The organism is Kitasatospora saccharophila (genome assembly GCF_039529925.1).
Lineage (GTDB): Bacteria > Actinomycetota > Actinomycetes > Streptomycetales > Streptomycetaceae > Kitasatospora > Kitasatospora saccharophila.
Window position 1 is genome coordinate 164445 of record NZ_BAAANS010000001.1, and the last position, 175643, is coordinate 340087.

General features: G+C 73.4%; 158 protein-coding genes, 4 tRNA genes and 3 pseudogenes. 87 read left to right on the plus strand and 78 right to left on the minus strand.

Annotation, left to right across the window (positions count from 1 at the left end):
* Window positions 1-322 precede the first annotated feature (322 nt).
* Entirely contained in the window at window positions 323-1339 is a 1017-nt protein-coding gene (locus ABD345_RS00845; protein ID WP_344549679.1) for a helix-turn-helix domain-containing protein, read from the plus strand.
* Window positions 1340-1361: 22 nt separating this feature from the next.
* Here the strand turns inward: ABD345_RS00845 and ABD345_RS00850 are convergent, their stop codons facing one another.
* The 6 genes from ABD345_RS00850 to ABD345_RS00875 all read right to left on the minus strand — a co-directional run bounded on the left by ABD345_RS00850 (window position 1362) and on the right by ABD345_RS00875 (window position 5118).
* A complete protein-coding gene (locus ABD345_RS00850) occupies window positions 1362-2141 on the minus strand; it encodes a MerR family transcriptional regulator (RefSeq protein WP_344549680.1) in 780 nt (259 codons plus the stop codon).
* Window positions 2142-2214: 73 nt separating this feature from the next.
* Entirely contained in the window at window positions 2215-2631 is a 417-nt protein-coding gene (locus ABD345_RS00855) for a PPOX class F420-dependent oxidoreductase (RefSeq protein WP_344549828.1), read from the minus strand.
* Window positions 2632-2673: 42 nt separating this feature from the next.
* Window positions 2674-3096: a MarR family winged helix-turn-helix transcriptional regulator gene (locus ABD345_RS00860; protein WP_344549681.1), complete on the minus strand. Its 423-nt coding sequence runs from the start codon at window positions 3094-3096 to the stop codon at window positions 2674-2676.
* A 56-nt stretch (window positions 3097-3152) separates the two neighbouring features.
* The gene (locus tag ABD345_RS00865) at window positions 3153-4190 is read right to left on the minus strand and encodes a hypothetical protein (RefSeq protein WP_344549682.1); all 1038 of its coding nucleotides are present in this window, start codon (window positions 4188-4190) and stop codon (window positions 3153-3155) included.
* A gap of 105 nt (window positions 4191-4295) precedes the next feature.
* Complete coding sequence (gene trxA, locus ABD345_RS00870) at window positions 4296-4619, minus strand: thioredoxin (RefSeq protein ID WP_344549683.1); 324 nt, start codon at window positions 4617-4619, stop codon at window positions 4296-4298.
* An 82-nt stretch (window positions 4620-4701) separates the two neighbouring features.
* Complete coding sequence (locus ABD345_RS00875; RefSeq protein ID WP_344549684.1) at window positions 4702-5118, minus strand: MerR family transcriptional regulator; 417 nt, start codon at window positions 5116-5118, stop codon at window positions 4702-4704.
* Between the two features lie 77 nt (window positions 5119-5195).
* On the opposite strand from ABD345_RS00875, the gene ABD345_RS00880 reads away from it, so the two are divergent.
* The 3 genes from ABD345_RS00880 to ABD345_RS00890 all read left to right on the plus strand — a co-directional run bounded on the left by ABD345_RS00880 (window position 5196) and on the right by ABD345_RS00890 (window position 7736).
* A complete protein-coding gene (locus ABD345_RS00880) occupies window positions 5196-5996 on the plus strand; it encodes a GNAT family N-acetyltransferase (protein ID WP_344549685.1) in 801 nt (266 codons plus the stop codon).
* A gap of 130 nt (window positions 5997-6126) precedes the next feature.
* A complete protein-coding gene (locus ABD345_RS00885) occupies window positions 6127-6480 on the plus strand; it encodes a YciI family protein (RefSeq protein WP_344549686.1) in 354 nt (117 codons plus the stop codon).
* The gene (locus ABD345_RS00890; protein WP_344549687.1) at window positions 6477-7736 is read left to right on the plus strand and encodes an RNA polymerase sigma factor; all 1260 of its coding nucleotides are present in this window, start codon (window positions 6477-6479) and stop codon (window positions 7734-7736) included. The genes ABD345_RS00885 and ABD345_RS00890 overlap by 4 nt, the downstream gene beginning before the upstream one ends.
* Before the next feature lie 371 nt (window positions 7737-8107).
* Here ABD345_RS00890 and ABD345_RS00895 read toward each other — a convergent pair whose 3' ends face one another.
* The gene (locus tag ABD345_RS00895) at window positions 8108-9295 is read right to left on the minus strand and encodes an ROK family transcriptional regulator (RefSeq protein WP_344549688.1); all 1188 of its coding nucleotides are present in this window, start codon (window positions 9293-9295) and stop codon (window positions 8108-8110) included.
* Window positions 9296-9456: 161 nt separating this feature from the next.
* Here ABD345_RS00895 and ABD345_RS00900 point away from each other — a divergent pair, with 161 nt between their 5' ends.
* Window positions 9457-9684, plus strand: coding sequence for a hypothetical protein (locus ABD345_RS00900; RefSeq protein WP_344549690.1), 228 nt, complete (start codon window positions 9457-9459; stop codon window positions 9682-9684).
* Window positions 9685-9723: 39 nt separating this feature from the next.
* On the opposite strand, the gene ABD345_RS00905 is transcribed toward ABD345_RS00900, so the two are convergent.
* The 3 genes from ABD345_RS00905 to ABD345_RS00915 are packed head-to-tail and all read right to left on the minus strand — an operon-like array spanning window position 9724 to window position 12958.
* Window positions 9724-10992 carry a sugar ABC transporter permease gene (locus ABD345_RS00905; protein WP_344549829.1) on the minus strand — a complete coding sequence of 423 codons (1269 nt, stop codon included), beginning with the start codon at window positions 10990-10992 and terminating at the stop codon, window positions 9724-9726.
* 47 nt (window positions 10993-11039) lie between these two features.
* The gene (locus ABD345_RS00910; RefSeq protein ID WP_425556738.1) at window positions 11040-11822 is read right to left on the minus strand and encodes an ATP-binding cassette domain-containing protein; all 783 of its coding nucleotides are present in this window, start codon (window positions 11820-11822) and stop codon (window positions 11040-11042) included.
* Window positions 11823-11854: 32 nt separating this feature from the next.
* The gene (locus tag ABD345_RS00915) at window positions 11855-12958 is read right to left on the minus strand and encodes a sugar ABC transporter substrate-binding protein (protein WP_344549693.1); all 1104 of its coding nucleotides are present in this window, start codon (window positions 12956-12958) and stop codon (window positions 11855-11857) included.
* Window positions 12959-13179: 221 nt separating this feature from the next.
* On the opposite strand from ABD345_RS00915, the gene ABD345_RS00920 reads away from it, so the two are divergent.
* From ABD345_RS00920 to ABD345_RS00965, 10 genes are all read left to right on the plus strand, one after another.
* Entirely contained in the window at window positions 13180-14700 is a 1521-nt protein-coding gene (locus ABD345_RS00920) for an LCP family protein (protein WP_344549694.1), read from the plus strand.
* A gap of 31 nt (window positions 14701-14731) precedes the next feature.
* A complete protein-coding gene (locus ABD345_RS00925; protein WP_344549695.1) occupies window positions 14732-15385 on the plus strand; it encodes a hypothetical protein in 654 nt (217 codons plus the stop codon).
* Window positions 15386-15557: 172 nt separating this feature from the next.
* Window positions 15558-16166 carry an LppU/SCO3897 family protein gene (locus tag ABD345_RS00930; RefSeq protein ID WP_344549696.1) on the plus strand — a complete coding sequence of 203 codons (609 nt, stop codon included), beginning with the start codon at window positions 15558-15560 and terminating at the stop codon, window positions 16164-16166.
* A 154-nt stretch (window positions 16167-16320) separates the two neighbouring features.
* Window positions 16321-18018 carry a proline--tRNA ligase gene (locus ABD345_RS00935; RefSeq protein WP_344549697.1) on the plus strand — a complete coding sequence of 566 codons (1698 nt, stop codon included), beginning with the start codon at window positions 16321-16323 and terminating at the stop codon, window positions 18016-18018.
* A 518-nt stretch (window positions 18019-18536) separates the two neighbouring features.
* The gene (locus ABD345_RS00940) at window positions 18537-19802 is read left to right on the plus strand and encodes an ATP-binding protein (protein ID WP_344549698.1); all 1266 of its coding nucleotides are present in this window, start codon (window positions 18537-18539) and stop codon (window positions 19800-19802) included.
* On the plus strand, window positions 19799-20200 hold the full coding sequence (locus tag ABD345_RS00945) for a roadblock/LC7 domain-containing protein (protein WP_033214323.1): 402 nt from the start codon (window positions 19799-19801) through the stop codon (window positions 20198-20200). The genes ABD345_RS00940 and ABD345_RS00945 overlap by 4 nt, the downstream gene beginning before the upstream one ends.
* Window positions 20197-20577: a DUF742 domain-containing protein gene (locus ABD345_RS00950; RefSeq protein ID WP_344549699.1), complete on the plus strand. Its 381-nt coding sequence runs from the start codon at window positions 20197-20199 to the stop codon at window positions 20575-20577. The genes ABD345_RS00945 and ABD345_RS00950 overlap by 4 nt, the downstream gene beginning before the upstream one ends.
* Window positions 20552-21163, plus strand: coding sequence for a GTP-binding protein (locus ABD345_RS00955; protein WP_344549700.1), 612 nt, complete (start codon window positions 20552-20554; stop codon window positions 21161-21163). The genes ABD345_RS00950 and ABD345_RS00955 overlap by 26 nt, the downstream gene beginning before the upstream one ends.
* Before the next feature lie 15 nt (window positions 21164-21178).
* On the plus strand, window positions 21179-22498 hold the full coding sequence (locus ABD345_RS00960) for a cytochrome P450 (protein WP_344549701.1): 1320 nt from the start codon (window positions 21179-21181) through the stop codon (window positions 22496-22498).
* 280 nt (window positions 22499-22778) lie between these two features.
* Window positions 22779-23834: a tryptophan dimethylallyltransferase family protein gene (locus ABD345_RS00965; RefSeq protein ID WP_344549702.1), complete on the plus strand. Its 1056-nt coding sequence runs from the start codon at window positions 22779-22781 to the stop codon at window positions 23832-23834.
* A 118-nt stretch (window positions 23835-23952) separates the two neighbouring features.
* Here the strand turns inward: ABD345_RS00965 and ABD345_RS00970 are convergent, their stop codons facing one another.
* Window positions 23953-25242, minus strand: coding sequence for a flavin-containing monooxygenase (locus ABD345_RS00970; protein WP_344549703.1), 1290 nt, complete (start codon window positions 25240-25242; stop codon window positions 23953-23955).
* A gap of 248 nt (window positions 25243-25490) precedes the next feature.
* On the opposite strand from ABD345_RS00970, the gene ABD345_RS00975 reads away from it, so the two are divergent.
* From ABD345_RS00975 to ABD345_RS00985, 3 genes are all read left to right on the plus strand, one after another.
* Window positions 25491-28745 carry a BTAD domain-containing putative transcriptional regulator gene (locus ABD345_RS00975; RefSeq protein WP_344549704.1) on the plus strand — a complete coding sequence of 1085 codons (3255 nt, stop codon included), beginning with the start codon at window positions 25491-25493 and terminating at the stop codon, window positions 28743-28745.
* A 152-nt stretch (window positions 28746-28897) separates the two neighbouring features.
* The gene (locus tag ABD345_RS00980; protein WP_344549705.1) at window positions 28898-29566 is read left to right on the plus strand and encodes a pyridoxamine 5'-phosphate oxidase family protein; all 669 of its coding nucleotides are present in this window, start codon (window positions 28898-28900) and stop codon (window positions 29564-29566) included.
* A 44-nt stretch (window positions 29567-29610) separates the two neighbouring features.
* On the plus strand, window positions 29611-30897 hold the full coding sequence (locus tag ABD345_RS00985; protein WP_344549706.1) for an MFS transporter: 1287 nt from the start codon (window positions 29611-29613) through the stop codon (window positions 30895-30897).
* Between the two features lie 64 nt (window positions 30898-30961).
* On the opposite strand, the gene ABD345_RS00990 is transcribed toward ABD345_RS00985, so the two are convergent.
* Window positions 30962-31035, minus strand: a tRNA-Gly gene (locus ABD345_RS00990).
* Between the two features lie 157 nt (window positions 31036-31192).
* Here ABD345_RS00990 and ABD345_RS00995 point away from each other — a divergent pair.
* Together ABD345_RS00995 and dcd are read left to right on the plus strand one after the other, a co-directional pair.
* On the plus strand, window positions 31193-31414 hold the full coding sequence (locus ABD345_RS00995) for a hypothetical protein (protein ID WP_344549707.1): 222 nt from the start codon (window positions 31193-31195) through the stop codon (window positions 31412-31414).
* Between the two features lie 70 nt (window positions 31415-31484).
* Window positions 31485-32060: a dCTP deaminase gene (gene dcd, locus ABD345_RS01000; RefSeq protein ID WP_033250362.1), complete on the plus strand. Its 576-nt coding sequence runs from the start codon at window positions 31485-31487 to the stop codon at window positions 32058-32060.
* Window positions 32061-32128: 68 nt separating this feature from the next.
* Here dcd and ABD345_RS01005 read toward each other — a convergent pair whose 3' ends face one another.
* From ABD345_RS01005 to ABD345_RS01025, 5 genes and pseudogenes are all read right to left on the minus strand, one after another.
* Window positions 32129-33022 carry an alanyl-tRNA editing protein gene (locus tag ABD345_RS01005; protein ID WP_344549708.1) on the minus strand — a complete coding sequence of 298 codons (894 nt, stop codon included), beginning with the start codon at window positions 33020-33022 and terminating at the stop codon, window positions 32129-32131.
* A 97-nt stretch (window positions 33023-33119) separates the two neighbouring features.
* Window positions 33120-34121 carry a Yip1 family protein gene (locus tag ABD345_RS01010; protein WP_344549710.1) on the minus strand — a complete coding sequence of 334 codons (1002 nt, stop codon included), beginning with the start codon at window positions 34119-34121 and terminating at the stop codon, window positions 33120-33122.
* Between the two features lie 191 nt (window positions 34122-34312).
* Window positions 34313-35386 (minus strand): annotated as a pseudogene (manB, locus tag ABD345_RS01015) (mannose-1-phosphate guanylyltransferase); the annotation flags it as partial.
* Window positions 35387-35586: 200 nt separating this feature from the next.
* Window positions 35587-36507, minus strand: coding sequence for a LamG domain-containing protein (locus ABD345_RS01020; RefSeq protein WP_344549711.1), 921 nt, complete (start codon window positions 36505-36507; stop codon window positions 35587-35589).
* Window positions 36508-36688: 181 nt separating this feature from the next.
* The gene (locus ABD345_RS01025) at window positions 36689-38920 is read right to left on the minus strand and encodes a (Fe-S)-binding protein (protein WP_344549712.1); all 2232 of its coding nucleotides are present in this window, start codon (window positions 38918-38920) and stop codon (window positions 36689-36691) included.
* A 302-nt stretch (window positions 38921-39222) separates the two neighbouring features.
* On the opposite strand from ABD345_RS01025, the gene dnaK reads away from it, so the two are divergent.
* The 5 genes from dnaK to ABD345_RS01050 all read left to right on the plus strand — a co-directional run bounded on the left by dnaK (window position 39223) and on the right by ABD345_RS01050 (window position 44690).
* Window positions 39223-41070 carry a molecular chaperone DnaK gene (dnaK, locus tag ABD345_RS01030; RefSeq protein WP_344549713.1) on the plus strand — a complete coding sequence of 616 codons (1848 nt, stop codon included), beginning with the start codon at window positions 39223-39225 and terminating at the stop codon, window positions 41068-41070.
* Window positions 41067-41657: a nucleotide exchange factor GrpE gene (gene grpE / locus ABD345_RS01035; RefSeq protein WP_344549714.1), complete on the plus strand. Its 591-nt coding sequence runs from the start codon at window positions 41067-41069 to the stop codon at window positions 41655-41657. The genes dnaK and grpE overlap by 4 nt, the downstream gene beginning before the upstream one ends.
* Before the next feature lie 136 nt (window positions 41658-41793).
* Window positions 41794-42942, plus strand: coding sequence for a molecular chaperone DnaJ (gene dnaJ, locus ABD345_RS01040; RefSeq protein WP_344549715.1), 1149 nt, complete (start codon window positions 41794-41796; stop codon window positions 42940-42942).
* A 7-nt stretch (window positions 42943-42949) separates the two neighbouring features.
* The gene (locus ABD345_RS01045; protein ID WP_344549716.1) at window positions 42950-43480 is read left to right on the plus strand and encodes a heat shock protein transcriptional repressor HspR; all 531 of its coding nucleotides are present in this window, start codon (window positions 42950-42952) and stop codon (window positions 43478-43480) included.
* Window positions 43481-43664: 184 nt separating this feature from the next.
* Window positions 43665-44690, plus strand: a complete 1026-nt coding sequence (locus tag ABD345_RS01050) for a LuxR C-terminal-related transcriptional regulator (RefSeq protein WP_344549717.1) — start codon at window positions 43665-43667, stop codon at window positions 44688-44690.
* Between the two features lies 1 nt (window position 44691).
* Here the strand turns inward: ABD345_RS01050 and ABD345_RS01055 are convergent, their stop codons facing one another.
* The gene (locus tag ABD345_RS01055) at window positions 44692-44853 is read right to left on the minus strand and encodes a hypothetical protein (protein WP_344549718.1); all 162 of its coding nucleotides are present in this window, start codon (window positions 44851-44853) and stop codon (window positions 44692-44694) included.
* 332 nt (window positions 44854-45185) lie between these two features.
* Here ABD345_RS01055 and ABD345_RS01060 point away from each other — a divergent pair, with 332 nt between their 5' ends.
* Entirely contained in the window at window positions 45186-45794 is a 609-nt protein-coding gene (locus ABD345_RS01060) for a hypothetical protein (RefSeq protein ID WP_344549719.1), read from the plus strand.
* 7 nt (window positions 45795-45801) lie between these two features.
* Here the strand turns inward: ABD345_RS01060 and ABD345_RS01065 are convergent, their stop codons facing one another.
* The 7 genes from ABD345_RS01065 to ABD345_RS01095 all read right to left on the minus strand — a co-directional run bounded on the left by ABD345_RS01065 (window position 45802) and on the right by ABD345_RS01095 (window position 53764).
* Entirely contained in the window at window positions 45802-46779 is a 978-nt protein-coding gene (locus ABD345_RS01065; RefSeq protein ID WP_344549720.1) for a LuxR C-terminal-related transcriptional regulator, read from the minus strand.
* Entirely contained in the window at window positions 46776-47783 is a 1008-nt protein-coding gene (locus ABD345_RS01070) for a LuxR family transcriptional regulator (protein WP_344549721.1), read from the minus strand. Before ABD345_RS01070 ends, ABD345_RS01065 begins: the two co-directional genes overlap by 4 nt.
* 1 nt (window position 47784) lies before the next feature.
* The gene (locus tag ABD345_RS01075) at window positions 47785-48735 is read right to left on the minus strand and encodes a LuxR C-terminal-related transcriptional regulator (protein WP_344549722.1); all 951 of its coding nucleotides are present in this window, start codon (window positions 48733-48735) and stop codon (window positions 47785-47787) included.
* Window positions 48732-49700, minus strand: a complete 969-nt coding sequence (locus ABD345_RS01080; protein WP_344549723.1) for a helix-turn-helix transcriptional regulator — start codon at window positions 49698-49700, stop codon at window positions 48732-48734. The genes ABD345_RS01075 and ABD345_RS01080 overlap by 4 nt, the downstream gene beginning before the upstream one ends.
* Complete coding sequence (locus ABD345_RS01085; RefSeq protein WP_344549724.1) at window positions 49693-50820, minus strand: helix-turn-helix transcriptional regulator; 1128 nt, start codon at window positions 50818-50820, stop codon at window positions 49693-49695. Before ABD345_RS01085 ends, ABD345_RS01080 begins: the two co-directional genes overlap by 8 nt.
* Window positions 50813-52039, minus strand: coding sequence for a LuxR C-terminal-related transcriptional regulator (locus ABD345_RS01090; RefSeq protein ID WP_344549725.1), 1227 nt, complete (start codon window positions 52037-52039; stop codon window positions 50813-50815). The genes ABD345_RS01085 and ABD345_RS01090 overlap by 8 nt, the downstream gene beginning before the upstream one ends.
* 624 nt (window positions 52040-52663) lie before the next feature.
* Window positions 52664-53764: an SLAC1 family transporter gene (locus ABD345_RS01095; RefSeq protein WP_344549727.1), complete on the minus strand. Its 1101-nt coding sequence runs from the start codon at window positions 53762-53764 to the stop codon at window positions 52664-52666.
* 70 nt (window positions 53765-53834) lie between these two features.
* Here ABD345_RS01095 and ABD345_RS01100 point away from each other — a divergent pair, with 70 nt between their 5' ends.
* From ABD345_RS01100 to ABD345_RS01115, 4 genes are all read left to right on the plus strand, one after another.
* The gene (locus ABD345_RS01100) at window positions 53835-54758 is read left to right on the plus strand and encodes a LysR family transcriptional regulator (RefSeq protein WP_344549728.1); all 924 of its coding nucleotides are present in this window, start codon (window positions 53835-53837) and stop codon (window positions 54756-54758) included.
* Between the two features lie 101 nt (window positions 54759-54859).
* The gene (gene clpB / locus ABD345_RS01105) at window positions 54860-57460 is read left to right on the plus strand and encodes an ATP-dependent chaperone ClpB (RefSeq protein ID WP_344549830.1); all 2601 of its coding nucleotides are present in this window, start codon (window positions 54860-54862) and stop codon (window positions 57458-57460) included.
* Window positions 57461-57719: 259 nt separating this feature from the next.
* Window positions 57720-58280 (plus strand): type III secretion system chaperone family protein, encoded by a 561-nt coding sequence (locus ABD345_RS01110; protein WP_344549729.1) that lies wholly within the window; start codon window positions 57720-57722, stop codon window positions 58278-58280.
* Between the two features lie 161 nt (window positions 58281-58441).
* A complete protein-coding gene (locus tag ABD345_RS01115; protein ID WP_344549730.1) occupies window positions 58442-59602 on the plus strand; it encodes a pyridoxal phosphate-dependent aminotransferase in 1161 nt (386 codons plus the stop codon).
* A 9-nt stretch (window positions 59603-59611) separates the two neighbouring features.
* On the opposite strand, the gene ABD345_RS01120 is transcribed toward ABD345_RS01115, so the two are convergent.
* Genes ABD345_RS01120 through ABD345_RS01135 form a run of 4 tightly spaced genes read right to left on the minus strand, consistent with a single transcriptional unit; the run spans window position 59612 to window position 62327 of the window.
* A complete protein-coding gene (locus ABD345_RS01120; RefSeq protein WP_344549731.1) occupies window positions 59612-60319 on the minus strand; it encodes a hypothetical protein in 708 nt (235 codons plus the stop codon).
* A gap of 34 nt (window positions 60320-60353) precedes the next feature.
* On the minus strand, window positions 60354-60674 hold the full coding sequence (locus ABD345_RS01125; RefSeq protein WP_344549732.1) for a hypothetical protein: 321 nt from the start codon (window positions 60672-60674) through the stop codon (window positions 60354-60356).
* A gap of 49 nt (window positions 60675-60723) precedes the next feature.
* The gene (locus tag ABD345_RS01130) at window positions 60724-61731 is read right to left on the minus strand and encodes a hypothetical protein (protein WP_344549733.1); all 1008 of its coding nucleotides are present in this window, start codon (window positions 61729-61731) and stop codon (window positions 60724-60726) included.
* Window positions 61728-62327 (minus strand): WXG100-like domain-containing protein, encoded by a 600-nt coding sequence (locus ABD345_RS01135; protein WP_344549734.1) that lies wholly within the window; start codon window positions 62325-62327, stop codon window positions 61728-61730. The genes ABD345_RS01130 and ABD345_RS01135 overlap by 4 nt, the downstream gene beginning before the upstream one ends.
* Before the next feature lie 444 nt (window positions 62328-62771).
* On the opposite strand from ABD345_RS01135, the gene ABD345_RS01140 reads away from it, so the two are divergent.
* From ABD345_RS01140 to pyrE, 4 genes are all read left to right on the plus strand, one after another.
* Entirely contained in the window at window positions 62772-63386 is a 615-nt protein-coding gene (locus ABD345_RS01140; protein ID WP_344549735.1) for a DUF2617 family protein, read from the plus strand.
* A gap of 79 nt (window positions 63387-63465) precedes the next feature.
* The gene (locus tag ABD345_RS01145) at window positions 63466-65169 is read left to right on the plus strand and encodes a spermine/spermidine synthase domain-containing protein (RefSeq protein ID WP_344549736.1); all 1704 of its coding nucleotides are present in this window, start codon (window positions 63466-63468) and stop codon (window positions 65167-65169) included.
* A gap of 329 nt (window positions 65170-65498) precedes the next feature.
* On the plus strand, window positions 65499-66401 hold the full coding sequence (locus ABD345_RS01150) for an SRPBCC family protein (protein WP_344549737.1): 903 nt from the start codon (window positions 65499-65501) through the stop codon (window positions 66399-66401).
* A 31-nt stretch (window positions 66402-66432) separates the two neighbouring features.
* Entirely contained in the window at window positions 66433-66969 is a 537-nt protein-coding gene (gene pyrE, locus ABD345_RS01155; protein WP_030905690.1) for an orotate phosphoribosyltransferase, read from the plus strand.
* Window positions 66970-67086: 117 nt separating this feature from the next.
* Here the strand turns inward: pyrE and ABD345_RS01160 are convergent, their stop codons facing one another.
* Window positions 67087-67809, minus strand: coding sequence for a DedA family protein (locus ABD345_RS01160; RefSeq protein WP_344549738.1), 723 nt, complete (start codon window positions 67807-67809; stop codon window positions 67087-67089).
* 267 nt (window positions 67810-68076) lie between these two features.
* On the opposite strand from ABD345_RS01160, the gene fbaA reads away from it, so the two are divergent.
* Window positions 68077-69099: a class II fructose-bisphosphate aldolase gene (gene fbaA, locus ABD345_RS01165; protein WP_344549739.1), complete on the plus strand. Its 1023-nt coding sequence runs from the start codon at window positions 68077-68079 to the stop codon at window positions 69097-69099.
* Between the two features lie 108 nt (window positions 69100-69207).
* A complete protein-coding gene (locus ABD345_RS01170) occupies window positions 69208-69633 on the plus strand; it encodes a DUF3151 domain-containing protein (RefSeq protein ID WP_344549740.1) in 426 nt (141 codons plus the stop codon).
* A gap of 73 nt (window positions 69634-69706) precedes the next feature.
* On the opposite strand, the gene ABD345_RS01175 is transcribed toward ABD345_RS01170, so the two are convergent.
* Window positions 69707-70270, minus strand: a complete 564-nt coding sequence (locus ABD345_RS01175) for an SUKH-4 family immunity protein (RefSeq protein WP_344549741.1) — start codon at window positions 70268-70270, stop codon at window positions 69707-69709.
* Between the two features lie 208 nt (window positions 70271-70478).
* On the opposite strand from ABD345_RS01175, the gene ABD345_RS01180 reads away from it, so the two are divergent.
* From ABD345_RS01180 to ABD345_RS01200, 5 genes are all read left to right on the plus strand, one after another.
* Window positions 70479-71123, plus strand: coding sequence for an SUKH-4 family immunity protein (locus ABD345_RS01180; protein WP_344549742.1), 645 nt, complete (start codon window positions 70479-70481; stop codon window positions 71121-71123).
* Window positions 71124-71209: 86 nt separating this feature from the next.
* Window positions 71210-72076, plus strand: coding sequence for a nucleic acid/nucleotide deaminase domain-containing protein (locus tag ABD345_RS01185; RefSeq protein ID WP_344549743.1), 867 nt, complete (start codon window positions 71210-71212; stop codon window positions 72074-72076).
* Between the two features lie 139 nt (window positions 72077-72215).
* The gene (locus ABD345_RS01190; RefSeq protein ID WP_344549744.1) at window positions 72216-72935 is read left to right on the plus strand and encodes a hypothetical protein; all 720 of its coding nucleotides are present in this window, start codon (window positions 72216-72218) and stop codon (window positions 72933-72935) included.
* A gap of 162 nt (window positions 72936-73097) precedes the next feature.
* Window positions 73098-73973 (plus strand): DUF3152 domain-containing protein, encoded by an 876-nt coding sequence (locus tag ABD345_RS01195; protein WP_344549745.1) that lies wholly within the window; start codon window positions 73098-73100, stop codon window positions 73971-73973.
* Window positions 73973-74692: an SUKH-4 family immunity protein gene (locus ABD345_RS01200; protein ID WP_344549746.1), complete on the plus strand. Its 720-nt coding sequence runs from the start codon at window positions 73973-73975 to the stop codon at window positions 74690-74692. Before ABD345_RS01195 ends, ABD345_RS01200 begins: the two co-directional genes overlap by 1 nt.
* Window positions 74693-74724: 32 nt before the next feature.
* Here ABD345_RS01200 and ABD345_RS01205 read toward each other — a convergent pair whose 3' ends face one another.
* Genes ABD345_RS01205 through ABD345_RS01215 form a run of 3 tightly spaced genes read right to left on the minus strand, consistent with a single transcriptional unit; the run spans window position 74725 to window position 75575 of the window.
* Window positions 74725-75021 carry a hypothetical protein gene (locus ABD345_RS01205; protein ID WP_344549747.1) on the minus strand — a complete coding sequence of 99 codons (297 nt, stop codon included), beginning with the start codon at window positions 75019-75021 and terminating at the stop codon, window positions 74725-74727.
* Window positions 75018-75356 carry a hypothetical protein gene (locus ABD345_RS01210; RefSeq protein WP_344549748.1) on the minus strand — a complete coding sequence of 113 codons (339 nt, stop codon included), beginning with the start codon at window positions 75354-75356 and terminating at the stop codon, window positions 75018-75020. Before ABD345_RS01210 ends, ABD345_RS01205 begins: the two co-directional genes overlap by 4 nt.
* Window positions 75357-75386: 30 nt before the next feature.
* Window positions 75387-75575, minus strand: a complete 189-nt coding sequence (locus tag ABD345_RS01215; protein ID WP_344549749.1) for a hypothetical protein — start codon at window positions 75573-75575, stop codon at window positions 75387-75389.
* A 218-nt stretch (window positions 75576-75793) separates the two neighbouring features.
* Between ABD345_RS01215 and ABD345_RS01220 the strand changes: the two genes are divergently transcribed.
* The 4 genes from ABD345_RS01220 (at window position 75794) to ABD345_RS01235 (ending at window position 77453) form a co-directional block, all read left to right on the plus strand.
* The gene (locus tag ABD345_RS01220) at window positions 75794-76624 is read left to right on the plus strand and encodes a helix-turn-helix domain-containing protein (protein WP_344549750.1); all 831 of its coding nucleotides are present in this window, start codon (window positions 75794-75796) and stop codon (window positions 76622-76624) included.
* Window positions 76621-76839 carry a DUF397 domain-containing protein gene (locus ABD345_RS01225; RefSeq protein ID WP_344549751.1) on the plus strand — a complete coding sequence of 73 codons (219 nt, stop codon included), beginning with the start codon at window positions 76621-76623 and terminating at the stop codon, window positions 76837-76839. The genes ABD345_RS01220 and ABD345_RS01225 overlap by 4 nt, the downstream gene beginning before the upstream one ends.
* A gap of 157 nt (window positions 76840-76996) precedes the next feature.
* Window positions 76997-77209, plus strand: a complete 213-nt coding sequence (locus tag ABD345_RS01230; RefSeq protein WP_344549752.1) for a DUF397 domain-containing protein — start codon at window positions 76997-76999, stop codon at window positions 77207-77209.
* 28 nt (window positions 77210-77237) lie between these two features.
* Window positions 77238-77453, plus strand: a complete 216-nt coding sequence (locus ABD345_RS01235; protein ID WP_344549831.1) for a DUF397 domain-containing protein — start codon at window positions 77238-77240, stop codon at window positions 77451-77453.
* Between the two features lie 181 nt (window positions 77454-77634).
* Here ABD345_RS01235 and ABD345_RS01240 read toward each other — a convergent pair whose 3' ends face one another.
* The 4 genes from ABD345_RS01240 to purS all read right to left on the minus strand — a co-directional run bounded on the left by ABD345_RS01240 (window position 77635) and on the right by purS (window position 81707).
* On the minus strand, window positions 77635-78447 hold the full coding sequence (locus tag ABD345_RS01240; RefSeq protein ID WP_344549753.1) for a maleylpyruvate isomerase family mycothiol-dependent enzyme: 813 nt from the start codon (window positions 78445-78447) through the stop codon (window positions 77635-77637).
* Between the two features lie 76 nt (window positions 78448-78523).
* Complete coding sequence (gene purL / locus ABD345_RS01245) at window positions 78524-80779, minus strand: phosphoribosylformylglycinamidine synthase subunit PurL (protein ID WP_344549754.1); 2256 nt, start codon at window positions 80777-80779, stop codon at window positions 78524-78526.
* Window positions 80779-81456 carry a phosphoribosylformylglycinamidine synthase subunit PurQ gene (purQ, locus tag ABD345_RS01250; protein ID WP_344549755.1) on the minus strand — a complete coding sequence of 226 codons (678 nt, stop codon included), beginning with the start codon at window positions 81454-81456 and terminating at the stop codon, window positions 80779-80781. Before purQ ends, purL begins: the two co-directional genes overlap by 1 nt.
* Window positions 81453-81707, minus strand: a complete 255-nt coding sequence (gene purS, locus ABD345_RS01255) for a phosphoribosylformylglycinamidine synthase subunit PurS (protein ID WP_033250393.1) — start codon at window positions 81705-81707, stop codon at window positions 81453-81455. Before purS ends, purQ begins: the two co-directional genes overlap by 4 nt.
* 446 nt (window positions 81708-82153) lie before the next feature.
* Between purS and ABD345_RS01260 the strand changes: the two genes are divergently transcribed.
* The 7 genes from ABD345_RS01260 (at window position 82154) to ABD345_RS01290 (ending at window position 86712) form a co-directional block, all read left to right on the plus strand.
* Window positions 82154-82471 (plus strand): histone-like nucleoid-structuring protein Lsr2, encoded by a 318-nt coding sequence (locus ABD345_RS01260; protein ID WP_033250394.1) that lies wholly within the window; start codon window positions 82154-82156, stop codon window positions 82469-82471.
* Between the two features lie 151 nt (window positions 82472-82622).
* Window positions 82623-82695, plus strand: a tRNA-Gly gene (locus tag ABD345_RS01265).
* A gap of 44 nt (window positions 82696-82739) precedes the next feature.
* Window positions 82740-82815: transfer RNA gene (locus tag ABD345_RS01270), tRNA-Gly, on the plus strand.
* A 159-nt stretch (window positions 82816-82974) separates the two neighbouring features.
* Entirely contained in the window at window positions 82975-84000 is a 1026-nt protein-coding gene (locus ABD345_RS01275) for an ABC transporter ATP-binding protein (RefSeq protein ID WP_344549756.1), read from the plus strand.
* A complete protein-coding gene (locus ABD345_RS01280) occupies window positions 83997-84815 on the plus strand; it encodes an ABC transporter permease (protein ID WP_344549757.1) in 819 nt (272 codons plus the stop codon). The genes ABD345_RS01275 and ABD345_RS01280 overlap by 4 nt, the downstream gene beginning before the upstream one ends.
* A 44-nt stretch (window positions 84816-84859) precedes the next feature.
* Complete coding sequence (locus tag ABD345_RS01285; protein ID WP_344549758.1) at window positions 84860-86101, plus strand: sensor histidine kinase; 1242 nt, start codon at window positions 84860-84862, stop codon at window positions 86099-86101.
* Window positions 86098-86712, plus strand: a complete 615-nt coding sequence (locus tag ABD345_RS01290; protein WP_344549759.1) for a response regulator — start codon at window positions 86098-86100, stop codon at window positions 86710-86712. Before ABD345_RS01285 ends, ABD345_RS01290 begins: the two co-directional genes overlap by 4 nt.
* Window positions 86713-86743: 31 nt before the next feature.
* Here the strand turns inward: ABD345_RS01290 and ABD345_RS01295 are convergent, their stop codons facing one another.
* The 4 genes from ABD345_RS01295 to purD all read right to left on the minus strand — a co-directional run bounded on the left by ABD345_RS01295 (window position 86744) and on the right by purD (window position 92580).
* Window positions 86744-87643: a phosphoribosylaminoimidazolesuccinocarboxamide synthase gene (locus ABD345_RS01295; RefSeq protein WP_344549760.1), complete on the minus strand. Its 900-nt coding sequence runs from the start codon at window positions 87641-87643 to the stop codon at window positions 86744-86746.
* Window positions 87644-87701: 58 nt separating this feature from the next.
* Complete coding sequence (locus ABD345_RS01300) at window positions 87702-89243, minus strand: N,N-dimethylformamidase beta subunit family domain-containing protein (protein WP_344549761.1); 1542 nt, start codon at window positions 89241-89243, stop codon at window positions 87702-87704.
* 163 nt (window positions 89244-89406) lie between these two features.
* On the minus strand, window positions 89407-90897 hold the full coding sequence (locus tag ABD345_RS01305; RefSeq protein ID WP_344549762.1) for a hypothetical protein: 1491 nt from the start codon (window positions 90895-90897) through the stop codon (window positions 89407-89409).
* A 429-nt stretch (window positions 90898-91326) separates the two neighbouring features.
* Entirely contained in the window at window positions 91327-92580 is a 1254-nt protein-coding gene (purD, locus tag ABD345_RS01310; RefSeq protein WP_344549763.1) for a phosphoribosylamine--glycine ligase, read from the minus strand.
* 481 nt (window positions 92581-93061) lie between these two features.
* Here purD and ABD345_RS01315 point away from each other — a divergent pair, with 481 nt between their 5' ends.
* The gene (locus ABD345_RS01315; RefSeq protein WP_425556742.1) at window positions 93062-93847 is read left to right on the plus strand and encodes an SLATT domain-containing protein; all 786 of its coding nucleotides are present in this window, start codon (window positions 93062-93064) and stop codon (window positions 93845-93847) included.
* A gap of 47 nt (window positions 93848-93894) precedes the next feature.
* Here the strand turns inward: ABD345_RS01315 and ABD345_RS01320 are convergent, their stop codons facing one another.
* The 3 genes from ABD345_RS01320 to ABD345_RS01330 all read right to left on the minus strand — a co-directional run bounded on the left by ABD345_RS01320 (window position 93895) and on the right by ABD345_RS01330 (window position 96487).
* Complete coding sequence (locus ABD345_RS01320) at window positions 93895-94542, minus strand: hypothetical protein (protein ID WP_344549764.1); 648 nt, start codon at window positions 94540-94542, stop codon at window positions 93895-93897.
* A 44-nt stretch (window positions 94543-94586) separates the two neighbouring features.
* Window positions 94587-95489 (minus strand): GntR family transcriptional regulator, encoded by a 903-nt coding sequence (locus ABD345_RS01325; RefSeq protein ID WP_344549765.1) that lies wholly within the window; start codon window positions 95487-95489, stop codon window positions 94587-94589.
* A 200-nt stretch (window positions 95490-95689) separates the two neighbouring features.
* Window positions 95690-96487, minus strand: coding sequence for a carbon-nitrogen family hydrolase (locus ABD345_RS01330; RefSeq protein ID WP_344549766.1), 798 nt, complete (start codon window positions 96485-96487; stop codon window positions 95690-95692).
* A gap of 158 nt (window positions 96488-96645) precedes the next feature.
* Between ABD345_RS01330 and ABD345_RS01335 the strand changes: the two genes are divergently transcribed.
* Window positions 96646-97473 (plus strand): maleylpyruvate isomerase family mycothiol-dependent enzyme, encoded by an 828-nt coding sequence (locus tag ABD345_RS01335; RefSeq protein WP_344549768.1) that lies wholly within the window; start codon window positions 96646-96648, stop codon window positions 97471-97473.
* 7 nt (window positions 97474-97480) lie between these two features.
* Here ABD345_RS01335 and ABD345_RS01340 read toward each other — a convergent pair whose 3' ends face one another.
* Entirely contained in the window at window positions 97481-98830 is a 1350-nt protein-coding gene (locus tag ABD345_RS01340; protein ID WP_344549769.1) for an MFS transporter, read from the minus strand.
* 64 nt (window positions 98831-98894) lie between these two features.
* The gene (locus ABD345_RS01345; protein WP_344549770.1) at window positions 98895-100118 is read right to left on the minus strand and encodes a M64 family metallopeptidase; all 1224 of its coding nucleotides are present in this window, start codon (window positions 100116-100118) and stop codon (window positions 98895-98897) included.
* Between the two features lie 267 nt (window positions 100119-100385).
* Between ABD345_RS01345 and ABD345_RS01350 the strand changes: the two genes are divergently transcribed.
* Window positions 100386-100649 (plus strand): helix-turn-helix domain-containing protein, encoded by a 264-nt coding sequence (locus ABD345_RS01350; protein WP_344549771.1) that lies wholly within the window; start codon window positions 100386-100388, stop codon window positions 100647-100649.
* 122 nt (window positions 100650-100771) lie between these two features.
* Here the strand turns inward: ABD345_RS01350 and ABD345_RS01355 are convergent, their stop codons facing one another.
* From ABD345_RS01355 to pdhA, 3 genes are read right to left on the minus strand one after another with little or no spacing between them, the layout of a single operon-like run.
* Window positions 100772-102226, minus strand: a complete 1455-nt coding sequence (locus ABD345_RS01355; protein WP_344549772.1) for a dihydrolipoamide acetyltransferase family protein — start codon at window positions 102224-102226, stop codon at window positions 100772-100774.
* Between the two features lie 13 nt (window positions 102227-102239).
* Window positions 102240-103214, minus strand: coding sequence for an alpha-ketoacid dehydrogenase subunit beta (locus ABD345_RS01360; RefSeq protein ID WP_380273993.1), 975 nt, complete (start codon window positions 103212-103214; stop codon window positions 102240-102242).
* The gene (gene pdhA / locus ABD345_RS01365) at window positions 103214-104365 is read right to left on the minus strand and encodes a pyruvate dehydrogenase (acetyl-transferring) E1 component subunit alpha (RefSeq protein ID WP_344549773.1); all 1152 of its coding nucleotides are present in this window, start codon (window positions 104363-104365) and stop codon (window positions 103214-103216) included. Before pdhA ends, ABD345_RS01360 begins: the two co-directional genes overlap by 1 nt.
* A 311-nt stretch (window positions 104366-104676) precedes the next feature.
* On the opposite strand from pdhA, the gene ABD345_RS01370 reads away from it, so the two are divergent.
* Both ABD345_RS01370 and ABD345_RS01375 read left to right on the plus strand, forming a co-directional pair.
* Window positions 104677-105336, plus strand: coding sequence for a response regulator (locus ABD345_RS01370; RefSeq protein ID WP_030457586.1), 660 nt, complete (start codon window positions 104677-104679; stop codon window positions 105334-105336).
* Between the two features lie 56 nt (window positions 105337-105392).
* A complete protein-coding gene (locus ABD345_RS01375; protein ID WP_344549774.1) occupies window positions 105393-106478 on the plus strand; it encodes a phosphotransferase enzyme family protein in 1086 nt (361 codons plus the stop codon).
* A gap of 14 nt (window positions 106479-106492) precedes the next feature.
* Here ABD345_RS01375 and ABD345_RS01380 read toward each other — a convergent pair whose 3' ends face one another.
* From ABD345_RS01380 to ABD345_RS01400, 5 genes are all read right to left on the minus strand, one after another.
* A complete protein-coding gene (locus ABD345_RS01380; RefSeq protein WP_344549775.1) occupies window positions 106493-108214 on the minus strand; it encodes a protein kinase domain-containing protein in 1722 nt (573 codons plus the stop codon).
* 180 nt (window positions 108215-108394) lie between these two features.
* Window positions 108395-109699, minus strand: coding sequence for a protein kinase domain-containing protein (locus ABD345_RS01385; protein ID WP_344549776.1), 1305 nt, complete (start codon window positions 109697-109699; stop codon window positions 108395-108397).
* A 105-nt stretch (window positions 109700-109804) separates the two neighbouring features.
* Window positions 109805-110425, minus strand: coding sequence for a bacterial proteasome activator family protein (locus ABD345_RS01390; protein ID WP_425556743.1), 621 nt, complete (start codon window positions 110423-110425; stop codon window positions 109805-109807).
* A 97-nt stretch (window positions 110426-110522) separates the two neighbouring features.
* Window positions 110523-111608: a hypothetical protein gene (locus ABD345_RS01395; RefSeq protein ID WP_344549777.1), complete on the minus strand. Its 1086-nt coding sequence runs from the start codon at window positions 111606-111608 to the stop codon at window positions 110523-110525.
* Between the two features lie 128 nt (window positions 111609-111736).
* Window positions 111737-112705: an NAD(P)H-quinone oxidoreductase gene (locus ABD345_RS01400; RefSeq protein WP_344549778.1), complete on the minus strand. Its 969-nt coding sequence runs from the start codon at window positions 112703-112705 to the stop codon at window positions 111737-111739.
* Window positions 112706-112904: 199 nt separating this feature from the next.
* Between ABD345_RS01400 and ABD345_RS01405 the strand changes: the two genes are divergently transcribed.
* Window positions 112905-113963, plus strand: coding sequence for a potassium channel family protein (locus tag ABD345_RS01405; protein ID WP_425556744.1), 1059 nt, complete (start codon window positions 112905-112907; stop codon window positions 113961-113963).
* 206 nt (window positions 113964-114169) lie between these two features.
* Here ABD345_RS01405 and ABD345_RS01410 read toward each other — a convergent pair whose 3' ends face one another.
* From ABD345_RS01410 to ABD345_RS01425, 4 genes and pseudogenes are all read right to left on the minus strand, one after another.
* Window positions 114170-115360 carry a molybdopterin molybdotransferase MoeA gene (locus tag ABD345_RS01410; RefSeq protein ID WP_344549779.1) on the minus strand — a complete coding sequence of 397 codons (1191 nt, stop codon included), beginning with the start codon at window positions 115358-115360 and terminating at the stop codon, window positions 114170-114172.
* A 23-nt stretch (window positions 115361-115383) separates the two neighbouring features.
* Window positions 115384-115653, minus strand: a pseudogene (locus tag ABD345_RS01415) (DUF6457 domain-containing protein); the annotation flags it as partial.
* Window positions 115654-115898: 245 nt separating this feature from the next.
* Window positions 115899-116501 (minus strand): annotated as a pseudogene (mobA, locus tag ABD345_RS01420) (molybdenum cofactor guanylyltransferase); the annotation flags it as partial.
* 10 nt (window positions 116502-116511) lie between these two features.
* The gene (locus tag ABD345_RS01425) at window positions 116512-117453 is read right to left on the minus strand and encodes an MBL fold metallo-hydrolase (RefSeq protein ID WP_344549780.1); all 942 of its coding nucleotides are present in this window, start codon (window positions 117451-117453) and stop codon (window positions 116512-116514) included.
* A gap of 197 nt (window positions 117454-117650) precedes the next feature.
* Between ABD345_RS01425 and manA the strand changes: the two genes are divergently transcribed.
* Window positions 117651-118844: a mannose-6-phosphate isomerase, class I gene (gene manA, locus ABD345_RS01430; protein ID WP_344549781.1), complete on the plus strand. Its 1194-nt coding sequence runs from the start codon at window positions 117651-117653 to the stop codon at window positions 118842-118844.
* A gap of 6 nt (window positions 118845-118850) precedes the next feature.
* Here the strand turns inward: manA and ABD345_RS01435 are convergent, their stop codons facing one another.
* Window positions 118851-119402: an HD domain-containing protein gene (locus tag ABD345_RS01435; RefSeq protein ID WP_344549782.1), complete on the minus strand. Its 552-nt coding sequence runs from the start codon at window positions 119400-119402 to the stop codon at window positions 118851-118853.
* Window positions 119403-119505: 103 nt separating this feature from the next.
* Here ABD345_RS01435 and ABD345_RS01440 point away from each other — a divergent pair, with 103 nt between their 5' ends.
* Both ABD345_RS01440 and ABD345_RS01445 read left to right on the plus strand, forming a co-directional pair.
* Complete coding sequence (locus ABD345_RS01440) at window positions 119506-120723, plus strand: GNAT family N-acetyltransferase (RefSeq protein ID WP_344549783.1); 1218 nt, start codon at window positions 119506-119508, stop codon at window positions 120721-120723.
* Window positions 120724-120767: 44 nt separating this feature from the next.
* The gene (locus tag ABD345_RS01445; protein WP_344549784.1) at window positions 120768-121322 is read left to right on the plus strand and encodes an NADH-quinone oxidoreductase subunit E; all 555 of its coding nucleotides are present in this window, start codon (window positions 120768-120770) and stop codon (window positions 121320-121322) included.
* Between the two features lie 18 nt (window positions 121323-121340).
* Here ABD345_RS01445 and dnaB read toward each other — a convergent pair whose 3' ends face one another.
* A complete protein-coding gene (gene dnaB / locus ABD345_RS01450) occupies window positions 121341-123014 on the minus strand; it encodes a replicative DNA helicase (RefSeq protein WP_344549785.1) in 1674 nt (557 codons plus the stop codon).
* Between the two features lie 443 nt (window positions 123015-123457).
* Here dnaB and ABD345_RS01455 point away from each other — a divergent pair, with 443 nt between their 5' ends.
* Window positions 123458-124795: an MATE family efflux transporter gene (locus ABD345_RS01455; protein ID WP_344549786.1), complete on the plus strand. Its 1338-nt coding sequence runs from the start codon at window positions 123458-123460 to the stop codon at window positions 124793-124795.
* Window positions 124796-124924: 129 nt separating this feature from the next.
* Here ABD345_RS01455 and rplI read toward each other — a convergent pair whose 3' ends face one another.
* From rplI to rpsF, 4 genes are all read right to left on the minus strand, one after another.
* Window positions 124925-125371, minus strand: coding sequence for a 50S ribosomal protein L9 (rplI, locus tag ABD345_RS01460; RefSeq protein ID WP_014136989.1), 447 nt, complete (start codon window positions 125369-125371; stop codon window positions 124925-124927).
* Between the two features lie 17 nt (window positions 125372-125388).
* Window positions 125389-125625 (minus strand): 30S ribosomal protein S18, encoded by a 237-nt coding sequence (rpsR, locus tag ABD345_RS01465; RefSeq protein WP_030457605.1) that lies wholly within the window; start codon window positions 125623-125625, stop codon window positions 125389-125391.
* A 68-nt stretch (window positions 125626-125693) separates the two neighbouring features.
* The gene (locus ABD345_RS01470; protein ID WP_344549787.1) at window positions 125694-126296 is read right to left on the minus strand and encodes a single-stranded DNA-binding protein; all 603 of its coding nucleotides are present in this window, start codon (window positions 126294-126296) and stop codon (window positions 125694-125696) included.
* A 101-nt stretch (window positions 126297-126397) separates the two neighbouring features.
* On the minus strand, window positions 126398-126688 hold the full coding sequence (rpsF, locus tag ABD345_RS01475) for a 30S ribosomal protein S6 (protein WP_030457607.1): 291 nt from the start codon (window positions 126686-126688) through the stop codon (window positions 126398-126400).
* 236 nt (window positions 126689-126924) lie between these two features.
* Between rpsF and ABD345_RS01480 the strand changes: the two genes are divergently transcribed.
* The 3 genes from ABD345_RS01480 to ABD345_RS01490 all read left to right on the plus strand — a co-directional run bounded on the left by ABD345_RS01480 (window position 126925) and on the right by ABD345_RS01490 (window position 129652).
* Window positions 126925-127236, plus strand: a complete 312-nt coding sequence (locus ABD345_RS01480; protein WP_344549788.1) for a hypothetical protein — start codon at window positions 126925-126927, stop codon at window positions 127234-127236.
* Window positions 127237-127434: 198 nt separating this feature from the next.
* Complete coding sequence (locus ABD345_RS01485) at window positions 127435-128553, plus strand: lipid II:glycine glycyltransferase FemX (RefSeq protein WP_344549789.1); 1119 nt, start codon at window positions 127435-127437, stop codon at window positions 128551-128553.
* Between the two features lie 67 nt (window positions 128554-128620).
* Window positions 128621-129652 (plus strand): alanine racemase, encoded by a 1032-nt coding sequence (locus ABD345_RS01490; protein WP_344549790.1) that lies wholly within the window; start codon window positions 128621-128623, stop codon window positions 129650-129652.
* 60 nt (window positions 129653-129712) lie between these two features.
* Here ABD345_RS01490 and ABD345_RS01495 read toward each other — a convergent pair whose 3' ends face one another.
* Together ABD345_RS01495 and ABD345_RS01500 are read right to left on the minus strand one after the other, a co-directional pair.
* Complete coding sequence (locus tag ABD345_RS01495; RefSeq protein ID WP_380274012.1) at window positions 129713-131296, minus strand: glycosyltransferase family 87 protein; 1584 nt, start codon at window positions 131294-131296, stop codon at window positions 129713-129715.
* Window positions 131297-131389: 93 nt separating this feature from the next.
* On the minus strand, window positions 131390-134137 hold the full coding sequence (locus ABD345_RS01500) for a transglycosylase domain-containing protein (RefSeq protein WP_344549793.1): 2748 nt from the start codon (window positions 134135-134137) through the stop codon (window positions 131390-131392).
* Window positions 134138-134434: 297 nt separating this feature from the next.
* Between ABD345_RS01500 and ABD345_RS01505 the strand changes: the two genes are divergently transcribed.
* Both ABD345_RS01505 and ABD345_RS01510 read left to right on the plus strand, forming a co-directional pair.
* Complete coding sequence (locus ABD345_RS01505; protein WP_344549794.1) at window positions 134435-135097, plus strand: PadR family transcriptional regulator; 663 nt, start codon at window positions 134435-134437, stop codon at window positions 135095-135097.
* Window positions 135098-135241: 144 nt separating this feature from the next.
* The gene (locus ABD345_RS01510) at window positions 135242-136324 is read left to right on the plus strand and encodes an inositol-3-phosphate synthase (protein ID WP_123554024.1); all 1083 of its coding nucleotides are present in this window, start codon (window positions 135242-135244) and stop codon (window positions 136322-136324) included.
* 92 nt (window positions 136325-136416) lie between these two features.
* Here ABD345_RS01510 and ABD345_RS01515 read toward each other — a convergent pair whose 3' ends face one another.
* Entirely contained in the window at window positions 136417-138090 is a 1674-nt protein-coding gene (locus ABD345_RS01515) for a peptidoglycan-binding protein (protein WP_344549795.1), read from the minus strand.
* Window positions 138091-138257: 167 nt separating this feature from the next.
* Here ABD345_RS01515 and ABD345_RS01520 point away from each other — a divergent pair, with 167 nt between their 5' ends.
* Both ABD345_RS01520 and ABD345_RS01525 read left to right on the plus strand, forming a co-directional pair.
* A complete protein-coding gene (locus tag ABD345_RS01520; protein WP_344549796.1) occupies window positions 138258-139562 on the plus strand; it encodes an MFS transporter in 1305 nt (434 codons plus the stop codon).
* Between the two features lie 68 nt (window positions 139563-139630).
* The gene (locus ABD345_RS01525; RefSeq protein ID WP_344549797.1) at window positions 139631-140323 is read left to right on the plus strand and encodes an LppU/SCO3897 family protein; all 693 of its coding nucleotides are present in this window, start codon (window positions 139631-139633) and stop codon (window positions 140321-140323) included.
* Window positions 140324-140330: 7 nt separating this feature from the next.
* On the opposite strand, the gene ABD345_RS01530 is transcribed toward ABD345_RS01525, so the two are convergent.
* On the minus strand, window positions 140331-141767 hold the full coding sequence (locus ABD345_RS01530; protein WP_380276401.1) for a CCA tRNA nucleotidyltransferase: 1437 nt from the start codon (window positions 141765-141767) through the stop codon (window positions 140331-140333).
* A gap of 266 nt (window positions 141768-142033) precedes the next feature.
* Here ABD345_RS01530 and ABD345_RS01535 point away from each other — a divergent pair, with 266 nt between their 5' ends.
* From ABD345_RS01535 to trxA (ABD345_RS01565), 7 genes are all read left to right on the plus strand, one after another.
* The gene (locus tag ABD345_RS01535) at window positions 142034-144385 is read left to right on the plus strand and encodes a DUF6049 family protein (protein ID WP_344549798.1); all 2352 of its coding nucleotides are present in this window, start codon (window positions 142034-142036) and stop codon (window positions 144383-144385) included.
* Between the two features lie 51 nt (window positions 144386-144436).
* Entirely contained in the window at window positions 144437-146911 is a 2475-nt protein-coding gene (gene murJ, locus ABD345_RS01540) for a murein biosynthesis integral membrane protein MurJ (RefSeq protein WP_344549799.1), read from the plus strand.
* Between the two features lie 289 nt (window positions 146912-147200).
* Window positions 147201-149486 carry a serine/threonine protein kinase gene (locus tag ABD345_RS01545; RefSeq protein WP_344549800.1) on the plus strand — a complete coding sequence of 762 codons (2286 nt, stop codon included), beginning with the start codon at window positions 147201-147203 and terminating at the stop codon, window positions 149484-149486.
* A 140-nt stretch (window positions 149487-149626) separates the two neighbouring features.
* Window positions 149627-150454 carry an RNA polymerase sigma factor SigM gene (gene sigM / locus ABD345_RS01550; RefSeq protein WP_344549801.1) on the plus strand — a complete coding sequence of 276 codons (828 nt, stop codon included), beginning with the start codon at window positions 149627-149629 and terminating at the stop codon, window positions 150452-150454.
* Entirely contained in the window at window positions 150451-151374 is a 924-nt protein-coding gene (locus ABD345_RS01555) for a hypothetical protein (RefSeq protein ID WP_344549802.1), read from the plus strand. The genes sigM and ABD345_RS01555 overlap by 4 nt, the downstream gene beginning before the upstream one ends.
* Before the next feature lie 153 nt (window positions 151375-151527).
* Window positions 151528-152496, plus strand: coding sequence for a thioredoxin-disulfide reductase (gene trxB, locus ABD345_RS01560; protein WP_344549803.1), 969 nt, complete (start codon window positions 151528-151530; stop codon window positions 152494-152496).
* A gap of 95 nt (window positions 152497-152591) precedes the next feature.
* Window positions 152592-152918: a thioredoxin gene (gene trxA / locus ABD345_RS01565; RefSeq protein WP_033214191.1), complete on the plus strand. Its 327-nt coding sequence runs from the start codon at window positions 152592-152594 to the stop codon at window positions 152916-152918.
* A gap of 261 nt (window positions 152919-153179) precedes the next feature.
* Here the strand turns inward: trxA (ABD345_RS01565) and ABD345_RS01570 are convergent, their stop codons facing one another.
* The 9 genes from ABD345_RS01570 to rpmH all read right to left on the minus strand — a co-directional run bounded on the left by ABD345_RS01570 (window position 153180) and on the right by rpmH (window position 159779).
* Entirely contained in the window at window positions 153180-153797 is a 618-nt protein-coding gene (locus tag ABD345_RS01570; RefSeq protein WP_344549804.1) for a GNAT family N-acetyltransferase, read from the minus strand.
* A 120-nt stretch (window positions 153798-153917) separates the two neighbouring features.
* Window positions 153918-154988, minus strand: a complete 1071-nt coding sequence (locus tag ABD345_RS01575; RefSeq protein ID WP_344549805.1) for a ParB/RepB/Spo0J family partition protein — start codon at window positions 154986-154988, stop codon at window positions 153918-153920.
* Window positions 154985-155950: a ParA family protein gene (locus ABD345_RS01580; RefSeq protein ID WP_344549806.1), complete on the minus strand. Its 966-nt coding sequence runs from the start codon at window positions 155948-155950 to the stop codon at window positions 154985-154987. The genes ABD345_RS01575 and ABD345_RS01580 overlap by 4 nt, the downstream gene beginning before the upstream one ends.
* Before the next feature lie 258 nt (window positions 155951-156208).
* Window positions 156209-156985, minus strand: coding sequence for a 16S rRNA (guanine(527)-N(7))-methyltransferase RsmG (rsmG, locus tag ABD345_RS01585; protein ID WP_344549807.1), 777 nt, complete (start codon window positions 156983-156985; stop codon window positions 156209-156211).
* 139 nt (window positions 156986-157124) lie between these two features.
* A complete protein-coding gene (locus ABD345_RS01590; protein ID WP_030905892.1) occupies window positions 157125-157646 on the minus strand; it encodes a R3H domain-containing nucleic acid-binding protein in 522 nt (173 codons plus the stop codon).
* Window positions 157647-157703: 57 nt separating this feature from the next.
* Entirely contained in the window at window positions 157704-158879 is a 1176-nt protein-coding gene (yidC, locus tag ABD345_RS01595) for a membrane protein insertase YidC (protein WP_344549808.1), read from the minus strand.
* Between the two features lie 3 nt (window positions 158880-158882).
* Window positions 158883-159197: a membrane protein insertion efficiency factor YidD gene (gene yidD / locus ABD345_RS01600; protein WP_033214182.1), complete on the minus strand. Its 315-nt coding sequence runs from the start codon at window positions 159195-159197 to the stop codon at window positions 158883-158885.
* Entirely contained in the window at window positions 159194-159622 is a 429-nt protein-coding gene (rnpA, locus tag ABD345_RS01605; RefSeq protein WP_344549809.1) for a ribonuclease P protein component, read from the minus strand. Before rnpA ends, yidD begins: the two co-directional genes overlap by 4 nt.
* A gap of 19 nt (window positions 159623-159641) precedes the next feature.
* Complete coding sequence (rpmH, locus tag ABD345_RS01610; RefSeq protein ID WP_033214180.1) at window positions 159642-159779, minus strand: 50S ribosomal protein L34; 138 nt, start codon at window positions 159777-159779, stop codon at window positions 159642-159644.
* Window positions 159780-160210: 431 nt separating this feature from the next.
* Here rpmH and dnaA point away from each other — a divergent pair, with 431 nt between their 5' ends.
* From dnaA to ABD345_RS01665, 11 genes are all read left to right on the plus strand, one after another.
* Complete coding sequence (dnaA, locus tag ABD345_RS01615) at window positions 160211-162079, plus strand: chromosomal replication initiator protein DnaA (RefSeq protein WP_344549810.1); 1869 nt, start codon at window positions 160211-160213, stop codon at window positions 162077-162079.
* A gap of 1240 nt (window positions 162080-163319) precedes the next feature.
* Window positions 163320-164450, plus strand: coding sequence for a DNA polymerase III subunit beta (gene dnaN, locus ABD345_RS01620; protein ID WP_030457640.1), 1131 nt, complete (start codon window positions 163320-163322; stop codon window positions 164448-164450).
* Between the two features lie 143 nt (window positions 164451-164593).
* Window positions 164594-165469, plus strand: coding sequence for a phosphogluconate dehydrogenase (NAD(+)-dependent, decarboxylating) (gnd, locus tag ABD345_RS01625; protein WP_344549811.1), 876 nt, complete (start codon window positions 164594-164596; stop codon window positions 165467-165469).
* A 35-nt stretch (window positions 165470-165504) separates the two neighbouring features.
* On the plus strand, window positions 165505-166641 hold the full coding sequence (recF, locus tag ABD345_RS01630; protein WP_344549812.1) for a DNA replication/repair protein RecF: 1137 nt from the start codon (window positions 165505-165507) through the stop codon (window positions 166639-166641).
* A 76-nt stretch (window positions 166642-166717) separates the two neighbouring features.
* Window positions 166718-167230, plus strand: coding sequence for a DciA family protein (locus tag ABD345_RS01635; protein ID WP_344549813.1), 513 nt, complete (start codon window positions 166718-166720; stop codon window positions 167228-167230).
* A gap of 273 nt (window positions 167231-167503) precedes the next feature.
* Window positions 167504-169495, plus strand: a complete 1992-nt coding sequence (gene gyrB, locus ABD345_RS01640; RefSeq protein WP_344549814.1) for a DNA topoisomerase (ATP-hydrolyzing) subunit B — start codon at window positions 167504-167506, stop codon at window positions 169493-169495.
* A gap of 37 nt (window positions 169496-169532) precedes the next feature.
* Complete coding sequence (gyrA, locus tag ABD345_RS01645; RefSeq protein ID WP_380274025.1) at window positions 169533-172133, plus strand: DNA gyrase subunit A; 2601 nt, start codon at window positions 169533-169535, stop codon at window positions 172131-172133.
* Between the two features lie 152 nt (window positions 172134-172285).
* Window positions 172286-172933: a DUF3566 domain-containing protein gene (locus ABD345_RS01650; RefSeq protein ID WP_344549815.1), complete on the plus strand. Its 648-nt coding sequence runs from the start codon at window positions 172286-172288 to the stop codon at window positions 172931-172933.
* A 222-nt stretch (window positions 172934-173155) separates the two neighbouring features.
* On the plus strand, window positions 173156-174529 hold the full coding sequence (locus tag ABD345_RS01655) for a class I SAM-dependent methyltransferase (protein ID WP_344549816.1): 1374 nt from the start codon (window positions 173156-173158) through the stop codon (window positions 174527-174529).
* Between the two features lie 16 nt (window positions 174530-174545).
* Window positions 174546-174619: transfer RNA gene (locus tag ABD345_RS01660), tRNA-Ile, on the plus strand.
* Between the two features lie 159 nt (window positions 174620-174778).
* A complete protein-coding gene (locus ABD345_RS01665; protein ID WP_344549817.1) occupies window positions 174779-175489 on the plus strand; it encodes a TIGR02391 family protein in 711 nt (236 codons plus the stop codon).
* The last annotated feature ends 154 nt before the right edge of the window (window positions 175490-175643 follow it).

The window sequence follows — 175643 nt, forward strand, 5'->3', positions numbered from 1 at the left end:
GAACGGGCCGAACAGATCAGGATGTTCTTCTCATAACGGGCATGGATCGACGTGGGCATCGGACGCTCTCCGAACGTGGTGGGAAAAGGACACGGGGAGTGGCCGCACCGACCCCCCGGGTGATGACTCCTCATCCTCCCGGGAGGTTGCCCCCGGATTCCAAAGGTTTTCCGCCCCGGCCCGCTCCGGTCCGTCCCCGTCCGATCAGCCTCCGCACCCGTCCGCGCGCACCCGTCCACCCCGGCGACCGGTCGCGGCGCCGCGGCCGCCCGGACGACTACACTCGGCGCGAAACCGCCCGCGGCCGCCCGGGGAGCACCACATGGCCGAGCCCGTGCCCATCACCATCGGAAGGCGCCCGGCGCCGGTGCACACCGTCGCGGTGTACGCCTTCGCGGGCATGGCCCCGTTCGAACTCGGGGTGGTGGTCGAGGTGTTCGCCCTCGCCCGGCCCGAACTCGCCGGGCTGCTCGCCGCCCCCTGGTACGACGTCCGGGTGTGCGCCGAGCGCCCCGGCCACCCGCTGGAGGCGGTCGGCGGGTTCTCCCTGACGCCCCGGCACGGCCTGGAGGAACTGGCCGCCGCCGACACCGTCGTGGTGGTCGGGGTGCCCGACCCGTACGGCGACGTGCCGCCCGCCGTCACCGCCGCGCTGCGCACCGCGCACGCCCGCGGCGCCCGGGTGGTGTCGATCTGCTCCGGCGCCTTCGCGCTGGCCGCCGCCGGCCTGCTGGACGGCCTGCCCGCCACCACGCACTGGCGGTACGCGCCGGAACTGCACCGCCGCTACCCGGCCGTCCGGGTCGACCCGGACGTGCTGTACGTCGACAACGGGCAGGTGCTGACCAGCGCGGGCAGCGCCGCCGGCATCGACCTGTGCCTGCACCTGGTCCGGCAGGACCACGGCGCCAAGGTCGCCAACACGGTGGCCCGCCGCTTCGTGGTGCCGCCGCACCGGGACGGCGGGCAGGCCCAGTTCATCCAGGCCGCGGTGCGGCCGGTGGAGGAGCCGGAGGACGGGGTGGCCCGCTCGATGCGCTGGGCGCTGGACCACCTCGCCCGGCCGCTGACCGTGCCGCTGCTGGCCCGGGCGGCCGGCATGTCCGACCGCTCGTACCTGCGGCACTTCACCGCCCGCAACGGGGTCAGCCCGATGCGCTGGGTGGCGGTCCAGCGGATCGCGGCCAGCCTGCCGCTGCTGGAGTCGCCGGAGGGCAGCGTGGAGGAGATCGCCGCGGCGGTGGGCTTCGAGTCGGCGGCGACCTTCCGCCACCACTTCGGCCGCACCATGCGCACCTCCCCGACCGCCTACCGGCGCACCTTCGGCCGGGCGGCCTGACACCGGACGGCCCGGCCCGCCGTCAGCCCTGCCGCTCGCGCTCCAGCCGGTCGGCGTTGGCGTGGACCGCGTCCCGCAGCCACCGCGCCAGGCCCGGGGCGAGCTTCTCGTACGTCTCGGTGAACCGCGGGTCGGCGACGTACATGTCGCCGAGGCAGCGGTGCATCGCCGGGCCGCAGTCGTAGAAGTTCAGCCCGATGTGCTGCCGGTGCTGCTCGGCGACCGCCGTCGCCCGCTCGTCGTCGGGGGCCGCCCCGGCGGTGAACACCGCGACCAGGGCGTCGTTGAGGCCGTCGGCCTCGGCCTTGATCCGTTCCCAGTCCGCCTTGGTGTAGCGGGCGGTCCGCCGCCGGGACTGCTCCCAGGCGGCGGTCTCGCCCCAGCGCTGCTCGGCCTCGCCCTCCCAGTCCCCCCGGTAGTCCTCGCCGAACACCTCGAACTTCTCCTCCGGGGTCAGCTCGATCCCCAAGGTCCTCGCCTCCATCGCTCGTTCGACCGCCGCGGCGAGTTCCTCCAGCTTGCGGATCCGGTCGCCGATCAGCTCGCGCTGCCGGCGCAGGTGCTCGCTCGGGCCGACCGTCCGGTCGTCCAGGATCGCCGCGATCTCCTCCAGCGGGAAGCCGAGTTCGCGGTAGAACAGGACCTGCTGCAGCCGGTCCAGTTCGGCCTCGCCGTAGCACCGGTAGCCGGCCGCGGTGCGGCCGCTCGGCGACAGCAGGCCGATCCGGTCGTAGTGGTGCAGGGTGCGCACCGTGACCCCGGCGATCGCCGCCAGCCGTCCGACCGGGTAGCCCCCGTCCATCGCGTTCCCTCCTTCCCGCCGCTGTTGCGAGCAGCCTGGGGCCTGACGCGGCGTGAGGGTCAAGCCCGGTCGCTCAGTCGGCGACGCCGCCCTGGGCGAGCACCTTGCCGATCCGCAGCCGCACCAGCAGTTCGCCCGGGACGCCGTTGCGGGCGGCGTACTCCGCGGCCCGGTCCTCGCCCATGTAGCGGGCGGCGATCCGGCCCGCCCAGTGCCGGACCTCGTCCAGCTCCTCGCTGACCGCGGCGACGCCCTCGACCAGCACGAAGGCGAACGGCGGCCGGTCGTCGTCCACGCACAGCGCGGCCCGGCCGTCGCGGCGCAGGGTGCGGCCCTTGACGGTGTCCCGGCCGGTGTTGAACACCAGGTCGTCGCCGTCGAGCAGGAACCAGACCGGGGCCAGGTGCGGGCGGCCGTCGGCGCGGGTGGTGGCGAGCTTGCCGGTGCGGGTGCCGTGGGAGAGGAAGGCGCGCCACTCGGGCTCGGTCATCGTGGGCATGGCCGCCATCCTCCCGGCTCCCGCCCGGGCCGCCTACTCGGACTCGCCGTAGCGGACCAGGTAGGCGGCGAACCGGCCCAGGTCCTCGTCCCCCCAGGAGGTGAAGCGGTCGGTGAAGGCCCGCCGCCGCTGCTCGTAGGCGTCCGCGAGGAGCTGCTCCCCGGCGTCGGTCAGGTGCAGCAGCTGCCCGCGCTGGTCGTCCGGGTCGGCCTTGCGGCCCAGCAGCCCGAGCCGTTCCAGCGCGCCGACCTGCCGGCTGACGGTGGACTTGTCGAGCATGAAGTGCGCCGCCAGGTCGGCGCCCCGGCAGGACCCGCGCTCCTTGACCAGGTCGAGCATGCTGTACGTGACCAGCGAGAGTTCGGGGTGCAGCTGGGCTGCCTTGTGGCGGGCCCGGCGGGCGAACGCGGTGAGCTCCCGCTGGATGGTCTCCAGCGCGGCGTCGCGGTCGGGCATGGCGGTGGCTCCTTCGTCGTGCGCGGTGTTGCGGACCACGGTAGGGGTAGCCGCGGTCAGACGCCGACCGCCTCCTCCATCTCCTCCTCGGCGGGCTGCTCGGCGGCCAGCGCCCGGGCCCGCCGCCGCTCGGTGCGGGCGGCCAGGACGAGCAGCGCCGCGCCGGGCGCGAGCCAGCCGAACAGGGCGGCGACGTGGCCGCCGAGCCCGGCCCGGCCGCCGAAGTAGACGTGGTCGCGGGCGCCCTCCAGGAAGCCCGCGCCGTTCCAGAACGAGTGCAGGGCGCCGTAGAAGCCGTTCTGCAGCTCGGGCTGGAAGATGCCGCCGGAGCTGGTGAAGTTGAGCATCACGAACAGCGCCATCATGGTCAGCGTGGTCCACCGGCCGAGGAAGGTGTGCAGGGCGGTGCCGATCGCGATGATGCCCGCCGAGTACAGCCAGCTCATCGCCCAGACGCCGAACAGGCCGTGGTCGACCAGGTGGAAGACCGGCCCGGCCAGCGCCGCGCCGAACAGGCTGACCACCAGCGCCACGGCGAGGCCGAGCAGCGCCCGCGCCCGCATCGCCAGCGCCGCACCGGCCGCGCCGAGCACCGCGACCGAGCCGTAGGAGCCGATGCTCAGCGCCACCAGCAGGAAGAACAGGCCCTGCCCGGTCGGGTCGCCGGCCGCCATCGGGGTCAGCTCCTGGACGGCGAGCGGCTTGCCCTGCTGGGCGGCGACCTGGGTGAAGACCTTCTCGGCGGCGCTCGCCGAGGTCTCCGAGTTCGCGGTGGCCACCAGCAGGGTCGGCGCGTCGGCGTCCGGCACGTACGCGGCGGCCAGCTCGCGGTCGAGCAGCCGGGCGCGGGCGGCGTCGGCGTCGCCGGCGGTGGTGACCTCCAGCTTGTCGCCGGCCTTGTCCTGGAGGCCCTGGGCCAGCGCCTGGGCCTGCGGGCCCTGGCCGACCACGGCGACCGGCAGCCGGTGCGGGGCGGGGGCGTGGAAGGCGGAGAGGTAGGCGATCCCCATGCCGAGGCACATCAGCAGCGGTGTGACCAGGTGGACGAGGACGTGCCGCAGGGCGGGGCGGGACACCGCTGACAGCGAGGACATCACAACTCCATGGTTGGCAAGTACAACTAATATTTAGTTGCACTTTACAACGCGAGAATGGTTCGCATCCATCCCCTGCCCCGCCCTGTGGCACACCTCACCCGGCTACAGCAGGTCGTCGATGTCCCGCAGCAGCCGGCTCTTCGCCCGCGCCCCCACCATCGACCGCACCGGCTCGCCGCCCTTGAACACCATCAGGGTCGGCATCGACAGCACCCCGTACGCGATCCGGGTCTCCGGGTTCGCGTCCACGTCCAGCGCCACCACCGCCAGCCGGCCCTCCTGCTCCCGCGCCAGCTCCGCCAGCACCGGCGCCAGCTGCTTGCACGGCGGGCACCACTCGGCGGTGAACTCCACCAGCACCGGGCCCTCGGCCGCCAGCACCTCGGTCGCGAAGTCCCGGTCCGTCACCGTCCGCACACCGCTCATCGGCTCCTCCTCACTCTCGTCGGCGATCGTCGTCGCCCGTCGTCACCCGGTGACGCGCGCCGACACCCGCCGACGCCCGCCGTCACTCCTCGGCGCGGACCAGCTCGCAGCGCGGCTCGCCGCCCCCGGCCCCGGCCAGCGCGTCGCGCGCCGCCTCGGCCCGGGCCAGCTGCCCCGCCACCTCCTCCCGGACCTCGCTCAACCTGGCCACCATGGCGTCCAGTTCGGCCAGCTTCGCCCGGTACACCTCCAGCGAGGCCGGGCACGAGTCACCCTCCGGATGACCCGCCCGCAGGCACTCCACGAACGGCCTGGTGTCCTCCAGCCCGAACCCGAAGTCCTGCAGCACCCGGATCTGCCGCAGCAGCCGCAGGTCCTCCTCGTCGTACGCCCGGTACCCGTTGCCGCCGCGCCGCGCGGGCAGCAGCCCCCGCGACTCGTAGTACCGCAGCGCCCTGGTGGTGGTCCCCGCCCGCTGAGCCAGCTCGCCGATCCGCATGCCCCGACGGTAGACCTTCACCCCGGCGTCAACGCCAGCCCCGGAAACCCGCTTGCACCGATCGTTACGCTCACCTGATGACCGACCCGACCACGGCCCTGCTCGCGGCCTACGACGAGCACATGCGCGGGCTCGGCGCCCGCGGCGAGGGCGAGACCCACGGGAGCGACGGTCCGCTGCTGCGCAAGTACGGCGGCTTCCGCGGCTTCGTCACCTCCCCCCGCCCCGACCTCGGCCTGCGCGGCCGGGAACTCGACGAACTCATCGCCCGCCAGCGCGACTTCTTCGCCGCCCGGGGCGAGGCCGTCGAGTGGAAGACCCGCGGCCACGACCTGCCCGCCGACCTGCCCGAGCGGCTCACCGCGGCCGGCTTCGTCGGCGAGGAGCCCGAGACCGTCCTGGTCGGCCTCGCCGCCGAACTCGCCGTCCCCACCCCCGCCCCCGCGGGCGTCACCGTCCGCCGGGTCACCGACCCCGCCGACACCCGGCGGATCGCCGCGCTGCAGAGCGAGGTCTGGGGCGAGGACTGGTCCTGGCTCGCCGACGACCTCGCCTCCCGCGCGGCCGACGCCGAGAACTTCCTCGTCCTGGTCGCCGAGACCGACGCCCCGCGCCCCGAGGTGGTCTGCGCCGCCTGGCTCACCAGCACCCCCGGCACCGGCTTCGGCGGCCTCTGGGGCGGCTCCACCCTGGCCGCCTGGCGCGGCCGCGGCATCTACCGCTCGCTGGTCGCCCACCGCGCCCGCTGGGCCCTCGACCACGGCATCCGGTACCTCCAGGTCGACGCCTCCCCCGACAGCGCCCCCGTCCTGCGCCGCCTCGGCATGCACGCCGTGACCACCACCACCCCGTACGTCTGGACCCCGCCCGCCGTCTGACCTGCGAGGACGCGCCACCGGAAGATTTCCGCGAAAAAGATCCGGCAGCATGTAGAGACCGCCTCCCCGGCTCCGACCACTGGACGCAAGCACGAACCGCACGACGAGACGAACAGAGGACGTGGTCCCCGTGAAGTACCTGCTGATGACCTACGGCAACCAGGAGAAGTGGGACTCGCTGCCGGCCGAGGGCTGGACCGAGGCGATCGCCCAGCAGGACGCCTTCAACAAGCGCTACCAGGAGAGCGGCGAACTGATCGGCGCCTACGGCCTCGGCGACGCCGCGGCCTGCCGGATGGTGGGGCGCGAGGACGGGCTGCCGGTGGTCAGCGACGGCCCCTACCTGGAGACCAAGGAGTACATGGCCAGCTTCTACCTGCTCGACGTCGACAGCGAGCAGCGCGCCCTGGAGATCGCCGCCGACATGCCCTGGGCCGACCGCGAGCCGGTCGAGCTGTGGCCGATCCTGCACGAGGCCAAGTGAGCCTCCCCGCCCCCGCCGACCAGGACCTGCTGCGCACCCTCGCGCCGCAGGTCCTGGCGGCGCTGCTGCGCCGGCACGCCGGGGCGTTCGACGCCTGCGAGGACGCGGTGCAGGAGGCGCTGCTCGCGGCCGCCGAGCAGTGGCCCCGGGACGGGCGGCCGGACAACCCGCGCGGCTGGCTGGTGACGGTGGCCTCCCGCCGGCTGGTCGACCTGGTCCGCAGCGACCGGGCCCGGCGCGAGCGCGAGGAGCGGCTGTTCCTGGCCACCCCGCAGTCCGAACTGCTCGGCCGCCCCGCCGACGCCGACCCGGACGCCGACCGGGACGACTCGCTGGCCCTGCTCTTCCTCTGCTGCCACCCCGCGCTGACCGCGCCGAGCCGGATCGCGCTGACCCTGCGCGCGGTCGGCGGCCTGAGCACCGCGCAGATCGCGGCCGCGTTCCTCGTCCCGGAGGCGACGATGGCGCAGCGGATCAGCCGGGCCAAGCAGACCATCCGCGGCTCCGGCCTGCCGTTCGCGCTGCCCGGCCCCGCGGAGGCGGACGGGCGGCTGCGCGAGGTCCTGCAGGTGCTCTACCTGGTCTTCAACGAGGGCTACACGGCCACCGCGGGCGACGGCCTGACCGCCCCGGCGCTGTCCGACGAGGCGATCCGGCTGACCAGGCTGCTGCACCGGTTGCTCCCCCGGGACGCCGAGGTGATGGGGCTGCTCGCGCTGATGCTCCTCACCGACGCCCGCCGCCCCGCCCGCACCGGCCCCGACGGCGGACTCGTCCCGCTGGCGGAGCAGGACCGCGGCCGCTGGGACGCGGCGGCGATCGCCGAGGGCACCGCCCTGGTCGAACGCGCCCTCCCCGCCGGGCGGGTGGGGCCCTACCAGTTGCAGGCGGCGATCGCGGCCCTGCACGACGAGGCACCGGACGTGGCGGCCACCGACTGGCCGCAGATCCTCGCCCTGTACGACCTGCTGCTGCGGGTCGCCCCGGGCCCGGTGCCCGCGCTGAACCGGGTGGTGGCCCTCGCCGAAGTCCGCGGCCCGGCCGCCGCGCTGAAGGAACTCGACGCCCTGGCGGGCGAGTTGGACCGCAACCACCGCTACCACGCGGTCCGCGGCGAGCTGCTGCTGCGCACCGGCGACGCCCCCGCCGCCACCGCCGCCTTCCGCCGCGGCGCCGCCCTCGCCCCGTCCCTGCCCGAACGCCGCCACCTCACCGAGCGGGCCCGCCGCCTCGCCCGCACCGGCCCCGACGCATAGCCGCCCGGCGGCGGGCCCGGTACGCAGCGGTGCGAGGCGCACACCCGGCCGGCACCCCGGCGCCCCGCGCAGCGGACGGAACTTGCCGTCCGGCGGTGGCGGGCCCGGTGCACGGCGACCCTGGGCCCTCCCCCCGCCCCCCTCCGCGTGCCCCGCGCAGCGGTGCGAGGCGCACACCCGGCCGGCACCCCGGCGCCCCGCGCAGCGGACGGAACTTGCCCTCCGGCGGTGGCGGGCCCGGTGCACGGCGACCCTGGGCCCTCCCCCCGCCCCCCTCCGCGTGCCCCGCGCAGCGGACGGAACTTGCCCTCCGGCGGCGCGGCGGGCCCGCCCCGGGGCCTCTCCCTCTCCGCCTGCCCCCGCGCAGCGGGTCAGCGTCCGACGGCGATCGCCACGGCCGCGTCGATCGCGCCGTAGAGCTCGGAGCGCAGGCCGAGGCGGCTGGCGCGGATGTCGACGGCCTCGGCGACGGCGGGCTGGGCGTAGCGGTCGACGGATTCGCGGATGCCGTGGACGAGCGGGGCGCCGGCCTGGCCGAGTTCGCCGCCGATGATGATGGCGGCGGGGTTGAGGCAGTTGACCAGGTCGGCGAGGACCCGGCCGATGGTGCGGCCGGCTTCGCCGATGACCCGGGCGGCGGCGGGGACGTCGGCGAGCCGGTCGAGCGGCGGGAGGTCGACGGCTTCGCCGGGGCGGGCGCCGGGGGACAGCACGTGGACCAGCCGGCGGCGGACCTCGACGATGGAGGCGACGGACTCCAGGCAGCCGCGGTTGCCGCAGCGGCACCAGGTGCCGGTGTCGGGCAGCTGGATGTGGCCGATCTCGCCGGAGATGCCGCTGGCGCCGCGGTAGATGCGTCCGTCGAGCAGGAGTCCGGCGCCGATGCCGGTGGACGCCTTGACGTAGACCAGGTCGTTGACGGTGCGGCCGGTGCCGTAGGCGCGTTCGCCGCGGGCGCCCATCTCGGCGTCGTTGCCGACGGTGACCGGGCGGTCGAAGACCCGGCCGAGTTCGGCGGCGGGGTCCATGCCGATCCACTGGGAGAGGGTGGAGGGGGCGCGGACCACGTTGGTGCGGGTGTCGAGGGCGCCGGGGATGCCGGCGGCGATGGCGGTGATCTCGTCGAGGTGGTGCCCGGCGGCGTCGAGGGCCGCTCCGGCGAGGGTGCGGGCGGCGGCGAGGACCTCGCGGGGGTGGTTGTCGACGTCGAGGTGGGCGGTGGCCTCGCCGAGGACGGTGCCGGCGCTGTCGGCGACGGCGGCGGTGACGTGGGTGTGGCCGAAGTCGAAGGCGAGCACCAGGGCGTGGGCGCGGCGCAGGGTGACGGCGGCGGCGCGGCGGCCGCGTCCGGCGGCCGAGGGCGCGGGGGCCGTGGTCTCGCTGACCAGGCCCTCGTCGAGCAGGTCGGTGACGGCGCTGCTGACGGCGGAGCGGGAGAGCCCGGTGAGCCGGCTGATCTCGGCCCGGCTGAGCGTGCCGTGTTCGCCGAGGACGGCGAGCAGGGTGGCCCGGGTGCGCAGGCGGCGGGCCGAGGGGGCCGGGGTGGCGGGGGCTGTCATGCACGGAACGGTAGCGGACTCGCCGCCCATTTTCACCGTTGAACGGATTATTTATCGGTCTGCTCGTCCTCTTGACGGACGAATTGGCCTATACCTATCGTCTAGGGCAGCAGTAGCACCTCATGTGCCGGTCGCAGGGACGCGCCGGGAGAGGAAGGCCGATGAACGCCATCCAGAGCCGTCATCGCTGGTGCGTCGAGATTCCGCACGCCAACGAGATCCGCTCCGGCCGCCACCTGTTCATCGTGGACGCCGACGCCGAGGAGGACGCCCGCCGCGAGGCGATCGAGCGCGCCGAGTCGGCCGAGGCCCGCCGCCACCGCCGCGACGCCGACCTCGACCTGGCCCAGGTCACCGTGGTCCACCTCGGACTGCTCCGCACGCACTGATCCCCCGCCGGCCGCCGGGGGATCCGCCGTTCCCGGGCGCTACGCCCGCCCGGCCGACTTCTGGGTCCGCCGCGCCAGCGAGTCGATCACCACGGCGGCCAGCAGCACCGCTCCGGTGATCATGAACTGGATCGCGTTGCTCAGGCCCTGGATGTTCATCCCGGACTGGATCGAGCCGATCACCAGCGCACCCAGCAGCGCCGACCAGGTCGACCCCCGCCCGCCGAACAGGCTGGTGCCGCCGATGACGGCCGCCGCGATCGCGTTCATCAGCAGGTTGCCGCCGCCGGAGGTCTGCGAGGCCGACTGGATCTGCGCGGCCAGGAACAGGCCGCCGATCGCCGCCATGGTGGAACAGATCATGAACACCGTGATCCGCACCAGCGAGACGTTGATGCCGGCCCGCCGGGCGCCCTCGATGTTCCCGCCCAGCGCGAACACCTTCCGCCCGTACGGGGTGCGGCGCAGCACGAACTCCAGCACCACCACGAAGACCACGAACACCAGCAGCGCCAGCGGCAGCCCCTTGTACTGGTTGAGCGTGTAGGCGACCAGGAACCCGACCACCGCCAGCGCCGCGGTGCGCACCAGGACGTCGGTGAGCGTCCGGTACGGCACCCCGGCCGCCCGCCGCCGCCGGCCGTCCAGCAGCGAGGAGCCGAGGAACAGCACCACCCCGGCCGCCGCCATCCCGTACGCGGCGATCTGCTGCCCGTAGATGGTGGAGTACAGCCGGGAGACGATGTCCTTGCCGGACAGGTTGACGGTGCCGCTGGCGCCGAGGATCTGGAGCATCAGGCCGTTCCAGCCGAGGTTGCCGGCCAGCGTGACGACGAACGCCGGGACGCCGACCTTGGCGAAGAACAGGCCCTGGATCAGGCCGACCAGCGCGCCGCCGGCGATCGCGGACAGCAGCGCCACCCACTGGTTGACGCCGTGGGTGACGTTCATGACCGCGAAGATCGCCGCGCACAGGCCGCTGACCGAGCCGACCGACAGGTCGATCTCGCCGAGCAGCAGCACGAACACCACGCCCAGCGCGATCATGCCGGTGCCGACGATCTGCTGGGACAGGTTGGAGAGGTTCTGCGCGGACAGGAAGCTGCTGTTCAGCGAGCCGAACACGGCCCAGATGACGATCAGCGCGACCACCACCGGGGCCGAGCCCAGCTCGCCACTGGTCAGCCGCCGCTTGAACTCGATCAGGTAGCCCTTGAGGCCCTCCTGCCGGACGATCAGCCGCGGGTCGACGGCCGGGGTGGCCTCCGCCGCGACCGGGACGGGCGCGTTGACCCCGCCGGTCGGCATCGAGTCCTCCGGCAGCGGCCGGTGCTCCGGCCCCGGGGTGTCCCCGCTCATCGCTCGCCTCCCTCGCCGCGGGCCCGCCGGCGGGTCACGGCGTTGTCCGTGGCACCGGTGATGGCCGAGATGATCTGCTCCTGGTTGGTGGAGCGCTTGTCGAAGACCCCGTTGTTGCGTCCCAGCCGCAGCACCGCGACGGTGTCGGCGACCGCCATCACGTCGGCCATGTTGTGGCTGATCAGGATCACCCCGAGGCGCTGGTCGCGCAGCCGCTCGACCAGGTCGAGGACCTGCGCGGTCTGCTCGACGCCGAGCGCGGCGGTCGGTTCGTCCAGGATGACCACCTTGGGCGAGCCGATCAGGGCCCGGGCGATCGCCACCACCTGGCGCTGGCCGCCGGAGAGCGAGGCGATCGGGATCCGCACGCTGGGGATCCGGATCGAGAGGCTGTCCAGCAGTTGCCGGGAGCGCTGCTCCATCGCGACCTCGTCCAGGACCAGCCCGAACTGCTTGAGCTCCCGGCCGAGGAACAGGTTGCCGACCACGTCCAGGTTGTCGCAGAGCGCGAGGTCCTGGTAGACGGTGGCGATGCCCAGGTGCTGGGCGTCCTGCGGCCGGTGGACGGCCACCGGCCGGCCCTCCCACTCGATCACGCCCTCGTCCGGCTGGTTGACCCCGGCGACGGTCTTCACCAGGGTCGACTTCCCGGCGCCGTTGTCGCCGACCAGCGCGACCACCTCGCCGGCCCGGACCTCCAGCTCGATGTCGGTGAGCGCCTGGACGGCGCCGAACCTTTTCGAGATCCCCCGCAGTGCCAGCACGGTCTCGCCCGTCACCGCGACCACCTCCTCTCCGGTGTAGAAGGCGGTTACTGGATCCCGGCGGCCTGGCAGGCCGAGGCGTAGTCCGGGGTGCAGATCTGCTGGGCGGTGTACAGGCCGTCGGCGATCACGGTGGACTTGACGTTGTCCTTGGTGAGCACGGTCGGGGCGATCAGCAGCGAGTCGACCGTGGCGCCGCTGCCGTTGGTCGAGGTGGTCGGCTTCAGCGAGGCGCCCAGGCTCTTGCCCTGGGCGAACTGCACCGCCATCTCGCCGGCCGCGTCCGCCTCCGGCTTGTACGGCTTGTAGATCGACATGGTCTGCGTCCCGGCCAGGATCCGCTGCACGGCGTCGAGTTGGGCGTCCTGACCGGTCAGCGGGACGCTCAGGTTGGCGGCCTTGAGGGCGGTGGCGATGCCGGCCGCCATGCCGTCGTTGGCGGAGTAGACGCCCACCACGTTCGGGGCGCCGATCGCGGTGATCGCGGCGGCGGCCTCCTGGTTGGCGGTGTTCGGGTCCCACTGCGGGGTGTCGTACTCCTTGCCGATCTTCAGCTTGCCGTCGATCGCGCTGTGCGCGCCGGCCTTGAAGTCGGCCGCGTTCGGGTCGGTCGGCGAGCCGTTGATCATGATGATCTGGCCGCTGCCCGCCTTGTCGCCGACCGCCGTGACCAGGGCCTCGCCCTGCAGTTCGCCGACCTTGTGGTTGTCGAAGGAGACGTACGCGTCCACCGGGCCCTGGGCGAGCCGGTCGTAGGCGATCACCTTGACGCCCGCGTCGTGCGCCTTCTGCACCGAGGACTGGATCGCCTTGGAGTCCACCGCGTCCAGGATCAGCACCTGGTCGCCCTTGGTCAGCGCGGTGTCCACCTGGGTCTGCTGCTGGGTCGCGTCCTGGTTGGCGTTGTAGTAGTCGATCTGCGCGTCCGGCACCAGCGACTTGATCTTCGCCTCGATCAGCGGGCGGTCGAACTGCTCGTAGCGGGTGGTCTTGGACTCCGGCAGCAGCAGGCCGATCTTCACCGCCTGGTTCGCACTGCCGGAGGAGCCCGAGGAGCCGGACGACTGCTTGGCACTGCCGCAGGCGGCCAGGCCCACGGCGAGCGCGGCCGCGGTGGCGGCGACGGCGATCCGACGGAGACCGGTGTGCATGATGCCCTCTTCCTGTGGATGGCGCCCCCGTCACCGAGTGTGAGAACCCCGGGCGACCGGCACGATCGGGGTTGCGCCGAGCGGGTGGCGGCGCGCCGTGCGGGTACCCGGGGGGCGTCGGCCGCTGACGGGTGTGACTTCACCGGGCGGGGTTTGTATGCTTCGCTCGACTTCTACAGCTCTGTAGAAGTTCGGGCGACGGCAACGGGTGAGGGGGCGTCATGTCCGCACGCAGGGCGAAGGGCGGTCACGGCGGCGCACGGAGCCGCGGCCACCGGGCGCGCAGGATCGTGCTGTGGTCCACCGCGGGCACGCTCTCGCTGGCCGTCCTGGCCGGCGGCCTGGTCTACTGGCGGCTGAACGGCAACCTCAGCACCTTCGGCGACGACGGCGTCAGCAAGGACCGGCCGGCCGCCGCCAGCGCCGACGCCCAGGGCCGCACCCCCGTCAACCTGCTGCTGATCGGCTCCGACGCCCGGGACGGCACCAACAAGGACCTCGGCGGCGGCGACGACGGCGGGGCCCGCTCGGACACCGCGATCCTGCTGCACGTCTACGCCGACCACCGGCACGCCGTCGGGGTGTCCATCCCGCGCGACTCGCTGGTCGAGGTGCCGCCCTGCATGCTGCCGGACAAGACCTGGACCAAGGACCAGCCCAGCGCCATGTTCAACAGCGCCTTCTCGGTCGGCGACACCGACAAGGGCAACCCGGCCTGCACCCAGAACACCGTGGAGAAGCTCACCGGACTGCGGGTCGACCACACCATGGTGGTCAACTTCCAGGGCTTCGCCGACATGACCGAGGCGGTCGGCGGCGTCGACGTCTGCCTGCCCGAGGCCGTCTACGAGGGCGACCTGAACCCCAACCTCGGCCACCGCGGCAAGCAACTGTTCACGGCCGGCCACCAGACCATCTCCGGACAGGCCGCGCTCGACTACGTCCGGATCCGGCACGGCCTCGGCGACGGCTCCGACATCGGCCGCACCAAGCGCCAGCAGGCCTTCCTCTCCTCACTGATCAAGCAGGTCAAGTCGGAGGGCATGGACCCCACCACGCTGCTGCCGCTGGCCGACGCCGCCACCAAGTCGCTCACCGTGGACCAGGGCCTCGGCTCGGCCTCGAAACTGCTCGACTTCGCCACGTCGCTCAAGGACGTCGACCTGCACGACATCAAGTTCCTCACCGTGCCCTGGCGCTACCAGGGCGAACGGGTCGCCCTGGTGCACCCCGACGTCGACCAGCTGTGGGCCGCCCTCAGGGCCGACCGCACCCTGGACGGGCAGGACGCCTCCGCCACCCCGGCCGCCGACCCCTCCGTCACCCCCTCCCCCTCACCCTCGGCGCCCTCCGCACCCGCGCGGACCGACGGCGCCGGGATCAAGGTCGCCGTCTACAACGGCACCGGGACCGCCGGACTGACCGCCCGGGCCGCCGAGACCCTGGAGGGCTCCGGGTTCACCGTCACCGGCCGGGCCAACGCCGCCACCCGCACCCACCGCAGCACCCTGGTCGAGTACGGCCCCGGCGAGAAGGCGCAGGCCGAGAAGGTCGCCGCGCTCTTCCCCGGCGCCCAGCTGCAGGCCGCGGGCCGGGCCGGGATCGACCTCACCCTCGGCGCCGACTACGCCGGCGGCGGCACCACCGCCGCCCCGCCGGTGCCCACCGGCCCGCTGCCCACCAGCGTCAGCCAGGCCCGCTCCGCCGACGAGGACGCCTGCTCCGACCTCACCTACGGCTGAGCCCGACCGGCGGACGGAGCGGACGACGGCGATGGACCCGCGCCCCGACGACGGCCCCACCCGGCAGGACCGGGCCGACTTCGAGCACGCCCTCGGCCGGGCCCTGACCGACCCGGCGGTGCGCGCCGCACTGGCCCTGGCCGACGACCCGCTGCGGGCCGCCCGGCTGCGGACCCTGGCCCGGCGGCACTCCGCCCGGATCCTGGCCGCCGCCCGACCCGAGTACCTGGCCTACCGCCGGCTGCGGGACAGCGCGCCCGAACCGGCCGCCCCGGGCCGCGACCCGGGCGAGCGGCTGACCGGCTGGCTCGGCGCGCTGGCCCTGGTGGTACCGATCGTCAGCGGCAGCGCCGCCGCCGGGTTCTTCCTGCTCGGCGCCGTCCTCGGCCTGTCCCGCCCGCACGCCGGGCTGGCCGCCCCGCTGCGCACCGCCGCCTGGACCGCCGTCGCGATCGCGGTGCTCGGCGCGCTGACCGGGCTGATCGGCCTGCTGCTGACCGCCGCCTGGCGGCGCGCCGGACCGGCCGACCCCCCGCGGCACGAGCAGCGGCTGGCCGACGCCCGCGCCGCCTGGTGCGACGCGCTGCTGGAGCGCGGGCTGCGGCCCTTCCTGCTGGCCGGGCCGGAACGGTCCTCAGAAACCTTCGAGCGACCGGGGGTTCGTACCGACCCCGAGCGGCAATAACCACTCCGGGCCGCTTCGCAATGCGCGGGCAATTCATGGGTAGATGCCGGGTTCCGGGCGATATCCAGGTAAAGAGCGGGCAATACTTTCCCCGTTGTCGCCGCATTCCTTCCCGAACGCGTGGCTACGCTTCGTCGGCCGTACGCCTTTCGCGCCGTGAAGGAAGCACTCCGTGAGCACTCCCCAGCCTGGCCACTACCCGCCGCCGGGCCAGTACCCGCCGCCGCAGGCGCAGTACGCGCCGCCCGGGCAGTACGCCCCGCCGCCCGGCCCGTACCCGCCGCCGGGCCAGTACCCCCCGCCGCAGGCCGGCGGCTACCCACCGCCGCAGGCGCAGTACGCGCCGCCGCCCGGGCAGTACGCCCCGCCGCAGGGCCAGTACCCGCCGCCGCAGGGCGCGCCCGGCCAGCCGGTGGTGTACGCGCCCCCCGGCGGCTACGGGGCGCGCACCGTGTCCCGCTGGCGGCCCAAGCAGGTCCTGTCGCTGGTCACGGCCGGGCTGGGCGCGATCGCGATGCTCGTCTTCTGGCTGTTCGTGCCGAACAACGGCGCGAGCACCGCCAAGGTCGGCGACTGCATGTACAAGTCCGGCGGCAGCTCGGTCCGGCCCAGCTTCACCGTGGTGCCGTGCACCGACGCCAAGGCCACCTACAGGGTGGTCAAGGTGGTGCAGAGCAGCGACACCACCGCCTGCAGCTCGATGCCGGAGCACCCCGGCTGGTACTCGGAGACCAGGAAGCGGAAGAGCTTCACGGTCTGCTTCGTCCCGAAGAAGCCCTGAGGGTCCCGGAGAATCCCAACGGCCCGGCCCTGCCCGGCCCCGCGCCCGGCCACCGCCCGCCACCTGCGACGACGCGGATTTATTCGGAGCGGGCCGCTCCGCTCCGCGCGTAGACTCCGAACTCCTTTTCCGCGGGCCGAGAGGACGGTGTCCCATGCGCTGGTCGCAGTTGTACGTACCCACCCTGCGGGAGGACCCGGCCGACGCCGACGCCGCGAGCCACCGGCTGCTGGTCCGCGCCGGGTACGTCCGGCAGTTGTCCGCCGGCCACTACTCGCTGCTCCCGCTGGCGGTCCGGGTCCGGGCCCGGATCGTCGCGGTGGTCCGCGAGGAGATGGAGCGGATCGGGGCGCAGGAGTTCCTGCTGCCCGCGCTGCACCCGGCCGAGCTGTGGCGGCGCACCGGGCGCTGGGAGTCGATGGGCGAGGAGATGTTCCGCCTGACCGACCGCAAGGGCGCCGAGCAGGCCCTCGGGATGACCCACGAGGAGGTGTTCGCCCACCTCGCCGAGGAGTTGCGCTCGTACCGGCAACTGCCGCAGGTCTGGTACCAGTTCCAGACCAAGTTCCGGGACGAGGCGCGGCCCCGCTCGGGGCTGCTGCGGGTGCGCGAGTTCACCATGAAGGACTCGTACAGCTTCGACCTCGACGAGGCCGGGCTGGAGCGCTCCTTCGAGGCGCACCGGCAGGCGTACCTGCGGATCTTCGAGCGGCTCGGGCTGCCCGCGTTCGGGGTGCGGGCCTCCAGCGGCACCATGGGCGGCAGCGCCTCGGTGGAGTTCATGAGCCCCTCGGAGGCCGGCGAGGACCTGGTGGTGCGCTGCCCGGGCTGCGGGTACGCGGCCAACACCGAGAAGGCGCTGTCCGCGCTGCCCGCCGTCGCCGACCCGTCCGGCGAGGAGGCGCCCGAGGAGTTCGCGACGCCCTCGGCGCGCAGCATCGAGGAGCTGACTGAGCGGCACGGCGTCGCGCCCGAGCGGCAGTTGAAGACCCTGGTGCAGGTGGTCGACGGGGCGCTGACGCTGGTGCTGCTGCGCGGCGACCACGCCCTGGTCGAGCAGAAGCTGCTGGACGCGCTGGGCGCCTCGGCCGTCCGGCCCGCGACCGCCGAGGAGATCACCGCGGCGCTCGGCGCCTCCCCCGGCAGCCTGGGCCCGCTGGGCGGGCACGGCCTGCCGGTGGTCGCGGACGGAGCGCTGCGCGGCCGCACCGGTCTGACCTGCGGGGCCAACCGGGACGGCGTCCACCTGCGCGGGGTGTCGGTCGGGCGGGACGTCGCGGTCGACCGCTGGGCGGACCTGCGGGAGGTCGCGGCGGGCGAGCCCTGCGCGGAGTGCGGGGCGGCCCTGGAGGTGCTGCGCACCATCGAGGTCGGGCACATCTTCCAGCTCGGCCGCCGCTACACCGAGGCGCTGGACGTGGCGGTCTCCGGGCCCGGCGGCGAGCGGGTGGTGCCGCTGATGGGCAGTTACGGCATCGGCGTGGAGCGGGTGCTGGCCGCCCTGGTGGAGGCGCACCACGACGGGCGGGGCATCCGCTGGCCCGCCGCGGTCGCCCCGTTCGACCTGGTGCTGACGGTGCTGCCGGACCGGGACGGCACGGTCGCCGGGGCCGCCGAGCGGCTGTACGGGGAGCTGGGCTCGGCGGGCGTGCGGGTGCTGCTGGACGACCGGGCGGAGCGGCCCGGGGTGAAGTTCGCCGACGCCGAACTGATCGGCGTGCCCTGGCGGCTGACGGTCGGCGCGCGTTCGCTGGCCGCCGGGGTGGTGGAGCTGACCGCCCGGGCGGACGGCGCCGTCCGCGAGGTGGCGCTCGGCGCGGTGGTGGCGGAGTTGGCCGGCCTGGTCGGCTGAGCGCGCGTCGGCCCCCGGGTGCCCGGCCGGGTGCCCGGGGGCCGACGCGCGCGCGGTGCACACAGGCGGCGGGTTCGGTGCAGAACCGGTGTGCGCCGTGCGGGGGCGGGGTGAACCGGATGACCGCGCCTTAACGGAGGGTTGCGCCCCGTGGCGTCCCGGCCGCAGGGGGCCGGATAGCAGTCCGCCGACCGGCTCCTTGAGGTTGCGTCAGAAAATCCCCCGAACCTCCGCGTCGCTCCCACCCGACCCCGGCGCCCTGTGATAAACGGCCCGGTGGGAGGCGATGCGCGGCCCGGAGCGGCTCGTCCGGGGGCCGGGTTGACGCGGAATCAGGGCACTGACCTGGGGTTCCAACTACCCCTGTCCACCCGGCATGAGACGGATCTTCACATTCATGTGGACGATCGTTCACCTGTTCGCCCGATGATACGATCATCCCGCTTGGGGGAGCGGCGGGTTCACCCTGCGATGCCGGGGATTCAGCAGTCGGCCGCCAGTCGCCTGAAGAGAGTCTTATGACGAAATACACAGCGAACCCGTTGCTCTGGGTTCTCTTCCTCGTCCTGGCCGCCGCGGTCCTCGTCGTGGTCCGCCAGCGCAAGGCGTCCGCGGCGCTCCGACAGGAGATCGACGGGCTCCGGGAGCACTACACCGACCTGGAGCACCACTATACGCAGTCGGTCGCCTCCGCTCAGGAACAAGCGGACGAAGCAACCAGAACGGTATTGAAGTCCGCCATGCGGACGCTCCAGGGCCTCGCCGCAGAACAGCAGTTGGTCCTCTCCCGCTTGCAGGGCAAGTACGGCGAGTCGGTCATCCTGCAGGACCTGCTGGAGGTCGACCACACCAACTCCCAGTTCGGCCGCCGCGCCCAGTCCATCGCCGTCCTGTGCGGCGGCTGGCTCGGCCGCCACCGCGACGTCGCCTCGGTGTACGACGTGGTGCGTTCCGCCCAGGGCCGCATCCGGCACTACCGCCGGGTGGAGATCCTCTCCCAGGTGGACTTCGGCATCTCCAGCCGGGCGGTGGAACCGGTCGCCCTGGCGCTGGCCGAGCTGCTCGACAACGCGACCTCGTACTCCAGCCCCGACACCGTGGTGGAGATCAACATCCGCACCGTGCCCAAGGGCGTGGTGATCGTGGTGGACGACGCCGGCGTCGGCATGAACGACGAGGAACGGGCCCGCGCCGAACGGCTGTTGACCACCGAGCGGGTCACCGGCGTGGCCGGCCTCGGCAACCCCCCGCAGTTCGGCCTCGCGGTGATCGGCGTGCTCTCCGAGCGCTTCGGCTTCGAGGTCTCGGTGGACTCCTCCTCCCCGTACGGCGGCGTCCGCTCCGTGCTGCTGCTGCCGCACGAGCTGCTGACCGGCATGCCCGAGCGGCGTCCCCAGCCGTCCGCCGCCACCGGCTCCGCCCACCCGGGCGCCCAGGCCCCGGCCCAGGCACCCGTTCCCGCGGCACGACCGGCAGCGCAGCCGGCCGCGCTGCCCGCCGCCGCGGTTCCTCCCCCGGCGGTCGAGTCGTTCGGTGCCACCGAGGACGGCCTGCCGATCCGCCGCCGCAAGCGGCCGATGGCGATCGTCCCGGCCACCGAACCCGCCCCCTACGGCGCGCCCGCGGCGTCCGCCCCGGCCGCTTCCCGTTCCGGTGAGCAGACCGCGGCGATCCTGGGGGCCTTCCAGCGCGGCACCAGGTCCGGTCGCGCCACCCAGCGGGACGACGCGAACCAGACGACCAGCACCCGCGGTGCAAGCAGTGAAGGGCATGAGTTCTCGTGAACGACGATCTGTCTTGGATGCTCGACAGCGCGCTGGAGATCCCGGGGGCCCTGCACGCGGTCCTGATCTCCGCCGACGGCCTGCTGATGGCCCGCACCAGGGACATCGACAAGGACAACGCGGACCGGGTGGCCGCCGCGATGAGCGGCGTGCAGTCGCTCAGCCGCTCGCTCGGCTTCTTCTGCGACAACCCGACCCAGCGCTGGCAGCAGACCCTGGTCGAGTTCGACGGCGGCTGGGTGTTCCTGATCTCCGCCGGTGACGGCGCCTACCTCGGCGTCTCCGCGCTGCCGGACGTCGACATGCAGGACATCACCTTCCGGATGCAGCAACTCGTCGGCCAGCTCGGCAAGTTCCTCGCCGCCCCGCCGCGCGAGGACCTCGGGGCCCGCCGGTGAGGGCGGGCGGCGAGGACTTCGAGTTCGAGCCGGTGGACTTAGTCCGCGCCTACGTCATCACCAAGGGCCGGGAGCTGCCCGACGACCAGGAGCTCTCCCTGATCACCCTGGTCACCGCCGCCCCGACCGAGGGGCGCCGCCCCACCCGGCTCACGCCGGAGGAGGAGCGGCTGCTCGACATCTGCTCGGCCGGCTACCTGTCGGTCGCCGAGGTGGCGGGCCACACCCGGCTCCCGCTGGGCGTGGTCCGGATCGTGCTGGCCTCGCTCACCGAGAGCGGCCACCTGATGACCCGTCCGCCGGTCCCCCGGGCCCGGAACGCCGACAAGGACCTTCTGGAGGAGGTGCTCAATGGGCTCACCCGCAAGTTCGGCTGACCGCCGCGACCTGACCACCGACGACTACGTCCCCGGCGGTGCGACCCAGACCGCCGTGAAGATCCTCGTCGTCGGGCACTTCGCCGTCGGCAAGACCACCTTCATCGGATCGATCTCCGAGATCGAGCCGCTGTCCACCGAGGAGACCATGACCCGGGTCTCCGAGAGCGTCGACGACCTCAAGGGCGTCCGGGGCAAGACCACCACCACGGTCGCCCTGGACTTCGGCCGGCTCACCCTCAGCGAACGCGTGGTGCTGTACCTGTTCGGCACCCCGGGCCAGACCCGCTTCGTCCAGATGTGGGAGGACATGGCCCGGGGCGCCCTCGGCGCACTGATCCTGGTCGACCCCGAACGCCTCGCCGACTCCTTCCCCGTCATCGACCTGATCGAGCAGTACGGCCTGGACTACGCCATCGCCGTCAACCACTTCGACGGCAACCCGGAACGCGCCGAACGGGCGCTGCGGGAGGCGCTCGACCTGCTCGACGAAACCCCGGTCGTCACCTGCGACGCGCGCAACGAGCAATCGTCGGCCGCCGCACTCACCACTCTCGTCCGCTATTTGCTGGACCGCGCCAGCTAGGAGCAACACGCAGTCATGGACGCTCACTCCTCCGCCCCGGTACCCCCGCCCGGGTGCCCGGCCCACGGCGGCCGAGTGCCGCTGTACGGGCCGGACTTCGCCGCCAACCCGCAGTCCTACTACGACTACCTGCGGCACTACGGCGCCACCGCTCCGGTCGAGCTCGCCCCCGGGGTCAACGCCACCCTGGTGACCGAGTACTCGGCCGCCCTGCAGCTGCTGCAGGACTCCGCCACCTTCCGCAAGGACGGGCGGCGCTGGCGCGAGTTCAACGAGGGCGCCGTCCCGCTGGACAGCCCGGTGGTGCCGCTGCTCATGCACCGGCCCAACGCCATGTTCGCCGACGGCGCCGAGCACCTGCGGCTGCGCCAGGCGATCACCGACACCATGGCCCGGATCGACACCCGCCGCCTGGCCCGGGTCACCCAGCAGGTCTCGGACTTCCTCATCGCCCAGTTCGGCTACCGCGGCTCGGTCGACCTGGTCGGCAGCTACGCCCGGCAGCTGCCGCTGTTCGTCTTCAACGAGCTGTTCGGCTGCCCCGCCGACATCGGCGACCGGGTGCTGTTCGGCATCTCCAACATGTTCGACGGCATCAACGCCGAACAGGCCGCCGAGGTGCTGTACGGCGCCGTCGGCGAGCTGGTCACGCTCAAGCGCAGCCGTCCGGGCGACGACGTCGCCTCCTGGATGATGGAGCACTCCTCGCGGCTCACCGACGAGGAGATGGTCCACCAGCTCGCCCTGCTGCTGTCGGGGACCGACCCGGAGGGCAACTTCATCGGGTCCACCCTGCACCGGCTGCTCACCCACGACGCGTACGCCCACCAGGGCGGCCTGATCTACGAGGCGATCGACGACACGCTGTGGGAGAACCCGCCGATGGCGAACCTCGCCCCGCACTACCCGGCGGTGGACACCGAGTTCGCGGGCGAGCAGCTGAAGGCCGGCGACCTGATGCTGGTCTCCTTCGCGGCCGCCAACCGCAGCCCGATCCTGGCCGGCGAGCGGAAGGTCGGCAGCCGGGCGCACCTGGCCTGGAGCGCCGGACCGCACGCCTGCCCCTCCAAGGACCCGGCGCGGCAGATCGCCATGACCGCGATCGAGAACCTGTTCAACAAGCTGCCGGACATCGAACTGGCCGTCCCGGAGAGCAGCCTGAGCTGGCGCCCGGGCCCGTTCAACCGCGGCCTGGTCGCGCTGCCCACCCGGTTCACCCCGGTCGAGGCGGCCCGCCCGGTGCCCGCCGCGAACGCGACGAACCGTCAGGAGCCCGGCAAGGCAGGAGAGAAGACGGGTCGTTGGAGCCAGTTCCTCAACTGGTTGACCAAGTGATCTTTGCAACAGTAATCACCTTCCGGTCACCGCATGAACACTGAACGACTCGGGTATTCAGCAGCGCAATTGCCTCCGCCACATGCGGTTGCCCACTGACCGAGAACAGGAGGGTGTCGTGGAGAGAGTCTCCAAGGACGCCTGGCCTCCTACCGCCGCCCCCTCGCACCCGCCGATACCCGGCCCGGTACGAGGGGGCGACGGCCGTCCGCCCCGTCCTCTCCTACGAACCGCCGACCGCCCGGAAACGCTCTGCCCGTCCAGACCGACGACCAGGACGGTGGGCGCCCACACCGCCCGCCAACTCCTGGCCCTGTGCGACCTCGCGGGCCTGGGGGCCGCCGAGTCCGCCGCCTACAGCCGCGCCGTCAACGCCGCCCTCGGCCCGGTCGCCGAGCGCCCGCTCCACCTGCCGCCCGGCATCCCGTCCTTCCTCTCCGACGACCACACCCCGGTCGAGTTCTCGCTGTCCTTCTCCCCCGGCCGCGCCCCCACCCTGCGCGTGCTGTTCGAACCCGCCAGCGGCTTCGGCACCCCCGCCGAGAGCAGCCTCCTCGCCCAGCGCGCCCTGCGCGGGCTGGCCGGCCACTGGGGGATCTCCACCGAACAGCTCGACGCCGTCTCCGACCTGTTCCTCCCGGACGCGCCGCAGGGCTGCTTCTCCCTGTGGATCGCCCTGGAGCTGCTCCCCGGCGGCACCCCGCGGATGAAGGCGTACCTCAACCCGGCCGCCAACGGCGCCCGCCGGACCGAGGAGACCGTCCGCACCGCCCTGCGCCGACTCGGCCACCACCACGCCGACGCCGACCTGCCCGAGGGCGACCAACTGCTCTTCCTCGCCCTCGACCTCGGCGACTGGCCCGAGCCCCGGCTCAAGATCTACACCAGCCACCACGGCCTCACCCCGACCGGCGCCCGCTCCCTCGGCCGGACACCGGACGGCCCCACCCCCGACGAACTGGAGTCCTTCGTCCGCACCGCGGCCGGACTCGGTCCCCGCGAGAACCCCCGGCTCGCGTTACGCCCCGTCCAGACCTGCCACGGCTACACCGACACCGCCGGCCCGGCCGGGGCGTTCACCGCGTACGTGCCGGTCCGCGACTACGCCCGGCACGACGGCGAGGTGCTCGACCGCGCGGTCCTGCTGCTCGACCGCTACGGCATCGACCCGGCCGGCCTGCGCGACGCCCTCGGCGCGCTGACGCCGCGCCCGCTGGAGGACGGCGTCGGACTGATCTCCTACCTCGCCCTGGCCCACCAGCACGGCCGCACGCCGCGGGTCACCGCGTACCTCTCCTCCGAGGCGTACCGGGTCCGTCCCCCGAACATCCGCTGACCCCCCGGCCGGCCGTCCCTCCCCTGTGACCGCCGACCGACGTCCGCCCCTGAACGGGACAGCGGGCGGAGCCGCCGTGGCGCCCCCACCCACGGGCGGCTCCGCTCCCCCGTCGCGGCTACGCCTCCCGCAGCTCCCGCAGGTACGAGCCGACGTCCACCTGGATCGAGGACCCCGTCGACAGCCCGTACCGGCGCTCGATCCCGGCCAGGTACCCGTCGATCTCCTTGCCCATCACGTCCGCCGCGGGCAGCAGCGCCTCCCCGGACAGCAGCCGCGCCACCCACTGCGCCTGCGCCTCCACCAGCCTGGTGATCGACCCCACCGGACGGATCAGCCCCAGGAACAGCAGCCCCGGCCACTGCGGCGCCACCACCCGCCGGTACAGCCGGACCGGACCGGCCGCGCCCGCCGGGTGGCCGTCCGGGAGGAACCCGAACCGCCAGTCGAACCCGGTGCAGAACACCACCGCGTCCGCCTCCGTCGAACTCCCGTCCGCGAACCGGACGGTGGAGCCCTCCAGCGAGGCGACACCGGGCTTCGGCAGCACCGCGCCGTGCCGGATCCGACTCAGGATCTCGTCCGAGATGGTCACCGCGGAGGAGAAGATCCGGTGATCCGGCTCGGGCAGCCCGTAGTCCGACATCCGGCCGCGCGCCACCTCCAGGGCCTGCTCCACGAAATCCCGCTGCTCCTCCAGGGACTTGGCGGTGAACCAGGGCGCCTCCGCTATCAGGTCCACCGACATGCCGTACAGCTGCTTCGGAATGACGTGCAGGCCCCGGCGCACCGAGAGCACCGTCCGGGCCGCGTACCGGGACAGGTCCGCCGCGACGTCCACCCCGGACGCGCCCATGCCCACCACGACCACCCGCTGCCCGGCGAAGTCCCGGCCGTCCATGAAGTCCGAGGAGTGCAGCAGCGCCCCGGTGAAGGACTCCGCGCCCGGCGGCAGCGGGTCCGGCATCGCCGGCACGTTGTGGTGCCCGGAAGCCACCACCACCTGGTCGAACACCCGCCGGGTCTCCAGCCCCGAGGCGTCCCGGCTCACCACCGTCCAACCGCCGTGGCCGTCCTGACGCACCGACACCACCTCGGTGCGGAACTCGACGTACGGCAGCAGCCCCGCCCACTCGGCGAACTCCCGCAGGTACCCGGCCACGTCGCTGTGCCGCGGGTAGAGCGGCAGCTCGTCGGACATCGGGAACGCCGCGAAACCCGTCAACTGCTTGGCGCTGTTCAGGTGCAGCGCCTGGTACGCCGGGCCGGGCTCGCCCGCCGACGGCCGCCGCCAGATCCCGCCCACCCCCGGCGACTTCTCCAGGCAGACGAAGTCGAGCCCGCGCTCGCGCAGCGCGTACGCCGCCGCCAATCCCGACAGACCCGCACCGATCACACAGACAGTCACCGCGGCCTCCATACCGTGTTCCGCTCGAACTGACCGCCCCAGCAGCGATCTTGACGCCTCCGAGCATATGCAGCCTCCACATGCCTTCCCAGGGGTCTTCCGGACCCGTCCCAGCACCTGGACGGCCCTGCCCGGGCGCCCCGCCTCGGCTGCCCCGCCCGGCTGCCCTGTCCGGGTACCCCGCCCGGGTGCCTTGCCCGGGGCTGTCGGCGGAGCCCACACTGATCGTCCGGAACCGAGGGGGCGTCATGACGGAGCAGCAACCGGACGATCCGGCCGACCCGGCCGGTTTCGGGGCGCTGCTGCGCGACCTGCGCACCCGCGCCGGGCTCAGCCAGCAGACCGCCGCCGCCCGGGCCGGACTGAGCGCCCGGGCGCTGCGCGACCTCGAACACGACCGGGTCCGCCGACCCCGGGAGTCCACCGTCCAGCGCCTCGTCGACGCGCTCGCCCTGACCGGCCCGCGGGCCGACGCGCTGCGGAGCGCCGCCGCCCGGGACGACGGCCCGTCCGGCACCGGCCGGGGCACCACCCTGCTGCTGCTCGGCCCGCTGCTGCTGCGCCGCGGCCGCGACACCGTGCCGATCGGCAGCCCCACCCTGCGCCGCCTGCTCGGCCTGCTCGCCCTCACCCACCCCGCCGCCGCCACCCGGCAGGAGATCACCGACACCCTGTGGCCCGCCGGGCCGCCGGACTCGCAGCAGAGCCTGCTGCACACCCACGTCAGCCGGCTGCGCCGACTGCTCGGCCCCGAAGACCCCGGAGGCCGCGGAGCCCCCGACGACCCCGACGACCCCGCGGCCGGCGTCGTCCGCACCCCCACCGGCTACCGGCTCGGCCTGCCCCGGCACCGGACCGACCTCGGCCGCTTCGACGACCTGATGACCCGCACCACCTGCCTGTGGCACGCCCCCGACCCGGACGCCGCCCACCGGGACCTCACCCGCGCCCTGCGGCACTGGCGCGGCCCCGTCCTCGCCGACGCCGACCCCGCCCTGCGCCGGCACCCCGCCGCGGTCGCCGCCAACGAACGCCGGATCCGCGCCGCCCTGCTGCACGCCGACACCGCCCTGCTGCTGCACCGCCCCGAACAGGCCGTCCCGCTGCTCCGGGAGCTGGCCCACACCGAGCCCCTGCACGAGGCCCTGCACGCCCGGCTGGTCCTCGCCCTCGCCGCGAGCGGCCACCAGGCCGCCGCCCTCGACACCTACACCCGGCTGCGCACCCGGCTCGACGAGGAGCTCGGCGTCACCCCCGGCCCCGAACTCCACGACGCGCACCTGCGGGTCCTGCGCGGCCCGCGCAACCTGCCGGGGCGCCCCGCCGACAGCCGCTCCACCACCGGCCGGACCACCACCGGCCGGGCCGCCGGCAGCCCGCCCGCCGACCGCCCGTCCGTCACCGGCCCGTCCGCGCCGCGCCCGCTCGACGCCCTCCCGAAGCCCGCCCAACTCCCCTCCGGCCCCGGGCAGTTCGTCGGGCGGAACCGGCAGCTGCGCGAACTCGACGGACTGCTCCCGGCCGGCCCCGGCGACCCGACCGGGCCGGCCGACCGCCCGCCGCTCGTCCTGGTGACCGGCCCGCCCGGCATCGGCAAGACCGCCCTCGTCACCCACTGGGCGCACCGGCACCGCGACCGCTTCCCGGACGGACAGCTGCACGCCGACCTGCGCGGGCACTCCCCCCGGCCCGCCCCGCACCCGGACGACCTGCTCGCCCGCTTCCTGCGCGCCCTCGGCACCCCGCCCGACCGGCTGCCCGCCGACCCGGACGAGGCCGCCGCGCTCTACCGCACGCTGCTCGCCGACCGCCGGGTGCTGATCGTCCTCGACGACGCCCGCGACGCCGAACAGGTCCGCCCGCTGCTCCCCGGCGCCCCCGGCTGCGCCGTCCTGGTCACCGGCCGCAACCGCCTCACCGGCCTGCTCGCCGCCGACGGCGCCCGCCGCCTCACCCTGGACGCCCTCGACCCGGCGGAGGGCGCCCTGCTGCTCGGCACCGTCCTCGGCCCCGGCCGGGTCGCCGCCGAACCGGCCGCCGCCCGCCGGCTCGTCCACGCCTGCGGCGGCCTCCCGCTGGCCCTGCGGATCGCCGCCGCCGACCTGGCCTCCCGCGGGACCGCCCTCGCCGACTACGCCCCCGCCCGGCCCGACGCCGCCCTGCTCGCCCGGCTCGACCTCGCCGACGACCCGCGCACCGGCCTCCGCGCCGCCTTCGACCTCTCCTACCGCGCCCTCCCCGTCCCCGCCCGCCGACTGTTCCGCCTCCTCGGCTCGGCCCCCGCCCCCGGTCTCGGCACCGACGAGGCCGCCGCCCTCACCGGCACCGACCGCCCCGGGGCCGCCGCCCTGCTGGCCCGCCTCGCCGACGCCCACCTCGTCCGGGAGCAGCCCCCCGGCCACCACCGGCTGCCCGGCCTGCTCCATCCGTACGCGGCGGGGCTGGCGGCGGAGCCGGAGACCGAACGGGGCGTGGAACGGATGGCCGGGCCGGTCACGGAGGCCGTGCCGGTGGGGGCCGACATCAATGCGTTGTGCGGCGCTGATCAACTGCGCGAGGACAATCAACTGATTGACGATCAGCCGGCCGACGACCAGCCGGCCGGCCACCGGCACCCGGCCGGGCGGCGGAACGCCCCGCACCCCGACGACGTCACCGTGCTGGGCCTGATCTGCTGGAAGCTCGGCCGACTGCCCGAGTCCGCCGAGCACTTCACCCGGGCCGCCCGCGTCCTCGGCGCCTTCCCCGGCACGGACGGCACCGACGGCACCGAGGAACGGGAGGCCATCGCCCGGACCAACCTGGCGGTCGTGCAGCGGGCGCTCGGGCTCCCCGGCGAGGCGGTCCGCGGGATCGGCCGGACCCTGCCGGTGCACCGGCGGCACGGCAACCGGTTCAGCGAGGCCGTCGCGCTGACCTGCCTCTCCGGCGCGCACACCGACCTCGGCGACCACGCCAGCGGGCAGTTGCTCGCCCACACCGCGCTCGCCGTCGCCCGGGGCGTCCGCAGCCGGGCGCTCCAGGCCAACGCCCGACTCGCCCTCGCCACCGCGTACTTGCGCGCCCGGCGTCCCGCCGGGGCGGCGGCCGCGTACCGGGGGGCGCTGCGGCTGGCCGAGGCCGCGGGCGACCGGCACCCGCAGGCCGCCGCCCTGGTCGGGCTCGCCGCGGCCCGGCTCGACAGCGATCCGCGCGGCGCGCTGCGCACGGCCGAACGCGCCCTCGTCCTGGCCCGCGACGCCGGGTTCCGCATGTTCGAGGGCGACGCCCTGACCGTCCTCGCCCGGGTCCGGGTCCGCCTCGGCGAGCCGCACGCCGCCCTGGCCCCCGGCGCCGACGCCCTCGCCCTGCACCGCGCGACCGGCCACCGCCCCGGCGAGGCCCGGACCCGCCTGGTGCTCGCGCTGGCCGCCGCCGCCCTCGGGGCCGACGCCGACGCGGTCCGGCACCGCCGGGAGGCGCTGCACCTCGCCCGGGCGATGGGCGGAACCCCGCTGCACTGACCCGGAAGTTCCACGGAACTTCCGCCCCGCCGCGTCTTCCCAGCTCAGCGGCACCACTGCCGGCCCGCTCGCCGCCAGTCCGGTTCCGGCCGCCCGTACAGCCCGGCTCCCTACCGTGGTCGCACCTCCCCTCCGGACCCCGAGGTGACCCCTTGAGCCGTTACGACCGACTCGCCCGCACCCCCGCCGTGCGCCGCGTCCAGCAGGAGATGGGCAGCGCGGACGCGGCCGAGCGCCGGCTGCGCACGCCCGACGCCGGGCCCGAACCGCTCGGCGCCGCCGAGACCGCCTTCGTCCAGGGCCTCGACGGCTTCCTGTTCGCGACCGTCAACGAGGACGGCTGGCCGTACGTCCAGCACCGCGGCGGCCCGCCCGGCTTCGTCCACGTCCTGGACCCGCACACCCTCGGCTACCTCGACGTGCGCGGCAACCGGCAGTACCTCACCACCGGCAACCTGCGCGGCGGTGACGGCCGGGTCGCCCTGTTCTTCCTCGACCACGCCCGGCAGGCCCGCCTCAAGGTGTTCGGCCGCGCCACCGCCGTCCCGGCCGACCGGGACCCGGTCCTCGCCGAGCGGCTCGCCACCCCGCGCACCGAGGGCCGGGTCGAACAGCTGGTCACCATCCGCGTCGAGGCGCACGCCTGGAACTGCTCCCAGCACATCACCCCGCGCTTCACCGAACGCGAACTCGCCGACGTCCTGGGCCCGGTCCGCGACCGGCTGGAACGGCTCGACCGGCTGGAACGGGAGAACGCCCTGCTGCGCGCCGAACTCGCCGCCGCCACCGGCCGGGCACCCGCCTCCCCCGCGCAGGACTGACCCCGCCGTGCGCTCCTCCTCCACCCCGAAGGGCTGACCCCGCCGTGCCCGCCAGTCTGACCGACCACCCCGCGACCGCGGCCCCGGCCGCTCCCGAACCCGCCATCTGGTCGCGGAACTTCCGCCGCTACTTCACCGCCCGCAGCGCGGGCCTGCTCAGCTGGGCGATGCTCCCGGTCGCCGTCTCGGCCGGGCTGCTCTCGGCCGGCCGCGGCCTGGACACGGCGGGCTACGCGATGGCCTTCCTGATCGCCCCGTTCGCCGGGCTGGTGCTGTTCGGCGGCGTCCTCGCCGACCGGTTCACCGCCCGCCGGATGATGATCATCGCCGACCTGACCAACCTCACCGCGCACGTCCTGCTGGCCGTCCTGTTCTGGCACGGCGTCGACCGGCTCTGGCAGCTGTACGCGCTGCTCGCGGTGGCGGGCACCGCCAACGCCCTGTTCCAGCCCGGCGCCTCCTCGACCGTCCCGCTGGTCTCCCGCGACGTCCAGGGCGCCAACGGCGTGCTGCGCACCTCGGAGGCGATCACCGGCCTGGGCGGGCCCGCGCTGGCCGGCGTCCTGGTCGGCTTCGGCTCCACCGGCTGGGTGATGGCGCTGTCCGCGCTCGCCTACGCCACCAGCGCCGGCTGCCTGTTCGCGCTGCGGCTGGGGCCGGTCCCGGCCCCGCCCGCCGGGCACTCGCTCTGGCACCACCTGGCCGTCGGCTGGCACGAGTTCCGCTCCCGCAGCTGGCTCTGGGGCGTGATCCTGATCTGGATGGTCTACGCCGTCCTCGCCTGGGGGCCCCAACTCTCGCTCGCCGCGGGCGTCGTGGTGCCCACCCACGGCCCCACCGCGTTCGGCCTGGTCAACTGCGCGCTCGGCGCGGGCACGGTGGCCGGCGGCCTGCTCGCCATCCGCTACAAGCCCGGGCGCCCGCTCGCGGCCGGTGCGGTCGCCATGTTCGCCTACCCGCTCTACCCCCTCGCCCTCCTGCTGCACGCCCCGGTCTGGCTGCTCGCCGCCGCCCAGGTGCTGGTCGGCGCCGGCCTCGGGGTCTGGGGCGTGATGTGGTCCACGGTCGTCCAGACCCAGGTGCCCGGCGAGGTGCTCAACCGCGTCCACGCCTACGAGGTGGCCGGCTCGGTCGGCCTCTACCCGCTCGGCTCCGCCCTGGCCGGACCCGCCGCGCACGCCTTCGGCCCCGGCCACGTCCTCGCCGCCGGCACCCTGGTCGCCCTGCTCACCCCCGTCGCCCTCCTGCTCGCCCGCCCCGTCCGCACCCTGCCCCGCGTCCCGGACCGCCCCGGATCCCACCCCGACACCCCAGCAGCGCAGATCAGTTGATCCCCGCCGCCCAGCCCCTGCCCACAACGAAGAAGCCCCAGGTCGCTGACCTGGGGCTTTCTCATGGAGCGGGTGACGAGAATCGAACTCGCGCTCTAAGCTTGGGAAGCTCATGTTCTACCATTAAACTACACCCGCATCTGACGGCCCGTCAGTGACGGCCCGATCAAGGACCACTGTACCCCATGGTGCGGGGTGCCGAGCGCAGGGTTTCCGGTGGCGGCGTGCCTGGGTGGGTGGTGTCCGGTAGATCCCCTAATGTGACGCTGTCGGCGGAAGTGTGGGAAGGGGACCGATGGAGCAGCGCACCGTGGTTCGTTGTGCCGAGGGGCACGTGTTCAGTACGACCGCGTTCCCGATGCAGCACCTGCAGTCGGGTCGGCTGGGGCCGGGGCGGTTGTTGCGGTGTCCCCGGTGCGGGCGGTTGCGGAGTTCGGTGCCGGCGGACGTCTCGCAGTTGTCGGCGGACGAACTGGCGCGCGGGCTGCGGCTGGTGGCCGTGGAGTCGCTGGCGTAGCCGGGCACCGGGAGCGGTTCGCGGGGCGGGCGCTTTTGGGCGTCCGCCCCGTGGCACGTACGCTCGGGGCGTGCTGCTCTCCGACAACGACATCCGTGCCGAGATCGACAAGGGGCGGGTCGTGATCGACCCGTTCGAGCCCTCGATGGTCCAGCCGTCGAGCATCGACGTCCGACTGGACCGGTTCTTCCGGGTCTTCGAGAACCACCGCTACCCGCACATCGACCCCTCCGAGGAACAGCCGGACCTGACCCGGCTGGTCGAGCCGGAGGGCGACGAGGCGTTCATCCTGCACCCGGGCGAGTTCGTGCTGGCGTCCACCTACGAGGTGATCACGCTGCCGGACGACGTGGCCTCGCGGCTGGAGGGCAAGTCGAGCCTGGGCCGGCTCGGGCTGCTGACGCACTCGACGGCGGGTTTCATCGATCCGGGCTTCAGCGGGCACGTGACGCTGGAGCTGTCGAACGTGGCGACGCTGCCGATCAAGCTGTACCCGGGGATGAAGATCGGGCAGCTGTGCCTGTTCCGGCTGTCCTCGCCGTCCGAGCACCCGTACGGCTCGGAGCGCTACGGCTCGCGCTACCAGGGGCAGCGCGGCCCGACGGCGTCCCGCTCGCACCTGAACTTCCACCGCACCCAGGTCTGACCGGGTCGCGCGTGACCAGGGCCGGTCCCGGCCGAACCGGGGCCGGCCCTCCGTGCGTTCCGGGGGTGTCAGCCGCGGACGGGGGTGGTGACGGCGACGAGTTCGGTGCCGTCCGCGGTGAGGGTGAGCGTGCTGCGCAGGCCGGTGAGTTCGCCGAGGTGGTGCAGGTGGGTGCCGCCGCAGGCGATGTCGGCGGGGCCCTCCGGGAGGTCGGTGTGCCAGCGGCGGCGGGCGGTGAGCTCCGGGCCGGGGGTGTCGATCCGGACCGGGGCGTCGGCGGCGACCCAGGCGGCGAGGCGGGCGTTGACGTCCGCGGTGAGCGCGGGGAGGGCCCCGGCGAGGTCCGGGAGGGTGTCGGTGGCCTCGGTGGTGAAGCCCTTCTTCTTCAGGGACTTGCCGATCCGGTAGGTGTCGGTGCTGGCGGTGGTGTCCATCACCGAGCCGGCCATCGCGAGGCCGTCGAAGTCGGGGTGGCCGAGGGCGTCGGCGCGGCCCGGGTCCTTGCGCCAGCGCGGGGCGAGCGCGGCGTTCAGGGCGAGGGCGAGCAGGTGGCAGCCGGTGTGCGCGGCGGAGAGGGCGGCGCGGCGCTCGGCGTCGACGGCGAGGTGCGCGGTGCGTCCGACCGCCTCGGGCCCGAGCGCCCCGGCGGGCAGCACGTGCAGCACCAGCCAGGCCCAGTCCTCGTCGCCGCGCCGGACCGGGATGTCGGCGCCGACCGTGAACTCGCCGCCGGGCCCGGTCGCGCCGGTGAGGCAGTCGACGACGGGGTGGGCGGCGCCGTCGACGGTGAGGGTGCCGTGGTCGGCGGGCTGGTCGGGCCAGGTGTGGTCGACGGGGTGGAACGGGGTGGCCGCGGTGACCACCGCGGTGCGGCCGTCGGGCAGGGCGTGCACGGCGAGGACCGGTGACTCCCCGGTCACCGCCCCGGCCGGGAAGCTGACGTGGGTGGTGGGCAGGCTCATGCGCGGGCTCCGGGCGGGTGCGAGGGTGAGGGTGGGCCGGACAGCCCACCCTACAAACCCCCGGCGGGCCCCCGGCCGGAGCGGTCCGCGGGCGGCCTCAGCCCAGGGTGGGGAGCTTGATCAGGACGAGCAGCGCCAGCAGTTGGACCGCGGCCGCGCCGGCCGCCTTGCCCCAGGGCAGGTCGTGGATCCGGCGCACCATGATGGTGAGCAGCACCGCGCAGCCCACCCAGGTCGCCCAGCCGACCGCCTGCACGACGGGGTTGCCGACCGGCAGGAAGAGCGCGAGCAGCAGCCGCGGGGCGTCGGTGCTCCAGCTGATCAGCGCGGCCAGGCCGACCGTGGACTGCCAGGGGCCGTCGCCGCCGGACTGCCGGGCCAGCGCGTAGGTGACCGCGGAGAGCACCCCGCCGGCCAGGGTGAAGCCGAGCGCGGCGCCGCCGAGCGACCAGAGCGCGACGGCGAAGGTGGAGTGCACCACCTGGTCGTAGGTGGAGTCGATGGCGAACACGGCGAGCACGCCGTACAGCAGCGACACGCACAGCGCGGGCAGCCACACCTGGTGGTCGCGCATCCGGTCGAAGGTGGCGCTCGGGCTGCGGTAGATCCCGACCAGCAGCTGCCGCCAGGGCAGCCGGGGCCCGCCGCTGTGCGGCGCGGCCTGCCCGCCGGCCCGGTAGACGGCGACGTTGTCCACCGGGGCCCGGTCGTGGCCGCCCCGCTGGTCGTAGCCGCCCTGCTGCTGGTGGCCGCCCTGCTCGTAGCCCCCGTACCCGTCGTCCCCGTAGCCGTGACCGTCGCCGTAGCCGTGACCGCCGCCGGGGCCGTCCTGGCCGCCGTACGGGTACGGCTCGTACGGCTGCTCGCCGTACGGCTGCTCGCCGTAGGGCTGCTCGCCGATCGCGAAGGCCCGGGTGTGGCCGGGCTGGTCGCCGGGCCCGGACGGCCCGGGGTGGGCGGGGTGCGGGGCGGTGAAGTACTCGGGGGTGCCGGTGGGCGCGCCCGGGTACGGGTCGCCCTGGGGGGCGCCCGGTCGGGGTGCCGACCAGCCGTGCCGGGGGTCGGCGCCCCGTCCGTCGTCGTGTCGATTGCCAGCCACGTCTCGACGGTACCCGCAAGGGCTGACCCCCCGTCGGGTGATCATGACGGCGGGGCCGGATTGCAGCCGTCCTGTGACGCTGCGGTCCGGCCCCGCCGAAGGGGTCGTGCTCGGGGTCAGCCGTTGACCCGGGCGCCGGGCGCGTGCACCGCGGCGGCGTTGCTCAGGCCGGCCTCGCAGCCGCCGGGGCCGGCCGACAGCCGCACCGAGCCGAGCGGGAGGCGGGTGCCGCAGGCGATCCGCAGGCCGGTGGGGAGCTCGTTCTCGGCCTCCAGCACGGCGCCGTCGCCGATCACCACGCCGTCCAGCGAGCAGCGCTCACCGATCTCGGCGTAGGCGCCGACGATGGAGTCCTTGATGTACGCACCGGCCTTGATCCGGGCGCCCGGCAGCACGACGCTGCCCTCGACGATGGCGCCGGCGGCGATCTCCGCGTCCTTGCCGACGACGGTGCCGGAGCCCAGCACTGCGGCCGGGTCGACGACCGAGCCGGGCAGCAGCAGGGCCTCGCCGGTGGGGCCGGGGACGGCCGGGGAGTCGACCTTGCCGAGCACCAGGTCGGCGGAGCCGCGGACGAACGCGCCGGGGGTGCCGAGGTCGAGCCAGTACGAGGTGTCGACGACGCCGCGCAGCAGCGCGCCGGTGGCGAGCAGCTCGGGGAAGGTCTCGCGCTCGACCGAGACCTCGCGGCCGGCCGGGATGCGGTCGATGACCGAACGGGTGAAGACGTAGCAGCCCGCGTTGATCTGGTCGGTGACGATCTGCTCGGGGGTCTCGGGCTTCTCCAGGAAGGCCAGCACCCGGCCGTCCTGGTCGGTCGGGACCAGGCCGAAGGCGCGCGGGTCGGCCACCCGGGTGAGGTGCAGGGTGACGTCGGCGCCGGAGTCGCGGTGCCCGTCGCGCAGGGCGGCGATGTCCAGGCCGGAGAGGATGTCGCCGTTGAAGACCAGCACCGGCTCGTCGGGGCCGCAGGTCAGGCCGGAGGCGGCGTTGCGGATCGCGCCGCCGGTGCCCAGCGGCTCCTCCTCGGTGAGGTAGACCAGCTCGATGCCGTACGGGCTGCCGTCCTGGAAGTGGTCGACGAACACGTCGGCGAGGTACGAGGTGGCGAGCACGACCCGGGTGACGCCGGCGGCGGCGGCGCGGGCCAGCTGGTGGGCGATGAAGGGAACGCCCGCCACGGGCAGCATCGGCTTCGGCGTGTGGGTGGTCAGCGGGCGGAGTCGGGTGCCCTTGCCGCCGACCAACATGATCGCCTGGGTCATGTGATGTCTCCCATGGTCGAGTTCCGGCGGCCCGGTACGACAGGGTCCGGTGCGCTCGCTCGGTGAACTGGTCGGGGCAGCATGACACGGCCCTCGACGGGACCGGTACTCTCCCCGGTCCCGCCGCATACTCTATTTGCCCGAACAGCGTCCGAGCGCCACTCCCCTGGTCGATCCGGTGTACGAATCGGCGCATCCGGTTACGGCAGGAGCCAGGAATGCTCCGCAGTGGTTCCCGCGGTGGTGCCGCCGGAGCCCTTCAGGGCGTCCACGGCGCCCGCCGGGAGCGCCTGGTCCCAGAGTTGGACGTTCGAGATCGCGCCGTCCCAGTAGTCCGTCCACTTGGACTTGTAGCGGACCCGGCCGATCTGCAGGCCGCCGGTGGTGTCCCAGATCCCGCTCACCGCGGTGGTCTGCTGGGGCACGCCGTCGACGTACAGCGTGATCTTCTTCGCGTCCGCGTCGTAGACGCCGGTGAGCAGGGTCCACTGCCCGGTGGTGGCGCGGGTGGTGCTGAACGCCTGGAAGGTGGTGGTGTCCTGGGCCCCGGCGGCGCTCTGCACCTTGAACACCCACTGGTTGCGGGTGCCCCAGTAGTCGCGGCCGAGGTAGAACGAGTAGTAGGTGTCGGTGCCCTGGGTGACGACGGCGCGCCCGCCGGTCGGGGCGTTGTTGCGGACCACCGCGGACACCGTGAACGAGCGGGTGGTGTCGACCACCGGGGCCTGGCTGTCCGCCCAGCCGGTGGCGGTGCCGTGCAGCACCAGGGTCGGCCCGTCGTGGCCCTCGGTCCGGCCGATCGTGGTGCTGCCGCCCAGCACCATCCCGGGCAGCGTGGCGGGGGCACCGGTGGCCTTGCCGCCGCTCTCCCGGGGCGCGGACGCGGTGGCGCCGGGCCCGACCCGGTCGTCCCCGGGGGAACGGGTCAGCACCAGGGCGCCGGCCACCAGGCCGCCGATCACGGCGACGGCCAGCGCGCCGCCGCCGATCCGCAGCAGGCGGCGGCGCCGCACCTCCTGCTCCCGGGCCTCGGCGAGCGCCGCCCAGTCGGGCGTCGCGCTGCTCACCGGCGGCAGGTGCACGGGCCCGCCGGGCCCCGGTCTTCCCCCGTCAGCACTCATGCGGCCGATGCTAGGACATCGTCCCCGCGCTGGATACGGCCGGATCCGTCCCGAACCGTCCGGGGGCCTTCCCGGAACCTTCCCGGAACCTCCCCGGGGCCTCCCCGGGCGCCCGGCCGCCCGCACGTGCCGGGACCCCGGCGCCTGGGCGGGCGTCCGGGGTCCGGGAGCTGAGCGGGGGTCAGGCCTCGACCGGCTCCGCCTCGGCGGCCGGGGCGGCCTTGACCGACTCCAGCAGCAGCTGGGCGACGTCGACGACCTTCAGGTGCTCCTTGGCCGCGCCTTCGTTCTTCTTGCCGTTGACCGAGTCGGAGAGCATCACCAGGCAGAACGGGCAGGCGGTGGAGACGATGTCGGGGTTCAGCGACAGCGCCTCGTCGACCCGCTCGGTGTTGATCCGCTTGCCGATCCGCTCCTCCATCCACATCCGGGCGCCGCCGGCGCCGCAGCAGAAGCCGCGCTCCTTGTGCCGGTGCATCTCCTCGCTGCGCAGGCCGGGCACCTTGCCGATGATCTCGCGCGGCGGGGTGTAGACCTTGTTGTGCCGGCCGAGGTAGCACGGGTCGTGGTAGGTGATCAGGCCCTCCACCGGGTTGACCGGCAGCAGCTTGCCCTCGTCGATCAGGTGCTGGAGCAGCTGGGTGTGGTGGATGACCTCGAAGTGGCCGCCGAGCTGCGGGTACTCGTTGGCGATGGTGTTGAAGCAGTGCGGGCAGGTGGCCACGATCCGCTTGGTGGGGGCGTCCTCCAGCGCGGCGTTCAGGGTCTCGACGTTCTGCGCGCCGAGCATCTGGAACAGGAACTCGTTGCCCAGGCGGCGCGGGGAGTCACCGGTGCAGGTCTCCTCCTTGCCGAGGATCGCGAACTTCACGCCCGCGGTGTGCAGCAGTTCGGCGAACGCCTTGGTGGTCTTCTTGGCCCGGTCCTCCAGGGCGCCGGCGCAGCCGACCCAGTAGAGGTACTCGACCTCGGCGGGGTCGATGTCCTCGCCGATCACCGGCACCTCGATGCCGGTCTCCTTCTTCAGCTCCTTGACCCAGTCGAGCCGCGCCTTGGTGGCCAGGCCCCACGGGTTGCCCTTGTTCTCCAGGTTCTTGAGCATCGTCCCGGCCTCGGTCGGGAAGCTGCTCTCGATCATCACCTGGTAGCGGCGCATGTCGACGATGTGGTCGATGTGCTCGATGTCGACCGGGCACTGCTCGACGCAGGCGCCGCAGGTGGTGCAGGACCACAGGACGTCCGGGTCGATGACGCCGTTCTCCTCGGCGGTGCCGATCAGCGGGCGCTCGGCCTCGGCCAGCGCGGACGCGGGGACGTCCTTGAGCTGCTCGGCCGTCGCCCGCTCCTCGCCCGACCCCTGCCCTCCGTCCGGAGCGGACTTGCCGCCGCCGGCCAGCAGGTACGGGGCCTTGGCGAAGGCGTGCTCGCGCAGGCTCATGATCAGCAGCTTGGGCGACAGCGGCTTGCCGGTGTTCCAGGCCGGGCACTGCGACTGGCAGCGGCCGCACTCGGTGCAGGTGGAGAAGTCGAGGATGCCCTTCCAGGAGAAGTGCTCGACCTGGGAGACGCCGAACACCGCGTCGTCCGCCGGGTCCTCGAAGTCGATCGGGGCGCCGCCGCTGGTCATCGGGCGCAGCGCGCCGAGCGCGGTGCCGCCGTCCTCCGCGCGCTTGAAGTAGATGTTGAAGAACGCCAGGAAGCGGTGCCAGGCGACGCCCATCGAGGGGTTGACGCCGATGGTGATCGCCCAGGCGAAGGAGATGCAGATCTTCAGCATCGCGAACAGGTAGACCAGGTTGACCAGGGTGCCGTGCGCGGTGCCGTGGAAGGCGGCGGCGATCGGGTACGAGACCAGGTAGGCCGGGTCGTAGGAGTCGACGCCTTCGAGGGCGCCCTCCAGGCCGCGCAGCATCATGATGCACAGGCCGATGCCGAGGATCGTGTACTCGACGTAGAACGCCTGCCAGGCGATCGAGCCGGCGAACCGGGACTTGCGGCCGGCCCGGGAGGGCAGGCTGAGCAGGCGGATCACCATCAGGGTGAGGATGCCCAGGGTGGTGAGGGTGCCGATCAGTTCGACGAAGACGTTCCAGGGCAGCCAGTGGCCGATCACCGGGAGCACGAACTCGGCGTCGAAGAGCTGCCCGAAGGCGTTCACCAGGGTGAGCACCAGCGAGAAGAAGCCGACCGCGACGAACCAGTGGGCGACGCCGACGACGCCCCAGCGGTTCATCCGGGTGTGGCCGAGGAACTCCTTGACCACGGTGGCGGTCCGCTGCGCGGGCCGTCCGAACCGGGTGGTGTCGGCGGCGCCGGTGCGCACCACCTTGTAGATGTACAGCGCCGCACGGGCGGCGAGCGCGGTGCCGATCACGAAGGTGACCAGCGAGATGACGATCGCTGCTAGCTGCATCGGCTCTCCGTCTCCAGCGGCTTGTTCCCAGTGGTGCCCAGTCCTCCACAGAGTGTACTGGTCGGTAACTTGGAGGGCTGACCCGCCGGACATTACCGCTCGTTAACACTCCACCAGAAGATGTTCAAGGTATGGCGGCAGTCACTAAGCCCAGACTCACCCGCCCGGAGCAGCCGCCCCGACCCGCGTGACATAAGCGCTCAGTAAAGTTGAGCGAAACGGACTCAAAGCTGTTGACGCCGTCGGATTAGTCGTGCATCCTTGAGTCCGTACTGCTCAACTTCTCCCCGGAGGTATTCACGATGGCACGCGCGGTCGGCATCGACCTCGGTACGACGAACTCCGTCGTCAGTGTTCTTGAGGGCGGTGAGCCCACGGTCATCACCAACGCCGAGGGCGCTCGGACCACGCCGTCCGTCGTCGCCTTCGCCAAGAACGGCGAGGTGCTCGTCGGCGAGGTCGCCAAGCGCCAGGCGGTCACCAACGTCGACCGGACCATCCGCTCGGTCAAGCGCCACATGGGCACCGACTGGAAGATCGGCATCGACGGCAAGGACTTCACGCCGCAGCAGATCTCCGCCTTCGTCCTGCAGAAGCTCAAGCGGGACGCCGAGGCGTACCTGGGCGAGACGGTCACCGACGCCGTCATCACCGTCCCGGCGTACTTCAACGACTCCGAGCGCCAGGCCACCAAGGAGGCCGGCGAGATCGCGGGCCTGAACGTCCTGCGCATCGTCAACGAGCCGACCGCGGCCGCCCTGGCCTACGGCCTGGACAAGGACGACCAGACCATCCTGGTCTTCGACCTCGGCGGCGGCACCTTCGACGTGTCGCTGCTGGAGATCGGCGACGGCGTGGTCGAGGTCAAGGCCACCAACGGCGACAACCACCTCGGCGGCGACGACTGGGACCAGCGGGTCGTCGACCACCTGGTGAAGGTCTTCCAGGCCGGCCACGGCGTCGACCTCTCCAAGGACAAGATGGCCGTCCAGCGCCTGCGCGAGGCCGCCGAGAAGGCCAAGATCGAGCTGTCCTCCTCCTCGGAGACCTCGATCAACCTGCCCTACATCACGGCCTCCGCCGAGGGCCCGCTGCACCTGGACGAGAAGCTCAGCCGCTCCCAGTTCCAGCAGCTCACCGCCGACCTGCTGGACCGCTGCAAGGTCCCGTTCCACAACGTGATCAAGGACGCCGGCATCCAGCTGTCCGAGATCGACCACGTGGTCCTGGTCGGCGGCTCGACCCGCATGCCGGCCGTCGCCGAGCTCGTCAAGGAGCTGACCGGCGGCAAGGACGCCAACAAGGGCGTCAACCCGGACGAGGTCGTCGCCATCGGCGCCTCCCTGCAGGCCGGCGTGCTCAAGGGCGAGGTCAAGGACGTCCTGCTGCTCGACGTCACCCCGCTGTCCCTCGGCATCGAGACCAAGGGCGGCATCATGACCAAGCTGATCGAGCGCAACACCACGATCCCGACCAAGCGCTCCGAGATCTTCACCACCGCCGAGGACAACCAGCCCTCCGTGCAGATCCAGGTGTACCAGGGCGAGCGCGAGATCGCGGCGTACAACAAGAAGCTCGGCATGTTCGAGCTGACCGGCCTGCCGCCGGCCCCCCGCGGCCTGCCGCAGATCGAGGTCACCTTCGACATCGACGCCAACGGCATCATGCACGTGGCCGCGAAGGACCTCGGCACCGGCAAGGAGCAGAAGATGACCGTCACCGGCGGCTCCTCGCTGCCGAAGGACGAGGTCAACCGCATGCGCGAGGAGGCCGAGCGCTACGCGGAGGAGGACACCAAGCGCCGCGAGGCCGTCGAGACCCGCAACCAGGGCGAGCAGCTCGTCTACTCGACCGAGAAGTTCATCGCGGACAACGCGGACAAGCTCCCGGCCGACGTCAAGACCGAGGTCGAGACCGCGATCTCCGAGCTCAAGGAAGCCCTCAAGGGCGAGGACATCGCGGCCATCCGCACCGCCACCGAGAAGGTCTCCACCACCGCCCAGAAGCTCGGCGCGGCGCTGTACGCGCAGGCCGACGGCGCGGGCGCGGCGGCCGGTGCGGCCGGTGCCGGCGAGGCGGGCGCCAAGGACGACGACGTGGTCGACGCCGAGATCGTCGACGACGAGAAGCCCAAGGGCGGTGCGGCATGACGGAGAAGCCGCAGGGCGAGCAGCCCGGCGACGACTCCGCCGCCGAGGAGGCCGTGCTCAAGGCAGCCGAGGAGGCCGTCGCGGGTGCCGGTGCCGACGAGCTGGCCGCCGCCAAGCGCGAGGCCGGCGAGCGCACCGCCGACCTGCAGCGGCTCCAGGCCGAGTACCAGAACTACCGCAAGCGGGTCGAGCGCGACCGCTCCACCGTCCGCGAGATCGCCGTCTCCAACATCCTGGAGTCGCTGGTCCCGGTGCTGGACGACATCGGCCGGGCCCGCGAGCACGGCGAGGTGACCGGCGGCTTCAAGTCGGTGGCCGAGTCGCTGGAGATGGTCGTCGCCAAGCTCGGGCTGCAGCAGTTCGGCAAGGAGGGCGAGCCCTTCGACCCGACCATCCACGAGGCGCTGATGCACAGCTACTCGTCGGACGTGACGGAGGACACCTGCGTGCAGATCCTCCAGCCCGGGTACCGGATCGGCGAGCGGATCATCCGCCCGGCGATGGTCGCGGTCGCGGAGCCCCAGCCGGGCACCCAGACCACCGGCGAGCCGGACGGCGACAAGGCTGACGGTTCGTCCGACAGCTGAGTAGAGTCCCCGTGCGCTGCGGAGTCGTACGTCGTCCAGTACGGCGGCCGGCTCCGCAGCGCCGTATCAGGGCACCGCACCGCGGTGCCGACAGGCAACAGAACTTCGGCTTTCCGGGAGGTGGCGGTCAAAGGCCATGAGCGCTAAGGACTACGTGGAGAAGGACTACTACAAGGTCCTCGGCGTGCCCAAGGACGCCACCGCCGCAGAGATCAAGAAGACCTACCGCAAGCTGGCCCGCGAGTTCCACCCGGACGCCAACAAGGGTGACGCCAAGGCCGAGGAGCGGTTCAAGGACATCTCCGAGGCGTACGACGTGCTCTCCGACGAGAAGCGCCGCAAGGAGTACGACGAGGCCCGCTCGCTGTTCGCGGGCGGCGGCTTCCGGCCCGGCGGGGCGGGCGCGGCCGGCGGCTTCGACTTCGGCGACCTGTTCAACGGCGGGGGCGCCTCGGGCGGCGGCGGGATCGGCGACGTGTTCGGCGGCCTGTTCAACCGCGGCGGCCGGCAGGCCGCCCAGCCCCGGCGCGGCGCGGACGTCGAGACCGAGGTCACGCTGAACTTCGAGGAGGCCGTGGACGGCGCGACCGTGCCGCTGCGGATGACCTCCCAGGCCGCCTGCCGCGCCTGCGCCGGCACCGGCGCCAAGGCCGGCACCACTCCGCGGGTCTGTCCGACCTGCGTCGGCGCGGGCACCGTCAGCCGGGGCCAGGGCGCCTTCGCGCTCTCCGAGCCCTGCCGGGACTGCAAGGGCCGCGGCATGATCGTCGACGACCCGTGCACCGTCTGCCACGGCAGCGGCCGGGCCTCCTCGGCCCGCACCATGCAGGTCCGCATCCCGGCCGGGGTGCAGGACAGCCAGCGGATCAGGCTCAAGGGCAAGGGCGCCCAGGGCGAGCGCGGCGGCCAGCCCGGAGACCTGTACGTCACCGTGCACGTCGACTCGCACCCGGTGTTCGGACGCAAGGGCGACAACCTCACGGTCACCGTGCCGGTGAGCTTCCCCGAGGCCGCGCTCGGCGGCACCATCGAGGTGCCGACCCTGAACGGCCAGGCCGTGAAGCTCAAGCTGCCGCCCGGCAGCGCCAACGGCCTGACCATGCGGGCCCGCGGCAAGGGCGCCACCCGCAAGGACGGCACCCGCGGCGACCTGCTGGTCACCGTGGAGGTCACGGTGCCCAAGCACGTCACCGGAGACGCGCTGAACGCACTGGAGCAGTACCGCGAGGCCACCGCCTCGGACGACCCGCGAGCCGCCCTGTTCAAGGCGGCGGAGGGAGCGTGAGATCCCGATGAGTCCCCACTCCGACAGTAGTCACGGCGGCGCCGGCACCGGCCGGATCGGCCCCGGCCCCGGTCTCGGCGAGGGCCTGCCCGGCGGCGGCCGCCCCCGCGCCGCCGCACCGCCGTACGTCCTCACCGAGGACACCCCGGTCTACGTCATCTCCGTCGCCGCCGAGCTCTCCGGCCTGCACCCGCAGACCCTCCGCCAGTACGACCGCCTCGGCCTGGTCAGCCCCGACCGCACCGCGGGCCGCGGCCGCCGCTACTCCGCCCGGGACATCCAGCAGCTGCGCGAGGTCCAACGGCTCTCCCAGGACGAGGGCATCAACCTGGCCGGCATCAAGCGCATCATCGAACTGGAGAACCAGGTCACCGCCCTGCAGTCCCGCGTCGCCGAACTCGTCGACGCCCTGGAGGGCGCCGCCGCCACCCTCCAGCAGCGCGAGGCCGCCGTCCACGCCTCCTACCGCCGCGACCTGGTGCCCTACCAGCAGGTCCAGCAGTCCAGCGCGCTGGTGGTGTGGCGGCCCAAGCGCTGAGCGGCGCGCCGCGGACGAGTCGCCGGTCCCCTCCCGATCGGGGGGTGCCGGCGACTCACCGTTCCGTGAGAGAGTGCCGAACGCCGTCGTTGTGCCGGACGCCGTCGTAGAAATCCCGGGACAGATGGATTCGTCCTATCATCCATACGGATCTGTCCGAGGTCGGAACGGAGGGGGAGTGTCGATGAACGGATTCGAGCGCCCGGCCTCTTCCCAATCGGCCGAACCGCTGTTGTCCGCGGACGCCCGGCTGCTCTACCTCTCGGTGATCGAGGCCGGCGGCCGTCTCCGCCTGTCAGGGACGGTTGAGCCGCACACGGTCCACGAGTTGCTGCAGTTCGGGCTACTGATCCACGACGTCGAGGACCACAACACCGTCGTGGCAATGGACCCCACCCGGTTGTCGAACTCCCTCAGCCAATCCTGGCAGCAGGAGGCGGCAAGGCTGCTGAATCGCTCGGCTTCCTTGACGGACGAACTGCACGATTTGGGTAGTGCCTTCCAGGAGCTCATGGGGCGACCGGAGCCGGGCGGGGAAATTGAGTATGTCCATGGCAAATTCTCCATCAACCAGCGGCTTGCGACACTGGTCGAGAATTGCTCCCAGGAGCTCCTCACCGCTCAGCCCGGTGGCGGCCGCACCCAGGCGACCGTCCGCACCGCGATCGAGCGCGACATGGGGGTACTGCGCCGCGGGGGCGTGACCCGCACCATCTACCAGCCGAGCGCGCGCTACTCCAGCCCCACCCTGGAGTACGTCGAGACGATGACCGAGGCCGGCAGTCAGATCCGGACGCTGGACGAGCCGTTCACCATCCTGATCATCGTCGACCGGAAAGTCGCCATCATCCCGGGTGGCAAGGACCCCAGCCAGGCCGCGTTCGTCAGGGACGAGGCGGTCCTCCTGCACCTGATTCGGACCTTCGAGTCCCAGTGGGAACGGGCGCTGCCGTTCCGGGGGGACCGCGAGGTGCCCAAGGCCGTCCTGTCCAGCCTGCGGCGGCAGATCATCCGCTCCATGATGCAGGGCATCGGGCACCGCGTCATCGCGCGGAACCTCGGGCTCAGCGAACGCACCCTGGCCCGTCACATCGCCGAGATGCGCGAGGAGTTCGGCGTGGACACGCTGTTCCAACTCGGCTGGAAACTGGCCCAGGAGACCACGGCCACGGACCCCGTCGAAGAGGGCGACGAGACGACGCTCGGCTGACCTACTGCCAGACGCTGTCGAGGGCACTGGCCTCCAGGACCGTCCCGCTCTTGGACGCCTTGGCGTACTGCCAGACGCTGTCCGCGCTGGCGGGACCGGCGCTGAAGAACAGCGCTGCTCCCAGGAGAGCGACCGATGCTATGAGGCGGCGCACACTACGCACGACGGCCTTCCTCCCATCACCACAGGTATGTTGATCGGCTCTTGCGAACAACCCACAGGATAAAACCCCATCACCCAGAAGTACCAGCGCGCCCACTGGATCAGGACTGTGTCATCTCACTGCCTGGCAGTGAGATGACACAGGACGCCAGTGGACTACGCGAAAGCTGATCGAGACTATCGGATCACTCTCCGTACGAGTCCAGAGAAGACCGAGAGAGTGGCATGAACTCGGCAGGACTGGATCGGACAGTACCGAATGACAGCAACATTCGGAAAACCACACCACAACACAGGGACCACGCCACCTGGCCCCATTCCCCCGGAGTCGACATGAGCGAGCACCACGTAGAGCACCGCGCCGAGGGGCGCCGCGCCCGGGTCTTCCTGGCCGCGCCGCTGATGCGGCTGACCGGGCCGGCGGACAGTGTGGTGACGCTGGCGAGCCGGACCAGGCTGACCACGTTGCGGGGCACGCTGCTGGACAGCGGGGCCGCGGTGTACAGCGCGCACCACAGTGACGCGTGGACGGTGGCGGGGCGGGCGCCGGAGCCGCGGGTGCCGTCGGACTTCCGGGCGATGCAGAGCGCGGACCTGGTGTTCGCGTACGTGGGCGCGCCGCTGTCGGCCGGGGTGAGCCTGGAGCTCGGCTGGGCGTCGGCGCTGCGCAAGCCGATCGTGCTGCTGGTGGACGAGGCGATCACCCACAACCCGCTGATCGCGACCATCGAGCAGGTCTCGCCGGTGCTGCCGCTGGTGTTCGACGACACCTGGTCGAAGGAGGCGCTGCACCACACCGTGGAGACCGCGCTGGACTGGGCCGGGATGGCGCTGTCGCTGCGCGGCGGCTTCTGGACCGCGCCCGGCGAGCAGTTCCCGCGCCCGCGCCGCGAGCACGCCGGCCCGTACGGCTTCTGGTCCCCGGAGATCGCCACCGGCTGACGGGACGTCAGTCCTCCCGCTCCCCGGCTCCCCGCATCTGCCAGCCCAGCTGGAACAGCGTCTCCGCGTCGTGGAGTTCGCGCAGCCGGGAGATGTGCGCGGCGACCGTGCGTTCGCCGAGGCCCAACCGGGAGGCGATGGTCTTCTGGGTCAGACCCTGGGCGAGCAGTCGGCCCACCTGCTCGTGCACCGGCACCACGCTCTCGCCCTCGTGCTCGGCGGAGCGCCAGCGGATCCGCTCGGCCCGTTCCCAGTCCCGTTCGAAGGCGGCGACCAGGAACGAGACCACGGCCGGGTCCTCGATGAACGCGGCACTCGAATTGTCGGCCGAAGCCGGAACGACGGCGATCCGGCGGTCGAAGATCAACATTCTGCTGAAGGGTTCGCTCAAGGTGCGGAACCGGCCTCCCCAGCCGGTGACCCTCTCCGCCCAGCGGACCGTCGTCTCGTCCAGCAACGCGGTCGGCTCGTAGACGGTGCGGACGCTCGCACCGCTCTCCAGGAAGCGCCTCTTGCGCTCCAGCGCCGCCTCCAGCTGGTCGGCCGGCCCGGCTCCGCCCGGGTGCAGGGACAGCTCCTCCTCGTACGCCTCGCTCGCCAACTGCAGGACGCGGTGCCGGATCTGCTCGGTCCGGTCGACGTGCTGCACCACGCTGGAGCGGTCGGCCCGGCGGGGGGTCGCGTCGTAGGCGTGGGTGAGGTCCTCCAGCAGCGTCGGCATCTCCTCGGCGCGCAGCAGCATCCGGGTGCCCTCGGCGCGCAGCTCGGCACTGATCCGGTCGCTGACCGCCCGCGGATTGACCGCCGTGAGCGCCTGGTCGGCGGCGTCGTGCACCAGCAGGCCGAGCTCCATCAGCCGCAGCACCCCGGTCGGGTCCTGCTCGACCGCCTCGCGGAACGACACCCGCCCGCCCTGGTCCAGGATCTGCTGGTACAGCCGCCGCTCCGACTCGCTCGGCAGTGCGGCTCCGCTCGACTCGCTCACAGGTCCCACTCCTCTTGGCCGTCCACCCCCGGGTCACCCCGGCGGTGCGGTGCTCGTCCGGACGCCCCGCGCAGCTGCCAGCCGAGCTGGAACAGGGTCTCCGCATCGTAGAACTCCCGCAGCCGGGCGATGTGCCCGGCCACCGTCCGCTCCGAAAGCCCCAGCCGGGAGGCGATCGCCCGCTGGGTCAGGCCCGCGGCGAGCAGGCCGGTCAGCTCGGGCGGGACCCCGCTCTCCCGCGAACGACCGTCCAGCGCCAGCCAGTCGACCCGTTCGGCCCGCGCCCAGTCGCGCTCGAACAGGGCCACCAGCGTGGTCAGCACCGCCGGGTCCTCCACCAGCACGGCCTGGCGGTCGTCCGGGGACGCCGAGACGACCGCGGCCCGGCGGTCGAAGATCACCATCCGGCGGAACGGCTCGTCCAGGACCCGGAACCGCTCGCCCGCGTCGGTGAGTTCGGCCGCGTAGGCGACGGTGGCCGGGTCGGCGACGGCCCCCGGCTGGTAGATCGAGCGCAACTCGATGCCGTTCGCCAGGAAACCCAGCGAACGGACCCTGGTCTGCTGCATGTCGTGGATCGGCCGGGCCCCGCCGGGCTGCGCCGCCAGCGTCTCCTCGCGCATCTCGGACTCGATCCGGGCGATGTGGTGCGTGATCTGCTGCCCCGTCACCAGCTGCAGCGGCCGCGCCGAACGACCGCGCCGAACGGCGGCGTCGTACGCCTGCACCAGGTCCTCCAGCTGGGCCGCGGCCCGCTCGGCCGCCAGCAGCTTCCCCGCCGCCGAACTGCGCAGCTCGGAACTCACCCGCTCGCCGAACGCCCCCGGGTGGGCGGCCGTCAGCATCTCCCCGTAGTCGTGGTGCAGCAGCAACCCGAGCCCGATCAGCCCGAGGGCGGCGTCCGGATCCTGCTCCATCACCTCGCGGAACAGCACCATCCCGCCCTGCGCGACGACTTCGCGGTACAGCGCGCGCTCGGCCTCGTTCGGCAACCGGACCGGCATCTCAGGCCCCTCCGCGCATCAACCAGCCCAGTTTGAACAGCGTCTCGGCGCTGTGGTGCTCGCGCAGCCGGGCGATGTGGGCGGCCACTGTCCGCTCGGACAGGCCGAGACGGGAGGCGATCGCCCGCTGGGTCAGCCCGGCGGCCAGGAGGCCGGTGAGCTCCGGCGGGACGCCGCTCTCGCGCGGACGGCCGGCCAGGGCGTGCCAGTCCACGACTGCCGCCCGGGCCCAGTCGCGCTCGAACAGGGCCACCAGGGTGGTCAGCACCGCCGGGTCCTCGACGAAGGCGGCGCTGGTGTTGTTGTCAGCGGCCGGGATGATGGCCACCCTGCGGTCGAATACCAGCAGCCGGGTGAACGGCTCGTCCAGGACCCGGATGCCCTTGCCCGCCCTGGCCAAGGAGGCCGCGTAGGAGACGGTGGGCCGGTGGGTGAGAGCACTGGGTTGGTAGAGGGTGCGCAGGGCGATTCCGGCGGCGAGGAAGTGCCGGTCGCGAATGAGGGACTGCCGCAGGAAGCGGGTGGGCCTGGCACCGCCGGGCTGGGCGGCGAGTACCTCCTCGCGCATCTCCGCCTCGATCTGCATGATCCGGTGCCGGATCTGCTCAGCGGTCGCGACCTGCTGCACCTCGCTGCGCCGGTCGACGCGCTGCGGGGTGCTGTCGTACGCGTGGGTCAGGTCGTCCAGTTGCTCGGCGGCCTGTTCGGCCTGCACCAGTTTCCGGGTGGCCGCGCCGCGCAGTTCGCTGCTGAGCCGGGCACCGACCGCGCGCGGGTTGACGGCCGTCAGCGACTCGTCGGTGTCGTGCCGGACGAGCAGGCCCAGCTCGATCAGGTGCAGGGTGGCGGCCGGGTCCTGCTGCATCGCCTCGCGGAACAGCACCCGGCCGCCCTGGGCGAGCACCTCGCGGTACAGGGCGCGCTCGGACTCGGTCGGCAGGCTCGCGGTCACCGGGCGCCGTCCCGCATCAGCCAGCCGAGCTGGAACAGGGTTTCGGCGTCGTAGCGCTCGCGCAGCCGGGCGATGTGCGCGGCCACCGTCCGCTCGGACAGGCCGAGCCGGGAGGCCACCGCCTTCTGCGTCAGCCCGGACGCGAGCAACTCTCCCACCCGGCGCAGGACTTCGGGCAGCTCCCGGTCGACCTCGTCGAACCACGGGACCCGGACGGCCCGCTCCCAGTCGCGGAGGAAGACACCGACCAGGTGGTCGACCACGGCGGGATCCTCGATGAAGGCGGCGGTGACGTTGGTGGTGGCGGTGGAGATGACCGCCACCCGGCGGTCGAAGATCAGCATCCGGGCGAACGGCTCGTCGAGCACCCGGAACTGCATGCCCCACTCGGTGGCCCCGGCCGCGTAGGCGACGGTGTGCGGGGTCCGGCGGGCGACCGGCTGGTAGAGGATGCTCGCCGTGACACCGCGGGCGAGTGCCTGTCGCATCCGGGAGTCGTCGTCCAGGTACTCGGGTGGACGCTCCCCGGGCTGGGCGGCCAGGCCCTCCTCCCGGTACTCGGCCTCGATCACCAACAGCCGTCGCTGGATCTGCTCCAGCGCGCTCAGGTGGGTGATCCGCGCGGCCGGGTCGCTGCGGCGCTGGGCGCTGTCGTACGACTCGATCAACTCGTCCAGGTCGTCCACCGCGCGATCGGCCCGGGCCAGCAGCCCGGCGGCCCTACCCCGCAGGTCGGCGCTGAGCTGCAGCCCGGCCGCCCGCGGATTGACGGCCACCACCCAGCCGTTCACCTCGGAGTGCACCAGCAGGCGCAGTTCCAGCAGGCGGGTGGTAGCAGCAGCGTCCTGCTCCATCGCCTCCCGCAGCGAGACCCGACCCGCCCGCAGCACGGACAGGTACAGCGCCTTCTCGGCCTCGTTCGGCGCGGAGTACGCGGCAGGCGCGGAGTGCGCGGGCTCAGGCATGTCGTTCGCCCTTCCGCATCAGCCAGCCGAGTTGGAAGAGCGTCTCGGCGCCGTACCGGTCGCGCAGCCGGGAGATGTGGCCGGCCACGGTGCGCTCGGACAGGCCGAGACGGGTGGCGATGGCCTTCTGGGTGAGGCCCTGGGCGAGCAGGCGGCCGATCTGGTCGGCGGCGGTCCGGGCGGGGGCGCTGTCGAGCAGGGTGCTCCAGCTGACGCGTTCGGCCCGCTCCCAGTCGCGGTCGAAGTTGGCGACGATCATCGCCACGGTGGCGGGGTCGGAGAGCACGGCGGCCCGGCCGAGGTCGTCGGAGGCGGGCACCACGGCGGTGGTGCGGTCGAAGACCAGGGCGCGTTGGAAGGGCTCGTCGAGCAGTCGGACCTCGCCGCCGGCCTCGGTGACGGTGGCGGCGTAGCGGATCGCGGCGGGTTCGGCGAGGGCGGTGGGCTGGTAGAGGGTGAGGATCCGGCAGCCCCGGCGCAGCAGCGGGAGCTCCTGGCTCAGGGACAGTTCCAGGGCGGCGGGCAGGGCGTGTCCGGGCTGGGCGGTCAGGGCCTCTTCCCGGCAGGAGGCGCCGAGTTGGGCGATCCGCTGCCGGATGTGCTCGCGTCCGGCGATCTGGACGTCGGCGGAGCCGGCCTCGGACGGGCGGGGCACGCTGTCGTAGGCGGCGATCAGCGGGTCGAGGTCGGCGATCAGGCGCTCGGCCCGGTTGAGCAGGCGGGCGGCCTCCGCGTTCATCTCGGTGCCGAGGGTGTCGGCCACGAAGCGGGGGTCGACGGCCAGGTAGGAGGCGTCCAGGCCGTCGGACACCAGCAGGCCGGTGCGCAGCAGTTCGGCGAGCGGGTCGAAGCCGGGGGCGGGGACGGGCGCGAGGGCGTGGACGGGCGCGAGGGCGGGGCCGGGACCGGTGTCGGGGACGGCGTCGGGGACGGCGTCGGGGACGGCGTCGGCCGTGATCCGGCCGCCGGCTTCGAGGACGTCCAGGTAGAGGCGCCAGGCCCGTTCGTCTATCGGGCCGCGCTCGGCCGCGGGGGCCGGGGCGGGAACGGCGGTGACCGTCGGGGCGGCCGGGGCGGCCGGGGCGGCCGGGGCCGCGTACATGGGGTTCGGGTCAGCCATGCCCGCCGCCGCCTCTCATCAGCCAGCCGAGCTGGAACAGGGTGCCGGCGCCGTACCGGTCGCGCAGCCGGGAGATGTGGCCGGCCACCGTGCGCTCGGACAGCCCGAGGCGGGTGGCGACGGCGCGCTGGGTGAGGCCCTGGGCGAGCAGGCGGCCGACCCGGTCGGTGATGGTGCGGGTGAGGGTGCGGGTGTCGAGGTGGTGCCAGTGGACCTGTTCGGCCCGGGCCCAGTCGCGTTCGAAGCCCGCGACCAGGTAGGCGATGGCGGCGGGGTCCTCGACGAACGCGGCGCGGTTGTGGTCCTCGGTGGCGGGGATGACGGCGACCCGCCGGTCGATGACGATCAGGCGGAGGAACGGCTCGTCCAGGACGCGCAGTTGGGCGCCGTGCTCGGTCATCGAGGTGGCGTGCCGGACGGCGCTGTCCTCGGTGAGCGCGACGGGCTGGTAGAGGGCGCGCAGGGTGGCGCCCCGGCCGAGCATCCGCCGGTCCTGGGTGTGGGCGAGTTCGAGGACGGCGGGCGGGCGCAGGCCGGGCTGGGCGCTGAGCAGTTCGAGGCGGCAGTCGGAAACCAGTTGGGCGATCCGCAGCCGGATGTCCTCCTGGCCCTCGACGTAGACGGCCTGTCCGGTCCGGCCGGTGGGCCGGGGGACGGCGTCGTAGGCCCGGGCGAGCGGGTCGAGGGCGGTGGGCAGCCGGTTGGCGTCGAGCAGCAGCCGGGTGGCGCGGGAGCGCAGTTCGGCGCCGAGGCGTTCGACGACGGCGCGCGGGCTGACCGCGACGTAGCAGCGGTCGATCCGGTTGGGCAGGACCAGGCCGATCGTCACCAGCTGTTCCAGCAGGGCCCGTTGGCGTCCGGGGGTGATTTCGGGACCGAGCACGGACGGCCCGTCGAACGGTATCCGGCCGCCGGCGGCGAGGACGGCCAGGTAGAGCTGGGTGGCGTCCTCCTCGGGCAGACCGCTGTCCGGGCCGAACGGCACGGACGCCCCGAGCGGCACGGACGCCCCGAGCGGCACGGCGGCGCTGGACGGCACCGCCGCGTCGAGCGGCACCGCCGCGTCGGACGGCACCGCCGCGTCGGACGGCACCGCCGCGCCGGGCGTTCCGCCGTCCGGTCCGGACGGTGCGGTGCCCGGGTCCGCCGGCCCGCCGCCCGGTGCGGGCAGTGCGGGCGGTGCGGTGTCCGGTTCGGACTTCGGGTGGTCCGCTGCCACGTCGAGCACTCCCTGCCGTGTTCCTCCGTTTGCGGATGATGATCCCAGCAGGGCCGTCGGGCTCGACGGCGGGAGTCGTCCCCGCGGTTACGGGCGCGTCCCCCGGGCCGGGTGCCGTCGGCACCCGGGTCCCGGGGGACCCGCTCGTGTCACGCCAGCGTCATGGCGCTTCGGTGAGGCGGAGCAGCAACGCCTCACCGATCCGGTCCCGGTAGCCACCACCACACGTGGCGTACCGGCCGGTGCTCTTCCCCCCGTTGCGCAGATACGAACGCACCTGTCGCCCCCACGCGAAGAGCAAGTCGCCGGCTCGGGCTGCGGCGGCCCGGGACGACTTGGCGTGACTACACCCTCACAGCGGGGCGAACTCCGAACAAGTGCTCTCCGGCTGCAGGTTCCCGCAAGTGCAGGAACATGCAGCAAAGACCCCGGCGCGGTGTCCGGAATCTCGCTTTTCCCGGCATTGCCCCCCTCCACCGAACGGCCATTCGGGAAGTGGCTGCGGGAACGCGCGGACCGGTGGCGTCGGAACGGGCCGGAATGTCACTCTCCTCCCCCGGAATTCGGCGATCCTCCGCCGGATCCCCCGATCCGGAATCGTCCGCGCCGAATGCCGCCCGCCCCTCAGAGCAGGCGTCCCGCCCGCAGTCCGGCCGCGGTGCGGACCAGCGCCACCGCCCAGGTGGCGAGCAGCAGCAGGTGGAGTGCGACGGCGAGCCCGGTGAATCCGCCGAATCCGGTGTGGACGGCGAGTCCGGTCGCGCCGGTGACGAGCGTTCCGATCGGGAAGGTGGCGGCCCACCAGGTCATCGCGAACGGCATTTCGGCACGCAGTGCCCGCAGGTTGGCAGCGAGTGCCACCGCCAGCCAGAGAAGGGCGAATCCCATCACCGCGACGCCGTACACCTCGGCCAGTCCGCGGGCGGCGGCGGCCGCCCGTTCGCCGCCGGGGAGCGCGAGCGGCACCGCGTCGGCGAACTTCTGCACGGCGGTGGTGGACTGGCCCAGCGGCCCGAGCACCAGGAACAGCGAGGGGGTGAGCACCAGCGCGGGCAGCTTGCTGTGCAGCAGGCCGCCGAGGACCACCGGCAGCAGCGCCAGGGTGGCCAGCAGGCTGGCGCCGAACATCGCCGCGCAGCCGTACAGCATCGCCTGCCGGGCGGCCCCCTCGGGCAGGTGCGGGACCAGCGCGGGGCCGAGCGCGGCGGACACCATCGGGGCGACCACCGGCAGCAGCCAGGTCGGGTTGGCCTCCAGCGCGGACAGCCGGTGCCGGGTGATCATCAGGTACGGCAGACCGGCGGCCACCAGCAGGGCGTACGCGGTGCCCGTCGTCCACAGCAGGACGTCGAGCGCGAGGGCGGGCCGCTCGCCGAGCAGCGGGCCGCCGACGGTCAGCGCGCCGTGGCCGACGGCCAGCAGGGCCATCGGCGGGCAGCCGTAGAAGACGGCGGCGGACGGGTCCTCCAGCAGGGTGTGCCGGGCCTGCGCGCGGTGCCGGGTCAGGTGGACGGCGCGGCCGGCCAGCAGGACGGCGAGCATCAGCAGCGAGAGCGTCCAGACCGCCTCGGCGAGGGCGGCCTTGCCGGGGACGTCCACCGGGAGCGCGGCGGCGGCGTTGCCGGTGATCGCGGTGCCCATCACGGTGGCGTACCAGTTGGGGCCGAGCCGGGACAGGTCGAGGGCGCGCAGGCCGGTGGTGCGCGGCGCGAGGAGGGTTGCCATGGCCCCACCCTCCGCCGCCGCGGGGGACGGGGGTAGCGGGACGCCCGCTATGAGGACATAGCCTGGGCCTATGGCCCTCTCCCCGCACGTCCCGGAACTCGGCGCCCTGGAGCTGCTGCTCGCCGTGGCCCGGCTGGGCAGCGTCGGGCGGGCCGCCGCCGAACTGGGCGTCAGCCAGCCCGCCGCCAGCGCCCGGATCAAGGGCATGGAGCGGCAGATCGGGGTGCCGCTGCTGGAGCGCTCGCCGCGCGGCTCCCGGCCCACCGAGGCGGGCCGGCTGGTGGTCGAGTGGGCCCGGCAGGTGGTGGAGGCCGCGCAGGCCCTGGACGCCGGGATCGACGCGCTGCGCGGCCGCCGGGACGCCCGGCTGCGGGTGGTGGCCAGCCTGACCGTCGCCGAGTACCTGATGCCGGGCTGGCTGCTGGCCCTGAACGAGGCCAGCCCGGGCACCGCCGTCACCCTGCGCACCGCCAACTCGCACGACGTGGCGGCCCAGGTGCTGGCGGGCGAGGCCGACCTGGGCTTCGTCGAGGGCACCTCCACCCCGCCCGGCCTGTCCGGCGCGGTGGTGGCCGCCGACCGGCTGGTGGTGGTGGTCTCGCCCGAGCACCGCTGGGCCCGCCGCCGCACCCCGGTGACCGGCCCCGAACTGGCCGCCACCCCGCTGGTGCTGCGCGAGGTCGGCTCCGGGACGCGGGAGGTGCTGGAGGAGGCGCTCGCCCCGTACGGCGGCCCGGCCGCGCCCCGGCTGGAGCTGGCCTCCTCGACGGCGCTGAAGGCGGCCGCGATGACCGGCGCGGACCCGGTCTGCCTGAGCGAGCTGGCGGTGACCGAGGAGCTGGCCACCCGCCGGCTGGTGGCCGTGCCGCTGGAGGGCCTGGAGCTGCAGCGCCCGCTGCGCGCGGTCTGGCCGGCCGGCCAGCGTCCGGCGGGCCCGGCCCGCGAGCTGCTGGGGCTGACCCGGGCGCCCGCCGCGGGCCCCCGGAAGAACTGAGCGGAAACGCTTCGTGAAACCTGAGCGGAATACACTCAAGTTAGTGCATGCTGTAGTCAGCAGACTCGCACCAGTCCCAAGACGAGAGGGGTATGCCCGCAGTGGACGCCAGTAAGTTCACCAGCAAGACGCAGGAGGCCCTGTCCTCCGCCATCCGGCAGGCCAGCGCCGCAGGGAACCCGGACGTCAAGCCGGTGCACATCCTGCTGGCCCTGCTCGACCAGCCGGAGGGCCTGGCCCGCCCGCTGCTGGAGGCCGTCGGGGCGGACGCCGCCCGCGTCACCGCCGCCGCCCGCCAGCAGGCCGCCGCCCTGCCCGCCGCCCAGGGCTCCACGGTCGCCGCGCCGAACCTCGCGCGCGACACCCTGGCGGTGCTGGAGGAGGCCGGGAGGCGCGCCGACGACCTGGACGACCAGTACGTCTCCACCGAGCACCTGCTGGTCGGCCTGGCCGCCGAGGGCGGGCAGGTCGCCGACCTGCTGAAGCAGCAGGGCGCCACCGCCAAGGCGCTGCTGGCCGCGTTCAAGGAGGTCCGGGGCAGCGCCCGGGTCACCTCGAAGGACCCGGAGGGCACCTACAAGGCCCTGGAGAAGTACGGTTCGGACCTCACCCAGGCCGCCCGGGACGGCAAGCTCGACCCGGTGATCGGCCGCGACCAGGAGATCCGCCGGGTGGTGCAGGTGCTCTCCCGGCGCACCAAGAACAACCCGGTGCTGATCGGCGAGCCCGGCGTCGGCAAGACCGCCGTCGTCGAGGGCCTGGCCCAGCGGATCGTCGCGGGCGACGTTCCGGAGTCGCTGCGCGGCAAGCGCCTGGTCTCGCTGGACCTGGCGGCGATGGTCGCGGGCGCGAAGTTCCGCGGCGAGTTCGAGGAGCGGCTCAAGGCCGTCCTGAACGACATCAAGGCGTCCGACGGCCAGGTGGTCACCTTCATCGACGAGCTGCACACCATGGTCGGCGCGGGCGCCGGCGGCGACTCCGCGATGGACGCGGGCAACATGCTCAAGCCGATGCTGGCCCGCGGCGAGCTGCGCATGGTCGGCGCCACCACGCTGGACGAGTACCGCGAGCGGATCGAGAAGGACCCGGCCCTGGAGCGCCGCTTCCAGCAGGTGATGGTCGGCGAGCCCAGCGTCGAGGACACCATCGCGATCCTGCGCGGCCTCAAGGGCCGCTACGAGGCGCACCACAAGGTGGAGATCACCGACGCCGCCCTGGTCGCCGCGGCGACGCTGTCCAACCGGTACATCACCGCCCGCTTCCTGCCCGACAAGGCGATCGACCTGGTCGACGAGGCCGCCTCCCGGCTGCGGATGGAGATCGACTCCTCCCCGGTGGAGATCGACGAGCTGCAGCGCTCCGTCGACCGGCTGCGGATGGAGGAGCTGGCGCTGGAGAAGGAGTCCGACCCGGCCTCGGTCGAGCGGCTCGGCAAGCTCCGGCGCGACCTCGCGGACAAGCAGGAGCAGCTGAGCACCCTCAACGCCCGCTGGGAGCAGGAGAAGAAGTCGCTCAACCGGGTCGGTGAGCTGAAGGAGCGCCTCGACGACCTGCGCGGCGCCCTGGACCGCGCCCAGCGCGACGGCGACTTCGAGCGCGCCTCCAAGCTGATGTACGCCGAGATCCCGGCCGCCGAGCGGGAGTTGACCGAGGCGCAGGACCGCGCGGCGGACGAGCCCAGCACCACCATGGTCAAGGAGCAGGTCGGCCCGGACGACGTGGCCGACGTGGTCGCGTCCTGGACGGGCATCCCGGCCGGCCGGCTGCTGGAGGGCGAGAGCGCCAAGCTGCTGCGGATGGAGGAGGAGCTCGGCCGCCGCCTGATCGGCCAGCACGAGGCCGTCCGCGCCGTCTCCGACGCGGTCCGCCGCACCCGTTCCGGCATCGCCGACCCGGACCGGCCGACCGGCTCGTTCCTGTTCCTCGGCCCGACCGGCGTCGGCAAGACCGAACTGGCCAAGGCCCTGGCGGACTTCCTCTTCGACGACGAGCGCGCCATGGTCCGGATCGACATGAGCGAGTACGGCGAGAAGCACTCGGTCTCCCGCCTGGTCGGCGCCCCGCCCGGGTACGTCGGCTACGAGGAGGGCGGCCAGCTCACCGAGGCGGTCCGCCGCCGCCCGTACAGCGTGGTCCTGCTGGACGAGGTGGAGAAGGCCCACCCCGAGGTCTTCGACGTGCTGCTCCAGGTGCTGGACGACGGCCGGCTCACCGACGGCCAGGGCCGCACGGTCGACTTCCGCAACGCGATCCTGATCCTCACCTCCAACCTCGGCTCCCAGTACCTGGTGGACCCGAGCACGCCGGAGGAGCGGAAGAAGGAACTGGTGCTGGAGACGGTCCGCAGGTCCTTCAAGCCGGAGTTCCTGAACCGGCTGGACGACATCGTGGTCTTCGACCCGCTGGGCACCGAGGAACTGAGCCGGATCGTCGACCTCCAGGTCGCCGCGCTCGCCCGCCGCCTGCACGAGCGCCGGCTCGTCCTGGACGTCACCCCGGCCGCCCGGGACTGGCTCTCGCTGACCGGCTACGACCCGGCGTACGGCGCCCGGCCGCTGCGCCGACTGGTGCAGTCCGCGATCGGCGACCAGCTGGCCAAGGAGATCCTCTCCGGCCGGGTGCACGACGGCGAGACGGTCGTGGTCGACCACGACGGCATCTCGGACCGGCTGACGGTCGGGCCGCGCACCCCGCCGGCGTAAGTGACCGCCCCCCGGAGGGCCCCGGCGGCGAAGACGCCCGCCGGGGCCGGGCTCCGGGTCCGGCTGTTCCGACCGCACCGCCGGGCGCGGCCCGGCACGTGCTCCCACCTCCGGTTTCCCCGCAGCGGCCACCCGCTGCGGGGAAACCGTCACGCACCGGGGTGCACCCTGTGCCCGGGGCCCCGAATGAGGCAGGATGGAGACAGGAAAGGCGGCCCCCCATCGGCAGCCGACCGTGCACCGTGAAAGGGACACCCCCGTGAGCATCGACCCGTCGTCCATCCCGTCCTTCGGCCTGCCGCAGCCGCCGCAGGGCGGCGGCCAGCCCGGTGGCGCTCCGGCCGGGCCGCCGCCGGTGATCGTCCCGGACCAGAACCTGGTGGCCCAGCTGCTCGACCAGATGCAGCTCAAGCACGTGGTGGACGAGGAGGGCGACCTCACCGCCCCCTGGGAGAACTTCCGCGTCTACTACATGTTCCGCGGCGACCAGAAGGAGCTGTTCGCGGTCCGCGCGTTCTACGACCGCCCGTTCCCGCTGGAGCAGAAGCCCGAGATCCTCGCGCTGATCGACGAGTGGAACCGCGAGACCCTGTGGCCCAAGGTCTACACCCACACCCACGACGACGGCGTGGTCCGGCTGATCGGTGAGTCCCAGATGATCGTCGGCAACGGCGTCAACCTGGAGTACTTCGTCGGCACCACCGCCAACTGGACGCAGGCCGCGGTCGGCTTCGAGCAGTGGATGGTCGAGCAGCTCGGCGACGGCAAGGCCGAGGACGGCGAGGCCGCCGCCGACGCCGAGGACGGCGACGAGGGCTGACCCATCCCCCGCGACACCCGGACGGGCCCGCCCCGCGCGACGCGCAGGCAGCGGGCCCGTTCCGCGTTCCCCGGCCGACCGCGCCCCCGCCGATGCGGACCCTTGGCGTCCGCCGCCCGCCCCTGGATGATGGCTCCACCACCCTTCGCGAGGAGCCACCGATGAGCACGAGGCCACTGCTGAACCGCAGCCTGGCGGGCATGGGAACGACGATCTTCGCGGAGATGTCGGCCCTGGCCACCGCCACCGGCTCGATCAACCTCGGTCAGGGCTTCCCCGACACCGACGGGCCGGAGGCGGTCCGCGAGGCCGCGGTGCGGGCGCTGCGCGAGGGGCTCGGCAACCAGTACCCGCCGGGGCCGGGCGTCCCCGAGCTGCGCACCGCGATCGCCGAACACCAGGAACGGTTCTACGGCCTGACGGTCGATCCGGGCACCGAGGTGCTGGTCACCGCGGGCGCCACCGAGGCGATCGCCGCCGCGCTGCTGGCCCTGCTGGAGCCCGGCGACGAGGTGATCGCCTTCGAGCCGTTCTACGACTCGTACGCCGCCTGCATCGCGATGGCCGGCGCCAAGCGCGTCCCGCTCACCCTGCGGGCGCCGTCCTTCCGGCCCGACCTGGACGAGCTGCGCGCGCTGGTCACCCCGCGCACCCGGCTGCTGCTGGTCAACACCCCGCACAACCCGACCGGCACCGTCCTGACCCCCGAGGAACTCGCCGCCATCGCCGAACTCGCCGTCGAGCACGACCTGTTGGTCGTCACCGACGAGGTCTACGAGCACCTGGTCTTCACCGGCGCCCACCACCCGCTGGCCGCCCTGCCCGGCATGCGCGAGCGGACGGTGGCGATCTCCTCGGCCGGCAAGACCTTCTCCTTCACCGGCTGGAAGGTCGGCTGGGTCACCGGCGCCCCGGAGCTGGTGGCCGCCGTCCGCACCGCCAAGCAGTACCTGACCTACGTCAGCGCGGGCCCGTTCCAGTACGCCGTGGCCGAGGCGCTGCGGCTGCCCGACGACTACTACGCCGGCTTCCGCGCCGACCTGCACCGCAAGCGCGACCTGCTCACCGCGGGCCTCGACGCCGCGGGCTTCCGGGTCTTCGAGCCGCAGGGCACGTACTTCGTCACCACCGACATCACCCCGCTCGGCGAGAAGGACGGCATCGAGTTCTGCCGCACCCTGCCCGAGCGCTGCGGCGTGGTGGCCATCCCCAACGCCGTCTTCTACGACGACGCCGAGGCGGGCCGGGCCCAGGTCCGCTTCGCCTTCTGCAAGAAGGACGAGGTCCTGCGGGAGGCCGTCGCCCGGCTGCGGCGGCTCTGAGGGCGCCCGCTAGCGGGGGGCCGGCGGCATCGCGTCGAAGCCGTCGAAAAGGTAGGCGTACACCTGGGCCAGGTAGGTGGTGAGGTCCTGCTGGTCGGGGAAGCGCACGTAGGTCAGCTGGTACCACCGGTCGACCGACAGCGGGCGGTTGCGCACGACGTGCAGCAGGCCGGCCCGGATCACCTCGCGGTAGTCCGGCCAGGCGGCGTCGAAGGTGTCGCGCAGCTCGCCGAGGTCGTCGACGGCCTCGACCCCGAGCGCCGCCGCGCAGAAGTGCACGAAGCGCCGGTCCACGCCCGGCACGTCGAGCCCGAGTTCGGCCAGCGGGACGGTGGTCGGGTCCAGGACGCCCCCCGGGTACGGGTAGACCGTGGTGTTCCACAGGTCGTCCTCCGCCGCCGGCCCGGCCGGGCCGGTGCCCTCGGCCGGGCGGTAGACGCCGTACAGCAGGCCGAGCGTCAGGAAGTCGGCGCGGACGTAGTTGACCTCCCCGTCGGGGCCGTAGGGCTCCCGCGGGTCGATGGCGAATGCCGTGGCCTTTCCCGCGCAGTTCAGGAAGGGGCCGTAAACGGCCTCGAACGGCAGGACCGGGGAGAGGTCGTGGGTCGCCAGGGCCGCCGCCCGGAGGGCGTCCTCGGCCTGGACCAGTGCCTCCTCGGAATCGAACCGGCTCGCCCACGGGCCGGTGCGGGGCGGCAGTTCTTCGCGGAACAGCATGGGGACGGGTCTCCTTCGTTCGGCCCAGCGGAAATCAGGGGGCAGGGGCGATCGGCGGTTCGACGCGATCGCCGTAGAAATACGCGTGGACGTCCGCGAGGAACCCGTAGAGCTCGTCCTCCGACTGGAACGAGTACCGGGAGAGGCTCCACCACTCCTTGACCGACGCGGGCCGCTGTTCCAGCAGGTACTCCAGGCTCGCGCGCAGCCGGACCGCGTACGGGCTGCCGTCGCGCGCCGCGTCGCGGTACATCTCGATGTCGTCGATCAGCTCCGGGTGGAAAGCGTTCTTGTAGAACTCCCGGAGCCGCTCGTCGTCGTGCCAACCGGGAATCTCCCAGGCCGTCCAACCCATAAGAATTCACCGCATTCCACTGGTGCCGCCAATCCGACGGAGCAGGATATCATATCCCCTGGTGCCGGGACCGGTTGTGCTTGAACACCGGCTCCGGGAACATCGTGTGGAGTTTGTACCCGCCATTCCCGTCCGATTTGTATATCGCCTTTATCGTGGCGTCCTTGAAATTGACGTCCTTGTAGTTGATCGCCCCGGTGTGGTCGACCGGGTTGTCCGGGTCGATGTAGTACCCGCGGAACTTCCCGGTGTGCCCGCCCGGCCCCCACGCCTCGTGCGGGGAGAACTCGATGACGTGCGGCTCGGGGCGGCTGGGGTCGATCTTGGAGCGCGCGTAGTGGTCCGCGTAGACGAAGGACTCCTCGTCCTTGAAGGCCGTGGAGTAGCTGTCGCACTTGTGCTTGTGCGGGGCGCCGCGGTCGCCGTCGTAGTAGAGGGCGGGCGGGGACAGCCTGGTCTTGGCGTCCGGGCCGTGCAGCGGGTCGATCTTGTTGGTCGACTGGACGTAGCCGGTCGTCTTGTCCTTGGCGACGGTCTGCGCGTGCGCCGGGCCCTGCATGACGGGCGTCCCCAGCCGGTCCTTGAGCTGCTGGTCCGTCACCCGCAGGTGCCGGCCCACGCCGTGGCCCTGGCTCTCCAGGTCGTCCACCCGCTCGCCGATCCGGCGGTTGTAGAGCTGGCGGAGCCCCTTCCTGCCCGGCACGGACTGGCCGGGTTCGAGCTTGACCTTCTCCTTGGAGAGCGAGGTGCCCGCGTTCTTGAAGCTCTTCTGGACCGCCGCCTCGGCGTCGTCGAGGTTCTTCTTGGTGATCTCCAGGCCGTGGCCGATGGAGCGGTGGCCGCCGGCCATCGCCTTCGACATGTCGCCGATCATCGAGTCGATGACCGGGCGGACCGCCTTGTCGACGATCTGGCCGAGCTTGCCGCGCCCGAGGACCCGGCCCCGGGTCCTGGAGTCCAGGTCGCGCGAGTGCCGCTCGATCCGGTTGGCGTGCTCGTGGGCCCGCTTCGCGGCCTGCGCGAGCGCCTCCGGATCGGCCTTGAAACCCTTGCTCACTTGCCGCCTCCCACTCCGAGCGCCGCCTCGACCCCGTGGAACACCAGGCCGGAGACCGCCTTCTCGATGGCCGCCTGGAAGGGCTCGACCGCCATCGAGACCAGCTGTCCGACGATGACGTCCTCGATCTCCTGGATGATCGCGTTCACGATCCGCTTGCCCGCCTCGATGATCGCCGCCTCCGCCGCCGCCGCTATCCCGAGGGTGGCGACCGCCGCCGCCGCTGCCGCCGCCATCTCGGCGGCCATCGCCACCAGTTGGGCGATCACCACGCCCTTGGCCACGATCACCGCCTCGGCCGCGACCTCCAGGGCCGTCGCCAGCACGCCGCAGCAGTCGATCAGCACGGTCATGTGCCCGGCCGAGGCCTGGCCCCAGCGGGTCAGCATGGCCTCGTAGCCCGCGCCCTCGTACGCGCCGCCGAGGTTCTTCAGCAGCACGTCCGTGTCGTCGTGGGACTCCGCCATCCCCTGGCCGAACTCCCGTACGTGCTGCGCCCATTCACGCAGCTCGTCCTCGTCCACATCAGGCCAGTTGAGCCCCATCAGGTCCATGATCCAGACGAGCTCCGACGGCAGGTCGATCGACAATGCCAACCCCCAAGTTCGAACAGGCGCTTGTCATGCTCGCTGGCGCCAGAGTAGACGCGCAAGCCTCCGCTTCGGTTCCCGCCCTCCCGCCCGCCGGACGGGGGCCGTCGGGGGCGGGTGGCGCGGGCCTGGCGCTGGGGCGCGGAGCGTGCGCTACCGGCGCGCACGGCTTGCGATACCCGCGCGAAGGCGCACGGTGGGCAGAGTGCAACCCGGCACCGATCACACCCAGTCGGACACAGGCCCCAGAACGGTGAATGAGTGCCAAACATGGGTAAATCCCTGACGGACCCGGAGAATTCGTGCTTCTCTGCTGCTGAATCTCCAGCCGGAATCCTTCCTTCCACGGTCGGCCGCGCCCCGGATCGGACAGTCTCGAACAGCCTCACGGATGAGGGCGGACTCCGGTCACTCCGGGGGCGCGCACGGAGCTGAAACGCGGAGCCGAGCATGCTCACCACCCTGCAGACCTCCTACACGGACACCCGCGCCGGCGACCTGGCCTGGCAGCTGGGCGGCGAGCCGCTGCCCGCGCTGGCCGTCCGCGACCTCAGACTCGACGACGCCCGCAGTGCCCCGGGCGGCCTCCGGGGCACCCTCCAGCTGCGGCTGCTGGGCGCCTCGCACCAGGTGGTGCTGGCCGCCGGACCGGGCGACTGCCTGGAGACGGTGGCCTGCCTGCCGGGCCGCCGCACCCCGCTGCCCGCCCGGGTGGCGGAGCAGGTGGCCGGCTGGGAGTACGAGTTCGCGGCCCGGATCGAGGAGCTGCCGCCGCACGTGTTCGAGGCCCGGGCGCAGGAGCTGCTGGACCTGGTCGAGGGGCACCCGCGGGCGCTGGCCGGGGTCTTCCCGGGCGACCCGAGCGCCTTCACCGCGCTGGTCGCGCACTGCGAGGACCGCCGGGTGCACTGGCGGACGTGGCACGCCTACCCGCAGGAGGGACGGCTGGTCTGCACCCGGTCCTCGCTGTCGCTGCCCGCCGCCGTCCGCCCCGAAACCCCCCGCCCCGCCACCGGGACGCGGGGCGCGGCCGACCGGGGCGCCCCCGCGCAGGTCGGATGGTGACCGGACGTCAACCCGGCACCCCGGTCTGTCCCCCGGATGGGTGCAGCCATTCACCCGGGCTCTCGCCTAGCGTTCATTCATGATCAACCACCCGGTCGGACGGCCCGCGCAGCCGGGTCCGGACGCCACCGCGCCCCCGCCCGCGGCCGCCCCGCCGCCCTCCGCCCCCCGCGCCGCGGGCCCCGGCGGCGCGGTCCGGGCCGGCGGCGCCATACCGCTGGCCCTGGCCCCCCGTCCGGCCCGCGTGCTGGTCCTGCTGGCCGCGTTCGTCTGCGCGGCCTGCGGCCTGGTGTACGAACTCGAACTGGTCGCGCTCGGCGGCTACCTGCTGGGCGACTCGGTCACCCAGACCTCCGTGGTGCTGTCGGTGATGGTGTTCGCGATGGGCATCGGCTCACTGCTCGCCAAGGGCCTCACCCGCCGCCCGGCCACCTCCTTCGCGCTGGTCGAGTACGCGCTGTCGCTGACCGGCGGCCTGTCCGCGCTGGCCCTGTACTGCGGCTGGGCCTGGCTGCACCAGCCGCGCGCCACCCTGGTGGCGCTGATCGCCGCCACCGTGCTGATCGGCCTGCTGATCGGCGCGGAGATCCCGCTGCTGATGACGCTGATCCAGCGGATCCGCCGGGAGCACGCCGGGCGGGCCGTCGCCGACCTGTTCGCGGCCGACTACGTGGGCGCGCTGATCGGCGGCCTGGCCTTCCCCTTCGTGCTGCTGCCGACCCTCGGCCAGACCGCCGGGGCGCTGCTGACCGGCGCGGTGAACGCGGTGGCGGGCGCCGTGGTGGTGCTCTGGCTGTTCCGCGCCGAGCCCGGCCCGCGCACCCGGCTGCTGCTGTGGACCGGCTGCGGCCTGGTGCTGGCCCTGCTCGCGCTGGCCGCCGCCTGCACCGGCGCGATCGAGCGCGCCGCCCGGCACGCGCTGTACGGCGGCCCGATCCGGTTCGCCGCGCAGAGCCGCTACCAGGAGATCGTGCTGACCGGCGGCCCGGGGCCCGCCGGGGCGCCCCGGGCGGACGACGCGCCCCGGGTGCCCGCGCAGCGCACCGCGCCGCCGCTGGAGCTGTTCCTGGACGGCCGGCTGGCGGTCTGCGGCCCCGGCGAGTACCGCGACCACGAGGCGCTGGTGCGCCCCGCGCTGGCCGGCGGGCCGAGCGGGCGGGTGCTGGTGCTGGGCGGCGGCGACGGCCTGGCGCTGCGCGAGGTGCTGCGCCACCCGGCGGTGCGCGGCGTGCTGGTGGTCGAGCGGGACGCGGCGCTGCCCGCGCTGGCCCGCCGGGACGCCGCGTTCGCCGCGCTGACCGGGCACGCCTTCGACGATCCGCGGGTGCGGCTGGTCCAGGCCGAGCCGCTGGACTGGCTGCGCGGCTCCGCGGAGCGCTTCGACGTGATCGTCGCCGACCTGGACGGTGCCGCGGCGGGCGGCAAGTACCGCTCCCGCGAGTTCTTCGGGCTGGCCGCCCGGCGGCTGGCCCCGGCGGGCCGGCTGGCGACCCGGGGCGGCCTGCCGGACGGCGGGCTGTGGACGGCCGAGTCCGGCCTGGACGCGGCCGGCCTGGCGGCGGTGGCCTACCAGGGCGGTGCCCCGGCCGCGGCGGACTGCGGGTACCCGGGCCCGGCCCCGGCGTTCCTGCTGGCCGCCCGCACCGCACCGGTGCTGGACCTGGCACCGGACGTACCGGCCCCGCGCTCGCTGACCGTGCCCGCGCTGCGGGCCTCCGAAGCCCTGCTGACCGCCCGCCGCCCGTCCCCGCTGCCGCCGCCGCACACCCTGCTGGGGCCGTGAGGACGCCCGCCCGGGCGGCGGGAGCGGCCGGGCGGCGGGAACACCCGGGCGACCCGCCCCCGGCCCGCACCGCACGCCGCGGCCCGGACGGGGGAGCCGTTCGCCCGGGTGGCCGGAGCCGTCGGCCCGGACCGGGGGGCCGTTCGCCCGGGTGGCGGGAGCCGTCGACCCGGTCTGTGAAAGCGCTTGCCCGGCCGGGCAGTTCGGCCGGGGCGGCAGCGGGCGGGGACGGCCCGGCGCGGGGCCTGCTGCGCCCAATGGCGGGTTGGTCGTCCCGGCTTCGCGTGGAGGACTCGGCACGGCGGCGGGCGGTCGGTAGGCTCGCCGGTATGGAGCATGAGGTTGTCGTCCCGGTGCCCGCCGAGGTGGTCCGGGAGGCGCTGGTGGACCGCGAACTGGTGGCCCGCTGCGTCCCGGGGCTGAGCGCGGTCGCGTCGGCGTCCGCGCCCGCGGCGGCGGACAGCCGGCTCAGGATCCGGATCGCCGGGTCGACCATCACCTTCGCCGGCCGGCTGACGGTGGACACCTGGCGGGACGACGCGCTGGAGCTGCGGCTGAGCGGCGAGGAGATCCGCGGCGCGGCCCCGGTCGCCGCCGAGCTGCGGATCACCCTGGCCGAGCGCACCGGCGAGACCGCGGTCCGCTTCAGCACCGGCCTGACCGCCTCCGGGCGGCTGGCCGGCTTCGACGAGGAGGCGCTGGAGTCGACCGGCCGCCGGCTGATCGACCGGGCGGTGGCGGCGCTGGTCGCCGAGCTGTCCGAGCCCGCCGACCACGACGGGGAGGACGACGCGGACGGCGGGGAGGACGAGGACGGCGACCCGGCGGACGGCGCGACCGTGGTCTTCCTGGACGACCGCGAGCGCGGCCAGGACCTCGACGACGACCTGTCCGACCTGATCTCCTTCGACGACGCGGACGACCTGCCCGCCCCGGTGCCCGCCGCCTCCCGCCCGGAGCCCGGCTACGAGCAGGAGGGCGCCCCGGTGCGGCGCAGCATCGTCGGCCGCTCCGCCGAGGAGGTCGACCACGCCCCGCCGCACGGCCGGTACGCGCCCGCCCCGCCCGCGCACAGCGCCCGGGCCCGGGCCGCCTCCCGCTGGGGCGGCGCGGAGCCGACGCGGCTGCCCGGCGCGCACGGCGAGCGCAGCGCGCTGCCGTGGATGATCGGCGGCGGGGTCGCGCTGATCGGCGGCGCGGTGGTGCTGGTCCGGGCCCTGCGGCGGCGCTGAGCCCCTCCGCGGCCCCCTAAACTGGCTGTCCATGAGCAACGACCGCGACGCCCTGCTGGCGCAGATCAAGGACAAGGCCGTCGTGCACGGCAAGGTCACCCTCTCCTCCGGCCGGGAGGCCGACTACTACGTGGACCTGCGCCGGATCACGCTGGACGCCGAGGCGGCGCCGCTGGTCGGCAAGGTGATGCTGGACGCGGCGGCGGACCTGGAGTTCGACGCGGTGGGCGGCCTGACCCTGGGCGCCGACCCGGTGGCCGCGGCGATGCTGCACGCGGCGGCGGCCCGCGGCCGCAAGCTGGACGCCTTCGTGGTCCGCAAGGCGGGCAAGGCGCACGGCCTGCAGCGCCGGATCGAGGGCCCGGACGTGAAGGGCCGCCGGGTGCTGGCGGTGGAGGACACCTCGACCACCGGCGGCTCGGTGCTGACCGCCGTGGAGGCGCTGCGCGAGGCGGGCGCCGAGGTGGTCGGCGTCGCGGTGATCGTGGAGCGCGGCGCGGCCCCGGCCATCGCCGAGGCGGGCCTGCCGTACGTCACCGCGTACACCCTGGACGACCTGGGCCTGTGAGCCGCTGAGCCGCTCCCCCGCGTTCCACGTGGAACGGCGTGCGGCGGGACGCGGCGGAACGGAACGGCAGCGGGCCCCGACCACCACCCGGTGGTCGGGGCCCGCTGCGCGTCGCGCTCAGTTCTTGCGGTGGCGTCCGCTGGAGACCGGCTCGCCCTCCTGGGCGGCGGTGCCGTCCGCGGCGGCGGCCTTCTTCTTCTTCCGCTCGCGGATCACCTCGACGAAGATCGGCGAGACCGAGATCAGGATGATCAGCGCCATCGCGGGCAGCAGGTACTTGTCGATCACCGGGGCGAGCTGGTCGCCGGTGAAGTAGCCGATCAGCAGCATGGTCTCGGTCCACAGCACCGCGCCCACGACGTTCCAGACGAAGAAGGTCTTGGCGGGCATCTGCAGGGTGCCGGCGACCGGGTTGAGGAAGGTCCGCACGATCGGGATGAAGCGGGCCATCACCACGGCCTTGGCCGGGCCGAACTTCTCGAAGTACTCCTCGGCCTTCGCCACGTACTCGGGCCGCAGGATCTTCGAGTTCGGCTTGTCGAACATCCGCGGGCCGACCTTCCGGCCCAGCAGGTGCCCGAGCTGGGCGCCGACGATCGCGCAGATCGGCGCGCCGATCAGCAGCAGGGCGATGTTCATCTGGGTGCCGGGGCCGAGCACCTTCTCGGCCGCGCTGGAGGCGGCGACGCCGGCCAGGATGAGCAGTGAGTCGCCGGGGAAGAAGAACCCGACCAGCAGGCCGGTCTCGGCGAAGATGATCGCCAGGATCCCGATGGCGCCGACCGAGGCGACGAGCTGTTTGGCGTCAAGGACATTGACGGCGAGCTGGATGTGTTCCACGCGCGCAGGATAGCCCGTACTGCTTTGCGAAGCCTTAACCGCGGGTCCGGACCGTCCCGGCCGGGGCCGCCGGAGGAGCCGCCGTCCCAAGTGGCGGGCCGCTGGGTGTGTCCGGTGGGGGAGTCTGGGAGGATGGCCCAGGTGTCCGGCCCGCGGTCGAGCTGCCACCCTCTCTCGCTCGCACCGCACCGATGTCGTGAACCACAGGCGTATCGAGCCTTCGGACAGCGTCGTCCGATCGCCCCACACCGACAGGAGCGGATCCGCATGCCCATCGCAACTCCCGAGGCCTACAACGAGATGCTCGACCGGGCCAAGGCAGGCAAGTTCGCCTACCCGGCCATCAACGTCACCTCGACGCAGACCCTGCACGCCGCGCTGCGCGGCTTCGCCGAGGCCGAGAGCGACGGCATCGTCCAGATCTCCACGGGTGGTGCGGAGTTCCTGGGCGGCCAGCACAACAAGGACATGGTGACCGGCGCGGTCGCGCTGGCCGAGTTCGCGCACATCGTCGCGGCCAAGTACGACATCACCGTGGCGCTGCACACCGACCACTGCCCGAAGGACAAGCTGGACGGCTACGTCCGCCCGCTGATCGCGGTCTCCGCCGAGCGCGTGGCCCGCGGCGAGAACCCGCTGTTCCAGTCGCACATGTGGGACGGCTCGGCCGAGACCCTGGCCGACAACCTGGCCATCGGCCAGGAGCTGCTGGCCCAGGCCGCCGCCGCCAAGATCATCCTTGAGGTCGAGATCACCCCGACCGGCGGCGAGGAGGACGGCGTCACCCACGAGATCAACGACGAGCTGTACACCACCGTCGCCGACGCGGTCCGCACCGCCGAGGCGCTCGGCCTGGGCGAGAAGGGCCGCTACCTGCTGGCCGCCTCGTTCGGCAACGTGCACGGCGTCTACAAGCCGGGCAACGTCGTGCTGCGTCCGGAGCTGCTCGCCGACCTGCAGGCCGAGATCGGCAAGAAGTACGGCAAGCAGGACCCGTTCGACTTCGTCTTCCACGGCGGCTCCGGCTCCACCGAGCAGGAGATCCTGACCGCGCTGGAGAACGGCGTCGTCAAGATGAACCTCGACACCGACACCCAGTACGCCTTCACCCGCCCCGTCGTGGACCACGTGTTCCGCAACTACGACGGCGTGCTGAAGGTCGACGGCGAGGTCGGCAAGAAGAACACCTACGACCCGCGCACCTGGGGCAAGCTGGCCGAGGCCGGCATGGCCCACCGCGTCACCGAGGCCGCGCAGCAGCTGCGCTCGGCCGGCAAGCGCATGAAGTAAGGCGCCACCGCGCACGGTGCCCCCGCCCCCGGCCCGCCCGGGCGCGGGGGCACCGCCGTGTCCGGGCCCGGGTCACGGCGCCCCGTCCGGGTGGCAGACTGGCACACCATGGAGATGCACAAGAACCTGCTCGACGGTCCCGGGCCGACCCTCCTGCCCGAGGAGGAGCAGCCGTACCGGATGCTCGCCGAGGAGTCCGCCTCGCCGACCCAGGTGGCGGCCGAGTACCCGTCCTTCTGCCTGGCCTGGGCGATGCTCGCGGACGACGCCTTCACCGCCGGGCGGACGGTGGAGTCCTACGCGTACGCCCGCACCGGCTACCACCGCGGTCTGGACGCGCTGCGCCGCAACGGCTGGAAGGGCCACGGCCCGGTGCCGTGGGAGCACCGCGGCAACCGGGGCTTCCTGCGCTGCCTGGCGGCGCTGGCCCGGGCCGCCGGGGCGATCAAGGAGACCGAGGAGGAGACCCGCTGCTGGCAGTTCCTGAAGGACAGCAGCGCCGAGGCGTACACCGTGCTCCGGCAGGAGCACTGAGACCGGCCCCCGACCGATCCGACGGGCCGTCCCCCGCTGCGGGGGGGCGGTCCGTCGCCGTTCGCGGGGCCGTTCAGAGCATCGGGTAGGAGTCCAGGTAGGCCGCCCAGAACCGCGCCCCGGCGCGGAACGGCAGCTCGTCCCAGGCGGTGGCGTCCTCGCGGATGATCTCCTCGACGTCGGCCCAGTCGTGGGGCGTCGGCCGCTCCTCGGGGGTCGGGCGCTCGGCGGCGATCTTGTACACCAGGTAGCTGAGCGAGGAGACGTCCCGGTGGGCCAGCTCGTACTCCACGTCGGAGTCCGGGTCCGCGACCCAGATCGTGCCGTCGCCCAGGTGCACGAAGACGTCCGCCCGGTAGAGCTCGCCGAGCGGCTGGAGCCGGCCGTGCGGGGTGTCGACCGGCGCCGGGTCGGCGTCCTCGACGAAGGCCGTCGGGGGGCTGGCCGGGTCCCGCTCGGCCAGGGCGGCCAGGATCCGGAACAGCCCGTCCGAGTACGGGACGCCGGTGGTGGCGGCGAACCGCGCCCCGGCCCCGTCGTCCGGCCAGATCCGGGCGGCGGCGTCCGGCCGCAGCCGCAGCATCCCGCCCGCCGGGACCTCCTCGGCGACGGCCCGCCAGTCGATCGACACCAGCACGTGCGTGCTCCCCTCCTCGCTCCGGTTCCCCTTCGGGCCGGTGCGCCGGCCCCGCGGGCGGGTGCGTCAGGACCCGCACCGGATCACGCCCGGTCGGGCCGGTCGGCCCGTTCCACGTGGAACCGCCCCCTTCCTACCAGTCGGCGGGTAGGTTCCGGGAAGGCCCGGACCCGGACCCGGCCGTGGACGTTCGAAAGGCTGCGCCCCGATGGCACCACAGGTGACGTACGAGCTGCTCAGGTCGGTGTTCGCCGCGAACGAGGTCCTCCGGTTCCCCGGGGCGAGCCTCCCGGCCTCCCTCGTGCACGCCCCGACCCGGGCCTACCTCGCCACCGTCGGGCTCCCGGCCGTCAGCAACTGGCTCTTCCTGCCGCCGGTGTGGCACGCGGACGAGCCGCTGTCGACAGTCGGGGAGGTCGACCCGTACCTGGACGACATGGTCGGCCTGCCGGCGGGCGCCCCGGACTGGACGGTGGTCGGCCAGGTCGCGGACGACCTGCTGGCGGTGGACGGCGAGTCCGGCCGGCTGTGGTTCTTCCCCGGCGGCGAGGACGAGATCGTGCCGTCCTTCGACCGGATCGACACCCTCGGCCTGTTCCTGCACGTCCTGCAGCGGGAGCGGACCGCGCTCTACGGCCCCGAGGACGGCGCGGACGACGGGCTCGACCCGCACGCGGAGATCGACCGCGTCCGCGCGGAACTGCGCGCGATCGACCCCGCCGCCTTCGCCGACCCCGAGGGCACCTGGGCCCGGCTGCTCCAGGGCTTCGAGGACGAGTGGACCGACTTCTCGGTCGAAGAGCCCGCGCCGCCGGGCGACGGCGCGTTCCAGGCCCCTCCGCACCCGCGCTGACCGCCCTCCCCGACCGCTCAGCCCAGCCGCTCGGCCCGACCGCTCGGCCCGCCGACCGTCCGCGTCCGCACCGATAGGCTCTCCGCATGACCGCAGAACTCTCCCGGCGCCTGCTCGACCGCTTCGGCCCCGGCGGCCTGCGCCGCGTCCCGGCGGCGGACCTCGCGACGGCCGACCTCCCCGCCGAGGCGGCCCGGCTGCTCGCGGACTGCGGCCTGCCCGTCCAGGTCGGCCCGTACTTCACCACCTCGGCGGCCGACGCCCTGCCGCTGGCCGCCTTCGCCGCGCAGCGGGGGCTGCCCGCGCCGACCGGCGGCGAGGACCGCTGGGCCCGGCTGGGCACCGACCGCGGCGCCGAACTGTGCGTCGACCCGTCCGGCCGGGTGTGGGCGGTCTTCGTCGCTTTCCGGGAGCGCCCGCTGCTGGTCAGCACCAGCCTCGCCGCCTTCCTCGACTCGCTGGCCGAACTCGACGACGCGCTGCGCCGGTTGGCCGCCGCCGAGCGGCCGCAGGAGGTCTTCGAGCTGTTCGGCGCGGTCGAGAGCCGACTGCGCGGCACCGACCTGCGGGCCTTCGAGAGCGACGAGAACTGGTGGCCCCGGGTGCTGGAGGACGTCCGGCACACCCGCGGCGTGCCCGGGTACGCCGCGTTCAAGGTCCGCGACGGGCAGGGCGGCGAGCAGGTCCTCACCGCCGACGGCTCGCTCGCCCTGCACCCCGAAGAGGCCCTCTGGTACCGGCTGGCCGGCGGCGGCGCGCGTCCCGAGGACGTCCTGGAGGTCTACACCGAGCTGCAGTCCTGCTTCATGCCCGGCCACTACTGCAGCGTGTGGATGGGCCGGACCTTCCCGCAGGCCGAGTTCACCCACAGCTTCGACTACGGCGACACCGCCGCCGAGCGCGAGGCCGGCATCCGCGAACTCGCCGAGGCACTGACCGCCCGCAACGGCTGATCCCCGCCGCGGCCGCCCGCGACGGCTGACCGCCGACCGCTGACCGTCCGCGACTGCCGACCGGGCACCGCAGCCGGTCGGCCGCCACAGCTGACCGAACGTCAACTCGCTTGTCCCCCAAGGGGGCTAGCCTGGGGCGGTGACCGCTCACCGCATACCCGGCCCGACCGCCCGCCGCCTCCTCGCGCTGCCCGCCGTCCTGGCCGTCACCCTCGCGACGGGCGCGTGCACCGGCGGCTCCGACGACAGGCCCGGCGCCGTACTCTCCTACGCCGAGGTCCGCTCCACCGCGCAGCAGCTCGGCGAACAGGGCTCCGACACCTGCCCGTTCGGGCTGGACCTGCCCGCCGCGCTCAAGGCCGCCGGCGTCGACCTGACCGCCACCGGCGGCTCGACCGACGACCGGCCCGCCACCGGCGAGACCCGCGAGGGCCAGGGGCCGGTCCCCTGGCCGTCCGGCATGACGCCGCCGTCGTCCATGCCCTCCGCCCCCGGCACCCCGCCGCACGGCCGGATCACCTGCGTCTGGACGGCCGACGGCGGCCCGGTCGAGCTCGACCTGCTGGCCGTGCCGCTGAACGACGTCGGGCTCAACATCATGCTGCCGTCCATCGCCCGGGCCGGGAACCTCCCCGCCAGCCGGCTGGAGGAGGTCGCCGCGCACCGCCCGGCGCCCGGCGGCCCGCCGCTGCTCACCCCGGACGGCGGCCTGGCCGCGGTCGCCCGGATCCCGGCGAAGGGTGACGGGGACCTCGTGCTGCTGCTCTCCCAGGACCCGCCGGACGATGGCGAGCACGTGCTGAGCGGGGAGTCGCTCGGCAAGGTGCTGGCCCGCCTCGCAGCCGGTGTCCACGGCTGAAACCGCTGGTCGGAGCGGTCTTCGGGCCGCCGGCCCGTCCGTTCCGGGTCCGGATCGGGGGGTTCCGGGAACCATGCGGAGCCATACCGCGTATGTTCACGGTGCGGCCCCGTTCGAACGGACGTGCCCGCCCGCCCCGCCACCGTCCCGAGGGAAGTCCAGATGCGCGCAGCCTCCCGGACCGGCCGCAGCCGCTCCGTCCGCCGCCGTCGGCTGGCCGTCACCGTGGGCTGCACCGCGCTGGTCGCGGCCCTCGGCACCGCCGGGCTGCTCGCCCTGAACCACGACGCCCCACGGACGCCCGACAGCGACTCGACCAGCCAGGCCCGGGCCGTCCCGGCACTGACCGAGCCGACCGCAGCCTCCCCCGCCGCGACCGCGTCCGCTTCCTCCTCCGCCTCGGCCGAGCCGCCCGCCGCCCAGCCCTCCGCCCAGCCGTCCGGCCGGCCCTCCACCAGTACGCCGGAGATCGTCGTCCACGGCAGCGGCAGCTTCACCACCGCCACCGCCAACGGGGCCCGGGTCGGCAGTGGCAGCGTGCTGCGCCGCTACCGGGTGGAGGTCGAGAACGGCATCGGCATCGACCCGAACACCGCCGCGGCCGTCGTCCAGGGCGTGCTGTCCGACCCGCGCGGCTGGACCGCCGACAAGCGCGACAGCTTCCAGCTGGTCTCCTCCGGCAGCTACGACTTCACCGTCAAGATCGCCTCCCCCGACACCACGGACGCGATCTGCGCCACCGACGGCCTCGACACCCAGGGCGAGGTGAACTGCGACGTCGGCAAGCAGGTGATGGTCAACTCCAAGCGCTGGCTGACCGGTTCACCCCAGTTCGACGGCTCCCTGGACGACTACCGGGCGCTGATCATCAACCACGAGGTCGGCCACCGGATCGGCCACGGCCACGAGACCTGCCCCGGCCCCGGCAAGCCCGCCCCGGCGATGATGCAGCAGATCTACGGCCTCAAGGGCTGCGTGGCCAACGCCTGGCCCTACGACGCCAACGGGTCCTACCTGAGCGGCCCGTCCGTCAACTGATGCCCCTGCCAGCACCGGGCGTCCGACCCGTCACCCGCGCCGAACTCGAAGCCGCCTACGGCACCGACGGCCTGCGCCGCGTCGCCCCCGCCGACCTGCCCGCCTGCGTCACCGACCCCGGCGCGCGCACCGTCCTCACCGACATCGGCCTGCCCACCACCCCCAACGCCTTCCTCACCAACCACCAGGAACTGATCCTGCTGACGGAGCGGGTCGACGACCCCGCCACCCACTGGCCCGACCTGCCGGACGGCGCCGCCGCCATGGTGGTGGTCGGCGAGTGGGGCCCGCTGTTCGCCCTCGACGGCCGCACCGGCGAGGTGTACGCCGTCCCCTTCCTCTCCCGCGCCGCCACCACCTTCGCCGGCCGCCCCGCCCACCGCGACCTGCACTCCTTCCTGCGCTGCCAACTCGCCTTCGGCGCACCGGAACTGAACCTGCTCGGCGACCTGATGGACCCGGACACCGCCGACTGGTGCCGCGCCCACGTCCCCGGCTTCGCCGAGCTCTTCCCCGTCGAGGAACTGGACGAGGACGGCTGGCCGATCGAAGAGGACCCCGCCCCCGACGCCCCCGCCCCGGACCCGGCCGACCCCGACCGGTACGACCCGGACGCCGTCATCGCCCGGCTCGCCGACAAGCTCCGGCAGATCGAACCCGACCTGCTGCACCACCCGGCCTGGGAGTCGATCCTGTGGCACTTCCGCCACGGCTACTGACCCCGACCGGTCGGCCGGTCGCTCGGAACCACTCAACTACCTTGCTTGGCAGGCATGTTGTGGTGGACTTCGCTCCAGACGGTTTCGCGGGCGGTGCCGTTGTTCCGGGAGGGCGGCGAGTAGCGGTGCCCCCAACGGTCGCCCAGGGCGAGGGCTTTGAGGACGGCCAGGTGGTCCTCGGGGCTGGGGGAGCCGTCCTCGGGTCGGAAGATGCGCAGTTCGACGCGGTAGCCGTCCGGGATGACGGTGAGCCTGGCCTCCCCGCCACCCGCCTCAGCGAGTTGCTCGGCGATCTCCCAGGCGCGTTGCCGCAACACGTCACCGCTCACCGGGCCACCCCCAGCGCGGAGCGGCTCTCGGCGCCCAGTTCCGGGGTCGCGATCCGGACGGGGGCGGGGAACTCGCCGCGTAGCAGCGCGAGTTCGAGCAGCGCCTCGGCGAGCCGCTGCGCCCAGGGCAGTCCGACGCACCCCAGCGCGAGGCCGGCCAGCTCCGGCGGGACGTCGTCGCGGTAGACCGGCGAGAGGCCGGTCGGCGGGTCGAGGCGGGCGGTGTGGAAGGCGCGTTCCAGCGAGTCCGCCGCCCGCTCGGAGTCGGTGAACCCGCCGCGCAGGAACCGTTGCAGGACGTCGACGGCCACCAGTGGTTGTCCGGTGTACAGCACGTGCTTCCTCTCTTTGATGGTGCAGTGCGTTCAGGCCACATCGGCCACGGCACAGCGCGGGCAGGCGCAGGCCGGCCAGGTCAACGCCGAGACCAGCGGCAGGATCTCTTCTTCGTCCGAGAAACAGGAGGAGACCTGCACCCGGGCCCCGTCGGGCCGCACCCGGTAGACCCGGATCGTCAACCTGGCCTTCTGGCTTGCACGTTGGTGGTGGGACATGGCGATGAACCTCGCGATGACTGTGCGGGGAGGAAGCGGGCGGGGCGTTCACGCCCCCTGGACGGGGGTGCAGCCGAGCGCGCGCCGGGAGAACACCCCCGCACGCCGGTCACCGTCCGCTTCTTTCTGCGTTCTGTGTGTCACAAGCATCGGCAAGAAGGGCTACGCTCACCAGGGCTTGACCGTTGACTATTCCGTCCTGTCGAAGGGGAGCAACGATGGAAACTGGCAACGAAGTTGATGTGGTGTCATCTCCCGCCCTGCGCTTCGGCCGGGAGCTTGCCAGGTCACGGGCGGCCCGTGGTTGGTCGCAGGTCAGACTCGCCAAGCAGATGGGTTACAGCAACGGCTACATCTCGCTCATCGAACGAGGTAAGCGGGGACTGACTTTTACATTCGCGGTAAAGGCCGATGAGGTGTTCGGTACGGGCTCGCGGTTCCAGGAACTCTGGCGGCTCTATTCGAACGCGAGTCTGGTGGAGGGGTTCACGGAGTACGTCGAGGCGGAGGCGAGGTGCCGGGTGCTCCGTACCTTCGAGTTGGGCGTCGTTCCGAGCCAGTTCCAAACACCTGCCTATGCTTCGGCCCTGGCGATGGCTGCGGTGCGACGCGGCGACATCACCGAAGCCCAGGCAGAGGCCCGAGTGTCTTTCCTGGCGAACCGCCAGCAGATCTTCCGGCGTCCTACCGCCCCCCTCGTCCACGCGGTACTGGACGAGGGATGCATCCGCCGTGTCGTGGGCGGCCCCGAAGTCATGGCAGAACAGCTCGCCTACCTTGAGGCCGTGGCCGCGAGTCCCCGAGTGGTGTTGCAGATCGCGCCGTTCGACCTCGGGGAGCGGGTGCCGTTCAGGATGCCGGTGGTGCTCCTCACCCTGCCCGACCGTTCGATGCTCGGCTACGCGGAGTCCCTGGCCCGAGGCTATGTGGAACGAAGCCGGGAGACCGTCGCATCCTGGTCCAAGCGATACGATCGGCTTCTGGTGGAGTCCGCACCAACGGCCCCTTCACTAGCCATGGTCCGAACTGCTCGGAAGGAACTCTCATGACCCGCATCGACCTGCCCGAGGCTCGCTGGGTGAAGAGCAGCCACAGCACCGACGGCGGCAACTGCGTCGAGTTCGCACCCGAGTTCACTGCCACCCACGGCATCGTCCCGGTCCGCGACTCCAAGGACCCGCACGGCCCCGCCCTGATGTTCACCGCGAACGGCTTCGCTGCCTTCGTCGCTGCCGCCAAGTCCGGCCGTTTCGGCGAGATCTGACCTGCCACCAGCACCACAGCGCCCCGCAGCCCGAGCACTTGAGCGCGCGGGGCTTCTTCATGCCCAAAACCGGGAAACCCTGCTCCGACGCCTCCACCCCGAAACTACGATCAGCCCCCAGCAGAGGCTTGCCGCACCAGCTCCGGGAGGAACGCACATGCCCCACCTCGACCTGTCCGACACCCACTGGGTGAAGAGCAGCCACAGCTCCGACGGCGGCGAGTGCGTCGAGTGGGCCCCCGCCGCTCACCCCGGCCTCGTCCCCGTCCGCGACTCCAAGGATCCCCAGGGGCCTGCTCTGCTGTTCACCGCTAGCAGCTTCGCCGCCTTCGTCACTGTGACCAAGTCCGGGCATTTCAGCGAGGTCTAACCCACACGTACTCACCCTGGAAGGAACTCTGATGACCCGCCTCGACCTGTCCAACACCCACTGGGTGAAGAGCAGCCACAGCACCGACGGCGGCGACTGCGTCGAGTGGGCCCCCGCCGCTCACCCCGGCCTCGTCCCCGTCCGCGACTCCAAGGATCCCCAGGGGCCTGCCCTGCTGTTCACCGCTAACAGCTTCGCCGCCTTCGTCACCGCCCTCAACTCCGGCCTTCTCAAGGCGAACTGACCCTCCGGGCTGCCGGGCACGACGTCCGCCGCGCCCCTGCCGCCGCTCGTGCCCGTCACCCGCGCCGAGCTCGATGCCGGACTGACCAACGGCCCGGCCCGGCACGCCCCGGAGGGTGTGCCGGGCCGCGCGGCGTTCGAGGTCCGCGGTCCACCGGGAGCCGGCCGCGGGGGCGTGGTGCTCAGCCCAGCACCGGCAGGTAACCGGACAGGTCGCTGCGTTCGCCGCTGGCGGTGAGCACGGTGTCCAGTGCGTCGGACCAGGCGAGGCGGCCGGTGGCGAGGCGGATCCAGGTGAGCGGGTCGGTCTCCACCACGCTGGGCGGGGTGCCGCGGGTGTGCCGGGGGCCTTCGACGGCCTGCACCACGGCGTACGGCGGGATGCGCAACTCGACTGCTCCGCCTGGTACTTGGACGGCGAAGGCGTCGGCGAGCAGCCGGGCGGTGGAGGCCAGCGCGAACTTGTCGTGCGGGAAGGCGTCGATGTCGAGCGCGGCGGCCAGGTCGTCGGCGTGCACCACGGTCTCGACCAGCCGGGTGACCAGGAAGTCGGCCAGTGGCATCGGGCCGAACCGCATCGGGATGATCCGGCCGGGCTCGCGGCCCGCGTCGCTGTCCAGGGCCTTCCACAACTCGCCGATCTGCCGGTCGAGTTCGCCGGAGACCTGGGCGGCGTCGCCGGCGAACTGCTCGGCGACCAGCTCGACGGCGGTGGAGTTGATGGCGGCGGCCGCGGTGCGGGTCTGCGAGGCCCAGTACAGCGGGGTGATCGGGGCCTGCGGCGGCAGCGGGTCGTGCAGGTGCAGCGGCACCCAGCTGGCCACCATGCCGAGGTGGGCGACGAGTTCGCGCACCCGCCACTCCCCCAGCCGGGTGGGCAAGGTCAGTCGGTCGTCGTCCAGGGCGCGGACGGCGGCGGCGATCGCGTCGAGCTGCCCGGTGAGTGCGTCGCGCACCTTCACCGGGTCGTAGGTTCGGGGCTTCACGGTGGGCATGCCCGCAGCGTACAAAACGCCGACGGGCGGCCGGGCCGAATACTTCCGGTCCGACCGCCCGCAGGTTGACGCGCCGTCAGGCGAGCAGCGCCTCGATGACGCCGGTGTGGGCGTCGCGCAGCTCGGCCAGGGTGACGGTGAACTGGCCCTGGACCTCCAGCGCCTCGCCGTCCACCACGCCGATCCGGGCCACGGGCAGGCCGCGGGCGCCGCACATGTCGTTGAACCGGAGCTCCTCGCTGCGCGGGACGGCCACCACGGCACGACCGGCGGACTCGGAGAACAGGAACACGAACGGGTCGATGCCCTCGGGGACGACCACGCGGGCGCCCTTGCCGCCCTTGAGGCAGCTCTCCACCAGGGCCTGGGCGAGGCCGCCGTCGGAGAGGTCGTGCGCGGCGTCGACCATGCCGTCGCGGGAGGCGGCGATCAGGATCTCGCCGAGCAGCCGCTCGCGCTCCAGGTCGACCTTGGGCGGCAGGCCGCCGAGGTGGTTGTGCACGACCTGCGACCAGGCGGAGCCGCCCAGTTCGTCGGCGGTGTCGCCGAGCAGGTAGAGCAGCTGGCCCTCTTCGGCGAAGCCGACCGGGGTGCGCCGGGTGACGTCGTCGATGACGCCGAGCACCGCGACCACGGGGGTCGGGTGGATGGCGACGTCGCCGGTCTGGTTGTACAGCGAGACGTTGCCGCCGGTGACCGGGGTGCCGAGCACCTGGCAGGCGTCGGCCAGGCCGCGGGTGGCCTCGGCGAACTGCCACATCACGTCCGGGTCCTCGGGGGAGCCGAAGTTGAGGCAGTCGGAGACCGCGAGCGGCTTGGCGCCGCCGGCCGCGACGTTCCGGTACGCCTCGGCCAGGGCCAGCTGGGCGCCGGCGTACGGGTCCAGCTTGGCGTAGCGGCCGTTGCCGTCGGTGGCGACCGAGACGCCGAGGTTGGTCTCCTCGTCGATCCGGATCATGCCGGAGTCCTCGGGGGTGGCGAGCACCGTGTTGCCCAGCACGTAGCGGTCGTACTGGTCGGTGATCCACGCCTTGGACGCCTGGTTCGGCGAGCCGGCGACCTTGAGCAGCGCGTCCTTCAGCTCGGCGCCGTTGCTCGGGCGGGCGAGCCGCTCGGCGGTCGGGGCGTCGGCCTGCAGGGCGTCCTGCCAGGACGGGCGGGCGAACGGGCGGTGGTAGGTCGGGCCCTCGTGGGCGACGGTGCGCGGGGGCACGTCGACGACCAGCTCACCGTGCCAGAAGATCTCCAGGCGCTCGCCGTCGGTCACCTCGCCGATGACGGTGGCGATGACGTCCCACTTCTCGCAGATCTCCAGGAAGCGGTCGACCTTGCCGGGCTCGACGATCGCGCACATGCGCTCCTGCGACTCGCTCATGAGGATCTCCTCAGGAGAGAGCGTGTGGTCGCGCAGCGGGACGGTGTCGAGCTCGATCCGCATGCCACCGGTGCCGGCCGAGGCCAGCTCCGAGGTGGCGCAGGACAGACCGGCGCCGCCGAGGTCCTGGATGCCCGCGACGAGGTCTTCCTTGAAGATCTCCAGGGTGCACTCGATGAGGAGCTTCTCCTGGAACGGGTCGCCGACCTGGACGGCGGGGCGCTTGGCCGGGCCGGTCGCGTCGAAGGTCTCCGAGGCGAGCACCGAGACGCCGCCGATGCCGTCGCCGCCGGTGCGGGCCCCGTACAGGATGACCTTGTTGCCGGGGCCGGACGCCTGCGCGAGGTGGATGTCCTCGTGCTTCATCACGCCCACGCAGAGCGCGTTGACCAGCGGGTTGCCCTGGTAGCAGGAGTCGAAGACGACCTCGCCGCCGATGTTCGGCAGGCCCAGGCAGTTGCCGTAGCCGCCGATGCCCGCGACGATCCCGGGCAGCACGCGCCGGGTGTCCGGGTGGTCGGCCGCGCCGAAGCGCAGCGGGTCCATCACGGCGACCGGGCGGGCGCCCATCGCCAGGATGTCGCGGACGATGCCGCCGATGCCGGTGGCCGCGCCCTGGTAGGGCTCGATGTACGACGGGTGGTTGTGCGACTCGACCTTGAAGGTGACCGCGTAGCCCTGGCCGACGTCGACGACGCCGGCGTTCTCGCCGATGCCGACGAGCATCGCGTCGTTCTCCGGGGCCTTCTCGCCGAACTGCTTGAGGTGGACCTTGGAGCTCTTGTACGAGCAGTGCTCCGACCACATCACCGAGTACATCGCGAGTTCGGCGCCGGTGGGACGGCGGCCGAGGATCTCGCGGATCCGCGCGTACTCGTCCTCCTTGAGGCCGAGTTCGGCCCAGGGCTGGGCGGCTTCCGGGGTCTGCTCAGCGTTCTTGACGGTGTCGAGGCTCATCAGGCGTTCACCAGCTGCTTCAGGACGGAAGTGAAGAAGCCCAGGCCCTCGGTGGTCGGACCGGTGAGCGGCTCCACGGCGTGCTCCGGGTGCGGCATCAGGCCGACGACATTGCCGGCCGCGTTGGTGATGCCGGCGATGTCGCGGTACGAACCGTTCGGGTTCAGATCGAGGTACCGGGCCACCACGCGGCCCTCCGCCTCGAGTTCGTCGAGGACGTGCTCGTCGGCGACGAACCGGCCCTCGCCGTTCTTCAGCGGAACGACGATTTCCTGGTCGGCCGAGTAATCCCGGGTCCAGGCGGTGGAGGCGTTCTCGATGCGGAGCTTCTGGTCGCGGCAGATGAAGTGCAGCGAGTCGTTCCGGGTGAGCGCGCCGGGCAGCAGGTGCGATTCGCACAGCACCTGGAAGCCGTTGCAGATACCGAGGACCGGCATTCCGAGCCTGGCCTGCTCGATGACGGTGTCCATGACCGGCGAGAAGCGGGAGATGGCCCCGCAGCGCAGATAGTCGCCGTAGGAGAATCCGCCGGGCAGGACGACCGCGTCGACCTGGTGGAGATCCTTGTCACGGTGCCAGAGGGCCACCGGCTCGGCGCCGGCCAGGCGGACCGCGCGCTGGGCGTCGCGGTCGTCGAGGGAACCGGGGAAAGTGACGACGCCGACACGGGTGGTCACTTGCCCTCCTCCTCGACGCGGACGGTGAAGTCCTCGATCACGGTGTTGGCGAGGAAGGTCTCGGCGGCCTCGCGGATGCGGGCGAGCGCGGCGTCGTCGACCGGCCCCTCCAGCTCCAGCTCGAAACGCTTGCCCTGGCGGACGTCGGCGATCCCGGCGAACCCGAGACGGGGCAGTGCACGCTGCACCGCCTGGCCCTGGGGGTCGAGGATCTCCGGCTTGAGCATGACGTCGACTACGACGCGTGCCACTGGCACTCCCGGTGGTGATTGCGTGAAGGCGGGGGAACTCCAGACTACCTGGGGCGCGGGGCCTCCTTGCGGGCCACCTGCGGTAACGCGCGTAGACCCACACCCCTTACGCCCCAAGGGCCGCAGGCCCCCGCCAACCCTCCCGCGCATCCGATTTCGCCGCTTTAATCCCGTCTGCAACGGGAGGCTATCCGGACGGGTAACGGCGCGGGTAACGACCCGGCTAACCCCGTGCGGGGGAAGCCGGTGAATATCCCGAAAAAAGGAATCCCCAACTCTACGATTTCACCGGTCATCGGGTGCAGAATAGGGCGACCGGCAGCCGAGCGCGCCGCATCTCGGCGTGGGCTCCCCTGTCCGCCGGCGGATGCCGCGGACCCGGCCCAACGGACCGGCGGGGCATCCGAGACCCCCGACGGCCGAATTGCCCGAGAGGATTGACACCCATGGCTCAGCGTGTAGTGGTCACGCTCTCCGACGATCTGGACGGCGGCACCGCCGCGGAAACCGTTCACTTCGGTGTGGACGGGAAGTCGTACGAGATCGACCTGTCCGCGGACAACGCGGAAAAGCTCCGGGAGGCCCTCGCCCCGTTCGTCGCCGCCGGCCGCCGGCAGAGCCGCAGCGGAAAGTCCTTCCGCCGCACTGCCCTCACCCCGGACCCGGCCGCCGTCCGCAAGTGGGCGCAGTCCAACGGGCACGAGCTGCCCGCCCGGGGCCGCATCCCGAAGCACGTGTACGAGGCGTTCGCCGAGGAGAACTGACCGTCGCCACGGGCCCGTTGCGGGCCCGCCGCCCTTCCCCGGCCGCGCCGCCGGGGAAGGGTGGGGCGAGCAGGCCGATTGATGTTGTAGAGTAATTCTCGTCGCCGCAACCGGGGGAACCCGAGCGGGGCGGCCGGCACCCAGGTGCCGTGCGGACGTGGCTCAGTTGGTAGAGCATCACCTTGCCAAGGTGAGGGTCGCGAGTTCGAATCTCGTCGTCCGCTCGCAGTCAGCGTGAACAGACTGGTGCAGTACAACTCCATAACCTGCGGACGTGGCTCAGTTGGTAGAGCATCACCTTGCCAAGGTGAGGGTCGCGAGTTCGAATCTCGTCGTCCGCTCCAGTTCCGAAGGCCCCCCTCCACCGAGGGGGGCCTTCGGCGTTCCCGCGCGCTGCCGCACGGGCACCGATGACATTTGTCACCGCCCACCCGTGCGGACGCACCGGTGACCGGTGCGGGACCGCACTACTGGCGGGCCCCGCCCGCCGGGAGGCTGGAGCCATGACCGACACCAGCCGTCCCCGCCCCGCCGTCGAGGCCCGCGGGCTGCACCGCCGCTACGGGCCGCCCGGCCCGGGCGGCTTCGAGGCCGTCCGCGGCCTCGACCTCGGCGTCGCCCCCGGCGAGCTGTTCGCCCTGCTCGGTACCAACGGCGCGGGCAAGACCTCCACCCTGGAGGTGCTGGAGGGCCTGGCCGCGCCCGGCGCCGGCGAGGTCCGGGTGCTCGGCCTCGACCCGCTCCGGGACCGGGCCGCGCTCCGCCCGCGGATCGGCATCATGCTCCAGGAGGGCGGATTCCCGGGCGAGTTGACCCTCGCCGAGACCGGCCGCTGCTGGGCCGGCCTGACCACCGGCGCCCGGGCCGTCGACGAGGCGCTCGACCTGGTCGGCCTGCTGCCCCGGCGCGCGGTGCGGGTCAAGCAGCTGTCCGGCGGCGAGCGCCGCCGGCTCGACCTGGCGATGGCGCTGCTCGGCCACCCCGAGGTGCTGTTCCTGGACGAGCCCTCCACCGGCCTGGACCCGGAGGCCCGGGCCTCGGTCTGGCGGCTGATCCGCGACCTGCGGGCGGCCGGCACCACGGTGGTGCTCACCACGCACTACCTGGAGGAGGCCGAGGAACTGGCCGACCGGCTGGCGATCATGCACCACGGCCGGGTGGTCACCGGCGGCACCGTGGCCGAGGTACTGGCCGCGCACCCCGCCCGGATCGGCTTCGAACTGCCCGAGCGCACCGGCGCGAACGCCGCGCTCGAACTGCCCGCGCTGCCCGGCACCAGCACCGAACTGGACGGCCGCCGGGTGCTGCTGCGCACCCCCGACCTGCAGGGCACCCTCACCGAGCTGCTCGGCTGGGCCGCCCGGCACCGGGTCGAACTGGCCCGGCTGGACGCCCGCAGCGCCTCGCTGGAGGAAGCCTTCCTGGCGATCGCCGCGGCCGGATCGGCCGGCGGCGCCCCGTCCGCCCCCGCCGCCGGCCCCGCCCCGGCCGCCGGCCCGGCCCCGACGCGGATCGGACGTGCCGCATGAGCACCACCGCCACCGCCCCCGTCCGCACCGCGCTCTCCCGGCTGGTGGCCCTCGGCCGGGCCGAGACCGTGCTGCTGCGCCGCAACCGCACCGCCGTCTTCCTGGCCCTGGTGCTGCCGTTCGTGCTGGTCGGCTCGCTCCGCTCGGTCCTGCGGACCGCCGCCGAACACACCCCCGGCATGGACGTGAACGGCAGCCTCGCCACCAGCTCGATGGGCATCGTCCTGCTGGTCGTCGTCTACACCAACCTGACCACCGCCTACACCGCCCGCCGCAACGACCTGGTGCTGAAGCGGCTGCGCACCGGCGAGGCCGCCGACGCCGAGATCCTGCTCGGCACCGCCTTCCCCTCGATCGCGCTGGCGCTGCTCCAGTGCCTGCTCCTCGCCGTCGGCGGCGCCGCCCTGCTCGACCTGCGCGCCCCCGCGAACCCGCTGCTGGTGCTGGCCGGACTGGCGCTGTCCGCCCTGCTGCTGACCGCCCTGGCCGCCCTGTCCAGCGCGGTGACCAAGTCCGTCGAGACGGCCGGCATCACCACCCTGCCGCTGATGCTGGCCGCCCAGTTCGGCTCCGGCCTGATGATCCCGCTGGAGTCCGTGCCGGACACCGTGGCGAACCTCTGCCGCCTGCTCCCGACCACGCCCGCGTTCCAGCTGCTGCACATCGGCTGGCTCGGCACCGACGGCACCGGCCCGTCGGAGGGCTTCGCCGGGACGTGGGGCCCGGCCGCGCTGCCGCTGCTGCTGGCCGCGGCCTGGGCGGGCGCGGCGGCCTGGGCGGCCCGCCGCTGGTTCCGCTGGGAACCGCGCCGCTAGATTCGTCCGACGATCGTCGAGGAGCGGGGAGCCGAACCGTGCGGATGAACAGGCCGCGACCGGTCCGCCGCTGGCGGGCGCTGTCCAAGCCGCAGCGCACCGAGCTGTACGTGCGCTGGTCGCTGTACGCGGTGGCGCTGGTGCAGCCGGTGGTGACGCTCGGCGTGGTGGCCGGGAGCTTCGGCCACGGCGGGGTGACCGGGGCCGAGTCGGCGGTGGCCGTGGCCGGCTCGCTGGCGGCGGCGGCGCTGAACGGGGCGCTGGTCCGCGTCGGCATGGCCGCCTACCTGGGGCGGCGGCCCCGCCCGTACGCCTGGGTGGCCGTGACGGGCGCGGTCTCGGCGGCCGTCTCGGTGGCGGAGCTGCTGCTCGGGCCGCCGGTGGAGGCGGAGAGCGCGTCGTTCCCGCTGACGGTCTCGGTCCTGACGATGACCTTCTGGATCGCCGCCACCGCGGTCGCCCTGTCGACCCTGGAGACGGCCGTGGCCGCCGTGGCGGGCCTGCTGCTGGTCGCGCTGCCGCTGCTGCTGACCGGCGCTCCGCCCGGGTTCGTGGCCGGGCTGCTGACCGGCTGCCTGCTCGGGTCGTCGATCGCCGCCTGCACCGCCCGCGGCTCGGCCTGGACCGCCAAGGTGGTCTGGGAGTTGGACGCCGCCCGGGAGGCGCAGGCCCGCCTCGCGGTCGCCGAGGAGCGGCTGCGCTTCTCCCGGGACCTGCACGACGTGCTGGGCCGCAACCTGGCCACCATCGCGCTGAAGAGCGAACTGGCCGTGCAGCTGGCGCGCCGCGGGCGCCCGGAGGCGGTGGACCAGATGACCGAGGTGCAGCGGATCGCCCAGGACTCGCAGCGCGAGGTGCGCGAGGTGGTGCGCGGCTACCGCACCGTCGAGCTGCACACCGAACTGTCGGGCGCCGCTTCGGTGTTGCGGGCCGCGAACGTCGACTGCCGCACCGAGCTGTCCGGCGCGGACGGCCTGCCCGCCGCGGCGCAGTCGGTGCTCGGCTGGGTGGTGCGGGAGGCGGCCACCAACGTGCTGCGGCACTCGGAGGCCGCGAACTGCCGGTTCCGGCTGCGGGTCTCGGGCGGCACCGCGCTGCTGGAGGTGGAGAACGACGGCGTCCCGGCCGTGCCGCCGCCGCGCGCGGAGGGCGCGGGCAGCGGCCTGCGCGGCCTGGGCGAACGGCTGGCCGCGCACGGCGGCACCCTGAGCACCGCCGACGGCGGCCCCGGCCGGTTCCGGCTGACCGCCGAACTACCGATCGACACTGTGGAGTTCGAGAAATGACCGACCGGGTGCGGGTGCTGCTCGCGGACGACGAGCACCTGATCCGCGGCGCCCTGGCGGCGCTGCTGGCGCTGGAGGACGACCTGACGGTGGTCGCCGAGGCGGCCTCCGGCCCGGAGGCGCTGGCGATGGCCGCCGCGCACCGCCCGGACGTCGCGGTGCTGGACCTGCAGATGCCGGGCCTGGACGGCCTGGAGGTGGCGGCCGAGCTGCGCCACCGGCTGCCGGAGTGCCGGGTGATGATCGTGACCGGGCACGGCCGGCCGGGCTACCTGAAGCGGGCCCTGGAGGTCGGGGTGCGCGGCTTCCTGCCGAAGACGGTCTCCGCCTCCGACCTGGCCGGGATCATCCGCACCGTCCGGGCCGGCGGCCGCTACGTGGACCCGGAGCTGGCCGCGGAGGCGATCAGCGCGGGCGACTCCCCGCTGACCCCGCGCGAGACGGACGTGCTGGAGCTGGCCGCGGACGGCTCCCCGGTCGCCGAGATCGCCGAGCGGGCCGCGCTCTCGCCGGGCACGGTCCGCAACTACCTGTCCTCGGCGGCGGGCAAGCTGGGCGCGGAGAACCGCCACGCGGCGGTCCGGATCGCCCGCGAGCACGGCTGGCTGTGAGGCGCGCCCCACAGCCGGCCGGGCGGGGGCGTCACTTCCAGGGCAGCCCGGTGAGCTTCTCGTACGCGTCGATGTAGCGCTGCCGGGTGTGCGCGACCACCTCGTCGGGCAGCCGCGGCGGCGGGTTCTCGCTCTTGCGGTCCCAGCCGGAGGCGGACGAGGTCAGCCAGTCGCGGATGATCTGCTTGTCGAAGGACGGCTGGTCGTGGCCGGGCTCCCACGCGTCGGCGGGCCAGAAGCGCGAGGAGTCGGGGGTGAGCACCTCGTCGCCGATGACCAGTTCGCCGTCCAGCAGGCCGAACTCGAACTTGGTGTCGGCCAGGATCAGGCCGCGGTCGCGGGCGATGTCCCGGGCCCGGGAGTACACCGCGAGGGTGGTCTGCCGCAGGGTGGCGGCGAGTTCGGCGCCGACCCGGCGGGCGGTCTCCTCGTAGGGGACGTTCTCGTCGTGCTCGCCGACCTCGGCCTTGAGCGCCGGGGTGTAGATCGGGCCGGGCAGTTCGGAGCCGTTGTCCAGGCCCTCGGGCAGCGCGACGCCGCACACCGTGCGGGAGACCCGGTACTCCTCCAGGCCGGAGCCGGCCAGGTAGCCGCGGGCCACGCACTCCACCGGCACCATGTCGAGGCTGCGGCAGACCAGGGTGCGCCCGGCCCAGTCGGCGGGGGCGCCGGCCGGCAGCTCGGTGGAGATCACGTGGTTGGGGACGATGTCGGCGATCCGCTCGAACCACCACAGCGAGAGCTGGGTGAGGACGCGGCCCTTGTCCGGGATCTCGTTGGGCAGCACCCAGTCGTACGCGGACGTCCGGTCGCTGGCCACCATCACCAGGTTGCCGTCGGCGTCCCGGTAGAGGTCGCGCACCTTGCCGGTGTGCAGGTGGACCAGGCCGGGCACCTGGACCGGCTCGGGCTTGGTGACGAATCCGCTCACGGTCAGTCAGTCCTCACAGCTGGGGGGCTCTGCGACCGAGTCTTTCACGCCCGCCCGGTCAGGAGCCGGTGCGCCCCTCCTTGCACAGGTGGTCCAGCAGGTTGGCCGTGGCGCGCTGGATCCGCTCGTCGGTGTGGCCGGGCCGGTCCAGCGCGGGCGACCAGGCGAACGTCCCGGCGGCGAACACGTACGCACCGCTGAGCGCCCGGTACAGCGAGGTCTCCTGGTGGGTGGCCCGCCCGGCCGCGTCCCGGTACGGGGAGTGCGCGAGCAGCACCCGTTCGGTGTGCGCGGGCAGTTGGACCTTCGGGTAGTAGCGGTCGGCCTCCCCGGCGACCAGGCCGGGCAGTTCGTCGCCGTCCGCCAGCCCGGTGCCCTGCCACAGCCAGTGCCCGGTGTTGCGGGCCACCAGCGGCACCGGCGCGGGCACGCTGCCCGCGTACTGGACGCCCAGCAGGTGCTGCTCGGGCTCCCCGGCGTCCCGCCACAGCGCGGAGGCGGTGCCCGGCACCCCGGCGGCGGGGTGGTCGGCGGCGACCCGCTGGCGCTTGCGGCAGTTCAGCAGCCGGGACGGTTCGCCGTCCGGGCCGGCCGACAGCTCGACCCGCCAGTAGACGCTGTTGGCGGACAGGAACACCAGCGAGGTGCCGCCGTCCCGGGCCCGCTCGGCGGCCCGCCGCATCGGCTCCGACCAGTACTCGTCGTGCCCGGGGAAGACCAGCGCCTTGTAGCGGGAGGCGTCCACCAGCCCGGCGTGCAGGTCGGTCGCGGTGGCGTAGCCGAGGTCGTAGCCGTAGCGCTCGGCCCAGCGGATGAAGTCGTAGGCGTGCCCGACGTGCAGCGGCAGCCCGGCCCCGGCGTGCGGCCGGTCGAAGGAGACCGTGACGGCCGCCTCGTCCTCCCGCACCAGGCGCCCGGCCGCGTCCCAGGCGTGGTAGAGGCTGGCGCCGTGGCGCCCGTCCTCGGGGAACAGGTTGTACGCCTGCCAGGTCACGTCCGGCAGCACCAGCAGCAGGTCGGCCGGGTCGAAGTCCCGGACGGTGAACGGGATGTGGCTGCGGTGGCCGCCGTCGGCGGTGGTCAGCACGGCCACGTACGCGCCCGGGCGCCAGTCCGCCGGGACCTGCAACCGCCAGGACTGCCACCAGTGGTGGCAGGAGACGGTGCGGTCGGCGACCATCGGCGCGGGCTGGGCCAGGCCGGCGATCAGCGGGCTGGAGTACACCTGCCGGGCGCCGTCCCCGCCGTCGTGGCCGATCCGGTAGACGTCGACCTGGAACTCCTGCGGCGGGTTGACCGTCACCCGGAAGTCCACCGCGCCGCCGGGCCGGGCCACGCCCGCCGAGGCGAACCCCTTGATCTGCCGGCGCACGTCGTCCGCGTTGCGCGGGCCGCTGACCGCCGGACGCGGCCGGGCCGGGCCGTCGACCGGCCGCTGCCCGGGGGCGTCCACGCTCACGTACCAGGGGACCACGCCCTCGCCGTCCGCCAGGTAGTGGTCCGGGCTGCGCAGCCACGGCAGCGGACCCTGCCCGAACGGGTCGGACACCCCGTGCGCCAACGTGCCGGACTCCCACCGGCGGTTGGACTCCGTCCCCACACGCCCCTCCCCACCCCTTCGCCCATCCACCGAGGGTTGGCATTTGCCATGCGGATGTGCGTGCGGACCAGCACACCACAGTTGGACGGCGAAGCGTCACCCCACCGTAGCAATTGGTACGGATGAAACCGGGTTTCCCCGGACAGTCCGAAAGCGTCCCGGTTCAGCCCGAAAGGCGCACCGGGCGCTCCACCCTGATCCCGGCCCGTTCCAGCCACCCGCGCAGCGGGCCGTCCTGCCCGTCCTCGACCGCCATCGCCACCGCGAGGGCCAACTCCGCCCGGGGGGCGGACGGGCAGAGCAGCACCGGACCGTCCAGCCAGTCCAGGCCGGGAGTGGCGGTGCCCGCGTCCACCGCGGCGCAGCAGACGGTGGCGGTGAGGTGCTCGACCAGCAGGTCGCGGCCGCTGCGCACGGGGGGCAGCGGGGGCGCGACCTGGGCGGCGCGCGCCACCTGCCCGGCCAGGGCGGCGGCCAGCTCCTCGGCCTCGCCCGCGGCCAGCCGGGCCAGCAGCCGGTCCAGCGCCGGGCCGGTGTGCGGGCGGTCGTCGCCGAGCGCGGCCTGCAGGGCGGCGGCCTGGGCGCGCCAGCCCCGGTCGACCACCCGCAGCGGGTAGTCCTCCCAGTCGAGCGGCTGCCAGCCCTCGGCCGGTTCCTCGTGCAGCAGCTCGGCGGCCAGCCGGGAGACCCGGGTGTCGACCAGGCCGGGCTCCTCCAGCAGGTCGCAGGCGGGGCGGTCGCCGAGCCGGTTCCCGTAGCCGTCGGCGAGCCGGTCGCGGCGGGAGAGCTCGGTGAGCGCGGAGACCACGCCGGCGTTCAGGTGCGCGGGGTGCAGGCCGAGCCGCCAGGCGGGCAGCGCGACCCGGGTGAGGAGGCGGTCCCAGCCCGCGTAGGCCAGGCCGACCTGGGCCTGGGCGGCGATCCGCGGCCCGTAGTCGACCGCCCTGGCCTGCTCGGAGGACCAGGCGGCGACGGCGTGCTCCAGTTCGGCGGAGTGCTCGCGGCAGGCGCCCAGCAGCCGCCGGTCGACCAGGCCGACCAGGGCGGCCGGGCCGCGCCGGCGCTCGCCCAGCGAGGCGTCCAGGGTGCGCACCCAGCGGCGGGCGGCGGCGATCTCCGGGTCGGCGGCCGCGGCGCCGCCGGCCACCACGGGGGCGAGCAGGGCGCACAGCTCGCCGGCCCGCATCCACCACAGGAAGGGGGAGCCGATCACCAGCACCGGCGCGGCCGGCGCCGACCGGCCGCCGCGCCGGTGCGGCTCCTCCAGCCAGCTGTCGCAGTCCGGGGTGAGCGCGATCGCGGCGGGCGCCGGGACGTCGAGGCGCTCGGCGAGCTCCTCGATCATCCGGTACAGCTCGGGCGCGTCGGTGCGCTCCAGCGGCACCGCGGGGGTGACCGGGGGCACGGCCAGCCGGTGCGCCCGGCCGACCAGCGCGGCCAGCGCCAGGGTCAGCGCGGCGACCGCGCCGACCGCCCAGCGGATGCCGTCCCAGAGCGGGGCGTCCGGCGCCCCGGGGGCGCCTATGTGCCCGGTGAACCGCCCGGCCAGCAGCACCACCGCGCAGGCGGCGGGCAGCGCGGCGGCGGCCACGGCCCGTCCGCGCAGACGCAGGACGGCCTGGGCTCGTGCGCGTGCGGTGTCCACTGCAGCCATCGCCGCGGCACCCCCTTCGCAGCCGACTCGACTCGATCAATTCCGGTACGGGAAGCGGCGGATGCCGAACCCGGTGGTACGACTCGCGTGGCGCTCTCCTGCCAGTCTCGACGCCGCGGTGCGGGCGGGTGTTCCGGAACTCCGGCGATTCCACCCGTCCTGGTGACACCGCGGCGGGGCGCGCCACCGCTCCCAGCATCCCCCCGGCGCGCCGGGGCGACGAGCCGCGTCCGCGCCCGGGCCCCCGCTCCGGCGCGATGCAGCGCACCCTAAGGCCCCCGCTCGCGCCCCGTCAGCAGGATGACCGGCCCATCACCCGAAGGACTGGTTTTCCGGCCCCGCCGCTGACGTCCGCGACCTCGGGAAACGCCGCGGGGCGCTGCGTCCGGACGGGTCGGTCCGGGCACAGCGCCCCGCGGCGGGCGTCTGCTAGTGGGCTGCCGCAGCGGCCTCGGCCGCGATGTCGGTGCGGTGCTGGCCGCCCTTGAAGGAGATCTTCGCGACGCCCGCGTACGCCTTCTCCCGGGCCTCGGCGAGGTCCGCGCCGACGGCGGTGACGGACAGCACCCGGCCGCCCGCGGTCAGCACCTCGCCGTCCGGGCCGGACTTCGTCCCGGCGTGCAGCACGAAGGCGGTGCCGTCGGCCTCCGCCGCGTCCAGGCCCTCGATCGGGTCGCCGGTGCGCGGGTCGGCCGGGTAGCCCTCGGAGGCCATCACCACGGTCACCGCGGCCTCGTCGGACCAGCGCAGCGGCTCCAGCCCGCCCAGCGTGCCGTCGGCGGCGGCCAGCAGCACCCCGGCCAGCGGGGTGCGCAGCCGGGCCAGCACGACCTGGGTCTCCGGGTCGCCGAAGCGGGCGTTGAACTCGATCACCCGGGTGCCGCGCGAGGTCAGCGCCAGGCCCGCGTACAGCAGGCCGGAGAACGGGGTGCCGCGGTGGCGCAGCTCGTCCACGGTCGGCTGCAGGACGCTCTCCAGCACCTCCGCGACCAGGCCCTCGGGGGCCCAGGGCAGCGGCGAGTAGGCGCCCATGCCGCCGGTGTTCGGGCCCTCGTCGCCGTCCAGCGCGCGCTTGAAGTCCTGCGCGGGGACGAGCGGGAGCACCGTGGTGCCGTCGGTGATCGCGAACAGCGACACCTCGGGGCCGTCCAGGTACTCCTCGATGACCACCCGGCCGCACGCCACGGCGTGCTCCAGCGCGGCGGCCCGGTCCGAGGTCACCACGACGCCCTTGCCGGCGGCCAGGCCGTCGTCCTTGACCACGTACGGGGCGCCGAACGCGTCCAGCGCCTCGGCGGCCTCCCGCTCGGTGGTGCAGACGTAGGAGCGCGCGGTGGGAACGCCGGCCGCGGCCATCACGTCCTTGGCGAACGCCTTGGAGCCCTCCAGCTGGGCGGCCTCCTTGCCGGGGCCGAAGACCGGGATGCCGGCCGCGCGCAGCGGCTCGGCGACGCCGGCCACCAGCGGGGCCTCCGGGCCGACCACCACCAGGTCGGCGGCCAGCCGCCGGGCGAGCGCGGTGACCGCGGCGCCGTCCAGCTGGTCGACCGGGTGCAGGGTGGCGACCCGCGCGATCCCGGCGTTGCCCGGGGCGCAGTGCAGCTCGGTGACGGCGGGATCTTGGGACAGTGAGCGGCACAGGGCGTGTTCGCGGGCGCCGGTTCCGATGACGAGGACCTTCACGCCTGCCAAGCCTAGTCGGTGGCCGGTTCCGCGCCGTCAGCGGCTCCGGAGCAAGCTCCAACGCCCGGCGGCGGCCCGGCGCTTTTCGTAGGAAGCCACAGGGATCTCGCCGAGCAGCCGCGCCGTCACACCGGCGATCCCCGCCACCCTCGCTCGGACGGGTGAAATCCGGCCACCCGCCGCAACCCTCCCACCTCGGCTTCCGGAGGTGAAATCACATAACGATCACTGCGGAAGCGCCCCCACGGTAAGCCATTTGGCGGTAAGAAGTGCTGTTGGACCAGGACCCGGCCGCACCGCCGGGCACGGCACCGTGGGCGGCTGCGACCCGCGCTCGGCGCCACGGGTCCGCACCGCCGTGCCACGAACCGCCAGTTCCACGAAGCCGACGGCCCGACCCCCCGGGACGACCGGCCTCCGTACCGTCAGTCCCGGTGCCCGCCGGGCCTCCGCAGTCACCCCGCCACAGGGAGCGCCACAGGTGAGCCAGCCGGAAATGCAGCCCGAGGAGAGCCCCTGGGGCAAAGAGGTCGCCGACGACGACCAGTCCGTCCCGGGCGCCGGCGGACGGACCCCGACCCGCCGCCGCGCCGACCTGAGCGCGCGCCAGTTCCCGCTCGGCGACTGGGGCGAGCCCGCCGAACGGCTGGAGGAGCTCTACCGCTGGTCGGAGGAGCGCGCCGTGGAGGCGATCGACTGGTACCGCCGGGACCGGGTCTGGAAGCGGCGCTGGGCCCGCCTGCTGCGGTTCTCCGCCGCGGTCTTCACGGTCGGCGGCGTCACCGCCCCGCTGGTCTCGCTGACCGACCGGCTCCCGCACGCCATGGAGTGGGGCTACACCGGGCTCGCGCTGGCCGCCGCCTCGCTGGTCGCCGACCGCGCCTTCGGGCTCACCTCCGGCTGGATGCGCGACGTCTCCACCTCGCAGGCCCTCCAGCGCCGGCTGGAGGCGTTCCAGTTCGACTGGGCCTCCGAGTGCGTCCGGGAGGTGCTCGGCCCCACCGAGGGCACCGCGGGCGAGGCCGCCGAGCGCTGCCTGGGCGTGCTGCGCCGGTTCTGCGAGGACGTCTCCGACATGGTCCGCACCGAGACCTCCGAGTGGATGCTGGAGTTCCGCGCGGGCATGAGCCAGCTCCCCACCCAGGCCCCCGGCTCCTGGGGCGGCCGCAACGAGGGCGGCTCCGGCGCCCAGGTCCGGGTGCTCCCCCCGCCGGGGACCCGCCCCACCATGCCCCGCCAGCGTCCCCCGGAGGGACCCCTGCGCTAGGACGGAACCGGGGCGCGCGCACCGGGGGCGCGTCCCGGTTCCGCGACCTACGCGAAGACGATCATCGAGCCCTGGGTGACGCTGCGGGTGGCCGCCGTGTAGAGCCCCGACCAGGCGTGGCGCTCCCGCGCGTAGGGGTGGAAGTCGTCGATCGGCGGCCCGAAGGGCTGCTCCAGCCGGGTGGGCCCCAGCGGGCGGGTGGGGGCCGGGGGGTCGAGCGGGTCGATGCCCAACAGCGGTGCGACCGCCTGGAGTTCGCGCAGCAGCCCGTACGAGGAGCCCAACGGGCCGCCCGCGGCCAGCAGTTCGTCGGCGACCAGCGGGATCTGGAAGTCCACCGGCAGGTACGCCCCGGCGTGGTCGAAGTGCCAGACCAGGTGCGACTGTTCGGCAGTGGCCTCGAACATCTCCAGCAGCTGCTCGTAGTCGCTGCCGAGCGCGTCCACCGGCGTCACCTCGAACCCGGTGAGCCCCAGCAGGTAGGCGCGGCGCAGGAAGTGCAGCGAGTCGTAGTCGAACGCGGCTATCGCCTCGACGTCCCCGGAGAAGCCCGGCACGTACGGGTGGACCGGGACGGGCGGCAGCCCGTGCTGGGCGAGCACCGCGTCGTAGCGGTCGAGGTCCTCGCGGAACGGGTTCTCGGGGCTGTGGGAGAGCACGTCCACGAGCGGGACGAGCCAGAGGTCGCAGGCCATGGGCCGGCTCATCCTCTCGGGTGGCGGGGCAACGGGCCCCAACCCTACCGGCCCGCGGCGGGCTCGCCGCTGCCCGGTCGGAACGGCCGGGCGAACCGCCCGGGCGGCACGAAGCGCGGCATCGGGACCCGGCCCAACCCGACGGCGCCAGCGACCGGTTGGGGGACGATCGCGGGCGGCCGGGCCACCGTCACGGCGGGGGCCGGGGGGCCGATCGGCTCGCGCAGCAGCCGGAGCACCGCGATGCCCTCCAGCGGGTGGCCGAGCCGCCGGGCGAGCAGTTCGACGGTGAACAGGTTGTAGTCGTTGACGACCCGGTGCGCCCCGCGCCGGTCCCGGGCCTCGATCCGGTCGACCAGCTCGCCGTGCCGGTCCCAGCAGACGCCGGACAGGTCGCCGCCGGCGGCCCGCAGGTGCGGGGCGGCGAACATCCAGGACTGGACCCGCAGCCAGCCGAGGTAGTCGGCGATCCGCTCGTTGCACAGCAGCGCGGCGACCTCGTGCCAGAACCGCAGGTCGCAGCCGACCAGGACGTCCAGCTGTCCGGCCCGGGCGGCCCTGGTCGCGGCGTCGGCCCGGCGGCGCAGCGAGGGCAGCCGGGACCAGTCGTAGCGGTGCGTCCGGCCGGTCAGGTGGCGCAGCGCGTTGTCGGTGAGCAGGGTGCGGGCCTCGAAGATCTCCAGGAAGTCGTCCCAGGTGAACTCCGGCACGGTGAAGCCGCGGTGGGGTTCGCTGACCAGGAGTCCCTGGGCGGCGAGGTCGACCATCGCCTCGCGGGCGGGGGTCGCGGAGACGCCGTAGATGTCGGCGATCTCCTTGACGGTGAAGTTGCGCCCGGCCGGGAGGCGACCGGCCATCATCTCGTCCCGCAGGGCCTCGGCGATCTGTTCGCGGAGGCTGTTGCGCCGGATCAGGGCGCGCCCGCCTCCGTCTCCCGCAGCGGTCATGGCCGCCCCCTCTCCGTGCCGCGCCCTCACGCGGCCGGGACCCGGCTCACAAAACGCGCACAGAGTACCCCGGAATGGTCAATCCGGACCAAGGGCACGGAAAAATTCCGCCCCGGCCCGGCCCCGCCACGGGTCCCGCCCCGGTCCCGCCCCGCCGCCGTGCGGCCGCCGCCGGTGCCGCTGCCGCCGCCGGTGCCGGGTCAGCGCTGCACGGGCGCGGGAATCCCGAGCAGCCGGTCCCGGTGCACCGGGAACTCGGCGCGGCACTCGGCGACCTCGGCCGGGTCGAAGTCGACGGTGAGCACCTGCTCGTCCGGCCCGGCCTCGGCCAGCACCCGGCCCCAGGGGTCGACCGCGATGCTGCCCCCGGCCTGCTCGACCCCGCCGTGGGTGCCGGCGGTGTTGCAGGCCAGGACGAGGGCCTGCTCCTCGACGGCGCGGGCGCGGGCCAGCAGGTTCCAGTGCTCGGCCCGGCGGGCGGGCCAGGCGGCCGGGACGACCAGCAGTTCGGCGCCGCCGTCCAGCAGGGCCCGGAACAGCTCGGGGAAGCGCAGGTCGTAGCAGGTGGCCAGGCCCAGCACGGCGAAGCCCGCGTCGACGGTGACGATCTCCTGCCCGGCGCCCATCGCGACCGCCTCGCCGCGGTCGAAGCCGAAGCGGTGGATCTTGCGGTAGGTGCGCACCAGTTCGCCGTCGGGGGCGAACAGCAGCGAGGTGTTGTAGATCGGGCCGTCCGGGTCGCGCTCGACGATCGAACCGGCGTGCAGCCAGCAGCCCGCGGCCTTCGCGGCGGCGGACATCGCCTCCGCGGTGGGCCCGTCCAGCGGTTCGGCCCCGGACGCCCAGGCGTCGTAGGCGAAGCCGCCGACCGGCCACAGCTCGGGCAGCACCACCAGGTCGGCGCCGTCCTGGGCGCGGACCAGCGCCGCGGCCCTGGCCCGCCGCTCGGCGGGCGGCTCGGCGTCCGACACGGCGAGTTGGATCAATGAAGCGCGCACAGTACCACCGTCCACGGCAAGAGTCCTACGATCGTCACCCGAAAGCGCTGCCCTGCTCTCACCCGGCAGCGTAACGTGCCGTATGCGCGTCCGTGCGAGGTCTCGGCAGCCCGGGCGACGTGGGACGACGCAAGCCGACGGAGGGGCCGGAGATACCCGTGACGGACAACCAGACCGTGCAGGCGTACACCGACGCGTGGACGCAGTCGATCGAGTCCATATCCGAGCTGCTCGCCCCGCTGCCGACCGACGCCTGGAACCGGGCCACCGAGTGCCCGGGCTGGTCGGTGCGGGACGTGGTCTCGCACATCATCGGCGTCGAGTCCGAGCTGCTCGGCGACCCGCGGCCGATCCACGCCCTGCCGCGCGACCTGCGGCACGTGACGAACGAGTTCACCCGGTACATGGAGCTCCCGGTCGACAAGCGCCGCTGCTGGACGCCGGTGGAGGTCACCAGCGAGCTGGAGTACACGGTGATCCGGCGCTCCCGGGCGCTGCGCAACGCCAAGCACGCGCCGACCGACCCGGTGCGCTGGCCGGCCGGCCCGCTGGCCCGGGACGTGCCGTACGCGACGCTGCTGCGGCTGCGCGCCTTCGACGTCTGGGTGCACGAGCAGGACCTGCGGCGCGCGCTGCAGACGCCGGGCAACCTGGACTCCCCGGCCGCCGTGGTGACCAGGGACCTGCTGATCGACTCGCTGCCCAAGCAGGTCGCCAAGCGGGCGGGCGCGCCGATCGGCAGCACGGTGGCCTTCGACGTCGCGGGCGCGCTGCCGTTCCACCGCACCGTGCGGGTCGGCCCGGACGGCCGGGGCAGCGTGGACGATTCGGTGGTGCTGGCCCCCGAGGTGCGGCTGTCGATGGACTGGCAGACCTTCGTCCGGCTGTGCTGCGGCCGGGTCCGCCCGGAGACCGCGCTGGTCAACGTGATCGGCGACCAGGAGCTCGGCGGCCGGGTGCTCGCCCACCTGGTGAGCACCCCCTGACGTCCGCCTACCGGTCGAGCCGGCGGCGCAGCCGCAGGATCATCGCCGTCCCGAGCAGCAGCGGCAGCAGCTGGAAGCAGAACGCCAGCTGGTAGGCGTGCGCGCCGTAGCCGTCGCCGCCCGGGTCGGCGAGCGCGTCCAGCAGGACGCCGATGCCGAGCAGGGTGATCATCGAGCCGATGAAGCCGCCCATGTTGGCGATGCCGGAGGCGGTGCCCATCCGCTCGGCGGGGTTGTACGCGCGGGCGTAGTCCAGGCCGATCAGCGAGGCCGGGCCGTTGCTGCCCATCACCAGCATCAGCACCACCAGCAGCCACAGCGGCGGGTGGCCGCCCGGCCAGGCCAGGGTGACCGTCCAGCACAGCGCGGTGGCGGCGAGCACGGCGAAGGTGATCGGCAGCCGGGAGGCGGCCGTCCGGGAGACCACCCGGCCGAACAGCAGGCCGAAGGCCATCCCGCTGAGCACCAGCAGGCTGAGCAGGCCGCCCGCCCCGGCCCGGGACATGCCCTGGCCCTCGACCAGGTAGGGCAGGCCCCACAGCAGGCCGAACGCGGACGCCGGGAAGGCCGTGGTGAAGTGCACCCACATGCCCAACCGGGTGCCGGGCTCCGACCAGGCGGCCCGGACCTGCTGCCCGACCGGCAGCCGGAGGCTCTCGTGGCGCACCGGCTCCGGCGCCCCGGGCGGGGCCTCCTTGAGCAGCGCCAGCACCGCGACGAAGACCAGCACGCCGGTCAGCGCGATCGCGCCGAAGGTGGCGCTCCAGCCGGCGGTGTGCAGCGCCTGCGCCAGCACCAGGGTGGTGACCAGGTTGCCGCCGGTGCCGACCAGGCCGGTGAGCTGGGCGACGAACGGGTTGCGGGCGGCCGGGAACCAGCGGGCGGCGACCCGCAGCACGCTGATGAAGGTCATCGCGTCGCCGCAGCCGAGCACCGCCCGGGAGGCCAGCGCGGGCGCGAACGCGGTGGAGAAGGCGAACGCCAGCTGCCCGGCGCTCATCAGCGCCACGCCCAGCATCAGCACCCGGCGCGGGCCGACCCGGTCGACCAGCAGGCCGACCGGGACCTGCATCCCGGCGTACACCAGGACCTGCAGGATCGAGAAGGTGGACAGCGCGGAGGCGCCGATGCCGAACCGGGCGGAGGCGTCCAGCCCGGCCACGCCGAGGCTGGTGCGGTGCACCACGGCGAGGACGTAGACGCTGACGCCGACCGTCCAGGCGAACCAGGCGGCCCGGCCGCCGGGCGGGTGGAAGGCGGCCGCGGGGGGTGCGGCGGCGGGGGCCGGGGCGTCGGCCGGGCGGCGGGGAGCGGGTGCGGACAGGGACGGTGCGGTGCGGGCTGGGTCCACGCTCATAGTGGAACCAGGCTAGTCATCCCATGACCTGACCTTTCGGCCGGGGTCGGCGGAACGTCCGGTTTCAGCCGGTCAGCGTCCAGTTCACCGTCCGGGTCATGTACTGGGCGCGGAACGCCTCGTCGCGCACCCAGTCGGTGGTGTCCTGGACGGTCGCCGTGACGGTGTGCCGGGCGCCCGGCTCCAGCGCCAGCGCCCCGGTGTCCAGCCAGGTGCCGTCCGCGCTGCTCGGGTCCACCGGCTTGCCGTCCAGCGTCCAGTCGATCCGCAGCTGCCGCGGGCCGGTCAGCGCCAGCGGCCGCACGTGCAGCCTGGGCCGCCCGTCGACCCGCCCGGGGGCCGGCTCGGGGTCGTCGGCGGGCTTCACCCGGCGGTACAGCTGCTCGATGATCGCCTCCCGGGAGGGCAGGTTGTACGCGCTGCCCAGCGTCCGCATCACCGAGTCGGCGGTCGGCCGGTACAGGCCGTTGGCGCTGCGGTACGCGCCGATCACGCCGTCGCCGTCCGGCGACTCGGCGCCCAGCCACTGCCACCACTTGGTCCGCTCGCGCAGCATCTCCTCGGCGTCCACCGCGGACAGGTTCGGGTAGTCCGGGTCGTTCGGCGCCGAGTCGTACTCGTCGCCGAGAGTGCCCACGGTGTGGCCGATCTCGTGCTGGATGATCCGCCCGGCGTCCGGGCTGCCGCCCGCCAGGGTGGTCACGCCGGTGCCGCCCGCGCCGCCGTACTCGGTGGAGTTGGCCAGCGCGATCAGGTACTGCGGGCCGTCGCCCTGCCCGGCCCAGCGGGCGGTGGCCTCCTCGTCCGCGCACAGCAGGCGGGCGGTGCCCTCGCACCAGAAGCGCATCCCGAGCGGGGTGGCGGGGGACTTCCCGGCGCTCTCGGTCTCCGCGATCCCGGGCACCGGGGAGACCACGTCCACCCGCCGTATGTTGAAGAACCCCTGGTAGGTGCGGAACGGCTCGATCTCCAGCAGCGCCCGCCAGGCCCGGTCCGCCTGCTCGTGGAACAGCTGCTGCTGGGCCGCCGTGTAGCCGTCGCCGAGCAGCACCAGGGTGATCCGGTTGGACGCGTCGCCGGTCAGCCGCAGGTCCACCGAGGGCGCGCCGGGGGCCCGCAGGTCGGGGTGGGCGGCCGGCCGCGCGATCCGGTCGGGATCGGGCGGCGGCCCTATCGCGGTCGAGGGCGCGGGCGAGGCCAGCTCCACCGCGGCGGGCAGCACGGCGGCGGCCAGCAGCAGCAGGGCGGCGGCCGAGCGCATCACGGGGCCGGGAGCACCAGTCGGCATACGCGGGAGTCCTCGCTGCGACGGCCGCCCGGCCTGGCTGCGCGGGCGGCTTGGTCGCACACACGTACCCGTCGCGGGCCGGAGCCGGGCGGGGCCGGCCCGAAACTCCCTCGGGCGGCCCAATGCCGGACCCTCCCGGGTGATTTCCGCTAGGACACCGCCGGAATTCCCAATTCCGAATCAAAGCGGCCGAGTTGGAAAGCATCCCGGCCCCCGCCGGACGGGATACGCTGCCGAACGGGGGAACGACAGGGGGGCGACGGGGAAATGGAAACCCGACCGGAAACGGATCCGCGCGAAACGTTCGGGCGCGCACTGCGCACCCACCGGCGGGGCGCCGAACTGACCCAGCAGGAATTGGCCGCCAGGGCCGGACTCGGCATCCGCACCCTGTCCGACCTCGAACGCGGCGTGGCCGGCCCGCGCCCCGCCACCGCCGGCCTGCTGTGCACGGCGCTCGGCCTGGGCCACCCGGCCGCGGTGGACTTCCACGCCCTGGCCCGCGCCAGCTGGCACTCCGCCCGGCGCTGACCGCCCGCCGCTGACCGCCCGCCGCCGGAGGACCGCCCGGCGCCCCGACCCGCCCGACCGGCCCCGGGGGACGCCGAAGGCCCCGCTCCGGCGTGCGGAGCGGGGCCTTCGGCGGGGGCGGGTCAGCCCCAGGTGATCAGGCGCTTCGGGTGCTCCAGGATCGCGGCGGTGTCCGCCAGCACCTTGGAACCCAGCTCGCCGTCGACCAGCCGGTGGTCGAAGGAGAGCGCCAGCGTGGTGACCTGGCGGGGCACCACCTTGCCCTTGTGCACCCAGGGCAGCTCCCGGACCGCGCCGAAGGCCAGGATGGCGGCCTCGCCCGGGTTCAGGATCGGGGTGCCGGTGTCGACGCCGAACACGCCGACGTTGGTGATGGTGATGCTGCCGCCCGACATGTCGGCCGGCGAGGTCTTGCCCTGCCGCGCGGTGTCCACCAACTCGCCCAGTGCGACCGCCAGTTGCGAGAGCGTCCGGGAACCCGCGTCCTTGATGTTCGGGACGATCAGGCCGCGCGGGGTGGCCGCGGCGATGCCGAGGTTGACCGCGCCCCGCAGGACGATCTCCTGGGCCGGCTCGTCCCAGCTGGCGTTGATCTCCGGGTGCCGCTTGACCGCGGTGAGCAGCGCCTTGGCGACCAGCAGCAGCGGGCTGACCCGCACCCCGGCCCCGAGCTCGCCGCTCTCCTTGAGCTTGCGCACCAGCTTCATCGTCCGGGTCACGTCGACCTGGACGAACTCGGTGACGTGCGGCGCGGTAAACGCGGAGGCCACCATCGCCTGCGCGGTCGCCTTGCGCACGCCCTTGACCGGCACCCGGACGTCCCCGGCCGCGCTCGGCAGCGCCACCGCGACCGGCTCGGCCGCCGCCGCGGGGGCGGGGGCAGGGGCGTCGGCGGGGGCGGCCACCGGCTCGACGACCGCCTCGGCGGCGGTGTTCGCGGCGGCGTGCACGTCCTCGCGGGTGATCACGCCGTTCGGGCCGGTCGGCACCACGGTGCGCAGGTCGATCCCGAGGTCCTTGGCGAGCTTGCGCACCGGCGGCTTGGCCAGCGGGCGCTCCCCCTCGACGACGGGCGCGGACACGGGCGCGGGAGCGGGAGCGGGAGCCGCGACCGGCGCGGGCGCCGCAGCGGGAGCGGTAGCGGGCACGGCGGCCGCCGTCCCGTTGGTGCGCCGGGCCCGGCGCTGCGCCGAACCGGTGCGCGGCCCGTACCCGACCAGCACCTCGCGCCGCTCCGGCTCCGCCTCGGCGGGCTCGGCAGCGGCGGCAGCGGCCGGAGCCGCCGGAGCGGCGGGCGCGGTCGCGGTCGCGGGCGCGGCGCCCGCGACGGCCACCGCGATGATCGAGGTGCCGACGTCGACGGTGGCGCCCGCCGGGAAGTGCAGCGCCTCGACCACGCCGGTGAACGGGATCGGCAGCTCGACGGCGGCCTTGGCGGTCTCCACCTCGCAGACCACCTGCCCGTCGGTGACGGCGTCGCCCGGCTTCACGTACCAGGTGAGGATCTCGGCCTCGGTCAGGCCCTCGCCCACGTCGGGCATCTTGAACTCGCGGAGCGAGTGAACGTCAGTGGTCATCTTCGCCCCCTGTTCAGAACGCGAACGCGCGGTCGACGGCGTCGAGCACCCGGTCCAGGTCGGGGAGGTAGCTCTCCTCGACCCGCGACGGCGGGTACGGGGCGTGGTAGCCGCCGACCCGCAGGATCGGGGCCTCCAGGTGGTAGAAGCAGCGCTCGGTGAGCCGGGCCGCGAGCTCCGCGCCCAGGCCCAGGAAGACCGGGGCCTCGTGCACGACGATGCCGCGGCCGGTGCGCTTGACGGACTCCTCCAGGGTGGCGAAGTCGATCGGCGACAGCGAGCGCAGGTCGACCACCTCCAGCTGGCGGCCGTCCTCCTCGGCGGCCTGCGCGGCCTCCTGGCAGACCTTGACCATCGGCCCGTAGGCGATCAGCGTGGCGTCGGTGCCGGGCCGGACGATCCGCGCCGCGTGCAGCGGCAGCATCGGGTCCTCGCCGACCTCGCCCTTGTCCCAGTAGCGGCGCTTGGGCTCCAGGAACACCACCGGGTCGTCCGACTCGATGGCCTGGCGCAGCATCCAGTGCGCGTCGTGGGCGTTGGACGGGCTGACCACCCGCAGGCCGGCGGTGTGCGCGAAGTACGCCTCGTGCGACTCGCTGTGGTGCTCGACCGCGCCGATGCCGCCGCCGAACGGGATGCGCACGGTGACCGGCATCTTGACGTGGCCGAGCGCGCGGGCGTGCATCTTGGCGAGCTGGGAGACGATCTGGTCGAAGGCCGGGTAGACGAAGCCGTCGAACTGGATCTCCACCACCGGGCGGTAGCCGCGCAGCGCGAGGCCGATCGCGGTGCCGACGATGCCGGACTCGGCGAGCGGGGTGTCGATCACCCGGTCGTCGCCGAAGTCCTTCTGCAGGCCGTCGGTGATCCGGAAGACGCCGCCGAGCTTGCCGATGTCCTCGCCCATCAGGACGGTCTTCGGGTCGCTCTCCAGCGACTTGCGCAGCGCCTCGTTGAGCGCCTTGGCGATGCTGAGCTGGCCGGCCATCAGTGGCGCTCCCCACCCTCGAAGGAGGCGGCGTACGCCTCGTACTCGGCGCGTTCCTCGTCCACCAGCGGGTGCTGCTCGCTGTAGACGTGGTCGAAGATCAGGGTCGGGTCGGGGTCGGGCATCGACCGGACGCCCTCGCGCACGCGCAGGCCCAACTGCTCGCTCTCGGCCTCGATCCCGGCGAAGAACGCCTCGTCGGCGAGGCCCTCCTTCTCCAGGTGGGCCTTCAGCCGCAGGATCGGGTCCTTGGCCTTCCAGGACTCGGTCTCCTCGGACTGCCGGTAGCGGGTCGGGTCGTCGGAGGTGGTGTGCGCGCCCATCCGGTAGGTGAACGCCTCGACCAGCACCGGGCCCTGGCCGCTGCGGGCGTGGTCGAGCGCCCAGCGGGTGACCGCGAGGACGGCGAGCACGTCGTTGCCGTCGACCCGGACGCCGGGGAAGCCGAAGCCGGAGGCGCGGCGGTACAGCGGGATGCGGGTCTGCAGGGCGGTGGGCTCGGAGATCGCCCACTGGTTGTTCTGGCAGAAGAACACCACGGGCGAGTTGTAGACCGAGGCGAAGGTGAACGCCTCGTTGACGTCGCCCTGGCTGGAGGCGCCGTCGCCGAAGTAGGCGACCACCGCGTCGTCCGCGCCGTCCTTGCTGATGCCCATCGCGTAACCGGTGGCGTGCAGGGTCTGCGAGCCGATCACGATGGTGTAGAGGTGGAAGTTCTTCTCGTTCGGGTCCCAGCCGCCGTGGTTCACGCCGCGGAACATGCCGAGCAGGTTCAGCGGGTCCACGTCGCGGCACCAGGCCACGCCGTGCTCGCGGTAGGTGGGGAAGGCGTAGTCACCGGTGCGCATCGCGCGCCCGGAGCCGACCTGGGCCGCCTCCTGGCCCAACAGCGAGGCCCACAGGCCGAGTTCGCCCTGCCGCTGGAGCGAGGTGGCCTCGGCGTCGAAGCGCCGGACCAGGACCAGGTCCCGGTAGAGCGCGCGCAGTTCCTCCGGCGTCACCGTGAGCGGGAACTCCGGGTGCTCGACCCGGTCGCCCTCCGGCGTCAGCAGTTGGACGAGCTCCGGCTCGGCGCCGATGCCGGCCCGGGCGGGGTCGGGGACGCCGGGGGCGGCCTTCTTGCGCGCCCTCGACGTGCTTTTGACGGTCACGTTCACTCCTCGGTCTTTCCAGCCGCCCGGGGTCGCCGGTGGCCGGTCCGGTCGCCCCCCTCCCCGTGCGCGTGGGTGTGCGCACCGGTGCGGGCAGGCGGTGTTCCCTTTCCGACGGCGTCCCTCACGAGAACGTTACCCAGCGACGCCCTTTGGCGCCCTTGCGCTAGGACGTCCTAGTTGTTCTCCGGTGGGAAAACCGCCGGGATGACGCGGCTTGCCCGTTCCGGTCAGGACACCAGCGCACGGTATCCGGGCACGGGCCGCTGCGATAGGGGGTAACCGGCATCGATTTGTGCGACGCTTTGCAAATGACTGATAACGGACATATCAGGGTGTTTCTCCTCGATGATCACGAAGTGGTCCGGCGCGGCGTGCACGACCTGCTCTCCATGGAGGGCGACATCGAGGTGGTGGGCGAGGCCGGCACGGCGGCCGAGGCGCTCAACCGCATCCCGGCGGTCCACCCGGACGTGGCGGTCCTCGACGTCCGGCTCCCCGACGGCAACGGCGTCGAGGTGTGCCGCGAGATCCGTTCGCAGGACCCGTCGGTGAAGTGCCTGATGCTCACCTCCTTCTCCGACGACGAGGCGCTGTTCGACTCGATCATGGCGGGTGCCTCCGGATACGTGCTGAAGGCGATCCGCGGAACCGATCTGCTCTCCGCGGTGCGCGACGTCGCGGCCGGCAAGTCCCTGCTCGACCCGGTGGCCACCAGTCGGGTGCTGGCCCGGCTCCGCGACGGGGGCGAGAAGGAGGACGAGCGGATCGCGCAGTTGACGAAACAGGAGCGCCGGATCCTCGACCTGATCGGCGAGGGGATGACCAACCGGCAGATCGGGAACGAGCTGCACCTGGCCGAGAAGACGGTGAAGAACTACGTCAGCAGCCTGCTGGCCAAGATGGGCATGGAGCGCCGCACCCAGGCCGCCGCCTACGTGGCCCGCCGCCAGGCCGACCAGCAGCACTGAGCAGATTCGCACACGCTGTGTCAAGCCACCATCACGCCGAGTAATACGCTCTGTGCGTGACGGACGGACAGACCCTCTCCCTCGCGCCGGCCCGCCCGGACGCCACCGCTCCCCCCGTCGGAACCCTCAGCCCCCCGGTCGCGCACGCCGCCGTGGCCGGGGTCCTGCGCGCCTACCCCGTACCGCCGCCCGACACGGTGACGCCGGTCGCGGAGGGCCTGCTCAACCGGGGCTACCGGGTCGACACCGGGGACGGCTCCTACTTCCTCAAGTGCTACGTCGACCGGGCCACCGCCAACCGGCCCGCGATCACCGCCCAGCACCGCGCCACCGGCGCGCTCGCCGCCCGCGGCCTGCCGGTGCCCGCCCCGCTCGCCGACCGGGACGGCCGCACCGTCACCGCGCACGGCGGACGGCTGTTCGCGCTCTACCCGTGGGTGGCCGGAAACCACCGGCACGGCACCGGGCTCACCCCCGCCGGGTGCGGCGAACTCGGCACCCTGCTGGGAGCGTTGCACGGCGCACTGGCCGAAGTGTGCGCCCCGCTGCGGCAGCCCGACGGGGTGCTCAGCGCCGACGCCGGGGAGACCCGGCGGATCATCGCCGAACTCCGCGCCCTGGCCCGCGACCACCGCCCCTACGACGACTTCGACCGGCGCGTCGAGCAGCACCTCGCCGAACGGCTCGACCTGCTCGACGCCCACCGCCACCGCCGCCCCGGCCCCGCCGACGCCCCGCCCACCGGCTGGACCCACGGCGACTTCCACGGCCTGAACGTGCTCTACCGCGGCGACGCCGTCAGCGCCGTCCTGGACTGGGACAAGCTCGCCCCGCACCCGGTCGCCGAGGAGGCCGTCCGGGCCGCCACCCTGCTCTTCAACGACCGCACCACCGGCGTCCTCGACCTCCCCCGGGTCCGCCACTGGGCCCGCGCCTACCGCGCCACCGGCGCCGCCGACACCGAACAGGTCGCCCGCGCCGTCCACCGGGTCTGGTGGGAACGGCTGAACGACCTGTGGATGCCGCAGTGGCGCTACCAGCGCCGCGACCACCGCGCCGACCCGCTGTTCCCGGCCGCGGCCGGGCAGCTGTCCTGGTGGTGCCAGGAGTACGAGCAGGTCATGGACGCCTTCACCAACTGACCTGCCCGCACCGGCTACTGCTGGTGGAGCGACACCCCGCCGACCGCCAGCCCGGTACCGGTCGGCTTCGGGCTGGTCGGCGGCGCGGCCGGGCTGCTCGGGGAAGGCGGCTCGCTGCTCTGCTCCCCACTGGGACTGGGCGAAGCACTCGGCGACGTCGTCGTACGCGTCGAACTGGCCGAGGCGGACGCGGACGGGCTGGCCGACCGCGAGGTGCTCGGCGAGGGCGTGCTGCTCGGCGTCTCCTGCTGGTGGGTGTTGCTGCTCGGGGTGCGGGTCGGCGCCGCCGTGGTGGGCCGCTCGACCGGCTCGTCGGTGGTCGGGGCGCTGGGCGTCGAGACCGGCGCGGTGGTCTGCTGCTCCTTCTCGGGGGTGCCCTTCTTGTCGTTGGCGGTCAGCGCCAGCGCGACCCCGATGGTGGCGGCGAGCACCAGCGCGACCGCGCCCAGCACCCAGCCCCACGGGTTGCGGCGGCGCGGCTTGCCGGGCCCCTCGCCGTCCCCGTCGCCGCCGTGGCCGCCGCCCGTCCCGGCCGCCGGGTAGGGCTGCGCGGGCGTCCGGTAGGCCGAGGTGGCCTGGTAGGGCAGCGCCTCGGTGGCGCCGGTGTCGCCCGCCAGCGGGCTCATCGGCTCGGTGAGCGAGGCGGAGCCGGGCGGCGGGGTGTGCTCCCAGGCCCCGGCCGCGGCGGCGGCCGCCAGGCCGGCCGCGCCCGCCGGGTAGCCCGCGCCGGCCGCGCCGTGCATCTGCCGCAGCGCGTGCTGCACGTGGGCGCGGAACTCGTCGGCGCTCTGGAACCGGTCGTCCGGGTTCTTCTCCAGCGCCCGCATCACCAGCGCGTCCAGCGGCGGCGGCACCCGGTCGTTGGCCCGGGACGGTGGCACCGGCGCGTCCTGGACGTGCTGGTAGACCACCGAGAGCGGCGTCTCGCCGACGAACGGCGGCCGCAGGGTGAGCAGTTCGTACAGCATGCAGCCGGCCGCGTACAGGTCGGAGCGGTGGTCGACGGCCTTGCCGAGGGCCTGCTCGGGCGAGAGGTACTGCGGGGTGCCCATCACCATGCCGGTCTGCGTCATGGTGGTGGCGCCGCCGGCCAGTGCGCGGGCGATGCCGAAGTCCATCACCTTGACCGCGCCGTTGGTGGTGATGATGACGTTGGCGGGCTTGATGTCGCGGTGCACGATGCCGTGCCGGTGGCTGTAGGCCAGCGCCTCCAGCACCCCGGCGGTGATGATCAGCGCCTGGTCGACCGGCGGCGCCTCCTCGTCCACCAGCAGTTCGCGCACGGTGCGGCCCTCGACCAGCTCCATCACGATGTACGGGGTGGACTCCCCGCCGTGCTGCTCCTCGCCGGTGTCGTAGACCGCGACGATCGAGTGGTGGTTGAGCGCCGCGACGGCGTGCGCCTCGCGGGTGAAGCGCAGCCGGGCGGTGTCGTCCTCGGCGAGCTCCGAGCGCAGCAGCTTGACGGCGACGGTGCGGCCCAGCCGGATGTCCTGGGCGGCGAACACCTCGGCCATCCCGCCGCGGCCCAGCCGCCGGGTCAGCCGGTAGCGGCCGTCCCCGACCGTGGGGAACGGAACGGCACTGCCGCGGCCCGGAGTTCGGGGCCCGGACGGAATCACCTCGGTGGGGCCGGTGGCCTCCCCGTCCCGGTCCGCGGCCCCGCCCAGGACACCCTCACCGGGCACGTCCCGCCGCTGGTCCCCGTCGTCGTCCGGTCGTTCGCTCTGACCCATCGCTCCTCGCCCCGGGCACCCGCTCGGCGTGCGTTCGCCCTGTCGGTTCCTCCCGAGCACGCTACCGTCTCGCGCCCTCCGGCGTGGAACGGGAGGGCGCGCGCGGGGGTCGGATCGGGCACTGCGGGCCCGCCCGGCCGACGGGTTCGAGTACCGTGTTGACCGGCTGCGCCCGGGGCCTCAGCCGCTCGCGCTGGCCACCGCGATGACGATCACCACGAACGCCAGGAACAGCACGCCGGCGATCACGCAGATCACGATCGCCGCGGTCGAGCAGCCGTTGCGCCCGCTGTTGGGCGCCGCGTACGGCGGCATCGCCATCGGCGGGGCCTGCATCGGGACCTGCGTCTGGACCGGGAAGGGCGCCGGGGTGCTCTGCGGGAACGGCTGCTGGAAGGCCGGCTGCGGGAACGGCGGCGGGGTCTGCGCCACCTGCGGGAACGGCGGCGGCGTCTGCGCCGCGTACGGCGGCGGGGTCGGCGGGCCCGGCTGGTACGGCTGCTGCGGCTGCACCGGCGGGAAGTTGGTCAGCGACGGCGCGGCGTGCACCGAGCGCGGGCCCTCGCCGATCACCAGCGGGGTGGACGCCTGCAGCGGCGTGTTGCCGCCGCCCTGCGCCCCCGACAGGACGCGCTCCAGCTCCTCGCGCATCGCCTCCGCGGTCGGGAACCGGTGCGCCGGGTCCTTGCGCAGCGCCCGCTCCACCAGCGCGTCGATCTCCGGGGTGACCGCCCGGTTCAGCGTGGACGGCGCCGGCGGGGTCTCCTGCACGTGCTTGTAGGCGATCGAGAACGCCGAGTCGCCGTCGAACGGCAGCTGCCCGCTGAGCAGTTCGAACAGCATGCAGCCGACCGAGTACAGGTCGGACCGGGCGTCCACGCTCTTGCCGAGCGCCTGCTCGGGCGAGAGGTACTGCGGGGTGCCGACCACCATGCCGGTCTGCGTCATCGAGGTGACGCCGGACTGCAGGGCGCGCGCGATGCCGAAGTCCATCACCTTGACGACGCCCTTGGTGGACACCATCACGTTGGCCGGCTTGATGTCGCGGTGCACCAGCCCCTGGTCGTGCGAGGCCTCCAGGGCCGCCAGCACCGCACCGGTGATCTTCAGCGCCTGCTCGTTGGGCATCGCGCCGAGCGTGGTCACCTGCTCGTCCAGCACGTCCTTGAGCGAACGGCCCTCGACGAACTCCATCACGATGTACGGCGTGGTCGCCCCGTCCGGGGCGACGTCCTCGCCGGAGTCGAACACCGAGACGATGTTGGTGTGCTGGAGCCGCGCCACGGCCTGCGCCTCGCGCCGGAACCGCTCCCGGAACGAGTCCTCCCGGCCCAGTTCGGTGTGCAGCGTCTTCACCGCGACCTGACGGTCCAGCACCGTGTCGTGGGCGAGGTGGACGGACGCCATGCCGCCCTGCCCGAGCAGCCGCTGCAGCACGTACCGGCCGTGCCCGAGCGAGTGCCCCTCGGTGGTGCCCTCTGTCATCGTCCCAGCTCCCCCTCGGCGCGCGGTACTACTCCGGACACCGGTCAGGGTAGCGGTTCGGGGCCGCGCCGGAACGCGGCCCCCGCGAGGCCACCGTGGGTAGGGCTACAGGTACGGACCGGAACGGATCCCGCGGCCCGGCCCCTCCTCCGGATCGCCCTCCGCGCCGTGCAGACCGGGGGGCAGCGCCCGCCGCATCTGCTCCAACTGCGCCCGCGCCGCCATCTGCTGGGCGAACAGCGCGGTCTGGATGCCGTGGAACAGGCCCTCCAGCCAGCCCACCAACTGCGCCTGGGCGATCCGCAGTTCGGCCTCGGTCGGGATGCTGTCGTCGGCGAACGGCAGCGAGAGCCGCTCCAGCTCCTCGACCAGCTCCGGAGCCAGGCCCATCTCCAGCTCCTTGATCGAGCTGGCGTGGATGTCCTTCAGCCGGGCCCGGCTCGCCTCGTCGAGGGGCGCCGCCCGCACCTCCTCCAGCAGCTGCTTGATCATGCTGCCGATCCGCATCACCTTCGCCGGCTGCTCGACCATCTCGGTCACCGGCAGCTCGCGCGGCTCGTCGTCCTCGCCGCCCCGCCCCAGTCCGCCGGCCGGCGCGGTGCCCACCGCCATCCCGTCCGGCCCGACGATCAGCACCTTCGGACTGTCCTCTGGCCTCCCGCCCACCGCCGCCTGCGACGCCTGGAAGGGATCCTGCTGCGACCGTTCGTTCATCGGGTTGGTCATAGCTCCTTCATATGCTTCGTCCACCGCAGAGGTCAACGAAGCCGGCCCCCCGATCGTCCCGCCCCTGGCCGCCACCGGCCACCGCCGGCCGTCCCCGCTACCGCCGGCGCAGCCGCAGTCCGATCATCCCCAGACCGAGGCCGATCATCCCGAGGCCGACGCCCAGCGGCAGCTGCCGCGCGGACGAGTCGCCCCAGGGGTGCAGCCCGGGCACCGCCGGACCGACCGCCAGCTCCCCGCCCGCCACCGCCGTCTCCTCCGCGCCCGCACCGCCGTCCGCCGGCGCACCCGCCGCCGGGCCCGTGGCCGGATCCGTCTCCGGCCCCGGCAGGGCGGAAGCCCCGTCCCCGTCCGCCCCCGTCCCCCGGCCCGGCACCGCCGCGTCCGGCTCCGGCACCGCCGACCGGCCGCCCGCCGCCCCCGTCCCGTCCGTCCAGCCCGTCCCGTCGCCCTCGTCGGACCCGTAGCCCTCGTCGCTCCCGCCGGTCCCTTCCGCCGACGGGGGCGTCCACGGCGCCGCCGGGAACAGCGGCACCACCGGCTGCTGGTGCCGCCCGGGCCCGGGGGCGGCGGAGGACGCTGCGGGCGGCCCCGGCACCTCACCCGGGGACGCCGGGGACGCCGAGGGCTCCGCGGGGCCGGGCGCGGACGAGGGGGTCGGCGAAACCGACGGGGAGGGGGACGGGGAGGGCTCCGCCGACTCCCCCGGCTCCACCGGCAGCTCCGACCCCGCCGGGACGGACGGCACCACCGGCACCACCGGCGCAGTCGCGCTCCGGCTGGCCGTCGCCGTGGTGCTCGCCCCGACCGGGACCGAGGGGGCCGGCGGCACGGACGGCAGTGGCGGCAAGGGCGGGACGGGCGGCACGGATATCGCTCCGCCCGGCGGCCGGACCGCCGCCGACGGCGGGGCGCCCGGCAGCCGCGTGGCCCCCGCCGCCTGCTGCCGCGCCGCGTCCAACCGCTCCCGCACCTGCGCCCGGGCCGCGTCCAGCTGCGCCTGCGCCTGCTGCCGCGCCCCGGCGGCCGGATCGGCGGCCAGCGCCGGGGCGGCCAGCAGCAGCGGCAGCGCCGCTCCGGTCAGGACCGCCCAGCGGCACAGCGCGGGCGGACGGACGGCGGCGGGACGGACGGCGGCGGGGCGGGCCGGGGCGGCGGGCCCGGAGCGGCGGCGAGCGAGCATGGAAAGCAGGTCCTCCCGACGGCCGTCCGCAGGGGGATGCGGGCGGAGGCGGAACAGCTTGTGACCAGACTCACATACTCGGACACTCCGGGCATTTCGACCCCGGATCGCGGCCCCGGGACCGGGGCCTAGATCTCCAGGACGACCTTGCCGACCTGGGCGCCCGACTCGACCACCCGGTGGGCCTCGGCGGCCTCGGCGATCGGCAGGACGCGGTCGATCACCGGGGTGACCGCGCCCGCCTCGACCAGCGGCCAGACGTGCTCGCGGACGGCCGCGACGATGGCCGCCTTCTCCCCGAGCGGGCGGCCGCGCAGGTTGGTGGCGACCAGGGCGGCGCGCTTGGCCAGCAGGGTGGAGAGGTTGACCTCGGCCTTGGCCCCGCCCTGCAGGCCGATCACCACCAGGCGGCCGTTGACCGCCAGGGCGTCGATGTTCCGCTGCAGGTACTTCGCGCCGATGATGTCGAGGATGACGTCGGCCCCGCCGAGCGCGGCGACCTCCGCGACGAAGTCCTGCCGGCGGTAGTCGATCAGCAGGTCGGCGCCGAGCTCGCCGCAGCGGGCCAGCTTCTCGGGGCTGCCGGCGGTGACCGCGACCCGGGCGCCGACCGCCTTGGCCAACTGGATCGCCATGGTGCCGATGCCGCTGGCGCCGCCGTGCAGCAGGACGGTCTCGCCGGGGCGCAGGTGGGCGACCTGGAACACGTTGGACCACACCGTGCAGGCCACCTCGGGCAGCGCCGCCGCCTGCTGGACCGTCAGCCCCTTCGGCACCGGCAGCAGCTGCCCGGCCGGGACGGCGACCCGCTGCGCGTAGCCGCCGCCCGCGAGCAGCGCGCAGACCTCGTCGCCGACCGCCCAGCCGGACACCCCGGGGCCGAGCGCGACGATCCGGCCCGCGCACTCCAGGCCCGGGTACGGCGAACTGCCCGGCGGCGGATCGTAGTGGCCCTGGCGCTGCAGCAGGTCGGCCCGGTTGACGGCGGTCGCGGCGACCTCGACCAGCACCTCGCCGGCCGCCGGGACGGGATCGGGAACCTCGGCCCAGACCAGCCGCTCAGGGCCTCCGGGCTCGGGAATCGTGATGGCTCGCATGGCCGCCACGCTACGCCCCCGCCCCTGCGCGCCCCGGCCCCCTCGCCGTCGACGGACAGTCCGTCAGGGCCCCCGGAGCCCGGGCGACAGGGCGGCGACACTCCGGCCCCGCCGTCACCCGGCGGTGGACTCACCCTCCATCCTTGTGCCTGTGCCGAATTCCAATCCGACCCACGACACGGGTGCCCGGCCGTCCCGTCTGACGCTCAGTCGCTTCCGGGACGCGGGCACCGACACCACCGACCCCACCCGCCGGATCGCCCTGCCGGCCCGGCGGACCCGACCCCCGATGCGCCAGGTCGGCCGCCGACTGCTGCTGGCCCTGGGCGTGCTGGTGGCCACCACGCTGATCGTGTACGCGGACCACGCGGGCTACAACGACAACGCGGACTCCTCGGTCAGCCTCCTCGACTCGGCGTACTACGCCACCGTCACCCTCTCCACCACCGGGTACGGCGACATCACCCCGGTGAGCGACACCGCGCGGCTGGTGAACATCTTCGTGATCACCCCGCTGCGCGTGCTCTTCCTGATCATCCTGGTCGGCACGACTCTCGAAGTGCTCACCGAACGCACCCGCCTGCAGTGGCGGATCGAACGCTGGAGGCACACCGTGCGGGACCACACCGTCGTCATCGGCTACGGCACCAAGGGCCGCAGCGCCGTGGACACCCTGCTCGGGCAGGGCGTCCCGAAGGACTCCATCGTGGTGGTCGACCCGCAGGCCAAGGCCGTCGACCAGGCCACCCACGACGGACTGGTCGGCGTGCTCGGCGACGCCACCCGGGCCGCGACCCTGATCCGGGCCGAACTGCCGCGCGCCGCCCAGGTGGTGGTCGCCCCCGAACGCGACGACACCGCCGCCCTGATCACCCTGACCGCCCGCCAGCTGAACAAGGGCGCCACCGTGGTCGCCGCCGTCCGCGAGGACGAGAACGCCCCGCTGCTGCGGCAGAGCGGCGCGGACGTGGTGGTCACCTCGTCCAGCTCGGCCGGCCGGCTGCTCGGCATGTCGATGCTCAGCCCGAACGCGGGCGCGGTGATGGAGGACCTGCTGACCTACGGCAACGGCCTGGACGTCGCCGAGCGCCCGGTCACCAAGGCCGAGGCCGGACGCAGCCCCCGCGAACTGGACGACCTGGTGGTCGCGGTGGTCCGCGGCCGCCGAGTGCTCAACTACACCGAGCCGGAAGCCGCGACGCTCCAACTCACCGACCGCCTGATCGTCATCAAGCCGGGCACCCCGGTCACCCACTAACCCCGTCAGGGGCCCGGGGAACGGCGGGTCCGTGCTGCTGGTGGCCGGAGCCCATCGAAGTGTCCGTGCTGCTGCGTGTCTTTGACCGAACCCGAAGCAGAAGCGCGCCACGGCAGTGAACCACTCGCAGCCACGGCCTCGCCGTTCCCCGAGCCCCTGAACACGCGCACTGCCGAGCCTCCGCCGTTCCACGTGGAACATCCCGCTCAGGTCGTCGGCAGCGCCAGCACCTCCGCGCGCTCCCCCGCCGCCAGCCCGCCGGGCGGGACGACCGCCAGCGCATCGGCCCGGGCCAGGCCGCGCAGCATCGCCGGGCCGTCGTGCGGCAGCGGGACCAGCCCGGCGGGGCCGCGGCGCACCGGGTGCAGCCGGGTGTCGACGGGGTGTCCGGGCAGCGCGGCGGCCAGCGGCTCGGCGGGCCCGGCCGCCGGGAGCGCCCGGCCGGACAGCGCGTGCAGCAGCGGCAGGGCCAGCGTGACCGTCCCGGCCACGGCGGCCAGCGGGTTGCCGGGCAGGCCCACCAGGTGGCGGCCGCCGGGCAGCGCCGCCAGCAGCATCGGGTGGCCCGGCCGCACCGCCACCCCGTCCACCAACGGGTGCCCGCCGGTGGCCTCCAGCGCGGCGTGCAGGAAGTCCACCGGCCCGGCCGCGGTGCCGCCGGTGGTGAGCACCAGGTCCGCGGGCGAGTGCCGGATCGCGTCCCGCAGCAGCCCGAAGTCGTCCCGGACGTGGCGGCTGCCGAGCAGTTCGGCCCCCGCCGAGGCCAGCCAGGGCGGCAGCAGCGGGCCCAGCGCGTCCCGCACCCGGCCCGGGCCGGGGACCCCCGCCACCAGCAGTTCGTCGCCCAGCAGCAGCAGTTCGACGGTCGGGCGGCGGTGCACCGCCAGCAGGTCGTGTCCGGCGGCGGCGGCCAGCCCGAGCACCGCCGGGGTCACCGGCAGCCCGGCGGGCAGCAGTTCCTCGTCCCGGCGGCACTCCTGGCCGCGCGGCCGGACGTCCTGCCCGGGCGCCACCTCGCCGCGCAGTTGGGCGGTGCCGTCCGGGAGTCCGGTGAGCGTGCCGTGCTCGCGCCGGAGCACCCCGGTGGCCCCGGGCGGCAGTTGGGCGCCGGTGGCGATCTCGACCGCCGCGCCGTCCGCGAGCGGCGCGCAGTCCTGGCCCGCCAGCACCCGGCCGGACAGTCGCCACGGGCCCGGACCGGCCACTGCCCAGCCGTCCATCGCCGAGGTGTCGAAGGCCGGCAGGTCGGTGAGCGCCGCCAGCGGCTCCGCCAGCGTCCGCCCGGCGGCGGCCGCCGGCTCGACCCGCTCCACCGGCAGCGGGCGGACCGCCGTCCGCGCCGCGTGCCGGGCCGCCGGCCACGGGCACCCGCGCAGTGTGGGCGCCGCCGAGGTCACCCTGACCTCCTCCGCCGTCCGACTCACCGTCCGTCCGCCCAGCGTTCGGCCAGCGCCGTCACCTTCGCGTTCGCCTCGGCCACCGCCGCCGCACCGCCGCCGTTCGCGGCCGCCGCGTAGCCGACCAGGAACGCGGTGAGCGGCGCGGCCGGACGCTCGACGCCGTGCGCGACCACCCGGGTCATGTCCAGCAGCCCACGAACGTCCACCGCCAGGTCCAGGCCCAGCTCGGCGCCGGCCGCGGCCATCCACTCGTCCAATGTGCGTTCCATGACGCCATGCTGCCCGATCCGCACCCCGGTAGACCGCTTCCCGGATGAGCGCCGCGGTTCGTTTCGCTCACCGCCCCCTCCGCGCCCCCGTGAGAACCACGGGAGAGCACCGCCAGGGGCTCGGGGAACGGCGAGACGGCCGGAGCCCATCGAAGGCCCGTGCTGCTGCGTGTCTTTGAACAGAACCCGAAGCAGATGCCCGCAACGGCAGTGCACCCCCAGCAGCCACGGCCTCGCCGTTCCCCGAGCCCCTGGTTTCACCTCCCGCCGTGCTCCCGGTCGCGGGCCTCCGCGAGGTCGGCCCAGGTGTCGCAGTCGAAGGAGGCGTGCGCCGGGTCGGGCAGTCGGGCCAGGCGCAGGCCGGCGAGGAGGTGGCGCAGCGGGCGGCCGGCCGGGGCGCCGAGGGCGGTGAGCGCGGTGCGCAGGGCGGCGGTCCGGTAGGCGGCGGCCAGCGGCTGGTCGCGGCCGGTGGCGTCGGTCAGCAGGGCGCCGTCGCGGTCCGGGTCGTCGAGGGCGGCCAGCAGCCGCCGCACCGTCGCGGTGTCCAGGAACGGCAGGTCGGCGGCCAGCAGCAGGATCCGGGGGGCGGTCACCGCGGGGAGCGCGGCGGCGACCGCGGCGACCGGCCCGCCGCCCGGCGGGTCCTCGCGCAGCCAGCGCACCCCGGCCCGTTCGGTGGGCCGCTCGGGGCCGACCACCAGCACCCGGCGGGCGTCCGGGCAGGCCGCGATCACCCGGTCCAGCAACGGGCGGCCGCCGACCGTCAGGGCCGGCTTGTCCACCCCGCCGAGCCGGCTGCCCGCCCCGCCGGCCGCCACCACCGCGTCGTACCCGCGCTCCGCCACCCGCTCCGCCCCGTGATCCGTCACACCCCCAGTGTCACCGCTCGCCGTCGACGGTTTCCGCCGCCTCCTCCACCGTCTCCTGCGCCGCCGCCCCGTCGTCCACGGTCGGGACCTCCCGGCGGGCGGTGTTCGCGGCCGCGCCGTGCTCCAGGATGGCGGGGAGGGTGAGGCCGCCGTAGCGCTCGTTCATCGCGGCGGCGAGCGCCTCGGCGTCCTCGGGGTGGTCGTGCAGGGCCTCGTCGAAGTCGCGCAGGTAGCCCGCGGTGAAGGCGAGCACCCGGTGGGCGGCGTCGTCCATGCCGGGGGCGCGGTGCCCGGCGATCACCCGGTCCACGCCGAGGTCGGCGATCAGGCCGAGGTTGTGCGACCACTGGTCGCGGGCGTCCGGGTCGGTGTCGGCCGTCCAGACGTGGGTGCCGTTGTAGACGAAGTCGCCCGCGATCACGGTGCGGACGCTCGGCAGGTGGGTGACGGTGGAACCCGCGGCGTCGCCCTGGCCGAGCTGCAGGACCCGGATCAGCTGGCCGTCGATCATCAGCGGCCGCGGCAGCAGCGGCGCGGGCAGCAGCGGCTGGTCCGGGACGTCGTCGCCGTACACCGGCTTCCACTGGGCGACCTTGGCCGCCGCGGTCCGCCCGATCCCCTCGACCACCGAGGGCGCGGCCACCAGCTGCGCGGTCGGGAACAGCCGCAGCACCTCCTCCGCGCCGAAGTAGTGGTCGGGGTGCTGGTGGCTGACCACGATGGCCAGCAGCTCCCGGCCCTTGCCGGCGATCCACTCGGCCAGTTCGCGGCCGGCGCTGCGGGTCAGCTGGGCGTCGACCAGGATCGCCGTGCGCTCCCCCATCACCAGGCTGGACGTGGCGAAGAACGCGCTCTCCGGACCGGTGAAGACCTCGACCTCCAGCGGGCGGAAGGCCGGTGCGGGGCCCGTCACCCGGCCGTGGGCGCTCTCGTCGGGCGGTGACGCGGTCACGGCTGCTCCCCTGGTCGGTGCGGCGGCGGGCCGTGGCGGCCCCGTACCCGTCCAGCCTGGCCGGAAGGCCCCCGGGCCGCCGGGTGGGCGGGTCCAGGAGGGTGATCGCGGCAACCCCCGGGGCGTCGAGGGCGTCGACTATTGTCGGGGTTCCCCGGGCACCGGGCACCCGCGCACCCACGAATCTGGAGCACTTGATGGACCGGCTCGACAACACCGTCCGCGACTACGCCTGGGGTTCGGCCACCGCCATCCCCGAGCTGCTCGGGCGGCCCGCCACGGGGGTGCCCCAGGCCGAACTGTGGATGGGCGCCCACCCCGGCGCGCCGTCCCTGGTCGACCGCGGGGACGGTCCGACCGCGCTGGACCGGGTGATCGCCGCCGACCCGGTCGCCGAGCTGGGCGCCGCGTCCGTCGAGCGCTTCGGGCCGGCCCTGCCGTTCCTGGTCAAGGTGCTGGCCGCCGCCCTGCCGCTCTCCCTGCAGGCCCACCCGACCCGGGCGCAGGCGCAGGCCGGGTACGCCGACGAGGAGGCCCGCGGCGTCCCGGCCGACGCGCCGCACCGCAACTACAAGGACGACAACCACAAGCCCGAACTGATCTGCGCGCTGAGCGAGTTCGAGGGCCTGTGCGGCTTCCGCAGCCCCGCCGGGGCGGCCGACCTGATGGCCTCGCTCGGCGTCCCCGGGCTGGACCCGCTGATCGACCTGCTGCGCTCCAAGCCCGAGGAGGAGGCGCTGGCCGGGGCGCTCGCCGCGGCGCTGGGCATGACCGACGCCGCGGGCCGGGAGACCGTCGAGGCCGTCGCCCGCGCCGTCACCGCCGCCGCCCCCGCCGACCCGACCGGCGCGCTGGCCGGGTACGCCTTCGCCGCCGCCGAGTACCCCGGCGACCCCGGGCTGATCGCCGCGCTGCTGTTCAACCACGTCCGGCTGCAGCCCGGCGAGGCGCTCTACCTCGGTGCCGGCCTCCCGCACGCCTACCTGCGCGGCACCGGCGTGGAGATCATGGCCAACTCCGACAACGTGCTGCGCTGCGGCTTCACCCCCAAGCACGTGGACGTTCCCGAGCTGCTCAAGGTGGTCCGCTTCCGCGGCGCCCTGCCCGAGGTGCTGCGCCCCGAGGCCGGCCCGGACGGCGAGCGGCTCTACCCGGTGCCGATCGACGAGTTCCGGCTCTCCCGCTACGACCTCGCCGACCGCCCCGCCACGCTGCCCGGCGACGCCCCGCAGATCCTGCTGTGCACCGACGGGACGGTCGAACTCGCCTCCGGCGGACGGACCCTGACGCTGCACCGGGGCGAGTCCGCGTTCCTGCCCGCGGACGGCGCCGCGACCGTGCTCACCGGCCCCGGGGCGACCGTCTTCCGCAGCACCGTCACGCTCGGCTGACCCGCCTCAGACCGGGTGGCGCGCCTGGTACGCCAGCCGCGCCCCCGCGTCCGCGCCGACGGCGGTGAGCAGCTCGTCCAGGGCCAGGAACCAGGACCAGCGCTCGCCGCCGCCCGCCCGCGCCAGGGCGGCGACCAGCAGGTCCTCCAGGTCCGGCACCCGCCCGTCCTTCCACACCTTGTCGGCCAGGCTGACCAGCAGGTCCTCGGGGCCGGAGGACGGACCCCAGTCGGCGTGCCCGGCCGCGAACCGGGCCAGCCGGGGCGCCACCCCCGCCGCCAGCAGCAGCTCCCGCCCGGCCGGCTCGTGCGCCGACCCCGGACCGGACAGCTCCGAGCGGTGCACCGCCTTCCCGACGTCGTGGGTGGCCGCCCCGAACAGCACCTCGGCCCGGTCGAAGGCCAGCTCCGGGCAGCGCTCCGCCGTCCAGTCCGCCAACCGCACCGCCACGTCGTGCACCAGCCGCAGGTGCGCCACCAGCCGCGGCGGAGCCGCCAACTCCACGAGCAGCGCGAGCACTTCGTCCGGCAGCGGGTACAGCTCCAGCTCCTCGTCCATGGCGGGCGACCCTACCCGACCGCGCTTAATCGCTTGACCGTGGCCGCACAGGACGGCTGCACTGTCCCGACGACCGAGACGGCGACCCCGGAAGGCGGCGGCAGTGACCGACATCAGGCCCAGCGGCGAGCAGGACCACCAGCTCTTCGTGGAGACCATGCACGCCGCGTTCGGCCTGCTCCCCGACCCGCCCGGCGAGGACGGCACCGGCGTCTGGTGGTCGGCCTTCGAACCGGAGCGCGGCCTGCTCGCCCGGGACGCCGACGGGCGGGCGATCGGCACCGCCGGGGCGTACACCTTCGAACTCACCCTGCCCGGCGGGGCGTTGGTCCCGGTCTCCGGGGTGACGGCGGTCGGCGTGCTGCCCTCGCACCGGCGGCGCGGCGTGCTCACCGCGATGATGCGCCGTCAACTCGCCGACCTGCGGGAGCGCGGCGAGGTGCTGTCCGTGCTGCTCGCCTCCGAGGCGGTGATCTACCGCCGCTTCGGCTACGGCCCCGCCACCTACACCCGCGCCCTGACCGTGCCCCGGCACCGGGCCGCCCTCACCCCGCCCCGCGGCGGGGCCGACGAGCCCGCCGGAACGGTCGAACTGCTGCGCCGCGAACCGGCGGTGGACCTGCTGGAGCAGGTCTACGACCGCTACCGGCGCACCCGCCCCGGCTCGGTCTCCCGCCCGCACCGCTGGTGGGCCCGCGGCGCCGGCCAGCCCCCGATCGCCCCCAAGCCCCGCTACGTCGCCCTGCACCGGGACGCCGACGGCACGCCCGACGGGTACGCCAGCTACGCGGTCGAGGACAAGCGCAGCCTGGTCGTCGACGAGACGGTCGCCGCTACCGACGCCGCGTACACCGCGCTGGTGCGCTACCTGCTCGGCCACGACCTGGTCCAGGAGGTGGTGTTCCGGCACGTCCCGCCGGACAGCCCGCTGCCCTGGCAGCTCGTCGACTTCGGCGCCGCGCAGCCCGGCAAGCACACCGACTGGCTCTGGGCCCGGGTGCTGGACGTCCCCGGCGCGCTCACCGCCCGCGGCTGGAGCACCGACGGCACGCTCGTCCTCGACGTGGACGACCCGTTCCTCGGCGAGCACCACCGCCTCCTGCTGACCGTCCGCGGCGGCGAGGCCGAGTGCGTCCCCACCGACCGCGCGCCCGACCTCTCCCTCGACGTCAGCGACCTCGGCTCGATCCTGCTCGGCGGCACCACCCCCGGCACCCTGGTCCGGGCCGGCCACCTGCGCGCCCACCACCCCGACGTCCCGGCCCGCGCCGACGCCCTGTTCCGCGCCGACCGCGAACCGCACTGCCTGCACTGGTTCTGACCCCGCACCCGCCGCCCCGTCCGACCCCTGCGTAGCCTGCCCGCATGCACCTGCTCCTCCGGGGCGGCCCCACCGCCGCCGACGCCCCCGGCCCGCGCACCGGCGGCCTCCCGCTCGCCCCCGCCGGCTTCGGGTGGCCGCACTGCCGCGAGTGCGAGAGCTCCCTGCTGTTCATCGCCCACCTGCCGCTCGACCACGGCACCGCCGCCGTCTTCCTCTGCGACTTCGACCCCGGCCTGTGCAGCGGCTGGGCCGCCGACGACGGCGCCAACCGCGCCTACCTTTTCCCGCCCGGCACCCCGCTCCGCCCCGCCCCCGCCCCCGCCTCCGACGAATCCGACGCCCCCACCCTGCTGCCCGCCACCGCCCTGCACCCCGCGTCCCACCCCGACGACCGCCCCGAGGCCGGCCGGGTCGGCGGCACCCCCGGCTGGCTCCAGGACCCCGAGATCCCCAGCTGCCCCGGCTGCGCCAGCCCGATGGAGTTCGCCGCCCAGTTGGAGAACGACGACACCGGGATCAACTTCGGCGACGACGGCCGCGGCTACCTCTTCACCTGCCGCCCCTGCACCCGGGCCGCCTTCCTCTGGCAGTGCTGACCGGCCGTCCGGCTGACATCAGGTCACGTCCCGGGTCATGTCGACGAAGCGCGAGTAGTGGCCCTGGAAGGCGACGGTGATGGTCGCGGTGGGGCCGTTGCGGTGCTTGGCGACGATCAGGTCGGCCTCGCCGGCCCGCGGGGACTCCTTCTCGTAGGCGTCCTCGCGGTGCAGCAGGATGACCATGTCGGCGTCCTGCTCGATCGAGCCGGACTCGCGCAGGTCGGAGACCATCGGCTTCTTGTCGGTGCGCTGCTCGGGGCCTCGGTTCAGCTGGGAGAGCGCGATCACCGGGATCTCCAGCTCCTTGGCCAGCAGCTTGAGGTTACGGGACATGTCCGAGACCTCCTGCTGCCGGCTCTCCGCCCGTCTCGACCCGCCGGCCTGCATCAGCTGCAGGTAGTCGATCACCACCAGCCGCAGGTCGTTGCGCTGCTTGAGCCGCCGGCACTTGGCCCGGATCTCCATCATCGACAGGTTCGGCGAGTCGTCGATGTACAGCGGCGCCGCACTGACCTCCGGCATCCGCCGGGCCACCCGCGTCCAGTCGTCGTCGGTCATGTTCCCCGACCGCATGTGGTGCAGCGCCACCCGGGCCTCCGCCGACAGCAGTCGCATGGCGATCTCGTTGCGGCCCATTTCGAGCGAGAAGATCACGCTCGGCAGGTTGTTGTGGATCGAGCACGCCCGCGCGAAGTCCAGGGCGAGAGTTGATTTACCCATGGCCGGGCGGGCCGCGATGACGATCATCTGGCCGGGGTGGAGGCCGTTGGTGAGGGCGTCGAAGTCGGCGAAGCCGGTGGGGACGCCGGACATCTGGCCGGAGCGGGAGCCGATGGCCTCGATCTCGTCGAGGGCGCCCTCCATGATGTCGGCGAGCGGGGCGTAGTCCTCGTTGGTGCGCTGCTCGGTGACGGCGTAGATCTCGGCCTGGGCGGCGTTGACGATGTCGTCGACGTCGCCCTCGGCGGCGTAGCCCATGCCGGCGATGCGGGTGCCGGCCTCGACCAGGCGGCGCAGGACGGCACGCTCGTGGACGATCTCGGCGTAGTACTCGGCGTTGGCCGCGGTGGGGACGGAGTTGACCAGGGTGTGCAGGTAGGAGGGGCCGCCGACCCGGGTCAGCTCGCCGCGCTTGGTGAGCTCGCCGGCCACGGTGATCGGGTCGGCGGGCTCGCCGCGGGCGTAGAGGTCGAGGATGGCGCCGTGGATGAGCTCGTGGGCGGGCCGGTAGTAGTCGGCGGGCTTGAGCACCTCGACGACGTCCGCGATGGCGTCCTTGGAGAGCAGCATGCCGCCGAGGACGGACTGTTCGGCCGCGAGGTCCTGCGGGGGGACGCGTTCGAAGCCCTCGCCGCCGAAGCCGCCCTCGCCGTCCCGGTCGCGGCGCTCGCCCTTGCCGGGGAAGCGGTCGCCGCCCTTGCCGCCGTCGCGCCGCTGGAAGCCGCCCGAGCCGCCCGAGCCGCCCGAACCACCGGAGCCGCCCTCGCGACCGCCGGAGCCGCCGGAGCCGCCGGAGCCGCCGGAGCCCGAACCGTCGCGGCCCGCCGGGGCGTTCGCGCGGCGGGTGACCGGCAGGCGGTCGCCCGGGACGTCGGGGAAGGCGTCCAGCGGGAAGGCGTCGTCGGACGGCTGCCAGTCGTCCTCGGGGGGCGGCGGGGCGTCGTGGTCGTCGTACTGGGGGCCGGTCACGCGTGTTCCCCGATCAGCGAGCGTGCGAGTTGGTGCGGGCCGGTCCGGTGACGTACCCGTCCTTCGGCGCCTGTCCTTCTTACGGTACCGAGCCGACAGCTCCCGCCCCGCGCGGGTCGGCCCTGAACGGCCGCCGGGTCCGGTCCGGGCCGCGGTATCCACCGCCGGTGCGCCGGGAAAGTTATCCACAGGGCATGTGGATAACGACTCACAGCCTGTGGAGAACCCCGCCAAAGCTGTGCACAACCCTGTGGATAACCATCCAATCGCCCCAATGTCAACTCGCTGACCTGGGACTACTCCCCACTTAGCCTGTGCATGAGAAATTCTTCACACGACCAGGGGTGCCCCCGAAGAGGTGTTCGACACACTCTCCGTCCACAGTGCGGGTAAGAGATCATATGGCTCTTCACCTCTTACCTGTGGATGAGTAGGCTGGGCCCATGCCCGTCAGGTCCCCCGCCACCGCCGAACGCCGCCGCCACGACCGGGAGATCCTCGCCCTGGCCGTCCCGGCCTTCGGCGCCCTGGTCGCCGAACCGCTCTTCCTGATGGCCGACTCCGCGATCGTCGGCCACCTCGGCACCGCCCAGCTGGCCGGCCTGGGCGTCGCCTCCGCCGCGCTCACCACCGTCGTCGGGGTGTTCGCCTTCCTCGCGTACGCCACCACCGCGGCGGTGGCCCGCCGGATCGGGGCCGGCGACCGGCGGGCCGCCGTCCAGCAGGGCGTCGACGGCATCTGGCTGGCCCTGCTGCTCTCGGCCGGCCTGGTGCTGCTCACCCTGCTGCTCGCCCCGCAGGCCGCCCGGCTGCTCGGCGCCTCCGCCACCGCCGCCCCGTACGCCGTCACCTACCTGCGGATCAGCGCGCTCGGGGTGCCCGCGATGCTGCTGGTGCTGGCCGCCACCGGCGTGCTGCGCGGCTTCCAGGACACCCGCACCCCGCTGCTGGTGGCGATCGGCGGCTTCACCGCCAACCTGCTGCTCAACCTGGGCCTGGTGTACGGCGCGGGCCTGGGCGTGGCCGGCTCCGCCTGGGGCACCGTGATCGCGCAGAACGCGATGGCCGCGGTGTACGTCGTGGTGGTGGTCCGCGGCGCCCGCCGGGAGGGCGCGACGCTGCGGCCGGACGCGGCCGGCATCCGCGCCTCGGCCCGGGCCGGCGGCCCGCTGCTGGTGCGCACCCTGAGCCTGCGCGCGGTGCTGCTGCTGGCCACCGCGGTGGCCGCCCACCTGGGTGACGCCGAGGTGGCGGCCCACCAGATCACCATGACGGTCTGGTCCTTCGTCGCCTTCGCGCTGGACGCGGTGGCGATCGCCGGGCAGGCCATCATCGGCCGCTACCTGGGCGCGGGCGACCTGCCCGGCACCCGGGCGGCGACCCGGCGGATGGTCGAGTGGGGCCTGGGCGCGGGCGTGCTGTTCGGGCTGCTGATGGTGCTGGGCCGGCCGCTGTACGTCCCGCTGTTCAGCTCCGACCCGGCGGTGCAGCACCAGCTGTCCACCGCGCTGCTGCTGGCCGCGCTGACCCAGCCGGTGGGCGGGCTGGTGTTCGTGCTGGACGGCGTGCTGATGGGCGCGGGTGACGGCCGCTACCTGGCCCTGGCGATGCTGGCCACCCTGCTGGTGTTCGTCCCGGCGGCGCTGGCGGTGCCCGCGCTGGGCCTGGGGCTGGCCGGGCTGTGGTGGGCGATGAACCTGTTCATGCTGGCCCGGGCCGCGTTCCTGGTCGGCCGGGTGCGCACCGGCCACTGGATGGTCACCGGCGCCGTCCGGTCCTGAACCGCGGGGGGAACGGCCTGCGGGGGAACGACCGGGGGGAACGGCCCGCGGGGAACGGCCCGCGGGGAACGGCCGGAGGGCCGGACCCCGCGAACGGGGTCCGGCCCTCCGGACTGCTTGCTACTGCGCTCAGGCGGCGACGACGTTGACGTCGAGGTTGGCCTGGACGTCGGCGTGCAGCTTGACCGAGACCTTGTGGCTGCCCACGGTCTTGATCGGCGAGGCGATCGCGACGGCGCGCTTGTCCACGGCCGGGCCGCTGGCGGCCTTGATGGCCTCCACGACGTCGGCCTGGGTCACCGAGCCGAACAGGCGGCCGGCGTCGCCGGAGCGGACGGCCAGCTTGACCTGGAGACCCTCCAGCTTGGCCTTGACCTCGTTGGCGGCCTCCAGGGTCTGGATGGCGTGGATCTTCCGGGCGCGACGGATGGCGTCGACGTCCTTCTGACCGCCCTTGGTCCAGCGGATGGCGAAGCCGCGCGGGACCAGGAAGTTGCGGGCGTAGCCGTCCTTGACCTCGACGACCTCACCGGCGCTGCCGAGGCCGGGAACCTCGTGCGTGAGGATGATCTTCATTGTTCGGTCACCCTCTCTTAGCGCGTGGTGGAGGTGTAGGGCAGCAGGGCCATCTCACGGCTGTTCTTCACGGCCGTGGCGACGTCACGCTGGTGCTGGGTGCAGTTGCCGGTGACCCGGCGGGCACGGATCTTGCCGCGGTCGGAGATGAACTTCCGCAGCAGGTTCGTGTCCTTGTAGTCCACGTACGTGGCCTTGTCCTTGCAGAAGACGCAAACCTTCTTCTTCGGCTTGCGAGCAGGCGGCTTCGCCATTGTGTGCTCCGTTTAGTACGAGATCTGTCAGCATCGGCGGGCCCGCGGGGGGCCCGGCCGAGCACCGCTTAGAACGGGGGTTCTTCCGAGTAGCCGCCGCCGGAGTTTCCACCCCAGCCGCCGCCGCCCTGGTTGGACGAGGGGGCGCTGGACGCCCACGGGTCGTCGGACGGGCCCTGGTTGCCGCCGCCGGAGTTTCCACCCCAGCTGCCGCCGCCCTGGTTGCCGCCGCCGCCGCCGTAGCCGCCGCCACCCTGCTGGCCGCCGCCACCGCCGAAGCCGCCGCCACCGCCCGGACCGCCGGTCCGGTTGGCACGGGTGACCTTGGCGGTCGCCGAGCGCAGGCTCGGGCCGACCTCATCGACCTCGACCTCGAAGACCGTCCGCTTCTCGCCTTCCTTGGTCTCGTAAGACCGCTGGCGCAGTCGGCCCTGCACGATCACGCGCATGCCGCGCTGCAGCGACTCGGCCACGTTCTCCGCCGGCTGACGCCAGACGTTGCACGTGAGGAAGAGGCTCTCGCCGTCCTTCCACTCGTTCGTCTGGCGGTCGAAGGTGCGCGGGGTGGACGCGATGCGGAACTTGGCCACCGCGGCACCCGACGGGGTGAAGCGCAGCTCGGGGTCGTCGACGAGGTTGCCGACGAGGGTGATGACGGTCTCGCCTGCCATGTGGTGATGACCTCTCGGAAAGGAGTTCTGCGGTGCTCGTCAGCGGTGTTCCACGTGGAACACCGGACGTGAGCCCTCCGGCGCGGACGCCGGGAGTGGGCTCAGTGGGTGTCCGGGCGCAGGACCTTGGTCCGCAGAACCGACTCGCTCAGGCTGAACTGGCGGTCGAGCTCCTTGACGACCTCGGGCGTGGCCTTGAGGTCGATGACCGAGTAGATGCCCTCGGACTGCTTGTTGATCTCGTACGCCAGGCGACGACGACCCCAGGTGTCGACCTTCTCAACCTTGCCGCCGCTGGTGCGGACGACGTTGAGGAAGCTCTCGATCAGGGGGGAGACAGCGCGCTCCTCGACCGAGGGGTCGAGGATGACCATCACCTCGTAGTGACGCATGTGTAACCCACCTCCTTTGGACTCAACGGCCACGGCGTTTCCGTGGCAGGAGGGTTGTGCGCGTCGCACCGGTGGTCGCGGGCATGCGGAGCACGCCCCTACACCAGTGCAGAGGGGCCAGCCTACCGGGTGAGCCGACCGGCGGACAAAACAGTTGGCCGCCGGGGTTGTCACTTCGGTCACATCGGTCGCAACCTGGACAGACCGAACGTTCCCTCCCCCAGGAGGTGGGTCCCATGGCACAGGCCGCACCCAGGCCGCAGCAGCACCACCGGCCGCAGTTCACCCTCAACACCGACGGACACCCGCACCCGCGGGAGAACGCGCTGGTCGGCGTGACCGTCCTGCTCGGCGCGATCGCCTTCGTCACCTCGTTCTTCCACGGCCTGCACGTCCTGACCTCGTGGGCCGGCCTGATCGGCGTGCTCACCGGTCTGACCGGCCTGTTCTACTCGGTGACCACCGCCGAGCGCTTCGCGGTGGTGATCGGCACCGGCGCCGCCGCGTTCGGCCTCTTCCTCGGAGTCGCGCACGGCGGGCTGTTCTGACCGGCGTGCGGTGACGGCCGGGCGCGGCGCGGGGCGGACCCCGCGCCGGTGCCCGGCCCCCGGTGCCCTCCCGGCCCAGCACCAGTACCCGCGGGTGCGGCCGGGAGGGCATCATCATGTCGGATCGCTTCCGGTCGAATCGGATGATTCGGGCGATAGGGTCACCATGGGCAGTTCCGACGAGGAGGAGCACGGGGCATGAACCTGCGACTGCGGACGATCACGCGCGAGGAGCACCTGGCCTTCGTGCAGAGCCGGCCCTCGGCCAGCCACATGCAGGTGCCGTCCTGGGGCGACGTGAAGTCGGAGTGGCGGGCGGAGAGCCTGGGCTGGTTCGACGCCTCCGGCCAGATCGTCGGCGCCGGCCTCGTCCTCTACCGCCAGCTGCCCAAGGTCAAGCGCTACCTGGCCTACCTGCCGGAGGGCCCGGTCATCGACTGGTTCGACCAGGACCTCGACCGCTGGCTCAAGCCGATGCTGGCCCACCTGAAGTCCCAGGGCGCGTTCACCGTGAAGATGGGCCCGCCGGTGGTGGTGCGCCGCTGGGAGGCCACCACGATCAAGGACGCGATCGCCGGCAAGCAGGCCAAGCGGCTGCGCGACGTCGAGCCCGACTTCAGCGAGCCGCGCGCCCTGGAGACCGCCGAGCGGCTGCGCCGGGCCGGCTGGCTGCAGGGCGAGGACGGCGGCGCCGGCTTCGGCGACGTGCAGCCCCGCTACGTGTTCCAGGTGCCGCTGGGCGGCCGCTCGCTGGACGACGTGCAGCGCGGCTTCAACCAGCTGTGGCGGCGCAACATCAAGAAGGCCGAGAAGAGCGGCGTCGAGGTCGTCCAGGGCGGCTACGAGGACCTCGCGGTCTTCCACAAGCTGTACGTGGTCACCGCCGAGCGCGACCACTTCACGCCCCGGCCGCTCTCCTACTTCCAGCGGATGTGGACGTCCCTCAACTCCGAGGACCCGAACCGGATGCGGCTGTACGTCGCCTACCACGAGGGCGAGCCGCTGGCCGCCACCACGATGCTGGTGGTCGGCGAGCACGTCTGGTACTCCTACGGCGCCTCGGCCAACCACAAGCGCGAGGTCAAGCCGTCCAACGCGGTCCAGTGGCGGATGATCCGGGACTCCTACGCGCTCGGCGCGAGCGTCTACGACCTGCGCGGGATCAGCGACACGCTGGACGAGGACGACCACCTGTTCGGGCTGATCCAGTTCAAGCTCGGCACCGGCGGCCAGGCCGCGGAGTACCTCGGCGAGTGGGACTTCCCGCTCAACAAGCTGCTGCACAAGGCGCTCGACCTCTACATGTCGCGCCGCTGAGCCACCCGCCGAGCCGGCTGCGGCCGCACCACCCGAGAAAGGCCACGGGGAGACCCGGGAGAACGGCATGACCCTGACGATGTACGTGGACACCGACCGCTGGCGGGCGCACCAGCGCGGGCTGCTGGCCGAGTTCGGCGCACTGGTCCCGGTCGCCAAGGGCAACGGCTACGGCTTCGGCAACACCCGGCTGGCCGCCGAGGCGGCCCGGCTGGGCGTCCCGATGCTGGCGGTGGGCAGCGCCGAGGAGGCCGCCGCGGTGGCCGGCGACTTCCCCGGCGACCTGCTGGTGCTCACCCCCTACCGGCCCGGCCAGCCCGGGGCGGACCTGCCCGCGGGGAGGGTGGTGCGCACCGTCGCGCACGCCGAGGCGCTGTCCGCGCTGCCCGCCGGGAGCCGGGTCGTCATCGAGTGCATGACCTCGATGCGGCGGCACGGCGTCGCGGTCGGCGAGCTGCCCCGGCTGCCGGTGCGGCACCTGACCGTGGAGGGCTTCGCCCTGCACCTGCCGCTGGACCGGCCGGACGGCAGCGACCCGGTGGACGAGGTGGACCGCCTGGTCCGGGCGATCGACGGGGCCGGGCTGCCCACCGACACCGTCTACCTCAGCCACCTGTCCGCCGAGGACGGGCTGCGGCTGGCCGAACGGCACCCCGGCACCGGGTTCCGCTCCCGGATCGGCACCCGGCTGTGGCTCGGCGAGGTGGAGGCGCTGTCCTCCCGCGCCACCGTCCTGGACGTCGTCCCGGTCACCCGCGGCGAGCGCTACGGCTACCGGCAGCACAAGGCCCCCTCCGAGGGCCACCTGCTGGTCGCCACCGGCGGCACCGCGCACGGCGTCGGCCTGGAGGCGCCCAAGTACGTGCACGGGGTGCTGCCGCGGGCCAAGGGGCTGGCCCGGGCCGGGCTGGCCACCGTCAACCGGACGCTGTCGCCGTACTCCTGGCAGGGCAGGCAGCTGTGGTTCGCCGAGCCGCCGCACATGCAGGTGTCGATCCTGTTCCTGCCCGGCGAGCTCAAGCCGCCGGCGATCGGCGACGAGCTGGCCCTGACCGTCCGCCACACCACCACCCACTTCGACCGGGTGGTCGAGCGCTAGCCCGGCACGCCGAAGGGGCCCGTCCGGTGGACGGGCCCCTTCGGCGCGTGCGGGGTGCGGCTACTTGGCGGGCTCCGGGTCGGGGCCGAACCCGGCGCCCGGCTCGACCTCCGGCTCGGGCTCCTTGCTCAGCCAGTCCCCGTCCGGGGCGTACGCGGCGTACGTCTCCTGCTCGCGCAGCCCCCGGGCGGAGCCGAGCACGAACTTGTCCGGGGCGCCGTCCAGCACGCCGCCGGAGGGGTCGTCGCTGCCGTCCCAGCGGACCGGGTCGCGGTCCGGGTGGAGGATGTCGCGGACCACCACGTAGCAGAGGTACAGGGTGCCGACCAGGTGCAGGGCGATCGCGAAGTGGTACCACTCCTGGTCGATGCCGTGGTGCTTGCCGTCGCCGTTGTAGGCCAGGTACGACCAGACGCCGAAGAAGTACAGCACCTCGCACGCCTGCCAGATCAGGAAGTCGCGCCAGCGCGGCCGGGCCAGCGCGGCCAGCGGGATCAGCCAGAGCACGTACTGCGGCGAGTAGACCTTGTTGGTCAGGACGAACGCGGCCACCACCAGGAAGGCCAGCTGGGCGAAGCGCGGGCGGCGCGGGGCGCTGATCGCCAGCCAGCCGACCGCCAGGCAGCTGAGCACCAGCAGGACGGCGATCCAGGTGTTCAGGGTGTCCAGGTACCGGCCCTTGCGGATGCCCTGCATCAGGATCAGCCAGAACGAGCCGTAGTCCTCCCGGCGGGTCTGGCTGAAGCTGTAGAAGGTCAGCCAGCCCTTCCAGTTGGCCAGCATGATCGGCAGGTTGACCACCAGCCAGGCACCGAGCGCGCCGCCGAACGCCTGGCCGAACTCCTTCCACTTGCCCGCCCGCAGGCAGAGCACCAGCAGCGGGCCGAGCAGCAGCACCGGGTAGAGCTTGGCCGCGGTGGCCAGACCGATGAACACGCCCGCCCAGACCGGCCGGGAGCCCGACCAGTAGGCCATCGCCACGGCGGCCAGGGCGACCGCCAGCAGGTCCCAGTTGATGGTGGAGTTCAGCGCCAGGGCCGGGGCCAGGGCGAACAGCAGCGCGTCCCACGGGCGGCGGCGCTGGGCGCGGGAGGTGGCGACCACGGCGACCACGGCGCAGATCATCAGCATGCCGGCGTTGACCATCCAGAACCACTGCTCACGGCTCATCAGGTCGCCGCTGTGGGTGGTCAGCCAGGCCGCGACCTGCATGAACAGGCCGGTCAGCACCGGGTACTCCAGGTACTGCATGTCCGGCGAGCCCTGCGGGATCGGGTCCAGGTAGGGCGTCAGCCCGTCGGCGAAGCCGCGGCCGGAGAACAGGTGCGGGATGTCGCTGTAACACGCCTTCGTGTACTGGGTGGTGGCGCCGTGGAACCAGCCGTCGGTGTAGCACGGGGCCTTCTGGAACAGGCCCAGCACGTAGACCGCGATCACCGCCAGCGCGAGGAACTTGGCCGGCGTCCACCAGGACACCCCCAGCAGCGCCCGGCGGCCGGGCGGCCCGCCGAACAGCTCGCTGCCGGCCTCCGAGACCGGATCCTCGTCCGCGGGCACCACCACGGTGTTGGGCAGCGGACCGTCGGCCTGTACGGGGCCGGGCGGCGAGGTCTCGTCACGAAGGCTGGAGGTCATGGCGCACATACTGCCGCACCGCTGTGCGCAATCGAAGAGGGGCACGGGATCGCCAGGCGATCCGTGCCCCTCTGCGGTGTTTGCGCCGGGATCCGGCGGTCGCTACCCGGTGGTACCGACGGTGGTGCCGCCGTTCCTGCCGCCCCCGCCCCCGCCGGTGGCGCCGGAACTCGGTGAGGAGCTCGTCCCGCCGTTGCCCGTCCCGCCGTTGCCGGAGCTCGGTGAGGGGCTGGAGCAGATGAGGAGCACGCAGTCCGTCGGGGACGAGGTCGGGCTGCCGGTCGGCTTCGGCGACTTGGTCGGCTTGCCGGTCGGTTCCTGGCTGTCGGTCGGCGACGGGTCCGGCGTCTCGCTCGGCAGCTGCTCGGTCGGGCTGGCCGACGCCGACTCGGAGGCCGAGGCGGAGGGCGAGGGCGAGACCGGGGCGCCCGAGGAGTCGACCTCCTCGCCCCAGGTGCCGGACGGGGGCGTGAAGTTCCGCGGGGTGCCCGGGCCGACGCTCTTCATGTAGCGGGTGAAGATGTCCGCCGGGTAGTCACCGCCGTGCACCTCGGCCTTGCCGCCGACGCCGCGCAGGTCGAGCCGCTCCTCCGGCTTGGTGGTGCCGTCCGGCTGCTTCTCCTTGGGGGTGACGTCCTCGCGCCACATGCCGACCGCGGTGGACAGGCTCGGCGTGTAGCCGACGAACCAGGCCGAGACGCTGTCGTCGGTGGTGCCGGTCTTGCCGGCCACCGGGAAGCCCAGCTCGGCGGTCTTGCTGCCGGTGCCGTTCTTCGCCGCGTTCTGCAGCACGTCGGTGATGGTGTCGGCGACCAGCGGGTCGAGCGCGGTCTTCGGCGTCGGCTTGGTGAAGTTCGGCAGTTCCTTGCCGTGGAACTTCACCAGGGTCACCGAGTACGGGTCGGTCTGCTGGCCGTGCGCCGCGAACACCGAGTAGGCCGAGGCCATCCGGACCGAGCTGGGCGTCGAGGTGCCCAGCGGGAGGGTCAGCGTGTCGGCACCCGCCAGGGTCTCCTTGTGCAGGCCGAGCTTCTGCGCCATCTCGATCACCCGGTCGCCGCCGACGTCCTGGCCGAGCTGCACGAACGGCACGTTGTACGACCACTGCATGGCCGTCCTCAGCGTCACGTACCCCTTGTTGCCCGGGTCGCTGTTCTTCTGGTGGTAGGGCTGGCCGTCGTCGCCGATCGCCTTGCTGCCGTCGGCCTTGTAGATCTGCGCCATGTCGTCGGCCAGGTAGCGGGAGTCCGGGTTGATCTTGGCCGGCTGGCCGTCCGGACCGTTCTTGGTCAGGACGCCGTCCTCCATCGCGGCGGCCAGCACGAAGGGCTTGAAGGTCGAGCCGACCAGCACCGAGCCGTCCGCGTTGTTGGTGTAGTGGCCGTTCTCGCTGCCCGGACCGCCGTAGATGGCCACGATCGCCCCGTCGTTGGGCAGCACCGAGGCGGCGCCGACCTGGACGAACTTGTCCTTCTCCCGGGTCTCCGGCTTCAGGGTGGCCGCCGAGAAGTCGTCGACGGCCTTCTTCAGGGCGTCGACCTTGTCCTTCTGGAAGGTGGTGTGGATCTCGTAGCCGCCGCGGTCCAGCGCCGCCGTGGTGATGCTCGGGTCCTTGCTGGTCACGAACTGGTTGGCCATCTGGATGAGGTACGTGGTCTCACCGGTGGTCTTGGTGGCGGTCTTCACCTCGATCGGCTCCGGGAAGTCCTTGCACTTGGCCCGGTCCTCGGCGGACAGCACCTTGGTGGTGACCATCCGGTCCAGGATCCAGTTCCAGCGGAGCACCATGCGGTCGTGGTTGGCCTTGTTCAGGCTCGGGTCGAACAGGCCGGCGCCCTTGAGCAGGCCGGCCAGCATCGCGCCCTGGCAGACGTCGACCTTGCTGGCGTCGATGCCGTAGTACGCCTGCGCGGCCGCCTGGATGCCGGTCGCGCCGCGGCCGAACCAGCTGGTGTTCAGGTAGCCGGTGAGGATCTGGTCCTTGCTCTTCTGCCCGTTGACCTTCAGGGTGATGAAGAATTCCTTCATCTTGCGGGAGAGCGTCTGGTCCTGCGACAGGTAGACGTTCTTCACGTACTGCTGGGTGATGGTCGAGCCGCCCTGGGTCTCGCCGCCGGTGGCCATCTTGTAGACGGCGCGGGCGATGCCCTTGGGGTCGATGCCGGAGTCGGTGCGGAAGGTGTCGTTCTCCGCCGCGATGACCGCGTCCTGCGCCGGGCGGCTGATCTGCGAGAGCTCGACCAGCTGCTGGTTCTCGGTGCCGGTGCGGGCCATCTCGGTGCCGTCGGCCCAGTAGTAGACGTTGTTCTGGATCTCCAGCGGCTGCTTCTCGTCCGGCACCTGGACCATCGCGTAGGCGAGGCCGACCGCGGCCACGCTGCCGCCGAAGAAGACCAGGAACAGGCTCAGCACCTGCTTCCAGGACGGCATCCAGCGCCGGAAGCCCGACTTGCCGAACCGCGGGTAGTCGATCATCCGCTTCTTGCCCGGCCCGCCGCCGCGCCCGCCGCCGCGGCCGTTCGGCGGCCCGCCGGCGTTGCCGCCGCCACCGCCGCCCTTGCGGGACTGCTTGCGCATCTCGGCCCGGGTCAGCCGGGGCTGCTCCGCGGTCTCCCGCGCGGCCCGCCGACCGCCCTGGCCGGGAACCTGCCCGGGGCCCCGCCCCTGGCGGCCGGCCCGGTCGAAACCGGGGTTCCCGGAGGGCCCGCCCGGACCGGGCGGCCCGCCGCGGCCGTACTCGGGTGCGCCCTCGACCGGGCTGCCGTACGCATACGGTCGTCCGGAGTCGGGCCGCCGCGGCGGCTGCTGCTCGCCCCCGGGGCCGGCCGACCTGCGCCGGTGTTCGCTCATCTCTCCGCAGCTCCTCGGTCAGGGTGCACAGGCGAAAGAGTACGGCGCTCGAAAAGCCACCTAATCGGGCATTGGAATCCAACCGGGACGAACTGACCCGGATTCATTACACGCCCGTTGCCGTGGGGCCTTGTGATGGTGGTTACGCGTGCCCCTCTTGCTCCTTCCGTGACCCAGGGTTACTGTTGCCGATATATCGAGCCGATACATCGGCGCGACACATCGGTTCGGCATACACTGCCGGACCGGGGGCCCGTACCCGACGAGCAGGAACCCTCACGGAAGGAGGAAGGCGGTATGAGCCGACGCTCCGGCGTCCTCGAATTCGCCGTCCTCGGCCTGCTCCACGACGCGCCCATGCACGGCTACGAGCTGCGCAAGCGGCTCAACGTCCTGCTGGGCTCGTTCCGGGCCTTCTCGTACGGAACGCTCTACCCCTGCCTGAAGAGCCTGGTCGCCCAGGGCTTCCTGGTGGAGGACAACCCGGACGTCGAGTACGTCCCGGCCACGGCGCTGAACGGCAAGCGGTCGAAGATCGTCTACCGGCTCTCCCCGGAGGGCAAGCAGCGCTTCGAGGAGCTGCTCGCCGACTCCGGCCCGGAGGCGTGGGAGGACGAGCACTTCGGCGTCCGCTTCGCGTTCTTCGGCCAGACCGACCGGGCGGTCCGGATGCGCGTGCTGGAAGGCCGCCGCAGCCGGCTGGAGGAGCGGCTGGAGCGGATGCGCAGCTCCATCGCCCGCACCCGCGAGCGCTTCGACGACTACACCCTCGAACTCCAGCGCCACGGCCTGGAGTCGGTGGAGCGCGAGGTCCGCTGGCTCAACGAGCTGATCGAGACCGAGCGGGCCACCCGTACCGGACGCGGCACCGCGTCCCCCAGCACTTCGGACGGCCGTGGTCCGGCCGCCGGGTCCTCCGACCCGCCCGGGCCACCGTACGACCGCCCGGGGCGCTCCTAGCGGAGCGCTGCACCACCGCGCCGGCCCCGCCGCCCGCGGCGAGGCGCGGGCGCCCCGCGCGCCCGACCAGACAGTCAGAACAGATGTGGAACGAGGTTGCCGCCGCAGCACGGCGGACCTCATGAGATTCAGGGAGCAACCGGAATGGGTTCGGTTCGCGTAGCCATCGTCGGCGTGGGCAACTGCGCCGCCTCGCTGGTGCAGGGTGTCGAGTACTACAAGGACGCCGACCCGGCCGGTAAGGTCCCCGGCCTGATGCACGTCCAGTTCGGCGACTACCACGTCAAGGACGTCGAGTTCGTCGCCGCGTTCGACGTGGACGCCAAGAAGGTCGGCTTCGACCTGGCCGACGCCATCGGCAACAGCGAGAACAACACCATCAAGATCTGCGACGTGCCGCCGACCGGCGTCACCGTGCAGCGCGGCCACACCCTCGACGGCCTCGGCAAGTACTACCGCGAGACCATCGAGGAGTCCGACGAGGCCCCCGCCGACGTCGTGCAGGTCCTCAAGGACCGCCAGGTCGACGTCCTGGTCTGCTACCTGCCGGTCGGCTCCGAGGCCGCCGCCAAGTTCTACGCCCAGTGCGCCATCGACGCCAAGGTCGCCTTCGTGAACGCCCTCCCGGTGTTCATCGCCGGCACCAAGGAGTGGGCCGACAAGTTCACCGAGGCCGGTGTCCCGATCGTCGGCGACGACATCAAGTCGCAGGTCGGCGCCACCATCACGCACCGCGTGATGGCGAAGCTCTTCGAGGACCGCGGTGTCGTCCTTGAGCGCACCATGCAGCTGAACGTCGGCGGCAACATGGACTTCAAGAACATGCTGGAGCGCGAGCGCCTGGAGTCCAAGAAGATCTCCAAGACCCAGGCCGTCACCTCGCAGATCCGCGACCGCGAGCTGGGCGCCAAGAACGTCCACATCGGCCCGTCCGACTACGTCGCGTGGCTCGACGACCGCAAGTGGGCGTACGTCCGCCTTGAGGGCCGCGCGTTCGGCGACGTCCCGCTGAACCTCGAGTACAAGCTCGAGGTCTGGGACTCCCCGAACTCGGCCGGTGTCATCATCGACGCCGTGCGCGCCGCGAAGATCGCCAAGGACCGCGGCATCGGCGGCCCGATCCTCTCCGCGTCCTCGTACTTCATGAAGTCCCCGCCGGTGCAGTACTTCGACGACGAGGCCAAGGAGAACGTCGAGAAGTTCATCCGCGGCGAGGTCGAGCGCTGAGCGCAGCGAAGCCCGCTCGCTGGAGACGGTGAGCGCTGAGCAGACCTCCGGAGGGCCGTCCCGCTTCGTGCGGGACGGCCCTTTGGCGTTGCTCAGGACCAGGCGGCGTTCCAGGTGGCCGGGCCGACCACGCCGTCCACCGCGAGCCCGTGCCGCTGCTGGAAGGCCCGGCAGACCCGGGCCGAGTCGGGCCCGTACCAGCCGTCCGCGCCGATCGACCAGCCGCGGGCGGCCAGCCGGCGCTGCCACATCAGCACGTCGTCCCCGTGCAGCAACGGCGTCTGCACCCGCAGGTACCGCCCGGGCCAGCGCGGCGTCCCGGTGGCCGGCGCGGTCGCCTGCCCCGACGTCCGGGCGGCCGGCACGCCCCCGAGCGCCGGGTCGGCCGAGACCGTCCCCTCGGGGAAGGCCGGCACCCCGTACCCGTACGGCGAGCCGGGCCCGCGCCGCGGGCGGGACTTGAGGTAGACGCCGTCGCCCTCGGTGGAGCCGCTGTCGTTGGTGTTGTGGGTGGGGACGAAGTCGTCGGTGACGAACAGCCGGGAGGCGGCCGACACCGCGATGCACTGCACCTCCTCGTCGCGCACGTACTCGACGGAGACGACCCGGCGGGCCCGCGCGGCGTCCCGCGGGACGAACCGCTCCGCCCGGCGGCCGAGCCGGAACGGGTTGAAGCGCGGCATCTCGATGTCCCGGACCAGGTGCGCGGCCGTGCCGCTGCTCACCGCCGCCCGGCCGCCGAGCGAGCGGACCAGTTCCTGGACGTCGCGGGCCAGCCGGGCGGAGGCCGAGCGGAACTCGATCCGGCCCCGCGCGTCCACGCTGCCGTCGACGTCCATCAGCCCCTGCAGGAGGGCGAGCCGGTCCTTGGTGTCCGCGGTCAGGTAGCGGGCGGGCAGGAACTCCCCTCCCGCGGTGGCCTCCCGGAGGCCGAGCGCGCGCAGCTCCCGCTCCGGTCGCCGACCGTCGGGGAACGCGGCCCGCAGTTCGGCCAGGACCTCGGGGCGCGGACCGGCGCCGCCGGTGCCGGCCTCCCCGACGAGCAGTCCGAGCAGGTACGGGTCGACCGGGAGCGGTCCGCCGGTCTGCCGGTACTCGACGGCTTCGAGGAGGGGCACCCGCACCCGGGAGCCCGGGGCGGCGACCAGGGCGGCCAGTTCCAGGGTGGTGACCACGCTCGGGGCGGGCCGGCCGTCGACCTCGACCTGCCAGAGGTGCTCCTCGCACGCCTCGGCGGTGGACCCGTCCCGGAGGACGACCCGGTGGACCGGGCGGACGCCCTTGGGGAAGACGCCGGTGACGCGGGACGGGCGGCCGGCCGGGTCGATCACCTCGTCGCCGACCGCGAGGTCGCCCATCCTCCGGTAGCCGGTGGGGGTGAGGACCCCGGCGTGCAGCGGGAGCGCGTTGCCCTCCACCGTCCGGATGGTGTCGGCGTCGTAGGCGACGACGACGCCGGTGTGGGTGCCGCCGTCGGGGCCGAGGTAGAAGGGGCCGCCGAGGACGGGGTAGTCGCTCCAGCGGCCGCGGTCGCGCCACCAGGCGACGGCGGTCAGGCAGGAGGCCGTCATCGGCCAGAGGCCGTCCATGCCGGTGCGGTGGGCCGCCCAGGCCTCGAAGGTGGCGCACCAGGGCTGGCCGTCGGACCATTCGAGCCCGGGGGTCTCGGTGCTGTAGCGCTGGCGGTTGTTCCAGGTGCCGTCGGGGCCGCGGCCTTCGTGCTGCCCGACCTGTCCGAGCAGCAGCGCGGTGAACTCGTCCCGCATGGGAGCCTCCCGTTGTTCCGAGTGGGTGTTCTTCCCGCCCGGGACGGTCAACGATCCGCCGGCGGCCGGGACATCGGTGGTGCGGGAGCGCGCGGGGGGCGTCCGTTCGCCCGAAGTCGACGAATGTTTCACGTGAAACCGGATCCGCCTCGTGGCACCCTTGGCGGGTGATCACCGACCGGCCCCCGCGGGAGGCCCCCCTGCCCGGGTTGCTGCTCGGCCTGCTGCGCGGACCCGGCTTCCGGCGGCTGCTGACGGTCCGGATGCTCTCGCAACTCTCGGACGGGGTGTTCCAGGCGTCGCTGGCCACCTACGCGCTCTTCTCCCCGGACAAGCAGTCCTCCCCCGCCGAGATCGCCGTCGCGCTGGCGGTGGTGATGCTGCCGTTCTCGGTGGTCGGCCCGTTCACGGGGGTGATGCTGGACCGCTGGCGGCGGCGCCAGGTGCTGCTGACGGGCAACCTGCTCCGCTGCGCGCTCTGCCTGCTGACCGTCCTGCTGCTGCTCGGCGGGCTGCCGCGCTGGGTGTTCTACGTGGCGGCGCTGGTGGTGATCGGGGTCAACCGGTTCATCCTGGCGGGGCTGTCGGCCGCGCTGCCCCGGGTGGTGGCGGACCCGTCCGCCCTGGTCACCGCCAACGCGGTGTCGCCGACCCTGGGCACGGTCGCGGCGACGGTCGGCGGTTCGCTGGGGCTGGTGGGGGGAATACTGGCGTCCGGCTCGGCCGCGACCGCCCTGACGGTGGGGCTCTCCGCGCTGCTGTACCTGGTCGCCGCGCTGGCCGTGCGGCCGATCGCGCCGGACGAGCTGGGGCCCGACCTGCACCGCGAACTCCCGCCGCTGCGGCAGGCGTTGGCGGCCACCTGGCAGGACCTGCGGGCCGGGCTGCGGCACCTGCTGCGGGACTGCCGTCCGGCGGTGCGCGCGCTGGCCGCGGTGAGCCTGGCCCGGTTCTGCTACGGCGTGCTGACCGTGGTGGTGCTGATGCTGAGCCGCTACGCCTTCAACACGGCCGAGGACGTCGACGGCGGCCTGGCCACCCTGGGCCTGGCGGTCGTGATGTCCGCGGCGGGCTTCTTCCTGGCCGCGGCCGTCAGCCCGTGGGCCACCCGCCGGTTCGGCCTGCACGGCTGGATGACACTCTGCCTGGCCGGGGCCGCGGTGTTCGTGCCGGCCCTCGGCCTGACCTTCCGGGAGCCGCCGGTGCTGGCGGCCGCGCTGCTGCTGGGCGTGGTCACCCAGGGCACCAAGATCTGCACCGACACCCTGGTGCAGGAGTCGGTGGAGGACGAGTACCGCGGCCGGGTGTTCGCGATCTACGACGTCCTGATGAACGTCTCGTACGTCGCCGCGGCCGCCGCCACCGCGCTGGTCCTGCCGCTGGACGGCCGGTCCGGGCCGGTGCTGCTCGCGCTGTCCGGGCTGTACGCGGTCGGGGCGGTGCTGTACTTCCGCGCCACCCGCCGCTCCTGACGGGGGGTCGGCCGCTAGGGTACGTGGGCGCACGGCAGCGCAGAATGCCGTCAGGGGGGATACATCAGATGAGCACACCGCCGCCACCCGGGCCCTACGGCCAGCCCGACCCGTACGGCCCGCCCGGCCGGCAACCACCGCCCCCGCCGCCGTACGGCTACCCGCAGCCGCCCGCGTACGGGCAGCAGCCGGCGTACGGCCAGCCGCCCGCGGCCCCGGCGTACGGCCAGCAGCCCCCGTCCGGTCACGCCCAGCCGCCCGCGTACGGTCAGCCGCCGGGCTACGGGCAGCAGCCCCCCGCTCCGACGTACGGCCAGCCGCCGGCCTACGGGCAGCAGCCCGCGTACGGCCAACCGCCCGCCGGGGACGGGAAGTTGCCCGCCTGGGGGCAGGAACCGCCGCGGGAGCCGGTCAAGCCGCTCGGGCCCGCCACCCCCCGCACCGTGCTCCGCCGGACGGCGCTCGTCGTGGTGCTGCTCGGCCTGGCCGCCGGCCTGGTGTGGCTCTTCATCGCACCGCCCCCGGGACCGGCCGTCGGCGACTGCCTGGACGGCCAGCACCGCGACGTGTCCTGCAGCGCCTCGGGCGCCAGGTGGAAGGTGGAGTACCGCAAGGACGGCGCCATCGGCCTGCTCAGCTGCTCCAGCACCCGCCCGGGGACGACGCCCTACGACGACAAGTACGGGTCGCGCAAGCACACCACCCGGTACCGGCTGTGCCTGCGCCCGGTGAACGGCGCGTCCACCACCGGAACGCACTGACCCGGCGTCAGTCCTGCGGCTGCTCCGCCCACCAGGCGCGCAGCGCGGCCACCGCCTCCTCGTGCTCCACCGGGCCGTGCTCCAGGCGCAGTTCGAGCAGGTGCTTGTAGGCCCGGCCGACCGCGGGGCCGGGCCGCAGGCCGAGCAGCTCCATGATCTCGTTGCCGTCCAGCGCGGGGCGGATCGCGTCCAGCTCCTCCTGCTCCTGGAGCGCGGTGATCCGCTCCTCCAGCGAGTCGTAGGTGCGGGCCAGCGCGGCGGCCTTGCGCTTGTTGCGGGTGGTGCAGTCGGAGCGGGTCAGCTTGTGCAGCCGGGACAGCAGCGGGCCGGCGTCGGTGACGTAGCGGCGCACCGCGGAGTCGGTCCACTCGCCGCCGCCGTAGCCGTGGAAGCGCAGGTGCAGCTCGACCAGCCGGGAGACCTCGTTGACCAGCTCGTTGGAGTACTTGAGCTCGCGCATCCGCTTGCGGGTCATCTTGGCGCCGACCACCTCGTGGTGGTGGAAGGAGACCCGGCCGTCCGACTCGAAGCGGCGGGTGCGCGGCTTGCCGATGTCGTGCAGCAGCGCGGCCAGCCGCAGCACCAGGTCGGGGCCCTCGGTCTCCAGCGCGATCGCCTGCTCCAGCACCGTCAGCGAGTGCTCGTAGACGTCCTTGTGCCGGTGGTGCTCGTCGCTCTCCAGCCGCAGCGCCGGGAGCTCGGGCAGCACGTGGTCGGCCAGCCCGGTGTCGACCAGCAGGCGCAGGCCCTTGACCGGGTGCTCGGCGAGCAGCAGCTTGTTCAGCTCGGCCTGGACCCGCTCGGCGGAGACGATGGTGATCCGCTCGGCCATCGCGGTCATCGCGGCGACCACCTCGGGCGCCGGGTCGAAGTCCAGCTGGGCGGCGAACCGGGCGGCCCGCATCATCCGCAGCGGGTCGTCGGAGAAGGACTCCTCGGGGGTGGCGGGGGTGCGCAGCACCCGGGCCTCCAGGTCCTCCAGGCCGCGGTGCGGGTCGACGAACCGCCGGCCGGGCAGGTCGACGGCCATCGCGTTGACGGTGAAGTCGCGGCGCACCAGGTCCTGCTCGATCGAGTCGCCGTAGCTGACCTCGGGCTTGCGCGAGCTGCGGTCGTACGCCTCGCTGCGGTACGTGGTGATCTCGATCAGGAACGAGCCCTCGGCGGTGTCCTTGCGGGCGCCGACGGTGCCGAACGCGATGCCCACGTCCCAGACCGCGTCGGCCCAGCCCTTGACCAGCTTGAGGATCTGCTGCGGGCGGGCGTCGGTGGTGAAGTCGAGGTCGTTGCCGAGCCGGCCGAGCAGGGCGTCCCGGACCGACCCGCCGACCAGCGACAGCCGGTGGCCGGCCTCCTGGAAGCGGCGGGCGATCTCGTCGGCGACCGGGGAGACCCGCAGCAGCTCCTGCAGGCCGAGGGTCTGCGCCTCGGTCAGCCCCGGCAGGGCGACCCGGTCGGCGGAGCTGGAATGATTGGCGCTGGACGCATTGGCAGTGGACACGGCTCACAAGGGTACGTGCCCGGCTCGCTCCACCGCCCTCCCGTTTCCCGCCGCCGGGGGCGGCCCGGTAGCTCCCGGGCCGCAACACTGCGGGCCGGGCGGCATCGTTACCATGCCGAATGGACGCTCCTCGGCCGGGGACGGTGCGGCCGGGGCGGCCGCGGCGGTGCGTGGAGTGATCGAGACGATCGGGAACGGCGAGGACGCGCGTGGACGAGCGGACCGGGCGGAACGCGGTAGTGGCGGCGCGTCGCGGACGGTGGAGGGGCCTGCTGGCCAGGGGGTCCGCCGCGCTGCTCGCGAGCGGGCTGGTCGGCGTGCTGTGCGCCGCTCCGGCGGCGGCCGGCCCGGGCCTGCTGCCGACCGCGACGGCCGAGTACCCGGCGGTGGTCCAGATCGACTCGCTGTCCGAGCAGGTCGCGACCGAGAACAGCACCGTGACCGTCACCGGCACGGTCACCAACTCCGGCGGGACGAAGCTCAAGTCACCGAACGTGAAGGTCCGCCAGCCGCAGATCCGGCCGATGACGGCCCCCAGCGAGCTGGCCCTGGTGATGTCCCGGACCACCCCCAGCACCCTGGACGGCATCTCGCTGGACAACCCCGTCCAGGGGCTGCGGGACCTGGAGCCGGGGCAGAGCGAGCCCTTCTCGCTGGCCGTGCCGGTCTCCGTGCTGAAGACCGCGAACACCGGCACCTACGAGCTGGCGGTGGACGTCTGGGGCAGCACCGGCGGCGAGCAGGCCCACCCGCTGGGCATCGCCCGGACCTTCCTGCCGTTCCAGGGCAAGAAGACCGCCCAGCCCTCCCAGCTGGCGGTGGTCTGGCCGCTGACCCACGCGCCGGTGCTGGTCGCCCAGACCATGGCGGACAGCAACCAGACCCCGGTGCTGCGCGACGACGACCTGGCCACCGAGCTGACCGGTGACGGCCGGCTGAACCAGCTGGTCCGGATCGGCGCGACCATGCCCGGGCTGACCTGGGCGATCGACCCGAACCTGCTGGACACCGTGTTCGCGATGACCAAGTCGTACCGGGTGCAGAAGCCCGGCACCTCCGGCGAGTCCGCGAGCGAGGACAACACCGTCCCGGGCACCGGCCGCGACGCGGCGACGGCCTGGCTGTCGAAGCTGCGCGAGGCGCTCGCCCAGCCCGGCAACGAGGTGGTGTCGCTGCCGTACGCCGACCCCGACCTGGCCTCGATCGCGCACAACGGCGCCGGGCTGAACGGCATGGAGGCCGCGCTGCGCAAGGCGGTGACGGCCGGCCAGATCACCACCGAGGCGCGGCTCTCGGTGGACGCCAGGTCGGACGTGGCCTGGCCCCACCAGGGCGTGCTGGACCAGCGCACCGCGGCGGTGGCCGCCACCGCGGGCGGGCACCTGCTGCTGGTCGACGGCGAGTCGCTGCCGGAGTCCGACAAGCTGAGCTACACCCCGAACGCGGCCCGCCGGCTCGCCAGCGGGCAGGTCGCGGTGGTCTCCGACTCGACGCTCGCCCCGATCTTCCGGTCCGACCTGGACTCGGAGAGCCGGCGCACGCTGGCCGAGCAGCAGTTCCTCGCCGAGACCCTGACCATCGCCCACCAGGAGCCGGAGCACCCGCGCGGCCTGCTGGTGCTGCCGTCCCGCTCGATGACCGCGGGCACCGCGCAGGCGCTGCACGACTCGGTGGTGAAGGGCGCGGGGGGCGGCTGGCTGACCCTGGCGACGCTGGAGAAGGTCTCCGCCCTGACCCCGGACCCGGCCGCGAACACCTCCGTCCCGGAGGCGTACCCGGCCGAGGCGACCGCCGGGGAGCTGTCCACCGCCGAGCTGTCGGCGACCATGCAGCTCCAGGACGGCGTGGACCAGCTGATGATGATCCTCACCCGGCCGGAGCGGGTGCGCGAGTCGTTCAGCGCCACGATGGTGCGCTCGATGTCCACCGAGTGGCGCGACCAGCCGAAGGCCGGCACCGAGTACCGGCTCGGGGCGCGCACCTACCTGGACAACCTGAAGTCCGCGGTCCGGGTGGTCCAGAAGAGCGTGGTGACCCTGCCGGGCGACAACGCGACGATGCTGGTCAGCGTGAAGAACGGGCTGACCCAGTCGGTCGGCAACCTGGAGCTGCGGGTCATCTCCACCCAGGCGAACCGGCTGCGGATCAACTACCCGATCCAGTCGGTGGTGCTGGACGCCACCACCAACTCGACCCTCCGCTTCCCGGTCGAGGCCCAGGTCAACGGCCCGGTCCGGGTGACCGCGCAGCTGTGGACCACCGGCCCGAACGCCCGCCCCTACGGCGAGGCGATGGAGTTCACCGTCGACGTCACCTCGGTGGCCAGCGGCGTGATGTACGTGATCGCCGGCGGCACCGTGCTGATGGTGCTCGCCGGGGTGCGGTTCTCCCTGCAGCGCAAGAAGCGCCGGGCGGCCGGCGAGGTCGACGAGGACCCGGACCGTCCGGTCGACGGCTCCGCCGGGGCCGGGCGGGGCGCCGAGCCGCCGTCCGACGCGGACCCCTCGTCCACCGCGGATGACACCGATCGGGTCTCCGGTGATGAGAAGGTGGATCACTAGGCCGCCCCACCCCCCGGGCGTCCATCCCCCTCTCTGACGTGGATTGGTGGCATGAACGAGCGGAGCGATCGAACGGCCCAGGACCAGGGCGGCGGCCGGCCCCAGGAGCGCGCGGGCGGCCTCCGGTCCGCCGCCCCCGCGGAACCGGCCGCCGACTGGTACGTCGCCGACACCTACGCCAACGACCCGTACGCCGCCGAGGCGTTCGGGAGCGCGGACCCGTACGGCGCGATCGACCTGCCGGGCGCCGGTCCCGACCGGACGGACACCCCCGAGGGGTCGGCCGCGGTGCCGGGCCGGCCCGACGCCGCGACCGATCCCACCCTGCGGCTGACCGCCCCCGCGCCGCGCTGGGCCTCGGTCGCCGCCGAGGTCGCGGCCGGGGCCCGGTCCGCACCGGAGGCACCCGCCGACGCCCCCGCGGAGGCGCCCGCGAAGGAGCGGTCCGCACCGGAGGAGCCCGCCGAGCGGCCCCGCTGGGAGCTCCCGGCCGAGCCCGCCCCCGTCGACGACTACGTCGGGGTGGACGCCCTGCTGTCGGGGGACGCCGCCGACCCGCCCGGCGACGGGGAGCGGGACGCGGCCGGGGAGGCGGACGGGAACGGGAACGAGGAGGACGACCCGGGCGAGGACCGGTCGGAACCCGCCGGGGACGCGCGGAGCACCCATCCGTACGTGCCGCCGATCGAGTTCGACCCGCCGCTGTCCGAGGAGGAGGTGGTGCTGCGGGCCGACTCGGCCGTCCTGGAGGCGAACGCGGCCGCCGCCGTGCCCACCGGTCCGCCGGCGCCCTTCCTCGCGCCCGAGCCCGCCGAGCCCGACCCCGAGTCAGGCCCCGAGCCCGGCCCCGGTGCTCCCGGGGGCGGCGGGGGCGGCGGTGCGGCCAAGGTCGCCGGGCTGCTGAACTCCAGCGCGGTGATGGCGGCCGGCACCCTGGTCTCCCGCGGCACCGGCTTCCTGCGCACCATGGTGATCGCCGCCGCGATCGGCGTCGCCTCGATGGGCGACTCGTACAACGCCGCGAACACCCTGCCCACCCTGCTGTACATCCTGATCGGCGGCGGCGCGCTGAACGCGGTGTTCGTGCCGCAACTGGTGCGCAGCATGAAGAACGACGAGGACGGCGGCACCGCGTACGCCAACCGGCTGCTCACCCTGGTGGTGACCGGCCTGGCGGGCGTGGTGTTCGTGGCGGTGCTGGCCGCGCCGGTGCTGGTGCAGCTGATCTCGCACGCGCTGATGCGCGACGCGGCGAGCGCCGACACCACGGTGGCGCTGGCCCGCTACTGCCTGCCGACCATCTTCTTCATGGGCGTGCACGTGGTGATGGGCCAGATCCTCAACGCCCGCGGCCGGTTCGGCGCGATGATGTGGACGCCGGTCCTGAACAACGTCGTGGTGATCTTCACCTTCGTGATGTACATCGCGGTGTACGGCACCTTCCAGCACACCGAGGTCACCCCGCAGTCGATCTCCCCGGAGGGCGTCCGGCTGCTCGGCATCGGCACCATGCTGGGCCTGGCCGTGCAGGCGCTGTCGATGATCCCGTACCTGCGGGCGGCGGGCTTCTCGTTCCGGCCGCGCTTCGACTGGCGCGGCCACGGCCTGGGCAAGGCCGCCCGGCTCGCCAAGTGGACCTTCCTGTTCGTGCTGGCCAACCAGGCCGGCTTCCTGGTGGTCACCCAGCTGGCCACCGCCTCCGGCCGGGCCGCCGAGCAGGACGGCCACCTCGGCGTCGGCCTGGCCGCCTACTCCAACGCGCTGCTGATCTGGCAGCTGCCGATGGCGGTGATCACCGTCTCGGTGATGAGCGCGGTGCTCCCCCGGCTCTCCCGGGCCGCCGCCGACCAGGACTCCGGCGCCGTCCGCGACGACCTCTCGTACGGCCTGCGCACCTCGGCGGTGGCGATCGTCCCCGCCGCGTTCCTGTTCCTGTCGCTGGGCCCGGTGATCGGCTCCTCGATCTACGGGCTGGGCAACGGCGGCGCGGTCGCCCACGGCACCACCGCGGTCGGCTACATGCTCTCCGCGTTCGCCCTCGGCCTGATCCCGTACTCGGTGCAGTACGTGCTGCTGCGCGGCTTCTACGCCTACGAGGACACCCGCACGCCGTTCTCCAACACCGTCTGGGTGGCGCTCACCCAGGCCGCCACCGCGGTGCTGTGCTGGCTGGTGCTGCCCGCGCAGTGGGCGGTGACCGGCATGGCGCTGGGCTACGGCCTGTCCTACGCGGTCGGCGTGTTCGTCGCGGTGCCCAAGCTGAAGGCGAAGGTCGGCGGCCTGGACACCGCCCGGATCACCAAGACGTACGTCCGGCTGGCGATGGCCTCGCTGCCCGCCGCGGTGGTCGGCCTGGTGCTGGAACTGCTCGCCCTGCAGGTCCTGGACGGGTGGATCGGCAACGTGCTGACCCTGCTGGTCGCGGCCGGCGCGCAGCTCGCGGTGTTCCTGGTGCTGGCGCGGAAGATGCGCATCGAGGAACTGAGCGCACTCACCGGAATGGTCCGCAGGAGGCTCGGCCGCTGAGACCCCCCGCGAGCGCCCGGTTGACGTGACGTCAACCCGGACGAGGACGAACCGTCGGATCCTCAGTACGCTTTCCCTGGGCCGGAGTCGGGGTACGCCCCCGGTTCCGGCCCATTCGTCTGCTGTTCCGCCGGATGTGGGCAACCGGGCAACCTCCCGCCACTCCCAGAGGTCGTACCTGGCGTCCGGAAGTGGGCACAATTGACCCTGCACGGCCGACCGCTCCGGAAACGGGGACGTCGACCGTCCTGGGATGGACCGGGGCGACACAAGGGGAGGCAGGACCACGGTGGCTGACGGCACCAAGGCGATCGTCGACACGTCCGAGACGGACGGGGCGGCGACCGAGGCCGCGCCGGCGACGGGCACGGAGCGCGAGGCCGGCTCCGACCACGGGTCCGACCGCGACTCCGGGAGCGGCCGGGCCGCCAAGAGCCCGGCGAAGGGCTCCCCGAACGGCGCCGCGAACGGCAGCGCGAAGGGCTCCCCGAACGGCAGCGCGACCGGGGCGGTGAGGACCGCCGCCGCGAACGGCTCCGCCAACGGCGCTGCGAACGGCTCCGCGAAGGCCGCCGAGGCGAAGGCCGGGGCGAAGAACGGAGAGGCGAAGGCCGGGGCGAAGAACGGAGAGGCGAAGGCCGGGGCGAAGAACGGAGAGGCGAAGGCCGGGGCGAAGAACGGCAGCCGGGGCAACGGCAAGGGCAGCGCCGGGACGGACCCGCAGACCACCCCGCTGCGCGCGGCCCGCCCGAAGGCCGCACCCGCCGCCGCGGCCGCCGAGGACACCCCCGGGACCCCCGGCCCGGACGGCTCCGACGACCAGCGGCCGGGCCCGCCCCCCGAGGTCACCGCCCCGCTCTCCGCCCAGGAGATCGACGCCGAGCTGGCCGCCCAGGGCCCCCGTCCCGAACGCCCCTCCCGCAGCCGCGGGGTGCGCCGCCCGCTGCCGCCGGTCGAGCCCTCCGAGCCCGCTCCGGCCACCAGCACCGAGACCCTGGACGCCGACACCGCCACCCTGCCGACCGTGCTGCCCGCCCCGCAGCGGCACAGCGGCGACAAGATCGGCGCCCGCTACCGGCTGGAGGAGTGCATCTCCGAGTCGGAGACCTTCAGCAGCTGGCGCGCCGTCGACGAGAAGCTCCGCCGCGCCGTCGGCGTCCACCTGCTCGCGGCCGGCCACCGCCGCGCCAAGTCGGTGCTCACCGCCGCCCGCAGCGCCGCCCTGCTCGGCGACCCGCGCTTCGTCCAGGTGCTCGACGCGGTGCAGGAGGGCGAGCTGGTCTACGTCATCCGCGAGTGGCTGCCCGGCGCCCACGACCTCGGCGAGCTGCTGGCGAGCGGCCCGATGGAGCCGTACGACGCGTACCAGATGGTCCGCCAGGTCACCGACGCGATCGCCGCCGCCCACGAGCGCGGCCAGGCGCACCTGCGGCTCACCCCCAAGTGCGTGCTGCGCACCGACGGCGGCCAGTACCGGATCAACGGCATCGCGGTGGACGCGGCGCTGCGCGGCCTGCCCGCCGAGGACGCCGAGCTGACCGACGTCCGGGCGATCGGCGCGCTGCTGTACGCGGCGCTCACCCACCGCTGGCCCTACCCCGAGGACCGCTACGACCTGCAGGGCCTCCCCAAGGGCCTCGGCTGCGTCCCGCCGGACCAGGTCCGGGCGGGCGTCCACAAGGGCCTGGCGGAGCTCGCCGCGCGGATCCTGTGCGAGCAGCCCCCGCACCACAAGGAGCCGATCACCAGCCCCGCCGAACTGGCCGCGGCGATCAACCGGATGCCGAAGATCCGGCAGCCCGAGCAGCCCGCCCCGCCCGCGCTGCGCGCCCTGCCCGCCGCCCGGCCGCGCTACGCGAGCGGCGCGCAGACCCAGGTGCTCCCCCGCCCGGAACCCGCGCCCGCCCCCGCGCCCGCCCCGGCCGCCCCGCGTCGCCGCCGCGGGCTGCGCCGCCTGCTGAAGTGGACCGCCTCGCTGGTGGCGCTCTCCGCGGTGGCGATCGGCTCCTGGCAGCTGGCCCAGTACGTCAACGCCCAGCAGGACAAGGCCGAGACCGGCCAGAGCACCCCGGCACCCGTCCCGAGCGGCTCGGCCCCCGCCGCCGTCGGCGGGAAGCTTCCCCTCGCCGCGCTCTCGCCGTTCAACGCGTTCGGCGACAACAAGAGCGAGCACTTCAGCGAGGTGCCGAACGCCACCGACGGCAACCCGGCCACCGCCTGGACCACCCAGCGCTACAACGACCAGTTCGGCGGCGCCTACCGGCCCGGCACCGGCCTGCTGATCGACCTCGGCTCGGCCCACCGGGTCGACTCGGTGGACGTCCAGTTCCTCGGCGACACCAAGGTCGAACTGAAGGCCGCGCCCACCGGCACCACCGCCCCGCCGTCCGCCGACGAGCCCGGCTTCCGCAGCTTCGGCGCCTCGATCGCGGCCGCCTCCGGCGGCACGGTCACCCTGAAGCCCGACAGCCCGGTCACCACCCGGTACCTGCTGCTCTGGCTGACCAACGTCCCGGCCAACGACGACGGCGGCGGCTTCCGCGGCAAGGTCGCCGAGGTCCAGGTCAACGGCTAGGCCCGCTCCCCCGGATCCCGTCCCGCCCCCGTCCCGTCCCGGTTTCTCCTCCCGGGCACCTCTTGATCCGTTCCGGCGCATCCCCAACGATGTGACCCGGGGCCGCCGGAACGGACGGCCGAACCGCAAGGAGGGGGCGGATGGCCGAGGAGCCCACCGACGCCGAACTGCTCGCCCGGCACACGGCGGGCGACCCGGACGCCTTCGGGACGCTGGTGCACCGGCACCGGGACCGCCTGTGGGCGGTCGCGGTGCGCACCCTCGGCGACCGCGAGGAGGCCGCCGACGCGCTGCAGGACGCCCTGGTCTCCGCCTTCCGGGCCGCCGCCGGGTTCCAGGGCCGCTCGGCGGTCACCACCTGGCTGCACCGGATCGTGGTGAACGCCTGCCTGGACCGGGCCCGCCGCGGCGCGGTCCGCCGGGCCGATTCGCTCGACCAGCGGCCGGACGGCACCGCCGAGCGCGCGCTCGGCGCCGCCGAGGACGCCGAGCACCACGCGGTGCGGGCCGAGACCCGCCGCGAGGTGGCCGACGCGCTGGCCGAACTGCCCGCCGAGCAGCGGGCCGCCCTGGTGCTGGTCGACATGCAGGGCTACCCGGTGGCCGAGGCCGCCGAGGTGCTGGGCGTGCCGGTCGGCACCGTGAAGAGCCGCTGCGCCCGCGGCCGGGCCCGACTGCTGCCGCTGCTGCGCCACCTCGGGCCGGGCGGCGCTCCGGTTCCACGTGGAACCGGAGCGGACGCCGTTCCACGTGGAACACCCCCCGACCTCCGGCCCGCCGCCCCGCCCGGCGTTCCACGTGGAACACCGCCGGAGCTCCGGCCCGCCGGTCCGGTTCCACGTGGAACCGGACCGGCTCCCGGCGGGGCCGCGCCGCCCGCGCCCCGGAGCGGGAACCCGAACCCGCCCTCCCCCGTCCCACCCACGGATCCCTCGCCCGCGCTGGAAGGAGATGCGACCCCGCGATGACGCCGCACCCGCCTCCCGGCCACCCCGCCCTGGACGCCCTCGCCGACCTCGCCGAGGACCTGCTGCCGCCCGACCGGGCCGCCGCGCTGCACGCCCACCTGGCCGACTGCCCGGCCTGCGCCGAGGACTTCGCGGCCCTGTCCGGCCTCCCGCAACTGCTGGCCGACGCCCCGCCGCCCGTCATGCCGCAGGACGTCGCGGACCGGCTGACGGCCGCCCTGGCCGCCCTGGCCGCCGAGTCCGCCGCCCGCGCCGAGACCGGTGCGACCCGGCCCGCTCCCCCGTCCGGCACCGTCCCGGCCGAGGCCGTCCCGGCCGCCCCGCGCCGCACCGGCGCCCCGACGGGCACCCCGGCCGCCGCCACCGGCCCCGGCCGTCCGCCGCACCGCCGCCGGCGCGGCCGACGGCTGCTGCTCGCCGGCACGGCCGTCGCGGCGGTGGTGTTCGGCCTGGGGCTGGGCGGCTCGCTGCTCGACCGCGGTTCCGACGGCGAGGGCAGCAGCGCCGGTCGGTACGTCTCCGACGCGGCGGCCGCCCCGGCTTCCCAGGCCGCCAAGTCCGCCGCCGGCTCCCCGGCGCCCCAGCAGGTGGCCCCGGGCGCCGGCGCCGCCGACGGCCCGGACTTCACCGAGGCCCGACTGCCCGCGCAGGTCCGGCAACTGATGGCCGGTGCGCCGCCGCAGGAGCTCGGCCCGACCGCCCCCGACGGGACGGCGGCGCTCCCGTCCTGCCTGTCGGCGGCCGCCGGACGGCCCGGCGAGCGGCCCGCCGCCACCGGCCCCGGCCGCTACCTGGGCCGCCCGGTGCTGGCCCTGGTATTCCGCCCGCCGGGCGGCGACGGGCCGTTGGACGTCTACCTGGCCACCCCGGACTGCCCCGGTTCGACGATCCTGCTGCACAGCACCGTCCCGGCCCCCTGATTCCTCGCCCGGCCGGGCCCACCGCGCCCGGAGTGCGGGCGGTGGGTGCGGCCGGGCCTGGGAATGCGGGAGACTGGTGAGTCGTTGTCCGGGGCGGCGGAGCAGACCGCCCTCCCCCGCGCGAGCGGGACGCCAGGCGAACCAGGAGAAGCAGTGAGCGACGTCCGTAACGTGATCATCATCGGTTCCGGCCCGTCCGGGTACACCGCTGCGCTGTACACCGCGCGCGCCTCCTTGAAGCCGCTGGTGTTCGAGGGCGCCGTCACGGCCGGCGGCGCCCTGATGAACACCACCGAGGTGGAGAACTTCCCCGGCTACCGCGACGGCATCATGGGCCCCGAGCTGATGGACAACATGCGCGCCCAGGCCGAGCGCTTCGGCGCCGAGCTGGTGCCGGACGACGTCATCGCCGTCGACCTCACGGGCGACATCAAGACCGTCACCGACTCCGAGGGCACCGTGCACCGCGCCCGCGCCGTGATCGTCGCCACCGGCTCCCAGCACCGCAAGCTCGACCTGCCGAACGAGGACAAGCTCTCCGGCCGCGGCGTCTCCTGGTGCGCGACCTGCGACGGCTTCTTCTTCCGCGACCAGGACATCGCGGTGGTCGGCGGCGGCGACACCGCCCTGGAGGAGGCCACCTTCCTCTCCCGCTTCGCCAAGAGCGTCACCGTGATCCACCGGCGCAACTCGCTGCGCGCCTCCAAGGCGATGCAGGAGCGCGCCTTCGCCGACCCGAAGATCACCTTCGCCTGGGACAGCGCGGTCGAGGAGATCCACGGGGACCCGAAGCTCTCCGGCCTGACCCTGCGCGACACCAACACCGGGGACCTGCGCGAGCTGCCCGTCACCGGCCTGTTCATCGCGATCGGCCACGACCCGCGCACCGAGCTGTTCAAGGGCCAGCTGGAGCTGGACGCCGAGGGCTACCTCAAGGTCGAGGCCCCCTCCACCCGCACCAACGTCCCCGGCGTCTTCGCCGCGGGCGACGTGGTGGACCACACCTACCGCCAGGCCATCACCGCCGCCGGCACCGGCTGCTCCGCCGCGCTGGACGCCGAGCGCTACCTGGCCGCGCTGTCCGACGCCGACGAGGCCCCGGCCGCCGTCGTCGCGGTCTGACGCACCGCCAGATCCGTCCCGGCGAAAGCAGAAACAGATCCGCCTCCGCCGTTGTTATCCCTGACGTACCTCTTCTCCGACCCCAAGGAGTTCCCGTGGCCGGCGCCACCAAGGAAGTAACCGACGCCACCTTCGACGCCGAGGTGCTCAAGAGCGACAAGCCCGTCCTCGTCGACTTCTGGGCCACCTGGTGCGGCCCCTGCCGCCAGGTCGCCCCGGTCCTGGAGGACATCGCGGCCGAGCACGCCGACAAGCTGACCGTCGTCAAGCTCGACGTGGACGCCAACCAGGAGACCGCTGCGGCGTACAACGTGATCTCCATCCCGACGCTCAACGTCTACAAGGGCGGCGAGCTGGTGAAGACCATCACCGGTGCCCGCCCGAAGGCCGCGCTGCTGCGCGAGCTGGCCGAGTACCTGTAGGCCCTGCCACACCGCGGCGGCCCGGACGGAGTCTCCGTCCGGGCCGCCGCGGCATTTCCGGGACGTCCCGGGTCCGCCCGGGACGGTCGGAGGGCGGTGGGGGAACCGCTCGGGGCCGTCCGAGGCTTCGTCAGGAAGCCCTGAGAGCGCGGACGCCTCGGCCCGGTGGCGGGTCCCGGTGCTCCGGAGGCTTCGCTGAGAAGCCCTCAGCGCCCCGGCGGCCTCCCGGGGGCGGGCGCCCCGGCGCGGAGGACCGCTCCCTCAGAACGGCCGCAGCGCCGGTTCCTGGCGCCGCCCGCCGAGCAGCCGCTCCAGCGCGCCCTCCACGTCGCCCTTCCAGGAGAGCGTGGCCCGCGCCTCCAACCGCAGCCGCGGGTACCGGTGGTGCGGCCGGACGGTCTTGAAGCCCACCGCCAGCAGGTGGTCGGCGGGCAGCACGCAACTCGGCACCTCCCGCCCCTGCGCGCCGAACGCCTCGATCGCCCGGAAGCCGCGCCGGATCAGGTCCTTGGCCACCGACTGCACCAGCACCCGCCCCAGGCCCTGCCCCTGGAACCCCGGCAGCACCCGGGACACCATCAACTGCACCGCGTCCGGTGAGATCGGACTGGTCGGGAAGGACTGCCCGCGCGGCACGTACGCGGGCGGCGCGTAGAGCACGAACCCGGCCGGCCGGTCGTCCACGTAGGCGACCCGCCCGCAGGAGCCCCACTCCAGCAGCACCGCGGAGATCCACCCCTCCTTCTCCAACTCCCCCTTGCCGGCGTCCTGCGCGTCCCGCCCGCTGACCGGGTCGAGTTCCCAGAAGACGCAGGAGCGGCAGGTGTTCGGCAGATCCGAGAGGTTGTCCAGCGTCAGCGGAACGACCCTCCGTCCCACGCCCGCACCTCCTCCTCCAGGCGGAAACGGTCCAGACCCCCAGTCTGCTCCGCCCGACGGAACGGGTGCACGTTTCACGTGAAACATGCACCCGTTGGTTCGCTGTCCGTCCTCCCGGGATCAGGACAGCGGCAGACCCCGCTCTCCCGGGGCCAGACTGTCCAGGATCCGGTTCAGGTCCTCGACCGAACCGAACTCCAGTACCACCTTGCCCTTGCCGAGCTTGCCGTCCCGCTGCGAGACCTCGACCTTGACCCGGGTCTCGAAGCGGTCCGAGAGCCGCCCGGCCAGCTCGTCGAAGGCCGGGGTGGGCCGCGGCTCCACCCGCGGGGCGCGCTTCTTCGGCTCGATGCCGGCCAGCAGCTTGGCGGTCTCCTCGGTGGCCCGCACCGTCAACTGCTCGGCCACCACCCGGTTCGCCAGCTTCTCCTGCCGCTCGGCGTCCGGCACCATCAGGATCGCCTTGGCGTGCCCGGCGGTGACCTCCCCCGCCGCCACCTTCAGCTGGACCGACACCGGCAGCTTCATCAGCCGCAGCGTGTTGGACACGTGCGGCCGGGACTTGCCCACCCGGTCCGCCAACTCCTCGTGCGTGCAGCCGAAGTCGCGCAGCAGCTGGTCGTACGCGGCGGCCTCCTCCAGCGCGTTCAGCTCGGCCCGGTGCAGGTTCTCCAGCAGCGCGTCCAGCAGCAGCTTGTCGTCGTCGGTGGCCCGGACGATCGCCGGGATGACGTCCAGCCCGGCCTCCCGGGAGGCCCGCCAGCGACGCTCACCCATGATCAGCTCGTACCGGTCGGGGCCGGTCTGACGGACCACCACGGGCTGCAGCAGGCCGACCTCCTTGATCGAGGCGACCAGTTCGGCGAGCTTCACCTCGTCGAACACCTCGCGCGGCTGGCGCGGGTTGGGCCGGATCGACTCCAGCGGCAGCTCGGCGAACCGGGCGCCGTTCACCGGGGCCAGCGCGGCCTCCAGGACACTGCGGCGCTGATCGCCGGCCAGCTCCCGCAGGCTCTCCGCGGCGGCCTTGGCGGCCACCGTGCCGCGGTCGGTCGGCACCGGCACCACCGGCACCACCGTGACGGTCCCGGCCTCGGCCGACTCGGCCGGAGCTCCCCCGGCCGCCGCCGGCTGGGTCGCCGGGATCAGCGCCCCCAGACCCCTGCCCAGACCCCTGCGCGTGCCACTCACCGCTTGCCCTCCATCGAACTGTGCTGTGCCGTCGGCGCGGACGTCTCCCCGCCGCTCTGCGGCGGAACGACCGCCGCGCCCGCCCGGTGCCGCCCGACCGTCGTCTTGGCGACCTCGGCCCGCAGCGCCAGCTCGCGCGCCGCCTCCAGGTAGGAGAGCGCACCGGTGGAACCCGGGTCGTAGCTCAGCACGGTCTGCCCGTAGCTGGGGGCCTCGGAGATGCGCACCGACCGCGGGATGGCGGTGGCCAGCACCTCCTTCTCGAAGTGCGTCCGCACCTCCTCGGCGACCTGCGCGGCCAGCCTGGTCCGGGCGTCGTACATGGTGAGCAGGATGGTCGACACGTGCAGCGAGGGGTTCAGGTGCGCCCGCACCAGCTCCACGTTGCGCAGCAGCTGGCCGAGGCCCTCCAGCGCGTAGTACTCGCACTGGATCGGGATCAGCACCTCCTGGCCGGCCACCATCGCGTTGACGGTCAGCAGGCCCAGCGAGGGCGGGCAGTCGATCAGCACGTAGTCCAGCGGCTGCTCGTACGCGGCGATGGCGCGCTGCAGCCGGCTCTCCCGGGCGACCAGCGAGACCAGCTCGATCTCGGCGCCCGCCAGGTCGATGGTGGCCGGGCAGCAGAACAGCCCCTCCACGTCGACCACCGGCTGCACCACGTCGGCCAGCGGCTTGCCCTCGACCAGCACGTCGTAGATCGACGGCACCTCGGCGTGGTGGTCGATGCCGAGCGCGGTCGAGGCGTTGCCCTGCGGGTCGAGGTCGATGACCAGCACCCGCAGTCCGTGCATGGCCAGACCGGCGGCCAGGTTGACGGTGGTGGTGGTCTTGCCCACCCCGCCCTTCTGGTTGGCGACCACCATGACCCGGGTCGCGGCGGGCCGGGGCAGCGCTTCCCCGGCGTGCCCGGCGGCCAGGAGGGCGGCGTGCGCGGGCCCGGCCACGGGGGTGTCATCCACCTGATCGACGATCTCCGACTCCTGCATGGGGGTCAGTGTTTCACGTGAAACCGGGGCCGCAACAGTCACCTCCGGGCGACGGTCGGGGGTCCGGTTGAGTCCTTGATCAAGTACGCCGGAGAGCAGGAAGCGACGTTTCACGTGGAACACGATGCCCGGAATGTCGGGATCAGCCGACCCGACACTCCGGTCCCGGCGGAACGGAAACGGGGCGGGCGGCCCACCGGCCACCCGCCCCGAACACCAGACCGAACCGGCTCAGCGCCGCCCGCGGCCGCCGCTGCGCCGACCGGCGCCCTCGCCGCCCTTGGCACCGCGTCCGGCCCGCGCCGCCCGGGCCCGCCGGGTGGCCGCCCTGACGCCGCCGGGGCTCTCCCCCGCCTCGACCCTGACCACCCGGGTCGGGGTCACCAGCACGCCCTCGCCGACCCCGATCACCGACCACTTCACCGCACCGAGCCGGGTCAGCGCCGCCCGCGAGTCGGCCAGCTCCTGCTCCGCCGTGTCGCCCTTCAGCGCCAGCATCTGCCCGTACGGGCGCAGCAGCGGCATGCCCCAGCCGGCCAGCCGGTCCAGCGGCGCGACCGCGCGGGCGGTCACCACGTCCACCGCCAGCTTGCCGACCGTCTCCTCGGCCCGGCCGCGCAGCACCGTGACGTTCTCCAGGCCGAGTTCGCGCACCACCTCCTCCAGGAAGGTGGTGCGCCGCAGCAGCGGTTCCAGCAGGGTCACCGACACGTCCGGCCGGGCCAGCGCCACCGGGATGCCCGGCAGTCCGGCACCCGAGCCGACGTCGCACAGCGAGACCCCGGCGGGCAGCAACTCGGCCAGCACCGCGCAGTTGAGCACGTGCCGGTCCCACAGCCGGGGCACCTCGCGCGGACCGATCAGCCCGCGCTGCACCCCGGCCGTCGCCAGCAGTTCGGTGTAGCGCACGGCCTGCGGCAGCTGATCGCCGAAGATCCGTCCCGCCGCCTCCGGTGCCTGCCCCGGCCCCTCCAGCGGCGCCTCGGGCTCCGTGCCGTCCCTGTCCATCTCTGCCTCTCCGCTCACCGTCGAATCCACCCGCCCTACCAGCACTGTTCCACGTGAAACACCACTCCGCCGAAGAGCGGACGACCCCGCCCGCGCGAGGCGGGCGGGGTCGGACGCCGGAACGGCAGCACCACCGGCGTCAGGCCGGCAGCACGACCACGCACCGCTGGGGCTCCTCGCCCTCCGACTCGCTGCGCAGGCCCGCGGCGGCCACCGCGTCGTGCACCACCTTGCGCTCGAACGGGGTCATCGGCCGCAGCTTGACCTGCTCGCCGGTGCTCTTGACCCGCTCGGACGCCTCGGCGCCCAGCTCCGCCAGCTCGGCCCGCTTGCGCGCCCGGAAGCCCGCGACGTCCAGCATCAGGCGGCTGCGCTCACCGGTCTCCCGGTGCACGGCCAGCCGGGTCAGCTCCTGGAGCGCCTCCAGCACCTCGCCGTCCTGGCCCACCAGCCGCTGCAGCGTCCGGTCGTCGCCCTCGCCGACGATGGAGACCAGCGCCCGGTCCCCCTCGACGTCCATGTCGATGTCGCCGTCCAGGTCCGCGATGTCCAGCAGACCCTCCAGGTAGTCGGCGGCGATGTCACCCTCGTGCTCCAGACGCGAGAGGACGCTCTCACCGGCCGGCGCGGTGTCGACGGCGGAGGTGGTGCCATCCGTCACAGGTGGACTCCTTCGGAAACGAGGCCCTCGGGTGGGGCCGAGAACGAGGGTGGGGGACTACTTCTTCTTCGGCCGCTGGCCGGACTGGCCGCCGCGCCGCGGCTGCTGGCGCTGGCCCGGCTGGGCGCCCGGCTTCGACCCGCCCGCCTTCGTGCCGGACTTGCCGGCCCCGGCCCCGGCCTGGGCGGCCTCGGCCGGCTTGGCCTCCGCCTCCTCCACGACCGCGTCCTGCGGCTCGCCCGCCTGCTCCGCGGCGTGCGGCTGGTGCCCGGCGGACGCCTGGCGCTGCGCCTTGCTCTGCTTGCGCGGCTGCTGCCGGCGCACCTGCACGCTCTCCTCGACCGCCGCCTGGGCCTCGGCCGCCGCGCCGCCCTTGGAGCCCTTGAACATGGCGGCCAGGCCGGCCTTCTGGATCGATCCGTCCGGGTTGATCCGGCCCTGCTTCTTCAGGCGGGCCTGGCGCTCGTCCCACGCCCGGCTGCCCGGCGTCGGGTTGTTGCGGATGACGACCAGCTGCTGGGCCATCGACCAGACGTTGGTGGTGAGCCAGTAGACCAGCACACCGACCGGGAAGTTGATGCCCATCACGGCGAACATGATCGGGAAGACGTACATCAGCATCTTCTGCTGCTGCATGAACGGCGTCTTGACCGACAGGTCGACGTTCTTGGTCATCAGCTGGCGCTGGGTGATGAACTGCGACAGCGACATCAGCACGATCATGACCGCGCAGACGATCTGGATGTGGACGCTGTCCGCACCCACGAACTTCGCCGACAGCGGGGCGCCGAAGATGTGCGCCTGCTTGGCGCTCTCCAGCAGCGGCTGGTCGATGACGCCGATCGTCTTGTCGTTGGCGATCGAGGCGAGCACGCCGTAGAGGGCGGTGAAGAACGGCGCCTGCACGAGGATCGGAAGGCACGAGGAGAACGGGTTGGTGCCCGCCTCCTTGTACAGCTTCATCATCTCTTCGGACTGGCGCTGCTTGTCGTTCTTGTAGCGCTCCTGGATGGCCTTCATCTTCGGCTGGATCGCCTGCATGGCCCGGGTCGCCTTGATCTGCTTCACGAAGAGCGGGATCAGGCAGATCCGGATGACGACCACCATCATCACGATGGACAGACCCCACGCCAGGCCGCCGTCGGGGTCGAAGACGTGGCTGAACAGCGAGTGGAACTGGACGATGATCCAGGACACCGCTGTGTAGAGGGGACTCAGAAAACCGAAGGTCACCGGTCAGACTCCTTGGGCATCGGGCTTCGCCACCGGCTCCGGCTCGGCGGTCCCGCTCGTGGGGTTCAGCAGATTGCGCAGCCGGCGGTGCCACACCGGGTGCTTTCGCGGCGGAACGTGGTCAACCCCACCGGGAGACCAAGGGTTGCAGCGCAGGATGCGCCAGCCGGTCAGCCAGCCGCCCTTGATCGCGCCGTGGACGCGAACCGCCTCGTACCCGTAGCGCGAGCACGAGGGGTAATAACGGCACACCGGACCGAGCAGCGGACTGATCGTCCACTGGTAGAGCCTGATCAGGCCCATCAGCAGGTACTTCATCGCCCTGTTCCCGTCGGGGCACTGCCGGTCGGCTCCGACCTGAGCAGGCGCCGCAGCGCCGCGTCCAGGTCGTGTTCGAGGTCCGGGTACGGGGCCGTCGCCGCGGCAGGCAGCGCCCGTACCACTATCAGGCTACCTGCGGGCAACCGGGACAGACGCTCGCGGACCAGGTGACGCAGCCGACGCTTCACCGCGTTGCGGACCACTGCCGGCCCCACGGCCTTGCTCACGACGAAACCCGCACGCGCCGAAGGAAGCCCCTCGGCGACGTGCGGGTGTGAGTCGCTGTTCCGGCCGGCTCCTCCGTCGGGCTCCGCCTCTCTGTGGAGGTGGACCACCAGCAGGGGCCGACCTGCGCGGCGACCGCGTTTCACCGCGGTCGCGAAGTCCTGGCGCCGCCGCAGCCGATTCTCGGTGGGCAGCACTGCAGACCCTCTGCGCGGATCAGGCGGACAGGGCGGTGCGGCCCTTGGCACGGCGGTTCGCCAGGATGGCGCGGCCGGCACGGGTACGCATGCGCAGCCGGAAGCCGTGGGTCTTGGCGCGACGACGGTTGTTCGGCTGGAAGGTGCGCTTGCTCACTCGGGGGCTCCTGGGGTGAATCGTAGGATGACGGGGAGTCGCTTGGCCGTCACCGTGCGTCCGCGCGATCTCCCCTTGCGCTTGGGAAATCCGGTCCCGGGCCCAGATCTGCTGGGTTGAGGAACACCACGGCGCCCGTGCTGCGCGCGTCATGGAAGCGGGCGGACCCGCGGACATGCGGCAGCGGCCATCGACAACTCGACCTGGTTACGGTACGCGGGAGCGGGTCCGAGGGTCAAACCGGGTGGCCGCCGCGCCGTTGCCCACAGCCTGTGGACAGAAACTTGAATCAGCTCTGCGCGCTGACTACCGTTGCAGGACTTGTCTCTTTTGTGCTGTGTCCGCGGCCGCACCGCCGCCGCGCCACCCGAACCCCCTCCCCCAGACCTTGCCTGGCTCCCCCTGCTCGGGGAACGAGAAAGCGTGTACCAGTGGCTGATGTCAACAGCGATCTCGTCCTGATGTGGTCGAGGGTCGTCGAGCGACTGGTCAGCGACAGCGATGTCGTGGAGAAGGACAAGAACTGGGTGCGCCGCACCCAGCCGATGTGGATGATGCACGACACCGCCCTGCTCGCGGCGCCCAACGAGTTCGCCAAGCAGGTGCTGGAGGGCCGGCTGCTGCCGCAGCTGACCGAGGCCATCTCGCAGGAGTTCGGCCGCCAGGTGCGGATCGCGGTGATGGTGGACGCCAACGCCGCCCCGGCCGGCGAGCCGGACCAGGACCCGGAGCTCGACCCCGAGCCGGTCCCGGAGTGGCCGCACCCGCGTCCCGAGCAGTCCTACCCGGCGCGGGCCGAGCAGTCGTACCCGCCGCGGGCCGAGCAGCCGTACCCGGCCGGGCCGGGGGGCTACCAGCAGCAGGGACCGCCGCCCGGCGCCTGGCCGGGCCGGGCCGCCGACGACTACCAGCGGCAGCCGTACCCGTCGGGCTACCCGGCGGCCGAGCCCTACCGGGCGCCCGCCCAGGCCCCGTACCGCGACCACCAGCCCGGTGCGGAGGCCGGCGGCTGGGGCGAGCCCTCCCAGGTGCCCGAGCGGCGCCCGGAGCCCGCCCCGCGGCGCACCCACCGGCCCGGCCCGGACTCGGCGCAGGGCGACCTGTTCGGCGGGGCGCTCGGCTCCCCGGACGAGGACCGGCCGCGCCAGGGCGGCTCCCGCCGGGGTGCCCGGCCCAGCGCCCCGGCGCACGCCCCGGTCGAGCGCGCCCCCGGCGTCCCGGCCCCGCCCGGCGCTCCCCCGGCGGGCGGCCCGCGCAAGGACGAGCCGAACGCCAGGCTGAACCCCAAGTACCTGTTCGACACCTTCGTGATCGGCGCCTCCAACCGCTTCGCGCACGCCGCGGCGGTGGCGGTCGCCGAGGCGCCGGCCAAGGCGTACAACCCGCTCTTCGTCTACGGCGAGTCCGGTCTCGGCAAGACCCACCTGCTGCACGCCATCGGGCACTACTCGCGCAGCCTCTTCCCGGGCACCCGGGTGCGCTACGTGAGCTCGGAGGAGTTCACCAACGAGTTCATCAACTCGATCCGGGACGGCAAGGCGGACGCGTTCCGCAAGCGCTACCGGGACATCGACATCCTGCTGGTCGACGACATCCAGTTCCTGGCCAGCAAGGAGTCGACGCAGGAGGAGTTCTTCCACACCTTCAACACCCTGCACAACGCCAACAAGCAGATCGTCCTCTCGTCGGACCGGCCGCCCAAGCAGCTGATCACCCTGGAGGACCGGCTCCGCAACCGCTTCGAGTGGGGGCTGATCACCGACGTCACCCCGCCGGAGCTGGAGACCCGGATCGCGATCCTGCGCAAGAAGGCGATCCAGGAGCAGCTGAACGCCCCGGCCGACGTGCTGGAGTTCATCGCCTCCCGGATCACCCGCAACATCCGGGAGCTGGAGGGCGCGCTGATCCGGGTCACCGCGTTCGCCAACCTGAACCGGGCCCCGGTGGACCTGGAGCTGGCCGGGATCGTCCTGAAGGACCTGATCCCGGGCGGCGACGAGGACGCCGGTCCGGAGATCACCGCGCAGGTGATCATGCAGCAGACCGCGGCGTACTTCGGGCTGGGCGTGGAGGACCTGTGCGGGTCCTCGCGCAGCCGGGTGCTGGTGACGGCCCGTCAGATCGCCATGTACCTCTGCCGGGAGCTGACCGACCTGTCGCTGCCGAAGATCGGCGCCCAGTTCGGCGGCCGGGACCACACCACGGTGATGCACGCGGACCGCAAGATCCGCTCGCTGATGGCCGAGCGCCGGTCCATCTACAACCAGGTCACCGAGTTGACCAACCGCATCAAGAGCTAGCTAACAAAAGTCGGCCCCCGCCGGGAGCGGCTTCGAGGGCAGTGCGCCGAAGAGCCGAAAACCTTTGGCGGTACGGCAGTTGACGCATCGTAGGGGAGTCGGGCCGAGGTGGCCCGGCTCCCCTTCCGCATGCCCGGAACGGGTCCGGAGCACAACCCGGACGAGTGGCGGGCCCAGCGGCGGAAACACTCGTCCGAGTGCACGGACGGCCCTTCCGGGGACCGCGGCGGGCGCCCCGTAGTAGGGGGCGGCCCGCGGGCGGTCGCTCGAACGCCGGGCGGTCCCGGGCGGCGTCCGGCGGTGGCCGGATCGCGCCGGTCGGGGCCGGCCGGGCGGGCCCCGCGGGTGTGGAAGCACCCCCGGCGGGGCAGGAATCCGCCCGGCGGCCCGCTCGGCGGGCCCTCCGCCGCACCGAACGTTTGCGCAGCGAATCGAACGGTTCGGATGCGCATCCCGGTTTTCCACAGGAACGGGTGGGTTCTCCCCGTCCACAGGGTGCGCGGGGCGGAGTTATCCAGAGGTTCCTCCACAGGCCGATCGGGGCTACGCTCTTCGGCGCAGGTCAACCACCTGTGGACTTGTGCACAACAGTTATCCACAGGCTGTGGAGAACTGAGGGCCCGTCAGCCGGTCCACAGAGTTTTCCACAGGCCGTCCACAGGAATGGGTGAGTTATCCCCAGGTTTTCCACAGCCGTGTCCACAGTTCGGCAACATCGAATCCCTTGTCAGCCCTGGGTGTGAAAGGCGTCACGTGATGTTGATCCGCACCGGTGGATAAACCCGGGGATTTCTGTGGACAGAGCTGTGGATAACCTGTGGATACTCAGCGTGCCCTGTGGATTACTCTCCGCTGTCCACAGGAGGGCCTGGTTGTCCACAGCCGCCGTCCACAGGTCCTGTGGACAAAATCCGGCCCCTGAGCTGCGAAAACGGGGTTATCCACGGTATCCACAGGCCCTACTACTACTGCTACACATAGAGAGCTCGGAACTTGATCAACAGTGGGGGTGGCCCGAATCTGTGGACAACCGGGCTCCGACATCTGTTCGGCCCGCTTGTGCCCATCTGCCCCGGCTGTCAGCCGAGTACGTCAGACTGTCCTTCGGCAACCGGAAGCAGGACGGGGCGGAGACGATCCGCCCGGCGCCTCCCGGGGGCCCAAGAGGGTCAGACGATCAACAGCACGGCGGGCGGTACCGGCCGGCCGTGCGGCGACAGCAGCCAGGAGGCGGTTACCGGTGAAGTTCCGGGTGGAGCGTGATGTCCTCGCGGAGGCGGTGGCCTGGGCTGCCCGCAGCCTCCCCGCGCGGCCGCCGGTGCCGGTGCTGGCCGGCCTGCTGCTGACCGCGCAGGAGGGCACGCTGGCGCTCTCCGGGTTCGACTACGAGGTGTCGGCCCGGGTCGAGCTGGAGGCGGACGTGGAGGAGGCCGGCACCGTCCTGGTCTCCGGCCGCCTGCTCAACGACATCTCGCGCAACCTGCCGAACCGCCCGGTGGAGATCTCCACCGACGGCGCCCGGGTCAGCGTGGTCTGCGGCACCTCCCGCTTCACGCTGCCGACCCTGCCGGTCGACGAGTACCCGGCGCTGCCGCAGATGCCCACCGCCACCGGCACCGTCCCGGGCGACGTGTTCGCCTCCGCGGTCAGCCAGGCCGCGGTCGCCGCCGGCCGCGACGACACCCTGCCGGTGCTCACCGGCGTCCGGGTCGAGATCAACGGCAGCGGGATCACCCTGGCCGCCACCGACCGGTACCGCTTCGCCGTCCGCGAGCTGCTCTGGAAGCCCGAGCAGGACGACATCAACGCGGTCGCGCTGGTCCCCGCCAAGACCCTGCAGGACATCGCCAAGTCGCTGGGCAGCGGCGACCAGGTCACCATCGCGCTGTCCACCGGCGGCGCGGGCGAGGGCCTGATCGGCTTCGAGGGCGCCGGCCGGCGGACCACCACCCGCCTGCTGGAGGGCGAGTTCCCCAAGTTCCGGTCGATCTTCCCGACCGAGTTCTCGGCGGTCGCCGCGGTGCAGACCCAGCCCTTCCTGGAGGCGCTCAAGCGCGTCTCGCTGGTGGCCGAGCGCAACACCCCGGTCCGGCTGAACTTCGAGCAGGGCGTGCTCACCCTGGAGGCCGGCTCCGGCGACGACGCGCAGGCCACCGAGCGGATCGACGCCGACCTGGAGGGCGACGACATCTCGATCGCCTTCAACCCCGGCTACCTGGAGGAGGGGCTCAAGGCGATCGACGCCGGCTACGCGCAGCTGAGCTTCACCACCCCGACCAAGCCGGCCCTGCTCACCGGCAAGCCCGCGGTCGACGCGGAGCCGGACGAGGCGTACCAGTACCTGATCATGCCGGTCCGCCTCTCCGGCTGACCGGCCGGCACCACCAGGGGCGCGAGGGGCGGTCAGCCTCCGCGCCCCTGTGGCTGCCCGGCGCTCCCTCGGCGTCGGCGTAGGCTCAGTGGGTGCGGCAACGGCGCCGTCATCAGGCACGACACCACAGTGAAGGACTTGTCATGGAGCTCGGCCTCATCGGTCTCGGCAAGATGGGCGGCAACATGCGCGAGCGCATCCGCCGCGCCGGCCACACCGTCATCGGCTACGACCGCAACCCGGACCTCGCCGACGTCGACAGCGTCGAGCAGCTGGTCGCCAAGCTGGAGGCCCCCCGCGTGGTGTGGGTGATGGTCCCGGCCGGCGGCCCGACCCAGGAGACCGTCGAGCACCTGGCCGAGCTGCTCGCCCCCGGCGACGTGGTGGTCGACGGCGGCAACTCGCGCTGGACCGACGACGTCAAGCACGCCGAGCTGCTGGCCACCAAGGGCATCGGCTTCGTCGACTGCGGCGTCTCCGGCGGCGTCTGGGGCCTGGAGAACGGCTACGCGCTGATGTACGGCGGCGACGCCGAGCACGTCGCGAAGGTGCAGCCGGTCTTCGACGCGCTCAAGCCCGAGGGCGACTTCGGCTCGGTGCACGCGGGCAAGGTCGGCGCCGGCCACTTCGCCAAGATGGTCCACAACGGCATCGAGTACGCCATGATGCAGGCGTTCGCCGAGGGCTGGGAGCTGCTGGAGGCGGCCCCCGAGGTCACCGACGTGCGCGAGGTGTTCCGCAGCTGGCAGGAGGGCACCGTCATCCGCTCCTGGCTGCTCGACCTGGCGGTCCGGGCGCTGGACGACGACGAGCACCTGGCCAAGCTCAAGGGCTGGGCCGCCGACTCCGGCGAGGGCCGCTGGACGGTCGAGGCCGCCATCGACCACGCGGTGCCGCTGCCCGCCATCACCGCCTCGCTGTTCGCCCGCTTCGCCTCCCGCCAGGACGACTCCCCGCAGATGAAGATGATCGCCGCGCTGCGCAACCAGTTCGGCGGCCACGCGGTCGAGTCCAAGTAGCGGACCCGGACAGAAGGCGAGCGCAGTCCACCGTCATGCACGTCGCGCACCTGTCGCTCGCCGACTTCCGTTCCTACGCCCGGGTCGAGGTCCCGCTCGACCCGGGCGTCACCGCGTTCGTCGGGCCCAACGGCCAGGGCAAGACCAACCTGGTCGAGGCGATCGGCTACGTCGCCACCCTGGGCAGCCACCGGGTGGCCACCGACGCCCCGCTGATCCGGCTCGGCGCCGAGCGGGCGGTGATCCGGGCCAGCGTGGTCGCCCAGGGCGGCCGCTCCACCCTGGTCGAGCTGGAGCTCACCGCGGGCAAGGCCAACCGGGCCCGGCTGAACCGCTCCGACAACGTCCGCCCGCGCGACGTGCTGGGCGTGCTGCGCACCGTGCTGTTCGCCCCCGAGGACCTCGCCCTGGTCAAGGGCGACCCGGCCGAGCGGCGGCGCTTCCTGGACGAGCTGCTGACCGCCCGGGCCCCCCGGCTGGCCGGGGTGCGCGCCGACTACGAGCGGGTGCTCAAGCAGCGCAACGCCCTGCTGCGGACGGCGGCGATGGCCCGCCGGGCGGGCGGCGGCAAGTCCGCCGACCTGACCACCCTGGAGGTCTGGGACGGCCACCTGGCCCGGGCCGGCGCCGAGCTGACCGCCTTCCGGATCCAGCTGGTGGCCGCCCTGCAGCCGCTGGTCGCCGAGGCGTACCGGCAGCTCGCCCCGGGCGCGGGCGACACCGTGCTGGAGTACCGCTCCTCCTTCGAGGGCGAGCTGCCCACCAGCCGCGAGCAGGCCGAGCAGCAGCTGCTGGAGGCCCTGCTGGCCAACCGCCGGCAGGAGGTCGACCGCGGCCTGACCCTGGTCGGCCCGCACCGCGACGAGCTGCTGCTGCGGCTGGGCCCGCTGCCCGCCAAGGGCTACGCCAGCCACGGCGAGTCCTGGTCCTACGCGCTGGCGCTGCGGCTGGCCTCGTACGAGCTGCTGCGCTCCGAGGGCGGGGAGCCGGTGCTGGTGCTGGACGACGTGTTCGCCGAGCTGGACGCCCGCCGCCGGGACCGGCTGGCCGAGCTGGTGGCCGGCGGCGAGCAGGTGCTGGTCACCGCGGCCGTCGCCGAGGACGTGCCGAAGGCGCTGCACGGCGCCCGGTACGGCGTCTCGGGCGGCACGGTGGACCGGCTGACCCCGTGAGTCCCGCGGGCCCCCGGAACCACGTACCCTGGGCGGCTCGTCCGAGCAGTTGTCCACAGCCTGGGGATGGAGCGTGATGGCGCAGGAGCCGGAGCTTTCGGGCGTGGACCTGGCCAGGGTCGCGCTGCGGGCGGCCAAGGAGCAGGCCCGGCAGCGCGGCGAGCAGGTGCGCGAGCGGCGGGAGGCCAAGCGGACCGGGCTGCGCAGCGGCGCCCGGGCGGACGGCCGGGACCCGGTGCCGCTGGGGGCCGCGCTGAACCGGCTGATCACCGAGCGGGGCTGGGAGGCGCCGGCCGCGGTCGGCGGGGTGATGGGCCGCTGGTCGCAGATCGTCGGTCCGGACATCGCCGCGCACTGCGAGCCGAAGTCCTACGCGGAGGACGAGGCGGTGCTCACCGTGCAGTGCGACTCCACCGCCTGGGCGACTCAACTCCGTTTGTTGGCGCGGCAGTTGGTGGCCAGGCTGAATCACGAGCTGGGGCACGGCACGGTCCGGGTGATCAAGGTGCTGGGGCCGGACGCGCCGGTCCGCGGCTACGGGCGGCTGCGGGCGCCGGGGAGCAAGGGGCCGGGCGACACCTGGGGCTGACCCCGGTGGAGCGGATCGGGATCTTCCGGAATCGCTGACGGCCCTACCAGGCGCTCTGAGCCCCCCTGGCGAGTATCGGGACATGTCCCGAGGGGATTCAGGGCGGCACATCTGCCTTCAGGGGCTGCCAAACGCCCCTCTCTGTCGGTCGTACCGGTAGACTGAAGCGCAAACAACGTTGCGTGGAGCAACAGAGTCGAAACGCCGTGGTCGCACACCTGCCCGGGCAGTCGGGGAGGGGCGCGGCCCGCGCTGTGCCAGAGAGGGCGCTTCGTGGCCGATTCCGGCAACCCCAGCCAGACCCCAGACCCGTCCGACCAGAAGGCCTACGACGCCAGCGCGATCCAGGTGCTGGAGGGCCTCGACGCCGTCCGCAAGCGCCCGGGCATGTACATCGGCTCGACCGGTGAGCGCGGCCTGCACCACCTCGTCTACGAGATCGTCGACAACTCCGTCGACGAGGCGCTCGCGGGCCACGCCGACACCATCGGCGTCACGATCCTGGCCGACGGCGGCGTGCGGGTGGTGGACAACGGCCGCGGCATCCCGGTCGGCATCATGCCGGGCCAGGACAAGCCCGCCGTCGAGGTGGTGCTGACCGTCCTGCACGCGGGCGGCAAGTTCGGCGGCGGCGGCTACGCGGTCTCCGGCGGTCTGCACGGCGTCGGCATCTCGGTGGTGAACGCGCTCTCCACCCGCCTCGCGGTGGACATCAGCACCGACGGCGCCCGCTGGACGCAGGAGTACAAGTCCGGTGCCCCGGTCGCCCCGCTGGCGCGGCACGAGGAGACCGGGGAGACCGGCACCACGGTCACCTTCTGGGCCGACCCGGACATCTTCGAGACCACCGTCTACTCGTTCGAGACGCTCTCCCGGCGCTTCCAGGAGATGGCCTTCCTCAACAAGGGCCTGACCATCGCGCTGACCGACGAGCGCCCCGAGCACCTGGACGAGGAGGGCAAGCCGCTCTCCGTCACCTACCGGTACGACGGCGGCATCGCGGACTTCGTGGCCCACCTCAACTCCCGCAAGGGCGAGGTGATCCACCCCTCGGTGATCGACTTCGAGGCCGAGGACAAGGACAAGCGGATCTCCGCCGAGATCGCCATGCAGTGGAACTCGTCCTACACCGAGGGCGTGTACTCGTTCGCCAACACCATCCACACCCACAGCGGCGGCACCCACGAGGAGGGCTTCCGCGCCGCGCTGACGGGTCTGGTGAACCGGTACGCGCGCGACAAGAAGCTGCTCCGCGAGAAGGACGACAACCTCTCCGGCGAGGACATCCGCGAGGGCCTGACCGCGATCATCTCGGTCAAGCTCGGCGAGCCGCAGTTCGAGGGCCAGACCAAGGACAAGCTCGGCAACACCGAGGCCAAGACCTTCGTGCAGAAGGTGGTCAACGAGCACCTGGCCGACTGGCTGGACCGCAACCCGAACGAGGCCGCGGACATCATCCGCAAGTCCGTCCAGGCCGCCAGCGCCCGGGTCGCCGCCCGCAAGGCCCGCGACCTGACCCGGCGCAAGGGCCTGCTGGAGTCCGCCTCGCTGCCCGGCAAGCTCTCGGACTGCCAGTCCAAGGACCCGGCCGAGTGCGAGATCTTCATCGTCGAGGGCGACTCGGCCGGCGGCTCCGCCAAGCAGGGCCGCGACCCGCGCACCCAGGCGATCCTCCCGATCCGCGGCAAGATCCTGAACGTCGAGAAGGCCCGGATCGACAAGGTGCTGCAGAACACCGAGGTCCAGGCGCTGATCTCGGCCTTCGGCTGCGGCATCCAGGAGGACTACGACGCGGAGAAGCTGCGCTACCACAAGATCGTGCTGATGGCCGACGCCGACGTCGACGGACAGCACATCCGCACCCTGCTGCTGACCCTGCTGTTCCGCTTCATGCGCCCGCTGGTCGAGGCCGGGTACGTCTACCTGGCGATGCCCCCGCTCTACAAGATCAAGTGGGGCCGGGACGAGTTCGAGTACGCCTACTCCGACCGCGAGCGCGACGCGCTGATCGCGGCCGGCGTCGAGGCCGGCCGCCGACTCCCCAAGGACGACGCGATCCAGCGCTTCAAGGGCCTCGGCGAGATGAACGCCGAGGAGCTGCGCATCACCACCATGGACACCGCGCACCGCCTGCTGCTCCAGGTCACCCTGGAGGACGCCGCCCGCGCCGACGACCTGTTCTCCGTCCTGATGGGCGAGGACGTCGAGGCCCGCCGGTCCTTCATCCAGCGCAACGCCAAGGACGTCCGCTTCCTGGACGTCTGACGTCCGCCCAGGATCGTTGAAAGGAAACTGACCACCAGTGGTCGACGACAACCGTCCGGACGGCGGCGAGCAGCCCGAGGACAGCACCACCCCCATCCAGAGCGGCAACCGGGTCGAGCTCATCGAGCTCGAGACCGAGATGCAGCGCTCCTACCTCGACTACGCGATGAGCGTCATCGTCTCGCGCGCCCTGCCCGAGGTCCGCGACGGCCTCAAGCCGGTGCACCGGCGCGTGCTCTACGCGATGTACGACGGCGGCTACCGGCCCGAGAAGGGCTACTACAAGTGCGCCCGCGTGGTCGGCGACGTGATGGGCAACTACCACCCGCACGGCGACACCTCGATCTACGACACCCTGGTCCGCCTCGCCCAGACCTGGTCGATGCGGATGCCGCTGGTCGACGGCAACGGCAACTTCGGCTCCCCGGGCAACGACCCGGCCGCGGCGATGCGCTACACCGAGTGCAAGATGATGCCGCTCGCGATGGAGATGATGCGCGACATCGACGAGGAGACCGTCGACTTCGCCGCCAACTACGACGGCCGGCAGCAGGAGCCGACCGTCCTGCCCGCGCGGATCCCCAACCTGCTGATCAACGGCGCCACCGGCATCGCGGTCGGCATGGCCACCAACATCCCGCCGCACAACCTGCGCGAGGTCGCCTCCGGCGCGCTCTGGGCGCTGGAGCACCCCGAGGCGTCCAACGAGGAGCTGCTGGAAGCCCTGATCGAGCGGATCAAGGCCCCCGACTTCCCGACCGGCGCGCTGATCGTCGGCCGCCGCGGCATCGAGGACGCCTACCGCACCGGCCGCGGCTCGATCACCATGCGCGCCGTGGTCGAGGTCGAGGAGATCCAGGGCCGCCAGTGCCTGGTGATCACCGAGCTGCCGTACCAGGTCAACCCGGACAACCTCGCCCTCAAGATCGCCGACCTGGTCAAGGACGGCCGGATCGCCGGCATCGCCGACGTCCGCGACGAGTCCTCCTCGCGCACCGGCCAGCGCCTGGTCATCGTGCTCAAGCGGGACGCGGTCGCCAAGGTCGTGCTCAACAACCTGTACAAGCACACCGACCTGCAGACCAACTTCGGCGCCAACATGCTGGCCCTGGTCGACGGCGTGCCGCGCACCCTCTCGCTGGACGCCTTCATCCGGCACTGGGTCTCCCACCAGATCGAGGTCATCGTCCGCCGGACCACCTTCCGGCTGCGCAAGGCCGAGGAGCGCGCGCACATCCTGCGCGCCCTGCTCAAGGCGCTCGACCAGATCGACGCCGTGATCGCCCTGATCCGCGCCTCGGAGAGCGCCGAGGCCGCCCGCACCGGCCTGATGCAGCTGCTCGCCATCGACGAGCTGCAGGCCAACGCCATCCTCGAAATGCAGCTGCGCCGGCTGGCCGCCCTGGAGAGCGCCCGCATCCTCAGCGAGCACGACGAGCTCCAGGCCAAGATCAACGAGTACAACGCGATCCTCGCCTCGCCCTCCCGGCAGCGCGAGATCGTCTCCGAGGAGCTCACCGCGATCGTCGAGAAGTACGGCGACGAGCGGCGCTCCACCCTGATCCCCTCCGACGGCGACCTCTCGATCGAGGACCTCATCGCCGAGGAGGACATCGTGGTCACCATCACCCGCGGCGGCTACGTCAAGCGCACCCGCTCCGACCTCTACCGCTCGCAGAAGCGCGGCGGCAAGGGCGTGCGCGGCGCGCAGCTGAAGCAGGACGACCTCGTCGACCACTTCTTCGTGACCACCACGCACAACTGGATCCTGTTCTTCACCAACAAGGGCCGGGTCTACCGCGCCAAGGGCTACGAGCTCCCCGACGCCGGCCGCGACGCCCGCGGCCAGCACGTGGCCAACCTGCTGGCCTTCCAGCCGGAGGAGCACATCACCCAGGTGATGGCCGTGCGCACCTACGAGGACAAGCCGTACCTGGTCCTCGCCACCCGCGGCGGCCTGGTCAAGAAGTCCCCGCTCAAGGACTACGACTCCCCGCGCTCCGGCGGCCTGATCGCGATCAACCTCCGGCAGGACGAGGAGGGCAAGGACGACGAGCTGATCGGCGCCGAGCTGGTCTCCTCCGACGACGACCTGCTGCTGATCTCCAAGAAGGCCCAGTCGATCCGCTTCAAGGCCACCGACGAGGCGCTGCGCCCGATGAGCCGGGCCACCTCCGGAGTGAAGGGCATGTCCTTCCGCGAGGACGACGAACTGCTCTCGATGAACGTGGTGCGGCCCGGCACCTACGTCTTCACCGCCACCGACGGCGGGTACGCCAAGCGGACCTCGGTTGACGAGTACCGTGTCCAGGGACGCGGTGGTTTCGGTATCAAGGCGGCGAAGATCGTCGAAGGCCGGGGCTCGCTGGTCGGTGCCCTGGTGGTCGAGGAGAGCGACGAGATCATGGCCATCACGCTGTCCGGCGGCGTGATCCGGACCAGGGTTTCCGAAGTGCGTGAAACCGGACGTGACACCATGGGCGTCCAACTGATCAACCTCGGTAAGCGCGACGCGGTGGTGGGCATGGCCCGCAACCCGGAGGCCGACGAGGAGGAGGGCGCGGACGACGCCGTCGAGGAGACGGAGTCCGCGGCCGCCACCGAGCAGGACGCGGCCGGCGCGCCCGACCAGGGCTGACGCACGGACGCGCACCGCGGTGCCCGCCCCGCCCCACCGGCGGAGCGGGCACCGCGGGTTGAACCGCGGGCCATCGGGGCACGCGGTGCAGGAGCACAAAACGGCCCAGGACGGTGTGCCACCGCCCTGGCGAACGGTTCGGGAGGACCACGGTGAGCGGAGCCACGGGTGCTGGAGGTGCCACGGGCGGCCTGGCAGGCGGGCAGCAGGCTTACGGCGGCCCGACCCCGCCCCCGCCGCCGAGCACTCCGCCCGCGGGTGGTTTCTCCCCGCCGACCACCTACGCCAAGGGCCAGCCCACCCCGCCGCGCGGCACCCGGGTGCCGGGCGCTCCCGGGGCTCCCGGCGGCCCCGGCCAGGGCGGCGGCGGCCAGTCCCGCCGCCCCGGCGGCGGCCCCGGGCCGTCCACCGGCGGCGCCGGCCGCACCCGCAGGGCCCGGCTGCGGGTCACCAAGGCCGACCCGTGGTCGGTGATGAAGGTCAGCTTCCTGCTGTCGCTGGCCCTCGGCGTGATCATCATCGTGGCGGCCGCCGTCCTCTGGATGACCCTCGACGGCCTCGGTGTCTTCTCCTCGCTGAGCGACACCCTGAAGGACGTCACCGGCAGCGGCTCGGACAGCTCCGGCGCCTTCGACCTGATGGACTACATCGGGTTCGGCAAGGTGATGCTCTTCACCGTGCTGATCGCCCTGGTCGACATCGTCCTGATGACCGCCCTGGCCACCCTCGCCGCGTTCATCTACAACTCGGCCGCGGGCTTCACCGGCGGCATCGAACTGACCCTCGCCGAAGAGGACTGACCCGCGGTCGGTCCGGCGGAATTCCCGGGGCCCCGGAGGCTGTTGAAGCCTCCGGGGCCCTTCGCCGTGCCCGGGGCAATCGGGTGACCGCCCGGTGCACCGGGATTGGCGTTCCGGCCCGCAGAGCACAGATGGAAGAACGGGAACGGTCCGGCGGACCGCCCGGCCGCCTGCGGCGGCCACCGGGCGATCCGGCGGGCACGACTGGTCGGAGGGTCCGTCATGGCGCAGCACGCACAGCAACTGGTCGGCGCGGTGGAGGAGCTGCTCGGCCGCCCGATCCCCCTGCGGGTGCGCGCCTGGGACGGCTCCCAGGCCGGTCCGCCCGGCGCCCCGACCGTCGTGCTGCGCAACCGCCGCGCCCTGCGCCGCCTGCTCTGGGCCCCCGGCGAGCTCGGCCTGGCCCGCGCCTACGTCGCCGGGGACCTCGAAGTCGGCCCCGACAGCGACCTGTACGAGGTGCTGGCCGCCGTCGCCGCCTTCGCCGAGGACCCCGGCGCCCCCCGTCCGCGGATCGGCCCCCGCGAGTACCTCGGCGCCCCCGGCCGCCGCCTGCTGGCCGCCGGCCTGCGGCTGGGCGCGGTCGGCCCGAACCCCGCTCCCCCGGCCGAGGAGGTCCGGCACCGCCGCGGCCGGGCCCACAGCCGCCGCCGGGACCGCGCCGCGATCAGCCACCACTACGACGTCGGCAACGACTTCTACCGGCTCGTGCTGGGCTCCACCATGGTCTACTCCTGCGCCTACTGGGAGCCCGCCGCCAAGAGCCTGGAGGACGCCCAGGCCGCCAAGCTGGACCTGATCTGCCGCAAGCTCGGCCTGCGCCCCGGCATGCGCCTGCTGGACGTCGGCTGCGGCTGGGGCTCCCTGGTGCTGCACGCGGCCCGCCACTACGGCGTGACGGCGGTCGGCGTCTCCATCTCCACCGAGCAGGTCGAGCTGGCCCGCCGACGGGTCGCGGAGGCCGGCCTGGCCGACCGGATCGACATCCGGCTCCAGGACTACCGGGAGGTGCCCGACGGCCCCTTCGACGCCGTCTCCAGCGTCGGCATGGCCGAGCACGTCGGCTCCGCCCAGTACCTGGTCTACGCCCGCCGGCTGTACGAGCTGCTGGCCCCCGGCGGCCGCCTGCTCAACCACCAGATCGCCCGCCGCCCGCTGCCCCCCGGCGAGGAGTACCGGCTCTCCCCCTTCATCGACCGCTACGTGTTCCCCGACGGCGAGCTCTCCCCGGTCGGCACCACGGTCTCCCGGCTGGAGGAGGCGGGCTTCGAGGTCCGCGACGTCGAGGCGCTGCGCGAGCACTACGGCCGCACCCTGCGCGAGTGGGTCGCCAACCTGGAGGCGCACTGGCCCGAGGCGGTCGCCCTGGTCGGCCGCGGCCGGGCCCGGGTCTGGCGGCTCTACATGGCCGCCTCCGCCGTCTCCTTCGAGCAGAACCACATCGGCGTGAACCAGGTCCTGGCCGTCCGCCCCACCCCCGCGGGCGTCTCCGGCCTGCCCCCGACCCGCCCGCAGTGGCTCGCCGAGGCCGCTGAGCAGCACCGTCCGGAGGACGCCCGGGATACGGATTTGGGAGATCGGCCGTCGGTCCGCTAATCTTTCAGTGCGGCAAGGGCCTATAGCTCAGACGGTTAGAGCGCTTCCCTGATAAGGAAGAGGCCACAGGTTCAAGTCCTGTTAGGCCCACCTGCGGAAGCGCCCCGGATGGATCTCCATCCGGGGCGCTTCGTTTGCCGGGTACGCCAACGGTTCACGCCAACGGACTGGCGGACGGACCTTTGAAGCGCCTCCCTCCGCCTGAATTACTAGATGACGCGCCTCGGCTCGGGCCACCATGCTCTGCCTATGACGATCGACACAGACTGGGCCATCGCGGAGCTGAAGCAGTTCATCAGCCTGACATCGCGCCTCCGCGTCAGGATCGGCATCCGAACCAAGCGCGACGAGGCTGCACTGATTGCCAGCGCCGAGGTTGTCGAGCGGATCCTTGACCAAGTGCTTCCCGGGTGGAGGTTCAAAGTGCGGATGAGCTTCTATTCCCGGTGGGCTGAGCGGCGCGAGGGGGCTCAGCGAGCTGTGACCGCCCTTGAGCGCGAAGCTGAGGTGCGCGAGAAGCTTGGCGACAACGCCCCGTCGATCAGTGCTTCCACGTTCCATCCCTGGGTCTGGGAGGGAGCCAAGTCCCTCTGGCGGAGTCGCCACTATCGGGAGGCTGTCACCGCTGCTGCCCGCAAGATCAATGCCGAGGCGCAGAACAGGCTCAAGCGCCGTGACCTGTCCGAGACGAAGCTCTTCCAGGAAGCTCTTAGCGCCAGCGCTCCGGCTGTTGGCAAGCCTCGACTCCGGATCGTCCCGGACGATGGCTCTGATACTTACAAGAGCACTCAGCGAGGGGTCATGGCCTTTGCGGAGGGTTGCTTCGCAGCCATCCGCAATCCCAATAGTCATGAGGATGGTCTCCCGGAGCTACCCGAGCATGAGGCCCTTGAGCAGCTGGCTGCTCTGAGCCTCCTGGCGCGTTGGATCGAGGGAGCGACAGTTGAGACTGTGTCGTAAGGCATACGAGATGTGAGACTTCGGCCAGTCGCTGTAGCCAGGTGTGCACCTGCAGTGAGAAGCGATTCCCAAACCGAAGGTAGGGTCACGTTTTCGCAGGTGAGGTGTGTGGCCGTCGCTCGGTAGGCATGCTCGGACCGTCATGTCGGTGCGG

What these genes read in the sequence shown, in the direction of transcription:
- ABD345_RS01480 (WP_344549788.1), top strand. Translation starts at nt 126,925, where the DNA reads ATGGCACAGGCCGCACCCAGGCCGCAGCAGCACCACCGGCCGCAGTTC.
- ABD345_RS00940 (WP_344549698.1), top strand. Translation starts at nt 18,537, where the DNA reads ATGACGAAATACACAGCGAACCCGTTGCTCTGGGTTCTCTTCCTCGTC.
- ABD345_RS01455 (WP_344549786.1), top strand. Translation starts at nt 123,458, where the DNA reads ATGCCCGTCAGGTCCCCCGCCACCGCCGAACGCCGCCGCCACGACCGG.
- ABD345_RS00955 (WP_344549700.1), top strand. Translation starts at nt 20,552, where the DNA reads ATGGGCTCACCCGCAAGTTCGGCTGACCGCCGCGACCTGACCACCGAC.
- ABD345_RS01140 (WP_344549735.1), top strand. Translation starts at nt 62,772, where the DNA reads ATGCTCACCACCCTGCAGACCTCCTACACGGACACCCGCGCCGGCGAC.
- ABD345_RS01025 (WP_344549712.1), bottom strand. Translation starts at nt 38,920, where the DNA reads ATGCAGCTAGCAGCGATCGTCATCTCGCTGGTCACCTTCGTGATCGGC.
- purL (WP_344549754.1), bottom strand. Translation starts at nt 80,779, where the DNA reads ATGAGCCTCGACACCGTCAAGAACGCTGAGCAGACCCCGGAAGCCGCC.
- ABD345_RS01385 (WP_344549776.1), bottom strand. Translation starts at nt 109,699, where the DNA reads ATGACAGAGGGCACCACCGAGGGGCACTCGCTCGGGCACGGCCGGTAC.
- ABD345_RS00875 (WP_344549684.1), bottom strand. Translation starts at nt 5,118, where the DNA reads ATGCGGATCGGCGAGCTGGCTCAGCGGGCGGGGACCACCACCAGGGCG.
- sigM (WP_344549801.1), top strand. Translation starts at nt 149,627, where the DNA reads ATGGCCGAGGAGCCCACCGACGCCGAACTGCTCGCCCGGCACACGGCG.
- ABD345_RS00915 (WP_344549693.1), bottom strand. Translation starts at nt 12,958, where the DNA reads ATGCACACCGGTCTCCGTCGGATCGCCGTCGCCGCCACCGCGGCCGCG.
- ABD345_RS01085 (WP_344549724.1), bottom strand. Translation starts at nt 50,820, where the DNA reads ATGGCTGACCCGAACCCCATGTACGCGGCCCCGGCCGCCCCGGCCGCC.
- ABD345_RS01275 (WP_344549756.1), top strand. Translation starts at nt 82,975, where the DNA reads ATGACCGACACCAGCCGTCCCCGCCCCGCCGTCGAGGCCCGCGGGCTG.
- ABD345_RS01220 (WP_344549750.1), top strand. Translation starts at nt 75,794, where the DNA reads ATGGAAACTGGCAACGAAGTTGATGTGGTGTCATCTCCCGCCCTGCGC.
- ABD345_RS01490 (WP_344549790.1), top strand. Translation starts at nt 128,621, where the DNA reads ATGACCCTGACGATGTACGTGGACACCGACCGCTGGCGGGCGCACCAG.
- ABD345_RS01445 (WP_344549784.1), top strand. Translation starts at nt 120,768, where the DNA reads ATGCACCTGCTCCTCCGGGGCGGCCCCACCGCCGCCGACGCCCCCGGC.
- ABD345_RS01355 (WP_344549772.1), bottom strand. Translation starts at nt 102,226, where the DNA reads ATGACCACTGACGTTCACTCGCTCCGCGAGTTCAAGATGCCCGACGTG.
- ABD345_RS00920 (WP_344549694.1), top strand. Translation starts at nt 13,180, where the DNA reads ATGTCCGCACGCAGGGCGAAGGGCGGTCACGGCGGCGCACGGAGCCGC.
- ABD345_RS01655 (WP_344549816.1), top strand. Translation starts at nt 173,156, where the DNA reads ATGGCGCAGCACGCACAGCAACTGGTCGGCGCGGTGGAGGAGCTGCTC.
- ABD345_RS00935 (WP_344549697.1), top strand. Translation starts at nt 16,321, where the DNA reads ATGCGCTGGTCGCAGTTGTACGTACCCACCCTGCGGGAGGACCCGGCC.
- ABD345_RS01470 (WP_344549787.1), bottom strand. Translation starts at nt 126,296, where the DNA reads ATGGCAGGCGAGACCGTCATCACCCTCGTCGGCAACCTCGTCGACGAC.
- ABD345_RS01505 (WP_344549794.1), top strand. Translation starts at nt 134,435, where the DNA reads ATGAGCCGACGCTCCGGCGTCCTCGAATTCGCCGTCCTCGGCCTGCTC.
- ABD345_RS01665 (WP_344549817.1), top strand. Translation starts at nt 174,779, where the DNA reads ATGACGATCGACACAGACTGGGCCATCGCGGAGCTGAAGCAGTTCATC.
- ABD345_RS01485 (WP_344549789.1), top strand. Translation starts at nt 127,435, where the DNA reads ATGAACCTGCGACTGCGGACGATCACGCGCGAGGAGCACCTGGCCTTC.
- ABD345_RS01005 (WP_344549708.1), bottom strand. Translation starts at nt 33,022, where the DNA reads ATGAGCCTGCCCACCACCCACGTCAGCTTCCCGGCCGGGGCGGTGACC.
- ABD345_RS01145 (WP_344549736.1), top strand. Translation starts at nt 63,466, where the DNA reads ATGATCAACCACCCGGTCGGACGGCCCGCGCAGCCGGGTCCGGACGCC.
- ABD345_RS01050 (WP_344549717.1), top strand. Translation starts at nt 43,665, where the DNA reads ATGAACGGATTCGAGCGCCCGGCCTCTTCCCAATCGGCCGAACCGCTG.
- ABD345_RS01260 (WP_033250394.1), top strand. Translation starts at nt 82,154, where the DNA reads ATGGCTCAGCGTGTAGTGGTCACGCTCTCCGACGATCTGGACGGCGGC.
- dnaK (WP_344549713.1), top strand. Translation starts at nt 39,223, where the DNA reads ATGGCACGCGCGGTCGGCATCGACCTCGGTACGACGAACTCCGTCGTC.
- ABD345_RS00860 (WP_344549681.1), bottom strand. Translation starts at nt 3,096, where the DNA reads ATGCCCGACCGCGACGCCGCGCTGGAGACCATCCAGCGGGAGCTCACC.
- ABD345_RS00895 (WP_344549688.1), bottom strand. Translation starts at nt 9,295, where the DNA reads ATGACAGCCCCCGCCACCCCGGCCCCCTCGGCCCGCCGCCTGCGCACC.
- murJ (WP_344549799.1), top strand. Translation starts at nt 144,437, where the DNA reads ATGAACGAGCGGAGCGATCGAACGGCCCAGGACCAGGGCGGCGGCCGG.
- ABD345_RS01150 (WP_344549737.1), top strand. Translation starts at nt 65,499, where the DNA reads ATGGAGCATGAGGTTGTCGTCCCGGTGCCCGCCGAGGTGGTCCGGGAG.
- rsmG (WP_344549807.1), bottom strand. Translation starts at nt 156,985, where the DNA reads ATGGACAGGGACGGCACGGAGCCCGAGGCGCCGCTGGAGGGGCCGGGG.
- ABD345_RS01390 (WP_425556743.1), bottom strand. Translation starts at nt 110,425, where the DNA reads ATGACCAACCCGATGAACGAACGGTCGCAGCAGGATCCCTTCCAGGCG.
- ABD345_RS01500 (WP_344549793.1), bottom strand. Translation starts at nt 134,137, where the DNA reads ATGAGCGAACACCGGCGCAGGTCGGCCGGCCCCGGGGGCGAGCAGCAG.
- ABD345_RS00995 (WP_344549707.1), top strand. Translation starts at nt 31,193, where the DNA reads ATGGAGCAGCGCACCGTGGTTCGTTGTGCCGAGGGGCACGTGTTCAGT.
- ABD345_RS01095 (WP_344549727.1), bottom strand. Translation starts at nt 53,764, where the DNA reads ATGGCAACCCTCCTCGCGCCGCGCACCACCGGCCTGCGCGCCCTCGAC.
- ABD345_RS01340 (WP_344549769.1), bottom strand. Translation starts at nt 98,830, where the DNA reads ATGAGCGTGGACCCAGCCCGCACCGCACCGTCCCTGTCCGCACCCGCT.
- grpE (WP_344549714.1), top strand. Translation starts at nt 41,067, where the DNA reads ATGACGGAGAAGCCGCAGGGCGAGCAGCCCGGCGACGACTCCGCCGCC.
- recF (WP_344549812.1), top strand. Translation starts at nt 165,505, where the DNA reads ATGCACGTCGCGCACCTGTCGCTCGCCGACTTCCGTTCCTACGCCCGG.
- pyrE (WP_030905690.1), top strand. Translation starts at nt 66,433, where the DNA reads ATGAGCAACGACCGCGACGCCCTGCTGGCGCAGATCAAGGACAAGGCC.
- rplI (WP_014136989.1), bottom strand. Translation starts at nt 125,371, where the DNA reads ATGAAGATCATCCTCACGCACGAGGTTCCCGGCCTCGGCAGCGCCGGT.
- ABD345_RS01495 (WP_380274012.1), bottom strand. Translation starts at nt 131,296, where the DNA reads ATGTGCGCCATGACCTCCAGCCTTCGTGACGAGACCTCGCCGCCCGGC.
- ABD345_RS01240 (WP_344549753.1), bottom strand. Translation starts at nt 78,447, where the DNA reads ATGCCCACCGTGAAGCCCCGAACCTACGACCCGGTGAAGGTGCGCGAC.
- ABD345_RS01325 (WP_344549765.1), bottom strand. Translation starts at nt 95,489, where the DNA reads ATGACCGCTGCGGGAGACGGAGGCGGGCGCGCCCTGATCCGGCGCAAC.
- ABD345_RS01360 (WP_380273993.1), bottom strand. Translation starts at nt 103,214, where the DNA reads ATGGCCGGCCAGCTCAGCATCGCCAAGGCGCTCAACGAGGCGCTGCGC.
- ABD345_RS01200 (WP_344549746.1), top strand. Translation starts at nt 73,973, where the DNA reads ATGCCCCTGCCAGCACCGGGCGTCCGACCCGTCACCCGCGCCGAACTC.
- ABD345_RS01225 (WP_344549751.1), top strand. Translation starts at nt 76,621, where the DNA reads ATGACCCGCATCGACCTGCCCGAGGCTCGCTGGGTGAAGAGCAGCCAC.
- yidD (WP_033214182.1), bottom strand. Translation starts at nt 159,197, where the DNA reads ATGAAGTACCTGCTGATGGGCCTGATCAGGCTCTACCAGTGGACGATC.
- ABD345_RS00855 (WP_344549828.1), bottom strand. Translation starts at nt 2,631, where the DNA reads ATGACCGAGCCCGAGTGGCGCGCCTTCCTCTCCCACGGCACCCGCACC.
- ABD345_RS01510 (WP_123554024.1), top strand. Translation starts at nt 135,242, where the DNA reads ATGGGTTCGGTTCGCGTAGCCATCGTCGGCGTGGGCAACTGCGCCGCC.
- ABD345_RS01525 (WP_344549797.1), top strand. Translation starts at nt 139,631, where the DNA reads ATGAGCACACCGCCGCCACCCGGGCCCTACGGCCAGCCCGACCCGTAC.
- dnaJ (WP_344549715.1), top strand. Translation starts at nt 41,794, where the DNA reads ATGAGCGCTAAGGACTACGTGGAGAAGGACTACTACAAGGTCCTCGGC.
- ABD345_RS01320 (WP_344549764.1), bottom strand. Translation starts at nt 94,542, where the DNA reads ATGGCCTGCGACCTCTGGCTCGTCCCGCTCGTGGACGTGCTCTCCCAC.
- trxA (WP_344549683.1), bottom strand. Translation starts at nt 4,619, where the DNA reads ATGAGCGGTGTGCGGACGGTGACGGACCGGGACTTCGCGACCGAGGTG.
- ABD345_RS01115 (WP_344549730.1), top strand. Translation starts at nt 58,442, where the DNA reads ATGAGCACGAGGCCACTGCTGAACCGCAGCCTGGCGGGCATGGGAACG.
- ABD345_RS01080 (WP_344549723.1), bottom strand. Translation starts at nt 49,700, where the DNA reads ATGCCTGAGCCCGCGCACTCCGCGCCTGCCGCGTACTCCGCGCCGAAC.
- gnd (WP_344549811.1), top strand. Translation starts at nt 164,594, where the DNA reads ATGGAGCTCGGCCTCATCGGTCTCGGCAAGATGGGCGGCAACATGCGC.
- ABD345_RS01635 (WP_344549813.1), top strand. Translation starts at nt 166,718, where the DNA reads ATGGCGCAGGAGCCGGAGCTTTCGGGCGTGGACCTGGCCAGGGTCGCG.
- ABD345_RS01400 (WP_344549778.1), bottom strand. Translation starts at nt 112,705, where the DNA reads ATGCGAGCCATCACGATTCCCGAGCCCGGAGGCCCTGAGCGGCTGGTC.
- ABD345_RS00845 (WP_344549679.1), top strand. Translation starts at nt 323, where the DNA reads ATGGCCGAGCCCGTGCCCATCACCATCGGAAGGCGCCCGGCGCCGGTG.
- ABD345_RS01555 (WP_344549802.1), top strand. Translation starts at nt 150,451, where the DNA reads ATGACGCCGCACCCGCCTCCCGGCCACCCCGCCCTGGACGCCCTCGCC.
- ABD345_RS01045 (WP_344549716.1), top strand. Translation starts at nt 42,950, where the DNA reads ATGAGTCCCCACTCCGACAGTAGTCACGGCGGCGCCGGCACCGGCCGG.
- ABD345_RS00960 (WP_344549701.1), top strand. Translation starts at nt 21,179, where the DNA reads ATGGACGCTCACTCCTCCGCCCCGGTACCCCCGCCCGGGTGCCCGGCC.
- ABD345_RS01070 (WP_344549721.1), bottom strand. Translation starts at nt 47,783, where the DNA reads ATGCCGGTCCGGTTGCCGAACGAGGCCGAGCGCGCGCTGTACCGCGAA.
- ABD345_RS01435 (WP_344549782.1), bottom strand. Translation starts at nt 119,402, where the DNA reads ATGGACGAGGAGCTGGAGCTGTACCCGCTGCCGGACGAAGTGCTCGCG.
- ABD345_RS01380 (WP_344549775.1), bottom strand. Translation starts at nt 108,214, where the DNA reads ATGGGTCAGAGCGAACGACCGGACGACGACGGGGACCAGCGGCGGGAC.
- ABD345_RS00865 (WP_344549682.1), bottom strand. Translation starts at nt 4,190, where the DNA reads ATGTCCTCGCTGTCAGCGGTGTCCCGCCCCGCCCTGCGGCACGTCCTC.
- rpsR (WP_030457605.1), bottom strand. Translation starts at nt 125,625, where the DNA reads ATGGCGAAGCCGCCTGCTCGCAAGCCGAAGAAGAAGGTTTGCGTCTTC.
- ABD345_RS01395 (WP_344549777.1), bottom strand. Translation starts at nt 111,608, where the DNA reads ATGCTCGCTCGCCGCCGCTCCGGGCCCGCCGCCCCGGCCCGCCCCGCC.
- ABD345_RS01180 (WP_344549742.1), top strand. Translation starts at nt 70,479, where the DNA reads ATGGCACCACAGGTGACGTACGAGCTGCTCAGGTCGGTGTTCGCCGCG.
- ABD345_RS01125 (WP_344549732.1), bottom strand. Translation starts at nt 60,674, where the DNA reads ATGGGTTGGACGGCCTGGGAGATTCCCGGTTGGCACGACGACGAGCGG.
- ABD345_RS00880 (WP_344549685.1), top strand. Translation starts at nt 5,196, where the DNA reads ATGACCGACCCGACCACGGCCCTGCTCGCGGCCTACGACGAGCACATG.
- ABD345_RS00975 (WP_344549704.1), top strand. Translation starts at nt 25,491, where the DNA reads ATGACGGAGCAGCAACCGGACGATCCGGCCGACCCGGCCGGTTTCGGG.
- ABD345_RS01280 (WP_344549757.1), top strand. Translation starts at nt 83,997, where the DNA reads ATGAGCACCACCGCCACCGCCCCCGTCCGCACCGCGCTCTCCCGGCTG.
- ABD345_RS01060 (WP_344549719.1), top strand. Translation starts at nt 45,186, where the DNA reads ATGAGCGAGCACCACGTAGAGCACCGCGCCGAGGGGCGCCGCGCCCGG.
- fbaA (WP_344549739.1), top strand. Translation starts at nt 68,077, where the DNA reads ATGCCCATCGCAACTCCCGAGGCCTACAACGAGATGCTCGACCGGGCC.
- ABD345_RS01100 (WP_344549728.1), top strand. Translation starts at nt 53,835, where the DNA reads ATGGCCCTCTCCCCGCACGTCCCGGAACTCGGCGCCCTGGAGCTGCTG.
- ABD345_RS01370 (WP_030457586.1), top strand. Translation starts at nt 104,677, where the DNA reads ATGACTGATAACGGACATATCAGGGTGTTTCTCCTCGATGATCACGAA.
- rpsF (WP_030457607.1), bottom strand. Translation starts at nt 126,688, where the DNA reads ATGCGTCACTACGAGGTGATGGTCATCCTCGACCCCTCGGTCGAGGAG.
- ABD345_RS00900 (WP_344549690.1), top strand. Translation starts at nt 9,457, where the DNA reads ATGAACGCCATCCAGAGCCGTCATCGCTGGTGCGTCGAGATTCCGCAC.
- ABD345_RS01230 (WP_344549752.1), top strand. Translation starts at nt 76,997, where the DNA reads ATGCCCCACCTCGACCTGTCCGACACCCACTGGGTGAAGAGCAGCCAC.
- manA (WP_344549781.1), top strand. Translation starts at nt 117,651, where the DNA reads ATGGACCGGCTCGACAACACCGTCCGCGACTACGCCTGGGGTTCGGCC.
- ABD345_RS01285 (WP_344549758.1), top strand. Translation starts at nt 84,860, where the DNA reads ATGAACAGGCCGCGACCGGTCCGCCGCTGGCGGGCGCTGTCCAAGCCG.
- ABD345_RS01305 (WP_344549762.1), bottom strand. Translation starts at nt 90,897, where the DNA reads ATGGCTGCAGTGGACACCGCACGCGCACGAGCCCAGGCCGTCCTGCGT.
- ABD345_RS01350 (WP_344549771.1), top strand. Translation starts at nt 100,386, where the DNA reads ATGGAAACCCGACCGGAAACGGATCCGCGCGAAACGTTCGGGCGCGCA.
- ABD345_RS01020 (WP_344549711.1), bottom strand. Translation starts at nt 36,507, where the DNA reads ATGAGTGCTGACGGGGGAAGACCGGGGCCCGGCGGGCCCGTGCACCTG.
- ABD345_RS00850 (WP_344549680.1), bottom strand. Translation starts at nt 2,141, where the DNA reads ATGGACGGGGGCTACCCGGTCGGACGGCTGGCGGCGATCGCCGGGGTC.
- ABD345_RS01290 (WP_344549759.1), top strand. Translation starts at nt 86,098, where the DNA reads ATGACCGACCGGGTGCGGGTGCTGCTCGCGGACGACGAGCACCTGATC.
- ABD345_RS01195 (WP_344549745.1), top strand. Translation starts at nt 73,098, where the DNA reads ATGCGCGCAGCCTCCCGGACCGGCCGCAGCCGCTCCGTCCGCCGCCGT.
- ABD345_RS01120 (WP_344549731.1), bottom strand. Translation starts at nt 60,319, where the DNA reads ATGCTGTTCCGCGAAGAACTGCCGCCCCGCACCGGCCCGTGGGCGAGC.
- ABD345_RS01170 (WP_344549740.1), top strand. Translation starts at nt 69,208, where the DNA reads ATGGAGATGCACAAGAACCTGCTCGACGGTCCCGGGCCGACCCTCCTG.
- ABD345_RS00925 (WP_344549695.1), top strand. Translation starts at nt 14,732, where the DNA reads ATGGACCCGCGCCCCGACGACGGCCCCACCCGGCAGGACCGGGCCGAC.
- ABD345_RS01345 (WP_344549770.1), bottom strand. Translation starts at nt 100,118, where the DNA reads ATGCCGACTGGTGCTCCCGGCCCCGTGATGCGCTCGGCCGCCGCCCTG.
- ABD345_RS01185 (WP_344549743.1), top strand. Translation starts at nt 71,210, where the DNA reads ATGACCGCAGAACTCTCCCGGCGCCTGCTCGACCGCTTCGGCCCCGGC.
- ABD345_RS00905 (WP_344549829.1), bottom strand. Translation starts at nt 10,992, where the DNA reads ATGCCGACCGGCGGGGTCAACGCGCCCGTCCCGGTCGCGGCGGAGGCC.
- ABD345_RS01515 (WP_344549795.1), bottom strand. Translation starts at nt 138,090, where the DNA reads ATGCGGGACGAGTTCACCGCGCTGCTGCTCGGACAGGTCGGGCAGCAC.
- ABD345_RS01215 (WP_344549749.1), bottom strand. Translation starts at nt 75,575, where the DNA reads ATGTCCCACCACCAACGTGCAAGCCAGAAGGCCAGGTTGACGATCCGG.